This is a genomic window from Bradyrhizobium erythrophlei (genome assembly GCF_900129425.1).
In the GTDB taxonomy this organism is placed as follows: Bacteria; Pseudomonadota; Alphaproteobacteria; order Rhizobiales; family Xanthobacteraceae; genus Bradyrhizobium; species Bradyrhizobium erythrophlei_C.
Genome location: NZ_LT670817.1, coordinates 5,365,412 through 5,589,200 on the forward strand (window position 1 = coordinate 5,365,412; position 223,789 = coordinate 5,589,200).

At 61.9% G+C, this 223,789-nt stretch carries 236 protein-coding genes, 1 tRNA gene, 5 pseudogenes and 1 riboswitch (2 of these 243 cut by a window edge); of the genes and pseudogenes, 109 read left to right on the plus strand and 133 right to left on the minus strand.

What is annotated here, in order from left to right:
• Positions 1-227, minus strand: the 5' portion of a protein-coding gene (locus B5527_RS25685; RefSeq protein ID WP_154072520.1) for an AAA family ATPase. The gene continues 3,124 nt to the left of window position 1, outside the view; the window shows 227 of its 3,351 coding nt (coding positions 1-227); its start codon is at positions 225-227; the stop codon falls past the left edge of the window.
• A 387-nt stretch (positions 228-614) separates the two neighbouring features.
• On the opposite strand from B5527_RS25685, the gene B5527_RS25695 reads away from it, so the two are divergent.
• Together B5527_RS25695 and B5527_RS25700 are read left to right on the plus strand one after the other, a co-directional pair.
• The gene (locus B5527_RS25695; RefSeq protein WP_079604031.1) at positions 615-848 is read left to right on the plus strand and encodes a hypothetical protein; all 234 of its coding nucleotides are present in this window, start codon (positions 615-617) and stop codon (positions 846-848) included.
• Between the two features lie 428 nt (positions 849-1,276).
• On the plus strand, positions 1,277-2,677 hold the full coding sequence (locus B5527_RS25700) for a hypothetical protein (RefSeq protein ID WP_079604032.1): 1,401 nt from the start codon (positions 1,277-1,279) through the stop codon (positions 2,675-2,677).
• On the opposite strand, the gene B5527_RS25705 is transcribed toward B5527_RS25700, so the two are convergent.
• Both B5527_RS25705 and B5527_RS25710 read right to left on the minus strand, forming a co-directional pair.
• Entirely contained in the window at positions 2,663-3,415 is a 753-nt protein-coding gene (locus tag B5527_RS25705) for an alpha/beta fold hydrolase (protein ID WP_079604033.1), read from the minus strand. The genes B5527_RS25700 and B5527_RS25705 overlap by 15 nt on opposite strands.
• Before the next feature lie 201 nt (positions 3,416-3,616).
• Positions 3,617-4,756 (minus strand): hypothetical protein, encoded by a 1,140-nt coding sequence (locus B5527_RS25710; RefSeq protein WP_079604034.1) that lies wholly within the window; start codon positions 4,754-4,756, stop codon positions 3,617-3,619.
• Between the two features lie 241 nt (positions 4,757-4,997).
• Between B5527_RS25710 and B5527_RS25715 the strand changes: the two genes are divergently transcribed.
• The gene (locus B5527_RS25715) at positions 4,998-5,243 is read left to right on the plus strand and encodes a zinc-finger domain-containing protein (RefSeq protein ID WP_079604035.1); all 246 of its coding nucleotides are present in this window, start codon (positions 4,998-5,000) and stop codon (positions 5,241-5,243) included.
• Positions 5,244-5,250: 7 nt separating this feature from the next.
• Positions 5,251-6,453 (plus strand): FAD-dependent monooxygenase, encoded by a 1,203-nt coding sequence (locus B5527_RS25720; RefSeq protein WP_079604036.1) that lies wholly within the window; start codon positions 5,251-5,253, stop codon positions 6,451-6,453.
• Between the two features lie 37 nt (positions 6,454-6,490).
• Here B5527_RS25720 and B5527_RS25725 read toward each other — a convergent pair whose 3' ends face one another.
• From B5527_RS25725 to B5527_RS25775, 9 genes are all read right to left on the minus strand, one after another.
• Positions 6,491-6,928: a twin-arginine translocation pathway signal gene (locus B5527_RS25725; RefSeq protein WP_079604037.1), complete on the minus strand. Its 438-nt coding sequence runs from the start codon at positions 6,926-6,928 to the stop codon at positions 6,491-6,493.
• A gap of 1,362 nt (positions 6,929-8,290) precedes the next feature.
• A complete protein-coding gene (locus B5527_RS25730; RefSeq protein WP_079604038.1) occupies positions 8,291-9,439 on the minus strand; it encodes a hypothetical protein in 1,149 nt (382 codons plus the stop codon).
• Between the two features lie 536 nt (positions 9,440-9,975).
• The gene (locus tag B5527_RS25745; RefSeq protein WP_079604041.1) at positions 9,976-10,875 is read right to left on the minus strand and encodes a hypothetical protein; all 900 of its coding nucleotides are present in this window, start codon (positions 10,873-10,875) and stop codon (positions 9,976-9,978) included.
• A complete protein-coding gene (locus tag B5527_RS25750) occupies positions 10,875-12,299 on the minus strand; it encodes a replicative DNA helicase (protein ID WP_079604042.1) in 1,425 nt (474 codons plus the stop codon). The genes B5527_RS25745 and B5527_RS25750 overlap by 1 nt, the downstream gene beginning before the upstream one ends.
• Entirely contained in the window at positions 12,296-12,484 is a 189-nt protein-coding gene (locus tag B5527_RS25755; protein WP_079604043.1) for a hypothetical protein, read from the minus strand. The genes B5527_RS25750 and B5527_RS25755 overlap by 4 nt, the downstream gene beginning before the upstream one ends.
• 169 nt (positions 12,485-12,653) lie before the next feature.
• Positions 12,654-12,953, minus strand: coding sequence for a hypothetical protein (locus B5527_RS25760; RefSeq protein ID WP_079604044.1), 300 nt, complete (start codon positions 12,951-12,953; stop codon positions 12,654-12,656).
• A gap of 133 nt (positions 12,954-13,086) precedes the next feature.
• Positions 13,087-13,356, minus strand: a complete 270-nt coding sequence (locus tag B5527_RS25765) for a hypothetical protein (RefSeq protein WP_079604045.1) — start codon at positions 13,354-13,356, stop codon at positions 13,087-13,089.
• Positions 13,357-13,478: 122 nt separating this feature from the next.
• A complete protein-coding gene (locus B5527_RS25770; protein ID WP_154072522.1) occupies positions 13,479-14,357 on the minus strand; it encodes a hypothetical protein in 879 nt (292 codons plus the stop codon).
• Between the two features lie 109 nt (positions 14,358-14,466).
• Positions 14,467-15,291, minus strand: coding sequence for a site-specific integrase (locus B5527_RS25775; protein WP_245332249.1), 825 nt, complete (start codon positions 15,289-15,291; stop codon positions 14,467-14,469).
• Positions 15,292-15,807: 516 nt separating this feature from the next.
• Here B5527_RS25775 and B5527_RS25785 point away from each other — a divergent pair.
• Both B5527_RS25785 and B5527_RS25790 read left to right on the plus strand, forming a co-directional pair.
• Positions 15,808-16,023, plus strand: coding sequence for a ribbon-helix-helix domain-containing protein (locus tag B5527_RS25785; protein WP_079604049.1), 216 nt, complete (start codon positions 15,808-15,810; stop codon positions 16,021-16,023).
• Positions 16,024-16,104: 81 nt separating this feature from the next.
• Complete coding sequence (locus B5527_RS25790) at positions 16,105-16,380, plus strand: hypothetical protein (RefSeq protein WP_079604050.1); 276 nt, start codon at positions 16,105-16,107, stop codon at positions 16,378-16,380.
• 322 nt (positions 16,381-16,702) lie between these two features.
• On the opposite strand, the gene B5527_RS44480 is transcribed toward B5527_RS25790, so the two are convergent.
• Both B5527_RS44480 and B5527_RS25795 read right to left on the minus strand, forming a co-directional pair.
• Complete coding sequence (locus B5527_RS44480) at positions 16,703-16,981, minus strand: helix-turn-helix domain-containing protein (RefSeq protein WP_154072523.1); 279 nt, start codon at positions 16,979-16,981, stop codon at positions 16,703-16,705.
• Entirely contained in the window at positions 16,982-17,302 is a 321-nt protein-coding gene (locus B5527_RS25795; protein ID WP_079604051.1) for a hypothetical protein, read from the minus strand.
• Positions 17,303-17,611: 309 nt separating this feature from the next.
• Here B5527_RS25795 and B5527_RS25800 point away from each other — a divergent pair, with 309 nt between their 5' ends.
• On the plus strand, positions 17,612-18,295 hold the full coding sequence (locus B5527_RS25800; RefSeq protein ID WP_079604052.1) for an SGNH/GDSL hydrolase family protein: 684 nt from the start codon (positions 17,612-17,614) through the stop codon (positions 18,293-18,295).
• 1 nt (position 18,296) lies between these two features.
• Here the strand turns inward: B5527_RS25800 and B5527_RS25805 are convergent, their stop codons facing one another.
• Complete coding sequence (locus B5527_RS25805) at positions 18,297-19,469, minus strand: hypothetical protein (RefSeq protein WP_079604053.1); 1,173 nt, start codon at positions 19,467-19,469, stop codon at positions 18,297-18,299.
• 489 nt (positions 19,470-19,958) lie between these two features.
• Positions 19,959-20,972 (minus strand): TIGR02391 family protein, encoded by a 1,014-nt coding sequence (locus B5527_RS25815; protein WP_172842664.1) that lies wholly within the window; start codon positions 20,970-20,972, stop codon positions 19,959-19,961.
• A gap of 306 nt (positions 20,973-21,278) precedes the next feature.
• On the opposite strand from B5527_RS25815, the gene B5527_RS25820 reads away from it, so the two are divergent.
• From B5527_RS25820 to B5527_RS25845, 6 genes and pseudogenes are all read left to right on the plus strand, one after another.
• Positions 21,279-22,004: a PEP_CTERM-anchored TLD domain-containing protein gene (locus B5527_RS25820; protein ID WP_079604056.1), complete on the plus strand. Its 726-nt coding sequence runs from the start codon at positions 21,279-21,281 to the stop codon at positions 22,002-22,004.
• Between the two features lie 226 nt (positions 22,005-22,230).
• Positions 22,231-22,680, plus strand: coding sequence for a VanZ family protein (locus tag B5527_RS25825; RefSeq protein WP_172842665.1), 450 nt, complete (start codon positions 22,231-22,233; stop codon positions 22,678-22,680).
• 842 nt (positions 22,681-23,522) lie between these two features.
• A pseudogene (locus B5527_RS47815) lies at positions 23,523-23,636 on the plus strand (PEPxxWA-CTERM sorting domain-containing protein); the annotation flags it as partial.
• Between the two features lie 53 nt (positions 23,637-23,689).
• Positions 23,690-24,349 carry a PEP-CTERM sorting domain-containing protein gene (locus B5527_RS25835; RefSeq protein ID WP_154072524.1) on the plus strand — a complete coding sequence of 220 codons (660 nt, stop codon included), beginning with the start codon at positions 23,690-23,692 and terminating at the stop codon, positions 24,347-24,349.
• A 32-nt stretch (positions 24,350-24,381) separates the two neighbouring features.
• Positions 24,382-25,467, plus strand: a complete 1,086-nt coding sequence (locus B5527_RS25840; protein WP_079604060.1) for an acyltransferase family protein — start codon at positions 24,382-24,384, stop codon at positions 25,465-25,467.
• An 89-nt stretch (positions 25,468-25,556) separates the two neighbouring features.
• Positions 25,557-26,357 carry a 2OG-Fe(II) oxygenase gene (locus B5527_RS25845; RefSeq protein ID WP_079604061.1) on the plus strand — a complete coding sequence of 267 codons (801 nt, stop codon included), beginning with the start codon at positions 25,557-25,559 and terminating at the stop codon, positions 26,355-26,357.
• Positions 26,358-26,364: 7 nt separating this feature from the next.
• Here the strand turns inward: B5527_RS25845 and B5527_RS25850 are convergent, their stop codons facing one another.
• From B5527_RS25850 to B5527_RS25865, 6 genes are all read right to left on the minus strand, one after another.
• Complete coding sequence (locus B5527_RS25850; protein WP_154072525.1) at positions 26,365-29,790, minus strand: beta strand repeat-containing protein; 3,426 nt, start codon at positions 29,788-29,790, stop codon at positions 26,365-26,367.
• Position 29,791: 1 nt separating this feature from the next.
• Positions 29,792-30,313 (minus strand): hypothetical protein, encoded by a 522-nt coding sequence (locus tag B5527_RS44485; protein ID WP_154072526.1) that lies wholly within the window; start codon positions 30,311-30,313, stop codon positions 29,792-29,794.
• Positions 30,314-30,482: 169 nt separating this feature from the next.
• Positions 30,483-31,166, minus strand: a complete 684-nt coding sequence (locus B5527_RS25855) for a hypothetical protein (protein ID WP_079604063.1) — start codon at positions 31,164-31,166, stop codon at positions 30,483-30,485.
• A 10-nt stretch (positions 31,167-31,176) separates the two neighbouring features.
• Positions 31,177-31,563 carry a hypothetical protein gene (locus B5527_RS44490; RefSeq protein ID WP_154072527.1) on the minus strand — a complete coding sequence of 129 codons (387 nt, stop codon included), beginning with the start codon at positions 31,561-31,563 and terminating at the stop codon, positions 31,177-31,179.
• Between the two features lie 2 nt (positions 31,564-31,565).
• Entirely contained in the window at positions 31,566-31,874 is a 309-nt protein-coding gene (locus B5527_RS25860; RefSeq protein ID WP_154072528.1) for a hypothetical protein, read from the minus strand.
• 256 nt (positions 31,875-32,130) lie between these two features.
• Complete coding sequence (locus B5527_RS25865) at positions 32,131-32,316, minus strand: hypothetical protein (protein WP_079604065.1); 186 nt, start codon at positions 32,314-32,316, stop codon at positions 32,131-32,133.
• Positions 32,317-32,455: 139 nt separating this feature from the next.
• On the opposite strand from B5527_RS25865, the gene B5527_RS25870 reads away from it, so the two are divergent.
• The 3 genes from B5527_RS25870 (at position 32,456) to B5527_RS25880 (ending at position 33,612) form a co-directional block, all read left to right on the plus strand.
• The gene (locus tag B5527_RS25870; RefSeq protein ID WP_079604066.1) at positions 32,456-32,686 is read left to right on the plus strand and encodes a hypothetical protein; all 231 of its coding nucleotides are present in this window, start codon (positions 32,456-32,458) and stop codon (positions 32,684-32,686) included.
• Positions 32,683-32,907 carry a hypothetical protein gene (locus B5527_RS25875; RefSeq protein ID WP_079604067.1) on the plus strand — a complete coding sequence of 75 codons (225 nt, stop codon included), beginning with the start codon at positions 32,683-32,685 and terminating at the stop codon, positions 32,905-32,907. The genes B5527_RS25870 and B5527_RS25875 overlap by 4 nt, the downstream gene beginning before the upstream one ends.
• Before the next feature lie 405 nt (positions 32,908-33,312).
• On the plus strand, positions 33,313-33,612 hold the full coding sequence (locus B5527_RS25880) for a hypothetical protein (protein ID WP_079604068.1): 300 nt from the start codon (positions 33,313-33,315) through the stop codon (positions 33,610-33,612).
• Between the two features lie 54 nt (positions 33,613-33,666).
• Here the strand turns inward: B5527_RS25880 and B5527_RS44495 are convergent, their stop codons facing one another.
• The 6 genes from B5527_RS44495 to B5527_RS25905 all read right to left on the minus strand — a co-directional run bounded on the left by B5527_RS44495 (position 33,667) and on the right by B5527_RS25905 (position 36,293).
• Positions 33,667-33,984 carry a hypothetical protein gene (locus B5527_RS44495; RefSeq protein ID WP_154072529.1) on the minus strand — a complete coding sequence of 106 codons (318 nt, stop codon included), beginning with the start codon at positions 33,982-33,984 and terminating at the stop codon, positions 33,667-33,669.
• 81 nt (positions 33,985-34,065) lie between these two features.
• Positions 34,066-34,608, minus strand: coding sequence for a hypothetical protein (locus B5527_RS25885; RefSeq protein ID WP_245332250.1), 543 nt, complete (start codon positions 34,606-34,608; stop codon positions 34,066-34,068).
• A 188-nt stretch (positions 34,609-34,796) separates the two neighbouring features.
• The gene (locus B5527_RS25890) at positions 34,797-35,162 is read right to left on the minus strand and encodes a hypothetical protein (RefSeq protein ID WP_245332251.1); all 366 of its coding nucleotides are present in this window, start codon (positions 35,160-35,162) and stop codon (positions 34,797-34,799) included.
• Entirely contained in the window at positions 35,146-35,382 is a 237-nt protein-coding gene (locus B5527_RS25895) for a hypothetical protein (RefSeq protein WP_079604070.1), read from the minus strand. Before B5527_RS25895 ends, B5527_RS25890 begins: the two co-directional genes overlap by 17 nt.
• Before the next feature lie 171 nt (positions 35,383-35,553).
• Positions 35,554-36,060 (minus strand): thermonuclease family protein, encoded by a 507-nt coding sequence (locus tag B5527_RS25900; RefSeq protein ID WP_079604071.1) that lies wholly within the window; start codon positions 36,058-36,060, stop codon positions 35,554-35,556.
• Positions 36,057-36,293 (minus strand): helix-turn-helix transcriptional regulator, encoded by a 237-nt coding sequence (locus tag B5527_RS25905; RefSeq protein WP_079607496.1) that lies wholly within the window; start codon positions 36,291-36,293, stop codon positions 36,057-36,059. The genes B5527_RS25900 and B5527_RS25905 overlap by 4 nt, the downstream gene beginning before the upstream one ends.
• A 102-nt stretch (positions 36,294-36,395) precedes the next feature.
• On the opposite strand from B5527_RS25905, the gene B5527_RS25910 reads away from it, so the two are divergent.
• The 4 genes from B5527_RS25910 (at position 36,396) to B5527_RS25920 (ending at position 38,333) form a co-directional block, all read left to right on the plus strand.
• On the plus strand, positions 36,396-36,713 hold the full coding sequence (locus B5527_RS25910; RefSeq protein ID WP_245332252.1) for a hypothetical protein: 318 nt from the start codon (positions 36,396-36,398) through the stop codon (positions 36,711-36,713).
• A 9-nt stretch (positions 36,714-36,722) separates the two neighbouring features.
• Entirely contained in the window at positions 36,723-36,917 is a 195-nt protein-coding gene (locus B5527_RS44500; RefSeq protein ID WP_154072530.1) for a hypothetical protein, read from the plus strand.
• A 109-nt stretch (positions 36,918-37,026) separates the two neighbouring features.
• Positions 37,027-37,566 carry a hypothetical protein gene (locus B5527_RS25915; RefSeq protein ID WP_079604072.1) on the plus strand — a complete coding sequence of 180 codons (540 nt, stop codon included), beginning with the start codon at positions 37,027-37,029 and terminating at the stop codon, positions 37,564-37,566.
• Positions 37,563-38,333: a hypothetical protein gene (locus tag B5527_RS25920; RefSeq protein ID WP_079604073.1), complete on the plus strand. Its 771-nt coding sequence runs from the start codon at positions 37,563-37,565 to the stop codon at positions 38,331-38,333. Before B5527_RS25915 ends, B5527_RS25920 begins: the two co-directional genes overlap by 4 nt.
• A gap of 111 nt (positions 38,334-38,444) precedes the next feature.
• On the opposite strand, the gene B5527_RS25925 is transcribed toward B5527_RS25920, so the two are convergent.
• On the minus strand, positions 38,445-39,449 hold the full coding sequence (locus tag B5527_RS25925; RefSeq protein WP_154072531.1) for a hypothetical protein: 1,005 nt from the start codon (positions 39,447-39,449) through the stop codon (positions 38,445-38,447).
• A 355-nt stretch (positions 39,450-39,804) separates the two neighbouring features.
• Here B5527_RS25925 and B5527_RS25930 point away from each other — a divergent pair, with 355 nt between their 5' ends.
• Positions 39,805-40,275 carry a Panacea domain-containing protein gene (locus B5527_RS25930; protein WP_079604075.1) on the plus strand — a complete coding sequence of 157 codons (471 nt, stop codon included), beginning with the start codon at positions 39,805-39,807 and terminating at the stop codon, positions 40,273-40,275.
• Here B5527_RS25930 and B5527_RS25935 read toward each other — a convergent pair.
• The 4 genes from B5527_RS25935 to B5527_RS45930 all read right to left on the minus strand — a co-directional run bounded on the left by B5527_RS25935 (position 40,265) and on the right by B5527_RS45930 (position 41,734).
• Positions 40,265-40,609 (minus strand): hypothetical protein, encoded by a 345-nt coding sequence (locus B5527_RS25935; RefSeq protein ID WP_079604076.1) that lies wholly within the window; start codon positions 40,607-40,609, stop codon positions 40,265-40,267. The two genes, B5527_RS25930 and B5527_RS25935, sit on opposite strands and share 11 nt — an antisense overlap.
• A gap of 89 nt (positions 40,610-40,698) precedes the next feature.
• Positions 40,699-40,953: a hypothetical protein gene (locus tag B5527_RS25940; protein WP_245332253.1), complete on the minus strand. Its 255-nt coding sequence runs from the start codon at positions 40,951-40,953 to the stop codon at positions 40,699-40,701.
• A gap of 234 nt (positions 40,954-41,187) precedes the next feature.
• Positions 41,188-41,388 carry a hypothetical protein gene (locus tag B5527_RS25950; protein ID WP_197689213.1) on the minus strand — a complete coding sequence of 67 codons (201 nt, stop codon included), beginning with the start codon at positions 41,386-41,388 and terminating at the stop codon, positions 41,188-41,190.
• A gap of 160 nt (positions 41,389-41,548) precedes the next feature.
• The gene (locus B5527_RS45930) at positions 41,549-41,734 is read right to left on the minus strand and encodes a hypothetical protein (RefSeq protein WP_154072532.1); all 186 of its coding nucleotides are present in this window, start codon (positions 41,732-41,734) and stop codon (positions 41,549-41,551) included.
• Positions 41,735-42,100: 366 nt separating this feature from the next.
• On the opposite strand from B5527_RS45930, the gene B5527_RS25960 reads away from it, so the two are divergent.
• From B5527_RS25960 to B5527_RS25970, 4 genes and pseudogenes are all read left to right on the plus strand, one after another.
• Positions 42,101-42,187 (plus strand) — tRNA-Leu (locus B5527_RS25960).
• A 596-nt stretch (positions 42,188-42,783) separates the two neighbouring features.
• Positions 42,784-42,978: pseudogene (locus tag B5527_RS47410) on the plus strand (DUF4172 domain-containing protein); the annotation flags it as partial.
• A 57-nt stretch (positions 42,979-43,035) separates the two neighbouring features.
• Complete coding sequence (locus tag B5527_RS25965; protein WP_338065133.1) at positions 43,036-43,893, plus strand: Fic family protein; 858 nt, start codon at positions 43,036-43,038, stop codon at positions 43,891-43,893.
• A 156-nt stretch (positions 43,894-44,049) separates the two neighbouring features.
• Positions 44,050-44,382: an antibiotic biosynthesis monooxygenase family protein gene (locus B5527_RS25970; protein WP_079604080.1), complete on the plus strand. Its 333-nt coding sequence runs from the start codon at positions 44,050-44,052 to the stop codon at positions 44,380-44,382.
• A 57-nt stretch (positions 44,383-44,439) separates the two neighbouring features.
• Here the strand turns inward: B5527_RS25970 and B5527_RS25975 are convergent, their stop codons facing one another.
• Genes B5527_RS25975 through B5527_RS25985 form a run of 3 tightly spaced genes read right to left on the minus strand, consistent with a single transcriptional unit; the run spans position 44,440 to position 45,958 of the window.
• Complete coding sequence (locus tag B5527_RS25975; protein ID WP_245332254.1) at positions 44,440-45,099, minus strand: glutathione S-transferase family protein; 660 nt, start codon at positions 45,097-45,099, stop codon at positions 44,440-44,442.
• Between the two features lie 58 nt (positions 45,100-45,157).
• Positions 45,158-45,637, minus strand: a complete 480-nt coding sequence (locus tag B5527_RS25980) for an SRPBCC family protein (RefSeq protein WP_079604081.1) — start codon at positions 45,635-45,637, stop codon at positions 45,158-45,160.
• The gene (locus B5527_RS25985; protein ID WP_079604082.1) at positions 45,638-45,958 is read right to left on the minus strand and encodes an ArsR/SmtB family transcription factor; all 321 of its coding nucleotides are present in this window, start codon (positions 45,956-45,958) and stop codon (positions 45,638-45,640) included.
• A gap of 66 nt (positions 45,959-46,024) precedes the next feature.
• Here B5527_RS25985 and B5527_RS25990 point away from each other — a divergent pair, with 66 nt between their 5' ends.
• Positions 46,025-46,885 (plus strand): alpha/beta fold hydrolase, encoded by an 861-nt coding sequence (locus B5527_RS25990; protein WP_172842666.1) that lies wholly within the window; start codon positions 46,025-46,027, stop codon positions 46,883-46,885.
• 237 nt (positions 46,886-47,122) lie between these two features.
• On the opposite strand, the gene B5527_RS25995 is transcribed toward B5527_RS25990, so the two are convergent.
• A complete protein-coding gene (locus tag B5527_RS25995) occupies positions 47,123-48,730 on the minus strand; it encodes an ABC transporter substrate-binding protein (protein ID WP_079604084.1) in 1,608 nt (535 codons plus the stop codon).
• Positions 48,731-48,994: 264 nt separating this feature from the next.
• Between B5527_RS25995 and B5527_RS26000 the strand changes: the two genes are divergently transcribed.
• The 8 genes from B5527_RS26000 (at position 48,995) to B5527_RS26035 (ending at position 59,555) form a co-directional block, all read left to right on the plus strand.
• Positions 48,995-50,125 (plus strand): M20/M25/M40 family metallo-hydrolase, encoded by a 1,131-nt coding sequence (locus tag B5527_RS26000; RefSeq protein WP_079607500.1) that lies wholly within the window; start codon positions 48,995-48,997, stop codon positions 50,123-50,125.
• Positions 50,126-50,407: 282 nt separating this feature from the next.
• Entirely contained in the window at positions 50,408-51,349 is a 942-nt protein-coding gene (locus B5527_RS26005) for an ABC transporter permease (RefSeq protein WP_079604085.1), read from the plus strand.
• A 7-nt stretch (positions 51,350-51,356) separates the two neighbouring features.
• Entirely contained in the window at positions 51,357-52,247 is an 891-nt protein-coding gene (locus tag B5527_RS26010; protein WP_079604086.1) for an ABC transporter permease, read from the plus strand.
• A gap of 184 nt (positions 52,248-52,431) precedes the next feature.
• Entirely contained in the window at positions 52,432-54,081 is a 1,650-nt protein-coding gene (locus B5527_RS26015; protein ID WP_079604087.1) for an ABC transporter ATP-binding protein, read from the plus strand.
• Positions 54,082-54,388: 307 nt separating this feature from the next.
• A complete protein-coding gene (locus tag B5527_RS26020) occupies positions 54,389-55,924 on the plus strand; it encodes a M81 family metallopeptidase (RefSeq protein ID WP_079604088.1) in 1,536 nt (511 codons plus the stop codon).
• Between the two features lie 5 nt (positions 55,925-55,929).
• Complete coding sequence (locus tag B5527_RS26025; protein ID WP_079604089.1) at positions 55,930-57,102, plus strand: M20 aminoacylase family protein; 1,173 nt, start codon at positions 55,930-55,932, stop codon at positions 57,100-57,102.
• Positions 57,095-58,516, plus strand: coding sequence for an amidase (locus B5527_RS26030; RefSeq protein ID WP_079604090.1), 1,422 nt, complete (start codon positions 57,095-57,097; stop codon positions 58,514-58,516). The genes B5527_RS26025 and B5527_RS26030 overlap by 8 nt, the downstream gene beginning before the upstream one ends.
• A gap of 148 nt (positions 58,517-58,664) precedes the next feature.
• The gene (locus B5527_RS26035; RefSeq protein WP_079604091.1) at positions 58,665-59,555 is read left to right on the plus strand and encodes a crotonase/enoyl-CoA hydratase family protein; all 891 of its coding nucleotides are present in this window, start codon (positions 58,665-58,667) and stop codon (positions 59,553-59,555) included.
• Positions 59,556-59,764: 209 nt separating this feature from the next.
• On the opposite strand, the gene B5527_RS26040 is transcribed toward B5527_RS26035, so the two are convergent.
• The 3 genes and pseudogenes from B5527_RS26040 to B5527_RS26050 form a co-directional block, all read right to left on the minus strand.
• On the minus strand, positions 59,765-60,739 hold the full coding sequence (locus tag B5527_RS26040; RefSeq protein ID WP_079607501.1) for an NADPH:quinone oxidoreductase family protein: 975 nt from the start codon (positions 60,737-60,739) through the stop codon (positions 59,765-59,767).
• Positions 60,739-61,347, minus strand: a complete 609-nt coding sequence (locus B5527_RS26045) for a 2-hydroxychromene-2-carboxylate isomerase (protein WP_079604092.1) — start codon at positions 61,345-61,347, stop codon at positions 60,739-60,741. The genes B5527_RS26040 and B5527_RS26045 overlap by 1 nt, the downstream gene beginning before the upstream one ends.
• Positions 61,348-61,592: 245 nt before the next feature.
• Positions 61,593-61,781 (minus strand): annotated as a pseudogene (locus B5527_RS26050) (glutathione S-transferase N-terminal domain-containing protein); the annotation flags it as partial.
• A 131-nt stretch (positions 61,782-61,912) separates the two neighbouring features.
• Between B5527_RS26050 and B5527_RS26055 the strand changes: the two are divergent.
• Complete coding sequence (locus tag B5527_RS26055; protein ID WP_079604093.1) at positions 61,913-62,935, plus strand: methionine synthase; 1,023 nt, start codon at positions 61,913-61,915, stop codon at positions 62,933-62,935.
• A 137-nt stretch (positions 62,936-63,072) separates the two neighbouring features.
• Here the strand turns inward: B5527_RS26055 and B5527_RS26060 are convergent, their stop codons facing one another.
• The 5 genes from B5527_RS26060 to B5527_RS26080 all read right to left on the minus strand — a co-directional run bounded on the left by B5527_RS26060 (position 63,073) and on the right by B5527_RS26080 (position 66,698).
• On the minus strand, positions 63,073-63,852 hold the full coding sequence (locus tag B5527_RS26060; RefSeq protein ID WP_079604094.1) for an outer membrane protein: 780 nt from the start codon (positions 63,850-63,852) through the stop codon (positions 63,073-63,075).
• 311 nt (positions 63,853-64,163) lie between these two features.
• Positions 64,164-64,787 carry a hypothetical protein gene (locus B5527_RS26065; protein ID WP_079604095.1) on the minus strand — a complete coding sequence of 208 codons (624 nt, stop codon included), beginning with the start codon at positions 64,785-64,787 and terminating at the stop codon, positions 64,164-64,166.
• 177 nt (positions 64,788-64,964) lie between these two features.
• A complete protein-coding gene (gpt, locus tag B5527_RS26070) occupies positions 64,965-65,492 on the minus strand; it encodes a xanthine phosphoribosyltransferase (RefSeq protein ID WP_172842667.1) in 528 nt (175 codons plus the stop codon).
• On the minus strand, positions 65,489-65,920 hold the full coding sequence (locus B5527_RS26075; RefSeq protein WP_172842668.1) for a PaaI family thioesterase: 432 nt from the start codon (positions 65,918-65,920) through the stop codon (positions 65,489-65,491). Before B5527_RS26075 ends, gpt begins: the two co-directional genes overlap by 4 nt.
• A 37-nt stretch (positions 65,921-65,957) precedes the next feature.
• Positions 65,958-66,698, minus strand: a complete 741-nt coding sequence (locus tag B5527_RS26080; protein ID WP_079604097.1) for a competence/damage-inducible protein A — start codon at positions 66,696-66,698, stop codon at positions 65,958-65,960.
• Between the two features lie 215 nt (positions 66,699-66,913).
• Between B5527_RS26080 and B5527_RS26085 the strand changes: the two genes are divergently transcribed.
• From B5527_RS26085 to B5527_RS26105, 5 genes are all read left to right on the plus strand, one after another.
• Entirely contained in the window at positions 66,914-68,332 is a 1,419-nt protein-coding gene (locus B5527_RS26085) for a circularly permuted type 2 ATP-grasp protein (RefSeq protein ID WP_079604098.1), read from the plus strand.
• 82 nt (positions 68,333-68,414) lie between these two features.
• Positions 68,415-69,359: an alpha-E domain-containing protein gene (locus B5527_RS26090; protein ID WP_079604099.1), complete on the plus strand. Its 945-nt coding sequence runs from the start codon at positions 68,415-68,417 to the stop codon at positions 69,357-69,359.
• A 226-nt stretch (positions 69,360-69,585) separates the two neighbouring features.
• Positions 69,586-70,422: a transglutaminase family protein gene (locus B5527_RS26095; protein WP_079604100.1), complete on the plus strand. Its 837-nt coding sequence runs from the start codon at positions 69,586-69,588 to the stop codon at positions 70,420-70,422.
• Between the two features lie 186 nt (positions 70,423-70,608).
• Positions 70,609-71,355 (plus strand): proteasome-type protease, encoded by a 747-nt coding sequence (locus B5527_RS26100; protein WP_079604101.1) that lies wholly within the window; start codon positions 70,609-70,611, stop codon positions 71,353-71,355.
• A 27-nt stretch (positions 71,356-71,382) separates the two neighbouring features.
• Positions 71,383-72,144, plus strand: a complete 762-nt coding sequence (locus B5527_RS26105) for an SDR family oxidoreductase (protein WP_079604102.1) — start codon at positions 71,383-71,385, stop codon at positions 72,142-72,144.
• A gap of 181 nt (positions 72,145-72,325) precedes the next feature.
• On the opposite strand, the gene B5527_RS26110 is transcribed toward B5527_RS26105, so the two are convergent.
• A complete protein-coding gene (locus B5527_RS26110; protein WP_079604103.1) occupies positions 72,326-73,549 on the minus strand; it encodes an MFS transporter in 1,224 nt (407 codons plus the stop codon).
• 184 nt (positions 73,550-73,733) lie between these two features.
• Between B5527_RS26110 and B5527_RS26115 the strand changes: the two genes are divergently transcribed.
• Positions 73,734-74,984, plus strand: coding sequence for a NupC/NupG family nucleoside CNT transporter (locus B5527_RS26115; RefSeq protein WP_079604104.1), 1,251 nt, complete (start codon positions 73,734-73,736; stop codon positions 74,982-74,984).
• A 103-nt stretch (positions 74,985-75,087) separates the two neighbouring features.
• On the opposite strand, the gene B5527_RS26120 is transcribed toward B5527_RS26115, so the two are convergent.
• The 3 genes from B5527_RS26120 to B5527_RS26130 all read right to left on the minus strand — a co-directional run bounded on the left by B5527_RS26120 (position 75,088) and on the right by B5527_RS26130 (position 78,091).
• Positions 75,088-77,031, minus strand: a complete 1,944-nt coding sequence (locus B5527_RS26120; RefSeq protein WP_276329279.1) for an acyltransferase family protein — start codon at positions 77,029-77,031, stop codon at positions 75,088-75,090.
• Between the two features lie 28 nt (positions 77,032-77,059).
• Complete coding sequence (locus tag B5527_RS26125; protein WP_079604106.1) at positions 77,060-77,638, minus strand: cupin domain-containing protein; 579 nt, start codon at positions 77,636-77,638, stop codon at positions 77,060-77,062.
• A gap of 168 nt (positions 77,639-77,806) precedes the next feature.
• Positions 77,807-78,091 carry an usg protein gene (locus tag B5527_RS26130; protein WP_079607503.1) on the minus strand — a complete coding sequence of 95 codons (285 nt, stop codon included), beginning with the start codon at positions 78,089-78,091 and terminating at the stop codon, positions 77,807-77,809.
• 380 nt (positions 78,092-78,471) lie between these two features.
• Between B5527_RS26130 and B5527_RS26135 the strand changes: the two genes are divergently transcribed.
• The 4 genes from B5527_RS26135 to B5527_RS26150 all read left to right on the plus strand — a co-directional run bounded on the left by B5527_RS26135 (position 78,472) and on the right by B5527_RS26150 (position 81,367).
• The gene (locus B5527_RS26135; protein WP_079604107.1) at positions 78,472-78,789 is read left to right on the plus strand and encodes a co-chaperone GroES; all 318 of its coding nucleotides are present in this window, start codon (positions 78,472-78,474) and stop codon (positions 78,787-78,789) included.
• 146 nt (positions 78,790-78,935) lie between these two features.
• The gene (gene groL, locus B5527_RS26140; RefSeq protein ID WP_079604108.1) at positions 78,936-80,582 is read left to right on the plus strand and encodes a chaperonin GroEL; all 1,647 of its coding nucleotides are present in this window, start codon (positions 78,936-78,938) and stop codon (positions 80,580-80,582) included.
• A 208-nt stretch (positions 80,583-80,790) separates the two neighbouring features.
• Positions 80,791-81,072 (plus strand): type II toxin-antitoxin system RelE/ParE family toxin, encoded by a 282-nt coding sequence (locus B5527_RS26145; protein WP_079604109.1) that lies wholly within the window; start codon positions 80,791-80,793, stop codon positions 81,070-81,072.
• Between the two features lie 10 nt (positions 81,073-81,082).
• On the plus strand, positions 81,083-81,367 hold the full coding sequence (locus B5527_RS26150) for a HigA family addiction module antitoxin (protein WP_079604110.1): 285 nt from the start codon (positions 81,083-81,085) through the stop codon (positions 81,365-81,367).
• A 17-nt stretch (positions 81,368-81,384) separates the two neighbouring features.
• On the opposite strand, the gene B5527_RS26155 is transcribed toward B5527_RS26150, so the two are convergent.
• The 5 genes from B5527_RS26155 to B5527_RS26175 form a co-directional block, all read right to left on the minus strand.
• Entirely contained in the window at positions 81,385-82,515 is a 1,131-nt protein-coding gene (locus B5527_RS26155) for a DUF2778 domain-containing protein (RefSeq protein ID WP_079604111.1), read from the minus strand.
• Between the two features lie 213 nt (positions 82,516-82,728).
• Complete coding sequence (locus tag B5527_RS26160; protein ID WP_079604112.1) at positions 82,729-83,442, minus strand: DUF899 family protein; 714 nt, start codon at positions 83,440-83,442, stop codon at positions 82,729-82,731.
• A gap of 175 nt (positions 83,443-83,617) precedes the next feature.
• The gene (locus B5527_RS26165) at positions 83,618-85,120 is read right to left on the minus strand and encodes a glycosyltransferase family 39 protein (RefSeq protein ID WP_079604113.1); all 1,503 of its coding nucleotides are present in this window, start codon (positions 85,118-85,120) and stop codon (positions 83,618-83,620) included.
• A gap of 7 nt (positions 85,121-85,127) precedes the next feature.
• Entirely contained in the window at positions 85,128-86,261 is a 1,134-nt protein-coding gene (locus tag B5527_RS26170; RefSeq protein ID WP_079604114.1) for a glycosyltransferase family 2 protein, read from the minus strand.
• Positions 86,262-86,519: 258 nt separating this feature from the next.
• On the minus strand, positions 86,520-86,711 hold the full coding sequence (locus B5527_RS26175) for a hypothetical protein (protein WP_079604115.1): 192 nt from the start codon (positions 86,709-86,711) through the stop codon (positions 86,520-86,522).
• A gap of 125 nt (positions 86,712-86,836) precedes the next feature.
• Between B5527_RS26175 and B5527_RS26180 the strand changes: the two genes are divergently transcribed.
• Complete coding sequence (locus tag B5527_RS26180) at positions 86,837-87,097, plus strand: hypothetical protein (protein ID WP_079604116.1); 261 nt, start codon at positions 86,837-86,839, stop codon at positions 87,095-87,097.
• A gap of 448 nt (positions 87,098-87,545) precedes the next feature.
• Here the strand turns inward: B5527_RS26180 and B5527_RS26185 are convergent, their stop codons facing one another.
• Positions 87,546-87,902 carry a hypothetical protein gene (locus tag B5527_RS26185; RefSeq protein ID WP_079607504.1) on the minus strand — a complete coding sequence of 119 codons (357 nt, stop codon included), beginning with the start codon at positions 87,900-87,902 and terminating at the stop codon, positions 87,546-87,548.
• A 173-nt stretch (positions 87,903-88,075) separates the two neighbouring features.
• Here B5527_RS26185 and B5527_RS26190 point away from each other — a divergent pair, with 173 nt between their 5' ends.
• The 3 genes from B5527_RS26190 (at position 88,076) to B5527_RS26200 (ending at position 89,780) form a co-directional block, all read left to right on the plus strand.
• Positions 88,076-88,900 (plus strand): DUF72 domain-containing protein, encoded by an 825-nt coding sequence (locus B5527_RS26190; protein WP_079604117.1) that lies wholly within the window; start codon positions 88,076-88,078, stop codon positions 88,898-88,900.
• A 10-nt stretch (positions 88,901-88,910) separates the two neighbouring features.
• Entirely contained in the window at positions 88,911-89,372 is a 462-nt protein-coding gene (locus tag B5527_RS26195; RefSeq protein WP_079604118.1) for a DUF488 family protein, read from the plus strand.
• A 126-nt stretch (positions 89,373-89,498) separates the two neighbouring features.
• On the plus strand, positions 89,499-89,780 hold the full coding sequence (locus B5527_RS26200) for a hypothetical protein (protein WP_079604119.1): 282 nt from the start codon (positions 89,499-89,501) through the stop codon (positions 89,778-89,780).
• Positions 89,781-89,799: 19 nt separating this feature from the next.
• On the opposite strand, the gene B5527_RS26205 is transcribed toward B5527_RS26200, so the two are convergent.
• From B5527_RS26205 to B5527_RS26270, 16 genes and pseudogenes are all read right to left on the minus strand, one after another.
• Complete coding sequence (locus B5527_RS26205; RefSeq protein WP_079604120.1) at positions 89,800-90,711, minus strand: PhzF family phenazine biosynthesis protein; 912 nt, start codon at positions 90,709-90,711, stop codon at positions 89,800-89,802.
• A 15-nt stretch (positions 90,712-90,726) separates the two neighbouring features.
• On the minus strand, positions 90,727-92,040 hold the full coding sequence (locus B5527_RS26210; RefSeq protein ID WP_079604121.1) for an adenylate/guanylate cyclase domain-containing protein: 1,314 nt from the start codon (positions 92,038-92,040) through the stop codon (positions 90,727-90,729).
• Positions 92,041-92,066: 26 nt separating this feature from the next.
• Positions 92,067-92,198, minus strand: a pseudogene (locus B5527_RS44505) (ABC transporter permease); the annotation flags it as partial.
• A gap of 90 nt (positions 92,199-92,288) precedes the next feature.
• Complete coding sequence (locus tag B5527_RS44510; RefSeq protein WP_154072533.1) at positions 92,289-92,432, minus strand: hypothetical protein; 144 nt, start codon at positions 92,430-92,432, stop codon at positions 92,289-92,291.
• Between the two features lie 167 nt (positions 92,433-92,599).
• Positions 92,600-93,112 (minus strand): hypothetical protein, encoded by a 513-nt coding sequence (locus B5527_RS26215; RefSeq protein ID WP_245332255.1) that lies wholly within the window; start codon positions 93,110-93,112, stop codon positions 92,600-92,602.
• 53 nt (positions 93,113-93,165) lie between these two features.
• Positions 93,166-94,092 (minus strand): MlaA family lipoprotein, encoded by a 927-nt coding sequence (locus tag B5527_RS26220; protein ID WP_079604122.1) that lies wholly within the window; start codon positions 94,090-94,092, stop codon positions 93,166-93,168.
• Positions 94,093-94,424: 332 nt separating this feature from the next.
• Positions 94,425-94,835: a DUF2000 family protein gene (locus B5527_RS26225; RefSeq protein ID WP_079604123.1), complete on the minus strand. Its 411-nt coding sequence runs from the start codon at positions 94,833-94,835 to the stop codon at positions 94,425-94,427.
• A gap of 126 nt (positions 94,836-94,961) precedes the next feature.
• Positions 94,962-95,354 (minus strand): DUF4189 domain-containing protein, encoded by a 393-nt coding sequence (locus B5527_RS26230; protein WP_079607506.1) that lies wholly within the window; start codon positions 95,352-95,354, stop codon positions 94,962-94,964.
• A 102-nt stretch (positions 95,355-95,456) separates the two neighbouring features.
• Positions 95,457-97,061, minus strand: coding sequence for an NTP transferase domain-containing protein (locus B5527_RS26235; protein ID WP_079604124.1), 1,605 nt, complete (start codon positions 97,059-97,061; stop codon positions 95,457-95,459).
• Positions 97,058-97,756 carry an XdhC family protein gene (locus tag B5527_RS26240; protein ID WP_079604125.1) on the minus strand — a complete coding sequence of 233 codons (699 nt, stop codon included), beginning with the start codon at positions 97,754-97,756 and terminating at the stop codon, positions 97,058-97,060. The genes B5527_RS26235 and B5527_RS26240 overlap by 4 nt, the downstream gene beginning before the upstream one ends.
• On the minus strand, positions 97,753-98,082 hold the full coding sequence (locus B5527_RS26245; RefSeq protein WP_079543614.1) for an XdhC family protein: 330 nt from the start codon (positions 98,080-98,082) through the stop codon (positions 97,753-97,755). Before B5527_RS26245 ends, B5527_RS26240 begins: the two co-directional genes overlap by 4 nt.
• 11 nt (positions 98,083-98,093) lie before the next feature.
• Positions 98,094-99,293, minus strand: a complete 1,200-nt coding sequence (locus B5527_RS26250) for a vWA domain-containing protein (protein ID WP_079604126.1) — start codon at positions 99,291-99,293, stop codon at positions 98,094-98,096.
• 113 nt (positions 99,294-99,406) lie between these two features.
• Positions 99,407-100,312 (minus strand): AAA family ATPase, encoded by a 906-nt coding sequence (locus tag B5527_RS26255; protein ID WP_079604127.1) that lies wholly within the window; start codon positions 100,310-100,312, stop codon positions 99,407-99,409.
• 37 nt (positions 100,313-100,349) lie between these two features.
• Positions 100,350-101,156: an FAD binding domain-containing protein gene (locus tag B5527_RS26260; protein WP_079604128.1), complete on the minus strand. Its 807-nt coding sequence runs from the start codon at positions 101,154-101,156 to the stop codon at positions 100,350-100,352.
• Positions 101,157-101,189: 33 nt separating this feature from the next.
• Entirely contained in the window at positions 101,190-101,675 is a 486-nt protein-coding gene (locus B5527_RS26265; protein ID WP_079604129.1) for a (2Fe-2S)-binding protein, read from the minus strand.
• Between the two features lie 140 nt (positions 101,676-101,815).
• Positions 101,816-102,262: an SRPBCC family protein gene (locus B5527_RS26270; RefSeq protein ID WP_079604130.1), complete on the minus strand. Its 447-nt coding sequence runs from the start codon at positions 102,260-102,262 to the stop codon at positions 101,816-101,818.
• A gap of 164 nt (positions 102,263-102,426) precedes the next feature.
• On the opposite strand from B5527_RS26270, the gene B5527_RS26275 reads away from it, so the two are divergent.
• The 3 genes from B5527_RS26275 (at position 102,427) to B5527_RS26285 (ending at position 105,184) form a co-directional block, all read left to right on the plus strand.
• Positions 102,427-103,782, plus strand: a complete 1,356-nt coding sequence (locus tag B5527_RS26275; RefSeq protein ID WP_079604131.1) for a 3-carboxy-cis,cis-muconate cycloisomerase — start codon at positions 102,427-102,429, stop codon at positions 103,780-103,782.
• A 122-nt stretch (positions 103,783-103,904) separates the two neighbouring features.
• A complete protein-coding gene (gene pcaD, locus B5527_RS26280) occupies positions 103,905-104,687 on the plus strand; it encodes a 3-oxoadipate enol-lactonase (RefSeq protein WP_079607507.1) in 783 nt (260 codons plus the stop codon).
• Positions 104,688-104,791: 104 nt separating this feature from the next.
• Positions 104,792-105,184 carry a carboxymuconolactone decarboxylase family protein gene (locus B5527_RS26285; RefSeq protein ID WP_079604132.1) on the plus strand — a complete coding sequence of 131 codons (393 nt, stop codon included), beginning with the start codon at positions 104,792-104,794 and terminating at the stop codon, positions 105,182-105,184.
• On the opposite strand, the gene B5527_RS26290 is transcribed toward B5527_RS26285, so the two are convergent.
• Both B5527_RS26290 and B5527_RS45485 read right to left on the minus strand, forming a co-directional pair.
• Entirely contained in the window at positions 105,146-105,673 is a 528-nt protein-coding gene (locus B5527_RS26290; protein WP_079604133.1) for a hypothetical protein, read from the minus strand. The genes B5527_RS26285 and B5527_RS26290 overlap by 39 nt on opposite strands.
• Before the next feature lie 200 nt (positions 105,674-105,873).
• Positions 105,874-106,047, minus strand: coding sequence for a hypothetical protein (locus B5527_RS45485; RefSeq protein WP_172842669.1), 174 nt, complete (start codon positions 106,045-106,047; stop codon positions 105,874-105,876).
• A 343-nt stretch (positions 106,048-106,390) separates the two neighbouring features.
• Between B5527_RS45485 and B5527_RS26295 the strand changes: the two genes are divergently transcribed.
• The 6 genes from B5527_RS26295 (at position 106,391) to B5527_RS26320 (ending at position 112,628) form a co-directional block, all read left to right on the plus strand.
• The gene (locus tag B5527_RS26295) at positions 106,391-107,305 is read left to right on the plus strand and encodes an ABC transporter permease subunit (protein ID WP_079604134.1); all 915 of its coding nucleotides are present in this window, start codon (positions 106,391-106,393) and stop codon (positions 107,303-107,305) included.
• Between the two features lie 10 nt (positions 107,306-107,315).
• The gene (livM, locus tag B5527_RS26300) at positions 107,316-108,641 is read left to right on the plus strand and encodes a high-affinity branched-chain amino acid ABC transporter permease LivM (protein WP_079604135.1); all 1,326 of its coding nucleotides are present in this window, start codon (positions 107,316-107,318) and stop codon (positions 108,639-108,641) included.
• Positions 108,638-109,471, plus strand: a complete 834-nt coding sequence (locus tag B5527_RS26305; protein ID WP_079604136.1) for an ABC transporter ATP-binding protein — start codon at positions 108,638-108,640, stop codon at positions 109,469-109,471. Before livM ends, B5527_RS26305 begins: the two co-directional genes overlap by 4 nt.
• Positions 109,468-110,214, plus strand: a complete 747-nt coding sequence (locus tag B5527_RS26310; protein ID WP_079604137.1) for an ABC transporter ATP-binding protein — start codon at positions 109,468-109,470, stop codon at positions 110,212-110,214. The genes B5527_RS26305 and B5527_RS26310 overlap by 4 nt, the downstream gene beginning before the upstream one ends.
• Before the next feature lie 148 nt (positions 110,215-110,362).
• Positions 110,363-111,481: a branched-chain amino acid ABC transporter substrate-binding protein gene (locus B5527_RS26315; protein ID WP_079604138.1), complete on the plus strand. Its 1,119-nt coding sequence runs from the start codon at positions 110,363-110,365 to the stop codon at positions 111,479-111,481.
• A 151-nt stretch (positions 111,482-111,632) separates the two neighbouring features.
• Positions 111,633-112,628 (plus strand): P1 family peptidase, encoded by a 996-nt coding sequence (locus B5527_RS26320; protein WP_079604139.1) that lies wholly within the window; start codon positions 111,633-111,635, stop codon positions 112,626-112,628.
• A 108-nt stretch (positions 112,629-112,736) separates the two neighbouring features.
• Here B5527_RS26320 and B5527_RS26325 read toward each other — a convergent pair whose 3' ends face one another.
• The gene (locus B5527_RS26325) at positions 112,737-113,366 is read right to left on the minus strand and encodes an EF-hand domain-containing protein (RefSeq protein ID WP_154072535.1); all 630 of its coding nucleotides are present in this window, start codon (positions 113,364-113,366) and stop codon (positions 112,737-112,739) included.
• Positions 113,367-113,620: 254 nt separating this feature from the next.
• On the opposite strand from B5527_RS26325, the gene rpe reads away from it, so the two are divergent.
• Complete coding sequence (gene rpe, locus B5527_RS26330; protein WP_079607508.1) at positions 113,621-114,322, plus strand: ribulose-phosphate 3-epimerase; 702 nt, start codon at positions 113,621-113,623, stop codon at positions 114,320-114,322.
• Here rpe and B5527_RS26335 read toward each other — a convergent pair.
• The 3 genes from B5527_RS26335 to B5527_RS26345 all read right to left on the minus strand — a co-directional run bounded on the left by B5527_RS26335 (position 114,319) and on the right by B5527_RS26345 (position 117,279).
• On the minus strand, positions 114,319-115,770 hold the full coding sequence (locus tag B5527_RS26335; RefSeq protein WP_079604140.1) for a serine/threonine protein kinase: 1,452 nt from the start codon (positions 115,768-115,770) through the stop codon (positions 114,319-114,321). The genes rpe and B5527_RS26335 overlap by 4 nt on opposite strands.
• A 3-nt stretch (positions 115,771-115,773) precedes the next feature.
• On the minus strand, positions 115,774-116,514 hold the full coding sequence (locus tag B5527_RS26340) for a metallophosphoesterase family protein (RefSeq protein ID WP_079607509.1): 741 nt from the start codon (positions 116,512-116,514) through the stop codon (positions 115,774-115,776).
• A 168-nt stretch (positions 116,515-116,682) separates the two neighbouring features.
• Positions 116,683-117,279: a TetR/AcrR family transcriptional regulator gene (locus B5527_RS26345; RefSeq protein ID WP_079604141.1), complete on the minus strand. Its 597-nt coding sequence runs from the start codon at positions 117,277-117,279 to the stop codon at positions 116,683-116,685.
• 419 nt (positions 117,280-117,698) lie between these two features.
• On the opposite strand from B5527_RS26345, the gene purB reads away from it, so the two are divergent.
• From purB to B5527_RS26375, 6 genes and pseudogenes are all read left to right on the plus strand, one after another.
• Entirely contained in the window at positions 117,699-119,006 is a 1,308-nt protein-coding gene (gene purB / locus B5527_RS26350) for an adenylosuccinate lyase (protein ID WP_079604142.1), read from the plus strand.
• A 188-nt stretch (positions 119,007-119,194) separates the two neighbouring features.
• Complete coding sequence (gene murI, locus B5527_RS26355; protein ID WP_079604143.1) at positions 119,195-119,992, plus strand: glutamate racemase; 798 nt, start codon at positions 119,195-119,197, stop codon at positions 119,990-119,992.
• A gap of 98 nt (positions 119,993-120,090) precedes the next feature.
• Complete coding sequence (locus tag B5527_RS26360; protein WP_425305027.1) at positions 120,091-120,861, plus strand: HpcH/HpaI aldolase family protein; 771 nt, start codon at positions 120,091-120,093, stop codon at positions 120,859-120,861.
• 70 nt (positions 120,862-120,931) lie between these two features.
• Positions 120,932-121,164, plus strand: a pseudogene (locus B5527_RS46610) (cupin domain-containing protein); the annotation flags it as partial.
• A gap of 106 nt (positions 121,165-121,270) precedes the next feature.
• Positions 121,271-122,098 carry an acyltransferase gene (locus B5527_RS26370; RefSeq protein WP_245332257.1) on the plus strand — a complete coding sequence of 276 codons (828 nt, stop codon included), beginning with the start codon at positions 121,271-121,273 and terminating at the stop codon, positions 122,096-122,098.
• A gap of 56 nt (positions 122,099-122,154) precedes the next feature.
• Complete coding sequence (locus B5527_RS26375) at positions 122,155-123,048, plus strand: SDR family NAD(P)-dependent oxidoreductase (RefSeq protein WP_079604144.1); 894 nt, start codon at positions 122,155-122,157, stop codon at positions 123,046-123,048.
• Here the strand turns inward: B5527_RS26375 and B5527_RS26380 are convergent.
• Positions 122,992-123,780, minus strand: a complete 789-nt coding sequence (locus tag B5527_RS26380; protein ID WP_079604145.1) for an SDR family NAD(P)-dependent oxidoreductase — start codon at positions 123,778-123,780, stop codon at positions 122,992-122,994. The genes B5527_RS26375 and B5527_RS26380 overlap by 57 nt on opposite strands.
• A gap of 261 nt (positions 123,781-124,041) precedes the next feature.
• Between B5527_RS26380 and rpsD the strand changes: the two genes are divergently transcribed.
• Positions 124,042-124,659: a 30S ribosomal protein S4 gene (rpsD, locus tag B5527_RS26385; protein WP_079604146.1), complete on the plus strand. Its 618-nt coding sequence runs from the start codon at positions 124,042-124,044 to the stop codon at positions 124,657-124,659.
• A 227-nt stretch (positions 124,660-124,886) separates the two neighbouring features.
• Positions 124,887-125,954 carry a threonine aldolase family protein gene (locus tag B5527_RS26390; protein WP_079604147.1) on the plus strand — a complete coding sequence of 356 codons (1,068 nt, stop codon included), beginning with the start codon at positions 124,887-124,889 and terminating at the stop codon, positions 125,952-125,954.
• A 68-nt stretch (positions 125,955-126,022) separates the two neighbouring features.
• Here B5527_RS26390 and B5527_RS26395 read toward each other — a convergent pair whose 3' ends face one another.
• The 4 genes from B5527_RS26395 to grxD are packed head-to-tail and all read right to left on the minus strand — an operon-like array spanning position 126,023 to position 129,531.
• Positions 126,023-127,333 (minus strand): serine hydrolase domain-containing protein, encoded by a 1,311-nt coding sequence (locus B5527_RS26395; RefSeq protein WP_079604148.1) that lies wholly within the window; start codon positions 127,331-127,333, stop codon positions 126,023-126,025.
• A complete protein-coding gene (locus tag B5527_RS26400; protein WP_079604149.1) occupies positions 127,314-128,600 on the minus strand; it encodes a serine hydrolase domain-containing protein in 1,287 nt (428 codons plus the stop codon). The genes B5527_RS26395 and B5527_RS26400 overlap by 20 nt, the downstream gene beginning before the upstream one ends.
• Complete coding sequence (locus B5527_RS26405; protein ID WP_079604150.1) at positions 128,597-129,196, minus strand: O-acetyl-ADP-ribose deacetylase; 600 nt, start codon at positions 129,194-129,196, stop codon at positions 128,597-128,599. The genes B5527_RS26400 and B5527_RS26405 overlap by 4 nt, the downstream gene beginning before the upstream one ends.
• Positions 129,193-129,531, minus strand: a complete 339-nt coding sequence (grxD, locus tag B5527_RS26410) for a Grx4 family monothiol glutaredoxin (RefSeq protein WP_079604151.1) — start codon at positions 129,529-129,531, stop codon at positions 129,193-129,195. The genes B5527_RS26405 and grxD overlap by 4 nt, the downstream gene beginning before the upstream one ends.
• 285 nt (positions 129,532-129,816) lie before the next feature.
• Here grxD and egtB point away from each other — a divergent pair, with 285 nt between their 5' ends.
• Positions 129,817-131,073, plus strand: a complete 1,257-nt coding sequence (gene egtB / locus B5527_RS26415; RefSeq protein ID WP_079604152.1) for an ergothioneine biosynthesis protein EgtB — start codon at positions 129,817-129,819, stop codon at positions 131,071-131,073.
• Positions 131,074-131,121: 48 nt separating this feature from the next.
• A complete protein-coding gene (gene egtD, locus B5527_RS26420; protein ID WP_079604153.1) occupies positions 131,122-132,093 on the plus strand; it encodes an L-histidine N(alpha)-methyltransferase in 972 nt (323 codons plus the stop codon).
• Here the strand turns inward: egtD and B5527_RS26425 are convergent.
• Together B5527_RS26425 and B5527_RS26430 are read right to left on the minus strand one after the other, a co-directional pair.
• Positions 132,069-133,274, minus strand: a complete 1,206-nt coding sequence (locus tag B5527_RS26425; protein WP_079604154.1) for a low temperature requirement protein A — start codon at positions 133,272-133,274, stop codon at positions 132,069-132,071. The genes egtD and B5527_RS26425 overlap by 25 nt on opposite strands.
• A gap of 27 nt (positions 133,275-133,301) precedes the next feature.
• Positions 133,302-133,556 (minus strand): BolA/IbaG family iron-sulfur metabolism protein, encoded by a 255-nt coding sequence (locus B5527_RS26430; protein WP_079604155.1) that lies wholly within the window; start codon positions 133,554-133,556, stop codon positions 133,302-133,304.
• 182 nt (positions 133,557-133,738) lie between these two features.
• Here B5527_RS26430 and B5527_RS26435 point away from each other — a divergent pair, with 182 nt between their 5' ends.
• Complete coding sequence (locus B5527_RS26435) at positions 133,739-134,098, plus strand: DUF427 domain-containing protein (protein WP_079604156.1); 360 nt, start codon at positions 133,739-133,741, stop codon at positions 134,096-134,098.
• Positions 134,099-134,192: 94 nt separating this feature from the next.
• Here B5527_RS26435 and B5527_RS26440 read toward each other — a convergent pair whose 3' ends face one another.
• Positions 134,193-134,366, minus strand: a complete 174-nt coding sequence (locus tag B5527_RS26440; protein ID WP_079604157.1) for a DUF1328 domain-containing protein — start codon at positions 134,364-134,366, stop codon at positions 134,193-134,195.
• A gap of 139 nt (positions 134,367-134,505) precedes the next feature.
• Positions 134,506-134,850: a hypothetical protein gene (locus B5527_RS44515; RefSeq protein ID WP_154072536.1), complete on the minus strand. Its 345-nt coding sequence runs from the start codon at positions 134,848-134,850 to the stop codon at positions 134,506-134,508.
• Positions 134,851-135,016: 166 nt separating this feature from the next.
• Here B5527_RS44515 and B5527_RS26450 point away from each other — a divergent pair, with 166 nt between their 5' ends.
• On the plus strand, positions 135,017-136,198 hold the full coding sequence (locus B5527_RS26450) for an acyltransferase family protein (RefSeq protein WP_079604159.1): 1,182 nt from the start codon (positions 135,017-135,019) through the stop codon (positions 136,196-136,198).
• A gap of 97 nt (positions 136,199-136,295) precedes the next feature.
• On the opposite strand, the gene purL is transcribed toward B5527_RS26450, so the two are convergent.
• Entirely contained in the window at positions 136,296-138,503 is a 2,208-nt protein-coding gene (gene purL / locus B5527_RS26455; protein WP_079604160.1) for a phosphoribosylformylglycinamidine synthase subunit PurL, read from the minus strand.
• A gap of 180 nt (positions 138,504-138,683) precedes the next feature.
• Between purL and B5527_RS26460 the strand changes: the two genes are divergently transcribed.
• The 3 genes from B5527_RS26460 (at position 138,684) to B5527_RS26470 (ending at position 143,324) form a co-directional block, all read left to right on the plus strand.
• Entirely contained in the window at positions 138,684-139,190 is a 507-nt protein-coding gene (locus B5527_RS26460) for a PaaI family thioesterase (protein ID WP_079604161.1), read from the plus strand.
• A 1,052-nt stretch (positions 139,191-140,242) separates the two neighbouring features.
• Positions 140,243-141,634, plus strand: coding sequence for a hypothetical protein (locus B5527_RS26465; protein WP_154072537.1), 1,392 nt, complete (start codon positions 140,243-140,245; stop codon positions 141,632-141,634).
• A 772-nt stretch (positions 141,635-142,406) separates the two neighbouring features.
• On the plus strand, positions 142,407-143,324 hold the full coding sequence (locus tag B5527_RS26470) for an alpha/beta fold hydrolase (protein ID WP_172842670.1): 918 nt from the start codon (positions 142,407-142,409) through the stop codon (positions 143,322-143,324).
• A 391-nt stretch (positions 143,325-143,715) separates the two neighbouring features.
• Here the strand turns inward: B5527_RS26470 and B5527_RS26475 are convergent, their stop codons facing one another.
• From B5527_RS26475 to B5527_RS26485, 3 genes are all read right to left on the minus strand, one after another.
• A complete protein-coding gene (locus B5527_RS26475; RefSeq protein WP_172842671.1) occupies positions 143,716-144,633 on the minus strand; it encodes an ABC transporter substrate-binding protein in 918 nt (305 codons plus the stop codon).
• A gap of 310 nt (positions 144,634-144,943) precedes the next feature.
• The gene (locus tag B5527_RS26480; RefSeq protein WP_079604164.1) at positions 144,944-145,978 is read right to left on the minus strand and encodes an NAD(P)H-dependent flavin oxidoreductase; all 1,035 of its coding nucleotides are present in this window, start codon (positions 145,976-145,978) and stop codon (positions 144,944-144,946) included.
• Positions 145,979-145,997: 19 nt separating this feature from the next.
• Positions 145,998-146,726, minus strand: coding sequence for an SDR family NAD(P)-dependent oxidoreductase (locus B5527_RS26485; RefSeq protein ID WP_079604165.1), 729 nt, complete (start codon positions 146,724-146,726; stop codon positions 145,998-146,000).
• Between the two features lie 291 nt (positions 146,727-147,017).
• Here B5527_RS26485 and B5527_RS26490 point away from each other — a divergent pair, with 291 nt between their 5' ends.
• Complete coding sequence (locus tag B5527_RS26490; protein WP_079604166.1) at positions 147,018-147,809, plus strand: adenylate/guanylate cyclase domain-containing protein; 792 nt, start codon at positions 147,018-147,020, stop codon at positions 147,807-147,809.
• A gap of 49 nt (positions 147,810-147,858) precedes the next feature.
• Here the strand turns inward: B5527_RS26490 and purQ are convergent, their stop codons facing one another.
• The 3 genes from purQ to purC all read right to left on the minus strand — a co-directional run bounded on the left by purQ (position 147,859) and on the right by purC (position 149,745).
• Positions 147,859-148,560, minus strand: a complete 702-nt coding sequence (gene purQ, locus B5527_RS26495) for a phosphoribosylformylglycinamidine synthase subunit PurQ (RefSeq protein ID WP_079604167.1) — start codon at positions 148,558-148,560, stop codon at positions 147,859-147,861.
• A 12-nt stretch (positions 148,561-148,572) separates the two neighbouring features.
• Positions 148,573-148,815 (minus strand): phosphoribosylformylglycinamidine synthase subunit PurS, encoded by a 243-nt coding sequence (gene purS / locus B5527_RS26500; protein WP_079604168.1) that lies wholly within the window; start codon positions 148,813-148,815, stop codon positions 148,573-148,575.
• Between the two features lie 162 nt (positions 148,816-148,977).
• Complete coding sequence (purC, locus tag B5527_RS26505; protein WP_008974302.1) at positions 148,978-149,745, minus strand: phosphoribosylaminoimidazolesuccinocarboxamide synthase; 768 nt, start codon at positions 149,743-149,745, stop codon at positions 148,978-148,980.
• Positions 149,746-150,055: 310 nt separating this feature from the next.
• On the opposite strand from purC, the gene B5527_RS26510 reads away from it, so the two are divergent.
• The gene (locus tag B5527_RS26510; protein ID WP_079607512.1) at positions 150,056-150,379 is read left to right on the plus strand and encodes a DUF1476 domain-containing protein; all 324 of its coding nucleotides are present in this window, start codon (positions 150,056-150,058) and stop codon (positions 150,377-150,379) included.
• Positions 150,380-150,458: 79 nt separating this feature from the next.
• On the opposite strand, the gene cynS is transcribed toward B5527_RS26510, so the two are convergent.
• Positions 150,459-150,941 (minus strand): cyanase, encoded by a 483-nt coding sequence (cynS, locus tag B5527_RS26515; RefSeq protein ID WP_079604169.1) that lies wholly within the window; start codon positions 150,939-150,941, stop codon positions 150,459-150,461.
• A gap of 299 nt (positions 150,942-151,240) precedes the next feature.
• Complete coding sequence (locus B5527_RS26520; protein ID WP_079604170.1) at positions 151,241-152,443, minus strand: TrmJ/YjtD family RNA methyltransferase; 1,203 nt, start codon at positions 152,441-152,443, stop codon at positions 151,241-151,243.
• 278 nt (positions 152,444-152,721) lie between these two features.
• On the opposite strand from B5527_RS26520, the gene B5527_RS26525 reads away from it, so the two are divergent.
• From B5527_RS26525 to B5527_RS26535, 3 genes are all read left to right on the plus strand, one after another.
• Complete coding sequence (locus B5527_RS26525) at positions 152,722-154,449, plus strand: alpha/beta hydrolase family protein (protein ID WP_079604171.1); 1,728 nt, start codon at positions 152,722-152,724, stop codon at positions 154,447-154,449.
• Between the two features lie 119 nt (positions 154,450-154,568).
• Positions 154,569-155,780 (plus strand): NADP-dependent isocitrate dehydrogenase, encoded by a 1,212-nt coding sequence (locus tag B5527_RS26530; protein ID WP_079604172.1) that lies wholly within the window; start codon positions 154,569-154,571, stop codon positions 155,778-155,780.
• Positions 155,781-155,928: 148 nt separating this feature from the next.
• Positions 155,929-156,438 (plus strand): DUF3455 domain-containing protein, encoded by a 510-nt coding sequence (locus B5527_RS26535; RefSeq protein WP_079607513.1) that lies wholly within the window; start codon positions 155,929-155,931, stop codon positions 156,436-156,438.
• 237 nt (positions 156,439-156,675) lie between these two features.
• Here the strand turns inward: B5527_RS26535 and B5527_RS26540 are convergent, their stop codons facing one another.
• Both B5527_RS26540 and alaS read right to left on the minus strand, forming a co-directional pair.
• Positions 156,676-157,923 carry a cyclic nucleotide-gated ion channel gene (locus tag B5527_RS26540; protein WP_079604173.1) on the minus strand — a complete coding sequence of 416 codons (1,248 nt, stop codon included), beginning with the start codon at positions 157,921-157,923 and terminating at the stop codon, positions 156,676-156,678.
• Positions 157,924-158,222: 299 nt separating this feature from the next.
• Positions 158,223-160,907 (minus strand): alanine--tRNA ligase, encoded by a 2,685-nt coding sequence (gene alaS, locus B5527_RS26545; protein WP_079607514.1) that lies wholly within the window; start codon positions 160,905-160,907, stop codon positions 158,223-158,225.
• A 207-nt stretch (positions 160,908-161,114) separates the two neighbouring features.
• Positions 161,115-161,203: riboswitch (glycine riboswitch) on the plus strand.
• A 137-nt stretch (positions 161,204-161,340) separates the two neighbouring features.
• On the opposite strand from alaS, the gene gcvT reads away from it, so the two are divergent.
• From gcvT to gcvP, 3 genes are all read left to right on the plus strand, one after another.
• The gene (gene gcvT, locus B5527_RS26550; protein ID WP_079604174.1) at positions 161,341-162,489 is read left to right on the plus strand and encodes a glycine cleavage system aminomethyltransferase GcvT; all 1,149 of its coding nucleotides are present in this window, start codon (positions 161,341-161,343) and stop codon (positions 162,487-162,489) included.
• A gap of 56 nt (positions 162,490-162,545) precedes the next feature.
• Positions 162,546-162,911 (plus strand): glycine cleavage system protein GcvH, encoded by a 366-nt coding sequence (gene gcvH / locus B5527_RS26555; RefSeq protein ID WP_079607515.1) that lies wholly within the window; start codon positions 162,546-162,548, stop codon positions 162,909-162,911.
• Positions 162,912-163,081: 170 nt separating this feature from the next.
• Positions 163,082-165,955 (plus strand): aminomethyl-transferring glycine dehydrogenase, encoded by a 2,874-nt coding sequence (gene gcvP, locus B5527_RS26560; protein WP_079604175.1) that lies wholly within the window; start codon positions 163,082-163,084, stop codon positions 165,953-165,955.
• Between the two features lie 139 nt (positions 165,956-166,094).
• Here the strand turns inward: gcvP and B5527_RS26565 are convergent, their stop codons facing one another.
• The 3 genes from B5527_RS26565 to recA all read right to left on the minus strand — a co-directional run bounded on the left by B5527_RS26565 (position 166,095) and on the right by recA (position 169,293).
• The gene (locus tag B5527_RS26565; RefSeq protein ID WP_079607516.1) at positions 166,095-167,093 is read right to left on the minus strand and encodes a hypothetical protein; all 999 of its coding nucleotides are present in this window, start codon (positions 167,091-167,093) and stop codon (positions 166,095-166,097) included.
• 17 nt (positions 167,094-167,110) lie between these two features.
• Entirely contained in the window at positions 167,111-168,088 is a 978-nt protein-coding gene (locus tag B5527_RS26570; protein ID WP_172842673.1) for a hypothetical protein, read from the minus strand.
• A gap of 116 nt (positions 168,089-168,204) precedes the next feature.
• Entirely contained in the window at positions 168,205-169,293 is a 1,089-nt protein-coding gene (gene recA / locus B5527_RS26575) for a recombinase RecA (protein ID WP_079604176.1), read from the minus strand.
• 680 nt (positions 169,294-169,973) lie between these two features.
• Here recA and B5527_RS44525 point away from each other — a divergent pair.
• Positions 169,974-170,126: a hypothetical protein gene (locus B5527_RS44525; protein WP_154072538.1), complete on the plus strand. Its 153-nt coding sequence runs from the start codon at positions 169,974-169,976 to the stop codon at positions 170,124-170,126.
• Between the two features lie 490 nt (positions 170,127-170,616).
• Here B5527_RS44525 and B5527_RS26585 read toward each other — a convergent pair whose 3' ends face one another.
• The 3 genes from B5527_RS26585 to B5527_RS26600 all read right to left on the minus strand — a co-directional run bounded on the left by B5527_RS26585 (position 170,617) and on the right by B5527_RS26600 (position 172,692).
• Entirely contained in the window at positions 170,617-171,390 is a 774-nt protein-coding gene (locus B5527_RS26585) for an outer membrane protein (RefSeq protein WP_079604178.1), read from the minus strand.
• A 613-nt stretch (positions 171,391-172,003) separates the two neighbouring features.
• Positions 172,004-172,342, minus strand: coding sequence for a hypothetical protein (locus B5527_RS26595; RefSeq protein ID WP_079604180.1), 339 nt, complete (start codon positions 172,340-172,342; stop codon positions 172,004-172,006).
• Between the two features lie 119 nt (positions 172,343-172,461).
• Entirely contained in the window at positions 172,462-172,692 is a 231-nt protein-coding gene (locus B5527_RS26600; RefSeq protein ID WP_079604181.1) for a hypothetical protein, read from the minus strand.
• A 203-nt stretch (positions 172,693-172,895) separates the two neighbouring features.
• On the opposite strand from B5527_RS26600, the gene B5527_RS26605 reads away from it, so the two are divergent.
• The 3 genes from B5527_RS26605 (at position 172,896) to B5527_RS26615 (ending at position 174,867) form a co-directional block, all read left to right on the plus strand.
• Positions 172,896-173,084, plus strand: a complete 189-nt coding sequence (locus tag B5527_RS26605) for a hypothetical protein (protein WP_079604182.1) — start codon at positions 172,896-172,898, stop codon at positions 173,082-173,084.
• A 53-nt stretch (positions 173,085-173,137) separates the two neighbouring features.
• Positions 173,138-173,896 (plus strand): Crp/Fnr family transcriptional regulator, encoded by a 759-nt coding sequence (locus tag B5527_RS26610; RefSeq protein ID WP_079607518.1) that lies wholly within the window; start codon positions 173,138-173,140, stop codon positions 173,894-173,896.
• Between the two features lie 248 nt (positions 173,897-174,144).
• Positions 174,145-174,867 carry a Crp/Fnr family transcriptional regulator gene (locus B5527_RS26615; protein ID WP_172842674.1) on the plus strand — a complete coding sequence of 241 codons (723 nt, stop codon included), beginning with the start codon at positions 174,145-174,147 and terminating at the stop codon, positions 174,865-174,867.
• Between the two features lie 28 nt (positions 174,868-174,895).
• Here the strand turns inward: B5527_RS26615 and B5527_RS26620 are convergent, their stop codons facing one another.
• On the minus strand, positions 174,896-175,174 hold the full coding sequence (locus tag B5527_RS26620; protein ID WP_154072539.1) for a hypothetical protein: 279 nt from the start codon (positions 175,172-175,174) through the stop codon (positions 174,896-174,898).
• A gap of 344 nt (positions 175,175-175,518) precedes the next feature.
• Here B5527_RS26620 and B5527_RS26630 point away from each other — a divergent pair, with 344 nt between their 5' ends.
• Positions 175,519-175,983, plus strand: coding sequence for a PaaI family thioesterase (locus B5527_RS26630; protein WP_079607520.1), 465 nt, complete (start codon positions 175,519-175,521; stop codon positions 175,981-175,983).
• A gap of 136 nt (positions 175,984-176,119) precedes the next feature.
• A complete protein-coding gene (locus B5527_RS26635) occupies positions 176,120-176,374 on the plus strand; it encodes a PilZ domain-containing protein (RefSeq protein ID WP_079604185.1) in 255 nt (84 codons plus the stop codon).
• Here the strand turns inward: B5527_RS26635 and B5527_RS26640 are convergent, their stop codons facing one another.
• Complete coding sequence (locus tag B5527_RS26640) at positions 176,375-176,620, minus strand: hypothetical protein (RefSeq protein WP_079607521.1); 246 nt, start codon at positions 176,618-176,620, stop codon at positions 176,375-176,377.
• A gap of 187 nt (positions 176,621-176,807) precedes the next feature.
• Between B5527_RS26640 and B5527_RS26645 the strand changes: the two genes are divergently transcribed.
• The 3 genes from B5527_RS26645 to B5527_RS26655 all read left to right on the plus strand — a co-directional run bounded on the left by B5527_RS26645 (position 176,808) and on the right by B5527_RS26655 (position 179,575).
• Positions 176,808-177,248, plus strand: coding sequence for a hypothetical protein (locus B5527_RS26645; RefSeq protein WP_079604186.1), 441 nt, complete (start codon positions 176,808-176,810; stop codon positions 177,246-177,248).
• 147 nt (positions 177,249-177,395) lie between these two features.
• Positions 177,396-178,634, plus strand: a complete 1,239-nt coding sequence (locus tag B5527_RS26650; RefSeq protein WP_079604187.1) for a GNAT family N-acetyltransferase — start codon at positions 177,396-177,398, stop codon at positions 178,632-178,634.
• Positions 178,631-179,575 carry a cupin-like domain-containing protein gene (locus B5527_RS26655; protein ID WP_079604188.1) on the plus strand — a complete coding sequence of 315 codons (945 nt, stop codon included), beginning with the start codon at positions 178,631-178,633 and terminating at the stop codon, positions 179,573-179,575. Before B5527_RS26650 ends, B5527_RS26655 begins: the two co-directional genes overlap by 4 nt.
• 46 nt (positions 179,576-179,621) lie before the next feature.
• On the opposite strand, the gene B5527_RS26660 is transcribed toward B5527_RS26655, so the two are convergent.
• The gene (locus tag B5527_RS26660; RefSeq protein WP_079604189.1) at positions 179,622-180,287 is read right to left on the minus strand and encodes a DsbA family oxidoreductase; all 666 of its coding nucleotides are present in this window, start codon (positions 180,285-180,287) and stop codon (positions 179,622-179,624) included.
• Between the two features lie 59 nt (positions 180,288-180,346).
• Positions 180,347-181,168 (minus strand): helix-turn-helix domain-containing protein, encoded by an 822-nt coding sequence (locus B5527_RS26665; protein ID WP_079604190.1) that lies wholly within the window; start codon positions 181,166-181,168, stop codon positions 180,347-180,349.
• Between the two features lie 100 nt (positions 181,169-181,268).
• Here B5527_RS26665 and B5527_RS26670 point away from each other — a divergent pair, with 100 nt between their 5' ends.
• Together B5527_RS26670 and B5527_RS26675 are read left to right on the plus strand one after the other, a co-directional pair.
• A complete protein-coding gene (locus tag B5527_RS26670) occupies positions 181,269-181,496 on the plus strand; it encodes a hypothetical protein (protein WP_154072540.1) in 228 nt (75 codons plus the stop codon).
• A gap of 87 nt (positions 181,497-181,583) precedes the next feature.
• Positions 181,584-182,198 carry a class I SAM-dependent methyltransferase gene (locus tag B5527_RS26675; RefSeq protein ID WP_245332258.1) on the plus strand — a complete coding sequence of 205 codons (615 nt, stop codon included), beginning with the start codon at positions 181,584-181,586 and terminating at the stop codon, positions 182,196-182,198.
• A gap of 119 nt (positions 182,199-182,317) precedes the next feature.
• Here B5527_RS26675 and B5527_RS26680 read toward each other — a convergent pair whose 3' ends face one another.
• On the minus strand, positions 182,318-182,989 hold the full coding sequence (locus tag B5527_RS26680; protein WP_079604193.1) for an SET domain-containing protein: 672 nt from the start codon (positions 182,987-182,989) through the stop codon (positions 182,318-182,320).
• Positions 182,990-183,146: 157 nt separating this feature from the next.
• Complete coding sequence (locus tag B5527_RS26685; RefSeq protein WP_154072541.1) at positions 183,147-183,881, minus strand: TetR/AcrR family transcriptional regulator; 735 nt, start codon at positions 183,879-183,881, stop codon at positions 183,147-183,149.
• A 110-nt stretch (positions 183,882-183,991) separates the two neighbouring features.
• On the opposite strand from B5527_RS26685, the gene B5527_RS26690 reads away from it, so the two are divergent.
• The 4 genes from B5527_RS26690 (at position 183,992) to B5527_RS26705 (ending at position 187,313) form a co-directional block, all read left to right on the plus strand.
• A complete protein-coding gene (locus tag B5527_RS26690; RefSeq protein ID WP_079604194.1) occupies positions 183,992-185,395 on the plus strand; it encodes a carotenoid oxygenase family protein in 1,404 nt (467 codons plus the stop codon).
• Between the two features lie 288 nt (positions 185,396-185,683).
• Entirely contained in the window at positions 185,684-186,256 is a 573-nt protein-coding gene (locus B5527_RS26695) for a hypothetical protein (protein ID WP_079604195.1), read from the plus strand.
• Positions 186,257-186,343: 87 nt separating this feature from the next.
• Entirely contained in the window at positions 186,344-186,895 is a 552-nt protein-coding gene (locus B5527_RS26700; protein WP_079607523.1) for an inner membrane-spanning protein YciB, read from the plus strand.
• Positions 186,896-187,016: 121 nt separating this feature from the next.
• On the plus strand, positions 187,017-187,313 hold the full coding sequence (locus B5527_RS26705) for a hypothetical protein (protein ID WP_079607524.1): 297 nt from the start codon (positions 187,017-187,019) through the stop codon (positions 187,311-187,313).
• A gap of 158 nt (positions 187,314-187,471) precedes the next feature.
• Here the strand turns inward: B5527_RS26705 and B5527_RS26710 are convergent, their stop codons facing one another.
• Positions 187,472-189,124 (minus strand): fumarate hydratase, encoded by a 1,653-nt coding sequence (locus B5527_RS26710; protein WP_079604196.1) that lies wholly within the window; start codon positions 189,122-189,124, stop codon positions 187,472-187,474.
• Between the two features lie 182 nt (positions 189,125-189,306).
• Positions 189,307-190,233 (minus strand): LysR substrate-binding domain-containing protein, encoded by a 927-nt coding sequence (locus tag B5527_RS26715; protein WP_079604197.1) that lies wholly within the window; start codon positions 190,231-190,233, stop codon positions 189,307-189,309.
• 384 nt (positions 190,234-190,617) lie between these two features.
• Between B5527_RS26715 and B5527_RS26725 the strand changes: the two genes are divergently transcribed.
• Both B5527_RS26725 and B5527_RS26730 read left to right on the plus strand, forming a co-directional pair.
• On the plus strand, positions 190,618-191,121 hold the full coding sequence (locus tag B5527_RS26725; protein WP_425305028.1) for a hypothetical protein: 504 nt from the start codon (positions 190,618-190,620) through the stop codon (positions 191,119-191,121).
• 161 nt (positions 191,122-191,282) lie between these two features.
• The gene (locus B5527_RS26730; RefSeq protein ID WP_079604199.1) at positions 191,283-191,720 is read left to right on the plus strand and encodes an EF-hand domain-containing protein; all 438 of its coding nucleotides are present in this window, start codon (positions 191,283-191,285) and stop codon (positions 191,718-191,720) included.
• Here the strand turns inward: B5527_RS26730 and B5527_RS26735 are convergent.
• The gene (locus tag B5527_RS26735) at positions 191,704-192,618 is read right to left on the minus strand and encodes an FAD:protein FMN transferase (RefSeq protein WP_197689214.1); all 915 of its coding nucleotides are present in this window, start codon (positions 192,616-192,618) and stop codon (positions 191,704-191,706) included. The genes B5527_RS26730 and B5527_RS26735 overlap by 17 nt on opposite strands.
• A 186-nt stretch (positions 192,619-192,804) precedes the next feature.
• Between B5527_RS26735 and B5527_RS44530 the strand changes: the two genes are divergently transcribed.
• The 3 genes from B5527_RS44530 (at position 192,805) to B5527_RS26745 (ending at position 194,250) form a co-directional block, all read left to right on the plus strand.
• The gene (locus tag B5527_RS44530; protein WP_154072542.1) at positions 192,805-192,981 is read left to right on the plus strand and encodes a hypothetical protein; all 177 of its coding nucleotides are present in this window, start codon (positions 192,805-192,807) and stop codon (positions 192,979-192,981) included.
• A 194-nt stretch (positions 192,982-193,175) separates the two neighbouring features.
• Positions 193,176-193,850, plus strand: a complete 675-nt coding sequence (locus B5527_RS26740; protein ID WP_079604200.1) for a methyltransferase family protein — start codon at positions 193,176-193,178, stop codon at positions 193,848-193,850.
• A 40-nt stretch (positions 193,851-193,890) separates the two neighbouring features.
• Positions 193,891-194,250, plus strand: a complete 360-nt coding sequence (locus B5527_RS26745) for a GFA family protein (protein WP_079604201.1) — start codon at positions 193,891-193,893, stop codon at positions 194,248-194,250.
• A 192-nt stretch (positions 194,251-194,442) separates the two neighbouring features.
• On the opposite strand, the gene B5527_RS26750 is transcribed toward B5527_RS26745, so the two are convergent.
• The 9 genes from B5527_RS26750 to flgB all read right to left on the minus strand — a co-directional run bounded on the left by B5527_RS26750 (position 194,443) and on the right by flgB (position 202,630).
• Entirely contained in the window at positions 194,443-195,150 is a 708-nt protein-coding gene (locus B5527_RS26750) for a glutathione S-transferase (protein ID WP_079607527.1), read from the minus strand.
• Between the two features lie 172 nt (positions 195,151-195,322).
• Positions 195,323-196,270 (minus strand): Tim44 domain-containing protein, encoded by a 948-nt coding sequence (locus tag B5527_RS26755; protein WP_245332259.1) that lies wholly within the window; start codon positions 196,268-196,270, stop codon positions 195,323-195,325.
• A gap of 153 nt (positions 196,271-196,423) precedes the next feature.
• Positions 196,424-198,985, minus strand: coding sequence for a cell cycle histidine kinase CckA (gene cckA, locus B5527_RS26760; protein ID WP_079604203.1), 2,562 nt, complete (start codon positions 198,983-198,985; stop codon positions 196,424-196,426).
• A 144-nt stretch (positions 198,986-199,129) separates the two neighbouring features.
• Entirely contained in the window at positions 199,130-200,209 is a 1,080-nt protein-coding gene (flhB, locus tag B5527_RS26765) for a flagellar biosynthesis protein FlhB (protein ID WP_079604204.1), read from the minus strand.
• 13 nt (positions 200,210-200,222) lie between these two features.
• Complete coding sequence (gene fliR / locus B5527_RS26770; RefSeq protein ID WP_079604205.1) at positions 200,223-200,996, minus strand: flagellar biosynthetic protein FliR; 774 nt, start codon at positions 200,994-200,996, stop codon at positions 200,223-200,225.
• Positions 200,997-201,013: 17 nt separating this feature from the next.
• Positions 201,014-201,277 (minus strand): flagellar biosynthesis protein FliQ, encoded by a 264-nt coding sequence (gene fliQ, locus B5527_RS26775; RefSeq protein ID WP_079607528.1) that lies wholly within the window; start codon positions 201,275-201,277, stop codon positions 201,014-201,016.
• Positions 201,278-201,416: 139 nt separating this feature from the next.
• Complete coding sequence (gene fliE / locus B5527_RS26780) at positions 201,417-201,743, minus strand: flagellar hook-basal body complex protein FliE (RefSeq protein ID WP_079604206.1); 327 nt, start codon at positions 201,741-201,743, stop codon at positions 201,417-201,419.
• A gap of 17 nt (positions 201,744-201,760) precedes the next feature.
• Positions 201,761-202,192, minus strand: coding sequence for a flagellar basal body rod protein FlgC (gene flgC, locus B5527_RS26785; protein WP_079604207.1), 432 nt, complete (start codon positions 202,190-202,192; stop codon positions 201,761-201,763).
• Positions 202,193-202,222: 30 nt separating this feature from the next.
• A complete protein-coding gene (gene flgB, locus B5527_RS26790; RefSeq protein WP_079604208.1) occupies positions 202,223-202,630 on the minus strand; it encodes a flagellar basal body rod protein FlgB in 408 nt (135 codons plus the stop codon).
• A 376-nt stretch (positions 202,631-203,006) separates the two neighbouring features.
• On the opposite strand from flgB, the gene B5527_RS26795 reads away from it, so the two are divergent.
• The 3 genes from B5527_RS26795 (at position 203,007) to B5527_RS26805 (ending at position 206,675) form a co-directional block, all read left to right on the plus strand.
• A complete protein-coding gene (locus B5527_RS26795) occupies positions 203,007-204,044 on the plus strand; it encodes a flagellar biosynthetic protein FliO (RefSeq protein WP_079604209.1) in 1,038 nt (345 codons plus the stop codon).
• Positions 204,041-204,793: a flagellar type III secretion system pore protein FliP gene (gene fliP, locus B5527_RS26800; protein WP_079604210.1), complete on the plus strand. Its 753-nt coding sequence runs from the start codon at positions 204,041-204,043 to the stop codon at positions 204,791-204,793. Before B5527_RS26795 ends, fliP begins: the two co-directional genes overlap by 4 nt.
• A gap of 424 nt (positions 204,794-205,217) precedes the next feature.
• Positions 205,218-206,675 (plus strand): hypothetical protein, encoded by a 1,458-nt coding sequence (locus tag B5527_RS26805; protein WP_079604211.1) that lies wholly within the window; start codon positions 205,218-205,220, stop codon positions 206,673-206,675.
• A 118-nt stretch (positions 206,676-206,793) separates the two neighbouring features.
• On the opposite strand, the gene B5527_RS26810 is transcribed toward B5527_RS26805, so the two are convergent.
• The 12 genes from B5527_RS26810 to fliL form a co-directional block, all read right to left on the minus strand.
• Positions 206,794-207,033 carry a hypothetical protein gene (locus B5527_RS26810; RefSeq protein WP_154072543.1) on the minus strand — a complete coding sequence of 80 codons (240 nt, stop codon included), beginning with the start codon at positions 207,031-207,033 and terminating at the stop codon, positions 206,794-206,796.
• 134 nt (positions 207,034-207,167) lie between these two features.
• On the minus strand, positions 207,168-207,974 hold the full coding sequence (locus B5527_RS26815; protein WP_079604213.1) for a substrate-binding periplasmic protein: 807 nt from the start codon (positions 207,972-207,974) through the stop codon (positions 207,168-207,170).
• A gap of 14 nt (positions 207,975-207,988) precedes the next feature.
• On the minus strand, positions 207,989-208,423 hold the full coding sequence (locus tag B5527_RS26820; RefSeq protein WP_154072544.1) for a c-type cytochrome: 435 nt from the start codon (positions 208,421-208,423) through the stop codon (positions 207,989-207,991).
• Between the two features lie 89 nt (positions 208,424-208,512).
• Entirely contained in the window at positions 208,513-210,222 is a 1,710-nt protein-coding gene (locus B5527_RS26825) for a pyrroloquinoline quinone-dependent dehydrogenase (protein WP_079604215.1), read from the minus strand.
• Positions 210,223-210,788: 566 nt separating this feature from the next.
• Entirely contained in the window at positions 210,789-210,965 is a 177-nt protein-coding gene (locus tag B5527_RS44535; protein WP_154072545.1) for a hypothetical protein, read from the minus strand.
• A 365-nt stretch (positions 210,966-211,330) separates the two neighbouring features.
• Positions 211,331-212,857: an MmgE/PrpD family protein gene (locus B5527_RS26835; protein WP_079604217.1), complete on the minus strand. Its 1,527-nt coding sequence runs from the start codon at positions 212,855-212,857 to the stop codon at positions 211,331-211,333.
• A 300-nt stretch (positions 212,858-213,157) separates the two neighbouring features.
• Complete coding sequence (locus B5527_RS26840) at positions 213,158-213,394, minus strand: hypothetical protein (protein ID WP_079604218.1); 237 nt, start codon at positions 213,392-213,394, stop codon at positions 213,158-213,160.
• 96 nt (positions 213,395-213,490) lie between these two features.
• Positions 213,491-217,201 carry a hypothetical protein gene (locus B5527_RS26845; protein ID WP_079604219.1) on the minus strand — a complete coding sequence of 1,237 codons (3,711 nt, stop codon included), beginning with the start codon at positions 217,199-217,201 and terminating at the stop codon, positions 213,491-213,493.
• Positions 217,202-217,311: 110 nt separating this feature from the next.
• Positions 217,312-218,082 carry a MotE family protein gene (locus B5527_RS26850; RefSeq protein WP_079604220.1) on the minus strand — a complete coding sequence of 257 codons (771 nt, stop codon included), beginning with the start codon at positions 218,080-218,082 and terminating at the stop codon, positions 217,312-217,314.
• Positions 218,079-218,516, minus strand: a complete 438-nt coding sequence (locus tag B5527_RS26855) for a DUF6468 domain-containing protein (protein ID WP_079604221.1) — start codon at positions 218,514-218,516, stop codon at positions 218,079-218,081. The genes B5527_RS26850 and B5527_RS26855 overlap by 4 nt, the downstream gene beginning before the upstream one ends.
• Positions 218,513-219,712, minus strand: coding sequence for a flagellar motor switch protein FliM (fliM, locus tag B5527_RS26860; RefSeq protein WP_079604222.1), 1,200 nt, complete (start codon positions 219,710-219,712; stop codon positions 218,513-218,515). The genes B5527_RS26855 and fliM overlap by 4 nt, the downstream gene beginning before the upstream one ends.
• A gap of 18 nt (positions 219,713-219,730) precedes the next feature.
• Complete coding sequence (gene fliL / locus B5527_RS26865) at positions 219,731-220,222, minus strand: flagellar basal body-associated protein FliL (protein ID WP_079604223.1); 492 nt, start codon at positions 220,220-220,222, stop codon at positions 219,731-219,733.
• Between the two features lie 362 nt (positions 220,223-220,584).
• Between fliL and flgF the strand changes: the two genes are divergently transcribed.
• The 4 genes in view from flgF to flgH are tightly spaced (at most 21 nt apart) and all read left to right on the plus strand, a layout consistent with a single transcriptional unit that may run on beyond the window.
• The gene (gene flgF / locus B5527_RS26870; protein WP_079604224.1) at positions 220,585-221,346 is read left to right on the plus strand and encodes a flagellar basal-body rod protein FlgF; all 762 of its coding nucleotides are present in this window, start codon (positions 220,585-220,587) and stop codon (positions 221,344-221,346) included.
• Positions 221,347-221,367: 21 nt separating this feature from the next.
• Entirely contained in the window at positions 221,368-222,156 is a 789-nt protein-coding gene (gene flgG, locus B5527_RS26875) for a flagellar basal-body rod protein FlgG (protein WP_079604225.1), read from the plus strand.
• A gap of 12 nt (positions 222,157-222,168) precedes the next feature.
• The gene (gene flgA / locus B5527_RS26880; RefSeq protein WP_079607529.1) at positions 222,169-223,233 is read left to right on the plus strand and encodes a flagellar basal body P-ring formation chaperone FlgA; all 1,065 of its coding nucleotides are present in this window, start codon (positions 222,169-222,171) and stop codon (positions 223,231-223,233) included.
• Positions 223,234-223,238: 5 nt separating this feature from the next.
• Positions 223,239-223,789 carry the 5' portion of a flagellar basal body L-ring protein FlgH gene (gene flgH, locus B5527_RS26885; RefSeq protein WP_079604226.1) on the plus strand. The gene runs 202 nt beyond the window's last position, so the window shows 551 of its 753 coding nt (coding positions 1-551); its start codon is at positions 223,239-223,241; its stop codon lies beyond the right edge, outside the window.

Below are 223,789 nucleotides of genomic sequence, written 5' to 3' on the forward strand. Positions count from 1 at the left end.
ATCGGCGCGGGCACAACCGGCGGCGGCGCGGGAGCCGCCGCGGGCGCACGGCCCATATCAGCGATCGCCTCCAGCAGCTTCTTGCGATGGCCCAACGACACGACGCCGATGTCCTTGAGGTCGTCGTTGGTCAGCCGGCCCAGTAGCTCGATGTCGATGTCGTTGGCGCGGAACATCTCCGCGTACTGCGCGAAGCCGATCCCGCGGAGCCATCCGTCGATGTCCAATTTCAATCCCCCCAGGCCGTTGTCAGAGGCAGTTCTTGAAAAAGGCAGTTCTTGAAAAAGGGGCGTGTCACTGGCGTCCGCCGTGATTCCAGGGGGTGCTGAACCAAACTGGATTCGCCGTGTGGACGCCGGCTATTCGACGACAGCATAGCCGCATTGTAACCCGATACCAGACCGATCTGACCGATGCGGGAGTGACGCGTGATTGCGCCGCACTTGCGGAAAGCCCGGCGCGACAGGCAGGCCGCGCGAGTGGCCGACGCGCGAGACCATCAACGGCATCTTCCACGTCACGCGGGCGGCCTGCCCCTGGCGCCGGCTGTGAGGCATTACACCGCAGAGCCTGACTGGAACGAACGTTGCGCCCCAACCTTGTATCGAGGTTCCATGGAAGTTTTTCTCTGGGGGAGTTTTTTTGTGTCTTGGGAGCGACGCTTTGATCGACCGATTATTTTGCCCAACGGCAAGACGCTGCGGACTCTCGAGGACGCCAGACGGTATATTATAACCCTCCCCCACTCAGAGCACGAGACCACCGCGTGGCAGATAGCGATTGAATCGTTGCTGCTGGCGGCAGACCATACCGCAGGGGATGCTGTGTCCGAGCGTCCGGCGCTGTAAGGCGCACTTATTCGATCACCTCATCGGCCTGGGCCAGCAGTGTCGGCGGCACAGCGAGGCCAAGCGACCTCGCCGTCTTGAGATTGATCGCGAGTTCGAACCTGGTCGGCTGCATCACCGGCAAATCGGCAGACTTGTGCGCGGGCGAGTAAGGTCGAGGGCACTGCGAGGTCAATCGCCTTCGCAGCCTTCACATTGATGACAAGTTCGAACCATCTTCTGCGCCAAGGGCATGTGGCGCGCTTCGAAATGCGCGCCAAGCAAACGTGATCGCCGACTATAGCGGCGCCACCATGCGGAATTTTCTGAATCTTCGGGGTAGCGGACAATCGCCCCGGTTCATGTCATCGCCCGGGGCGGCATTGGCGCCATAATACCGACCAAGCCTGCAACTATTTGCGGATTTCCGCTGCCCAGATGATCCGGGCATGGTGGCCGGACATTGGGGGGCAACAGCAATTAATACGCAGATCTTACGCGCGCGCGTCACCGACTCGGCTCGGGTCTGGACCGCGGCCATCGCCATCCCCCTGATGCTGCTCGCGCCGGCGCTATGGAATGGGTTTCCGCTGCTGCAATGGGACACCGGGGGCTACCTGGCCCGGTGGTACGAAGGCTATCTGGTCCCCAGCCGCTCCACCGTGTTCGGTCTCTACCTGCATTACGGCGAGGATTCCGGATTCTGGCTCAATCTCGGGATTCAGGCGCTGGCGACGCTGTGGATCCTGCAACTGACGTTGCGCGTGTTCAATATGGCGCGGCCGGCGCGGTTGATCGCGTTGAGCGTCGCCCTGATCCTGACCACGGCGCTGCCGTGGCTCGCCAGCATGCTGCTGACCGACATCTTCGCCGGATTGTCGGTGCTGTCGCTGTTTATCCTGGTGCTGCACGGCGACAAGATTTCCACAGTCGAAAAATGTTTGCTGTTCGCGTTTACGGCGTTCGCGGCGGGGACCCACAGCGCCACGCTCGGGGTGCTTTTCGGCCTGTGCTGCGCCGGCTGGATCGTGCGTCCCCTGCTGCGCGAGCGAATCGCCATCGCGGGACTGGCGCAGGGCAGCCTGACCATCGTCGCCGGCGCCGCCATGCTGCTGGCAGCCAATTTCGCGCTGTCCGGACAAATGGCATGGACGCCGGGAGGCAGCGGCGTCGCGTTCGGCCGCATGCTGCAGGATGGCATCGTCGCGCGCTACCTGCGGGATCACTGTCCGCGGCAGCACTTCAAGCTCTGTCCCTATCGCGACGAACTTCCTGCCACCGCCGATGATTTTCTGTGGGGCCATAGCATGTTCGACACGCTCGGCCGCTTCAATGGCATGAACGAGGAGATGGGATATATCGCGTTGCATTCGCTCGCCGAATATCCGCTCTGGCAAGCCGAGGCCGCGATCACCGCCACCGCGCAGCAACTGGTTCATGTCGCGACCGGCGAAGGCACCATTGGCTGGCTCCCCCACACCTACGGCATCATCGAGCGCTATGTGCCGAAACAACTGGCGCCGATGCGCGCGGCGCGACAGCAACATTGGGACATCGATTTTGCCGCGATCAACTGGATCCACGTTCCGGTCGCGCTGCTCTCGCTGCTGCTGGTCTTCGCGATTTCGGGCCGCGCCATCTGGCGCCGGCGGCCCGACGATCTCGCGCTGCTTGCCGCGACGGTCTCGCTGGCCATGCTCGGCAACGCGTTTATTTGCGGCGTGATATCGGGACCGCATGATCGCTACGGCGCCCGCTTGGTCTGGATCGCAACCTTCGTGGTGCTGCTCGCCGCGATCCGGCACTTCGCCGATGACGACGAGACGGACGAGGATTCACTGTCGTTTTGACAGAAAATCCAGCACGCCCGACTTGTAGACCTTGTCGCCGACCGCCCGCATATGGTCGCGGTTGGGAATGTCGAGCACCTGCGAGCCCCGGATGATCTTGCCGAGCGCCGGTGCCGAGCCTGCGATTTCGTCCGCGGTGCCGACCGCGATCAGCACCGGTACGGTGATTTCCGCGGCTTCCCCCGAAGTCATCAGGCGCCGCGAGCCGCGCAGGCAGGCTGCCAGCGCGCGGCGATCGGAGCGGGTCTGGTCCGCAAAGGCGCGGAACGTCCGCCCCACCGGATCGGTCACCACCTCGAACGAGTCCGCCTCCAGCGCCGCCGCGACGTTTTCGCCGGGGCCGCCGCCCTCGATCAGTCCGATCCCGATGCCGCCGAAGATCGCCGAACGCAGCCGGTGCGGCTGGCTCAGCGCCAGCCAGGCCGTCATCCGCGCGCCCAGCGAGTAGCCCATGATGTCGGCGCGCTCGATATTCAGGTGATCCATCAGCGCCGTGACATCGGCGGCCATGATCGGGATGTGATACGATTCCGCGTCATAGAGTTTGGCAGAGTCGCCATGGCCGCGATTGTCGAGTGCCACGACGCGGCGGCCGTTTTTCCTCAGTTCCGAAACCCAGGCCGGATAGACCCAGTTCACGTTCTTGGTCGACGCAAAGCCATGCACGAGCAGGATGGGATCGCCCTCGCCTTCGTCGAGATAGGCAATTTCAACATCGCCGTTGAGAAAACTCGGCATCGGTCATTCCATTGTTGTGGGAGATGGTTGCTCCGGCGGAAGTGAGCCCCCTCTCCCGTTGGGAGAGGGTTGGGGTGAGGGGTTACGGCCTATCGTTAGACCTTAACCCCTCACCCGCTCGCAAGATGCTCGCGACCTCTCCCGATGGGAGAGGTAAGGCTGAACTCGCGCGAAGATCAAAACTAAAATTCATGGACCAAATTACCCGTGCACCATGGCCGTCGCCATAGCCGGCTGAGCCGCGGCCGCCATCTGCTTTCGCAACCGCCGCGCTTTCTTGCGAATGAGCCACGATTGGGTCAGGCGTTCGGTGGTGGCCTTGATCGAGGACAGGAAGCCGAACAGCGCCAGCAGCGCGCCGAACACCCATAGCGTCAGATTGAACGCGCCGGCCGCCAGCAGCAATGCGCCGCGGCCGAGCAGTTTGAGGATCGCGCGGGTCTGGCCGCCCCTGGATTCCGCCAGCCGCGCGGCGCGCGCGAGGTCTTCCGGTCCTTCCGCGACTTTCAGGGTATCCTGCGCGGCGCGAAACCCCGCCCTTTCGCCGACGCGACCGACGTCCTTTGCAAGACGGACCAGCGCGCCGGCCTTCTCGGCAGAGAACGCGGCCCTGATCGCAGTGACGGTCTGCCCCGGCCGCATCACCGAGCCGGACGCGACCGCGTTCTGCAGCACCGGCACATCAACCATGTCGCGCGCCGACCGGCCGGCCCATTCCGTGAGTCCCTCGCCCAGCCGCCCGACCTTGCGGGCATCCTTGACCATGGTGAGGCCGGCGCGCACCGGCGCCGCGCCGCCAACGGAAACATAGGTCGCCGCCGTCACCACAAGACCCACGGCAGCGAGGCCCAGCACCAGACGATCGGTGTCCTCACCCATCGCCAGATGCTTGCCTTCGCGCACCACATCCCTGATGTCGCCGAGCACAAAGAGATCGCCGGCGACCGTGCCCGACAGGCTCGCGACATCGTCGGCGTTTCCGGTCACAAGACCGGTGGCAAAGCGTTTGGCACGATGCGACGCCGAATTTTCTTCCGCGACCGCATCGCTCACACGCCGCGAAAGATCGTCGCTCAGGGAAATGTTTTTCTCCCTGGCGAGGTCGACAAAGCTATCGGCGAGATCGGCGTCGCCGGCGGTCAGCGCGGCCTCGATATTCCCGGCGATGACGGCGGCATTGTTCCGCAGGGCAGAATTGAGCTCGAGATCGGAGAGTTCGGCCGGATCATCCTGCGCCGCCAGGATGGCACCGGCGTCGCGCGCGTGCGGCCACAGCAGCGCGCACCCCAGTGCGCACACCGCGGTGCCAGCCAATGCCGAACCGATCCCCAACCGTTTCATCCGAAATCCGGTGTTTTCGTTTCCTACAATTTCCCACAATATGGCGTGCCGCTTTTAAGACACAACAGCCCCGACGAAAGAAGGGCTTCTCTGGACGACAAGATTGTGTCGAATTTGCATGAACAAATCAGCAGTCCGGGCTCTGGGAATCAACGATACCCGCCGATATGGTGCGCGGCATTTCAACGGTGCTGCGTCAGGTTGATTGCGACTGCCTCCATTGCCACTCAAGGTGAATACAATGTCCGATCATGTCGTTCCGCACTTTCACAACGATGCCGGCGTTTCGGTCATTGAGATCGGCTCGCAGGAATTCATGTGCGTGGGCGCCAACCCGCCTTTCGATCACCCGCACGTTTTCCTCGATCTCGGCAACGACAACGAGATTATCTGTCCCTATTGCTCGACCCTGTTTCGTTACGCCGCCGACCTCGCGCCCGGCCAGGCCCGGCCGCCCGAATGCGTCGTGAAGGACAAGGCCGCCTGATCGGCCGGTGGCGGCGTCGCGCACCGTCTTCGTCGCCGGGGCCGGGATCGGAGGATTGACGGTCTCGCTGGCGCTCGCGGCGCGCGGTTTTCGCGTCGTCATTCTCGAGAAGGCCGAGCGGCTCGAGGAAGCCGGCGCCGGGCTGCAGCTATCGCCCAACGCCAGCCGCGTGCTGGCCGGGCTGGGATTGCAGCCGCGGCTTGCGGCCCGCGCCGTCATCCCCGAGGCCATCGGCCTGATGAGCGCGCGAAGCGGCGGTGAAATCATCCGCCTGCCGCTCGGCGAAGCCGCCACGGCGCGCGCCGGCGCTCCCTATTGGGTGGTGCATCGCGCCGACCTGCAGGCGGCGCTGCAGGCCGAGGTCAACGACCATCCCGACATCGAATTGCGGCTCGGCTGTCAGTTCGAGGACGTCGTGCCCCACGCCAAGGGGCTGACCGTGGTTCAGCGCAGCGGCATGACGCGCCAGCAGGATCTGGCGCTGGCGCTGGTCGGCGCCGACGGCATCTGGTCCACGGTCCGGCATCATTTGTTTCCGGATGTGCAGCCGCAATTCTCCGGGCTGATCGCGTGGCGCGGGACGCTCGAGGCCACGCAATTGCCGCGCGAATATACCTCGCCGCGGGTTCAGCTCTGGATGGGACCGAACGCGCATCTTGTCGCCTATCCGATTTCGGGCGGGCGCCAGATCAATATTGTCGCCGCGGTGCCGGGGACGTGGAACAGGCCGGGCTGGAGCGCGCCCGGCGACGGCAATGAACTCAAGAGCACGTTCGCATCGTCGCACTGGCCGGGCAACGCGCGGATGATGATCGGCGCCGTCGACGGCTGGCGCAAATGGGCGCTGTTCACGGTGCCCGACGGCGGCGAATGGACCCAGGGCGCGATCGCGCTGTTGGGCGACGCCGCCCACGCCATGCTGCCGTTTGCCGCGCAAGGCGCGGGAATGGCGATCGAGGATGCCGCGGTGCTGGCGAAATGCGTCAGCGAAACCCAGCACGAAGGCGGGCCAACGATGGCCGTCGCGATGCAACGCTACGCACGACAGCGCCGCGGACGCGTCGCGCGGGTGCAGCGCGTCGCGCGGCGGAACGGCTGGATCTATCACCTCACCGGCCCGGCCGCGCTCGCGCGCGATCTCGCGATCAAGGCGATGGGCGCGAGGCGCATGCTGGCGCGGCAGGACTGGATTTACGACTGGCGGGTTTGACGCGCGCGCGATCCCGCAAGCGTGCCCGCGGCTTGCCTCAATACACCGCGTTGCCGGAGCGCATCTGCTCGCGTTTGTCTTTTTTGGGTGGGGCGGGTGGCGCCGCCAGAGCCGTTCCCGGCGGAGAATCTTGGCATTTGTTGCGGCGCCAGTTCTCTTCGAGAAGCCGGCTTTGCGCACGGACGGCGATATAATCGTTGCGATAGGCGAGCTCGGCCACGACAGGACCGGCAACGCCGGTGTCGGCCTTGGCCATCAGCCCCTGCAACTCCGCCCCGCGGGCGGCGAGGGCCTTGCGTTCGGCCTCCAGTTGCTTGCAATCGTAAAAATCGTATTTGGCGGGATCGGCGAAGGCGCCGGCGACAAAGCTGTCTCCCATATCCGCGCAGCCGGCGAGCCCGATGGCGAGCGCCAGCAGCGCCGCCACGGCGGCGCCGCGCGACAAGTGCAGGGTATGGCTGGCTCGGACGATCATGTGACCTTGGTAAACCGACAACTCTTGAGGTTGCGTAAAGCAGGCGCAGATGTCGGCATTGAGGCTTTGCCTTAAGCAGCTTGCTCGCCTAATGAAGAGGTGCGTTTTCTTTAAGGCCAGGCTAATTCCACTTGGCCGGAAAACGCGCTAAGTATCTGATCTCGTGACCAAAGCGGGCGTGGCGAAACTGGTAGACGCAACGGACTTAAATTGCCTTGCGCCCCCTGAAAGGTCTCATCTTTTTTGGAAAACGCGATCTCGCTTTCGGCATCAACCTGCCGGAAGAAGCGAGATTTGGAAAACATTTTTGGGGGCCTCTGATGGCCCTCACATTTGACACGCTGCTTGCGGCCATGCGCACCGCGCGCGCGTAGAGAGTTACCGGATGACTCTACAGCATCCTGTACCGTTGTTGTCGGACAGGCTGCCGACCGGGCTAAACCAGCGCGCGACGCCCTGTATCAGTCTGGGTAGCACCAGATTGTATCGCAGCTTCTAGTCTCATTAGCCGCAGGGTTGGACAGCTTAGCCGCAGGGTTGGATGGCCCGCCACCTTTACTGTAGCCGTCGCGCATTCGCGGGGCTGCATAGGAGGGCTCCCTCAACTGATCATAGGCTCGATCCCAACGGTGATGGCCTCGACCAGTGCGCATCTGATGCTCTGATGCTGTCGCCATTTGCACCGCCGATCCGGCAATCAGCAATGCACCGAGAATAGTGAAAGCTGCTTTTCGCATCCTAGTCTCCGTTAGTGGACACTCCGGCGAGGCGACAGGGCCCGCGTTGTGCGTCGGGTCTCTCGACAAATAACATTGGAGAATGCTGTCGCTGGTTATGCTTAGATGCTCGCCCTTCACGTTTTGGCAGAGTCACTCCATTCTTGCTTATCGTCCTATCAACCTTATCGTCCTATCTTATCGTCCTATCCACGCGACACCTTTCCACGCGACACCTTGTCGCCGATCTCTGAGGGTACTCGGTTCCGCCACGCCGTCTTCCACTCACGACACGCGAGACGAACAAACCCGTCCGAAAAATTAAAATATCGCCTGCAGTCATCCCATCCGCGCTACACCACGCCGCCCCGCATCGCGGAACGCGGTACGGTGCTTGAAGGACGCCTCGTGAACAGATTTCGCACCGGTTTGGAAAACGCCCACCGAGTTTTGGAAAACAGCCGTTGCCCGAAGCCGAAAAAACGTTATGAAACAACGGCGCGGACGTGGCGGAACTGGTAGACGCAAGGGACTTAAAATTCTTTGCTGCCTTTGAAAATACTCATGTTTTCTGCAAAACCGCGGTCGTAGCGACGACCAAAACCGATGGAACGAGACGAGGTTTGCAAAACATCTGAATCGGGCATCAGGCTTCCCGCTTCACCCTCTGAAATGCTCGGATGACATTGGCCTCGGCCTCGACGTGGCGCGTATAGTGAGCCCCCATCCTTTCCGACTTATCGCCCAGTAGATCGGCGATCTCCGAATTGGTCGCGCCGCCGGTTCGCTTCCACCATGCCGCATAGGAGACGCGAAGGCCGTGCAAGGTTGTTCCGGCGCCTATCAGGCCCTCTCGCTCCAAGTCGCGCAAAAAGTGGCTGACACGGGTCTGCATCTCTTTCTCGCTCGCCCATACCGTCCCGTCATCGCGCACGGCGATCAGAGGGGATGACCGGCTGACGCCGGCAAGGAAGTCCTGCAACTCCTGCATCGCCGGGCTGTAGACGCTCTGCTTGTTCTTCCGGGTCATGAAACGGAAGGCCATGCCGGTCAATTCGTCCGGCTTATATTGTTTCCAGCCGGCGACCACGATGCTTTGGCCCCGGAGGCCGCCGTACCGGGCCAGCATCAGCGGGATCTTTACCTCCATCGGAGCGTGAGCCAGTGCCGCCGGCAGTTCGTCGGCAAACCACTCCCGGTTGGCGTTGGGGTCAGCGTCGTGAGCCTTGTCCATGCCAAGGCATGGGTTGCTGGTCAGGCCCCTGCCGCGGCGCTTCACGCCCTGCGAGAACATTGACGAGAGGGCCGATATCATCTTGTCAGCAAAGCGCGGCCATTTCCTTTGCGCGCATTCGTCGCGGAGCTCATAAAGGTCGGTTGTCGTGATCCCGGACAGCAGCACATCAAATTCATCTCGAAGGTATTCGAACGCGGCTAGGTAATCCTTGCGTGTGGCTTGCGCCAATTTCTTCCACTTCGGATAACCGGCCTTTGCATCGCCAGCGTCACCGCCAGTTTCTGCCTTTGCCGCATCCTTGCGGTCGATATCTCCGTTCGTGAACCAATGCACCAGGCCGCCCAGAGTGTCGGCGGCAAACGTGCTGGCGGCCCGCGCGCGGGTCCGAGGCCGATTGTAGGCCTGCATGAAGGCGGGCTCGCCCAATTGCTGCAATAGCGCTTCGCGCGTCCCCTCGAAACCTTTCATGAGGACTTCACCGTTGGACCGGCGATAGACGTACCATCGCCCCCGCGACTTGACGATATTGAGTCCCTCAAGACGCACTTTGACCACCATGTACTCGCTCCCCAAGGCGCCTGCCGGCCGGGGATGGTTGCGCGTTCGGGTCCAGAGATGAAAGCCAAGCGTCAAGGCCAGCCCTCAAATATCTATGGCCCCTTGTGGATTGCGTGAACTCGATGGGCTTTACCGGACATTTCTTTTTGAATGTATCGACGCATAGGCCAGAGTATTCGGCCGCCTGATCCAGCCGAAGTGCAGCGGGCCAATAAGGCGCATCCGTCATCGGAGAGCCCCCGCGATCCGCCAAACGGTTGCGGTCATCCCGCTTTCATTTTTCCGCCGGCCACCAGTCTGCTTAATCTTGCCAAAGCGCTTCAACTCACTAACGCGCGGCCGAACGCTCAAAACCGAAAGGTTGAGATCCTTTGCAACTTCGTCCGCGGTCGCACCGCCGGGATATTGAGCGATCTGCGCAAGCACAGCAGCCCGCCTTTTGTTGGCTGTGCTGCCCATGGCTTCCGCGGCTTGTTCGGAAGGCCCCGAGACCTTGAAGCCGGGCGCGTCAGGATAAATCAGTTCCGACATTCTGCTCATGCCGCACCTTTTGCGCTTGAAACGGGAGTTAGAAGCAAATGCGAGGGGACAAGGCAGCCAGGTTCGCCGGGTTTTGCCCCCCACACCTCAAGCCATGTTTGGCTGTCTTGGAAATAGGTCAGCCGCTTTTGCCAATCGCCGTCCGTAAAGGATCGCGGATCGCGGGCAACCGGCACGGGCTCGCCGCCACCGCCTTCCGGCTCATCATGATAGGCGCCAGCGTTAAGCCAGCTCGCCGGGTACGGAATGAATTGCCGATCCCGCTTTGAGAGGGCCGGCCAATTAGTCTCGACGGCGAACGCCTTGGTTTTCGCCATCAAGGCGTCAAGGGTTATCGCTCCCGATCCGATGGCCTTGGCAAAGGCTCGCTTGGCAGCTTGAGGCTGTTTCTTTTTCGGATAGACCGAGTACCACTCATCAAAGCCCGAAGGGCTTGGCGGCGGGAGCATCTTCTCTTTAATGCTTATAATGTTTTCTTCTGGCCCATTGCTGGCCCTTTGCTGGCCTTCCAGTGGCCCGTTTGCTGGCCCTGCCGGGCTGCCGCCATGCTGAAAAACCCCGTAATTGCAGATAGAAATGACGGTTTGAAGCTGGCCCGTTTGAAGGTCTATCATTTGCTCTTGCCGCAATTTAGCCAGAAAAGTTCGAACCGATTTATCCGACTTCCATGACCACGCCACGCGCAGGAAAGACCGCGAATAAGTGAGCTGCCCGCGTTCCAGGCTGACAAGCTGCTGTGATCGCCCGTTGCGGACCATGACTTGCATGGGTCGCCATGCCGCGTTTGATATCAGCCAAAGCCAAGCCTCGCGGGGAGACAGGGGGCGGCCATCATCAAACATCGGATGATCGAAAATCGAGCGGGCGACGTTGATATGTCCGGTTACAGCGCGCATCAAATGCCCTCCTGATCGCGGACGGCATTGCAAGCGATGTTGCAGAACAGATGCACCGTGCCCGTTGGGCCGTTGCGTTGCTTGGCAACGATGGCCTCTAGCTGGTCTTTGGCGTCTATCAGACGGTCAACCCGGGCGGCCTCTTGCTCCGCATTCGCGCCGGTCGATCGCTCAAGATAATAGGCCTCGCGGTACACAAAAATGATTGCGTCCGCGTCTTGCTCGATGGTTCCAGAGTCACGCAAATCCGCCATCGTTGGCCGCTTATCGTCGCGGCTTTCGAGGGCGCGGGACAGTTGCGCCAGCGCGATAACGGGAACATCCAGCTCTTTCGCGAGCCCCTTCAATGCGGCGGAAATTTCGCCAACCTCATTGACGCGGGCGCCGGAATAGCGATTGGACGGCCTGACAATGTGCATGTGATCGACAATAACCGGCCCGAGCCGCAGCCCTTGACGTTCCAGGGTTTGCTTATGCCTGCGAGCCCGAGCCGCGATCTGCGAAACGGTCAGTCCCGGCGCCGGGTCGATCTTTAGCGGCCAATCGCGTTGCTGCCGTGCGGCTTCAATGACGCGCTGCGCTTGCGCGTCGTTTAGAGTGCCGTTCGCAATGTCATAGTACGGGATCGGCCTGTTACGCTCAAAAGCGCAATCGGCTAAACTTCGATCCGAAAGGCTCACGTCCCCCATTTCCAGCGACGAAAAAAAGGTAGGTTCGCCGGCCTCTGCCGTCGCTCGGGCGATGCAAAGCCCCAGCGCTGTTTTGCCCATGCCCGGACGGCCGGCAAGGATGAATAGTTCCCCGCGCTTGAGGCCGCCGGTTTTGCTATCGAGCCCTCTAAGCCCGCAGCTCATGCCCGCCAGCTTGCCGGGGTTCTGCATCCCGTGCTGCATTCGCGCCAGCGATTTATCGTTAGCCTCTCGCAAGCTTACTTGCGGCGTCGATCCCGCGGAGGCTTGCATGGCGATTTCGTCTAACAGTTCAATCCCGGCGCCTGCGATATCGGCCGCAGGCTGGTTGCCCTGAATGCCGAACGACATAGTTTCAACCGTTGCGAGGATCTTCCGCCGATCGGCAAATTCTCGGATTTGCTTCGCATACGCGAGAGCGTTGCGGGGAACCGAGGCTTCAGCCGCGAGGCGCGCAATATACCGGCGCCGCGTCATCCCCTCAACAATGACTTGATTGGCGTCACCGCCGATCGAAGCAATGATAAGAGCCGGCGTCACAACGCCATGCGAGGCGCGGACCTTGGCGATTGCGTCAAAGATTTCGCAATGAAGGGGCTCGAAAAAGTCAGAGGCGGTTAGCTTGCTCTCGATAATGTCAAACACGCTATTGTTGACCAGCACTGCGCCCAAAATCGCTTGCTCAAGCTCGATACTGTGAAGCGTCGCGCCATCGATGTTTGCGGGAGCGGTCATGCGCGCCCCCGCGGCTTGCGAAACGGCAGAACGTTTGAGGCCTGCGGCGCTTCACTTTCTGCCAAATAGCTGGCGAGCCAATCGGCATGAGCCTGAGCCACTATCGGGTCGTCAACCGCTCGATAGGCGCGCGACTGCAAGCGCAGCCGGCAAAAGTTGTTCCAGAGGGTTTCGGTTGCCTGCATCACGCGGCCCTCTGATTAGGGCCAAGGCCCGCGAGAGAAGCGACAACATCGGCAATAACCGGATTGATGCAGGAACGCCGGCACAGATACACCCCGGCCATCGTGGCGGGCGGGTTGGATATGTGCGGGGGCTCTCTGCGCTGTAGTTCGATATCTGCGAGGCTGCCCATTATGAGTCCTCGCGAGCCTGCAACGCCTGCAACATTGCGATCATGCCGGGCAGATGCTTCGCAGCGAACACAAGGGACGCCCCCGCAGGGCGCGCGATGCCAGAGGCGTCCGGCTTCAATCGAGCAATGCGAACAAGGGATTTTCCGGCCCGGTCCTCCAACTCGCCCTTGAAACCCTCGCGTTTGTTGATCGGCAGATACGCGCCGGTCCTGGTAAATGGCTTGGCGACCTGCTCAGGTGGCGGCGCCCAATTATTATTGGCCTTGCCCTTTACGGGTTTGTTCGATAGATTATGCACTTGCAGATGTTCCTTTGGTTTGATCGCTGGCAGGCGATCGGATCAGTCAGAATTAGAAATCGCGAAATGGCCGCTCTCCGTTGGGCGGCCATTTTTTATGACCGCATTCGACGGGGAGTTCTGGTTTCAGGGATTAAGCGGCGATGGCCGGCTCAAGGGGCGGGAGGCTGTTTTTGTAGCGGACCGCTTCCTCAATCGGGATGCAGGCCTTGCCGGCGTGCTTCACGGCGCGAAGCCGGCCGCTGTTAATCTCGTCATAAAAAAAGGTGGTGCCCATCGGGCATAAGTCGCGGAATTGAGAGCCGGGGATCACTGCCGGAATGCCGGCCTCCAGCCACATCTTCACGTTGTTCGCCAAATCGCCCGCGTCGCCCGCGTCGTTAGCGCCGTCTTGAATGCTCATCGTTCTCACCCTCAGTTTGTTCGCCCGGTTTCGCGCGAACACGTTGAAACTGAGGATGGGTTTATTCGCTTCCTCGGGGGGTCTCTAACAAAACGGGGCGACTATTTTGGCCGCCGCTTTAGTTAGGGAGCCTTCTTCTGCGCATTGTGCCAATGGGCGCTGATATTTTCGAGTGTCACCGGCTCCATTCCCAACGCGGCTATGGCAGCTTGCGCAAATAGAGCGCCTTCACTGGCCCGCGACGCCTTGCCCTCCCAAATGGTTGCCTTGAACTCCCGCCGGAAAACCCGTTCGTAAATCTGAGGTAGCTTTTCACCGCAAAGCCACCGCGTTGGACTGCTTTCAATAGTGGCCGGCCATTCCTGGCGCTTTGGCAGGGGCAATTGAGCCTCGGCAATCCAGCCCCCCATAATGCGGGCGGACTCTAAAAAGTTCTCAATAAATGCTGCCGCTCCATAGGAAACGCCCTCTATCGGCAAGGGCAAGGGAAAGCCTATCGGCAATCCTCCGGGCTTGCATGCCTTCGGTTGCTCATCCGCCCAACGCTCGCCAGCGTCTTCTAGCAACTGAAACGCTTTCACCGCCTGGAGATCGGCTTTTCTCAGCGCATCGGCAAACGCTGTTATCTTACTCATGCCCTGAGCGAGTCGTTGCAAGGGCTTTGCCCCCGAGCCGCGCGGGATTTTGGTATAACTTTCTAGAAGATCATAGCGGCGCTTCGCACGGAGCAATAACTTTAGGAGCCGCATTTTTTTATATGCCGGCAAATCGACGTAGCTAGCGATATCGCCGAAATGCTCATCAGCTCGCCCCGCGAGAATCAGAAGGGCCACAAGCGTTTCACTGGGCATGACTTGGGAGGCGCGCAAAAATTCATCGAATGACTGGCAAGCTGCGGCGCTACGGACAAAGCCCAAACCGCCCTTGTCTGTCCACCTCTTGACGATCGCGCGGCTTCTCTCGAATAGCCCGCCATGGTCGTGGTCTAGCCCCGCTGCCATCGCGCACCTCCGCTGGTGCTTCCGCATGAGGACGACGCGGCAGGCTGGTGCGGACCAGCTTTTCGGGAGCTACCCTAGCCGCGCCGATTCGAGATCAGACGAATCGATATTACAGCAACCCGGCGCCTGCATGATCCTTGAACAGTTCCGCGTCGCGAACGTAGCCCCGCAGGGTTTCGACCGATTTATGCCGGGATACGTCCATCATCTTGAAGATCGACGCGCCCTTGCCAGCCGCAGAGGTCAGGAAGCCCGATCGCAGCGAGTGGCCGGAAAACGTGCTGGAGTCGAAACCCGCCCGCCCGGCATACGCCTTGACGATGTTCGCCACCGATCGGCAAGTAAGCCGCGAGGGCCGCACCGTGCCAGCCTTATCGATCGGCCGGAAGATCGGGCCGGAGTCGATACCGGCCGTATCCAGCCACGCCCGCAGCGCCTTCACGGGGCAGGCAATGTCACCCCGGGCTATCGCGATAGTGACGCCTTGCCGTTCCTGATCGGTCTTGCTGCCCCGGATCCTGACTAACAGGCCGGTTTCGGTTTCCTCGATATCGGCCACGTCCAACGCCACCAGCTCGGAACGGCGGAACGCGCCAGCGAACCCGAGCAAGAGCAAAGCTCGGTCCCGCAGCCCTGCAAGGCCATCCGGGGCCGTGGCAACCATGCTGTGCATCTTGGCGGCCACCGCCGGGGCCTTCTTGTTCCTGGCGCCGCCGAATGTCCGGCGGATTCCGCGCATCGTGGCCTTAACCCCTTCCGCGTCCGTAGGGGTTTCGAGCCCCGCCAGCTTGTGCGCGTACCGGATCGCAGCGACGCGCCGGCCGATGGTCGAGGGTTTCGCAGTCTTAGCCTCTGCCGCGATATAGGCGGCCACCGTCTCAGTGGTTGCCGGGAGCGCCCTAACACCCTTGGCGTCGCAATAGACCTTGAACAAGCGGAAGTCCGTCCCGTAGGCCTTCCGAGTGCTTAGGGCCTTCTCTGCTTTGGCGAGGTCGATCGCCCTAGCAAGGTCCGGGCCAAGCACCGCCGGCAGATTCGAGCCGTCCGAAACAATGGTCAGGGCTGTTGACATATGCTGGGCTTCCTTTACTTCCGAGAAATAAGCTTATCGGAAGCTATACCAATATCCTGATAACGTGCAAGCACGAAATGAGGAAAGGCCGCTTTCGGGCCATCGTGTTGCAAATTTGATTCAGCCGCCCTCCCCGCATAAGCTCGCCCTGGGCAATCGAGGGGGGACCAATGAGAACTTTTGGAATTTGGGTCTTTGGGCTGCTGGCGTGCGGCACTTTGGGCGGCCTTATCGGCTCTCGGATCGAATCCGGTTACAGCGACGACACTATCCCGGGGTTCTTCGTCGGCGTGTTCGCTTTTGCTTGTCTCAGGCTTTGGTTTGGTCAGCCGCGGAAAATTTCAAACTGAGACGCCTACCCGAAATAAGGGGAATCGCATGGGCCGCAAGCCAAAGACCACCGGACCAACCGCCCGCGATCCTGGGGCGTTCAAATCTGTCCTGGTCCGCGTAAATATCGAGGGTTGGCGCGCCCTGAAGGTTTTGGCGGTCGAGCGAGAGGCAACGCTAAATGCGCTGGCAGTCGAGGCCTTCAATGATCTGCTGAAAAAGCACGGGAAACGGCAGTCGGTGGAGAATCCGCTTTTGGATTAGCTGGGGGCGTGCCGGTTTCAGCAGACCGAATATTTTATTCCCCATCCCATTGATGTTGCATCGCTCTGGAAAGGTAGTGTTATGGACAGTGGAGCTACTGCTACAATTGTTGCAGCGATTATCGGCGGCGCGGTGACGTTGACTGTGACCTTTAGAAAATCAGCTCAATCACAATGGCAAACACTTTCGAAAAACCGCAAATACGCTGTCTTCACCTTGGTTATTTTTTCTCTCGGATTGCTAATCGGACTTCTTACCCAGGATTTGGGTCTTTCATATTTGATTATGTTCATAATTCTCTTGCTGATCGCCGCCGTCTACTTGTTCGTTGCTAAATCGCCGCCACAATCAAACTGAGACACTACCAAAAAGCCGTTGCTATCAATAGCCAACGGGTTGACCGGATTTGAGTTTTGATAACTGACCTGTGCGCAAAAGGCGCCCCCGCAGCAGCGCGAAATGTTCACATTTGTTGATCCGAAAATGACAGGCCCCTGTAAATTCCTGTATTTTCAATAGATGCGCCAAAGATCGAATTTCGGGAATGGGCACAATCAACTAGCGAGCGCGGGTCTGCCCCGCAGGCGCTTTGAAATGCTTTGGTCTCGCGCGCGCGTATTGGGGGCGAAACTATCCCGCTGGCGTCACTCTTAGGGAATTTGATTAGTCTTGATTGTTTTCATGTAATTGCGCCAGTGGGGAAATTAGTCATCGCATCGAGAACAGCGCGCGGATTTTTCTGGATCAGCAACAGAAGGGTGAGCGCTGCACCTGTCGGTTTTCGTCGGCGCTGTTCCCAATTCCGCAGGGTCTTTACCGGAACCCCAATCGCATTTGCAAAACTGTCTTGCGTCGCTCCGATTTTCCCGGCGCTTAGGCGAATTGCGTACACGTCGATAGCCGGCCCTTTAGGGCATGACATAATTGCGCCAGTGGCGGAATTTGCTTCAACGATCATTTATTGCCCCCTGGTAAGCGCAAAGAACGGCAAGCCGGGGATCTTCTGCCCGAGGGTGTAAGCGAGTTTCCCGAAGTCCGTTTGCGGTTGATATGGCGCGCCAACTAACGTTTGGGCCAGCTTCGATACCTGTCCCGAGGTCGGAGTCAGTGTCGGCCGCTGATCCTCGATTTGCTTTAGCAATTCGGGCGACGGGCCTTGATAGCCAAGTTTCTGCTCGATCGGCCTCACATATTGGTCGTGCACATCTGAGATCATCTGCCTCAGATCGCCGGGCAGACCAACAAGCATTCCGGCGCCGTTGACCAGGCCGGCGCCCAACGATTTTGCAGCGTCCGATCCGTCCCAATCCGCGCGAAATCGCGGGGGAAGATCGCCCTCGCTTGGTGCGTGGACTCCGATAGGTGCAGGGGGAGTGTCATTCGCCATGGCGGTCGTTATCAGCTCTGGCTCGGCGTTGCCGGCTCATCCGGCCACTTGACTTCATCCCAACGAACGCGATCCCAAGACGAGCCGCCGTTAGCGCAGGCCTCGTTGGTCGTGTCCGCTTCTCTGTTTGAGGGGGGAGGACTGTTGTTGATCTCTATCATTTTGTTGCTCGCCATTTGGTTGTGGTGGTAGGATTTGGCTATGAAAATGAGCCGGTGGTCATTAATTCTATTCGTATTGATCGTAAGCAACGTCGCGACGGGTTATGTCGTTAAAAAGAACGCGCCTCCGAAGGTTGATCCTCAGCGCGATATGCTGAATGCCCTTACAAGGATGAGCGATATCCGCACCCCGTTTGTTGTTATTCTTGGCGACAGCATCACCCAAAACGCTCGATTGCCGGATTCGATTTGCGGAATGCCCCTTATTAACGCGGGCGTTGGCGGAAGCCGCGCGTCTACCTTCATTCCCTTCGCGGAAGAGATGGAAGCCCGGAATATTTCGCCGTTCCTTGTCGTGCTCGCCCTTGGAACGAATGACACGGTATTGGACTATCGAACTAATTTTGCATCGGCCTATAAGTTGCTGATTGACAGCCTGCCGCACAGCCCCATTGCGCTTGCAACGTTGCCGCCCAACGATAGAAGCGCGCCAGACGCAATCAGACGAAACCCATCTGCCTTGAGTTCCGTAGACCAAGCAATCCGAGATATGGCAGCGACACGGAAGGCTCCGCTGATCGACCTTGGCAAAATAGTTGGGCTTAAAACTCATGACGGGATACACCCAACCGCCGCGACATATCCGCTTTGGAATAAGGCCATTGTCGATGGGATTGAGGGCGCCATGAGTTGCAAGGGTGTTACCGCCGAAATCGAGCGATGAGCTAAATTTTCACAATCGCGTTCATGAAGGTTTCGGGCTGCATGATAGAAAATGCCGTGCTCGTACCGCCCTGCGCTGTGCCGGTGAAAGTTGATGCGGCTTGGGATGCGCTTATATTTACTGTTGTGGCGGAGCCCGCATTTCCGCCCCCGCTGCCCGAGGTAGCATTGTATAAAGCCCCCGGAGCGGTGCCGGTGATAGCGCCGTTCGTGATTGTGCCGGCTGGCGTATAGGGCGGTAGATTTGCGGTATTAAGCGCAGCGGTTTCAGTGCCGATGGTTTGCCCTGGCGTCCTAGCAGTAAGCCCGCTGCCGGAGCCAGCAACCGCAAGAGCCCTGCCTAGTGTCTTTGGCAAAGACATCCGACAATTTGCCGCCCATGCCGCCGCCGCAGATCCCTGCGCAGCGCGCGTCGTAGCGCTACCCGTGCTCGTAAACATCGGGCACGTCGCGTCAGTGAACGGACTGGCGAACAAAATATTGAATAGGGCTAAATTCGCGACAGAAAAATAAGATGCGCCGGACGACGCGCTGCCCATGGTGCCGTCATTGAACATTAGCCAGCCGGCCGGTGCGGACGAGGCCAGCGTAAAGACAACGGCGCCCGTGGTCAGGATGCCAGTGTTCAGCGAGATATTGCTCGGATTCAAAAGCTCCCATCGCGTATTGGCGAAATTATACCGGAGGACGATTTCAGCCAGCGCGCCAGCAATGTCAGCAACCCCCAGCGCCGAGCCCCCGAGCTTGGTGATCACTTCAGGTGTCAACCCATTCGGGGCAAACGTTGGCGTCGTCGTTGCATTCGCTGCCGTTGCCCGAACATAGCAAATCTGGCCGTCGTTCAGGGTCGTAAGGGCTGGCGTATAGGTCGCGGTTATCGCGTCAGACGTTCCGCCCGCAATCGTCCAGTTCAGCAAATCGTCTTGGACTTGACCAAGAGTTGGAGCATCGGACCGCGCGACCGCATTTCCCAGGTTCGTTACCCGGAAACCGTTCATGGGCAAATTGGCAGATGGAGAGCCCTGACCGTCGCGGGTGACGCAATTACTGAGCCCATTAGCGGCTATGTCGTCCGTGTCGGTGTCCATACGTGAAGACGAGATATCCAGCCCGGCGGCCTTATCTGCGGTCCAAGAAAAAGTACGGTTAAACTGGCCGGCGCCGTTGAAGGGCATCGCTCAATCCCCCTTCGACACGATCGCAGCAGGATCGATGCCGTCACCCTTAAGCCGATTGAGCATCGCGACTCTGATGTAATCTGAGCGAGACGTGAGCTGTTGATTGGCGGCGCGATCCAGCGCTTTTGTCAGAAATTCAGGCGCTCGGATTTGGATCAATCGGTCGCAGCGGGTTAGTTGGTTCATCGGTCACCGGGTAATTGAGCCTGCGTGATGCATGCAGACATCATTACCGACTGAACCGGCGGATCAGAACATCAAGGCTGTTGATCTTGCGGAGTTTGCTGAGATAGCGAAGTTTGTTGAGGGCTAGTATGTCGCCAAACAACCGCGGAAAATTTTTCGATAAGGGGCGCGTCGCGAAGGGGTGGCTTCTAATTCATCGTGCGCTACACGAACGCCGATCCCTGTGTTGCCACACACGTAAAAGAGGTAAGTTTATCCCATCAGCACAGTCATCAGCACTCACCAAAAGACTGCGACCAATTATTTTACCTTTACGGAATCGTCGACCACCCGCAATAGTACGTCGATAAAGCCAACAATGCGCATTGCTTCTTCTTGGGAGATACCGTCTGTGATGTGGTGATGCGTCTTGTTACGAAACGCCGGGACGAAACCTCTCAAGATTTGAGTGAAGCCACGCTGATCGCCTGGGTCGTCGCTAGCTACTCGAAGTTTGGTCTTTGATAATTCCTCATTGAATGCGAAGCAAACCAAATTTTCGCCAACGAGTTCTTTTGGCGCTCCCACCTTATTTCTTATCCGAACCTCCAAAATCTGCGTGGCAACGGTAATCGGCCGGTCAAAGCTAGACGACGCGTGTAAAATGTCCTCGCATCTTTTTAACAACACCGTGTCCCGAATAAGATAGTCGGCGGGTACCCTACTGCCGCCTGTCTGTAATTTGCCAATGACGTCTATGATCGGTTGTAGTTCCCGCACGCTGAAATATTCGAGACGATTTCCGGCCATCAAGATGCGCATGTTGCAATGACCTAGGAACTCAATGTCCTGTTCGGTGTCCCCGACGCCAATCGAAACTTCGAACCTCTTCGCGTGCTCTTTCACAAAATTAGCCTTCATCGCACTGTTCACTGGCTTGATGCACTCCTTGAGCGATCCCTCGCGATCGAATACGTATTGCGAGCACAGAACACGGTCTTTCGGCAGCTTGTGGCGCTCCGCGAGCGTATCAATAAAAAAACTTGGCCCACTAGAGACCAGAAACGTATTTGGGGTCGCAGAAATGAGATCGCTCGCGTTGGTTCGCATTTGTATTTTGCCAAAATGTTTGCGAGCGAAGTTGCGAGTAAATCCAGCCCCACGGAAAAGAGGAACAAAGCCAGCATTAAACTGCTGGTTAGTAATCTTCCTATTCGCGTAGAGCTTCTCAAGTTTAACGAGCTTGTCCTCGACCTTGAGGAACTGAGCGTACTGCAAGTTGATTGCCTTGTCGGTCAGGACTCCGTCTACGTCCAAGAATAATCCTACATTCATGCTCAGAACTCCCATTCCGTTCGGGGGACACAGTACGTGACCGCCACTCCGCCATGGAGGGAATTGAAAACTCGACGCCACCCATCCAACCGCAACCGGAGGTCGAAGGCAATAGCGGACGCACGAAACCGCCATGAACTGCTACGGCAACTGACTCGTCCGCCAAACATAAAGGATTGGATCGCAAAAAATATCGCGCGGCTTTTTGCTCATGCACTGGTGGGTGTGGACGGAAATCACTTGACAAAATTTGCCTGTCAGGAGAGCCTTGCGGTATGATTTACTTATTAATTAAGTGAGGCCGCAGTGAATATTAAATCCCTTCTGCTCGCAACCGTTTGGGTACTGACTTGGGACTGCTCCGCGCGGTCTGCTACTTTGCTAACCGCACCGGATGGGAGTGAGATCCAGACGTGGTTGGATGCAACCGGCCTTTACTCAGGCTCTCTGCAGTTCACAAACATCTATGAAGAATCTGCAGGAGACACCCCGACGACGTTTCACAGCGCGGTCGATGGAAAAGGGCCAACAATCACGCTCATGTCGGTAACCTTTGGGAACCAAACCGCGGTCATTGGCGGCTTCGATCCGCAAAGCTGGAGTTCTTCCACAGGTTACAACATGGTTTCCGATCCAGCGCAAAGAACAGCTTTTATCTACAACTTAACAACCGGCCTGTTGCAACCCGAAACAAGCGCTGCTTCTGGCGCCTATCAAACCTCGAATTATAGTGGCTATGGCCCGGCGTTTGGTGGGGGATACGATATTGGTCTTTATAATGGCAGTCTGAACAATGGATATGCCTTTGCATATTCTTACGGGTCGGGATGCGTTAACGATTGTGAGGCCAATGGGAATATCTTAGGGCTGTCCGGCCAAACTTTCTTCAGCGTAGGTCAACTTGAGGTTTTTACAATTTCGGAGGCCGTCCCCGAACCCTCGACCTGGGCCATGATGATCCTGGGCTTTGCTGGCATCGGCTTCATGGCGTATCGGCGGAAGCAGAACGGACCGGCGTTTAGCGTAGCCTGATCACCAGCCCCGATCAGAGCTGCAGAGAGACCGCCTTCGGGCGGTCTTTTTGTTTGGCCGACTATTTGTCGACCCGTACACGGGCGAGCTTGCGGGTCTCGGGCTGCCCCAAATGCCCGGCCGACTGCAGAATGCATCCACAGCGCCGCCCGGGGCATCGGCCGCCTAATAACCTTAAAATGCGATGGTGAGTGCTAACGGCGCCAGCGGGCGGTACGACACTGCAATGCACCAGCGCGTTCAGAAATTCCTTTGGCGAGTCGCGGACTTCAAATTCATCGCTATCGCCGCTTGGGCGTCTGTTGCAGTTCTCGCCTATGCCACCCTGGCGCACGTCGGATTTGTGTACTCCATATATTTTAAGCTCGCACCATTCTTGCTGCAGGCAGACATGAGAACCTACGCGCATTTCGAACACGTCATTGCATTTATGATTTTCGGAGGAATTTTCGCTTTCGCGTACCCCAAGCGCATCATTTTCGTTTGCTGCGTCGTCTTTTTGAGCGCCGTCATTCTAGAATACTTACAGACCTTTACGCCCGATCGCCATGGCACACTGATTGATGCATTCGAAAAGATAGTCGGGGGCGCGCTCGGAATCTTTGCCGCTCGCGCAATCCGCACGCGTACCAGCGGTAGGTTCAGAATTAACCCGTGGCGTCGATATTCAGCTTAACAAGCGACTCTGGTTGCGGCGTCATCCCGACACGCTATCACTCCCGCACCGGACAATTTCCCCAAACAGTCCGGACCCACGGGCAAAGCCGCCGGCGATCATACTCCGCTTGGCGGCTTTGTTCGTCTTTGCGCCACCTCCCCCAAAGTCAATCCTCTATCTTTGGTGCGGGAGTGATTGACTCAACCGTGGCGGGAGAGTGGGATAAGCCTTCATTTCGGTGGGGGCTGAAGATGCGAGCGAAAACCGTCGCGCTGGTCATCGCGACAATCAGCAACGTGTTTGCGGCGGGGACAGCCAACGCCGACGTCCTCACAATCTCGTATTTTGGTGAGACTTTCAGCGGACAAGATCCCTCTGGGGTCTTTGGCGTACCAGGTAGAGATTTCGCAATCCAACCAGACTCCATCATTCCGGTCAGCCTGGTCTACACTGTGGACACCTCGCAAGGCGTCCTAACCCCGGCGAACATCCCAACGAATATTCCGCCCGGACCCGGCATAGCTTACTACCCGGGGCCCGGACCATCCTTTATAGGACCGGGAACGGCGGTGCTGACGATTGACTCAAACAGTGTTGTCGTGGCCGGGACTGTTGGCCTGTCGATAAATCCGGGAGGCGGCGTTGGAGATTTTAATGGGATTCCAGCGCCAGACGCGCGATTTGCTCAATTCATTTCCGACCCTCAAGGCAGCATTTCTTCGGGCGTAGAAGAACCTGGGCCCGCAATATTTGGTGATTTGTTCGGAACTGGCGATTGGCGGACCGGCACCGCGTTCGACACTTTTTCCTTCGGCGACGCTCAGGGACAATTTTTGACATTGTCATTCAGTGAAAGTTTCGCGCCCACCGTCCCCGAACCCTCAACATGGGCGATGATGATCCTCGGCTTCGCGGGCCTCGGCTTCATGGCTTATCGTCGGAGGGAGCAAGTGGTCGAGACAGTACTCCATTGACTCAACTGCGGCGTGAGCGTCGGATAGGCCGTCATTTCAGTGGGGAGCTGAACATGCGCAGGGTCATCTTTTGTTTGGTGTTGACGTTCAGTGGTGCCCTTCAAGCTGAGGCGACCACGTATGACTACGTCGGACAACCATTCACGAGCTTTACAGGTGGTTGCACTACCGTTCCTTCGCCCTGCTCAAACATCATAGGCTCCGTCACGTTCAATTTCGACACTTCCCATTTTACTGGAAATCTAATCCTATCTTCTGGCGACACCGCGTTCCTTACGGAGGGCATAAACCCAACGTCTCCTCTTGGGCCTCTTGTTCCTGTTTTTCCTTCTTCGACGATTTTGTTTAATCCCCAACAAATAAGCTTTGTTTCGGAACTTTCTGGAAATTTCACTCTGGTAAATGGCTCAATTACGTCGTGGGCTTTAGGTGGCGATACCCACCTTGTAGGATGCGGTGGCGGTCCGGGCTGCGAAAGTGGGAGTTCAAGCGTAGGCACGACACCGACTAGCGATCAGAGTTCGGCGTTTCAACAAGCATCAAATGCTTTCGGCGGGAGTTGGGGTGCGAGTAACGACGGCGGCGGCGTTTGGACGGAAGAAGGACTAGCGGCCGTTCCCGAACCCTCGACATGGGCGATGCTGCTGATCGGGTTCGCTGGGATTGGCTTTCTGTCGTTGCAAAACCGAAAGCGGCTGAGCTTTTCGGGCTAGGCGGGGGTAGCAACGTGGGGTAGTTTTGGCTAATGCAGCACGTCAAATCTCTAGATGGCATCCGCGGCTTGGCCGTCTCGCTCGTTGTTCTCTTCCACTTCGGCATTTTGCCATCTGGCTGGATCGGGGTGCAGATTTTCTTCGTACTATCCGGCTATCTGATCACCAGCATTTTGTTGCGCGCAAAAGAAAGGCCGCTGGGCGAATATCTGGGTCGCTTTTACTGGCGCCGATCACTCCGCATCTTCCCGTTATATTTCGTGTTTCTGGCGGTCGCTGCCATCGTCTATTCGGAGGCCGGTAAACCTAGATCTTTCGACGTCGATTGGCCATATCTGCTAACCTACACCACGAATTTTGGGCGGCTTCGATCAACGGATGTTGGCCCGACTTTCGTCCATCTGTGGTCACTGGCGATAGAAGAACAGTTTTATCTGCTCTGGCCGCTGCTCGTTTATTTGCTGCCCTTGGTGACGTTCAAGCGCATCGTCGTTGCTCTATTGTTTCTGTCGCCACTCGCTAGACTTGGCCTCTACTTCGCTTTCCGGGGCCAAGACGCCGACTGGATCGGGCGCAACATCTATTGCCTGCCGATCTCGCAATTCGATGCCTTCGCTGCGGGTGCAGCAATCGTCCTGTGGCGGCTACAAGAATTGAAGTGCGCGCCCCGTTTACTCGCCTTTGCGCTACTTGTGACCGCGATATGCGGAGCCGCGGTGCTGGTTCACGAACATTTAGTCTACAGGGCGGCGATGAAATGGACGTTCGGCTATTCGATGTTCTTAATGCCGGCCAGCGGTTTCGTGTGGGGCTATTCGTTGCTCAATTTATTATCAGTCGCTCTCATCATCTGTGCTTTGCAGCGATTGCTGGCGCTGCGGCTTTTGGAATCCCCGCCGCTCGTTCGCGTCGGCACTATCTCCTACGGAATCTATGTTTATCATCTGCCGATTCTGTTGGTGGCAAACTCATTGCTAATTTCGAGAGCGGCGATCTTTTTTCTCTACTGTTCTGCTGTTCTGATTATATCCGAGATCAGCTTTCGCTTCCTGGAAGCGCCGTTCCTGCGCTTAAAGGAGAAGAAAATCCCGCTGCGGATACTTCAAAACGAGTATTAAATCTTTCGCCAAGCCCCAAAAAACGTCGTCTAGACGCCAGTCGCAACGTGGGGTAGCGTGGGGGGATAAATGAACCGAGGGTATTTTAAATGTTGCAGTCATGGGATCGCGACGCCCTGAAGACGGCGTTCGCAACCGCCAAGCCGATTCCTTTCGTCAAGATTGACAACTTTCTAGTTCCTGAAGCTGCCGCAGAGATTGCAGCGTCCTACCCCCCATTCGAGAGGGCGCTGGAGCAGGGAAGAACATTTTCCAGCGTCAACGAACGTCGCAAGGTTCAGGTCACGAATGCCAAATTGTTTTCAGCGCCCGTGTCTCGCTTGAACAAGCTGCTGGCATCACCCGAGTTCTTATCGGACCTCTCTTACATCACGGGAATGCCCAACGTCCTCGCCGATGAACTGCTGCTTGGCGGCGGGATTCATATGACGGGGCCGGGCGGTCGCCTGGATGTGCATGTTGATTTCAACTACATCGAAGACCGCCAACTTCATCGCCGTCTAAACCTTCTTCTCTATTTGAACTCGCCGTGGGACCCTCGCTGGGGTGGTCAATTCCAACTTTGGGACAAAGAGGTCAAACATTGCATCGAAACATTCGATCCGATCTTCAATCGGTGCGTCATATTCGAGACTAACGAAACAAGTTTTCACGGCGTCGTGCCGGTCTCGCCGGAAGCACCATTGCCAAGAAAATCATTTGCGACCTACTACTATACGAAGGAAGCCCCCACTCACTGGAATGGCGTCAGTCACAGCACTGTTTTCAAAGCTCGGCCCGACGAAAAGGCGAAGGCGCTTTTGCTGATGCCTGCGGAGGCCACAAGAGACAGAATTGATGTGGGTATTCGCAAATTAAAGGACGGCATCAAGAAGGTTATCGGGCGCTGATTTTAGCTTACTGATTCCACTCGTGAATAGCGTCATAATTCGTGTACTGGCCGCCTAACGAATAAACTCCGGGGAACAGTCCCCAAATATTGGCCTCGTATCCGTACTGAGCGGGCTTGACCTCACGCCCTTTTCCCGCGCTCGCTGCTACGAGAGCGGAATAATAATTTGTCTTTATCATGTTCTTATAGCTGCCGGTGTTGGCCGCCGCACCGGCATTGGTTGTGTCGAGTTTCCAGCCTTGGATCAGGTTTAGAACCTGTTGAGCCACCACGGCTACGCTCGCGCCGTAAGCGCTTACGTTCCACCCGAGATTTGTCATTTGCGTAACGAGGTCGCTCGTCGCTGTCGTTGAATTGGTGCCGTTGATTGCACTGTTCGAAACCGACCATTGCGGCGCACCTTCGTAGTGCATGATGCCAGCAACCGATAGGCCATTGGAAGTTCGCGCACCATCGAAGCTACCGACAACTGACTCGAAATTAGCCCAGAAGAACTGAAACGCCACCCAATTTGCATTTTGTAGAGGATTGATGGTCGAAGCCGTCCAATCGACCATCGCGCCGCCCGTGATGTTTATCGACCCCGAAACCAATCCGGGCACGTTCAATGTCGCCGTCGTTCCGCTGGTCGGTGAGATCGTCGTGAAGCCGCCCTGCGTGTTGACGTTTGAAAGCCCGGTGCCAGTTAGTTGGAACAGATAAACGACATCACCGACAGTCGGCTGCGTGGTGATGTTGATCGGGCCCGAGAGCGTAAGGGTCAGTTTGCCGTTCGTGGAACAACTTCCGGAAACGATTGACGCGCTTCCACGCTGAGTGGAGAACATCGCGGCCATAGCCGAGAAGGCCGATGCGGTGTTTCCGTTGGTATAATCGAGGCTCGCCTGTAGCCATGTCGCGTTGTCGCTGACGGTGCCAAAAATAGTGGTGTTTTGGTTGTTATCTGCCGTCTCTCTGAGATAGTCTGAATACCAGTAATCAGCATGTCCTGTCGCCGTGACATATGCGCCGTTGCTGTCCTTGCCATCGATTGGACGATTGCCAACGGTGGAATAATCCGCAACGCCGAGACCGCCAGCAAATGCGCTCCATGAATTGTAGATTGGGTTAGAGGTAGTGAGTACCGCGCCCTGTAGTCCGTTAACGGTGAAATTCTGGCTACCAGTGAACGCCTCCTTTTGCGCTCCCATTTGAAGTATGTAGTGATCGGATAGCGAGCGGCCCTTTCCAGTCCATGCTGTCTTTGACAAATTGCCATATTGGATAGTCCGCAGCGCGCCCCAGCTCCATTGCTGGGCCTCGCTATTCCCCGCTACCGGCGTATAAATTCCGATTCCAAAACCGAGATACAAGCATTTAGCAAATGGCCCTTGCGAGAAGTTCCAAAGCTCGTTGCCGACTTCTGTGCCAAATCTGAGGCCGGAAGTCAGGCCGGTTGTTGCATCCCCAAAAAAATTTGTAACTGAAGTGATAAACGCCGCCTTCGTATAGACCGGCCAGTTGTACCAGCAATGAGCGCCGACCTGATTGCAAAGCTCGGCGATGGCCTCGAATGGAATGCTGACGACCATGCCGCCGGCTTTATAAATCCAACCACCGAGTATCTTATTGTAGATGAAGGTTGCGGCGGTTCCAGAAGTGAGCGTGGTAACGCCGTCTCCGATAACGCCAGAATTGTTGTTGATCGTAATCGTGCCGAGACTACTAGGAGCCTGCAATGTAACCGAATTGCTTGTGGTGCTGATCACATTCAATTGGGAGTTAAGGCTACTCACCGAGCCAGTTCCGGTCAGACCGGAAACTTGAAGCGGGTTAGCATTTTGGATATTCCATAGCAAAGAGCCGACCGAGAAATTAAGGACAAGGTGTCCGGTCGCGCTTGTATAGGTGGCGGAAGTCACGGGCACACCTGGAGCAATCCGGCCCACCGTGCAGATCGCAGGACCGGGAACATAGGCTATTGTGAGCGCCCCAGCCTGCGCGGTGCGAGGATAGACCTGTATTGCTGGCCCTGAGTTACCGAAACCAATCTTGGCAGCGGCCAGCGTGGCGTCGGCACTCAATGCGACAATCAGATTGGCGCATAGGTTGGCGGCAGAAACGGTATCGTCCTTGCCTGCCGGACCGTTCGTAGAGGTGGTGTAGCTGAAAGTGTAAGTCGATCCACCAAAAAGCTGCGGCAACGTCCATCCCGACGCGCTGAACGTCCATTGCATGGTCAGGCCGGCAGACGCCGCTGGTGCTGAGATAATCAGCAGATTTGGGTTCGACGTGAAGTCGAAAATAGGGGCCGCAGGCCCTGTGCCAACCGCAAGCGTTGGATTGGCCGTAGCATTGACTGCACTAACGGTCCCCTGCACGATGGCGCTGTCAACGTAAGCGCCACTGCTCAGAACCGATACGGGGCTTGTGTCGGCGCACGTCAGCGCATCGCTGGTGTTAGTGATCGTGCCTACCTGATAAGCCAGCGGGAAATAATTGGTGGTGTTGTAACATATATAGCTCGCTGGCATGCGGTTGGCGAAGTCACACTCATAGCTGCCCTGCACGCCGCTCGTATCCATGAAACGCAGCCAGCCGCGCTGCGACATTGGCGCGCTCGCGTGATTCATCAGATATTTGTACTGGTCCCGCAACGTCGGATCATTGATCTGACCGGCAAGAACAGCCGTCTCGTTCGCCGCCGTGCAGACCACCAGATTGGTGAATCCCGAAAGCGTTCCGGTATTCAGAATAGAAAGCGTTGGCCCCGTGTTTAAAAGGGCCGCTTCTGTCTGTACACTGGGGCCTCCTGTCCCCGTCACGGTCGGGTTGACTACGCCTGTCGATCCGTTGAGCGTGAATTGCGTGCCGCTGACGTTCGTAATCGTCCATGATCCGTCCGAGTTTGGACCGTTGACGAGATTAGAGCTGCATCCAACCGAAAACGATACTTGCGATCCGGTGTCTAAGCCCGAACCGAATGCAATATTTAGGGTTGTCGTGATCGTTACGAGTGAGCCGTTGCCACCACTGACGGATGCAACGAGCGCACCAAACTTGAAGACGACGCGTGGGTTTGTTCCGAGGGCCGCCTGAATCGTTGTATTGGTTGTGGTGCTACCCTTGCCGCCAACGTTACCAGAGCCCGCGACGAATTGCGCTCCGCTATAGATGATCGCGGGCATTCCACCCCATTGGGTGTCAGCCGCGCCAGAATAACTCCAGACAAACTGCCCGTAATATGCAGCGGGAAACGACCCCTGTGCTGATATCGCGGAGGATGGTGTTGAGGTTGGATAGCCATTTGAATCGGCGATACTAGCCGGTACGTTGAATGAAAAGCCCTTGGCGAGATTAGCCCATCCGCTGCCGGTTAGAGCGTTGATCGTGACGCGGTTGTTGTTGCCGAGCGACGCAAACGACGCGAATGAAAGAAGCCCGATCGTCATATTATCGCCAAGCCGCAACAGCCAAGCCACCCGCCTGAAGCGTTGTCCAGTTCGATGTCACTGGTCCAGTCGCCGTTGAAACGATCGGTGAGAGATGGCCTGAATATTCCTTGTTGCCAGAGCCTCCCAACGCATCCGTCGTAAACCCGGAAATCGCGGTGCCAGAACCGCCAGCAGCCCCCGCTAGACTATTTGTCGCAATAACAAAGCCTCCTGCGGTCTCCGTAAATGATCCGGTCGTGATCGAGGCACCGCTTGCCGTCGTACCTTGAGCCGTGGATGGAGTCGTGGAGACAAGTAGTGCATCATCTACCGTGTAAGCGGAGATCACAACCGTAGCAAAGAATGTACCCGCTGCTGTGACGACGACATCTGCTGTGGTCCCGGTTGGCACGTCTGCCGAAGCAATGGCTACACCTTCGTTTGTATTTTCGAGCACATGAATCGTTGCAGTAATAGTGCCGTTGATAACGACGCTAGTCAGGCCGCCAGTGAACGTATTCCCGCTCACAAGTATAGCCATGATAATTCGGCGCGTCGTAAACCCGGACGCTGGCCCGATGTTCATGCTGGTGAACGTCGAAGTGTTGGTGGAATTAGTTCCGGCCGTCCATTGAAGAAATGTCAGAACTGGAGGACCGGGCAGTCCCGCCGCCGCATACGCTCCCGCGCCTGTCGTTAAAAGCGGCATATTAAGCAGCCTTAAAGCCGTTAGCGGACGCCTTGGTGTTCGCTCCGGTCGTTACGTTAGCGCAAAACAGCGCCGTGTTTGCTGTCGGTTGCCGCAGCGGCGGATTGAATGTGATCGTCGCGCCGCCGTAGTTCGCCGCGGCCGGGATGGTGTAAAACGCCGTCCCGCCCGATCCGTCCTGAAGAACGATGTCAGTGCCCTGCGTGGCGTGGGCGTTGGAAGCCGTCACTTGCGTGATCATGTTGTGCAAGCCGGCGCCTGGCGCGGCGAGTAGAGACGTAGATGTCGTGCCCGTCATCGCGGTCGTAATCGCGCCCTGCACGAGGTTTGCAGCCGCCGCGAGTTGTGTAGTCAACGCGCTCTGATCGCTCGCGAAGGCTACCGGCGCACTCGCCGCCATCACGGCTTGACCGTTCGCGTTCGCGTTTGTGATAACGACATTGATGCCGGCCGCGAGCAGCTTCACCAAGCCTCGCAGGAAGGCGGTAACAGAGCCCGCGGCATCGGTGACGACCGCAGCATCCGCCGTGGTTCCCAGGACTTCGGCCCCGGTGCTGTCAACAAGGGTCTGTTCAGGGACATTTGGTCCCGCGCCCGTTCCGCTCGTATCGTTCTGGCGAATGCCGCCTGGGATCGTCGTGCCCGCTCCGTCTTTCGCTGCGACGGCAACATTGTGCAGTGTCATGTTCTAGCCCTCAAAGTCCGAGAATGTAAGTGTTACGGAAGTCAGACATATCCATTGCGAGCGCGACGGGGCCACCTGTTGGCGTTACCGTGATAAGGAATGGCTGCGTTATGGAAGATCCGGCGCCATTATTGGCGTTGATGGAAATGGCATCCGAACCTGCGCTCAAGGCCGCAGCTACGTTCAAATTAGAACCGGAAATGGCGAATAGGCCGCCAGGATTGCTTGCGAGTGTGAAGGTATAAGTCCCAGTACCATGAAGGACCGAAAGCGTACCGACTGTGGTGCCAATCGTAGCTGCGCTAGAAACGGTGGATGACGACAGGGAAATGCGCGGCCCCCCACCGCCGATCGAGCCAGCGCGGCTAAACCCAGATCCTAATTTTCCGAATGCCATGATCAGGGATTCGAGATGACGGAGATTTTCAGGCCGCTGTTTTCAACAACGCCGAAATATTCCGGCGTAAGCGCTGGCAACATCTTGTTGGCATTTGTCGCAGTTGGATTGGTGCCAAATTTGATTGAGCACTGCACATCGCTGATAACGCGAACAAATATGGTTCCTGCATTGAGCGTCGCGGAGGAGGCTACGCCGCTGCTAAAGTCCACGGGTGCCTGATCAACAATAACTGGCTCATTAGCTATCTGTGCCGTAGTGCCGTGGGCGTTACCGACCGTATTGTATTCCGAGATATACAGTTTCGACATGAATGGGATCCATGACGTCCGGCCCGGAAAGACCCGACGCGGCAAAGGGTGATCAAAGATCGCCGGACGCCATGGATTGAGAATTTGGGGCATCCGCGTCGCTCGCTTTCCGGGCGAACAATGCGGGCATCATGGAAGCATCGTTGAATAGCCGCTATATCACGGCTGCGGATGTTGCGGAGATTGTTGAAGTTGCGAAGATTGTTGAGGCGGTCGAGAGCCGGCCTTCATCGTTTGGATAACGCCCGCGCGCCAGCTAGCCGCGCCGTTGAGCGAACATTGCGGCGCCGATGAATCCTGCTAAACAGGCAGCCATTCCCAACGCGTCAATCTGGATAGCGTGGCGCGGCACACCCAGCACGACATGCGCCAGATAGGCGCCCACGAAGGCGATGAGGGCTGCGCCGATAAATGCGGTACCGTGAAGGGCGACATATTTCATTGATTAAATATGCATCTATGGGATACGAAGACAATAGGAATGATTTGCCCTGGCGCCCAGAAGCAACCCACCGGGCTTGTAGAGCTAGGCCTGAAGGTGGAGTGAAAATATAGATAGTGGCGTTTCTTGGAGAGCGTTTATGGCAATCGAAAATTTAAGAGACGAAAATCTTCTGCGCTTTTATGACGGCATCCGCGAACAAGTCGAAGCTGACCGGAACTTCCGACACAAATTCATGACCGGATCTTCTGTGAAACAGAACGCAGCGGCTTTGCGCGAAGAAATAATTAAACGGCGATTACATCACGCGCCTATTGAGTGGGTAGAGATCGGCGACGGCTTAGAGCTGGGGCTGAAGGTGAAGAAATGACGAAGATACCGGGCGAAATTGAACCGTCCAAGCCGATAACCTCGGCCGAGCGCGAAGCGCGTAAGGCATTTCGCCGGGTCGATGCCGAGAAAGCGATGACTGAGCACGAGATCGCGCAGAAAGCATTTGCCAACAACCGAGAGAGGCTCAAGGCCGAACGGCTGGCGCGGGAGGCAACGGGCGCGGAGACGAAAGCTAAGCCCAAGGCGAAGGGGAAATGACGAGCCCAAGTCCAGCGGGCCGCCCTTGGACGCTTACCGACGACAATATGTTGCGCAAGCTAAAGGCTTCGGGAATGAATCAACGGCTGATTGCTCAAAAGATGAAACACTCCATCGGAGCCATCCAATCGCGAATTTTCCTTTTTAAAAAAACCCTGAAAGCAGTCGGCACCCAAAGCCTGATTTGCCACGCCCTCCGGGGGCGGCTTTCGCGCGTCCCTCCTTGCGGGCCGACCGCAGGTTGAGCTTGGATATGTTTCTGCCGAGGGACAACGATGCGACCTCCTCGAGAAGCCAAGCCCCTTTGGTTATGGGTCACGGTTGAACCGTTAAATTTTTAGTCTTTTTTGTAATTCAGTTTCAGATGATTCCTGCAATGCTGATTACGTATTGGGAGGTCCAACCATGAACTGCTACGAAGATCACGGATTGCCGCTCGTTCGACTAAAAGAACAGCGTCGCGAATTGGTTGCGGCACTAATAGGACGGAAGGATCCGATATCGAATCTTGAGATTGCGGAGATTGCTGCGCTTCAGCAGGCAATTGCGGCTATGGAAGCCGTCGTTGGTGATCTAGATTCGCAAATCGAGTTCCCCGCGGCGACTAGGTCCGCTTCTGCTTTTGGCATTGGCAAGGGACGGGCCGTTGGGAACATGGGTTTTACTTTTGGTCGCCGCGCTGTACCGCCGCCGATGCACGTTTAGACTTGCGGCCGGCAAAGAAAACGATACAGAGACCGCCTTCGGGCGGTCTTTTTTTTACTGACACCACGCCCGCACTCTGGCTTGCCATCCAGGCCGCGCATCCGGCGCGAAAGCATCAACTTCGGTGCAATCGCTTAGGGGAATAGGATTGTCGAAATATCTATTGTCCTTGTCTGCCGCGCTCGGCGGAAAACCTTCATTGTGGCTGCCGCGCCCGTCAACTCGCGGATTGCTTTGCCCGTTGTATTGGCCGCTATATTGACCGCTGTACTGCCCAGAATAGAAGCCGTCCTGCTGACGACCAACGCTTTGAGCCGAAACCGGCATGGACGATCCCACGAAAATTAGAAACGCTAGCGTCACTTTGTTCATGTTTGTGCTCCGCTGGCCCTTCGCAGAAACGGGCACATCGGGCGGAAGTTCCGGCGCCGAGCGCAATCAATGGACCAAGAGTCAACCCTCTATCTTTCGCGCGGGAGTGCCACGGTCAGAGGATAGAGTCTTGAATTTCCTTCGGCGCCACTCGCTTGCGACAATGACGGTGCTGATGCCGCCCATTTCTAAAACCCAATTCCAACGCAGTCCCAGAACTGTCTCACCGATAAACCTGTCGATATGGTGAAACGATGCCGCCCGGATCAAGACGAACGCCAGAATCGTTGTTGTGCCAACGAGAGCGAGCCATGTTGGCGCGGGAGATTTCCTGGCGAAGGTTAGCAACACGCAGATTATCAAAATACAGGCTGCGGCCACGCCCATAATGAACCAAACTTGGACTATCCGACGCTCGTTGTACCAGCCTTGATGGTCCGCGACGACGCGACCGAACTCGGTCAGTGCCGTTTGAAGGTCAAGCTGTTTGTTGATTCCGAGAGCGACAAACAGAAACGAGATCGCGCGCCATGCGTATTTTTCGCTAACTACAAATCCCTCTTTTACGCGCACAATATTCGCAGTCTTCGACGTACTCACCACTGCTAGGATATAGAGAAACACCGTTACCCAACCTCCTAGGGATGGATCCCCGATTCCTGGACTCCAATTGAATTGGTGCATTAAAATATAGCTCTGACCAGAACTAGGAAGGGGTAGCTGTACGGCTTTCAGAGAGTAAAGGCAGCATATTTCGCGCGGCGGCGATTGTCGCGCCGGGATTGGCTTCGCTCAACCATAAGAAGGGGTCGCTAGCCTGCGGACTTGGTGATGGCCGCGAATCCCAGCGCAGCCCGCCTGAAATACAGCGTAACCAACTCGCTCTCCCGATCTCCGGCGTGATAAGCCCGCAAGGCCTTCGTATCGCCATCCAGAAACATGGCGAGAGCTACCTTGCTGACGGACCACGTCCCGCCGCCAACCCTCCGGCCGAGCCCGTGGACTTCACACCAGGCACGAAGCGTCGTTTCCGATTTGCCGGCAATGGTGGCAGCCGTTTTCAGGCTGATGCATTCCCGCTTATCGAAGGGTGAGAGGATCTTCCTGTCGTCCGCAAAAGCAGCTCTTAACGGCGTCACGCTTGCAATCGTCAAATTCCGATCAGTCTCCGGAGCCATGCGAACCTCCGGCAGTTGCAACAGTGGCCGTTAGTTCTGGGCAGGCCGGATCAATGCCGTCCGCCTTGAGGCGTTCGATGACGCTGCGGCGCACATACTCGCTTGCAGTCATCAAGCTTTGTGCCGCGGCCTTCTCGATCGCTACGGGGAGGGTTTTGGGGCACCGGATTTGCAGATTGCCGGTGAAATGATTTTCAGGCTTTCGAAGGGCGATGCCCATTTGCTAGCTCCGCGAAGTCGAACCGCGCGGAACCCAAACCGCGAAAGGGGTAAGACTTGCTGCGGTCGCCCCGACATGCGGGCAAATCAGCTAGTGGGGACAATGTAATCGCACTGTGCTGGGAAATCAAGGATATCGTGATGTCACGTTAGCGAGCTATCGGAATAGCGTCTAATCACCGTCGCTGCACGCCTGCGGGCGGCCACCGGATCGAATGCAAGCGCGATAAGCCCAAGGCTCGATATAGCTTCCGGCGAACATGCCGGCGCCCTTCCCCGCTGCCTTTACCTGATCCGCCGCATAAGTCCCGCGCGAATACTTAGGCCAATCCAGCGCCAGCCCGCCCCCTACAAGCCACCGCGCCAGATCAACATCTGACACTGAGCACACCGCCACAACGCGCCGATAGCGATCTGTGGCCCGTGGCGAGCACGTTACAGCACGCCCGCCGATGTAGTCGGCAAGGCCGTTCGCTGCCGCTGACCCGCACCGGAATAACAGGCTGTCCGCACCGCGGCAGAGTTGCGCACTTTCGGGTGCGTCAATTCCCCAAAGTCGAATGCGCTGGCCGTGGATCTCGATGGTGTCGCCATCGATGACGCTCGCTTGTCCGATGATGTCCTGGGCCGCCGCGGGCGAGGTCAGAACGAGCAGTACAGCGAACGCAATCGGCTTCATTTTGCTTTGAGCCGGACGCCCGGTTGCCCGTGGTTCAAAATCTCTACGCCCGCCGCGTCCAGCGCGTCCATTACCGCCTTGATGGTATCGAGCCCGCTTCCGAGCGTTGCCGATTCCTTGCCCTCCATTGCTGAAATCGTCGTGACGTTGATCTTGGCAGCTTTGGCGAGCTGGGTTTGGCTAAGCCCCGCGAGGGCTCTAGCCGCCTTCAATTGGTTTCCGGTCGTAAGCATATTAGTGACACCCATTATCTAAACTATGATACCCGAAAATATATTGGGTAGACCCGTTGACCGCAAGGCCCCAATATGATTTATGGTTAACCCAAGATCAAATTGGGTGCAGCCGATATGAAACAGTCAATTCAGGCGGATGCAATGCGCCGGGCCTGGGCGATCTTCCGCCAAACCTACAATTTCCCCGCCATCAAGTTTTCCGACATTGGCCGCAAGTGCTTCGCATGGGCCTTGCGGCAGGCATGGGTTGAAGCCCGCGAGGCCGCCCGCCTTGCTGCCCTGTCCGCCGCCGACAAGGTCGAACGGATTGAAACCCTGCAAACCCTGATCGCCCATGCGGGCTTCATCGATAGCGGCCCGCAGTGGAAAGCGGCTGTCAGCGCCCACCGCGACGAAATCCGCCAACTCACCGCCTAGGAGCTTTCAATGGCTGTTCTTTTGTCATGGCACCGTCGCCACGCGCTCATGCTGGCAAGCCAGTTACCGGAAAACTCGGCAGACGCTCGCTTGGTCATCCAAGCCGTTACCGAGCTGCTGGATACGTTCATGACCGACACTGCCGACACGGACAGGCCTTCAAACGTCGTGGCGTTCGGCTCCCCTCAACCGTCAACCGTCTGAAAGGAGGCCGCCGCCATCAACCGCGAAGCGGGCCGGACGAATGCGTCAACACTCGCCCGGCCCTCGATCATTCCGAACCCCTCAAGCCCTGAAAGCGAGAAATCCGAAAATGACCAAATCAAAGAATAGCACAAACGCGGGGCGCCGCGCATTTCTTTCGAACGCTGCAAGCGTCGCCGCCGTGACCGTGGCCGCGTCGATCGCTCGCCCCGCCGCTGCCGTTGCCCTTGGCCCTGATCCCATCTTCGCGGCGATCGAGGCGCACAAGGCGGCCTGCGTCACCACGCGCAAAACGCTCGATGTGCATTCGGCGCTTGACCACGAGCTCCCCGCCGACAAGTGCCGCTCCCGCGCCACCGCATTCGGGGAAACACTCGTTGCCACCGATGACCCACGCTGGATCGAAAGCGAGCGCGACGTTATGAGGTCTTTCGACGCAGAAACGGATGCCGCCTGCGCTCTGGTTTCCGTTCGCCCTACGACAATTGCGGGAGTGCTTGCCCTACTGCAATACGCCAACGCTGCCGACACGGACGGGGAAGCATGGCCCCGCGATCTGCAATCCGATGACGGCACCAAAGCTCGATCATGGCATTATTTCCTGATCGAGGCCCTCGCGGAAGTCCTGCCCGGCATGGTGTCAGCATGACCGCCGCCAACCTCTCACGGCGGGGCGCGCTCGGCGCCCTTGCCGCCTTCACCGCCGCGCCAGCAATCGCGCTGCCGGTCCCCGCAGACAAGGCAAACGCCCTTTGGGCCGATAGGCAAACCCACGTTAAACGCCTCCGCGATCTTTCAGCGGCACACACCGAAGCCAACGCCAAGATGCCCGCATGGGCGCAACCCGGCCTTGACCGGATCGACCAAGACGGAAACCCTTGCGGCGATCTTGTTAGCTGGCCTCTTGATACCAGCATAACGCCGCCGCCGCTTGGCTGCCGGATTGTGCGCCCGTCGCTTTGGCGTTGTCGCGAAGACTTCGATTTTGCAGCCCGCGTTTTCGCGCTCAATTCGGCGGGGCGGAAAAAAGCGAGAGCGGCAATGCGGGCCAGAATGCGGGGCATCGTTGACCGCCTTCGTGAGCGTGAGCGCTTGCGCGACAAATTGGGCCTGACCGAATTGAACCGGCAGATTGAGTCCACCGCTGACGCGATCAGAGGCGCCGAAGACTATTTCCACGAATGCGATGATGGGGCGCCGAACATTGTTGCGGCCCGGCTGATGATGGGCCTGACCAACGATTGCCAGCAAGACGCCACCGCCAGCGGCAACGGTTATTGCGGTACCATGGCAATGGCGCTTGTTGCCTTAAAGGGGCTGCTGCCGAACCTCTCCGGACTGATTCGCAATCATGCGGCGTTCTTTGTTGCCAATCCCGAGTGGCCGTTGTCGGCTATGCCGTTCGCATTGGCCTAAGCGGCCAAAACCTAAACCACCATTTAGCCCGCCCGAGTGCAGCAATGCGCCCGGGCGGTTTTCGTTTGATCCTAGAGCGGGCGAGGATTCGTTCCCGTGGCGCCCCGTACCTCAGTCCCAAAGCCCACAGCTGATCGTGTCGCCCCTGGTTGCCGTACCGTCCTCGAACATAACCTCATCCAGCGACAACAGATCCGCGTCGCCGAACTTGCGATATTTGGTCGGAAACTCGCGGTTGAACTCGGCTATGTACTTCCGAACCCGGGTCGGGACGTCCGCGCGCATCAGTGCCCCGCTCAACACGTCCTCGAATATGTGACCGACGATCGCGCGCCTCTCGGGCATGTATTCCGGCACCATTGCCAGAATTTTATAGAAGTCGTTCGCCTCCTCGCGGGCTTTTGCCGTTCTGATTCGGGCTCGCCGGCGAACCCAGCTAATCTTTTGCGCTGTGCTTTGATTATGGACGTAGTTCTCGCGCATGAAACGATCAAACTCGGGATTTACTTCGCGCAAGCGGTGGAAGACGTTCGGCGTCACCATGGCTAACCCGGCAACAATCTTGCCGCCGCCTGTGGGCCTCCCATGGATGATTTCAGAGATCGAGGTGCCATTCAGTATTGCGCTCTTGATTGCTTCGATCTTGGGAATGATCGACTTCAAAGGTGGTTGTGTCCGCGCGATGTAATGGCACGCTGCGCATTGCCGTCGCGAGCGGCCGCCGGATTGATACCGGAAGGCGTTGTCCGGGGTCATTCGATGTAACCGCTTAGAACAGAACTCCGCAGTCAATAGCTTCATGTGCTGGTTGGCGCTCTTCCTTGCGTTTACGTTGACAATGTTTTTCTCGGAAAGCCGCGCTATCTCGGCTCCGTAAGTCGGATAGCTGGCACAGTGCTTGCGGAGTTTGCGCCCGGTGACAATTAGCGACTTTCCTTGCGTGAACTGACGCTTTGACTGTCCGCCGACCATTGCCGCCATGGCGGCGTTAGCCTGATCTGGCGTCATAAGTCTTGGAGTCATCCCTCTTGCGGTATAGGCGCCGTTGAGATCATCAAGGCAGTTTCCGACCTTCAGGCAGTCGTTGGGATGGGGGCATTGGATGCAAGTTTCCATTTTTTCCGCTCCACAAAGCGCGTGATTGCGCCGGTTGGATGCAGAACTTGAGTCGCGGCGCGGCGGTGGCTCCCTTTGCCACATCCATTTCAAGGTCGAAGAGAATGGATTTCGAGTCGCAGGTCTCCGCAGCGGCGCGCCCGTCTAAGATAACCGCCGCGTCTCGAATGGCGATCAGGTGAGTCGAATTGCCGCATTGGCAATGAACCGAGGCAAATCGGTCGATTTTACCGGCTATTGGCAGCGGCATATTGCCCAAAGCCATTGATTTTACCGACGATTCTTGAAGTTGTAACGAGTAGTTGCTACATTCCCCAGCGAGGACGTACAACGATTCCAAGCCAGCGATAGCCAAATGACAGCGCGCCTAGACAGTGTCGCCAAGTATATATGTGAGGAAAGCGGATGGCGCGTGTCCAATCTCGCGCTGCAAAAACTTGCCTACCTTGCGCAGGTTGACCATTTTGCCCGTTTCGGGTTGCCTCTAATTGATACTACATTTGAGGCATGGGATTTGGGACCCGTTTCCCCCGATTTATACCATAAGGTAAAAATCTTCGGGGCGCGGCCTGTGCGCGACGTATTCTACGACGCCAGAAACTTTCGCGAGGATGATGAGCGTCGTCGAACGTTGAAACGTATTTGTAAAAAATATCTCGGTAAGCGTCCCGGTGAGTTGGTCGAGATAAGCCATTGGGATTTTGGTGCGTGGGCGAAAAAATATGAACCAAATTTCCGAGGGATCCCAATCACCGACGACGACATCAAATACGAAATCCGCAACAGAGAGCGGCACTCAGATCTCTGGGAACGAATTAACGGCTGATGCCGGAAGAGGCGTAAGCAAAATAGACGACAAGGCTGCCGTTCTTGAAAATCAGCTTCTTGAGTGCAGGGCAAACTTCAACAAAGAGCGCTTCGTATACATTTTCACAATCGTCACCCTTGTTGACGTTTGCATCGGCTGGTCTGCTCCATCTTCGGTTTTTGCTACGCTTATCGTTGCCTCTATCATAATTCTTATTGGCCTCGCCAACTGGCTTGAATTTCCTTGGGTCGTGGAAAATCTCGGCCGCTGGCTCACCATGATTGAGCGCAGATTTTCCGGTCAAAAGCAGGATGAAACTGAGCCCTAGTTTCAAACCCCCGAAAGCCGCCACTTCGCTGGCTTCCCCTCAGCCACGTTCTGGACGCCCTTGCCGTTGTGGCTGAGCAGACCGCGCAAGATGCCCTGAGCCACGATCTGGGGCTACCGATCGCGCGCCAGCTTGCGGCGGCCCCAATGCGTGTCTTTGCGATCCGGATTGAACACGCGCGCGACGTGGCGATTGATCGCCCGCATGACGCCGATGCGCGCGAACATCGTCGGGCCGCCGAGATCAGCGACGAGCAGAAGCGCTTCCATTGCGGCCTGCCATTCCGGGGCCGCGTGTTCGGCCTTGGGAAGCTTGGTGATGTAGGTCGCCGCGTCGCGCAGGGTGACAAGCTTGCGGCCGTCCGGCACGGCTATCGGATCATCGGACGCGCGGCCCCATCCCCGATCGCTAATGGCGCCAGCCCTTTTTGTCGAACTCAGTTTTGAAGCCCGCCGGCAGCCGCGGCGTCTCGTTCCCTTGGGGCTCATTGCACCGCGGGCAGGGCATGCCGGCGCCGCCGCAGGTACAGGCGTGCTCGCCTTCCCAGGGCCGCTCAGGATGATTTTCGCAGACCCAGCCGCAGTCCTCGCAACGGGAGCATTTCATGACTCGGGATCCGCCTCAATCGGCTCGCGTAGCCGCTTCATCGTGAACTCGATATTCGCCGACTGCAGATTGCGCCAGCTTTCGACTTCGGTCTGATATCGATCCTTGGGGTAGCGCTCGAAATATTCTTGGGCGAACTTTCTGGCGGCCGAGCGCTCCCTAGTGAACTTCTCGCGAATGAAGGGATCTTTGGGCATGCGCTATTGAAGCGCCGACCCGAGCCGGCAGGCAAATCACGCCATGGGTTGAGTGGGGAACGGGTCGGCGCCACTGCCGATCGGGGGTGTTGATAAGCAGAACCATCGAATCACCCGGACCAGGGAGAGATGATGGGGCCGTTCGCCGCGGTCTCGCAGTTTATCGAGGAATGACTGGCACACGGGCCGGCGAACCTGCGCTGTTCGAACCATCGCGGACATAGACCTTCGGCGTCCCGAACGCGAGGTAGAGGACCGCCATCATCGTGACGACGTTGGCGACTGCTGATACGCCAAGGACCCAGGCGAGCGGCGAGATGTTTCTTACCCACGGCTTGAAGGGCATGCTTACGCCGGCGTGATGATCCCCCGACCGGCGTCCATCCAAGCGCAACCGGCGCGCGAAATCAATACTGCACACACGAAAGCCGCCCCCGGAGGCTTGGCAATCCGCAACGGGCGCGGCACTGAGAATCCGATAGCCGGTTAAATTGCCTGCGGGGCGCCGTCAATTCGTCCGGAGGTTCCGGCGCCGCCCGAGTGCGGAAGAACCGCCAACGCATGGGCGGCCTGTTTCTGAGTCACCTAGCGACATTGCAGAAAAGCCCCCGTCTCCTTCCGGGACAATGCAAGAACCTGTTTTGCAAAACAATCGGACCTGGCTGCAAAACATTTGCTGCTGAAAGGCAAAAAGGCTATGGGAATCAATAGGGCGGACGTGGCGGAACTGGTAGACGCAAGGGACTTAAAATCCCTCGATGGCAACGTCGTGTGGGTTCGAGTCCCACCGCCCGCACCAATCAGCCAGCGCATCCCGTTCGACGGAAGGACTGCTGGGTTGCATAATGCACGCGATACCCGAGCGGACCTTCAGGATTTCTTTAGCGCGCAGACGGATGTCAACCTTTTAGCGTTGCGCGATCTTTTAGTATTGCGCGCTTGGCTCGCTACGCGCGAGTTGCTTCATCGTTCAGCGCACGCGCTGCCTTCAATAGGATTCGACCGGGGTGCTGCTTTTCAAATAGCCTCGCGCTTGTTCGCGCGCACTGTTACGAAAAATGGATGGACTTCGAGGGCGCATTCGAGATCGTCAAAAGTATCAAGCTTCTCACACCGAACGCCCGGGCGAGGCAGCGCCGCGTTGTGATGCTTACGGCCTTCCCCGCTTCCATTCACTGAATTGTCTAATATCGACTCCGGATGATGCCGGCAAAGCTTCCTGAGACATGGGTTGCGCCTCGCGGATGCACCGGACCCAAAAGCCGAACATCGTTGGTTTGAGAGTAGACGCTCCGGCATGCGCAGATTAGCGCTCCTAATCTCCGCACTATATGCGGTGATTAGCCTTGCGTCCGCGGGGAATAGCCGCCATAATCTCCGCAATAGGCGCGGAGAATGACCGAATATATCCACGAACTACCGAATTGGCCCAAATTTGAATGGGATCAGCGCGGCCTCACCAAGCAACTAGCGGCTGTCCGGCATCGCCAGGGCCGCCTCATTGGCCGCATGCAGGCGCTTGGTTTTCGCCTTCGCGAGGAAGCCGTCCTCCAGACCCTGACCGAAGACGTAGTCAAGTCCAGCGAGATCGAAGGCGAAATCCTCGACAAGGATCAAGTGCGATCCTCGATCGCGCGCCGTCTCGGAATGGACGCGGCGGCGCTGCCGTCCGCCGACCGCAACGTCGAAGGTGTCGTCGAAATGATGCTCGACGCCACGCAGAAGTACAAAGAAGAACTCACCCAGGACCGTCTGTTCGGTTGGCACGCGTCGCTCTTCCCGACGGGACGAAGCGGCATGCGAAAAATCATGGTCGGCGCATGGCGCGACAAAAAGTCAGGACCCATGCAGGTTGTCTCGGGCCCTGAAGGCCGCGAGCGCGTTCACTATGAAGCACCCGTCGCCGGACGGCTCGACACCGAGACGCAAGCTTTCCTCAAATGGTTTAATGGGACGAATGATACCGATCCGGTACTCAGGGCCGCGCTCGCACATCTGTGGTTCGTCACCATCCATCCCTTCGAGGACGGCAACGGACGCATCGCGCGCGCCATTGCCGATATGTCCCTCGCGCGCTCGGAGGAGAGTACGCAGCGCTTCTACAGCATGTCCGCTCAAATCCGGATCGAACGCAACGCGTATTACGACATATTGGAATCGACGCAGAAGGGCGATCTCGACATAACGCCCTGGATGGAATGGTTCCTGGGCTGCCTCGACCGCGCCTTCGATGGTACCGAGGACACTCTCGCCGTTGTTTTCAAGAAGGCGGACTTTTGGAAGAAACACGCGGCGGCGACGCTCAATGAGCGTCAGCGCGACATTCTCAATCGTTTGCTGGATGGTTTCGAGGGCAAGCTTACCTCGTCAAAATGGGCCCTGATTGAAAAATGCTCGCCTGATACCGCGCTACGCGACATTGTCGATCTGGTCGAGCGTGGGATACTCACGAAGGACCCCGGAGGCGGCCGAAGCACAAGCTATTCGTTGGTCAAGGAGCCCTGATACGCTTCGGGCATTAAATTTCTCAGGTCCATCTGAAGAATTTCAATTTTCCGGCGTTGGACGGAAAGCTTTTTGCCCGCCCCCGGTCCAGAGACATCATACTCTCGCCAAACTACGGCGCGTTATGTTTTGATCAAACCACCCCGGAGGCAATCCATGTTTATCGCGATGAACCGGTTTCAGGTTGCGAAAGGCTCGGAGGCGGCCTTCGAGAATGTCTGGGCGTCCCGCGACAGTCATCTCGACAAGGTGCCGGGCTTTATCGAGTTTCATCTGCTCAGGGGTCCCGAGGCCGAGGATCACACGCTTTATGCCTCGCACACGATCTGGGAAAACCGCGCGGTGTTTGAGGCGTGGACCAAATCGGAGGCGTTCCGCGCCGCGCATCACAACGCCGGCGACAACAAGCCGCTCTATCTCGGACATCCGCAATTCGAGGGGTTCGAGGTGCGTCAGACCAAGCGGCGCGGCAAGACCGCGGCGGCGTGACCGACACACCCCAAGAAGTCAGCGCGAGACGTCACCGCGCTGGCTCGATCGTTCCGCTTACGCCGCCTTGGCCATCTCCGACACCCGCTCCCAGGTCGTGGCCTTCATGCTCGGCCGGGCTTCCATCCGCGCCAGCCACGCCACGAGATTGGCGTGCGGCGTTCCGAGTTCGGACCATTCCGGGGTCTGGGTGAAAAAGCCGATCTGCGGCGCGACCAGCAGGTCCGCCAGCGATACGGCGTCGCCGGCGAAATAGGGCTGCCCGCCGAGAAGCCGTGCCAGTTCGGCGAACACCGCGCGGGCCTGCGGCATCGCCGCTGCGATCACCGCTTCGTCCGGCGTCAGCCCCATCAGCATCGGCCCGATCACGCGCTGGAAGCCGATGACGTTGCCGACGCCCTGGAACAGATACCAGTCGTTGACATTCATCACCTGATCCATACGCGACGCGCGCCTGGGATCGGCGGGCGTCAGCGCCGGCGCCGGCAGCACGCGGTCGAGGTAGCGCAGGATGGCCTGGGTCTCGTACAGGCTGAAGCCGTTGTGTTCGAGCACCGGCACCCGGCCGAAGGGATGGCGCGCCAGATGTTGCGGCGAGCGGAACGTGCCCGGCGCCACCGGCGAAAGCCGATAGGACGCGCCCTTCTCTTCCAGCATCGCCAGTACGGTGCGTCCGAACGGACTGCCGGGAATGGAATGGACGATGAATTCCTGCATGACGATCTCCTCACTCGCTGTGTTGATTTTAGCTTAGGTCAGTATTTTCTAGTTGAGGTCAGTTGTTGCTCTGCTCGGCTTCGCGCACAAAGCGCTCGATCAGGCCCGGCCAGCCGCCATCGACGTCTTTGCGCATCGAGGCGCCGGCCTCCGCACCCATGGTCTCGAACTTGTGGTGCAGCAGTTCGACCCGCGTGGCGTCCGGCCCGTCGGCGGCGAAGCGCACATCGACTTCGGATTTCATGGCGGGGTCCGGCTTCCACTGCGCGTTGATCTGCCAGATCATCACCAGCCGATGCGGCGGCTCCCAATGGGTGATGGTGGCGACGGCGGTCTCGGTGCCGTCTTCGGATATCTCGAGCCAGCGGCCGCCAAGGCGCGGCTCCATCAGTACCTTTTGAATCGGCATCTTGCCGACGCCGTGGTCGTACGGCCACCAGCGCGTCAGACCGCTGGTGAAGACGTCGAACGCGTGGGCGATCGGCGCCTTGACGTGTACGGTTTTGCGCACGGGCGCGATGACAACGACCTCGTTCATTCATTTGCTCCTTGAAGCCTTGTAGGATTTTTCGGCTTCCAGTTTGAAAGCCTCCAGCGCGTCGCCCCAGAAACTGTCCAGCCAGGCGCGCAATTCCACCAGACCTTCACGCCGGAGCGAATAGATCCGGCGCACGCCTTCGCTGTGCTCTTCGACCAGACCAGCGTCTTTCAGCACCTTCAGGTGTTGCGACACCGCCGGCCGGGAGACCGGCATCCCGGCGGCCAGCAGGTTCACTGCACGCGGCCCGGCGCGCAGGCGTTCGAACACCTTCCGCCGTGTCGGGTCCGCCAGCACCATGAGGGCATTTCCGTAAGCCATGGCTAACGGTAAGCCTGAACTTACAGGCATGTCAAGACGGCCTGTTTCAATGCTAGGATGCGATCGATGACCCAGTTCGAACAGATCACGATCGCCCCGGGCCTGACCTTCGACGCTCTCGTCGCCGGCGACGCCGGTGCGCCGCTGGTGCTGCTGCTGCACGGCTTTGCGGAATCCATGCATTGCTGGCGGGCGCAGGTGAACGTGCTTGCGGCGGCCGGTTATCGCGCGGTGGCGCCCAGCCAGCGCGGCTATTCGCCCGGCGCGCGGCCGGATACGGGCGAGCCTTTGAATTATCACATCAACCGATTGATGGACGATGCGATGGCGATCGCCGCCGCCGCCGGTTATGGCGAGCGCCGTTTCCATCTCGTCGGCCACGATTGGGGCGGCAGCATCGCCTGGGCGCTCGCCGATCGCTTTCGGGAGCGGCTGGCGTCGCTCACCGTGCTGTCGCGGCCGCACCCGAACGCCTTCAATCGCGCGTTACAAATGGAAGACGGCGATCAGGCGCACCGCTCGCGGCACCATACTGCCTTTCTCGAGCCTGATGCCGCCGATCTGCTGCTGGCCGACAAAGCAAAACAACTGCGTGAGCGGCTGGCTGCGGCCGGCGTTCCCTCAGCCGCCGTCGAGGCGCATCTTGGCGTGCTCGGCAACAAGGCGGCGATGGAAGCCGCGCTCGCCTGGTATCGCGCGCGCGGCGCGATCCGTTCGCCACTCGGCCCGATCCGGGTGCCGACGCTCTATATCTGGGGCGACGCCGACGACACCGTGGGGCGGTCGGCCGCCGAAGGCACCGAAGATTTCATCGCCGCACCCTTTACCTTCGAAGTGCTGCCCGACGTCGGCCATTTCGCGGCGGATCAAGTGCCCGATCGCGTCAGCGAGCTGTTGCTTCAACAGCTCGCGGCCTATCCGGCCTAGCGAGTCGAACTCACGAAGGCCTGTGGAACTTCGCCGCCTCAAAATTGTTGTCCTGCAGCAAATGGAGCAAGACGGCATGGCCAACGACAATCGCGGGGATCAGCGTGCGGCACCCGGGCGCGATCAAGTCAAGGACTCGCGTTCAACCGCCCGGCCCTCTCCGCCGCCAGGTCCGCCGGTTCTGAACGACGGACTGGAATCGCTACGCAGCGGCCACTGCTGATCGCGTCGTCGCCCCTACTCCGACTTGTCGATATTCCAAAAGACCGGCGTGGCCGGACCGTCGAGCACGCCAGTGAGCGATTTGCGCCACGCGCTTGGCTGGGTGAATTGCCCGAGCGGGATATAGATCACCTGGTCATAGGCTTCCTTCTGGATGTCGGCGGCGATCTTCTTTTGCTCCTCGGCGGAAGACGCTCGCACGAAGGCGTCTTTCAACTGCTCGATTTTGGCGTCTTCGGCCCAGCCGAACCAGCCGCCGCTCTTGCCTTGGCCGCCGATGGCGAAGTTGACGATGGGATTCATCAAGTCGGCCGCGGCCCAATTGGTGAAGAACATGTTCCAGCCGCCCTCCTTCGGCGACTTCTGGCTGGTGCGGCGGCTGACCACGGTCTGCCAGTCGGTGGCCTGCACATCCACCTTGAAGCCGGCCTCGCGCAACAGCTGCGCCGCGACGATCGGTTGGGCCTTCAATGTCACGACGTCGCCGGGCGCCATGATCACGATGGGGGTGCCGTCATAGCCGGACTCGGCGAGCAGTTTCTTCGCTTCCGCCATGCCGTTGCCCTTCACGACCGATTCCGAGCCGACATCCGTCGCCAGCGGCGTGCCGCAAACGAACAACGCGCCGCAGACCTTGTAATATTCGGGATTACCGATCAGCGCGTCCAGCACGTCCTTCTGGTTCATCGCCAACAAGGCCGCGCGGCGCACCTTGACATTGTCGAACGGCGGCCAAAGAAAATTCATACGCCCGACCGTCTGAAAGCCGAGCTGGTTGGAGGTTTCGACCTTGATATTCTTGTCGGCTGCCAGCACCGGCAGAATATCGTAGGATGGAATTTCCATGAAATCGATGTCGCCGGACTGCAGCGCATTGGCCGCGGTCTGCGCGTCCGCAATCGTGATCCATTCGACGCGATCGACCTTCACCACCTTGCCGCCGGAGGTCCAGCTCGGCGGCTCCTTGCGCGGCACATAATCCCTGTTCTTCTCGAACACCGCCTTCACGCCGGGCTGAAATTCCGCCGGCACGAACTTGAACGGACCGGAGCCGATCAATTCCGGAACCGGCTTGTCGGGCGGCGTTTCCGCCAGCCGCTTCGGCATCATGAACGGCACCAGCGATGACGGTTTTCCGATCGACTCCAGCACCAGGCCGTAGGGCTCTTTCAGCTTCAACGTGATGGTTTTGGCATCGGTCGCCTCCAGGCTGGCGGTGAATGCCATCAGCTTCTGGCCCATGCCATCGGCCTTGCCCCAGCGCCTGAGCGAGGCCACGCAGTCTTCCGCCGTGACCGGCGTGCCGTCGTGCCATTTCAGGCCGTCGCGCAGGGTGAAGGTGTAGGTGAGCTTGTCGTCGGAAACTTTCCAGTCGGCCATCTGCGGCTGGATCTTGAAGCTGGAGTCCTCCGCCAGCAGCGTGTCATAGATCATATAGCCGAAATCGCGGACGATATACGCTGTCGTCGTCATGCCCGGAGTGCGCAGATCGGCATGCATTACCGCGGTGATGGTCTTGGCGTCCGAGGGCCCGGACATGGCCAGCGTGGCCGAGAGCGCCAGCGCCGACAGGATAGCATTCGACGCGATCGTGGGACGTTTCCAGCGCGAGATGCGAAACATTCGTTTATCTCCTGACGTGAAACTGGCCAAAGGCCGATGATTTGCTGTGCATGCGGGCCGTTATTTAGGCGCTCTAACACGCTGTAACTCCAAGATATTCGAGACTTGCACCAAGCGCGTGGCGCGTCAATCGTGTTTTGGCGCGTGGTCGCGGCTGCGGATCAATGCGACCGCTCGCAGATGTTTCACTTTACAAATTCATCGCCGATCATTCTCGTAAGCGACGCGCGCACGCGCCGAAACATTCGAAACCGAGAGCTTGCCATGAACCCCGCCAACCTTCCCTTTGACTCCGAAGCTATGCTGCAGGGCCTGCGCGGCTGGGTGGAATGCGAAAGTCCGACCTGGGACGCGAGCGCTGTGAACCGCATGCTCGACATCGCCGCGCGCGACATGGCGATCATGGGCGCCACGATCGAACGCATCGCCGGAACGCAGGGATTTGGCGGCTGCGTCCGCGCGCGCTTTCCGCATCCGAAGCAGGGCGAGCCGGGGATTCTGATCGCGGGACATCTCGATACGGTTCATCCCGTCGGCACGCTGGAAAAACTCAAATGGCGGCGCGACGGCAACAAATGTTTCGGGCCCGGGATCTTCGACATGAAGGGCGGCAATTACCTGGCGCTGGAAGCGATCCGGCAATTGGCCCGCGCCTCCTTCACGACGCCGCTGCCGGTCACGGTATTGTTTACCCCGGACGAGGAAGTCGGCACGCCCTCGACGCGTGACATCATCGAAGCCGAGGCCGCGCGCAACAAATACGTGCTGGTGCCCGAACCGGGCCGGCCCAACAACGGCGTCGTCACCGGGCGTTATGCGATCGCGCGGTTCAATCTGGAAGCGACAGGCAAACCGAGCCATGCCGGCGCCACGCTGTCGTCGGGCCGTTCCGCGATCCGCGAGATGGCGCGCCAGATCATCGCAATCGACGGCATGACGACGGACGACTGCACCTTTAGCGTCGGCATCGTGCATGGCGGCCAATGGGTCAATTGCGTCGCCACCACCTGCAGCGGCGAAGCGCTGAGCATGGCCAAGCGCCAGGGCGATCTCGATCGCGGCGTCGAGCGGATGCTGGCGCTTTCCGGCACCGCCAATGACGTGACGTTCAAGGTGACGCGCGGCGTGACGCGGCCGGTGTGGGAGCCCAACGCCGGCACCATGGCGCTGTATGAGAAAGCGCGCGGCGTGGCGAAAGCGATCGGAGTCGAGCTTCCGCACGGCAGCGCCGGCGGTGGTTCCGATGGCAATTTTACCGGCGCGATGGGAATCCCGACCCTCGACGGGCTCGGCGTTCGCGGCGCCGACGCGCATACGCTCAACGAGCATATCGAGGTCGATAGCCTGGCGGAACGAGGCCGCCTGATGGCCGGATTGCTCGCGACGCTGGATTGAGTAGTTTGACGAACTCACTGTGTGTCATGGCCAGGCTTTGTCCCAGCTATCCATGTCTTCTTGCATCGAATTCTTCTTGCATCGAATTTCCAAGAAAGACGTGGATGCCCGGCACAAGGCCGGGCATGACGAATTTAGAGCTGTGCGCGACCGCTTTGACGGATCGTTTGCTTCGGCCCAAGATACGCGCAATGGCACGGGATTTGCTCGCCTGATGCGTACGGGCGGGAACTAAATCCGCGACAACCGAGTGCCGGTTGGCGCATGGCATGATGGATAACGATGCTCGGATACCTGCTTCGCCGTGTTCTTGCCGCCATTCCCGTCATGGGCGTGGTGGCCTTGTTCGTGTTCCTGCTGCTGCGGCTGACGCCGGGCGATCCCGCCGCCATTCTGGCCGGTGACAATGCCACGCCCGAGCGCCTCGAGCGCATCCGCACCTCGCTCGGCCTGAACGAACCGCTCTATATTCAATTCGTCACCTGGATCGGCCGGCTGCTGCATGGCGATCTCGGGGTGTCGCTGATCTCGAATGTGCCGGTGCTGAAAATGATCGGCCAGCGCGTCGAGCCGTCGATCTCGATCGCGGTATCGACCATCATCCTTTCCATCGTGGTCGCGGTGCCGCTTGGCGTGATCGCGGCGTGGAAACACGGCACCTGGATCGACCGCTTCGTGATGGGATTGTCGGTGCTTGGCTTCTCGGTTCCGGTGTTCGTAATCGGCTATGTGCTGATCCAGGTCTTCGCCATCGATCTGCGCTGGCTGCCGGTGCAGGGTTTTAAGAGCATCACCGCGGGCCTCGGGCCGTTTCTCGAGCGCATCATCCTGCCGACCATTACGCTGTCCTTCATCTATATCGCGTTGATCGCGCGCATGACCCGCGCGGCGATGCTGGACGTGCTCGGCGAGGACTATGTCCGCACCGCACGCGCCAAGGGCATCAGCGAGACCGCCGTGCTGCTGCGCCACGCGCTGCGCAACGCCGCCGTGCCCGTGATCACCGTGATCGGTTCCGGCTTTGCGCTGCTGATATCGGGCGTCGTCGTCACCGAGAGCGTGTTCAACCTGCCCGGCATCGGACGCCTCACGGTCGATGCCGTGCTGGCGCGCGATTATCCGGTCATTCAGGCGATGATCCTTCTGACCTCGGGCATCTATGTCGCGGTCAATCTCCTGATCGACGTCGCCTACACCCTGCTCGATCCCAGAATTCGCTACTGAGGTCCGAATGGCGATCGAAACCCTTCCCGAATCGTCGATCCCGATCACCACGCCGTTCCGGCCGGGGCTCGGATTTCTCACGGCGACGCCGATCATCGCCGCCGCCACCATCTGTCTCGCGCTGGTAATCCTGTCCGCGATCCTGGCGCCATGGCTGTCGCCGCACGATCCCTTGCTGCTGGCACCGGCCCAGCGGCTGAAGCCCGCCAGCGCCGAGTTCCTGCTCGGCACCGACGGCTATGGCCGCGACGTGCTGTCGCGCATTCTCTATGGCGGACGGATCTCGCTGCTGATCGGCGTTGGCGCCGCCGTCTTCAGCATCGGCATCGGCCTTGTGATCGGGCTCGTCTCCGGTTTCTTCAAATGGATCGACGCCATCATGATGCGGGTGATGGACGGGCTGATGGCGATCCCGAGCATCCTGCTCGCCATTGCCGTGGTCTCGCTGTCGGGCGCGAGCGTGTCGACGGTGCTGGTCGCGATCACCATCCCGGAAATTCCGCGCGTGGCGCGGCTGGTGCGCGCGGTGGTGCTCTCCGCGCGCGAGGAACCCTATGTCGAGGCCGCGATCTCGGTCGGCTCCAGCCTGCCGAAGATCATGTGGCGGCATTTGATGCCGAACACGATTGCGCCCCTGATCGTGCAAGGCACCTATGTCTGCGCCTCAGCCATTCTCACCGAAGCGATCCTGTCGTTTTTGGGCGCCGGCATCAGCCCGGAGACGCCGACCTGGGGCAACATCATGGCCGAGGGCCGCGCTTATTTTCAGGTCAAGCCGTCGCTGATCTTCTGGCCGGGATTGCTGCTCTCGATCACGATTCTCAGCGTCAACCTGATCGGCGATGCCGCGCGCGATGCGCTCGATCCCCGCATGAAACAGCGGGAGGGCGGGAAGTGATGGCACAACGTCGTTGCGAGGAGCGAAGCGACTCAGAGGCCGTCATTCCGGGGCGATGCCGACGGGTCCGGCCTACGGCCGGCCCGATGGCATCGAACCCGGAATCCAAGGATTCCCCGATGTGCAATGCACATCTGAGGTCTGGTGCTAACGCACCATCCCGGAATGACGGCGGAAATCAACGATGACCAATATCGTTCTCGATATCGACAACCTCGTCGTCAGCCTCGGCAAGAACCCGCGCAACGAACGCATCATCGACGGCGTCTCCCTGCAGGTTCACGAAGGCGAGACGCTGTGCCTGGTCGGCGAAAGCGGATCGGGGAAATCCGTGACATCGCTGACGGTGATGGGTCTGTTGCAAAAGGGCTCGCTGGTACCGACCGGCGGCAGCGTCAAACTGGTCGGCGAAGAACTTCTCACCGCCAGCGACCGCCGGCTGCGGCAGTTGCGCGCCACCACCATGGCGATGATTTTTCAGGAGCCGATGACGGCGCTCAATCCGGTGGTGCCGGTCGGGCGCCAGATCGACGAGGTGCTTCGCGTCCATACCGACCTCGACGCCCGCGCCCGGCGCAAGCGTATCCTGGCGATGATGGAGCAGGTCCGGCTGCCGGAAGTCGAACGCATTTTTGCCTCCTATCCGCACCGACTTTCGGGCGGCCAGCGCCAGCGCATCATGATCGCGATGGCGCTGGTGCTGGAGCCGAAACTGCTGATCGCGGACGAGCCGACCACGGCACTCGATGTCACCACGCAAAAGCAGATTTTGACGCTGATCCGCGACCTGCAGAGGGATCACGGCACCGCCGTGCTCTTCATCACCCATGACATGGGCGTGGTCGCGGAGATCGCCGACCGCGTCGCTGTCATGCGCCACGGCCAGCTGGTCGAGACCGGCGCGCTCGACACCATCCTGCGTGCGCCCGCCATGGAGTACACCCGCAACCTGCTCTCGGCGGTGCCGAGCCTGGTGCCGCGGGCGCCGCGACCCGAATCCACCGAACCGGTGGTGCTGGAGGCCAACGACCTCGGCAAGGTCTATCGCGAGCGCTCGTTCTTCGGTGGCGTCCGCGAAGTGGCGGCGGCGCAAGATGTGACGCTGACGCTGCGCAAGGGCCGCACGCTCGGCATTGTCGGCGAAAGCGGCTCCGGTAAATCGACGGTGGCGCGCTGCATCGTGCGGCTGATCGATCCGACCTCCGGCGGCATCCGCCTTGCCGGGCGAGAAATCTCCGAACTGTCGCGCCGGCTGCTGCAACCGCACCGCAAGCGCATCCAGATCATTTTCCAGGACCCCTATCGCTCGCTCAATCCGCGCATATCCGTCGGCGAAACCATCGCTGAAGGCCCGATCAATTACGGCATGCCGCATCGCGACGCGATGGCGAAGGCGCGTGAACTGCTCGAACTGGTCGATCTGCCGGTCGATGCGATCTCGCGCTATCCGCACCAATTCTCCGGCGGCCAGCGCCAGCGTATCGCCATCGCGCGGGCGCTGGCGCTCGATCCCGACGTACTGGTGGCGGATGAGGCGGTCTCGGCGCTCGACGTCTCCGTGCAGGCGCAGGTGCTCGAACTGCTCGACGAAATCCAGACCCGGCTCGGCATCGCGCTGTTGTTCATTACCCACGACCTGCGCGTCGCCGCGCAAATCTGCGACGATGTCGCGGTCATGCAGCGCGGCCGCATCGTCGAACAAGGACCGGCGGCGCAGGTCCTGACAAATCCGCAACAGGCGTATACACGACAACTGCTTGACGCCGCGCCCGGACGGGGGTGGGATTTCGCGAATTTTGGGCCGGTCGAGGCGGCTGGTGCAGCAGCCATATAAGTCCGCCGTCATTCCGGGGCGATGCCAACGGGTCCGGCCTGCGGCCGGCCCGATGACAGGCTCCGCATCGAACCCGGAATCCAAGGATTCCCCGATGTGCAATTGCACATCTGAGGTCTGGTCCTTCGGACCATCCCGGAATGACCGAGTGCTGGATTGCTTAGCGTCGCTCGCAATGACCGCTTCGCTATGGCAACTCCGTTTGGACGCCCACGCGGCATGCAAAACTGGATTGCTTCGTCGCTTGCGCTCCTCGTAACGACGAGTCTAACGTCCCGCCCATGAACCATCGCCTGAGACAGAATTGATGACCCGCATCGCCGTTGGCGGCTTCCTGCACGAAACCAATACCTTTGCCCCGACGAAGGCGACTTATGACGATTTCGTGCATGGCGGCGGCTGGCCGGCGATGGCTGAAGGCACCAACGTGCTCAAGGTGATGCGCCACATCAATGTCGGGTTGGCGGGATTTGTCGAAGCGGCGGAAGCCAATGGCTGGGAGATGGTGCCGACGATTTCCTGCGCCGCCAGCCCCTCGGCGCATGTGACCCGGGATGCCTTTGAACGTATCGTCAAGGTGATGGTCGACGGCATCAAGGCGGCAGGACCGCTCGATGCCGTCTATCTCGACCTGCACGGCGCCATGGTCACCGAACATCTCGACGACGGCGAAGGTGAAATCCTCGCGCGGGTGCGAAAAGTCATCGGCAAGGATCTGCCGCTGGTGGTCAGCCTCGACCTGCACGCCAACGTGACGCCGCAAATGGTGGAGCATGCGGACGCGCTGATCGCCTATCGTACCTATCCGCATATCGATATGGCCGATACCGGCCGCGCCGCTGCAAAGCATCTAGCGCTGCTGCTGCGCGGCCAGCAAAAATTCGCGAAGGCATTCCGGCAATTACCGTTCCTGATCCCGATCAGCTGGCAATGCACCAACGACCAGCCCACCAAGGGGATTTACCAGAAGCTGGCGGCGCTGCAGAGCGAGGCGGTACCGACGCTGTCGTTCGCGCCCGGTTTTCCGGCGGCGGATTTTCCTCATTGCGGACCCAGCGTGTTCGCCTATGGCAGGACGCAAGCCGACGCCGACGCCGCGGCTGACGCAATGACGAAACTCATCATCGGTCACGAAGATGATTTCGACGGCCGCATCTACACGCCCGACGAGGGCGTGCGCTACGCCATGGAACTGGCGAAAACCGCCAGCAGGCCCATCGTTATCGCCGATACCCAGGACAATCCTGGCGCCGGCGGCGATTCCGACACCACCGGCATGCTGCGGGCGCTGGTCCGCAACAAGGCGCAGAGAACCGCGATCGGCGTGATCTATGATCCCGCCTCGGCGAGTTCAGCGCATGCCGCGGGCGTCGGCGCCACCGTCACCCTCGCGCTCGGCGGCAAGTCGGGTATCCCCGGCGATGCGCCGTATCAGGAGACCTTTGTCGTCGAACAATTGTCCGACGGAAAATTCGTAGCCCCGGGTCCCTATTACGGCGGCCGTGACATGGACATGGGGCCGTCGGCGTGTTTGCGGATCGGCGATGTCAGGGTGGTCGTGAGTTCGCACAAGGCGCAGCTCGCCGATCAGTCGATGTATCGCTATGTCGGCATCGAGCCGATGGAGCAATCGGTCCTTGTCAACAAAAGCTCGGTGCATTTCCGCGCCGATTTCGAGCCGATCGCCGAAAAGCTCCTGATCTGCGCCGCGCCTGGCGCGATGCCGGCCGACACCGCCGCCTTGCCGTGGACGCGGCTGCGTCCGGGCATGCGTCTCAGGCCGAACGGCCCCGCCTTCGCTGCCGCCACCCATTTACCTTCCCGCTCTCCCGCCATCGGATAACAGAAATGCCCAATATCGACCGCATCGAAGGCTTTGCCGACGACCTCACCGCGATCCGCAGGGATCTGCACGCGCATCCCGAGATCGGCTTCGAGGAAGTCCGGACCTCGGGCATCGTCGCCGACAAACTGACGCAATGGGGCATCGAAGTACATCGCGGCCTCGGCGGCACCGGTGTGGTCGGTGTGCTCAAGGGCAAAGGCACCGGCGGCAAGCGCATCGGGCTGCGCGCCGACATGGACGCGTTGCCGATGGAAGAGAATACCAACCTGAAATGGCGCTCGACCATCCCCGGCCGCTTTCATGGCTGCGGCCATGACGGCCATACCACCATGCTGCTCGGCACCGCGCGCTACCTCGCCGAGACCCGGAATTTCGACGGCACCGTGCATTTCATCTTCCAGCCGGCCGAAGAAGGCCTCGGCGGCGCGCGGGCCATGATCAAGGACGGCTTGTTCGCGAAATTTCCCTGCGATGAGATCTACGGGCTGCACAATGCGCCCGATTTGAACCATGGCGAGATTGCGATCCTTCCTGGACCCGCGATGGCCGGCGCTGATTTCTTCGACATCACCATCAACGGTTACGGTGCGCACGGCGCCATGCCGAATTATTCCAAAGACCCCGTCGTGATTGCGATGTCGCTCGGCCAGGCGCTGCAAACCATCGTCAGCCGCAACGTCAATCCCCATGAGCCCGCGGTGCTGTCGATCACGCAGATCCACGCCGGCTCGGCCTACAACGTGATTCCCGGCGAGGCGAAGCTCTGCGGGACCGTCCGGGCATTCTCGGACGAGGTGCGCGCGCTGATCCGCGAGCGGATGCGCGCAATCTGCGCCGGCATCGCCAGCGCGTTCCAGGTCGAGATATCGGTCGATATCCGCGATACTTTCAGCGTGTTGGTGAACCAGGAAGAACAGTCCAAAGTGGTCGCGGAAGCCGCGCGAAGCGTGGTCGATCCCGCCAAGGTCATCACCCGGTCGGAGCCGAAGATGGGCAGCGAGGATTTTGCCGACATGCTGCACGCGGTACCCGGCGCCTATTTCTGGGTCGGCCATGAGGGCTCGGTGCCGGTCCACAACCCCGGCTATATCCTCGACGACAAGATTTTGCCAATCGGCGCCAGCATGTTTGCGCGCATCGTTGAGGCTCGGTTACCGGTAGGCGCCCATGCATGAACAGGCATCGCAGGAAGCTGTCACGTCGCTGCACGATCTCAGCGCCGTCGACCTGATCGCAGGCTTTCGGGCCAGGCAGTTTTCGCCGTCGGAAGTGCTGGAGGACGTGCTGGCCCATGTCGCGGTGTGGGAGCCGCACATCAAGGCGCTGTACGCCTTTGATCCCGAAGGCGCGCGCGCCACCGCCAGGGCATCGACCGAACGCTGGCAGAACGGCCAGCCGATCGGTGTGCTCGATGGCGTGCCGGCGACGATCAAGGACAATATCGCCACCAAGGGCGTGCCGGTGCCTTTGGGTGCCGCGACCACCACGTTGGTACCGGCCGCCGTAGATGCGCCGCCGGCGGCGCGCTTGCGGGAAGCCGGTGCGGTGATTTTTTCCAAGACCACGATGCCGGACTACGGCATGCTGTCGTCGGGCCTGTCGAGCTTCCATCCCCTCACCCGCAATCCCTGGGACCTCAGCAAGAATCCCGGCGGTTCCAGTTCCGGCGGGGGCGCCGCGGCGGCGGCCGGTTACGGCCCGCTGCATCTCGGCACCGACATCGGCGGCTCGGTGCGGCTGCCGGCCTGCTGGTGCGGGCTGGTCGCGCTGAAACCGAGCCTCGGGCGGATACCGATCGATCCGCCCTATGTCGGCCGTGTTGCCGGACCGATGACCCGCATTGTCGATGACGCCGCATTGATGATGAGCGTGCTGTCGCGGCCCGATCGCCGCGACGGCATGAGCCTGCCGCCTGACAGCATCAACTGGAAGGCGCTCGACAAACCGCTGCGCAAACAGCGCATCGGCCTGATGCTCGACCTCGGCGTCGGCCAGGCGCTGGAGCAGGACGTGCGCGATGTCGCCGTCAAAGCCGCGAAGGCGTTCGAGACGGCGGGCGCCGTCGTCACCGAAGTGGCGGGCGTGCTAACGCGCGAGATGCTCGACGGGCTCGACAATTTCTGGCGCGCACGGATGTGGGACGACCTTTCGAAGTTGACGCCGGCCGAGCGCGCCAAGGCGCTGCCCTATATTCTCACATGGGCGGAAGCCGGCGCGAAGCTGTCGGGTGTCGAGGTGGTCAGGGGGTTCAACGCCACCATGGCGATCCGGGCTGCGGCGGCAAAACTGTTCTGGGATCTCGACTATGTGATCTCGCCGGTATCGCCGGTGGTGAATTTTGCGGCTGAACTCGCCGCCCCGCTCAACGATCCAGCAAAACCGTTCGAGCACATCTGCTACACCGTGCCGTGGAACATGGCGGAAAATCCGGCGGTCTCGATCAACGGCGGCTATGACAAACAAGGTTTTCCGATCGGCGTGCAGATCATCGGCCGCCGCTTCGACGACATTGGCGTGCTCGGAATGGCGAAGGCCTTCGAGGGGTTGCGCGGCGCGCAAAAGCTGTGGCCGAAGCCGCCAGTGAAGTAACCTCTTTCGTCATTCCGGGGCGTCGCGAAAGCGACGAACCCGGAATCTCAGGCGGTAAATCGATCGAGATTCCGGGTCCACGCGCAGGCGCGTGTCCCGGAATGACGGTCTAGAAAACTTCGAAACAACAACATAGAGGAAACTCCTGATGGCCTACGAGACGATCACCTACGAGGTCGCCGAGCAGATCCTCACCATCACGCTGAACCGGCCCGACAAGCTCAATGCCTTCAACGCCACCATGCAGAAGGAATTGATCGAGGCCTTCGATGCGGCCGACAGGGACGACAATATCCGGGCGATCATCGTCACCGGCGCCGGCCGCGGATTCTGCGCCGGGGCCGATCTTTCTTCCGGTGCCGACACGTTCGATCGCGACGCGCGGCGGGGGCCGGTGAAACGCCTCGCCGACGGCAAGGTCGATTACAGCGATCCCAACGTGCGCGACGGCGGCGGACAGGTCACGCTGCGCATCTTCAAATGCCTGAAACCCGTGATCGCCGCGGTGAACGGACCGGCGGTCGGCATCGGCGTCACCATGCAGCTCGCGATGGATATCCGCATCGCCTCCGAGAACGCACGCTTCGGTTTTGTCTTTTCCCAGCGCGGCATCGTGCCCGAGGCTGCCTCGAGCTGGTTTCTGCCGCGCATCGTCGGCATCGCGCAGGCGCTGGAGTGGTGTTACACCGGCCGGGTGTTTCCGGCGCAGGAGGCGCTGGCCGGCCGCCTCGTCAGCAAGGTGGTAGCGCCCGACGAATTGCTGCCGACCGCCCGCGCGCTCGCCCGCGAAATCGCCGCGAAGACCGCGCCGGTCTCGGTGGCGCTGATCCGGCAGATGATGTGGCGCATGCTGGGTGCCGACGATCCGATGGAAGCGCACAAGGTCGACAGCCGCGGCATCTACACCCGCGGCCGCTCGGAGGACGTGAAAGAGGGCGTGGTGTCGTTTCTGGAGAAGCGCCCGGCGCAGTTCAGGAACAAGGTCTCGTCGGACATGCCGGATTATTTTCCGTGGTGGGACGAGCGGGAGTATGAGTAGCGGGATGCTTGTGTTCGTCATGCCCGGCCTTGCGCCGGGCATCCACGTCTTTCTTAACTCGAGGGTCTAAAGACGTGGATGGCCGGGACAAGCCCGGCCATGACGACAAGATTTATGAGCCGCCATCGCGAGGAGCGAAGCGACGAAGCAATCCAGCTTTCTTTCTGCGCGCGGTTATGGATTGCTTCGCTTCGCTCGCAATGACGAAATCACCGCATCATCAGCGCTACCCGCCCGATCGCCTTGCGTTCGATCAGCAACCGCATCGCCTGCGCGTAATCTTCCAGCGGCAATCGATGCGAAATGTGGGGGCGGATTTTTCCGGCTTCCGCCCACGCCGTCAGCGCCTTCAATCGTACCTCACCCAGCGCGGGATTTTTCCGTACCGCCTCGCCGGCGCGGACGCCGAGCACGCTGGCGCCTTTGATCAGCACCAGGTTGGTGCGGGCAAGCCCGATGCCGCCGGTGAATCCGATGACGAGAATGCGGGCGCCCCAGGCGATGCAGCGCAGGCTGTTTTCGAAGACCTCGCCGCCGACGGGATCGAACACCACGTCGGCGCCGCGGCCATCGGTGATGCGCTTGACGGCGTCGCGGAACGGCTCGCGTCCGTACAGCACGAGGTGATCGGCGCCTTTGGCCTGAGCGACCGCGAGCTTGTCCTCCGATGACGCCGCCGCGATCACGGTGGCGCCGAGCAACTTGCCGATCTCGACCGCGGCAAGGCCGACCCCGCCGCCGGCGCCGTGCACCAGCAGCACTTCGCCTGATTGAACCTGCCCGCGATCGATCAGCGCGTGATACGCGGTGCCGTGGGCGGCGAGAAAGGTCGCGCCCTCGCCGTAGTCGAAGGTCGATGGCAACGGTGTCAGCTGCGACGGCAACACCACGGCCTCATCGGAATAGGCGCCGTGCCGCATCCTGACGATCACTCGATCGCCGACCGCAATGCCATCGGCACCTTTGGCCTCGGTCACCTCGCCGGCCGCTTCCACCCCGGGCGTGAACGGCAATTCCGGCTTGAGCTGGTACTCGCCGGCCGCCATCAAAATGTCTGGAAAATTGATCCCGGCGGCATGCACGGCGATGCGCACCTCACCCGGCGCTAGCGGCGCCGAGGCAAACGTCTCGAGACGCAAGCGCTCGGGCGGGCCAAGTTCGCGGCAGACGACCGCCTTCGACATCAGGCCGCGCTCGCTTTGCGCCGTTGCAGCGCCTCGCAAACCAGCGGCAAGCGGTCATTGCCGAAATACATATCGGTCTTGTCGAGAAAAATCGTTGGCGAGCCGAAGCCGCCGCGCGCCATCACTTCATCGGTATTGGCCTTGAGCTGATCCTTGATCGCCTGCTCGCCAATCCCTGCGAGGAATTTCGTGGGATCGACACCGACGCTGCTGCAGACTTCCGTCAGCACGTCATCCCTGGAGATATCCTTGTCGCCGCCCCAATAGGTCTCGAACACCGCGCGCGCAAACGGCACCATGTCCTTGCCGAGCCAGATGCAGCCGCGCATCGCTTTCACGCTGTTGACCGGAAACACCGTCGGCCGCATCTTGATCGCAAGTCCCGCCGAACGTGCCCAGTCCGCCATGTCTTTCTTCTGGTAATCGACCTTGGCCTGCACCGGCTTCTCCCGCGACGCATAGACGCTCGGATTGATGGTGTTGAAGATGCCGCCGACCAGAATCGGCCGCCACGAAATCTCGGCATTGAATTCCTTCGCCAGCGGCTGGATGTTGTGGAAGGCGAGATAGGTCCAGGGGCTGGAGCAGTCGAAGAAGAATTCGATCATGGCGTTTCCTTTTGTTCTTGGTTTGATTCTCGATCCTCATCCCCGCGCAACGGCTTCGCCGTTGTCGCTGGAGGAGCGCGCTCTTCGCGCGCGTCTCGAAGGATGAGTGGCACTGTCGGAACCTCATGGTTCGAGACGGCGCAAGGGCGCCTCCTCACCATGAGGGCTCTGGCTGTCATTTCCTCCCCACCATCTCCTTCGCCGCCTGCCCGAACATGTTCTTGCGCGCCTCCTCGTCGAACGGCTCCTTCGACCGCCGCACGATCGACGATTGCCGGTATCCGATTGTTGGGGCTGATGGCCAGAAACTCCGGCCTGAATTGTTCGCCGGCGCGAATATTCACGGGAACGACCGTATAGGGCAGCCCCAATTCCTCCAGCATGATCGAGATTTTCCAGCCGTTCGGCGTCGGCGCGTAATGGAGGTCGATCATGCGGTCGTCCTGAAGATGGCCGCCGCATCCTAGCCTGCGACGCCCCCCTGTTCCAGCCGGCATGCGGTCTTGTGGGGCGCATGCCTAACATGGCACACAGGCGCTCCATCAGAACCGACGAGGAGGCCCATATGCTGTTTCCAACCACGATCGCCGGCTCTTTGCCGAAACCGGAATGGCTGGCCGAGCCCAACAAACTGTGGGCACCCTGGAAGTCGTCAGGTGATGAACTGGCGCGCGCCAAGCGCGACGCCACTTTGCTGGCGATCAAACTGCAGGAAGATGCCGGCGTCGATATCGTCACCGAGGGCGAGCAGGCCCGCCAGCATTTCGTCCATGGTTTTCTGGAGAAGATCGAGGGCATCGATTTCGCCCACAAGGTCGAAATGGGAATCCGCAAGGACCGCTACAAGGCGATGGTGCCGCAGGTGGTGGCGCCGTTGCGCCTGAAAGGCCGCGTCCATGCCGACGAGGCCCGTGTCGCCCGCACCCACACCACGCGCCAGCTGAAATTCACCCTGCCCGGCCCGATGACCATCATCGACACCATCGCCGACCAATATTACGGCGACCGCGTCAAGATGGCCTTCGCCTTTGCCGAACTGCTCAACGAGGAAGCCAGGGCCTTGCAGGCCGACGGCGTCGACGTGATCCAGTTCGACGAGCCCGCCTTCAACGTCTACATGGACGAGGTCTCGGACTGGGGCATCAAGGCGCTGGAACGCGCCGCCGAAGGACTGACCTGCGCCACTGCGGTGCACATCTGCTACGGCTATGGCATCAAGGCCAACACCGACTGGAAGGAAACGCTGGGCAGCGAGTGGCGCCAGTACGAAAAAATCTTTCCGGCGATCGCCAACAGCCCGATCCAGCAGGTCGCAATCGAATGCCGCAATTCGCGGGTGCCGCTCGATTTGCTTGGCCTGCTCACCGGCAAGGTGGTTCAGGCCGGCGTGATCGATGTCGCCAGCGACACCGTCGAGACCGCCGAGGATGTCGCCGACGTGATCGACGCCGTCTCGAAATTCGTGCCGAAGAGCAACATCGTCGCCACCACCAATTGCGGCATGGCGCCGATGCATCGCGATATCGCGGAAGCGAAATTGATGGCGCTCGGCGCGGGCGCAAAGCTGGCGCGGCAGAAATTCGGGTGAGATCGTTTCGATTTTCATCAATAACGACGAGATTGACCCAACTGCGACAGCCGCGCGATCATAATTCCGCCAAGGCGGGCACAAGAAGGCCCCGGACGATGCCGGGGCCTAAAGTTTGCCGGAGATAGGGAACTAGATCAGTACCTCCCGGTGTACTGGCCACCCCAGTTGAACCGGTAGTTGATGCGCGCAGTGACGATATCAATGTCCTGACGGATCGTGTCGGTACGGAATGGGCTGCCGACCGGGATGCCAGCCAAAACGCCTGCCGATGTGGTGCCGACGCCTTGGTTACTCATGAAAAGGTGATCGTACTCGAACGCAACCGACCAATTCGGTGCGAATCCGACTTCGACGCCCGTTCCGACGGTACCACCCCAGCGTGTTTGATTCGCCGCATCGAACAGCGCGCCTGTGGTGGTCACCGTACCTCGGAATTTGTCCTCGGTTACGGCCCCGCCGCCCTTCACATACCAAAGGACGTTGTTCCAGGCATAGCCGATTTGGCCGGTGAACAGGCCGAACGCTTCGACCTTGGAATTGTTAGTCCAGGCGGGAATGAAAGAGCTGACATTGGATCCCGTCAAATCAGCCCAGTCGCCCTGCGCTTCCAGACCCCACACCCAACCGGCGGTCTCCCAACGGTATCCAATCTGACCGCCAGCCACTCCGCCGGTCGCGTCGTGACAACCTTCACTGAAGGGGGCGCGAGGTCCAAGGAAGTTCGTGACAGTCCAGCAGTTGTGGTCAAAACCGCCGCCGCCGTTGCCGCCGATGTAGAAGCCGGTCCAATCGTAAACAGGAAGCGGCGGGGGTGGTGGCGGCGCCTTGGTGTAAGGGGCAATATCAGCGGCCGACGCGGGAACGGCTATGCCCAATGCTAGTAAACCAACTGTAGCCAGCAAAAATTTCTTCATCGCTTTTCCCCATTTCCGTCGCCTCTTGATCTACCTGAAGCGATAGATGCACTCGCGACTGCCGATAATGTTGTAGAGCTGCGCTTGATTTGAAATTCCGCCTGAATGCTACGCGATTTAGCCCGAATATTCTGTGCCTTAAATACAACTGACGATTTTTAGAATGTGACCAAAAAATGGCCGGTTTGCGCCCTCTTTTGGGGCCAAACCTGTTGAACTTCCAAAACCTGCTGAACTTCTAAAGCGGGACGCCAATTCAAATTCCGCAAGCTTGCTCCTGCGCGGCCGAAAAATTTTCGATGTTTTGAGTGCTATTCCGTTGGCTCCATCGCGGTCGGATGCAGCAGCGGTCGATAGCCCGCCGAGAGCGCCCGCAGCGTCGAGGGCGGCGTCAGCAGCATCGCATCTTCGAGCGGATTTGGCGCCTCGCGATAGCCGGCCGGCGACCACTCCATTGCCTTTCCCCGCACAGTCAAAAAACTCTTGGCTGCCTGTTGAAGTATCGCGCCGTCGGGCAGTTGCCGCCACGGCATCGGCAGTGCATGCAGACGCTTGTTGCGGCCATCCAACCGCTCGCCGTGCAGCACCGCATCGATCTCAGCCGCGCGCGCATGCGCGACGCCGTTGCCTTCTTCCCACGCCGAGCGAAAGCGCTGCGCCTCGTCGCGACGGCAGAAGAAGCACGGGCGATGCCCGGCCGCCAATGCGGTCGCCTCGTCGAGAAAGAACAATTCGGTCCAGCTGCGCCCGCCCATCACCTCGCGCCGCCGGCCCCTGAACTCGCAGACGCAGGTGAGCCATGCCTTGCCGGCCCAGCGCCGCGTCAGAGTTTTCGTGGCGGGATCATGGATGATGCCGCGATTGCCGGTGAACATGCCGCGATGAGGCGTGGCGACGATGTCGCCGGAGGGTGTGACGCGGTTTTGCAGCGGCATGGGCAGCTCGACGATTAGACCATGGCCGTCCTTACAGGAAGCGAAGCGACAAGGGGATTCAGGCTGTCATTCCGGGATGGTGCGTTAGCACCAGACCTCACATGTGCAATTGCACATCGGGGAATCCTTGGATTCCGGGTTCGATGCTACGAAGCATCGCCCCGGAATGACGGCCTGTCACGCGGCGCCGTCGCGGATCGGCGGCTGGAACGACAGCGCGGTATCCCACGGAAAGAAAATCCAGGTGTCCTGCGACACCTCGGTGATGAACGTGTCGACCAGCGGCCGGCCCATCGGTTTTGCATACACGGTGGCGAAATGCGCATCGGGGATCATGTCGCGCACGAGGCGCGCGGTCTTGCCGGTGTCCACGAGATCGTCGACGATCAGCAGCCCCTTGCCGGTGCCGCCGCCGAGTTTCGCGGTGTCGGCTGAAATACCCTTGAGAACCCTGAGGTCGCTCTGCCTGGTGTGATCGTAGCTGGCGATGCAGACGGTATCGATCACGCGAACCCCAAGCTCGCGCGCGACGATCGCCGCCGGCACCAGCCCGCCGCGGGTGATCGCGATCACAGCATGAAACGGTCCCACTTCGTTCAGCCGCCAGGTCAGGGCCCGGCAATCCCTGTGAAACTGGTCCCATGACACCGGAAAGGCCTTGCCCGCCCGCTCCTGCGCACTCAGCTCCGGATGCTCCGCCATCATGGTTCTCCCTGCATCTTGCGAATGACGAAAGTGCCGGTAGCAGTCGCGACGATCTTGTCGCTCTGCCAAAGCTCCGCACTCGCGTGACAGGTCTCACGGCCCCGGAGCAGGACGCGGCCAAGACCCTTCAATGGACCCAGCCGGGCCGGCCGGTGAAATTGCACATTGAGGTTTACGGTCGGCGCAAATTGCGCGAGGTCGAGCGTCGCCGACAGCGCGGTGCCCATGGTGTCGTCGAGCATCGCCGCGAGAAATCCGCCCTGCACGTTTCCGGCCGGATTCAGAAATTCCGCCCTTGCCTCGAATTTGGTTTCAATCGTGCCGCGCTCGCCGTCGATCTCGACAAACGCAAGACCAAGGGTTTTCGCGCAAGGCGGCGGCGGAATTCGCCCGTCGGCCATCTTCCAGAAAAACGAACTCTTGTCCACGATGCCGCTCTCGCTGTTGCTTCGAATGATCGGTCCGCTAGCGGATCACGTTCAATCCCGCCAGCATCTCCTTCACAGCCGCCATCGCGGCGGTGAGCTTTTCGGGATCGCGCGAGCGGACGACGAGGTTGGTGTTGGGCTTCTTGTCTTCGTCCTGAAACGGGTAACTGCCGATCATCGTGTCGGGATGGGCCTTGGCGATATCGCGCAAGGGACCACCGATATCGCCTTCCCGCGCGTTGGCGCGCACCGATTCCGACAGCATCCGCACCCCCGATTTCAGCTTCGGCGCGACAATGTCCATCATCGCCTGCATGATCGACGGCACACCGGCCATGACGATGACGTTGCCGATCTTGAAGCCGGGCGCCAGGATGGTCGCGCTCTGGATCAGTTCGGCGCCGTCGGGAATCCGTGCCATGCGCAGCCGCGCCTCGTTAAGCTCGCCGGCGCCCTGGAAGCGCTCGCGAAACCGCGCCACCACCTCCGGGTGATGGTCGATGCCGACGCCGAACGCCTTGGCGACGCTGTCGGCGGTGATGTCGTCATGGGTCGGCCCGATGCCGCCGGTGGTAAAGACATAGGTGTAGCGATGGCGCAGCGCGTCCAGCGCCGCGATGATCTCGGGCTCCTCGTCGGCGACGACCCGCACCTCCTTGAGGTCGATCCCGATATTGGTCAGGTATTCCGCGATAAAGCCGATGTTCTTGTCCTTGGTCCGCCCGGACAGGATCTCGTCGCCGATCACCAGAATTCCCGCGGTGACGATATCGCTCATGACCTCTCCTCACCCTGCATCGTGACTTCGAGCACCGCATCTAAGCACCGTGTTTTGCTACCGAAATAAGCACCGGCCAGCCATATTTTCGGGCACTCGCGGAACCATCCATACCAAATGGCCCCACCGAATGCATATCGCGCTGGCCCGGGCCTTGCTACCATCCCTTTCAGTCATGCACTGTCCTACGTGGCCTGGGGGGAACAGTCGGGAAGATGGCAGTTGCGTTCGATGAGATGAATGGGGCCGCCGGCGACCTCCGTCCGGCCTACCGGGAGCTCTCCCGCTGGCTCAAGGAGACGCCGCCGGACGCGCTGGAATATCGTCGGCAGGAAGCGGAATTGCTGTTCCGCCGGATCGGGATCACTTTTGCCGTCTATGGCGATGCCGAAGCCCAGGAACGGCTGATTCCCTTCGATGTGATCCCGCGGATCATGTCGGCAAAGGAGTGGGCGATCCTCGAAAAGGGCCTGAAACAGCGGGTCCGCGCGCTCAACATGTTCCTGCGCGACATCTATCATGGCCGCGATATCCTCCGCGCCAATATCATTCCCGACGACCTGATCTTCCAGAATCCGGTGTTCCGGCCGGAGATGAACGGCCAGAACGTGCCGCACGACGTCTACGTCCACATCGCCGGCATCGACATCGTCCGCGTCGACCCGGAAAACTTCTACGTGCTGGAGGACAATGCCCGCACCCCCTCCGGGGTGTCCTACATGCTGGAAAACCGCGAAATCATGATGCGGCTGTTTCCGGACCTGTTCGCCCGCCACCGCGTCGCGCCTGTGGAAAAGTATCCGGACGAACTGTTGGCGGCGCTGCGGTCGGTGGCGCCGCTCGGCGCGTCGGCCGAGCCCACGGTGGCGCTGATGACGCCCGGCGTCTACAACTCCGCCTATTACGAGCATTCGTTCCTGGCCGACAAGCTCGGCATCGAGCTGGTCGAGGGCCGCGACCTCATCGTCAAGAACGATGAGGTGTTCATGCGCACCACCGAGGGGCTCAAGCGCGTCGATGTCATCTACCGCCGGGTCGATGACGACTTCCTCGATCCCCTCAGCTTCCGCCCGGATTCCGCGCTCGGTGTGCCCGGGCTGATGTCCGCCTATGCGGCCGGCAATATCACACTGGCCAATGCGGTCGGGACCGGGATCGCCGACGACAAGGCGGTTTACTCCTACATGCCCGAGATCGTGAGATTCTATCTCGGCGAAGAACCGATCCTGAAGAACGTGCCGACCTGGCGCTGCCGCGAGCCCAGGGACCTGGCTTACGTGCTCGATAATCTCAGCGAACTCGTGGTGAAGGAAGTCCACGGCTCCGGCGGCTACGGCATGCTGATCGGACCGGCCGCGACCAAGGCGACGATCGAAGCCTTCCGCGACAAGCTCAAGCGCGATCCCGAGGGGTTCATCGCCCAGCCGACGCTGGCGCTATCGACCTGCCCGACCTGCACCGACTCCGGCCTCGCGCCGCGCCATGTCGACCTGCGGCCGTTCGTGCTGACCGGCAGCAATCACGTCACCATCGTCCCGGGCGGGCTGACGCGGGTGGCGCTGAAGGAGGGTTCGCTGGTGGTGAATTCGAGCCAGGGCGGCGGCACCAAGGACACGTGGATCCTGGATGAATGATATGCTGGATTTGAGCGAGCTTACGTCCCCCCTTCACGACCTTTCCCCGCAAGGGGAAAGGAGAAAAAACTGACGCCCCCGCATGCTGTCGCGCACCGCCGAAAACCTGTACTGGCTCGCCCGCTACGTCGAACGCGCGGAATATCTCGCGCGCACGATCGAGGCGACGCTGCGCGTCACCGCGCTGCCGAACACCTATATCGGCAAGACCAACGAGTGGGACTCGGCACTGCTGACCGCGGGCGTCAGCGCGAGTTTTTACGAAATTCACGAGCAGGCCGACGAGCACAGCGTCGTCGATTATCTGTCGTTCTCGCCGAGCAATCCGTCATCGATCCGCAGCTGTATCGAAAACGCCCGGCTCAATTCGCGCTCGGTACGAACCGCGCTGACCAGCGAGATGTGGGACACCATCAACGGCGCCTGGATCGATCTTCAGGAAGTCTGGGGCAAAGGCACCAAGACCCGCGAAGAACTGACGAAATTCTTGCGCTTCGTGCAGGAAACCTCGCTGCGGTTCGACGGTTCGGCCTATCGGACCATGCTGCGTAACGACGCCTACTGGTTCTCCCGGCTGGGACTGCATCTTGAGCGCGCCGACAATACCGCCCGCATCCTCGACGTGAAGTACCACGTGCTTTTGCCCGAGGAGGAACACGTTGGCGGACCGCTCGACTACTATCAGTGGACCTCGATCCTGCGCTCGGTTTCGGCACTGACCGCCTATCACTGGGTCTATCGCGAAACCCTTAAACCATGGCTGATCGCGGATCTCTTGATCCTGAACGATTCACTGCCGCGTTCGCTGGCCAGCTGTTACGGCAATCTGGTGCGCAACCTCGACCAGATCGGCGTCGCCTATGGCCGCCAGGGCGCCTCGCAGCGCCATGCGCGCGGCGTCCGCAATCGCCTGGAGCACAGCCACATGGACGACATTTTCCAGCACGGCGTGCATGAGTTCATCCAGGAATTCATTGCTGACAACGCAAGGCTCGGCGAAATCATCACCAAACAGTATTTGATTTGAGGTTGGAATGCTCAATGTGGAATCATAGCTATCAGCGAGCTACGTCTCACCTCTCCCGTGGGGAGAGGTCGGATCGGACAGGCGATGCGAAGCATCGTCCGGTGCGATCCGGGTGAGGGGTTACGGCCCAACGATAGACCGTAACCCCTCACCCCCGCCCTCTCCCTACGGGAGAGGGAGCTCACCCCATTTGCCGCAACACTTTTGGCTCACCGGACTGCCTGTCATGCGCCTGCGAATTGCCCATTCCACCAGCTACCGCTACGAGCCGCCGGCCACCGGCGTCATTCAAATCCTGCGGATGACGCCGGGCAGCCATGACGGGCAGTACGTCGCGGAATGGCAGATCGACGTCTCCACCGATTCGCGGCTCGATGTGCATCAGGATGCGTTCGGCAATGTCACGCATGTGCTGACCCACGGGCCGATCGCCGACCTCACCATCACGGTCGAAGGTCTGATCGAGACCCACGACACCGGCGGGGTGCTCCGCGGCACCGATGAACGCTTTCCGCCCAGCCTGTTCCTGCGTTCGACGCCGCTGACCGAGGTCAATCCGGCGATGGCGAGCTTTTCGCGCGAATTGCGCCTGGAATCGGAAGACGATGTGCTCGGGTTTCTGCACGCGCTGATGATGCAGATCAACGAGCACATGACGTTCGACGAAGACCCCACCAACAGCGGGACCTCGGCGGTGGAAGCCTTCGGATTGAAGCGCGGGGTATGTCAGGACTATGCGCATATCTTCATCGCCTGCGCGCGCTCTGCCGGCATTCCCGCGCGCTTCGTTGCCGGGCATTTCCTGCGCTCCGACGGGATGGTCAACCAGCAGGCCGGCCACGCCTGGGCGGAGGCTTTCGTGCCGGATCTCGGCTGGGTCGGATTCGATCCGGCCAACGCCATCTGCACCACCGACGCGCATGCCCGCGTTGCCATCGGGCTCGACTACCTCGGCGCGGCGCCGGTGCGGGGAACCCGCTATGGCGGCGGCATGGAAACCCTGACGGTGGCGGTCAAGGTCGATCAGGCCGGACGGCAGGGGCAATCGCAGAGCCAGTTCTAAGGATCCGCCTTAATTCCGGGACTTCCAGCGTCATTGCGAGGAGCGTCAGCGACGAAGCAATCCATCTATCCACGGAGCGGCTATGGATTGCTTCGCTTCGCTCGCAATGACGAGAGGAAATAGGGTTGGAGACATCAGCGAAATTGGCTAGTAATTCTCGCCGTCTGATGCGTTCGAGGACCGGGAATGACGTATTGTTGCGGAGTGCTGGTGCGGGACGGGCTGGTCATGATCGCGGACACCCGAACCAATGCCGGCCTCGATAATGTCTCGACCTTTCGCAAGCTGCACGTCTTCTCAAAGCCGGGCGATCGCATCATGGCGATCGCCAGCGCCGGCAATCTGGCGATCAGCCAGTCGGTGCTGTCGACCCTGACCGAGGGACTGGAAGACCCGCATTCCGGCGAGATCGAAACGCTTCTGAACGCGCCGACCATGTTCCAGGCGGCGCAGCGCATCGGCCGGGCGATCCGGGCGGTCCACGCCACCGAAGGCACCGCGCTGCAGTCCGAGGACATCAATTTCGACGTGTCGTTCCTGTTCGGCGGCCAGATCAAGGGCGCGCGGATGCGGCTGTTCATGGTCTACCCGGCCGGCAATTTCATCGAATGCACCACCGACACGCCGTACCTGCAGATCGGCGAGCATAAATACGGCAAGCCGGTGCTCGACCGCGCCATGCATTACGACGTCGAACTGTATGAAGCGCTCAAGACCAGCCTGATCTCGATGGATTCGACGATGCGATCCAATATCGGTGTCGGCCTGCCGATCGACGTGCTGGTGGTGCGCAACGACGTCTGCGATGCCGATCTCAATCATCGCATCGAGGCGGGCGAGCCGTATTTTCACGATCTGCGTTCGCGCTGGTCGGCGGCGCTGCGCGCGGCGCATCAGAATATTCCAAGACCACCCTACAAAACAGAATCATAACCAAGAACACAACAAGGCAGGAAGCAAATGACTGAGGCAGGAAAAAACAAGATCGCTGTCGTAACCGGCGCGGGTACCGGCGTCGGACGAGCCGCATCGCTGGCGCTGATGGGCGCCGGCTTCACGGTCGTGTTGGCCGGGCGCCGCCTGGAGATGCTGCAGGAGACCCAGAAGCTCGGCGAGAACGTCGGCAAGAGCCTGCCGGTTCCCGCCGATATGGCAGATCCCGGTTCGATCGCCGCCCTGTTCGCCAAGGTGATGGACGTCTACGGCCGGCTCGACGTGCTCTTCAACAATGCCGGCATGGGCGCGCCGCCGGTGCCGTTCGAGGATCTCAGTCTCGCGCAATGGCAGGCGGTGGTGTCGACCAACCTCACCGCGCCGTTTCTGTGCAGCCAGCACGCCTTCCGCATTATGAAGGACCAGACCCCGCGCGGCGGCCGCATCATCAACAACGGCTCGATCTCCGCGCACGCGCCGCGGCCGTTCTCTTCGGCCTACACCTCCACCAAGCACGCCATCACCGGCCTGACCAAGGCGACCAACCTCGACGGCCGCGCCTACGACATCGCGGTAGGCCAGGTCGACATCGGCAATGCCGCGACCCCGATGACCGATCGCATGGTCGACGGCGTGCTGCAGCCCGACGGCCGCAAGATGCCGGAGCCGCGGATGGACGCCAAGGCGGTCGGCGACGCCGTCGCCTACATGGCGAGCCTGCCGCTCGACGCCAACGTGCTGTTCATGACGGTGATGGCTTCGAAGATGCCGTTCGTCGGACGGGGGTAAGACGCTGCGTGCCCCGGACGCAGCGCGGCACGAAGTGCCGCACTGCCGAGCCGGGGCCCATCGAGCCCGCACGCTTTGTGTGGGTCCCGGCTCTGCGGAGCAGCGTGAAGGACGCTGCACCGCGTCCGGGACAAGTTGAGATCGTGGCCCAGGCTGTGGCCGGATTCCGGCGTCACGCCCCCTACTCCAGCCGCTCCACGTCGCGCAGCGTTGGAAACAGCTTCATCCACAACAACGCGATCGCGATGGTTCCGAGGCCGCCCAGCACGGCTGCCGGCACCGCGCCGAGAAGAGCGGCGGTCACGCCGCTCTCGAACTGGCCGAGTTGGTTCGAGGCATTGATGAACAGGAAGTTCACGGCGCCGACCCGGCCCCGCATTTCGTTCGGCGTGGAGAGTTGGACCAGCGAAAAGCGGATCACCACGCTGACGGTATCGGCCGCTCCCAGGATCGCCAGCGCCAGAAGCGACAGCCACATCAAATGGGAAACGGCAAATACGACCGTCGCGGCACCGAACACGATCACGGCCTGAAACATCCGCATGCCGACGCGGCGGCTGATGGTATGGCGCGCCAGCACGGCCGTCATCAGCAAAGCGCCGACCGCCGGAGCGGCGCGCAGAATGCCGAGTCCCCACGGACCGGTCTGCAAGATATCGCGCGCGTAGATCGGCAGCAGGGCGGTCGCTCCCCCGAGCAAAACCGCGAACAGGTCGAGCGAGATCGTCCCCAGGATGGCGGCATTGCTGCGGACGAACCTGACGCCGGCGAACAGGTCGGCGGGGGTTGCGGAATCCCTGACGACGGCCGGTTGCGCCAGATGGATTGCACCGGTCAGTATCGCTCCCGATAGCCAGAACAAGACCATCAGGCCGTAGGGCATGCCGGGAGCAACGGCAAAGGCCAGGCCGCCGATGGCGGGTCCGGTAATGGTGGCGATTTGAGCGGCGCCGCTCGATATCGCGGTCGCGCGCTGCAGCGAGCCTTGCGGAGCGATCAGCGGCAGCAGCGCGGCCGTCGCCGGACTCTCGAACGCGCCGGCCGTTCCGAGCACGGCCGTTGCGATGAAAATCTGCAGCACCGTCAACCAGCCGGCATAGGCGCCCCATGCCAGAAACAGCGCCGTCAGCGCTTCGGCGAGCTGGCAAATCTGCACCACCCGCTTGCGCTCATAGCGGTCGGCCGCGTGTCCCGCCACGAACACCAGCAAGGCCGTTGGCAGGAACTGCACCAGTCCCACCATACCAAGGTCGAACGCACTGCCGGTCAGGTCATAGATCTGCCAGCCGATTGCCACGGCGCCGATCTGGCTGGAGAAACGCGAGAAACTTCGCGACAGCAGAAACAGTAGAAACGAGCGGTGTTTGAGCAGGGCGCGGGAGCCCACTGGTATCAAGGACGACATCGTTGCAACGGTTTCTGCCTCACTGCGAATGGTGAGCAGTCGCCCACTCCAAGTCTCCCGTGAGGCCGTGGCTGACCGTTGCCCTATTGTCAATGCCGGCGTCGACCGTTTCCGGGAAAACCCGCGCGCGGCATTGCACTTTGGCGCGTGTCGCTGCCATAATTGTCAGGGGATCGGGGTGTTGATGCTTCAACTGCAATCGGCGTTCGGGGTGTTGGCGTTGCTGGCGATCGCGTGGGCGTTTGGCGAGAACCGCCGCGCGGTCTCGCCGCGGCAAACCACGGTCGGCCTTCTCGTCACCCTCCTCACCGCGGTGGCGCTGATAAAACTGCCCTTCGTCCCGCGCGCCTTCGGCGTCATCAACGATGCCGTCGGCGCGATTGCGTCGGCCTCGCGCGCCGGCACCTCGTTCGTGTTCGGCTATCTCGGCGGCGGCGCGCTGCCGTTCGATTTGAAGGCGCCCGGCGCTGATTTCATTCTGGCGTTTCAGGCGCTGCCGGTCGTACTTGTCATGAGCGTGCTCACCACGCTGCTGTTCTATTGGCGGGTGCTGCCGCCGGTGGTTCGCGGCATGGCATGGCTGTTGGAACGCACGCTCGGCGTCGGCGGCGCGGTCGGGCTGTCGACCGCGGCCAATATCTTTCTCGGCATGGTGGAAGCGCCGCTGTTCATCCGGCCTTACCTCAAGCAGCTGACGCGCAGCGAATTGTTCCTGGTGATGACCGGCGGCATGGCCGGGATCGCCGGCACCGTGCTGGTGCTCTACGCCACGTTGCTGGCGCCGCTGATACCAGACGCCGCGGCGCATTTCGTCATCGCCTCGGTACTTGGCGCGCCCGCGGCCATCCTGATCAGCCTGATCATGGTGCCCGAGACCAGCGAGACCAGGACCGGCGGCGCGCTTGGCGATCCGGACATGCACGCCTCGTCCACCATGGACGCCATCGTCAAGGGCACCTCAGCCGGGCTCGAACTGTTGCTCAACATCGTCGCGATGCTGATTGTGCTGGTGGCGCTTGTATATCTCGCCAACGCTATCCTCGGACTGTTGCCTGAGGTCGGCGGCTCCGGGATTTCCCTGCAGCGGATGCTGGGTTACGCGATGGCGCCGGTGTGCTGGCTGATGGGCCTGCCGTGGCCGCAGGCGGTCACGGCCGGCAGCCTGATGGGCACCAAGACCGTGCTGAATGAGCTGATCGCCTATGTCGATCTGTCAAAACTCGCGCCGGGCGCGCTCGATTCCCGCTCGAGGCTGATCATGCTCTACGCGCTGTGCGGCTTCGCCAATTTCGGCAGCCTCGGCATCATGATCGGCGGCCTCGGCACCATGGCGCCGGAGCGCCGCGACGAGATCAATTCGCTCGGATTGAAATCGATCGTCTCGGGCACGCTGACGACCTGCCTGATGGGCGCGATCGTGGGGGTGTTGAGTTGACCATGGTGAACCGTCATGGCCGGGCTTGTCCCGGCCATCCACGTCTTTGTCTCGCAAGGAAGTAAGACGTGGATGCCCGGCACAAGGCCGGGCATGACGAACGCTACTTCCCCAGCCCCAGCATCGGCTCCACTCTCGTCATCACATACACCGACCCCTCCGCGGTGAGATGGGCGTGATCCCATGCCAGCGGAATGCCGCCGTCGATGGTGAGCGGGCATTGCCATTCCGGGCAGACCGCATCGACCACCGAAATGTAGGAGAATTTCTCGTGCGCCGGGAGTGCTGCTTTCATCTGCTGGTCGAGCGAGAAAATATCGGCCAGCACGAAATCCTCGGGACGCGGATCGACCTGCCGCAGATGCGCGCGCATCAGCATCGACGGCAGCCTTGCCTTGAACTGCACGGCCGGCCCGAGCAGCACCACGGAGATACCCAGACCATTGAGCCTTGAGATGGTCTGCCGGAGGTCGGCGATCATGCCGTCGAACCGCGGCGGGCGGGAATATTCCAGCCAGTCCGCTGAGAGGATAACGAGGTCGGGCTTGCGATCCCCAAGAAATGCTTCCATTTGCGTCGCAAAGTCGCGGCATGAGGAGTTGCCTTGCGCCGCCGCGTTCAATGTCGGCATGCAGGCCGCCTGCGTCGCCTGCAGGATGTTCACGCGTTGCGGATCGGTCGTCTCGCGCAGGCCATGGAAATAATGCGCCGCGAGGCTGTCGCCCCACAACAGCACGTTGGTTTTGCCTGCTGCCAGCGCGAGGCAGGCGTCGTCGAACACGCCGCTGCGAGGTGCGAAGCAACTGCCATAACGATAGAGCGGCTGATAATTGTAGGTATTGTAGGATTCAAGCTGCAGCGCCACGCGGTCGGCATCCGACGGCGTCCGGCTCAAGACGATTCCGCCGGCGCTGCCGGCCAGCAGGACTACGCTTGCGATTCCGGCGAAGCGGAATGCGGCGCGGCGCGTCGGCGCCAGCGATTTCTGGCGGAACGGCTGTTCGACAAATCGCCACGACAGATAGGAGATCACCACCGTCAGCGCGAACAGCGCGATCTTGTCGCCGGCGTCGAGCACCAGGCTGCTTTTCGAGAACCGCGCAAAGGTGAACAGCGGCCAGTGCCAGAGATACAGCGAATAGGAAATCTGCCCAAAGAACCTTGCGACATGGAGCGGCGAATATGGCCCTCGCTTCAGCGTGGGCACGCCGATGCCGCTCCAGAGGAACATGGCCGCACCGACGCACGGCGTGAGCGCGTTGAAACCGGGAAAGCCCGGCCCCTGCCGCAGCGAAAATATCGGGATTGCGATCAGTACCAGCGCGACGCCGCGCGCGATTTGCTGCGCCAGCGCATTGCGCAGCACCGGAAAGCCCGGGATCGCAATGATGCCGCCGATCAGGAATTCCCACGCCCGCGGCGGGCTCATGAAAAAGGCATTGGCGGAACGATCAGTGTTCATCAGCCAGACGCAAAGCGCAAACGATGCCAGCGCTAGCGCGCCGAGCGCTGTCGGCAGCACGATGCGCCTGCCGCGCGCGGCGCGCGCGAGCGCCCACAACAGTAGCGGCAGCGCCAGATAAAACTGCTCCTCGACCGCCAGCGACCAGGTGTGCAGCAGCGGCTTCTCCACCGCCGCGTGGTCGAAATAGCCGGTCTGGAACCAGAAGAAGAAATTCGAGGTGAAGGTCACGACCGCCGCGACCGAACGAAAAAACTCCTGTCGCTCGGAGGTCAGGAGAAAATGGAATGACGGAATAGCCGTCAGCGCCACCATCGCGTAAAGCGCGGGCAACAGCCGCCGCACCCGCCGCTCGTAGAATTGCGTAAAGGAGAAGGTGCCGCTTTCGAGTTCCGACCGGATGATTCCGGTGATCAGGTAGCCTGAGATCACAAAGAAGATATCGACGCCGACGAAGCCGCCGAACACCGCCGGCGCCTCGAAATGGAACGCGACCACCGCCAGCACGGCGATGGCGCGCAGCCAGTCGATGTCTTCGCGATAGGCGCGCCTCACAGTCGCTATGCCGCCTTTTCCTGGCTGCACGATAAGCATGCGGTGAGGTGCACGCGCATCATGTCGCGAGTTCGACCGTCTTGAACTCCGCGGGCAGGATCACTTCGAGCAGTTCGACGTCATCGGAATAATCCAGGATCAGGTGCTTGAGCCGCGGCGGCTGGGTCCATGCACTGCCCTGCTTCATCAGGGTCTCGCCCTGCCCTTCCATGTAGGTTTTGACCCAGCCTTTCAGGACATAGACCATCTGAAATTCGACGTCGTGGAAATGCAGCTTTGAAACCTCCGCCGGATTGCACGGACCGATCAGGCGGATCACATGCGCCCGGGCCAGACCGCCGCTCGCCTCGGCAACGCCGAGATCGCGGTAGTGCGCGTAGGCGCGCAAGCCATCGGCTTTGAAATCCTCGTCGCGGTAATGACTGATGGCGATGCGCTGTTTCGGGCGGACGCGCCTGGCGGCGGGCTGCGCGCGGGCCTTGGTCTTGCGATCCTTGGTCTTGCGATCCTTAGCCTTGATCGATTTTCGCGCCACGGATTTGACGGCGGTCTTCCCGGCGGCCGCCTTGCGCGCAGGCGATTTCTTCTGCGCGGCGGCGCGGGCCGCGGTCCGCGATGTCGGCTTCTGCGTGGCCATGGACGTCCTCCCTTTCGGCGTTGCGGGAAAACGTTAACACGGATCGCGCGTCGTCGCACGGACCGCGCTTCGCAGGTTGGAAAAAGGGCAACCGAGCCCACCAACGTCATCGGGGGTGGATCGTGGCAGGTACGCTTCGTTTTGCCCACCCCGCGAAATCCCGTGCTTTCAATGCAGCCGGAACACGCCGTCGACGGCGCGCAGTTCGGCGGGCTTGATCAGCTTGGAATGCGCAACCGTGACGGCAAAAAGCGGGCCCTCGAGCTTCTGTTGCCAGAACGAGAGAAAATCCTTCAAGGCCGGGAAATTCGGAAACAGATCGTAATTCTGCCAGACGTAGGTTTGCAGCAACGAGGGATGATCAGGCATGCGGTACAGAATTTGCGCCGTCGTCAGCCCGTAACCCAGCACTTGCTTCCGGAAATCCTCGGAAACCCCGACCCGCGAGACCATGCCAACCTCCATTGCTGGAGCGCATTTTCCGAAGTGGCCGCCGACCGGGAGCCACCCGGTGGAGATGCGCTCACATGAGAGAAATGTGACGCAGGACACCAACTCATCACAAGCCTAAATGTTTAACTATCCATTGAAATTTGTTGCGTTAGCAGCAGCTTACCGCACGTGCTAATATAGGATTTGGCCGACCGTCCGGCGGGTTAAGCATGACGAATGAAACTGGCAGGCGTCATATTTGAGTGCCAATTTTTCTGGTAGAAGGCCTTGTTCCCAACAGAAGTCTGGATTATCTCCACAGCGGTCACGCTGGCACTCGCCGGCGGAGACTGCTAATTTGCGTAAATTAGACAACATCTTCAAAAGCTTAGGAGGACTGCATGAAATTCCGTCCGCTCCACGACCGCGTTGTGGTCAAGCGCATCGAGGCCGAAGAAAAGTCAGCTGGCGGCATCATCATCCCGGACAGTGCCAAGGAAAAGCCCTCGCAGGGCGAAATCACCGCGGTCGGTCCGGGTGGCCGTGACGAAGCCGGCAAGCTGATCCCGATCGATCTCAAGGTCGGCGACCGCGTGTTGTTCGGCAAATGGTCGGGCACCGAGGTCAAGCTCGATGGCGAGGAGCTGCTGATCATGAAGGAGAGCGACATCATGGGCGTTCTCACCGATCTGCCGGCCACCAAGAAGAAGGCCGCTTAAGCACCTGCCCACGCCCTCACCCTGAGGAGCGCCCGCAGGGCGCGTCTCGAAGGGTGAGAGAAAAGCCATCGGCCTCATCCTTCGAGACGCGGACAAGTGTCCGTTCCTCAGGATGAGGAGCAAAGATCAACTCAGGGAAAACAAATATGTCAGCTAAGGAAGTCAAATTCGGCGTCGATGCCCGCGATCGCATGCTGCGCGGCGTCGATATTCTCGCCAATGCCGTCAAGGTGACGCTCGGCCCCAAGGGCCGCAACGTCGTGCTCGACAAGTCGTTCGGCGCGCCCCGCATCACCAAGGACGGCGTCACCGTCGCCAAGGAAATCGAGCTTGAGGACAAGTTCGAGAACATGGGCGCCCAGATGGTGCGCGAAGTCGCCTCCAAGTCGGCCGATGCGGCCGGCGACGGCACCACCACCGCGACCGTGCTGGCCGCGGCGATCGTCCGTGAAGGCGCCAAGGCGGTTGCCGCCGGCATGAACCCGATGGATCTGAAGCGTGGTATCGACCTGGCTGTGGAAGCCGTGGTCGCCGACCTCGTCAAGAACTCCAAGAAGGTCACCTCGAACGAGGAAATCGCCCAGGTCGGCACCATTTCCGCCAACGGCGACGCCGAGATCGGCAAGTTCCTCGCCGACGCCATGAAGAAGGTCGGTAACGAGGGCGTCATCACGGTTGAAGAAGCCAAGTCGCTCGAGACCGAACTCGACGTCGTCGAAGGCATGCAGTTCGACCGCGGCTACATCTCGCCCTACTTCGTCACCAACGCCGACAAGATGCGCGTCGAATTCGATGACGCCTACATCCTGATCAACGAGAAGAAGCTCTCCAACCTGAACGAACTGCTTCCGCTGCTGGAAGCCGTGGTGCAGACCGGCAAGCCGCTTGTCATCGTCGCGGAAGACGTCGAAGGCGAGGCTTTGGCCACGCTGGTCGTGAACCGTCTGCGCGGTGGCCTGAAGGTTGCCGCCGTCAAGGCTCCGGGCTTCGGCGATCGCCGCAAGGCGATGCTGCAGGACATCGCGGTCCTGACCGGCGGTCAGGCGATCTCGGAAGATCTCGGCATCAAGATGGAGAACGTCACGCTCGCCATGCTCGGTCGCGCCAAGAAGGTGATGATCGACAAGGAGAACACCACCATCGTCAACGGCGCCGGCAAGAAGGCCGACATCGAGGCGCGGGTGACGCAGATCAAGGCGCAGATCGAGGAAACCACCTCGGACTACGACCGAGAGAAGCTGCAGGAGCGTCTGGCCAAGCTTGCGGGCGGCGTCGCGGTGATCCGCGTCGGCGGCGCGACCGAGGTCGAAGTGAAGGAGCGCAAGGATCGCGTTGATGACGCGATGCATGCGACCCGTGCGGCGGTTGAAGAAGGCATCGTGCCGGGCGGCGGCGTCGCCCTGCTGCGTGCTTCCGAGCAGCTCAAGCGCATCAAGACCCAGAACGACGACCAGAAGACCGGTGTCGAGATCGTCCGCAAGGCGCTCTCCTGGCCAGCGCGCCAGATCGCGATCAATGCGGGCGAAGACGGTTCCGTCATCGTCGGCAAGATCCTCGAGAAGGATCAGTACTCCTACGGCTTCGATTCGCAGTCGGGCGAGTACGTCAACCTGATCTCGAAGGGCATCATCGACCCGACCAAGGTGGTTCGCGCGGCGATCCAGAACGCGGCCTCGGTCGCGGCGCTGCTGATCACCACCGAAGCCATGGTGGCCGAACTGCCGAAGAAGAACGCCGGCGGCGGCGGCGGTGGCATGCCCCCCGGCGGCGGCATGGGCGGCATGGATTTCTGATCCAGCCTGTCCCGGACGCGGTGCAGCGCGAAGCGGTGCACCGCAGAGCCGGAACCTCGTTCAGCAAAAATGCAAAACCCCGGCAGCGATGCCGGGGTTTTTGTTTCGGAGATCGCGGAGCCCGCAATGACTGAGAGCCGTTCCGAGGCGGCGAGCCGCATCGTCAACCCCTTGACTGTTATGCGGTACGTATCACATACTAAGGCTCGTGATCCGCAATTTTGCCGACAAGGCCACTGAGCGACTGTTTCGCGATGGCGTCTGTCCGGCACGCTGGCGGAACATCGAAGCAGTCGCGCTACGCAAGCTCGATATGGTGGACGCGGCAACCCGTCTGGACGACTTGCTCTCCCCGCCGGGCAACCGGCTGGAGACTTTGAAAGGGAATCGTCGCGGGCAGCATTCCATTCGTATCAACCGGCAATGGCGCGTTTGTTTCCGCTGGACAGCGGACGGTCCCGAGGCGGTAGAGATTGTGGACTATCATTAAGGAGATAGCGATGGCGCGGCTGCGTACCCATCCGGGAGAAGTGTTGCGGGAAGAATATCTGATGCCGCTCGGCCTGTCCGCGCGCGCGCTGGCGAAGGAACTCGACGTCCCCGCCAACCGGCTGACCGAGATCATGCGCGGCACCCGCGACGTGTCGGCGGATACCGCGATCCGGCTCGGCCGCTATTTCCGCACCGATCCGCGCTTCTGGCTCAACCTGCAAGCCGCATACGATCTCTCCAAGGCGGAGAACGCCCACAGCTACAGGAAGATCGTGCCGCGCACGGCGGCCTGACCAAGCGGCCTCGCCGCTCAGTCGATCCGTGCCACCACCGCGAGCCGCTTGATGCCCTGGTTGCGGTAGGCGTTCAGGAACGCGTTGTAATCCCGAAACGACACGCAACCGTTGGAATCGCCGTTGGGGCCGAGCATGAAGCTGTGCGCGAGCAGGCCGGAACGTCCGTAGATCGCCTCCTCGCCGCCGACCGGATTTAGCCGCAACGCCGGCACGCCGTGAAACAGCGACTCGCGCGGGGTCAGATCATAGAGATGCGGCGGCGTCACGCCTCGCATTCTGATGCGGGCGGAACGCGGATCGTCGAGTTCGGAGCCGAGCCCCGAATGCGCTTCCAGCTTGGTGCCGTCGGGCAGGTAAACCATGTGCGCGGAGATATCGTAGACGGCCGTGGAGCGATCGTAGAGCGGTTGCGAGCCGCCGAGCGCGGGGTTCTGGCTTGATCCGAGGCTGCCGGTGACGCTGGCGTCGGCGGAGGCGAAAGCCAGCAGGCCGGCATGCGGCTGCGGTTTGCCCCACAATTTTTCGACGATCGAGGGCCTGTCTCCGGCGGACGCGATCGACATCACCGCCGCCTTGGCGCGCTGCGCCATGTCGCGAACGGCGGCGCCTGCGCTATTCGCCGGGCGAACCTCGGGATGACGCGACGCCGGCTCTGGAGGGATGGCTGCGATCTGAAGCGGCGCAACTGTTTTCCGCTTCGATGCTTCCGCCAACTTCGGCGCCGCCGCGGGCTTTGACGCATCGGCAAGCTTCGGCGCTTCGGGCTCTGGCGCCGGCTCCACGGATTGCGGTGCCGCCGCCGCGAACCGCTCATCGAACGAAAGCGACGGATCCGACGGGACCGTTGCGGGCTCCGAAATCATCGGCGCGGATTCGAGCAGCGCAACCTCGGTGTTGTGCGCAGCGGGCGGCGCTTTCGTAACGGCAACAACGGAAGAATGCCTGACGATGGGGGTATCAAAATTGGTGCTGCCCAGTTGCGGATAGACACTGGCTGCGAAAATATTTGAATACACGGCCCAGGCGCAACCGAGCACGAGACAGCCAACCGCGGCGCCGCCGAAGAGGTTATAGGGGATGGCTTTCCTGGATGGATTTCTGTGGCGCGGTGCCGCGAGGCCTAACGCAACTGTACTCGTACTCATTCGCCTTGCATCCAGAACGGTTCCACTTTGTTCCTCTTGGCTCCGCGGCACCATAAGTTCCGACAGAGCATCTCGCAGAGGCGCGGAGCGTCATTAAGGCGACTTTTAGTTAAATGCGGATTAAGTGCGGGCCGATGTTGGGCAGTCCCAATTTCGTACACCCATGCCCGAGAATTGCCCGTGCATTTACGGAGCGGGCCGCATTCGGTTTCCTCAATAGCTGAGTTTCGGATACCAGTCCGTGCCCCGGCCCTCCGGAGTCGCGTCCAGGATGGTCCAGATCGGCATCAGGTCGGGGGCGCCGCGTGGGTCCTGTCCGGGATCGGCCGATGCGCCATTCATCTCACCGCCCCAGAAATGCCTGATTGTCTGACGGCTACCATCATGGCGCCGCATGAATACGTTGAACGCCGCGTCGTCGCCGCCGTCCTTGGTCAGCGCATGATAGTCGCGGCTGAATTCGCCGGAGATATCCTGATACAGTGGCAGATAATGCCAGCCGCGTTCGCGCTTGAACGCCTTGAGCCGCTCGATCGGCGAGCGCGCGACGATGGCGAGCGCGACGCGCTGCTGGATATCCGGCACCTCGCCGTCCCACGCACTCAGGAGCGACGTGCACATCGGACACGGCCGCTCGCGCTGCGGGCCGAACATGTAGCTGTAAACCACAAGCGTGGTCTTGTCGCCGAACAGGTCGGCGAAAGACGCAGGTCCGCTCTCGCCCTCGAAGGCATAATCCTTTTTGACTTCGCCGCCCGGCGGCAGGCTGCGGCGCTGCTCCGCGACGCGCTCGATGTGGCGGCGAAGCTCGATCTCTTCGGCCAGCAGCGCCTCGCGGGCGCGCCGGTATTCGGTGCTCTCGTTGGGAAAGCGAACGTCACTCGCGCGCGCCAGTTCGGTGGCGGGTTTCAGGATGGAACTGCTCATGGCACGACCTCGGCGTTGTGAAATACAATAGGCCTTGGTGCTACGACGTTCGGGGACGCGTCGATCCGACAGCGTCGCGAAACGATTTTATTCGTCATCCCATTCGGTGCCATCGCCCGGCTTGACCGACGAATTGATTTGGAGCGTGCCCCGATGGCTTCCCGCGTACGAGCCCCTACTCCAGTTCCGGCGCCGCCGAATCGTCGAGCACCGCGCCTTTGGGATTTTCGAGCAGGTCGAGCCCGTAGGTTTCGATGGTGAGCGGACCGCGCATGCGCCTGAGTTCCGCAACCCGCTCGACCCGCGCAAAGTTCTCGTTGAGATACGGGTGCCCACCGGGTCGCACCTCGTCGACAAATAACAGCTTGCCGGCAAGCAGCGCAGGATCCGGCTCGGGCATGTTGACCCAGCGGATGCGCTGCGTCGGCTGCACCACGCAGGTGCCGGCAGGCAGATAGAAGGCGAGCCAGCTGGTGGTGCCGTAATCCGGCGCCAGCACGCAGGTCGCGCCAACGCGCGCGCGAACCGCCTCGATCTCGCCCGCGAGTTCGCGCCAGCCGACGCCAACGCTGCGCACGGTGGCGTCGCGGCGATAGCCGGTCAGCACACCGGTGTTGGCCTGCACGATCAACAGCGCAAACATCAGGATGCCGACCGGAGATGCCCAGCGCAGGCAAAAATCGACCACGCGCTGCTGGCGCGCGTCCCATGCCGTGAGGTTGGCGGCGACCGCGGCTGCGATTGCGAAGGCGGGATAGACCGGCCCGAACCAATTGGCCTCGACCCGGGCGTGCAGCGAATGCCAGATGAAATACGCGACGATGGTCCAGAACGTCGTATTGATCAGCATCCGCGCGGCCGACGCGCCGTCTCTGCGCCTCAGCAGCGCATAAAGCCCCATGGCGCCCAAAATAAACACCAGGGGCGTTGCGAAGGCGAACTGGGTCGGAATCAATTCGCCGATGAATGCCAGACGCAAATCCTCGATTCTGGCGCGCCCGATCTGCTTGATGAAGGAGACCCAGTGGTGATCGGCGTTCCAGAAAATGACCGGTGAAAACAACGCCAGCGAAACCAGGCCGCCGAGATACGGCCAGGGCGAGATCAGCCAGCGCCGCAGTTTCGGCACGCTCACCAGCCAGATCAGAATCGCCGGGCCGAAAAACAGCGCGGTGTATTTCGACAACAAGGCGGCTCCGACCGCGGCGCCGACCGCAAGCCACCACGCGCCGCGCCCGGTTTCCAATACTTTCGCGAGATAAAACAGAACAAAGCTCGAGGCCACCAGCAGCGGCGCGTCCGGCGTGACGATCATGGTGCCGACCGCGGCCATCAGCGTGACGTTGAGCAGGATGGTCGCGGTCGGCGCCACGCGCCGGCCGCCGAACAGGATGGTGGCGGTGCGATACACCGCCCAGCTCATCGGCAGCGCCAGCAGGATCGACACCAGCCGCACCCCGAGCTCGGTATCCCCCGCAATCATGGTGCCCAAGCGAATCACCAGCGCGACGCCAGGCGGGTGGTCGTAATAGCCACCGGCCAGATGCTTCGACCACATCCAGTAATAGGCTTCGTCAAAGGTCAGCGGCGTCCAGGCGGCCGCGACCAGCCGCAACGCCACCAGCGCCAGGACCGTGACCGCCGTGTTGCGGACGAGCCGCGCCTCGGTAGGGCTCATTGCAGGTTCATCGCTTGCGCCAGACGAACAGCCCGGACATCGCGTAATTCCATACCACGCCCATCAGCGCGCCCGCCGCCCCCGCCAGCCACCAGACCGGTTCCTGATCGTAGACCGAGAACGCGACACCGACATTGGCGAACAAGCCGACGCTGCAAACCAGGTAAAACAACAGCAGGCCGCGCAGGATCGCAAATCCCTTCAGCCGCTGGTCGCGATAGGTGAGAAAATTATTCAGGATGAAATTGCTGGTCATCGCCAGCACCGCGCCGCAGGCCTGCGCTTCCGGAAACCGCACATCGAATATTTTAAGCACGACGAACAGCACGGCCAGATGCACGAACAGGCCGAGCGATCCGACCATCGCAAACATCAAAAACCGCAGCGACACCACGTCGCCGGTCAGTTTTGCAAGCACCAGCCCGAGGAAATCCAGTGCCACCATGGAATCGAGCTTGCTCTCGCCGTGCAGCCGCGAGCCGAAGGTGAAGGGAATTTCCTTGATCCGCAGTTTGCCGCGCGCGGTGGCGACGATATCGAGCAGGATCTTGAAGCCCTGGGTCGAGAGCTGCGGCGCCAGTTGCTCGAAGCGGTCGCGGCGGATCATGAAGAAGCCGCTCATGGGATCGGCGATCTTGACCCGCAGCACGCGCTTGGCGACGCCGGTGGCAAGCGCGCTGGCGCCGGCGCGCTGCTTGTTGAAACTGTCGGCGCTGCCGCCTTCGATGTAGCGGCTGCCGACCACCAGATCAGCTTGGCCGCCCTGCAGCAGCGCCAGCATTTTCGGCAGCTGGGTCTCGTCATGCTGCAGGTCGGCATCGATCACGGCCGCGCACGGCGCGCTGGACGCCAGAATGCCCTCGATGCAGGCACCGGACAGGCCGCGCCGACCGATCCGCCTGATACAGCGGACCCGGGAATCCTGCCGCGCCAGCGCCCGCACGACCTCCCAGGTGCCGTCGGGGGAATTGTCATCGACGAAGATGACTTCCCACAGCACCCCTGTCAGCGCGGTCTCCAGCTGCCGCAACAGCGTGGTGACGTTGTCGCGTTCATTGAAGGTGGGGACGATGACCGAAAGCTGAGGCAAACCAGCGGCCTGCGGCGGGGTTTCGGGGCCCGGTCTGATGGCTTCATTCATGCCGCCAGCGTATATCCGCAGGCTCAGGGGAAGCCAAGGCGGAGTTCCAAAACCGGGGCGGAAGGAGCCTGAAAAGGACCAAAAGGGGTCCAAAAATGCCAACGACCACGAACAGAGGGCGCGCGTACATCCGGCGCAGCCGAGCTATTCAGTGGTCGTCCGGCGCCGGAGCTATCAAGCATCGACGTCGCCGTTCAAAAGCAGATGGGGACGATCAGAGGGTTCCGCAAGGGGATGCCGCCCGGGCCGCTCGCTCGGTTACTGCGGCACTTCTCGCACCACTGGTCCCCTGACGGGCGGCGCCGCGGCAACCGGCGGTGCCGGCTGTTCGGTCTTTTGAACTTCTGCCGGCTTTCCGATTTGCCCGATCGGCCCGTACGCGATCGCAATCACCAGAATGGCCGACGCGATAATTGCACCTAAAATGCCTGCTACCTTTTCCGAATTCATCGCGATATTCCCCGGTCACGTTTAAGACCTGATACCACGGAAAATCGCAAAGTTAACGTGGGTGGCGGTTCAGAAGGCTTTAATCAGCATGTGCTGATATCCGATGATACCATCGGACTTCCGCCATGGCGCCGGCCTACACGGCAATCATATTCGGGATTTTAGCCCTGGCGGCGATCTGGGGCATCCGGCAGAACATCAGTTCGGGGACGGCCAGCAGCCGCGGCTGGACCTGCACGATCGACGACAACCCGATCGGGTTTTGCCTGATCGTTTGCGGCAAGGCCGTTTGCCTGGGCTTTTCGATCGCCATGATCTTTCACGCGTTCGGACTGGCCGGCGACCCCGTCGCCCATATCAAACACGCGCTGCCGTTTCTTTCCTGACCGCTGTTCCCGAAAGGCCGCGGGCTGGCGAAGCGCCGCTGGCGGCGGCGCGCGGCGTCTTTCCGGCATGACGCTCAAGAACAGAGTTCAAAGACATCCTCGCGACCATCAGCGCCGGGTTGCCCCTGCCGACCTGCAAAAACTGGTTATGCAGCGAACTTCCGACACTCCAGAGAATATTGGGCGTCGACTTCGAGAGCTGGCACAGCAGGGGCAGCTGAAGGTTATGGATATCGCTAATCATGCACGTGACCGTTCGGCTGAGAGCAACCAGAGTTGCCAGGATGCCGGAACAATACGTGCGACACGGTTTGGTTGCGGTCACCAGGGTGCCGCGACCCATCACGTTTGACGGAGCCAAACTTTACTCAGGCTGATTCGAGGTTTTGAAAGTTGTTCCGGCCGCCGATCGGGAGGCGCGCTGGTCCGTTGCCGGACACCGGGACGGCTACTTCGGCGTTACCTTGTGCTTGATGAAGGCGGTCACGATGTCCTTTTGCGCCGATGCGATGGCATTGTTGGCCGTCGTCATATGCGCGCCAGCATCGACATCGGGGAATTGCATCGAGAGGAAATCGACAAGCGTCACCCGAAAATTCTGCCGCTCGGAAGGACACGCGCTCGCGATGAGAGAGGTGAAATCCTGTGCCGAAAGGCCGTTATTGTTGTCCCGCGAATACTCCCGGGCGAGGCAATTCCAGTAGGAGTCGCGTCCCGACACCGCCTGCCGGTGCGCGTCGTCGAGATCGTCGGCCATCGCCACCGAAGCCGTCATTGCCAGAGCTGCCACAAGGATCATCCGCATCTTGTTCTCTCTTTTTTTGCCATCGTAACCGTTTTGTTGCGGGAACAAAGACTCAAAAATCAACGGCAGCCGCCGGAACGCCGCGGGTGCATCGTTTCAGCGAACTGGCCAATCCTGATTGATTTGATTAGGCTCGACCATCCCTTGGTCCCTCCACAATATGAGACCCGCCGGTGAGCAAGCCCCCGCAGACCGCTTCAAAAAAATCTGGCCAGATCTACATCGGCGTCGGCGGCTGGACCTTCGCGCCCTGGCGCGGGGTGTTTTATCCAGAGAAACTGACACAGGCGAAGGAATTGGAATACGCGGCATCTAAACTGACCTCGATCGAGATCAACGGCACCTATTACGGCTCGCAGAAGCCGGAGAGCTTTCGCAAATGGGCGCGCGAGGTGCCGGACGGTTTTGTGTTTTCGGTGAAGGGACCGCGTTTTGCCACCAATCGCCGGGTGCTGGCGGAGGCCGGCGATTCCATCAAGAGATTCTACGATTCCGGCGTGCTGGAACTCGGCGACCGGCTCGGGCCGGTGCTCTGGCAATTCGCGCCGACCAAGAAATTCGACGAATCCGATTTCGGCAAGTTTCTCGAACTGCTGCCGCGCAAGCTCGAGGGACGCGCGCTGCGCCATGTGGTCGAGGTGCGTCACGCCAGTTTTTGCGCGGCCGATTTCATCGCGCTGTTGCGTAAATTCGAAACGCCCGTGGTGTTTGCCGAGCACGGCAGCTATCCCGCCATTGCCGACATCGCCGGCGATTTCGTTTACGCGCGGCTGCAGAAGGGCAATGACGACATCAAGACCTGCTATCCGCCGAAGCAACTCGATGCCTGGGCGAAGCGGCTGCAAGTGTGGGCCGGCGGCGGCGAGCCGGACGATCTGCCGCGCGTCGACCCTGCCGAGCCGAAAAAGGTGCCGCGCGACGTGTTCGCCTATGTGATCCATGAAGGCAAGGTGCGCGCGCCCGCCGGCGCGATGGAACTGATCGAACGCGTGAAATAAGCTGGTTTCAATGGCCAAAGCCAAGAAGCTCTTCACCATCGGCTATGAACAGACGCCCGTCAAATCCGTGCTCGACGAGCTCGAGCAGGCCGGGGTGAAGCTGCTGGTGGACGTGCGCGCGGTGGCGGCGTCCCGCCGGCCCGGTTTTTCCAAGAACCAGCTTGCCGCCGGGCTCGACGAGCGCGGCATTTCATACCTGCATCTGCGCGGGCTCGGCACGCCAAAGGATGGCCGTGACGCCGCGCGCGGCGGCAAGTTCGACGCGCTACACAAAATTTATGCGGCGCATCTGAAGACGCCGCAGGCCAGGGAAGAACTCGACGAACTGTCGGCGCTGGTGAAAAAATCCGGACCGGTGTGCATACTCTGTTACGAGCGCGATCATTTGCACTGCCATCGGCAGTGGATCGCGGAGATCATCGAGGACCGCGACGGGGTGACAGTCGAGAATCTGGTCGCACCGCAGCTGTGAATTGGACGTAGGGGGCCGGGACGCCTTTCCGACGGTCGCGCTAGTTCCACCTCCTTTTTTCCTCGCGCACGCGGAACCAATGCAAGGCCGTCGATTTGAAATATTTATCCTGCCAGGGAGAATGCCATGCGCGTTGCGCTCCTTACGTTCTGTTTCGTCGCCTGCGCATCGGTCGCGACGGCTCAAGCCCAAAGCGAAGACAAGAAGCCGGGCGATTCTCAGTACAGCACCGGGCGCACCGTATTGCCTGATGACAATAAGGGACAATTGCAGCCGCAGGGCTGGACCGGTCCGATAACCACCGGCACCGGCGGTACATCGGCGGCAAGCCCGCAGGGACAGTCTCCGCCCGGCATGCAGGCCGCCCCCGACGATTCGTCAAAAACCATCGTGGAACCGCCAAAGTGAAGCCAGCGGCATTGGCCGATTAGTCTCCCGCCAGCCGAAACGAGCCTTCCATCATCTGGACGCAGCGGCCTCCGACATGCGTGGACGCGACAACGCCGTTCGCTTTGCGGACCCGCGTCAGCAACAGGCTCGGCCGGCCCATGTCGAAGCCCTGGCCGACGCGCAGCTTCAATTCGCCGTCGCGTTGGCTCGCGAGGTCGGCGAGCAGCGCCGCGGCGGCCGCGGTAGCACTGCCGGTGGCGGGATCCTCGGTGAGGCCGCTTGTCCCCGGAAGAAACATTCGCGCCTGCAGGTCGCACGGCAACTCGGCCGGCGGCACATCGCGGGTGTAGATGTAGATCGCGTCACTACCATCGCACGGAAGCATGCGGGCAAACGCCGATGCGTCGGGCCTGGCTCGCCGCAGCGCCTCGCGCGAGGCAAGCTCTGCGATCAGGAACGGCAGGCCGACCGAGAATATTCCGGGCTGATGCCGGTCGGTTCGGATATCGGCCGCCGACAGCGACGCACAGGCCGCCGCCTGCTCGGCACTGACCATCGTGAGCTTGCTCAGGGGTTGCGGCGCCGTGAGTTCGGCGCCGACCACCCTGCCCTCCTCGGTCAGGATTTCGACGGGCACAAGGCCCGCGCCTTCCTCGAACTTCAGCCGCTCAGGGGGCTTTTTGGCTTGCGTCGCCAGCACGAAGGCGGTGCCGACATTGGGATGACCGGCAAACGGGAGTTCGCTGTTGACGGTAAAGATGCGCACCTGCGCATCATGCGCGGGATCGCGCGGCGGCAGGACAAAGGTCGTCTCGACGTAGTTGAACTCGCAGGCAATGGCCTGCATCTGCACGGTCGAGAGCCCGCCGGCGTCCAGCACCACCGCCAGCGGATTGCCGCCGAAGGCGCGATCGGTGAAGACATCCACGGTGACATAGCGCCGCAGCATCGATTCCTCCAGAATCTAGCCCAATTGCCATACGGCCATCGGCCGGTCATATCCCTTGATCGCGACCTCTCCAAGCGAAACCGCGTCGCAACCGTCCTGATCCAGTGCGTCGCGAACCGCAGCCGAAATCAGCAGTTGCGAATTGAATTCCTTGTTAAGCGACTCAAGCCGGGCCGCAAAGTTCACGGTGTCGCCGATCACGGTGTATTCCTTGCGTCGGGGCGAACCTATATTGCCCGCGACGACTTCGCCGAAATGGATGCCGATGCCGATCCGCAGCTTCCAGCTATCGGCCATGTTGATGCCGTCCATCGCCACCAGCATTTCGCGCGCGGCGGCGACAGCGTGCTGCGCCGCTTCGGCCGTCTCGAAGGGCACGCCGAACAGCGCCAAAAATCCATCGCCGAGGAATTTGTTGACGATACCGCCGTGACGATCGAGGATTTCCACCAGTACGGCGAACGCACCGTCGAGCCGTTCGACCACCTCCTGGGGGGAGCGCGAACGGGCACCCGCGGTGAAACTGCGGAAGTCGACGAACATGACCGCGACCCGCCTGATATCGCTGGCCGCTTCCGCGCCTTCGGCCAGCAGCCGTTCGACCACCTGGGGAGATACGTGCTGACCAAACAGATTGGTGACGCGATCGCGCGCGGTGGCGGCCCGGATGCTCGCCGCGAACTGGCGGCGCAGCTGAACACCGACCGCGCCCGCGAGAATCCCCGATATCAGGATGATCAGGCTGCGCGCGCCGTGATAGGTGATGTCGGGTTTGGGTCCGGTTGTGGCTAGCGGATGATAAAACATCGCCATGGCCAGCAATTCGGCCGCCGCGACGAAACCGGTGAAGGTCGACAGCCAGAAGTCGAGCCGCAGCGTCGAGAGAATGATGAAGATGAAATAGGCAAACGGCATCACGAAGCCGAGCGCCTGTACCTCGCCCATGTTCTGGATATGCACGGCCAGCGCGATCGTGGGCAACGAGGTTTCGATCAGCGCGCCGAGGTATCGCCTGATCACGGGAACGTCGCGGTCAAGCTTCAGGTGCCGCCTGAGCATCGCATGCACCCAAAGCTCGAACAGGATGAACGGCGCCAGGATCACGTTGAGGTAACTCGGCCGGAACTGGCCGCGCCAGATATGGTTCAGCGCTTCGGGCGCCATCAGGTCGACGGTCCAGAAAATGACGAGGAGACACGCGGCGGTGGCGATGAGGGCCCTGACCCGCACCAGCTCGGTGCGCAGCACTTCGCGCGTCAATGCATGGTCGAACTCGGCGGATGCCGCAGACCGTTGCTTCTCTTCATGGCTGTGCCATAACGCCGGCATCGTGGCCCCCCGATGCCCATTCTGCCTCAATCCAGCGTGCGGCGGAAGCGTGTCACTGCGATCGTCATAGCCAGCAACATCAAGCCGAGCAGCGCAATTGCCTCGTATTGCAGATTTTGCAGCGTCGCGCCCTTCACCATGATGGCGCGGACGATGCGAGAAGCATCTTCTGAAACCTGGCGTCCTGTAAGCGATAGACTAAACGACTTGATCTCGTCGACGGTTCTCCAGACTTCTGCGCGGCAGCATCACCGCACGCGATTGCGGCTGCTGAATTCATCGATCGTGTGCGTCGGCGCCGAGAAGGGCCCCAACACTGCGTAGACAATCTCGCCACAGGCGAGCGCCAAAATCAGCAAAGTCAGCAACAGATAAAATCGCTGATCTGTCATTCGATACCTCAATCGGGCTCTACGTCGAAGCCGGCATCACGGTCTATCTGCCGAGGCCGATGACCTCGGGCATCAATGCCAAAGGGCGCTTCGGCCAGCAGACATTGCATCGCACGCTTCATGCGGCTGGTCCGAATCGCTCGCCGAATCGGAAGTTAAGGCACTGGCTAGATTCGCGTCAACGTGATCGCGACCTGCGAAATGTCGGTGGCTCCGGTGGGCTCGATCGTGACCGATTGGCGGTTAGCCTGGGTCGATATCGCCAGATCCGCTGTGAACCCGATGCCGTCAATCTTGCCGCGAATTCCCGCGCCGGTGATCGTCCCGGAGATATTGCCGATCGCATCGCGCGTGACCTCATTCCATTTGCCGGCGAACCGGGTTCCCGTCGCGGCGACCTTGCTTCTGACTTCGAGCTTGTAGCTGTCGCTCGCACAAAGCAGGCTCTGCTCGAGCGACGCGCCGTCCGATGTCACGTCGTAATGCGCCTTGCAGCGGATCCGCTCATTCCCTGCCGACGTCTTGACGGTGCCTTCGCCGGACCAATTGCCGGCAAATCGGGAAAAAGCGCCGCCTTCGCGTTGTTGTGCGGACGTAGCGACCGGCAAGAGAAACAGGCCGATCGCCAGCGCAATTCGCTGCACCCGGAAGATGCTCCATTGCGGAAATAACCGTGACATCCCTTTTTCCCTATCTCGCGTCGCAATCCCGGAAGAGGCTTGCGCAGTCTCTTTCAATGGCGCGCAGCTTCGTCACTGCCGCCCTCGTCGCCTGATACACGCCCGGCCTTGGCTTCCTCGACGAACTTCGCGCGCAACTGCGCCTTGACGAGACGGATCGACGCATAAAGGTCTTTCGAAGTCTTTTCCAGCGCGTCCGTGTTCGGCAGCAATTTCGAACGGTAGTCGATGTCATCCACGCCGGTCGCGCCGAGCTCAGTGTAGGAGACAACGTTCCCGATCGTGCCCTGAAGAGCGAAGGTACCGGCGAGGCTCGTCGTCGCCAGCCCGAACGCATCGCGAAGGTTGGATGGACCGAGAACGGGAATTTGTACGGCCGGTCCAGGCGCGATTCCCCATACGCCCAAAGTCTGCCCGAGATCCGCGTAGTGATGCGGCCGGCCCCACGTGTCGGCGACATCGACGAAACCGACGATGCCGATCGTCGTGTTGACGGCGAAGCGCTGCGTCGTATTCCAGGCGCGTTTGACATTGCCCTGCAGGACATCGTTGGCGAAAACGACGGGCTCTCCGACATTGTTGGTAAAATTGTGAATGCCCTGACGCAGCTCCGGGGACACACCCTCGACATAAGCGCGCGCGACCGGCTTCAAGATGATGTCGTCCAAAAATTTGTTTGCTTTGAAGATCTCGCGGTTGATCGCTTCCCCCGGGTCGTTGGCGCTGTCGATCCTGCCTTGCTCGATCGGATCGCGGGGCGCTCGACTGAACGGGTTCCAGGCCTCTTGCGCGCAGGCGGGGCCGGCAAGGACTGAACCGAGTACACCAGCGCATATCCAATGGGCCGGCCGAAGAGGCGCATGTCGGCGCGGACGCTTCGATAGAAAGCCGACATCTTCAACGCAATGCACGTCATGCATGTTCGGAATTGACCTCCCGACGCATGACCTCAAGAGCGTCAACCGATTTTTCGAATCCATCGAATGCTCCGTCACAAGCTGCGCCCCGGACTCTATCTGCGGCGTGTTGAACCTACGATTTGGCTATTCAGAGCGACCAAATAGTGGCGCCAGCCATTTCCAATCATTTCTGATTATGGCGCAGCGTGTACCGCCTGATCTTTGGTCCAGGCGAAACCGACATTTGTCCCGGCTGTATTTTTCTTTGGGATGCGGCGTCTTGGCACATCATCGAAACAACCAACGGAACGGATCGCTGCCAATAATTCCGTGGCATAGGTGACAGGCCTCACGCGGGGCATGATTCAAACGCCCAAGCGGGCATCCAACCATGTCCCCCCGCTTTGCCGACGCTAGCTGTGAAACTTCAAGCCATCGACGATCTTGTCGATCACCTTGCGCTCGGCGCGCATGGCGAGACCGACCAGATTGAGATCGGCGCGGATCACGGCCCTCACCACTTCGCGGTTGGCGGCATCGTGCGTGGTCTTGAACATGTCCTCGGTATAAACCGCAGGCTTCACGTTGCGAGAAAGTGCGCGCTCCAGCGCCCGGGTCAGCGCCGGCCGGTCGGCGCCGTAGATCAGAATCGGCTGGCAAATCAGCGACAGATATCGGGTGCCGGAGCCGTCTTCGTAGGGTTCACCGATGCACTCCGGGAACGCAGCCGCAATACCGCCGGCCAGAAACGAAGCCACGTTCAGCTTCTGCCACGCTTCAAGGTCGGTCCGGATGATCACCGCGATCTTGGTATCGAACTGCATGCGATGTTTCCGTTGTCATTCCGGGGCGATGCAACGCATCGAACCCGGAATCTCGAGATTCCCCGATGTGCAATTGCACATCTGAGGTCTGGTCCTTCGGACCATCCCGGAACGACGGTGCTAATACTACCCCTTGGCGTCGCAGGCCCAGGCGCGGATCACGCATTCCCTGCCGCCGAATTCATAGCATTTGCGGGTTGCTTCGTTCAGCGTACTGGAAATGTGAGGTTTGACCGCGTAGCCGTGAGGCCCGCAGGGATTGGCCATGTCGATCGACAACGCCGCGCAGGCGCGCTTCATGGTCACCGTCGTGGTGCAGCCGCCCTTGCATTGCTTGGCGGCCGCGGCGCGCGCCGCGTTCTCGGCGGCATAATCGTAGGCCTGGCCGTAGGCGCCGCATTTGCCGATCGCGAACGCACCCGCCGCCCACGATTCCGTCGCGAATCGTAATCCGGCCAAGGCCAGTGTGAGCGCAAAAACAAACATCGCGCGGCGTTGCGCAACGGTGGTCGAAACGATCAAAATCCCCTCCCCCGAGGTCGTGCGGCGAGAATCTATCTCGGGGGACGTTTCAACTTGGTGAACGAGAGGTTGAAAGTGAAGCTTTACCAGTGAACGGAGTTATCCCCGCTGCGCGGCCTCGAGCGCCTGCGGCGTGTCGATATCCAAAAACGCGCCGTGGCCGTCGACCGGTACTTCCGCCACCGCCTCGGCATGCCTGGCGATCAAATGGCGGGCACCGATATCGCCGTCCAGCGTCATCAATTCGTTGAAGAACCGGCGCGACCACAGCACCGGATTGCCGCGCCTGTTATCGCTGACGGGCACCGCGATCAGATTGCCTCGATCCGGCGCGAACGCTTCGATCAGCCGGTCGATCAGGCGCGCGTCAATCAGCGGCATATCGCCAAGGCAGATCACCGCGCCGTCGGCATTTTCAGGCACCGCCGCGACGCCGGCCTTCACCGAACTCGCCAGCCCCTCGGCGAAATCCGGGTTGCGCACGAATTTCACCTTGAGACCTTTTAACGCTTTCTCGACCTGCTCGGCCTGATGGCCGGTGACGACGATCACGCCTTGTGCTTTCGAGGCCAGTGCCTGCTCGGCCACGATCCGGACCAGCGTCTTGCCACCCAGTTCGGCCAAAAGCTTGTTCGGGCCGCCCATCCGGGTGGAACGCCCGGCCGCCAGGATGATCGCGGCCACATTGCGGTTGCCGTCGGTGCCGGGTTTTTCGCGCGGCTGCGGCCGCGTCACGATTTCCATCAACAGCCCGCCGACTCCCATGCCGGTGAGTTCGGCGCGCGTGACCTTGAGGCCCGCGAGCAGGCGCATCAGCACCCAGTCAAAACCGTTCTCGACCGGGGAGCGCGCGCAGCCGGGCGCGCCCAGCACCGGCACGCCGCCGGCACTGCCGATCAGCAGCAGGTTTCCCGGATCGACCGGCATGCCGAAATGCTCGATGGCGCCGCCGATCTCCGTGATTGCCGCCGGAATCACGTCGCGCCGGTCAGCGATCGCGGAGGCACCGAATACGATCACCAGTTCCGCGTCGAGAGCGAGCAATTCCTTGATCGCTGCCGACAGCGCGGCTTCATCGTGCGGCACGCGGCGCTCGGCGATGATGGTGGCCCCGGCTGGCGCCAGCCGCTCCGCCGTCACCCGCAAGGTCTTCTCCACCACCTTTGGCGCCAGCCCCGGCAGCAAAGTCGAGACTACGCCGACGCGCGTGATGGTGTAGGGCGCGATCTGCAGCGCGCCGCCGCTCGCCGCCTTCACCGCGGCGTCGCGCAGCTTCGCCTCCACCCCAAAAGGGATGAGCTTGACGGTTGCGACCATCTCGCCTTCGACCACCGGCTTGTAGGCGGCCAGCGTCGCGAAGGTGATGGCCTCATCGACGCCGTTGATGCGGTCCACGGCAGCCCGGTCCACTACCAGCACGCCGGCCCTGTCCGCGAACAGGTTGGCGCGGCCGGTGAAGGCGCGTTCAACGTGAATACCTTGGCCGGCGACAGCCTGGGCGATGCCGGCCGCTGCGACGTCCTCGGAGACGTCACCGTCTTCGAGCCGTACCACGACGATTTCCTTGACGCCCGCGCGGTTGAGTGCGTCGACCTCGGCAGGGCCGATCGTGGTGCCTTTCTTGAGCACCAGCGACCCCTGGCGCAGGGTGTGGACGGTGACGCCGCCGACCGCGTCGGCCGGACTGGCAGGACCAAATTTCATGCCGCGGCTTCTTTTTCTTTCGGCAACCGCAGTTGCGCGGTGATCTCGGCCATGATCGCCACAGCGATCTCGGACGGCGAGACCGCGCCGATCGGCAGACCGATCGGTGCGTGGATGCGCGCAATATCGATATCCCGCGCACCTTGCGCCTTGAGGCGGTCGCCGCGCTTGGCGTGGGTCTTTCGCGAGCCCAGCGCGCCGATATAGAAGCAGTCGCGCTGGAACGCGTGCAGCAGCGCCGGATCGTCGATCTTGGGATCGTGGGTCAGCGCCACGAAGGCCGTATAGTGATCGACATTGAGCGGCGGCAGCGCTACGTCGGGCCATTCGGCGATCAGCGGGACATCCGGAAATCGCTCGGGACTGGCAAACGCGGTGCGCGGATCGACCACCGTCACATCATAGTCGAGCGAACGCGCCAGCGGCGCGAGCGCCTGGCTGATATGAACCGCCCCGACGATGACGAGCTTGGCCGTCGGTGCATAAACATTGAGAAACAGCTTCTTGCCGTCGGCCTCGATCATGCCGCTCTTGCCCATCCGCAACTGCTTGGCGAGATCGGCACGCAGCGGATCGGCGGCGAACTCGGCAGCCTTGACCAGCCGCTGCTCGCCATTGGCGGTATCGGTAACGATGATTACCGGCCGCCGCGCGGCGCGCTCGGCATTGAGCTGGTGAAGTGTTGCAAGTTTCACGATTGGCCGACTTTCTCGACGAACACCCGGATGGTGCCGCCACAGGACAGGCCGACATTCCACGCGGTCTCGTCGGCGACGCCGAATTCGAGCATTTTCGGCTGGCCGCTGGCGATCACGTCGAGCGCCTCGGTAACAACGGCGCCTTCGACACAGCCACCGGAGACCGAGCCCAGAAACGTGCCGTCGTCGTTGATCACGAGGCTCGATCCCGCCGGCCGCGGCGCCGAGCCCCAGGTCTCCACCACGGTGGCGAGGGCAACGCCATGGCCGGCCTTCTGCCAGTCCTCAGCCGCCTTGAGAATGTCTTCGTCGCGATTGAGCATGGGGGCCTCTTTCAAGCTGCGGACCGAATCAGGCTGCGGTGATGCGGCGGGGAAGCCGACGACAGGGCTGCGATCAGCCCCTCGATTGAACTCAAATTATGTACGGGGCGGAATTCGTCAACGTGCGGCAGCATCATTTTGATGCCCTGCGCCTTGGCCTCGAAGCCGCCATAGCGCAGCAGCGGATTGAGCCAGATCAGGCGGCGGCAGGATCGGTGCAGCCGGTCCATCTCGAACGCCAGCCTGGCGTCGGCCTCGCGCTCCAGCCCGTCGGAGATCAGAAGCACGATCGCGCCCTGCCCGAGCACGCGCCGGCCCCACAATTTGTTGAAGGTGTGCAGCGAGGTGCCGATGCGGGTACCGCCGGCCCAGTCCTCCACCGTCGATGAACAGCTTGCCAAGGCCTGGTCGGGATCCCGTGCCCGCAGCGCCCGGGTCACGTTGGTGAGCCTTGTGCCGAACAGAAACACCGAGACACGCTTGCGGGCGTCGGTGATGGCATGCAGGAAATGCAGAAACAACCGGGTGTATTCGCTCATCGAACCGGAGATATCGAGCAGCGCCACGATCGGCGCCGGCTTGTCGATCCGCCCCAGCCGATGGATATCGATGATATCGCCGCCGGTGCGCAGACTGCCGCGCAGGGTGCGGCGCATGTCGAGCCGCAGGCCCCGCGAATCCGGCTGATAGCGGCGGGTGCGCAATTCGGCCTGCGGCAGTTTCATCTGCGCAATCGCACGGGTGACCTGCGCGATTTCGGCAGCACTCATCTGCGCGAAATCCTTCTTTTGCAATATTTCCTTATCGGACACCGAGAGCCGCAGTTCCTGCTCCTGGGCCTGCGGGGTTTCGCTCATCGAAGGCTGGGCAAACGCCTCCTGGACACGGCGCGAGGCCGGGGGCGGCTTTTTTCTGGCATGATCCGGCAGCGGCACCGAATCCAGCATGTGCTTCCAGTCCTCGGCGGCGCGGAAAAACAGGTCGAACGCCTGCGTGAAGATCAGCGCATGCTCGTGACGTTTGACGAAGATCGCCTCGAGCGTGGTGAAGACGTCGGCGCGGTTGCCGATCTCGATCACCTGCAGCGCATTCAGCGCATCGATGACTGCGCCAGGCCCGACCGGAATCCCGGCGGCGCGCAGCGCGCGGGCAAAGCCGACGACGTTGTCGGCGATCAGGCCGGTGACTGGTGGGTTAGCCGGTGTGGTCATGTGCGTATCTCAAACCCCCGTCATTCCGGGACGCGCCCCTTCGCGCGGACCCGGAATCCCGAGATTGTAGCGTGAGATTCCGGGTTCACGCTTCGCGTGCCCCGGAATTACGGCTAGTCGCTCGTCGCCTCTTTCAAAACCTTCTGCAGCGTGTCGCCCTGCATCCGCGCGATGTCGTCCTGGTATTTCAACAGCGCGCCGAGCGTATCGCCCACCACCTGCGGGGTTAGCGAGCGGGCGTCGAGTTCGGTCAGCGCGGTGGCCCAGTCGATGGTCTCGGCAACGCCCGGCGATTTGTAGAAATCCTGCTCGCGCAACGCCTGCACGAAGGCGACGACCTGCTGCGACAGTTTGGCGGAAATGTTCGGCACGCGCGATTTGACGATCGCCAGTTCGCGCTCGGCACTGGGATAATCCACCCAGTGATAGAGACAGCGGCGTTTGAGGGCGTCGTGAATTTCCCGGGTGCGGTTCGAGGTGACGATGACGATCGGCGGATGCGGCGCCTTGACGGTGCCGAACTCAGGGATGGTCACCTGGAAGTCGCTGAGAATTTCCAGGAGGTAAGCCTCGAACGCCTCGTCGGCGCGGTCGAGTTCGTCGATCAAAAGCACCGGGGCGCCGGCCACGTCCGGCTCCAGCGCCTGCAGCAGCGGCCGTTTGATCAGATAACGTTCAGCAAAGATGTCTGACGACAACTGGTCGCGGTCGGTATCGCCGGCGGCTTCGGCTAGCCGGATCGCGATCATTTGCGCCGCGCTGTTCCACTCATAGACAGCGGAAGCGACGTCCAGCCCTTCATAGCACTGCAGCCGTATCAGCTTTCGCCCCAGCGCGGCCGAAAGCACCTTGGCGATTTCGGTCTTGCCGACGCCGGCCTCGCCTTCCAGAAAGAGCGGCCGGCCCATGCGCAGCGAAAGGTATGTCACCGTCGCCAGCGACCGCTCCGCCAGATAGCCGCGCGAGGTCAGGAGTCCGAGCATCGCATCGACGGAAGTGGGCAGCGCCGATGCAGTCATGGGAGAGCCAGTCTTGATGCGTCAGGAATTGGCAACGTCACGCTTTGCCGTTGGCGGCTTCGACCGCACGGCGCGCCAGCACTGCGATCAGATGCGCACGATATTCGGCGCTGCCGTGCAGGTCGCTGTTCAGCCCTTCCGCCGGAACCGTCAAGCCATCGAGCACCTTGTGGGAGAAGCGCTTCTTCAATGCCTCCTCGAACGCAGTGACACGGAACACGCCTTCGGAGCCGGCGCCGGTGACGGCGACCCGCACATCCGACGGACGCTTGGCGACGAACACCCCGACCAGCGCATAGCGCGAGGCCTGGTTGCGGAATTTGATGTAGGCGGCCTTTTTCGGCACCGGAAACATCACCTTGGTGATGATCTCGTCGCTCTCGAGCGTCGTCGTGAACAGCCCCTGGAAGAATTCTTCGGGCTTCAGCCGGCGCTTGTTGGTGACGATGGTGGCGCCGAGTGCAAGGCAGGCCGCGGGATAGTCGGCGGTGGGATCGTTATTGGCGAGCGAGCCGCCGATGGTGCCCTTGTGGCGCACCGCGGGATCGCCGATCAGCCCGGCCAGTTCGGCCAGCGCCGGGATCGCCTCGCCGACAACAGCCGAAGCCGCGACGTCGGCGTGTTTTGCGGTGGCGCCGATCACCAGCGAACGGCCCTTCATCTCGATGCCGTCGAGCCCCTCGATGTGGGAGAGGTCGACCAGATGCGGAGGGCTGGCGAGCCGCTGCTTCATGACCGGCAACAGGGTATGGCCGCCGGCGATCACCTTGGCGTCTTCGTTCTTGATCAGGAGATTGGCGGCCTGCCGCACGGTCGCCGGACGATGATATTTGAATTCGTACATGGGGGATTCCTAATCGCCGTGCGTTGACTTCAGTTACGCCAGATCGGAGTTCGCCATCGCCTTGGCGCCCGCCGCGATCGATTGAACGATGTTCTGATAGCCGGTGCAGCGGCAGAGATTGCCTTCGAGTTCTTCGCGGATGGTATGGTCGCTGAGATCGTGGCCCTTGCGGTGCACAAGGTCGACCGCGGTCATGATCATGCCGGGCGTGCAGAAACCGCATTGCAGGCCGTGATGCTCGCGGAACGCCTCCTGCATCGGATGCAGCGGCGCACCGTCGGCGGCGAGGCCCTCGATGGTCTTGACCTCGTGCCCGTCGGCCATGACCACGAGCGTGGTGCAGGATTTGACGGCCTTTCCGTCGAGATGCACGACGCAGGCGCCGCATTGCGAGGTGTCGCAGCCGACGTGGGTGCCGGTCAGCCGCAGATCCTCGCGCAGAAACTGCACCAGCAGGGTGCGGGGGTCGACATTGGCGTTGACGGGATTACCGTTCACGATCAAGGAAATCTTGGCCATTCAGCACTCTCTTCATCTGCACTGCCGCATTGCACGGCAGCACAGTCATTAAAACCATTGCAAAGCCATATTATGGGCCATCCCGGCAATGAGCAACCTCATGACTGATGTCCCGAATTCGAAGCTGACTTGGTCTTGACCTATCCCTGCACCGCCTTGGCGAAATTCGCGAAAAAGTCGTCGGCCAGTTTCTTGGCCGATCCGTTGATCAGCCGCTGACCGAGCTGGGCCAGCTTGCCGCCGATCTGCGCCTCGACGTCGTAAGTGAGCAACGTGCCGCCATCCTTTTCGGCCAGGGCCACCGTTGCGCCGCCCTTGGCGAACCCTGCGACTCCGCCCTCGCCTTCGCCCGAGATCTTGTAGCCGTTCGGCGGATCGAGATCGCTCAGCGTGACCCGGCCCTTGAAGCGAGCCGATACCGGTCCGACCTTCATCTTGGCGACCGCGCGGAAACCATTGTCCTCGGTTTTTTCCAGTTCCTCGCAGCCGGGGATGCAAGCCTTGAGTACGGCGGGATCGTTCAGTTTGGTCCACACAGCCTCGCGCGGCGCCGCAAGCTGGACTTCGCCGTTCATCGTCATGGCCATGGGCAGCCTCCCGGTTCGCTGGTCTTTCCCCCAAGTAAAGCACGGCCGCACCAAAAGGAAGGGGGCGGGAGGACGAAGAGCGATGCATATTCGCAACGCAACAACTTTGTGCGAAGGCTTGGGGATTGGCAGAGGCAGGCCGGGGTGGTTAGGTCGCCCACATCATGAGCACCTCCCTCTCCCCCCTGCTCGCCCCCATGCTGTCGAGCGCGGCGATGCGCGCCGTCTGCGACGATGTGGCATGCCTGCAGCACATGCTCGATTTCGAGGCCGCGCTGGCGCGCGCCGAGGCGGCGACCGGCGTCATCCCGGCGAGCGCGGCCGGCCCCATTGAACAAGCCTGCACGGCCGGTTCGTTCGATCTCGCCGCACTCGCCGAGGCCGCGACACGGTCCGGCAATCTCGCCATTCCCCTGGTCAAGGCGCTCACCGCCGGCGTCGCCAGGGCCGATGCCGACGCCGCACGCTATGTACACTGGGGCGCCACCAGCCAGGACGTGATCGATACCGCCATCATGCTGACCTTGCGCGCCGGCATCGAGGCGCTGCTGGGGGGTATCGACCGCGCCATTGCCGGCTTTGCCGGGCTGGCCAAACAACATCGCGACACCGCGGTGGTGGCGCGCACCTGGCTGCAGCATGCATTGCCGATGCCGTTCGGCCTGAAACTCGCCGAATATGCCGCGGCATTGCATCGCTCGCGCAGGCGGCTGCGGCGATTGCGCAGCGAGGGACTGGCGCTACAGTTCGGCGGCGCCGCAGGGACCCTGGCCGCGCTCGGCGACAGGGGAATGCTGGTTGCGGAGCGGCTGGCGCAGGAGCTCGAGCTGCCGCTGCCGGAGGCGCCGTGGCACACCCATCGCGACCGCATCGCGGAGGCGGCTTCCGCGTTTGCGATTGTTGCGGGCACCTGCGGCAAGATCGCCCGCGATGTCCAACTGATGATGCAGACCGATGTCGCCGAAGCGTTCGAGCCCTCAGGCGAAGGTCGCGGCGGTTCGTCGACCATGCCGCACAAACGCAATCCTGTTGCTGCCGCGAGCGCACTGGCCGCGGCCACCATGGCGCCGAACCTGGCGGCGACGATCTTCGCGGCGCAGGTGCAGGACCACGAGCGCAGCGCCGGGCCCTGGCATGCGGAATGGCCGACCTTGCCGATGCTGCTGCTGGTCACCTCGGGTGCGCTCGCGGCGACCGTCGATATCGCCGAAGGGCTGGAAGTCGATGCCGCGCGGATGCGCCTCAACCTCGACGCTACCCACGGGCTGATCATGGCGGAGGCGGTGACGTTCGCGCTGGCCGAAAAGATCGGCAAGAGCGAAGCCCATCATCTGGTCGAGGCCGCCAGCAAAAAGGCCGTCGCGGACAAAAAACACCTGCGCGACGTGCTGGCCGGAGATAGCAAGATCACCGCCCATCTCGGCGCAGACAAACTGACACAACTGTTCGAGCCGATGGCCTATCAGGGCGTCTCGCAAGCCCTGATCGAGCGCCTGCTCGCTTCGCTCGATGACAAATAAAATTGAAGGGTCTTCGCAGAATGTCGTTGCCGGGCTTGACCCGGCAATCCATCCTCTTCGATAGATTTTTCTCTTGTTAGATGGATGCGCGGATCAAGTCCGCGCGTGACGAGGAACATCCGATGCCGATGATCGATGCCGACGGTTGCCTGCTCAACGTTACAGTCGAAGGCCGCGACGGCGGGCCGACCCTGATGCTGTCGAATTCGCTCGGCTGCAGCTTGCAGATGTGGGAGCCGCAGATGAAGGCGCTGACGCAGCTTTTTCGCGTGATCCGCTATGACCGGCGCGGCCACGGCAAATCCGGCGTGCCGCCCGGCCCCTATTCCATGGAGCGCTTCGGCCGCGACGTGCTGGCGATCCTCGACGACCTCAACATCGAGAAGGTGCACTGGTGCGGGCTGTCGATGGGCGGCATGGTCGGACAGTGGCTGGGCGCCAACGCACCGGAGCGGCTCGGCAGGATCGTTCTGTCCAATACCAGTTGCTACTATCCCGATCCGACCAACTGGCTCAACCGCATCAAGGCGGTCAAGGAAGGCGGCATCGCGGCGGTCGCCGACGCCGTCATCGCCGGCTGGCTGACGGCGGACTTCCGTGACCGCGAACCGCAGATCACGGCGAACATGAAGGCCATGCTGGTCGCAACGCCGGTGCAGGGCTATCTCGCCTGCTGCGAAGCCCTGAGCACGCTTGATCAGCGCGATCTGCTGCCCAGGATCAAAAGTCCGACGCTGGTGATCGCCGGACGCCAGGACATGGCGACGCCGGTCGCGGCCGGCGAATACATCCGCAGCCAGATTCCCGGCGCGGCCTTAACGATTCTCGATGCCGCGCATATTTCCAATGTCGAGCAGCCGCACGCCTTCACCGACGCCGTGGTCGGTTTCCTGACGCAACGCTAACGCAACCGTCACTGCGAGCGGAGCGAGGCAATCCATTTTGATTGGAAACGAAAGCTGGATTGCTTCGTCGCTTCGCTCCTCGCAATGACAAGGGGAGAAATTCAATGGACGATCAGCAACGCCGCGACGACGGCATGGTCCAGCGCCGCAAGGTGCTCGGCGATGCCTGGGTCGATAAATCGATCGCGAACAAAAATTCCTTCAACGCCGACTTTATCGACCTGATCACGCGTCATGCGTGGGGCGAGATCTGGACCCGGCCGCATTTCGACCAGCGCACCCGGCGCGTACTGGTGATCGGCACCATGGTTGCGCTCGGCCAATGGGATGAATTCCGCCTGCACGTGCGCGCGGCGCTCACGGAGGGCGGCTTCACGGTCGACGATATCAGGGAAATCCTGCTGCAGCAGGCGATCTATTGCGGCGTGCCCGCGGCCAATCACGCCGTCAAGGAGGCGTCAGCGATTATAGGGGAGCTGGGACTGCTGAAGGGATAGATCATCCAATGTCACGCGGCGATCGATCTGCGGCTGAGCCGGACGTTCGACCAGCAGCACTACGGCGGTACCGAGCAGAAGCAATAATTCGGTCGCATGCAGCCTGAGCGCCTGGGTCTCGCCGACCTGCGATGCCATCACCATGCTGGCGAAACTGATCACGCTGCCGATCGCAAGGGCCATCGCCAGCGCTTCGTCGCAGCCGCCGGCCTTGCGGATCGAGGCGCGGGCAATGAAAACCAGGAAGATCGCGAAAAACGCGACGACGGTGAGCTTCCCCAGTGCCAATAGCCAGGCAAAACGGATCGTGGTCATCGCTGTCAGCTGCAGATGATCGCTGATGAACAGCGCGACCGATATATTCGGCCGCTCATAGAGGCCGTGGATCGGCGAAATGATGATCTTGAAAGCGACGATGGTCCAGGTCGGAATGAAATAGGCCGCCAGCAGCGCGCCGTTGAATGAACTGATCCGCCAGTTTGTGGACATGTCGCTTCCCGCTTGTCCGCAGGGCCCGAATGGGAGCGGCGGCTTTGCGGGCGAGGTAACGCGCTTAAACAGCGAGGGGCAATTTAAACCGTTTGTTTACCTTAATATCAGGGGACGGCCGAAAAGACGCCCCGATCTTCCAAAAGGAAAAGTCCCGCCTTTCCGCGGGACTTTCTGCTCTCGCTTCCTTCAATTCCGAGCTAGCGACCGCCCTTGCCCTGCTGATCGGGCTTCTGGCCCTGACGGTTCGGATCCTGCTGCTGTTGTCCGGGCTTCTGGCCGCCGCCCTGCTGGCCGGGTTTCTGACCCGGGTTTTGGTTCTGCTGACCCGGGTTCTGGTTTTGCTGGCCCGGATTCTGATTCTGGTTCGCCATCGGGATCTCCCTTGCTGAACGCTACGTCCGTCTTGAATGTAACGGGAGGTAACAACCCGAAAAACCGGAATTGGTTTCAGGGAATCCGGTTCCGCCGGGATTAATGCGAGGCGATAGTTTGCCGCCACTGTGGCAAAGGGAACCCGCCGCCTAAACTACCTCTGTACAAGCCCTTTGAGCGGCACCCCGCGCTGTTGCCGCCCCGGGTTCCCACTGTTAGAAAATGAAACGACGCGTCGTTCCGGCTGCCGGGAGCCATCGCCGCGGAATTTGTTGAAGTGAGCATTCCTCGACGGCAAACCGGGACCCCTTTGCCGGAAAATGCTCCAAACAACGGCAGCTCATGGATTATTTCGCCCAGCAACTCATCAACGGCATCGTACTCGGCTCGATCTATGGCCTGATCGCCATCGGTTACACCATGGTCTACGGCATCGTCGGCATGATCAATTTTGCTCATGGCGACATATTCATGATCGGCGGCTTTATCGCACTGATCTCTTTCCTGATCCTGGTCTCGATCGGCCTCACCGTGGTTCCCGTGATCCTGCTGATCGTGCTGCTGGTATCGATGGCGATTACCGCGCTCTATGGCTGGACCGTGGAGCGCATCGCCTACCGGCCGCTGCGGCACTCGTTCCGCCTCGCCCCGATGCTGTCGGCGATCGGCATGTCGTTCGTGTTGTCGAATTATTCGCAGGTGGCCCAGGGCGCGCGGGTCAAGCCGGTGCCGCCGATCATCACCGGCGGCTACACTCTGTTCGAGGGCGACGGTTTCGCGGTGCGGCTGTCCAATGTCCAGATAGTTGTCGTCGTCACCACGATCGTGCTGCTCGCGATCTTCACCTGGCTGGTATCGCGGACCCGACTCGGCCGCGACATGCGGGCCTGCGAGCAGGACCAGACCATGGCGGCGCTGCTCGGGGTCGACGTCGACCGCACCATCTCCATGACCTTCGTGATCGGGGCTGCGCTCGCCGCGGTCGCCGGCATGATGTACCTTTTGTATTACGGCCTGGTGGATTTCTTCATGGGCTTCGTCGCCGGCATCAAGGCGTTCACCGCGGCGGTGCTCGGCGGCATCGGTTCGCTGCCGGGCGCGATGCTGGGCGGGCTTGCGATCGGGCTGATCGAGACGATGTGGTCGGCGTATTTTTCGGTCGAATACAAGGACGTCGCCGCGTTCTCGATTCTGATCATCGTGCTGATTTTCCTTCCGACCGGCCTGCTGGGCCGGCCCGAAGTCGAAAAAGTTTGACAGGCGACGCGTGACAAAACCCGCGCCCGAGACAACGCTCGCTTCGCGCGCCCCCGGCGTCGCCTTCATCTTCAAGAAAGCCTTGATCAGCGCGCTTGTCGCGCTGGTACTGTTTTCGCTGATGATCGGGATCCGCACCGAAGCCGGACCCACCGGGCAGTTGATCTACTGGACACGATTCGGCGATCTTGCCGCCATGGTCGGTGTCGTGTTCGCCGGCAGCATCGCTGCGGAATTGCTGCGGCAGTGGTGGGGGCCGGTCGGCACCGTCATGGTCGTTCCGCCCTCCGTGCAAAGCGCGCTTGCGGTCGCGCGGCGCGCCATCGCACCGGTGCTGCTGGTCTTCACGTTTCTGGTGCCGGTGATTTTCTACGATCAGCGCTACATTCTCGATCTCGGCATCCTGGTGCTGACCTATGTGATGCTGGGATGGGGACTGAATGTCGTGGTTGGCCTCGCCGGACTGCTCGACCTCGGCTATGTCGCGTTTTACGCCGTCGGCGCCTACTCCTACGCGCTGCTGGCGACCAATTTCGGGCTGTCGTTCTGGATCTGCCTGCCGCTGGCCGGCATTCTCGCGGCGTTGTGGGGCGTGATGCTCGGCTTCCCGGTGCTGCGGCTGCGCGGCGACTATCTCGCCATCGTGACACTGGCGTTCGGCGAGATCATCCGTCTCGTCATTATCAACTGGCAAAGCCTGACCGGCGGTCCGAACGGCGTCAGCGGGATCCCTCGGCCGACCTTGTTCGGCATTCCGCTGACACCGGGCGATGACGGGCTTGCCGCCAGGCTCGGTATCGAGTTTTCGCCGACCCATCGCATCGTGTTTCTGTTCTATTTGATCCTGGCGCTCGCCCTGCTCACCAACTGGGTGACGATCCGGCTGCGACGTTTACCGATCGGCCGCGCCTGGGAAGCGCTGCGCGAGGACGAGGTTGCCTGCCGCGCCCTCGGCATCAACACCACCACGACCAAACTGACAGCATTCGCGACCGGCGCCATGTTCGGCGGTTTCGCCGGCGCGTTCTTCGCCACCCGGCAGGGCTTCATCAGCCCGGAATCCTTCACCTTCCAGGAATCCGCACTGGTGCTGGCGATCGTCGTGCTCGGCGGCATGGGTTCGCAACTCGGCGTCGCACTCGCGGCGCTTACCATGATCGGCGGCTTCGAGCTGTTTCGCGGCCTCGAGCAGTATCGCATGCTGGTATTCGGTGTCGCGATGGTGATGTTGATGATCTGGCGGCCGCGCGGACTGATCGGCCACCGCGCGCCCACCGTCTTCCTGCGGCACAGCCACGCCATCTCGTCCGACCTCGTCAAGGAGGGACACGGATGAGCGCCGATTGCATTCTCACCGTCGACCATCTGTCGATGCGCTTCGGCGGCATCGTCGCCGTCAACGATCTGTCATTTGGCGCCGAACGGCGCAGGATCACCGCGCTGATCGGGCCGAACGGCGCCGGCAAGACCACCGTATTCAACTGCATCACCGGCTTCTACAAGCCGACCGGCGGCGCCATGCGGTTGACGCATGATACCGGCAAGGAAATCCAGCTCGAGCGGCTGAACGATTTCCGCATTGCCAAGCAGGCCAGGGTCGCGCGCACCTTCCAGAATATCCGGCTGTTTCCCGGCATGACCGCGCTCGAAAACCTGATGGTCGCCCAGCATAACGCGCTGATGCTTGCCTCCGGCCTGACCTTTCTCGGGCTGATCGGCGCGCCGTCCTGGCGGTCAGCGGAAAGGCGCGCGATCGATCAGGCCACGCGCTGGCTCGACCGCATCGGGCTGCTCGACCGCGCCGACGATGCCGCCGGCAACCTGCCTTACGGCGATCAGCGCCGCCTCGAAATCGCGCGCGCGATGTGCACCGAGCCCGCCTTGCTGTGCCTCGACGAACCGGCCGCCGGACTGAACGCGCGTGAAAGCGCCGGCTTGAGCCAGTTATTGCTCTCGATCCGCGACGACCACGGCACCTCGATCCTGCTGATCGAGCATGACATGTCGGTGGTGATGGAAATTTCCGACCACGTCGTGGTGATGGACTATGGCTTGAAAATCGCCGAAGGCACCCCGCAGCAGGTCCGCGACGATCCCAAGGTGATCGCGGCCTATCTCGGCGCCGACGAAGAAGAAGCGATCGCGGTGATGGAGAGCGGAGCGTGACTGCACCATCTGCCCCGCCCCTGCTCGCGATCCGCGGCTTGCGCGCCGCCTACGGCAAGATCGAAGCGCTGAAAGGCGTCGATCTCGATATCAACCCAGGCGAGATCGTTGCCCTGATCGGCGCCAATGGCGCCGGCAAGTCGACGTTGATGATGACGATCTTCGGCAAGCCGCGCGCCCGCGCCGGCCAAATCCTGTTCGACGGCCGCGATATCACTGATGTGCCGACCCACGAGATCGCCAGGCTGCACATTGCGCAATCGCCGGAAGGCCGCCGGATTTTTCCGCGCATGAGCGTCGCCGAAAACCTGCAGATGGGCGCCGACGCCACCGAATGCGACGAGGCCGGCCGCACCGCCGGGCTGGAACGGGTGTTCACGCTGTTTCCGCGACTCAAGGAGCGCATGACCCAGCGCGGCGGCACCTTGTCCGGCGGCGAACAGCAGATGCTGGCGATCGGCCGCGCGTTGATGAGCCGCCCGCGCCTGTTGATGCTGGATGAGCCGTCGCTGGGCCTGGCCCCGTTGATCGCTCGCCAGATTTTCGACGCAATCCGGACTCTGAATCGGCAGGATGGCCTCGCGGTGCTGATCGTCGAGCAGAACGCCAATCATGCGCTGCGGCTCGCCCATCGCGGCTACGTCATGGTCAACGGCCTGATTACGCTCAGCGGAACCGGCAGCGAGCTGCTGCAGCGCCCCGAAATCCGCGCGGCCTATCTGGAGGGCGGCCGGCGGACTTGAGTTCGCGGTACCTCCGCGAGCGGTCCCGGCGAATGCCCGAAAATTGCCAATGACTTCACGACAAAATCAGCCGACAATAGCCGTGATTTTCGAGCCCCGGCGGCGTCGCCGGTACTTCCCGTAGCGACTTACCCCGCGAGGACTCCTCATGAAATCATTAAACCTGATCGGCCTGGCAGTGGGCGCGTCGTTGGCGCTGTCGACAACTGCGCTTGCGCAGGACATCACCGTAGCCGTGGCCGGCCCGATGACGGGCGGCGAATCCGCATTCGGCCGGCAGATGAAAAATGGCGCCGAACAGGCGGTCAAGGACCTCAACGCCGCCGGCGGCGTGCTCGGCAAGAAGCTGGCGCTGGACGTCGAGGACGATGCCTGCGATCCCAAGCAGGCGCGTTCGGTGGCGGAAAAAATCGCCAGTGCGAAAATCCCGTTCGTGGCGGGGCACTATTGTTCGTCGTCGTCGATCCCGGCATCGGAAGCCTATGCCGACGGCAACGTGCTGCAGATTACGCCGGCCTCGACCAATCCGCTGTACACCGAGCGCAAGCTCTGGAACGTGGCGCGGGTCTGCGGCCGCGACGATCAGCAGGGCCTGGTCGCCGCCGATTACATCGCCAAATTCTACAAGGGCAAGAACGTCGCCATCCTCAACGACAAGACCACCTACGGCAAAGGCCTCGCCGACGAAACCAAGAAGGCGCTGAACAAGGCCGGCTTCACCGAGAAGATGTTCGAGTCCTACAACAAGGGCGACAAGGACTTTAATGCCATCGTCTCGCGCCTGAAACGCGACAACATCGACCTCGTCTATGTCGGCGGCTATCATCAGGAAGCCGGCCTGATCCTGCGCCAGATGCGCGATCAGGGCCTGCAGACCGTGCTGATGGCCGGTGACGCATTGGCCGACAAGGAGTTCGCGTCGATCACCGGGCCCGCCGGCGAAGGCACGCTGTTCACGTTCGGTCCCGACCCCCGTAACAAGCCGACCGCCAAGGCCATCGTCGAGAAGTTCAAGGCCGGAAATATCGATCCGGAAGGCTACACGCTTTACACCTATGCCGCGATGCAGGTCTGGTCGCAGGCGGTGGCGAAGGCCGGCACAACCGATCCAAAGAAAGTCATGGATACGATCAAGGCCGGTGCGTGGGATACGGTGATCGGCAAGATGGAGTTCGATGCCAAGGGCGACATCAAGCAAATCGACTATGTCGTCTACAAGTGGGACGACAAGGGCAACTACACCGAGATCAATCCCAAGGGGTCATAAGCCCGTATAAATTCAATTGTGACGTTCAAACGCCCCGGTTCGCCGGGGCGTTTTTGCCTGTCGCATGCTGCTGGGAGCATCGCATCCGTCTCGACGAGGTTGACCAGAACTCGGCCGTGCGCTCATCTGCCGCCGCTCGGAGCATGCTGCAATGAAAAACCTCCTCACCGACATCGCCGGCGTTCGCGTCGGTCACGCCGATGATAAAGCGCTGGCGTCCGGTGTCACGGCGGTGATGTTCGATAGTCCCGTGGTGGCCGCAATCGACGTGCGCGGCGGCGGACCCGGCACCCGCGAGGGCGCATTGCTCGACGTCGCCAATACCGTCGAGCGGATCGATGCCATCGCGCTCGCAGGCGGCTCGGCGTTCGGGCTTGAGGCCGGCGGCGGGGTGCAGGCCTGGCTCGCCGGGCAAGGCCGCGGCTTTGCCGTGCGCGGCGCGGTGATTCCGATCGTGGCCGGCGCAATCATGTTCGATCTCTTGAACGGCGGCCACAAGGCCTGGGGCCGCTTCGCACCCTACCGCGAACTTGGTTACGCCGCAGCCGCGGCGGCCAGCGCAGATTTCATGCTCGGCAGCGTCGGCGCCGGTCTCGGCGCCACTACGGCCAATTTCAAGGGCGGCCTCGGCTCGGCCTCGGCCGCGACACAGAGCGGCGTCCGGGTCGCGGCACTCGCGGTGGTCAATGCCGTCGGCATCGTCACGGTCGGAGGTGGACCGTGGTTCTGGGCGGCGCCGTTTGAAATCGACGGTGAATATGGCGGACGCGGATTGCCACCGGCATTCACGCCGGACATGCTGGCGATGCGCATCAAGGGCGGCGCTGCCGCAACGGCCGTGGAGAACACGACACTCGCGGTGGTCGTGACCGATGCGATCCTGACGAAACCCCAGGCCAAGCGGCTCGCGATGATCGCGCAGACCGGATTTGCCCGCGCGATCTACCCGGTGCACGCGCCGCTCGACGGCGACGTGCTGTTCGCGGCCGCAACCGGCGAGAAGCCGGTCGATCCGTTGGCCGGCCTCACCGAACTCGGCATGGTCGCAGCCAATGTCGTGGCCCGCGCTATCGCGCGCGGTGTCTTCGCGGCGACCGCACTGCCCTTCCCGGGCGCGTTGCCGGCGTGGCAAGATCGGTTTGGCTAGGTCGCTACGGCCGGGCAGCCGCTGGACCTGTTTCAGGCGTTGAATGACAGCGATCTCGGCGAGGACGAAATCGCATTCGCCTCGCGCTGGGTCAGCTGCCGCATTAAATTATAGGAAGCCGTTACTCTTCATGAACGAAATGCCGGACGCGCCCTGCAAGCCCTGCAGCAGTGGATTGGAGCTTGCTCCGCTGGTACCACTGGAACCGCCCGTGCTGTCGCCGGAGCCGCCGGACCCGCCCACATGCGCGTGGTGATGACCACCCTTGCCGCCGGCGCCCTTCAGCGCCGACGACAATTCGCTCATGCTGACCGAGCCATCGCCGTTCGTGTCCAATTTGTTGAAAACGTCATCGGCCTGCGCGAGGTTGGTGCCGCCGGCGCCGAGGGCGTTTTCAAATTCGGATTTGGTGATCTCGCCGTTTCCGTTGGCATCGATCTGCGAGAACAGGTCCTGCAGCGCGGCGGACGGGCTGGTCGATGCCGATGTGGTTGTTGCCGCCGATGACTGGCCTTGCGCCGCCAGCAGCGCGCTCATGGTGGCCGGCGATATCTGCGAAAATCCGGTGGCTCCGGCCGCGGGGGTCGAACTTGTCGCAGTCGAAGCGCTGCTGGGGATTTTGAAAGGATCCGTCGAGGCCTCGCTGAAACCGGTCGCCTGCGGGGATGACGATATCGACGAGGTCAGCGACTGGATGGCATTCAGTGCAGACGACGCGGCGCCAAGGGCAAACAGCATGGCAAAACTCCGGCAGATGCCGCATCGCGCGGCCATTTACGTTCGCAGCGCAAACCTCAGCAAGCGCCGTGCCATCGCGAAAAATCCAACAAAATAGGGGTTTTCTGGTTCCGAAACCGTCGGGCTCCCCCGGCAATTGATGCCGCCGCGGCAGAATTTTCCGCCCGCTCGCGGGGCCCTGCCCGCATTGCCCCCAGGCTTTGCACATGTTACGCGAAACCGTTCCGCACACCTCGCAAATCGGGAAAACGCGCATGTCTCAGCAATTTGCGTCACGCCCCCTCGTCATCGCACCGTCGATCCTGGCGTCCGATTTCGCCAAACTGGGCGAAGAGGTCCGAGCTGTCGATGCCGCCGGTGCCGACTGGATCCACCTCGACGTGATGGACGGGCACTTCGTTCCCAACATTTCCTACGGCCCCGACGTCATCAAGGCGATGCGCCCGCACACCAGCAAGATCTTCGACGCGCATCTGATGATTTCGCCCGCCGATCCCTATCTCGAGGCCTTCGCCAAGGCCGGCTGCGATCACATCACCGTGCACGCCGAAGCCGGCCCGCATCTGCATCGCTCGCTGCAGGCGATCCGCGCGCTCGGCAAAAAGGCCGGCGTCTCGCTCAATCCGGGCACTCCGATCAGCGCCATCGAATACGTCATCGACATGATCGATCTGGTACTGGTGATGTCGGTCAACCCCGGTTTCGGCGGTCAGGCGTTTATTCATTCGGCGCTCGGCAAGGTCGGCGACCTCAGAGCCATGACCGCGGGACGCCCGATCGATATCGAGGTCGATGGCGGCGTCGGGCCGGATGTTTCCGGCCAGCTCGCCGCCGCCGGCGCCAATGCCTTCGTCGCGGGCTCCGCCGTGTTCAAGGGCGGCACCATGGAAGCCTACAAGGCGAACATTTCCGCGATCCGCAATGCTGCGGCGCTGGCGCGCGGAGAAGCGATCTAAGCTTTCGCTTCTTCCGCCTTCTCGTTTGCACCGCTCTGCCCCTGCAGCGCGGCCGGCCGGGGCGGCCGCACCACGGTAACGGTGCAGGCTGCTTCCGCCGCCACTTTGGCGGAGACGCTGCCCAGCAGGGCGCGCGCCAGCGAATTCTGCCGCGCACCGATGACGATATGATCGACGCGATTGGCGTGCGCGAATTCCAGGATGGCGGAGGCGGGATCGACGGCCTCCAGCACGTGGACCGAAAGCCTGCTCTCGTCGAGCTTGAGCGGCTGCGCCCAATGCCGCAGCGCGACCAGCCGGTCGATGTGCTTGTTGTTGCCCTTCTCGTCGAGCGTCCTGTCGATGGTGATGCGGCCGAGCTTCAAGACGTTGATGCATGCGAGCCTCGCCGACGGCAGCGTCGCCAGGATTCGTTGCGCGGTCACGCGCAAGGCCCCGTTCAAGGCATCGGTTTCTTCAGCGATTTCGAGAGCGACGGCCACGATCGGACCTGATGCCATTTGCGCGGCAAGGTCGGATTTCGGATTCGGCTGCGTCAGGCCGCGATTGAAGCGGCGGCGCAGTACGGTGCTGATGGGATCGCGCCTCACCCGTTCCGATCGCGCAGTCAGTTTGATCTGGTCGGGATTGCCGAGCTCGAATGCCAATTGCGATGCGGTGGGGTGACGCCACACCGGCTCGATCTCCAGGCAGCGCAGCACGACTTCCTGGAGCCAAGCAGGATAGTCGGCCCTCAGCTTGCGCGGCGGAACCGGATCGCGCCACAGCCGCCGCCGCATTCCGCGCATGGTCTCGGTCTCGCCGAACGGCCGCACCCCCGTCGTGAAGAAATACAACAGTACGCCCAGCGAAAAAAGATCGCTGCGCGGATCGTCGCGCACCCCGAGCAAGCGCTCCGGCGCCATGTACGGGGCGGTGCCGTAGGGCAAGCGAAACTCTTCCTGCAGCAAATCGGGCAGCTGATTGTGGTGCGACAGTCCGAAATCGATCAGCACGGCTTCGCCGGAGGCGCGAAACATGACGCTGCTCGGCTTGATGTCGTGATGAATGACGTTCTGCCGGTGCAGGTCGGCAAGCGCCAGCGCAATTTTCTGCGCGATGCCGCCAGCCTCTTCGTAAGGGAGCGGCAGATCGCCGAGTCGGCTGTAGAGCGTGCTGCCCGGGATACGCTCGATCACGACATAGGCTTGCCGAGCGAAATCGCCGGCGCCGAAACAGGCGGGCACGTGGGGCCCGGACAACCGCGGCAGGATCATCTGCTCCATTTCGAAACTGACTATGGCCGCGGGATCCTCCCCCTCGGACACCCGTGGGATTTTCATCAACAGCGGCAGATCGACGTCGGGCCGGGTCACGCTCCAGAGCGTCGCCATCCCGCCACGATGGACGCATTCTCCGACCTTGAAGCCGTCAATGACGGCGCCCGGTGCAACCGTGAGCCTCGCCAATGTTCACCTCCCGACCAAAAGCCGATCGGCCAGCCAGAACGGCAGGCCGTTTTCGCGAATCCGCGTAGCCGCCGCCCCGGCATCGTAGGGCACGCGGCAATAGGTGATTTGCCGGGAGATAGTGTCGAACATCGCAAACGAGGCCGCCGGATCGCCGTCGCGGGGCTGCCCCACCGAACCGAGAACGGCGAGCCAGCGCCTGCCGCCAAGCAATTGCACGGGAACGCCTGAGGTCGGAACGAAACTCGTCATCTTCGCGGCCGAAGACATCGAGTAGAGCGCCGGCCGATGGATGTGGCCGCAGAATGTGATGTGGGATTCGGTCGCCACGATGCTGCGCGCGGCATCGGCGGTGGTTTGAACATAGTGCCACCTCGCCGGGCTGCTGGCTTCGGAATGAACGTAGAGCCGATCCTCCTCCCGCAGCGCCAGCGGCAGCTCAGCCAGAAAGCGCCGCTGCGCGCCGCTAAGCCTGCCGCGCGTCCATTCGATCGCGGCCTGCGCTTCGGCGTTCATCGATTCCGTTGTCGTGCCGACGGCGCTGTCGTGGTTGCCGCGCACGGCCATGGCGCCGCGCTCGACGAGGCGCATCACCGTCTCAACCGTCCATTCCGGATCGGCGCCATATCCGACGTAATCGCCGAGCAAAATCATCCGCTCGGCGCCGCGCGCTTGCGCAAAATCGAGACATGCGCTGAACGCCTGCCGGTTGGCATGGATGTCCGTAAAGACGGCGAGCCGCACATTTTCCTCCGCAGCAATCCTGTCGGCCGGGCTTGTGCCGGCTTTGAGCGATATCAAACAACAGGACGCTGGCGGCGCGCAATCACGATGAGAGGCTGAGATGGGGTAAGGCGGCGATCTTGAAGACCTTCCGCGACCGACGGCCGCGACAGCGTGCCGAGGAATGATTTAGTGCTTACACGGCGCTTCGAGGCCCCTGAGCAACAGCGCCAGCAAGGCATCAATCCGCGCCGCCTGCGCCGGATCGCTCCATTCCTCGGCATGAGCAGGGTGATGGAAGCGGATGGTGGCATCGAAGAGCGCGCGCGCCGAAGCCTTGGCATCCGCGGCCTCAAAGTCCCCCTGTTTAACGCCGTCGGATATGATATGCGCGATCTGGTCGACCAGACCATCCTTGTGCGCCTTCACCACCTTGCACGCCTCTTGCGCCAGCGCCAAATAGGTCGCGAACATCTCGGGATCATCGCAAACCTTCTTGTGCTTGATCGCAATCATCGTGCGAAGCCAGTGCTCCAGCCGGACGGGCGGCGACTCCGAACCCTGGGCAATCTCCTGGAGGGGCGCGTTGACACGGTCGAGCCAGCGTTTTGCCACCGCTTCGCGCAGTGAAGCCTTGCTCGGAAAATGACGATAGACGCTGCCGTGGCTCACATCGAGCGCACGGGCAACGTCCACCACCGTGGCCTTCGCCAGTCCGTAGCGTCGCAACACCTCTTCCGTGACCTCGAGAATTCGCTCCGGGGTCAAAACCAGTGTTTCGTTCATGCGCGCACCGTCTGCCTTCCAAGCTTTCGCAAAGCGATCTGGCGGGTGGTCATCGCCCTCGCCGTTAGCGGGCCAGTCTCTCGGCCTGGGCGGCAAGGTGACGGGCCACGCGAGCATTGAGCCAACCCTGAATTTGTGCGGTCAGATAAAAGATTTCGATAGTCATGGCAGTCGTCCTATTTAACTCCCGGGCTCGCTGATTGTTCGTCAAAGCCCAGGTGACACTTTCTTAATGGTGTCGAACGCTGATATAGCATGTCCCGCTGACAGATTTCAGTATCTGTCATTCAATGTTTCGTGAGTGGGAGGGCGGAACCGGCCGCATGGCGCCGGGGCCGTCCGCCGGATAATCCGAGGTTTGTCTCCCCACAGCGCCTCTGCTAAAGCGCGACCTGATCCCTGTGAGCCCCGAGTCTTCGATGATTTCCCGCTATACCCGCCCGGAAATGGCCGCCATCTGGGAGGCGCAGACGCGCTTCAAGATATGGTTCGAGATCGAGGCGCATGCGGCCGATGCGCTGGCGGAACTCGGCGTGATCCCCAAGGAGGCCGCGAAAGCGGTCTGGGACAAGGCCCGCGGCGTCATTTTCGATGTCGCGCGGATCGACGAGATCGAACGCGAGACCAAGCACGACGTCATCGCCTTCCTCACCCATCTGGCGGAAATTGTCGGCCCCAAGGCCCGCTTCGTGCATCAGGGCATGACTTCGTCTGATGTGCTCGACACCTGCCTCAACGTGCAGCTGACCCGCGCCGCGGACTTGCTGGTCGAGGACGTCGACAAGGTGCTGGCGGCGCTGAAGAAGCGTGCCTTCGAGCACAAGATGACGCCGACCATCGGGCGCTCCCACGGCATTCATGCCGAACCCGTCACGTTCGGGCTGAAGCTCGCCTACGCCTATGCGGAATTCAGCCGCGCCCGCGAGCGGCTCCTGGCCGCCCGCAAGGAGGTCGCGACCTGCGCGATCTCGGGCGCGGTCGGCACCTTCGCGCAGATCGATCCGCGGGTCGAAGAACACGTCGCCAAGGCGATGGGGCTAATTCCGGAGCCGATCTCGACCCAGGTGATCCCGCGCGACCGCCACGCGATGTATTTTGCAACGCTGGGCGTGATCGCGTCCTCGGTCGAACGCCTTGCCACCGAGATCCGGCATTTGCAGCGTACCGAGGTGCTGGAAGCGGAGGAATTCTTCTCCGAGGGCCAGAAGGGCTCCTCGGCGATGCCGCACAAGCGCAACCCGGTGCTGTCGGAGAACCTCACCGGGCTGTCGCGCATGGTGCGCGCCTATGTGACGCCGGCGATGGAGAATGTCGTGCTGTGGCACGAGCGCGACATCTCGCACTCCTCCGCCGAGCGCATGATCGCTCCCGACGCCACGGTGACGCTGGATTTTGCTCTCAATCGCCTCGCGGGCCTGATCGACAAATTGCTGATCTATCCTGCGAATATGCAGAAGAATCTCGACCGCCTCGGCGGCCTCATTCATTCGCAGCGGCTTCTGATTGCGTTGACGCAAAAAGGCTGCAGCCGCGAGGACGCCTACAAGCTGGTGCAGCGCAACGCGATGCCGGTGTGGCGCGGCGAAGGCGACTTCCAGGCGCTGCTGAAAAAAGACGCCGACGTGAAGAAGTATCTCAGCGATGCCGAGATATCCGAGCAGTTCGATCTCGGCTATCATTTCAAGCACGTCGATACGATCTTCAAGCGCGTGTTCGGCGAAAGCTAGTTCGAGCGGATCGCACATGGCAGCGACGTTGCGGTCAGCCTGCACGCCGGCCAGGGGCCGCCAAAACCGCTGCTGCCGGTGTGACGCACCGACATCCGCCGCTTGGGAATATCAGGTCCGGACCCGCTTCGACGCCCTCGCCCGCAATAACAACTGAATGGTAACCCGGGATCGGCTAGGATCGCGCCGTGTCAGTACCTCCGACGATTCTGGTTTTCGATTCCGGGCTGGGCGGGCTCACGGTACTGCGTGAAATCGTGGGCACCCGGCCTGACGCGCATTATGTTTATGTCGCGGATGATGCGTTCTTTCCCTACGGCCATCACAGCGAGGAACAGATCATCGCGCGCGTGGTGCCGCTGATCGGCGAGTTGATCGCCGCGCATGCCCCCGATCTTGTGGTGATCGCGTGCAATACCGCCTCGACGCTGGTGATGTCGCACCTGCGTGAGCGATACCAAGTTCCCTTTGTCGGAACCGTGCCGGCCATCAAGCCGGCCTGTGCGAGTTCCCAAACCAAACGTGTCTCGGTGCTCGGCACCAAGGGCACGGTGAAACGCGAATACACGAGAGCGCTGATCCGCGATTTCGCGCAAGGCTGCGAAGTGACGCTGGTAGGTTCCGCGGAACTTGCTTCGCTGGCCGAGGCAGCATTGAGCGGCGGCGATGTGAGCGATCGGCAGGTATCGGCCGAGCTCGCGCCCTGTTTTGTCGGGGATGGCGCGGACGGTTTGTCGCGCACCGACACCGTCGTGCTGGCCTGCACCCATTACCCGCTGCTGATGGACCGGCTGGTCAGGCTGGCACCGTGGCCGGTAGACTGGATCGATCCCGCGCCCGCGATTGCCCGGCGGGTTGCGGATTTGCTCGGGCGACCCGGCGGCGAAGCCGATCATGCCGGCGCCGAAATGATTTTCACATCCGGACGGCCGCACACGCTGAACCGGGCATTGATGCCATTTTTCGGCGGCCGGGTTCCGGCATAGGCAGATACTGGTCTTTTCGACAACTTGCCGCGCTGCTAGCCTTTGCGCGACCGCCATTGCTTAAGCCTCAGCCAAACGGAGTTTTGGATTTGACGCCCGTGACGCCTGCGCCGCTCAACCGTCTTCGCAAGCAATGGCGTGAGGGCCGCCCCACATTTGGCGCAATTGCGACGATTCCCAGCATTCAGACCGTACAGATCATGGCCCGTTCGGGATTCGACTGGATCATCGTCGACCTCGAACACGGTCCGATCGATCTCGGTTCCGCGCACGGGATGATCGTCGCGACGTCAGGCACGCCTTGCGTGCCGCTGGCGCGAATCGCCGCCAACGAGCCCTGGCTGGCGAAAGCGCCGATGGATATTGGCGCGCTGGGCATCAATTTTCCAATGATCTGCAGCCGCGCGGATGCCGAAAAGGCGGTCCGCAGCGTGCGCTATCCGCCGCGCGGGGACCGGCTCTGGGGACCGTTTCACGCGCCGTTCCGCTGGGGCGTCTCAATGCCGGACTATATGGCGACCGCGGATGATGACATGATCTGCATGATCACCATCGAGCACGTCGAGGCGGTCAACCATATCGACGAGATCATGGCTGTGCCCGGCATCGACGTCGCCGTGATCGGCCCCGGCGACCTCGCCACCAGCATCGACAAACATGGGCGCGCCGATGATCCCGAAGTGCTCGCGTTGATGGCGCGCGCCGAAGCCGGCATCCTCAAAAGCGGCGTCCCGATCGGGGGCGTGGCGCGCACGGCCGAACAAGCCAACCGGATGATCGACCGCGGCTATCTGGCGCTGGCGCTCGGCTTCGACTGGTCGCTGTTTGCCCGCGGTATCGCGGCGAGTTTTGACGGGATCAAGCGCTGAAGCGCCGCTGGGCCGGATGGCCGACAGATGCGCTCGCGCTTCTCTTGCACGCCTGAGTCTCTCGCCACAGCAGGTTCCCGCAGGCGGTGCCGCCGGCCGCGATACCCATCCGGGTATCGAGACTGGCTACGTGCTGGGGGGAAGGTGGCCGATGGCAGGCCGCCGCTCAAGCCGGAGGTCGGCGACTCCTATTAAATTCCGGCCGGCGCCGTCCATGATGCCAGGACGGGAAATAAGCTACTGAAAATGCTAGTAATTTACGTAGCGGACAAAACCAAGCCACTCGCCTCGCCCGCGCCATAGACGCAGAACCATCTGGCGTCAGGTCCGCCGGTTCGTGCTAGATCAGAAGCCGGCGAAGGGGTAACCCGGTCAGCCGGCTTGCTGCTGTGGGAACCTGAGTGGAACGATGCGCGGTACGGTTCGAAAGATTTCACTGCCGCGCCGCGTAATCATCGACCTCATGCGGGCGTCGGCAGACATGCCGTTCGTCGCCGTGCGCCGCACCCTCTCGATCGAACGGCTCGCCTCCGCGCGAAAAGGTCTCGGCACCCGGCCGGCCTGGGCGGTGATCTTTGCCAAGGCGTTCGCGATACTGGCCAGCGAGCAACCAATCCTGCGCAGGGTCTATCTCAAATGGCCCTGGCCGCATCTCTACGAATTTCCACAAACCGTCGCGATGATCGTCGTGGCGCCGGACGCGACGCCGGACGGCGTGCTGCTGTTTCCCGTCAAGGCTCCCGATCGCACTTCCCTCGCCGAAGCCCACGGATGGATCCAGAACGCCAAAACCCAGCCGATCGAAGCCACGCCTTTTTTCCGCAAGACGATGATGGTTACCCGTTTGCCGCAGCCGCTGCGATGGCTGGCCTGGTCGATCGGCCTTAATTTCGGCCGTCAGCGCGGCAACTATCTGGGCACGCTCCTGGTCACGTCGGTCGCAGCTTTCGGCGGCGGTGAAGTGGAGGCGCTGGGCCCGCAACCCTTCATATTCAGCTATGACAGGATGTCTGATGATGGCACCATCGATGTCATGATCCGTTGGGATCACCGGATCACCGACGCCGCTTTTATCGGAGCGGAGCTTTCGCGGCTCGAGCAGATCCTGAACCATCAGATTGCCGATGAGATACTGGCGCTCGCCGCGACGGAGCGGGGTGTAGCCGCTGCCCTTACTGAAGGGAATAGCCCCGGCCGCAGCGGTAAAATTTCCCGAGAATTCACCAGCATACCCTGACCGGCCGTCAGCGAATAATTTGACGGAGACGTAACAATGGGCCGAATCGCCGACCGATGAAAATCTTACGCGGACGCACAGCATTCGTCACAGGCGCAGCCTCCGGTATCGGTCGCGCGATCGCGACGGCCCTCGCGCGCGAGGGAGTCAATCTCGTCATCACCGATCGGGATGCCGAGGGCCTGGTGCTGACTCGGCAGGAGGCGGAGCATGAAGGCGTCCGCGTCCGCAGCATCACTTGCGACCTCGGCCAGTCCGAGCTTATTGCAGAGATGCTCGACCGTGTGGTTTTGGATGGTCCGCTGCACATCCTCGTCAATTGCGCAGGCCTGGCCTTTTACGGACAGCAGCGCAGCATGAGCGACGCCGACTGGCGCAATATCATTGCGGTCAATCTGATGGCGCCGATGCAGATCACGACCAGGCTGATACCTGCGTTGTCGCACGTCGATGAAGCCCACATTGTCAACATGGCGAGCTTTTTGGGACTGGTTCCCACCCGGCGGCTCGCGGCCTATCAGGCCAGCAAATACGGCCTTGTCGGATTTACGCTGGCGCTGCGGAATGACTATCACCGCAAAAACTTCGGCGTCAGCGTCGTCTGTCCGGGCTTCGTGAAGACGCCCATGCTGGCACAAACCGGCCAATCCGAAACGCCGGCCTGGGGCCCCAAAATCCCCGCATGGCTGTGCACGACCCCGGAACACATCGCACAAGTAACGATTCGAGCGATCAAGCGCGATAAGGGACTGGTGGTCATCACCGCTTTCGCGCACGCGATGTGGCGGCTCAACCGCTTTCTTCCGGGCCTGGTCGATTTTCTCAATCGCGAAGGGTGGCGCTCGCGCGGCCCGATCCTCCCGGACAATGACACCAACCGATTGGCGCAGAGATCAAGCGAGGCGCCGGCGGGCCCGTTGCAGGTAGCCGACGAGCGCGAGCACAAGTGAGCGCGGCATCATCCGCGTCAGGGCGATGCTGACTTTGTTGCTGATGCCGGGAACGCAGAGCGCGTGTCCCGCCCTCATGGCGTTCCAGCCGGCGCGGGCCACATCGGCCGCATCGAGCTTCGGCAATAGTTTGAACAGCGCAACCCTGTCCGCGCCTGCGCGCGCCAGGAACGGCGTACGGACAGGGCCCGGACACAGACATGTCACCGTGACGCCGGCGCCCCTGACCTCCTGCCTCAGCCCCTGCGAGATGGAAATCAGATACGCCTTGCTGGCAAAGTAGACCGCCATGCGCGGTCCGGGAGCGAATCCCGCCACCGATCCGACGTTGAGGACGGCGCCGCTCCGGCGTGCGACCATTCCGGGCAGGAAGCGCAGCATCAGGTCGGTCGCCGCGCGCACGTTGACATCGATGATCCCCAGTTGCTGCTGGCGGTCCAGTTCGACCGCGTCGCCGAACAGCCCAAAACCGGCGTTATTGATCAGGATGTGACAGTATAGATCGAGTGCCTCGAGCTCGCGCACGATCACCTCGCCGGCGTCGGGTGAGCTCAGATCGAGACTTAAGACCACCGTCAATCGCCCGGAAGGGTCGATACTGGCTGCCAGCGCGTCCAGTTCGGGCCTGGAACGCGCGATCAGGACCACCCTGGCCCCTTCCGCTGCCGCCAATTTGGCGAATTCCACCCCAAGGCCGGAAGATGCCCCTGTGACGACGACGGCTGGCTGCATGAAACGACCCGATTTCCCCGACGCCGGCGGCCTCCCGCGGCTCGCCGGACCTGCTTTTACCGGTCCGACGGCCGATTTGACAGCCGGACCGATAGTCCCTAGAAACCGCCTGCTCGCGGGCCGATTTCGGCCCGCGATGCGTTTCGCGACCCGTGGTCCGGTCCCTTCAAGCTTAAGGGGTTGGGCCTGTCGGCTCCGGGAATTTCCCGGCGCACAGGAGGGCGCGTTTCCTCAAAACTCAAACTTTGCAAAGAGGACGCGATGACTAAGCGCAGTGAGGCGAAATACAAGATCGATCGCCGTATGGGCCAGAATATCTGGGGCCGCCCGAAGAGCCCCGTGAACCGCAGAGAATACGGCCCCGGTCAGCACGGTCAGCGCCGCAAAGGCAAGCTTTCCGACTTCGGCGTGCAGCTGCGCGCCAAGCAGAAGCTGAAGGGCTACTACGCCAACATCAGCGAACGCCAGTTTCACGGCATCTACGTCGAAGCCGGCCGGATGAAGGGCGATACCGGTGAAAACCTGATCGGCCTGCTCGAGCGGCGCCTCGACACGGTGGTGTATCGCGCCAAGTTCGTGGCCACCATGTTCGCCGCGCGCCAGTTCATCAACCACGGCCACATCAAGGTGAACGGCCGCCGCGTCAACATCGCGAGCTTCAAGGTGAAGGTCGGCGACGTCATCGAGGTCAAGGAATCCTCCAAGCAACTCACGGTGGTGCTGGAAGCCATTCAGCTCTCGGAGCGAGACGTGCCCGACTTCCTCGAAGTCGATCACTCCAAGATGACGGCGAAGTACGCCCGGATCCCCGCTCTGTCCGACGTGCCGTTCGCCGTGCAGATGGAGCCGCATCTGATCGTCGAATTCTATTCGCGCTGATTCTTGTCAGCGGCGCTTTTCGAATGCGAAGGCCCCGGTTTTGCCGGGGCCTTTTTGCTGGGTAGGATTGACCGATCTGCTCGATTATCACCATGTCGGTTTGAAATGATGTCATTCCGGGGCGTGCGAAGCACGAACCTCAGATGTGCTATTGCACATCGGAAATCTCGAGATTCCGGGTCTGGTCCTGCGGACCATCCCGGAATGACGAATCCAAAGGACTCGCCATGACCTACACCCCCGCTCCGCGTGACCCAAAGCAGCCGCCGGTCCGCATCAACCTGTTGTCGGATACGCAGACCCGCCCGACGCCTGCCATGCGCGAGGCGATTGCGCGAGCCGAGGTCGGCGACGAGCAGATCGGCGACGATCCGACCGTGAATGTGCTGTGCGAACGGGTGGCCGAGTTGCTCGGCAAGCAGGCCGCCGTGTTCATGCCCTCCGGCACCATGTGCAACGTCGCGGCGACGCTGGTCCACTGCCGGCCCGGCGACGAAATCCTGGCGCACGAGACGGCACACATCATCGCGCGCGAAGGCGGCGCCCATGCCGCGCTCGGCGGGTTTCAAATCACTCCGCTCTCGGGCACTGACGGCAAATTCACGCCCGACACCTTTCGCGCCGCACTACACCCGCGCACCCGCTACCAGCCGCCGCAGACCGTGGTCAGCGTCGAACAAACAGCCAATATCGGCGGCGGCACGATCTGGAAAAAAGCCGATCTCGATGCGATCGTGCAGATCGCGAAATCGAACGGGCTTGCCACCCACATGGATGGCGCGCGGCTGCTCAATGCCTGCGTCGCTACCGGCGTCAGCGCAAGCGACATGGCAGATGGATGGGATTCGGCCTGGCTCGATTTTTCCAAGGGGCTGGGCGCGCCCATCGGCGCCGTGATTGCCGGCTCGCGCGAATTCATCGACGAGATCTGGCGCTGGAAGCAGCGGTTGGGCGGCTCGATGCGCCAGGCCGGCATTTGCGCTGCGGCCTGCGTCTACGCGCTTGACCACCATGTCGACCGCCTTGCCGACGATCACGCCAACGCGCGGGCGCTGGCGCGGGGGCTATCGCAAATTTCCGGCATGGACGTGCAGCAGCCTGAAACCAATCTCGTTTTCTTTAATCCCGATGGCGCCGGAGTCACCGGCGACAAGATGGTCGATGCCTTGCGTCAGCGCGGCGTGCTGCTCGCCATGATGGACGGCCGGATCAGGGCCTGCACCCATCTCGATGTCACCGCCGACATGATCGAGGAGACGGTCGGGCTGGTGCGCGAGATTGTGCGGGGCGTGTAGATAAATCAGCGAGTAGCGTGGATGAGCGAAGGCCCGGTGTGTTATTCCCGGAATCTCGCTCATCGACGCTACGATCTATCTTTCCTCTCGATCGCCTCATAGATCAGCGTCTTCAACTCCTGTTGGATCGGTCCGCGCTGCGACGGCGACCGCATCATGCAGATGGTGAACATATCGTCCCGCGGGTCGATAAAGAAGAAGGTGCCGCCGACGCCGTCCCAGCGGTATTCGCCCAGTGGCCATGCCGGGTTTGTCGCGTTCGAGGTGCGCACGGCAAAACCTAGGCCGAAGCCACTATTGGCGCCGGGAAAATAAAACTGGTCGCGCGCGATTTTAGTCTCGGGCCCGATGTGATCCGACGTCATCAGGGCGACAGTCTCGGGCTTGAGGTAGCGGCGGCCATCCAGGGTGCCGCCGTTCAGCAGCATCTGCGCAAAACGCGCGTAATCGCCGATGGTACCGACCATCCCTGCCCCGCCGGATTCCCAAGCGCCCGGCAATGTCGGGTCTTTGATTCCAGCCACCGGCCGCCCAAAGCGGTCATCGGGCAAGGGCTCGGCGATCAACGGCCGCTTCGATGGATCGGCGACGAAGAAGGCGGTGTCGGTCATCCCCAGGGGATCGAGCAGCCGCTGCTTCTCGAAGGCGAACAGCGACTGGCCCGACACCACTTCGATGACACGGCCCAGGACATCGGTCGAGTGGCCATAATCCCACAGCGTCCCCGGCTGTTCGGCGAGCGGCAGTTTCGCCAGGCGTTCGACGAATTGGGCGTTGTCGAAATCGCCCTCGAATAAATTCGAATTCGCATAGAGTTTTCGCACCGGATTGTCGCCGTAGAAGCCATAGGTAAGGCCCGAGGTGTGGCGCAGCAGGTCTTCGATCGTGATCGGACGCACGAGCGGTTCGAGCGCAAGGTCCGGCTTTCCGTTCGCATCGTGTTTCTCGACACCGACTTTCACTTTAGCGAACGCCGGAATATATTTCGAAAGGGGATCGCCGAGCGAAAGCTTGCCGTCCTCGACCAGCATCATCGCGGCGACCGATGTGATCGGCTTCGACATCGAATAAAGCCGAAAGATGCTGTCCGCGGTCATCGGGCGCCGGCTTTCGACGTCGCGCACGCCGAAACTTTCGAAATAGATGGGATGACCGTGCTGCTGAATCAGGACCACGGCGCCCGGGATCTTGCCGGTCGCAATCTCCTGCCGGATAAAATCGCCGACCCGTTCGAGCTTCGCCGGCGAAAAGCTTGCCGAAACGGAAAACGTCGATTCGGCGCAGACCGCACCTGGCCGTCCGGCAACGATCGCGAGAACGAGAAACGCAAGCGCCGCCGCAACGCGGCGGGTGGTGCCGTCAGTTCTCCATCGCTTCATAGATCAGTTTCTTTACCGCGGGCTGGATAATCTGGCGCTGCGAGGGCGTCTGCTCCAGTAACACGAAAAACATGTCCTGCTTGCGGTCGATCGCGAAATAGCAGCCGCTGGCGCCGTCCCATTTTATCTCGCCGAGCGATCCCGCCGGCGGCGGCTTGGCATTGCCGGGATCGGTCCGCACGCCGAAACCGAGGCCGAAGCCGAAGCCATCTCCCGGGAAATAGAAATAATCGCGTCCGACGCCCGAGTTCGGCCCGATATGGTCAGAGGTCATCAGTTCGAACGTTTTGGGATTGAGATATTGCTTGCCGCCGAATTTACCGCCATCGAGCAGCATCTGCGAAAAGCGGGCGAGATCGGCTAGCGTCGAATTCATCCCGCCGCCGCCGGATTCCCACTTCATCGGGACATCCGGGCTGCTCACGAAACCAACCCGGAAGTCGCTGTCGTTAGGCATCGGCTTGGCGATCAGCTTTTGCTGTTCAGGATCGGTGACGTAAAAGCCGGTGCCGGTCATGCCGAGCGGGTCGAGCAGCTTTTCCTTCTCGATTCCAAGCAGGGATTTCCCTGTCACCACTTCCATGATCCGCCCAAGGATGTCGGTCGAGTGGCCGTAGTCCCACAGCGTCCCCGGCTGTTCCGCCAGCGGAAGCTGCGCGATGCGTTCGGCAAACCCAGCATTGTCGAAGTCGCCGTCATAAATCTTCGCGTTGGCATAGGCCTTTCGGACCATGCTGTTGCCGTAGAAACCGTAAGTGATCCCGGATGTCTGCGTCATCAGGTCCAGAATCGTGATCGGCCGGTTCAACGGCACGAGTTCGAGCGCCTTCTCGCCGTTCTCGGCTTTCTTTTCGACGCCGACCTTGGCGTTGGCGAATGACGGAATGTATTTGGCGACGGGATCGTCGAGCCTGAGCTTGCCCTCTTCGATCAATTGCATCGCCACCACGCTGGTGATCGGCTTGGTCATCGAGAACAGGCGGAAGATGGTATCATCGGTCATCGGCGCCTTGGTCGCGACGTCGCGCACGCCGAAGAATTCGTGATAGACCGGTTTGCCGTGCTGCTGGATCAGCAGGATTGCCCCGGGAATCTTGCCCTGCGCAACCTGATCGCGCAGATAGTCGCCGACGCGCGCGAGTTTCTCCGGGTTGAAATGCGCCCCGGGCGGAATGTCGAAGGTACCTTCCGCACTCAGGGACGGCGCAGCCGCGATCGTCAACACCGCCGCAAAGATCAGCGATCGCAACGCATGGCGTGAATTCATGTCCCCTCCCGGAAATTGTTCCGCTGAGTGTAGCGGGCGGCCCAATCGGCACAAGGGCTGCCAAATTCCGCCACCCGCGCCGCGTGCAACAGCGCGCTGTCGTTGGAAAAACAGCAGAAAATGACGCTGGTGACCGCTCGCGCCGCCGCCAGCGCATCAACCGTGGCCGAGACCGCGATGCGCGCCGCGCGATCGGCGGGAAAACGATAGACCCCGGTGGAAATCGCCGGAAACGCAACCGAGTCGAGGCTGTGGCTCTGGCACAGCTCAAGCGCGCGGCGATAGCACGATGCCAGCGCCTCATCCTCACCCTGGTTTCCGCCAGCCCAAACCGGGCCGACGGCATGAATCACATGCGACGCCGGCAGCCGATAACCCCTGGTGATTTTGGCGTCGCCGGTCGCGCAGCCATGCAGTGTGCGGCATTCGGCCAGCAGGTCCGCTCCTGCGGCGCGATGGATCGCGCCGTCCACGCCGCCACCGCCTAGCAACGAGGTGTTCGCGGCGTTGACGATGGCGTCAACGCTCAGGCTGGTGATGTCGGCGACGATGACTTCGAGCCGCACCGAGCCGAGTTGGCGCGCCGCCAGGCTCAGGCGGATGCCGCCGCGGTGACCGCAATGCCCTTGTCGGCAAGCAGCTGCTGCAGTTCGCCGGCCTGGAACATCTCGCGAATGATGTCGCAGCCGCCGACGAACTCGCCCTTGACGTAGAGCTGCGGGATGGTCGGCCAGTTGGAATAGGTCTTGATGCCGTTGCGCAGGTCGGCCGATTCCAGCACGTTCAGACCCTTATAGCCGACCCCGACGTGATCCAGGATCTGCACCACCTGACCGGAAAAACCACACTGCGGAAACTGCGGCGTGCCCTTCATGAACAGCACGACGTCGTTCGACTTCACTTCGTTGTCGATAAATTGCTCGATGCTCATATTTCGCGTCCTTCTGCGGCAAAGCCTTTCGGGCCGCCGTCAGCCCGTTAACCCCGACACCCATATATGTAGCCCAAACCGTTGTGCATCCAAAGTAAAATGGCGGGGAACTGGCATGCGCCGGCCTGAATCGGTCCGGATGTCGGAGGGGCGACCATAGCCGGCGGGCAGTATCATGATAGGCTCGGGAGGCTTTTATCCCTGACGGAAGCCCTTATCTAGGACAGGCCATTCCGGGGGAACCGGTACGGCAGAGCAACGTTCTCTCCCGAACCGGAGATCACCGTGACGAAACCAGCATCCGCTGCGGCCACGCTCGCCGCCCCTTGCCCGTCATTATTTTCCGATTCCGGCAGTCTGGCCCAGAATTTGGTGGAAGCCTTCCTGACGGTCCGAAATGAGACCGAAAGCCGCGCCGCCCCCCTGACATCAGAGGACCAGTTGATCCAGTCGATGCCGGACGCAAGCCCGGCGAAATGGCACCGCGCCCATACCACCTGGTTCTTCGAGCAATTCCTGCTCGGCGAACACTGCGAAGGCTACAAGCCCTTTCACCCGGATTACGCATATCTGTTCAATTCCTACTACGTCAGCGCCGGACCGCGGCACGCCCGCCACCAGCGCGGCCACCTGACCCGTCCTGGCGCCGATGAGGTTACCGCCTATCGCCGGCACGTCGACTCGGCGATCGTGAAATTCTTTCATGAGGCGGATGAGGACGAACTGGCGGCGATCGCGCCGCTGGTCGAAGTCGGTCTCAATCACGAACAGCAGCATCAGGAATTGATGCTGACCGACATCCTGCATGCCTTTGCGCAAAACCCGATTGCACCGGCCTACGATCCCAGGTGGAAATTTCCCGCTGCGACGCGAACCGGCGAGGCGTGGGTCACGCTCAACGAGGGCATCCACAGCATCGGACATGCCAGCGAAACTTTCCATTTCGACAACGAGAAGCCGGCGCACCGCGCGCTGGTGGGACCGGTCAGGCTGGCGCGCAACCTCGTCACCAACGCCGAATGGCTGGCGTTCATGGCCGACGGCGGCTACCGCAGCCCCACGCTCTGGCTCATGGACGGCTTCGCGGTGGTCGGCAACGAACAATGGCAGGCGCCCGGCCACTGGCGTGAGGTCGATGGCGAGTGGCAGGTCATGACGCTGGGCGGATTGAAGCCGGTTGATCCATCAGCCGCGGTTTGTCACGTCAGCTATTATGAGGCCGACGCCTTCGCGCGCTGGAGCGGCAAGCATTTGCCGACCGAAATGGAATGGGAAGTCGCCGCCCGCGCCGGCCATCTCAACGATGCGTTCGGGATCGTGTGGCAGTGGACCCGGAGCGCCTACGCCCCCTACCCCGGCTACCGCGCGATCGAGGGCGCGCTCGGCGAATACAACGGCAAGTTCATGGTCAACCAGTTGGTGCTGCGCGGCTCCTCGCTTGCAACTCCCGACGGGCATAGCCGTATCACCTATCGCAACTTCTTTTATCCACACCATCGCTGGCAATTCACGGGACTGCGCCTCGCCGACTACGCCACCTGATTTTTTCTCGAATTCAAGCGCGCCGGAAAGCGCGCTCAGGAGACTATCATGAATGTGCACGCCGCCGCGTTGGGTAAGGCGCAACGTTTCGATGAACAAACCACGGCATTTGCCGGCGACGTGCTGGATGGTTTGGCGCAGCATCCGAAACGGCTGGCGCCGAAGTATTTTTACGACGCTGCCGGGTCAGAACTGTTCGAACAGATCACGCTGCTGCCGGAGTATTACCCGACGCGCACCGAACTCGGCATCCTGCGCGATCGGGGCCGCGAAATATCGGTGATCGTCCCGAAAGGCGCAGCCCTTGTGGAATTCGGCGCCGGCGCCACCACAAAAGTCCGCCTGCTGCTGAACGAATGCGCGCTCAGTGCCTACATTCCCGTCGATATTTCCGGTGATTTCCTCAAGGGGCAGGCCGAGGCGCTGCGCCGGGATTTTCCGGGTCTCGACGTCTACCCCGTCACGGCGGATTTCACCGCGCCGTTCGCGCTGCCCGAGGCCATTGCCGCCATGCCGAAGGTCGGATTTTTCCCGGGATCGACGCTCGGCAATTTCGAGCCGCACGAAGCCTGCGCTTTCCTGCGCAGCGCCCGCGATATCCTGGGCCAGGGCGCGCTGATGGTGATCGGGGTCGACCTCGAAAAAGACGAGCGCGTACTATACGAGGCTTATAATGATGCCGCCGGTGTCACCGCGCGCTTCAACCTCAATGTGCTCCATCGCATCAACCGCGAACTGGGCGGCAATTTCGACTTGAGCGCGTTCACCCATCGCGCGATCTACAATCGCGAGCGCCACCGCATCGAAATGCACCTGATCAGCCGCAAGGCGCAGAGCGTGCGCGTGCTGGCCCGGAGCTTCTCATTCCGCGCCGGCGAAAGCATTCACACCGAGTGCAGCTATAAATACAGCCTCGATCGCTTCACGGCGCTGGCGCGCGGTTCAGGCTGGAAGCCGCTGAAGTCGTGGACGGACGCCGCCGGCATGTTCTCGGTTCACGCGCTGGTGGCCTCGGACTGAGGCGCGGCTGCGGCGGATCGCAGCGAAATCGATTCCCACGCCGCGACCATGATCATGATCGCGGTGGTCAGGATCGACAGCATCAAGGGCGACAACTCGGCGGCGAACCAGGCCAGAATGGCAAGCACGACAATGCCGGCGCAGTGGGAAAGTTGAAGCCAGCCCCGGATGGTGTGCTTGAACAGGATGGTTCCGACCAGAAACAGCAGGGGCCCGCCGATCGCACTCAAGACCGTCTTCAGGTCGGAATGGTCGGCTGGATGTGTCAGCACCAATTCATCGGCGACCGCCGAGAGAATGATGCCGGCGACGATCGGCAGATGCAGGTAGGTATAGGCCAGCCTCGCCAGCCGCCCCGGTTCGGTGGATCTTGAAATCTGCTCGGAGCCCGCTTCGGCGCCCTTGTGGAAATAGATCCACCACATCGCGATCGCGGCGACAAAGGCCGACACGAACGCGCTGACCGTTTCGGTGGTCCAGGCCAGATCGGCAAAGGTCGCACCGGTCACGACGATGGATTCGCCGAGCGCGATAATGATGAACCCGGCACAGCGCTCCGCCATATGACCGCCTTCGACCGCCCAGTCTTCGATCGAAGACGCGCCATATTTCGGTATCCAGAACCGCGCCGCCGGCGAGAGATATTCGATGGCCAGCGCCACCGCCCAAAAGGCCAGCCGCGAATGGCCTTCCGCAAGGCCGCCTAATATCCAAAACACCGCCGACGTGGACAGCCAGATCAAAATGCGAATCGCATTCATCCGGATCGGAGGCTGCGTTCGCGGGACCGACGCCAGCAGAAAGGTGGTCCGCCCGACCTGCATCGCGGCGTAGGCAAGTGCGAACCACAGTCCCCTCGATTCGAAGGCTTTTGGAATCGAGGTCGAGAGCACGAGCCCGCCGAGCATCAGCGAAAACAGCAGCACGCGCACCGGCGTGAGTTCGGGATTGAGCCAGTTGGTGATCCAGGCGGTGTAGACCCACACCCACCACACAGCCAGAAACAACAGAGTCGTCTGCAACGCCTCCAGCGGGGTGAAGCGGCCGAGCAGCGTGTGCGATATCTGGGTGACCGCGAAAACGAACACCAGATCGAAAAACAACTCCGCGTAGGTGACGCGGCTGTGCTGGTTCGGCACCAAGGGGCGAAACAGCGCGCCGCGTTGATTGTCCGCCGCCATGGCGCCCCTTGCCCCGCCGGATCCTCGTCAGCGCCCCGGCGCCCCAGGTCCGCCAGGCACCCCGGTCTGCAGCGCCAGCGCGTGAAGCACCCCGCCCATCTGTCCCTGCAGCGATTGATAGACGATCTGGTGCTGCTGAACCCGGGATTTGCCGCGGAACGACTCCGAGATCACGGTCGCCGCATAGTGGTCGCCGTCCCCGGCGAGATCGCGGATCGTCACCTCGGCGTCGGGAATGGCTGCCTTGATCATCGATTCGATATCGTGGGCGTCCATCGGCATCCAGTATTTCTCCAATCCGGCGGTTCGAGCCGCCGCCGGCTCAACCAGCGGCAGCCCCCCGAACTTAGCGCGCGGACCCTTCTACGTCACGCCTTGTCGCACTATATTTGCCGCCCAATCCCTGCAAAGCCGCTGGATCGAATCTCACGATCACAACGGGCTGACCCAAACGAGGGCTGACCATGAAACTCCCCGGTCCCGACCACCCGATCACCATTACCGCGAACCCGAAACGCATCCGTGTTTCCGCTGACGGCGTCGTCATCGCCGACACCACGCACGCCTTGACCCTGAAGGAAGCGAGCTACCCGGCCGTGCAATATGTGCCGCGCCAGGACGCCAATATGGCGCTGCTAGCGCGTACCGGCCGGGTCACGCACTGCCCCTACAAGGGCGATGCAAATTATTTCAGCATCCTCGCCGACGGCAAGACCATCGAAAATTCGATCTGGACCTATGAGACGCCGTTTCCGGCGATGGCGGAAATCTCCGGCCATCTGGCGTTCTACCCGGACAAGGTGAAGATCGAGGAAGTGGGCTGATTACGTGTTGCCCGCGCAACCGAAGCAATCCAGAACCACAAAGGAAGGCTGGATTGCTTCTCGCTATGCAATGGAGGAAGGGTCTGGTTGCGCCCTACACCCTGAAAATCGTCAGTCCCAGGATCAGCAGGACCAGGAAGATCACGACGAAAACGTAAAACAGGAAACGCGCGACGTCAGCAGACGCCGCCGAAATCCCGGTGAAGCCGAGGATGCCGGCGACGATCGATACCAGAAAGAAAATCAGCGCCCATTTCAGGATTGTCATTCGCCGGTTCCTCCAATTTTCCCGCCGCGGGATCGATCGCCCTCGCGAAATCGCTGATCTAACCGCGGGCGATGGAACTGGTTCCCGCGCGACCGGAGGGCCGACCGACCGGCGTCCGGCGGGTGTTGAACGATTTCCATCAATGACCGACGATGGTGGGGATACCCGGATGGGCCGGATCGTCCCGCAGGCCGCTCGGCACCGATCCAGCCCCGACATTGTCCGCGGGAGACGTGCTGGGGGCATCCGGTGGATGGACGCCGGTATTCGGATTGGTGGGCGGGCCGGCAGTGCTACCCATGCCGGTGGTCGTGGTCGACGATCCGCCGGGAGCGGAAACAATGCTGGCCGAACCGGTATTTTGGGGAGGGACGGCGCCGGGAGAAGTAGCTATCGCCGCGCCATTCCCTTGGGCAAATGCGGAGGCGCTCGCGCCGATGAGGGAGATCGCGACGAGCGCAGAAAGCTGCAGTCTGCGCCGCATGATGGCCTCCAAACTGAATGCGCCACATCAACGCTTGGCGAATCGCCCCGTTCCCGCGCTTGGCATGCTGCATCGCGTTCGGCGTTACGCGATTTGATCATTAGGCCTTGCTGAATCGGGTTGGCGGCGGCAACATCGTGGCTTTCAGCCTGCCGGGCGGCGTATAATGTCAATTTCCAGTTCAGTGGCGTCAGCCGCAATTCAGGCGGTACCAAAAGCCAAGACGCGCAACGCCGCGCTCGATCGCACGCGCACGTTCCTGACCCTGGTGGTTCTCCTCCACCATGCCGTCATTCCCTACACTTACTACGGTCATACCGACCCCAAGTCGTGGATCGGCTTTGACTGCGTCGTTCTCGCCACCGACAGCTTCTTCATGGCGATGTTCTTTTTTCTGTCCGGATTGTTCGTCTGGCCAAGCCTTGCTCGCAAGTCGCCGCAGGTCTTTCTTCGCGATCGCTTGCTCCGGCTCGGCCTGCCCTTCGCGATAGCGGCGCTCACGATCATACCGATTGCCTATTACGCCATCGAGCTACGCCAGCATCCCGACGTCAGCTTCGCCGCATTCTGGTGGAAGACGGTCACGGTGGGACCGTGGCCAAGCGGCCCGATATGGTTCGTCTGGGTGTTGCTGGCTTTCGATCTTACCGCCAGCCTGCTGTATCGGCTCTCATCCCGGCTGCTCGATCCGATCAATCGCATGTCGCTGCGAGGCTATGACCGGCCGGCCGAGTTCTACCTGTTTCTCGTGGCGGTCACCGCCCTCCTCTATGTTCCGGCGCGGGTCTACTTCGGACCGAGCAAGTGGTTCGAATTCGGGCCGTTCTCCGTCCAGGCCAGCCGCGTGCTGTTGTATGCGGCCTACTTTTTCATCGGGGCCGGTGTGGGCGCGGCGCATTTCAACCGTGGAATTCTGAGTGCGGACGGACGGTTGGCGAAAAGCGGCTGGGGCTGGGTGATCGCGACGCTTGTTCCGTATTGCCTGATGTGGGTGCTGATCTACATCAAGCGCGGAATATTGGGGAATCCCCCGGTGTTGCCGCACTGGTACGAGGCAAGCTACGGCGTCTTCTTCGTCGCCTTCAGCGCGGCCATCTTATTCGCGATCCTGGCATTTTTCCTCAGGTTCAGACAATCGGGCTGGAGCATACTCGATCCGATGCAGAATGACGCTTACGGCATGTTTCTGGTGCATTATCCGATCGTGCTCTGGCTGCAATACTGGCTGTTCGATTTCGACGTGCCCGCCATCGTCAAGGCGGCGGTCGCGTTCGTGCTGACCGTCGCGTTGAGCTGGGCCGTGACGGCGGCGTTGCGCCGGATTCCGGGCGCAACGCATGTGCTGTGAGCATTAAGTTGTCATTCCGGGGCGATGCGAAGCATCGAACCCGGAATCTCGAGATTCCGGGTCTGGTGCTAACGCACCATCCCGGAATGACGGATTCTTAGGCAACGCCACCACTCATGTATTCGGGAAACCAGCTCTCGAAGCCGGCCCTGAGCGACGTAATCGACACCGGAGTCTGTCCGGCAATCCTGATCGCATCCCCTCCGGTGGTGCCGATGCGGGCACAGGGCACGCCGGCACCCCTCATTTTCGCCAGCACCCGGCCGGACTCGGCCGCGGGCACCGTCACGATGTAGCGCGCCTGGTCCTCGCCGAACCACCAGGCGTGCGGCACGATCTCTCCCGGCGCCGCCAATAGCTGGGCGCCGATCCCGCCCGAGATCGCCATCTCGGCCAATGCGATCAACAGGCCGCCGTCGGACAGGTCATGTGCTGATGTCGCGGTGCCGGCGTGGATCATGCCGCGCACCACGCAGCCGTTGCGCTTCTCGGCGGCGAGATCGACCGGCGGCGGCGCGCCCTCTTCGCGGCCGCAGATGTCGCGCAGATAGACCGACTGCCCGAGCCAGCCGTGGGTTTCGCCGATCAACAGGATCGCCTCGTCCTCGGCCTTGAACGCCAATGTCGCGGATTTGGTGAAATCGTCGAGCAGCCCGACGCCGCCGATCGATGGCGTCGGCAGGATGCCGCGGCCGTTGGTCTCGTTGTAGAGCGAGACGTTGCCGGACACGACCGGGAAGTCGAGCGCGCGACAGGCCTCCGAGATGCCCTTCAGGCAGCCGACGAACTGGCCCATGATTTCCGGCCGCTCCGGATTGCCGAAATTGAGATTGTCGGTGATCGCCAGCGGCCGGCCGCCGACGGCCGTGATGTTGCGCCAGGCTTCCGCCACCGCCTGCATGCCGCCCTGATAAGGATCGGCCTCGCAATAACGCGGCGTCACGTCCACCGTCAGCGCCAGCCCCTTCGGGCCGTCCTGCACCCGCACCACGGCGGCGTCGCCGCCGGGACGCTGCACGGTATTGCCCAAGATGACGTGGTCGTATTGCTCCCACACCCAGCGCTTCGAGCACAGCTCCGGCGTCGCGATCAGCTTTTCCAGCGCCGGCATGATCCCGATCGGCGGCTTTATGTCGCGCGCGTGGATCACCGGCAGCAGCGGCGAGGCCACATGCGGCCGGTCGTACAGCGGCGCCTCGTCGCCCAGTTCCTTGATCGGCAAATCGGCCATGACGTCGCCGCCATGCTTGACGACAAAACGCTTGCTCGGCGTGGTGTAGCCGACCACGGCAAAATCCAGCCCCCATTTCCGGAAGATCGCCTCGGCTTCTTTTTCCTTCTCGGGCTTGAGCACCATGAGCATGCGCTCCTGGCTTTCCGAGAGCATCATCTCGTAGGCGCTCATGCCGGTTTCACGCGTCGGCACCGCATCGAGATCGAGATCGACGCCGAGATCGCCCTTGGCGCCCATCTCCACCGCCGAGCACGTCAGCCCCGCCGCGCCCATGTCCTGGATCGCGATCACGCAATCAGCTTCCATGATTTCGAGGCAGGCTTCGAGCAGCAGCTTTTCCGCGAAGGGATCGCCGACCTGCACGGTCGGCCGCTTCTCGGCCGAGTCGTCGTCGAATTCGGCCGACGCCATCGAGGCGCCGTGAATGCCGTCGCGGCCGGTCTTGGAACCGAGATAAACGATCGGCATGTTCACGCCGGAGGCCGCGGCGTAAAAGATCTTGTCGGTGTCGGCCAGCCCGACCGCCATCGCATTGACCAGGATATTGCCGTCATAGCGGTTGTGGAAGCGCACCTGCCCGCCGACCGTCGGCACGCCGAACGAATTGCCGTAGCCGCCGACACCGGCGACGACGCCCGAGACGAGATGCCTGGTTTTGGGATGTTCCGGCGCCCCGAAGCTCAGCGCATTGAGGCAGGCAATCGGCCGCGCGCCCATGGTAAAAACATCGCGCAAAATGCCGCCGACGCCGGTGGTCGCGCCCTGATAGGGCTCGATGTAGCTCGGATGGTTGTGGCTCTCCATCTTGAACACGACCGCCTGGCCGTCTCCGATGTCGATCACGCCGGCATTCTCGCCCGGCCCCTGGATCACCCAGGGCGCCTTGGTCGGCAATCCCCGCAAATGCAGCCGCGAGGATTTGTACGAGCAGTGCTCGTTCCACATCGCCGAAAAAATCCCGAGCTCCGTGAAACTCGGCACCCTCCCGATCAGCTTGAGAATGCGCTCATATTCGTCCGGCTTGAGGCCGTGGCTGGCAACGAGCTCGGGAGTGATTTGCGGCTGGTTCATGAGACTGCTTATGCGCGTGAGGTCCCTTATTAGGGAGATCGGATCGGCTGGAAAAGGCCTTTTACGGGGTCATCCGGGGCTGTCCAGAGCTTTGCGGGCGCAAGATGCGTGAGAGCGGTTTGCGCTTCGCCGGAGGATCGGATTTAAGGTCAAAATAGCTGAAAAGAAGGGCCAAACCGCGTGGACGACCTGACCAAAAGTGCATTCCTCAACCGTCCTGACCTGCACGTCGGCACCGAAGGCGAATTTCGGGGCTGGCGGACCTGGAGCCGCGACAATTTCGAGACCAACAACGGGCCGTTCTGGCACCGGATGGAGGGGGACGGCCGGATTCGCTGCGCCTTCCGGGTCGAGAAGAAACATCTCAATGGCGCAAGCAATGTCCATGGCGGCGCTTTCATGTCGTTCGCGGACTATTGCCTGTTCGCGACCGCTGCGCCCATTCTCGGCGGGCCGGCCGTGACGGTCTCGTTTGCTTGCGAATTCCTCGACGCCGCGCGCGAGGGCGAATTGATCGAGGGTTTTGGCGAAATCACCCGCGCGGGAGGCTCGATGATCTTTTTGCGCGGCATCCTGAAATCCGAAGAGCGGTCGCTGTTCACGTTCTCCGGCACCATCAAGCGGGTGAAGAGGCGGACGCCTTCGGCGGCGGGTAGCGCGGCGCGCCAACCCGGTGGCGGGCGATGACACTTGGAGTGTTGCCGACGCAGTTTTGCATTCTCGCGGCGCGATGCGCCCGAGGTTTGCAGGAAATCTCCGCCCTGAAAACAGAGGGCGTGGGGAATGCCGGGCGCCCGATGCACCCGCAGCCTCGTGTGCGCTATTGTTAACAAGTATGCACACGAGTATTCACAGCGAGCCACCGGAAATCACCCGGCATTCCCGCACGCAATGGTTTTACGGCTTATAACGCGCTCTCCCCGGTGACGAGTTCCTTTTGCCACCGTCATCGGCGGATTAAGGCGTTGTCGAACCCGGTTGGATTCGCAAAACCTCCGCCGACTTGACACCAGCAACGGGTGCCAGGACCACACGCCTTCGCCGTACGCATCAGCGTCGTTCGTCTTGCGTGCCGGATATCGCTCACGGAGAGCAATCCGCCCTGCGATCCCATCGCACGCCTAACGCTGCCGCGTCCACCGCATCTCACCCCGCGTCCGTGACGATCGCGATACGCCCCTCATGTGGGATGAGACAACGACAGATATAGCGGTGATTTGTGTCTTCGGAAAAGCCGAATTTTTTTGCAAAAGGGGCTGGACATCCAAATGACAGGCGGGTCGCTGATTTGCCCGTCAGGCAACAGATCGCGGGATGGTTGAGCGCTTCGCGAAACCCGTCGCGGTCGTCCACAACATGATGGGTATCGCTTCCGTCTTCGGTCTGCGAGTTCGGCGGGCACGTCGCTCCAATTATCCTGCACGCTGTCGCTGGTCGACCCGCGGGGTTGTTCGGGTTCGGCAATGTCGGCTTGTCAGGGCAGAACGGACATCATTTCAGACCGCGCTAAAGTACGAAAATGACCCAACCCGGACATTGGCCGCTGTCGTTGTAATCTCAATAATTTATCGAGGAGCGAGGAGATGATCTCGGATCGTCGCTCTGTGCCGAACATCCAAATCCGCAGATCGCGCGCAGCAATTTCGCTCCGGCTGTCTCAAGAACGTTGCACGCTTGTTGCAAACCGGGATGTAAATTTGAACACTACAAGAATTTGAAAAAACTAGAGGAGAAACTCAATGAGGACTTATAGCTGGTTATTGATGTGTCTGTCCGGCGCGATCCCGGTTGTCTTGTTTGGAGCAGTGTCGCTGGCGCCGACGGATGCCGTGGCAGCGGACTGCACCTTTGCCCAACCACTCACAACCCAAACCAGATGCCTGACGGCCGTTTCCATCCCCGGAAACCCGCTGCGGTCGTTCGACATCAGCTTCGTCAATCCCGATCGAGCCGAATTCTATCTTGCCGATCGTTCGAACTCGGCAATCGATATCATCGACACGGAGACTTTGAAATTTAAGAGGTTCCTCGGCGGTTTCTCCGGGGTTGCGCTCAAGAACGGCAACGTGGACAGCAATCACTCGGGACCGGACGGCGTCGCCACGCACGGCAGGTGGCTCTATGCGGGCGACGGCAACAGCACCCTCAAGATCTTCGACCTTGATGCGCCGCCTGCGCTCGCCCTAAAACGGACCATCAGCACCGGCGGTACGACGCGGGTCGACGAAATGGCATTGACGACGGACGGCGAGCTGCTGCTTGCCGCCAACAATGCGGAGGATCCTCCATTTGCAACGCTGTTTGCGGTGAATGGCGACGATGCCACCGACCATACCAGCAAGATCATCACGACCGCGATTGATCCCACGATCCTGCCTGCAGGCTTCGGGCTGTCGATGGAACAGCCGGCCTGGGATCGCAAGACCAGGCGGTTCTATACGTCGCTTCCGATCGTCAAAAACAACCCGCAGGGTTGCAATTTCAACGGGAATGCTGGACCGATCACCTGCGACGGCGGTCTGCTTGTGATCGATCCGACCGCGCCAACCGCGGTCCAAGGGGCATTCAATCCGGCCACCAACACCGGGGTGGTCCTGCTCCACGCCTGCAACCCAAACGGCGCCACGGTCGGACCGGACGACAATCTGTTGCTGGGCTGCACCCCGCAGAACAGCCCGAGCGACACGACGACGTTGGTGATTAATGCCAAGACCAAGGAGCAGACCCCCGTCATTCACATCACCGGCTCCGATGAGGTCTGGTTCAACAAGGGCGATCAGCGCTACTATGTCGGGGCCGCCCGGGATTGCACGATACCGGGCACGCCCTGTCCGGCGGCGAATCAGCAGACGCCCGTGCTCGGCGTCATCGACGCCAACACGAACCTCTTGATCGAGAAGATCCCGCAGTCGGTGGGCTCGCATTCGGTGGCGGCCGACTCCAGGCGCAATCGAATATTCGTCGGCCAAGTGGCGCCCGTCGCGGTGGTCGGCTCCGGCGGCGACACGACGACCGTGGGTGCCGGTATCTGCGGCACCAGCAACGGATGCGTTGCTGTCTATCAACACAAGGTCCGTGACCGAGACGACGATCACGACCACGACGAAGACAAGAAGCTAGCTCGGGACTAGACCCGCTGGCGAGGCTTGCCGTCCGTCGCACGGTAGAAGACATGATCCAGTCCTAATCCGGAAAAGGATCACCAAACTGGAGGCCGGGCGTCCCCGGCCTCTTTCGTGTGTGCCAAATACAAACGATAGCCCGAACGGTGGAAGCGGTTGTTAGAGCGGTCCATCTCGCGCGGGTCATGCCGGCAGAAGAATCAGATCGAGCTGAACTCGGGGACCGGAGCGGAGGGTGAAGCCCTAAGCGCCGCTATCCGAGAGATTGAAGCAAGCGCGGCGAAAGGCCAGTCTCGAACGCCCGGCGCGCCGACGAGGTGATCGAAATAACGACGATACTTGCTGCGGTGCACGAGTCCGTTTTTGGCACGAAACGGTCCTGCTGCCGAAGTGCCCGCATGTCCGCTATTGGGGGATGAACGGACCTAGCTCAGACGCGGCCCGAGGTCTGAGTCTGACCCAGAGCGGTCATTCAGTAGCTTCGAGGGAAAGGCAAAAAGCTTGATCTATATCAATTGCATCTCGGCGGGGCGCGCGAGTTATTGGAGGTGTTGCATTCGTGCTGTCGCGATGCATCGCATCGGGCGGCAGCGCAAGAGCGCAAGGCCAGGAAGCACAAATATGACCTGCCACAAGCGCAGGTACGAGGCGTAGTGCTTAATGTGTAATAATTCCAAGTCTTAAAAGCGGTGACGTGGTCGATATAAAGTGTAGCACATCGCAAGGTCGACGGCTCGAGAAGTCGGACCAGTCGGACCAACTACCAAGGGAGGAATCGTTCATGCGCATGAAAGCCGTGTCGCAAGCGATTCTGCTATTGGGACTGATTGTTGCACCATGCCTAGCGATCGCCGCTGAACCGACCTTTAAGGAGGGATGGTTCACGACTAATGACGGCGTCAAGTTGCACTATTTGGAGGCCGGCTCGGGCAAACCCTTGGTGATGATTCCGGGTTGGTCGCAGTCGGCGATGGAGTTCAAGTATCAGCTGACTGGCCTAAGCGACAAATACCACGTCTATGCCCTCGACATGCGTGGTCATGGAGAGTCCGCAAAGCCCAACCATGGGTACCGCATTCAACGATTGTCAGCGGACGTCCACGACTTCCTATTGGCGAACAATCTAGGCGGGGTGACCTTGGCGGGCCACTCTATGGGGTGCTCGGTAATATGGGGCTATTGGGAACAGTACGGCAGCGACCGCCTGTCGAAGCTCATTCTGGTCGATCAGATGCCTATGATTACGAGTAACCCCGGGTGGTCACCACAAGAGTTGGAGGACGCTGGCGCGATTTTTGACGGCAAGTCGCTATTTGATAATGTCAATGCGCTCGCGGGGCCCGACGGCGTGAAGACCACGGAGGGGTTCATCCGCGGCATGTTCACCAAGCAGTACCCCGTGGACGCAGTAAACTGGGTAATCCAGGAGAACTTAAAGTTTCCACGAGAATATGCGGCACGCTTGCTGTTCGATCATGCCACCAACGATTGGCGAGACCTCATTCCAGCGATCAACATCCCAACTCTTGTTGTGGGCGGCAAAGCGAGCCTTGTTCCTTGGAAGTCTCAGGTCTGGATCGGAAAACAAATCAAGGGCGCGAAGACCGAAATCTTCGAGGAGAATGAGGGCGGTGCGCATTTCATGTTCATGGAGAACCCCGAGAAGTTCAACCGGCTCGTTGACGAGTTCAACGGCTGACGTGATCGGTCTGCGATAAGCACCGCTTCTGGAGGTGCCAGACCAGCCGATCTACCGGTTGAGCAGCCAACGAAGTTCGAGCTGGTCATCAATCTCAGAGCCGCTAAAGCCCTTGGGCTCGCAATCCCAACGTTGGTCATTGCTTGCGCCGACGAGGTGATTGAGTAGGCCCGTTTGCTGCGGCGCAAGAGTCCGGTTGTGGCACTTTTCCGACATGCCGGGGCGGTCTGACTATGTCCGTTCATAGGGGCAGATCGGAAGTGGCCGAACCACGGTCGAAACGACGCAATGGACCCGAAGGCGACGTTCGCGAGGCGCGAGCCCCGAAGCAGCCGCTGGGCACGACCGAGCCTTGGCGGCTAGGTGACCGGGCTCAATGGCTCAGTTACTCTTATTCGATAATGTCGTCGGCGCGTACGAGCAGCGATTGTGGCACGTTCAGGCCTAGGGCCTTGGCGGTCTTCAAATTGATGATCAGCTCGAACTCCGTCGGCTGCTCGACCGGCAGATCGGCAGGTTTCGTACCTTTGAGAATGCGATCGACATAATATGCCGTGCGCCGCATCCCCGCTGCTTGTCGGGCGCCGTAGGTGAACAAGGCACCGGCCTTGGCAAACGCCGCCCAGTCCGAAATCACCGGCAACCGATCCTTCATCGCCATCGCGACGATCTCGTCCTGATATCCGACGAAGATCGGCTGAGCGATGATGGCCTGACTGCCGTCGGCCTTCATTGCCTCGAATATCGGTTGGCCGATCGCCTGCGGCCCGTCGACCAGCTTGACCGCCAGCTTGACGCCGAGCTCGTCGGCCGCCATCTGGGTTTGCTTTACGAAATTGACCGTGTTGGGGTCCTTGGTGGAGCCGAGAAAGGCAGCAGTGTGCAGACCGGGCTCGATCTGGCGGAGAAATTCCAGCCGCTTTCCCGCCGTGTCGGTCAGCAACAGGGAGACGCCCGTCAGATTACCACCGGGATACGATAGGCTCGGCACGAGGCCGGTGGCGAGCGCATTGGCGCTAAACATCACGATCGGTATCGTCTGTGTCGCTGCCTTGACGATATGAACCGCTGGAGTTGCAACGGCAACGATAACGTCGACCGGCTCCTCGATCAGCTTGCGAGCGATATCCCGGGTCGATTGCGGGTTTCCGCCGGTGAAATAGGCTTCGAGCTCGTAGTCTGGTTCGGTGTATCCGACTTTTTCCATCCCTTCACGGAAGCGGTCCAGATCGTCTTTCATCGATTCCGGAAACCAGCTCAGATAGCCGATCTTCGGCTTCTGTCGATCCGCGAATGCAGGCCGGGCCATCGCCAGAGCGGCCCCAGAGAGAAGGAGGAACTCGCGCCGCGTGGGTTGATGACCTCTGTTGGTTTGAACGCCCATCCGGCCCCCCCGAATCATCGTCGGGGTCAACCTACCCTGAGTCCAGTCGCTCGGCCAGAAGGTCGGCTCCTGGCACCAACCCGACATGCCGGGCCGGTCTGGCGATGTCCGTTGATTGGCGTAGACCGGAAGTGGCCGGACTACAGTCAAAACGACGCGATTGACCCAACACGGACTTCCCCAAGTCGGCGCACGGTTATCGCCGCCAGCCAGGCCCCATCGTCTTCGTTCCTGACTAGTCAACGACCATCGGTCCGAGTCGCTTCCTGATCACCGCTTCGGCACCGCTTATCATCTCATCGATAATGCCGGCGGCGTTCATCAGTCGCGTGGTCTGACCGACCGATTCACCGGCCAGCAGGCTCATCTCTTCGAGGTCGCCTGTGAACTCTGGAGTTGGCGGAAATCCGCAAAACCGCTTCATGGGAAACTCCTGTCCATAAAGACGGGCCTGGCCAATCACCGGAAGCTCCGAATCCGGAACGGAAAGGTATGGCGGCGGATCGTCACGCCGTTCCCATTCCCGCACGATGCGGTTGCGCAACCCGCGGGTCGAAGCATCGGGGAATTCCGGACCGAAGATCAGATGGCGAGCAGTATCCTCGACGCCAGCAGCGACGATCCGGTCCTTGTACTGCGGATGGGCATAGGCTTCGAAGCTCGCGACCAGGCGAGTCCCCACCCAGACCGCGTCGGCGCCGAGTGCCAGCGCGGCGGCTACGGTCCGACCATCGGCAATGCCGCCCGCAGCGACGACGGGCACGGAAGGAACAGCGTCGATGACTGCGGGGAGCAGTGAGAACGTTGCCGCGGTGGCGCGGTTGTGGCCGCCGGCCTCGCTGCCTTGCACGACGAGCCCCTGGGCCCCGCGTCGGAGAGCGGCTTTCGCTTCGTCCACGCTGCCGACTTGAAACCAGATGTGACTGCCGGCCGTCCGCAAACGCGAAAGCCATTCGTCCGGCGCGTCATCCCAAAAGAACACTACGACCGGCACCTTCTCCGTGACGCACACCTCAATGTGCTCCATCCCGCTGAACCGTGCAATGATATCGACCCCGAAGCACGCGGGGTCTGCTGCTTTGATATCGCGGATCGCCGCCTGCAGCACGTCGGGCGGCATTGCAGCAGCACCCAGCATTCCCATGCCGCCCGCCTTGCACACCGCCCGCACCAGAGGCGCGGTGGCAATGAATGCCATGCCGGCGTTGATGAACGGAACCTTTAGTCCGTACTGCTCTGTGATGCGTGTTTTCAACACGAAATCCTCCATGCTGCGCTCTGTTCGCCGGTTACCATTTGCCAATGTGCGCACCGCCGTCCACGTGCAGCACCTCCCCGGTAACGTGCGGTGCCTCAGTCAAATAAATCACGGCATCCACAATCTCTTGAACGTTCGAAATGCTTCCCATTGGGGATAGCGTTTTCAGAAAGTCCTTCGGATTATTGCTGTGAAGCGGCGTATCAACCACTCCAGGTGCAACCGCATTCACACGGATACCGTCCTTCGCATATTCGATGGCGAGGCCGCGCGTAATCGCGTTAATGCCGCCCTTCGTAATCATTGGGAGCGAGGCATTTATGCCCGCAATCGGATTGTCCGCCAGCGAGGCCGTGATGCTGACGATGCTCCCACCAGACTTTTGCGCCAGCATCTGTTTGATCGCGAGTTGGGTCATGTAGATGAACCCGTTAAGATTGGTGGAAACCAGCCGTGTGAAGTCCTCAGCCGTATAATCGGTAAAGGGCTTCGTGAAGAATATTCCCGCATTGTTCACCAATGCATCAATCGAGCCGAATGTCCTGATGGCTATTTCCGCAACTCTTGTGGCAGTAGCGGCTTCCCCGATATCGCCATCCACCAAAGTAAGCTTCGGCGACGAAGGCAGGTCTTTCGACCTGGTGGCATTGCGCGAAGTTGCAACAACATTGTAGTCCCGCTCGAGAAACGCCTGTACGGCGCCGCAGCCTATACCTTGCGAACCGCCAGTCACGATCACAGTCTTTGACGTTTTGGCCATTTCCGGTCTCCTTTATTAAAGGCACCACGAAATTCGCGCAGAATACGGAAAATTGCCCGTCATATTCTGCTGGAAGCAGTTAGCCGCTTGCGAGCGACGGACTTCCCGATGCATGAAGTGGGGCTTGCGAGCGCGGGTTTCAATTGACGGCCCTGGGGGTCGATTACGAGCGCGAATTAACACGCGAGCCGTGGGCAAATTTTCGACTGAGAGTGCTGTTGCCAGCGCAGGAATGTATAATTACGTTTTGTCCCCGGTAGCCAAAACGGTCTTTCGATCGGGCGCACGCATATGGCCAAGTTCCTTCGCATCGGAGTCCATCAGTCGAACGTTTCCGGATACACGTCAAAGGCATGGTGCGTTCGCCGGGTCGGCTCGACGGTTTTCCTGAAGTGGGGTGCCGTCGAGGTCCATGGCGCCGGAGACGGGCGAAAGATTTACTGGACGCTCCCAAGGGCGAAAACAGTTCGCTGCGGCACGGTGCAGCGTGCCAAAGACTATACAAAAACCGCGATCGCGCGGCGACGCAACCATCGCTATGAACCGCTGGCTGGAAATGTTGCGATCCGGCGCCGACCCGCCGATCGTGGCGCCGAGTTCGAACAAGCGCTCGCCACGATCCTGTTTGTCGATATCGTCCGGTCCACCGAAAAAGCCGCGCGGCTGGGCGATTCGCGTTGGACACAGGTGATGAATCACTATTACGCCGCCGTCCGTAGAGAGCTGAAGACTTTGCGCGGAAAAGAAGTCGTGACGACGGGGGACGGACTGCTGGCGACGTTCGGCGCGCCGGCTGCCGGGATCCGTTGCGCGACCGCCATCCGCGAGGCAGTGCGCACGCTGGGGCTGGAGATCAGGGTGGGGATGCACGCGGGCGAATACAAAGTGAGCGGGGCTGAGGTGTTCGGTCTCGCGTTTCACATCGGTGCGCGTGTCGCCGCGAAAGCGCGTGCCGGCGAAGTCCTGGTCTCGAGCGCGGTCAAGGATCTGATGTCGCAGTCCGGAATCCGCTTCAAGGATCGCGGCGTTCACCAACTCAAAGGCGTTCCGAAGCGATGGCGCCTGTACCGGGTCGAACAATAGGTGTCCCGCAAAAGTGGACACCGAACGTCGCGGCAATCACGCGAAAGTTTTACGCCGCGCGCGCCAGATGCGCGACCAGCCCCGCGAACAGGCCGCGACCGTCGGTGCAACCCATAATGTCTTCGACGTGGTTTTCCGGATGCGGCATCATGCCGAGCACATTGCCGCCGGCGTTGACGATACCGGCGATCGATTGCGCGGCGCCGTTGATGTTGGAGCGCTCGTCGACCACGCCATCGGCCGAACAATAGCGATAGAGCACCCGTCCCTCGCCTTCCAGCCGCTTCAGCGTCTCTTCGTCCGCCTCGTAATTGCCCTCGCCATGAGCGACCGGCACGCGAATGATCTGGCCGGCATTGTAGCCGCGGGTGAACGGCGTATCGGAGCGCTCGACCCGCAGATGCACGTCATGGCAGATGAATTTCAGCCGCGCGTTGCGCATGAGCACGCCGGGCAACAGGCCGGCCTCGCACAGGATCTGAAAGCCGTTGCAGACGCCGAGCACGAGGCCGCCTTGGGCCGCGAATTCACGCACCGCGTCCATGACCGGCGCGCGCGCGGCGATCGCCCCGCAGCGCAGATAGTCGCCATAGGAAAATCCGCCCGGCACCACCACGAGATCGGTACCCTTGGGCAGCGAGGTCTCGGCATGCCAGACCATCGCGGGTTCATGACCCGACGCCAGCCGTAACGCGCGCGCCATATCGCGCTCGCGATTGATTCCGGGAAAGACGAGAATGGCGGATTTCATCGGTCGCGTTGCCTAGCCTAAAACCTCAACGCGGTAATTCTCGATCACCGTGTTGGCCAGCAGCTTGTCGGCGGCGTCCTTCAACGCCGCCTCCGCCTTGGCCTTGTCGGCCCCTGCCAGCTCGATATCGAACACCTTGCCCTGGCGCACGCCGGCGACGCCGTCGACACCGAGCGATTTCAGCGCGCCTTCGATGGCCTTGCCCTGCGGATCGAGAATGCCGGATTTCAACGTGACGGTGACGCGCGCTTTCATTTTTCGACACTGACCTCTTTAGCCACGCATTTGGGCGAAGCGATATCATTCACAATTCCCCCGATCCTTCGAGACGCGGGCTTCGCCCGCTCCTCAGGATGAGGGAGCCTCGTGGTGAGGAGCATCGCGCAGCGATGCGTCTCGGACCAGGAGGCGAAGATCTCAGCTCTTGACCAGCACCGGACCGGAGCCGGCGGGCCGCTCGTTCTCCATCAGGATGCCCAGACGCTTCGCAACCTCGGTATAGGCTTCCAGCAGCCCACCGAGATCCCGGCGGAAACGGTCCTTGTCGAGCTTCTCGTTCGACTTGATATCCCACAGCCGGCACGAATCGGGCGAGATCTCGTCGGCGACGATGATTCGCATCATTTCGTTCTCGAACAGCCGGCCGCATTCCATCTTGAAATCGACCAGGCGGATGCCGATTCCGAGAAACAGCCCGGTGAGAAAGTCGTTGACGCGGATCGCCAGCGCCATGATGTCGTCGATTTCCTGCGGAGTCGCCCAGCCGAACGCCGTGATGTGTTCCTCGGAGACCATGGGGTCGTTGAGCTGGTCGTTCTTGTAGTAGAATTCGATGATCGAGCGCGGCAGCTGGGTACCTTCCTCGATGCCGAGCCGCTGCGACAGCGATCCCGCCGCCACATTCCGCACCACCACTTCCAGTGGCACGATCTCGACTTCGCGAATCAGTTGCTCGCGCATGTTGAGGCGGCGGATGAAATGGGTAGGCACCCCGATGTCGTTGAGGTGCTGAAAAAGGTACTCCGAAATCCGGTTGTTGAGGACGCCCTTGCCCTCGATCACCTGGTGTTTCTTGGCATTGAACGCGGTCGCATCGTCCTTGAAGTGCTGGATCAGGGTCCCCGGCTCCGGTCCCTCATAGAGAACCTTGGCCTTGCCTTCATAAATGCGGCGTCGACGGCTCATTGGGATGTACCGTGTGTTGTTGAAATCCATGAAATTGGTGTGCTCCGGATGACAAGAGGATGCGACCCACGACGGAGCTGCCGTGAAGGCCAGGAACGGGAAACAGAACGAGAACCGGGCCCAAGGTCCAACCTATCCGATTGGCCTATCGAGTACAATCGATCCGGTCCTCCGGGGGCCGAGTTTTACCGCCCTGCCTGCGGCTTTCAGGCTGTTGTCTTAACCATTCTCGCTGGTTATCTAGGCATTGAGGCGAGTTCCGCAACGAGGCCGCCGTCACCAATCCGGCATGGAGATCGGAACCTTTGACATGACCATCTTCGACAAGCGTGAGGAAGGTTTCGAGAACAAGTTCGCCCTCGACGAGGAGCAGAAGTTCAAGGCCGAGGCGCGCCGCAACAGGCTGCTGGGATTGTGGGTGGCGGAAAAGCTCGGAATCTCCGGCGACGCCGCCAATTCCTACGCCAGGGAAGTCGTCGCGGCCGAATTCGGAGAGGGCCACGACGCCAATGTGGTTCGCAAGGTGATGGCCGATCTCGAGGCCGCGGGCGTTGCCGTCACGGAGGAACAGCTCCGCGCCAAGATGGCCGAACTGATGGCGCAGGCCATCCTGCAGGTGAAGGCGGGGACGTAAGCGGGCGAATGGCGAGTGGCGAATAGCGAATGAAGGACGGTGCCATTCGCCACTCACCATTCGCTACTCGCCTCTACCCTCACTCTTCCTTGAAGCCGTATTCCGGTACGTTGCCGCTGGCGCCGTAATATTTGTACGGCAGGAATTTGCCGGACATCATGATCTTGACCCGGTCACCCCTGGGATCGGGCAGTCGTTCCAGCACCACGTCGAAATCGATCGCCGACATGATGCCGTCGCCAAATTCCTCCTCGATCAGCGCCTTCCACGCCGGGCCGTTGACCATTACCAGCTCGTAGAAACGATAGATCAGCGGATCGGTCGGCGGCATTTCGATGCCGCGCATCGGCGTCTCGTTCAGCATCGCGGTTTCGGATTTGGACAGACCGAACAGCTCGCCGGCATTGGCGGCTTGCGGTTTTGTCAGCTTCATCTGGCCGAGAATGGCGCCGACGATCAGCACTTCGGAAGTGCCGCCGATCTTTTCGCAGATGTGTTTCCAGCTCCAGCGGCTCTCGCGCTTGATGTCGAGCAGCTTTTCGGTGAGGTCGGATCGCTTCATGTGCCGTCTCCCTTGCACTCGTCGTGTCCGGGCGTGTCCCGGGCATCCACGTCTCTCTTGGCCGATTTGCCTTGCGGCGCCGGACCGACGCCTGCAAAAAGTGCAATCGCTGTGCCATCACCGGGGATGTCGAGGGAAAGCCTGAGGCGGTGGAGTTGCCCGCGGTTGGCGCGGAAAACGGTGGCTGGTCAGCGCTTTGGAAATCCCGGCGGCGCATGCTTTTCGACGTGGACAGACCCACCCGTGCGAGGCGGTCCAAAGCAACAGGATTGCCGTAAATTTAGGCAGTTGCGCGACGGTTAGCGGCGCGCCGGCAGACCGGATTCGAGCCGGTCGAGTTCGGCGGCCAGATCGCCCTCGATGCCTGCGGCGGGCATGTCGATCACCCTGTAACCCCGCGCGACCAGCCACGCCTGACGCGCGGCGCGGTCGCTCACGATGACGTCGGTCTCCTCGGGATTGACCAGTTCGATCGCCACGCGGTGCACGAACGAGACAAAATCCGGAATGTGCCGGCCGACCGGCGTCTGGCGTTTGAATTGTCCGGCGAAGCGGCGGTCGGTGGTCAGGGCCTGCCACAGGATGCGCTCGGCGTCGGTCGGATTTCGCCGCAAGAGCCGCGCCAGCCCGCGCACCGTGCCGCTTTCCGACGGCAACGCACCCTGCCCGTGCTCGGCGAGCAATGCGCGCAGGCGCGTGGCCTGTTCGCCGTCGAGTACGCCGCCCTTGGCCGGACCCTTGCGTCCTTCGGCGATCGCCATGACCACGCCGTGCAACGTGTGCATGTCCTGCTTGGTCGGCTCCATCCGCGCGAAGATGTTGCGCAAATTGACCAGCATGGTCTCGCGCTTCTCCGCCGGGCGCAGGAATTCGACCTTGTCGAGTTCGCGCACCAGATTGTCGAAGAAGGCCTGCATCTGGTGCTGCGAGGCGCGCTCGGAGCGCTCGGGCATCGCGAACGGCAACGCGCCTTCGGTCGAAAGCTTGAACCATTCATAGCCGATCAGGAGCACCGCCTGCGCCAGGTTGAGCGAGGCAAACCCCGGATTGACCGGAAAGGTGATGATGCGATCGGCGAGCGCGACCTCCTCGTTCTGCAACCCGTAACGCTCGCGGCCAAACAGGATGCCGACGGTGGTGCCGCCGGCGAGCTCGGCCGATATTTCGCGCGCGGCCGCCTCCGGCGCCACCACCGGCTTGGCCTGATCATGCGCGCGGGCGGTGGTGGCGAACAACAACGTACAATCGGCGACCGCCTGCTCGACGGTGTCGAAGAGCATCACCTCATCCAGGATATGATCGGCGCCGGACGCCGCCCGCCGGGCGTGCACGTTCGGCCAGCCGTCGCGCGGGTTGACGATCCGAAGCCGCGTCAGCCCGAAATTACCCATCGCGCGCGCGGCCATGCCGATGTTCTCGCCGAGTTGCGGCTCGACCAGAATCACCACGGGGCCGGCGAGCGTAACGCTTGATTTGGTCTTGTCGGTGCCCGAACCGGACATCTCACTTCACTTTCTGATTCAACATCTGAAGGTTCTGAATCACGTTCCGAACAGCTTCATCCAACACCTCAGCGACGGCCGCTATTCGATTGCCTGTCTGGTAGCATTTCTCAAGCAATATAATCGGGTTAGAGAAGGTTTTTGACTTTCGGTCAAAACCTCAATACGGCTGCGCATAGCCGGCGACTTGCCCGCATTCGCCTTTCGGTTACGATATCAAGCATTAACAAAACGAACCTGAAAGCCGGCTTCAACGGCTCGGGGATAGGGGAGGCTACATGCGCCGCAGATGGTCCCTGGCGATTGCCGGATTGATTCTGATTCTCGCCGGCGGATTGCTGGCCCATCTGACCCAAACCGCTGGTGGCATCCGGATCGAGGATGTGCGTTTCAAGGGAGCCAAGGGCAACACCATGAGCGCCCTGCTCTACATCCCGCCGAACGCGACCGCGCAGACCCCCGCCCCCGGCATTCTCGCGGTCCATGGCTACATCAATTCGCGCGAGACCCAGGACGGCTTTGCCATCGAATTCGCCCGCCGCGGCTATGTGGTGCTGGCGATCGACCAGACCGGCCACGGCTACAGCGATCCGCCCGCCTTCGCCAACGGTTTCGGCGGGCCCGATGGCCTCGCGCACCTGCGCAGCCTCGACATCGTCGACAAGAACAATATCGGTCTCGAGGGCCACTCGATGGGCGGCTGGACCGTACTCGCCGCCGCGACCGCGATGCCCAACGACTACAAGGCGATGGTGCTGGAGGGGTCGTCTACCGGCAAGCCGTTCGCCGACGACGGCACTCCAGGCTGGCCGCGCAACCTCGCGCTGGTGTTCGCGCAATATGAGGAATTCTCCAGCCTGATGTGGGGCGTCGACCGGGCGCGCGACGTCACCCAAAGCCCGAAACTCCAGGCCTTGTTCGGCACCGAGGGACCCGTCGAGCCCGGCAAGGTCTATGGCGATATCGCGCAGGGGAACGCTCGGGTACTCTACACACCGGCGATGACGCACCCGGCCGAGCACATTTCGCACGAAGCCATCGGCTACAGCCTCGACTGGTTCGGCAAAACCCTGCAGGGCGGCACGCCGCGTCCCTCGGACGATCAGATCTGGTTCCGCAAGGAGGTCGGCACCCTGATCGCGCTGATCGGTTTTGTGGCGCTTTTGATCGGGGTCTTCGACGGCCTGCTCGAATCCCCCGTGTTTTCGCATCTGAGATTGCCCGAGATCGCCGACGGCACCATGCCGGCGCACGTCGCGGCCGGCGGCCATCGCTGGACCGCGGCGTTCGTGCTGTCCGCCTTCATTCCGGCGCTGACCTACTATCCGGCGTTTGCGCTGGCCGGCGCTTTCGTAGCGCCGTCGCCATGGCTGCCCCAGGGCATCACCAACCAGATCGTGGTCTGGGCCCTCATCAACGCGCTGATTGCGCTGGCGCTGATGCCGCTTGCACCCAAACGCGCCAGCCGCGCCGGCATTGTCGGGCCGTCGATCCTGATCGCGATCGCGACGGTCATTGCCGGCTACGCCGCGCTGTGGCTGGCCGACCTCCTGTTCAAGATCGATTTCCGGTTCTGGATTGTCGCGCTCAAGCTGATGAGCACAAAGCAACTTCTGATCTTCCCGATCTACCTTGTGCCATTGACGGCGTTTTTCGTGATCGCGCTGCACGTGCTGCACCGGAATTTCTCGACCATGGGTACCGGCCGCGGCGCACTCTACCTCACCAACATCCTGGCGCTGACGCTGGGCTTCATCGTGCTGCTCGGGCTGCAATACGGCCTGCTGTGGCTGACCGGAAAGTTGTTCAATCCGCTGCCCGATCCCGGCTTCGTGCCGCTCTCCACCATCGTCGCCATCCAGTTCGTGCCGCTATTGGCAATCGCCGCCATCATCGCGACCTTTACCTGGCGGCGCACCGGCTCCAGCCTGCCGGGGGCGCTGATCTGCGGCCTGTTCGTCACCTGGTACGTGGTGGCGGGCACCGCTACCCAGGCGGCGTTCTAGGCCAAAAGATCGGCTGAAACTGCATAACGCCTTGGCTTTCGCCAGCGCGCCCGCAGTGCTATAGCGCGATCCATCATCCATCCGTCCCGAAACGCGCTACTCCAAAAGGCCCGATCTCCATGGCAAAAATCAAGGTGACCAACCCCGTCGTCGAACTCGACGGCGACGAGATGACCCGGATCATCTGGCAATATATCAAGGACAAGCTGATCACCCCGTTCCTCGATATCGACCTGATGTATTTCGACCTCGGGATGGAATACCGCGACAAGACCAACGATCAGGTCACCATCGATGCCGCCAATGCCATCAAGAAGGTCGGCGTCGGCGTCAAATGCGCCACCATCACCCCGGACGAGGGCCGGGTGAAGGAATTCGGCCTCAAGGAAATGTGGAAGTCGCCCAACGGCACCATCCGCAACATTTTGGGCGGCGTGGTGTTCCGCGAACCCATCATCTGCAGGAACGTGCCGCGGCTGGTGCCGGGCTGGACCAAGCCGATCATCATCGGCCGTCACGCCTTCGGCGATCAGTACCGTGCCACCGACTTCAAGTTTCCCGGCAAGGGCACGCTGACGATGAAATTTGTCGGCGAGGACGGCAAGGTGATCGAACGCGAGGTCTACAAGTCCCCGAGCGCCGGCATCGCGCTGGCGATGTACAATCTCGACGATTCGATCGCCGACTTCGCCCGTGCCTCGTTCAACCAGGGCCTGTCGAAGGGTTATTCGGTCTATCTCTCGACCAAGAACACCATCCTCAAGACCTATGACGGGCGGTTCAAGGACATCTTCCAGGAGATCTTCGACGCCGAGTTCAAGTCCAAATTCGACGAGAAGAAGATCACCTACGAACATCGCCTGATCGACGACATGGTCGCCGCCGCCATGAAGTGGTCGGGCGGTTACGTCTGGGCCTGCAAGAACTACGACGGCGACGTGCAGTCCGACACCATCGCGCAAGGGTACGGCTCGCTCGGCCTGATGACCTCGGTGCTGATGACGCCGGATGGCAAGACGGTGGAGGCCGAGGCCGCCCACGGCACGGTGACGCGGCATTACCGCGAGCATCAGAAGGGCAAGGAGACCTCGACCAACTCGATCGCCTCGATCTTCGCCTGGACCCGCGGGCTGTCGCATCGCGCCAAGCTCGACAACAACGAGGCGCTCGGCAAGTTCGCGGCTACGCTGGAGAAGGTCTGCGTCGATACCGTCGAAGCCGGCTTCATGACCAAGGATCTCGCCCTGCTGGTCGGCGCCGACCAGCGCTGGCTGTCCACCACCGGCTTCCTCGACAAGGTCGCGGAAAACCTGACCAAGGCGATGGCATAAGCGAGAACCGCCCATGCGAGCGCGCGCGAAGCAATCCATTTACCGACGCAATGGTTCGGGATTGCCTCGTCGCGGCGCCTGTCATCGGGCGCGTATTCGCGCGACCCGTTGGCTGCACGCAATGACGACAAAGACGGAGAAGGCGACCATGCCATTCCCCAAGCGAGCCGCGCTCGCGTTGTTGCTGCTGTCGGGCTCGCTGGGTCATCCGAGCGCCGCCGAGCCCCCCCTTCCCGCCGACATCGCGGCGCCGGGAGAGACCGTCGTGCTCACCGCGCATGCCGAAGGCGCGCAGATATATGAATGCAAAGCCGGCACCGACGGCAAGCTGGCCTGGGCGTTCCGCGAACCGATCGCGACACTGCTGGTCGATGGCAAAACCGTCGGCCGTCACTATGCCGGACCGAACTGGGAATACAGCGATGGCAGCGCCGTGCTCGGGAAAACCGCCGGCAGCGTCCCCGGCGCAACGCCGAACGATATTCCCTGGCTGAAGCTTGACGTGATTTCCCGGCGCGGCAGCGGCGTCCTTAGCGGCGTCACGACCGTGCAGCGGATCAATACCAGGGGCGGCAAGCTGGAAGGGACCTGCGACCGGACCGGCGCCTTCAGCAGCGTCCCCTACTCCGCCGACTATGTGTTCCTGCGCAAGGGCTGAGCGCCTGCCAGATTGTGCCCGTCGCGCCGCCGGGCTCCCGTGCCGATACGAAATTCAGGAAATTGGTCAAAACTGACCACGCTCGCCGGCGCGGGATATGCTTGTTTAGTCGAGTTGCGGATGACGCGGGCCGCCCTGCGCCATTCAATCCAATGGTCCCGACGGGCCCCCTCTCGCCGGGGCCGTTTCTGACCAGGCGGGCTCGCTCCATCCCGCTGAGCAGGCCGCCCGCCCGGGCTACTTGTCTGCAACTCCGTCCTCATGCGCGGCCTGCGCAATCTCATCGTCCGCGAGATCGCCCCTGAGCGCCTCGCCGGTGTCCGCAAGCCGCGACTTCGCCGTCTTCCGCACATGGGCGGCCAGCACCGGCACGCGCTCGATCAGCGCATGAAAATCCTGGGCATCGAGCGCCAGCAGTTTGGTCTTTCGCGTCGCGGTCACGGTGCCGCTGCGCTTGGTCCGCCGCAACAGCGCGATTTCGCCGAAAAACGTGCCGTCGGGCAACCGCACCCGCCGGCTCGGCAATTCGATTTCGACCTCGCCGGCGGTGATGAAATACATCGAGGAGGCCGTATCGCCGCGCCGCACCAGGATCTCGCCGGGCTCGATGGTCTGCGCCCGCAACAACCGCATGATGTCGGCGATTTCGGCGGCCGCCAGATGCGAGAACAGCGGCACCCGCGCCAGCATGCCCCAGGTGACGATGAAGTCGCGCCGCCGAACCTCGTCGGCAAACGCAGTGGAAATGATCGCCACCGGCAGCGCGATCATGGTCAAGCCGCCGACGATGGTGAACACCGACACCAGTTTGCCCAGCGGCGTGACCGGAACGACGTCGCCATAGCCGACCGTGCCCAGCGTCACGATCGCCCACCACATCGCCTGCGGAATTGTGCCGAACTTGTCGGGCTGAACCTCGTGCTCGATGGCGTAGAGCAGCGACGCAAACACCAGCACCGCACCGGTGAGGATCACGAGGCACCCGATCAGCGTTCGCCGCTCGGCATGCAGCGCTGCCAGCAGCGAGCGCATCGCCGGCGAATACCGCACCAGCTTGAAAAACGGCAGCATGCCGAGCAGCACCAGCGTCGAACGGCTGCCGGCGATCAGCGCGATCGACGCCGGCAGAAAGGCCAGGAGATCGATGATACCGAGGCTGGAAAGCGCATATTCCGTGCGGTCCTGCGTCGGCGACCGTTTGCGCGGCGAGTGGCCGACCACGCTCCAGAGTCGTGCGGCGTATTCGAGCGCGAAAATGATCACCGCGCCGATCTTGATGATGGTGAACAGCCAACCGATACGTGCATCGAACTCCGGAACCGACGCCAGGACCATCGCCAGCACGTCCAGGATGATGATGGATATGATCAGCCGGACGAAGCGCGAACCGACCGAATAGGGCAGATGATCGTGCTCGAGCAGTTCGTAGAGCCGATCCCGCAAATCCGGGTCGTTCAGCCGCCGTCTGCGCGCCAGGATCGCCACGGCCGGTATCCCAATTCCGAAGTTCGCAGATGTACGGTGCCCCTCTGATGCGAACTTCTGGAATCAAAGGAACACAGGAAGATAGGCGCTGTTGCTGCCCTCGATTTGATGCTCCTCAAGGGCTTCGGCCAGCCTAAGGGGTATTCGTCACGCCCGGGCTTGTCCCGGGCATCCACGTCTTTGCCGCCCCAAAAGCAAGGAAGGCGTGGATGGCCGGGACAAGCCCGGCCATGACGAAATAGCTAGGCCTTCCAACGAAGCGCTGGTCGCCAGACCCTCTCGACGGAGCGAGAGCCGCGTCAGGCGTTGCCCATCGCCTTTTCGATGGCCGAGAGCGCCGCACCCGCTTGGGCGCCGTCGGGCCCGCCGGCCTGCGCCATGTCAGGCCGCCCGCCGCCGCCCTTGCCGCCGAGCGCTTCGGAAGCGACCCGCACCAGATCGACCGCGTTGAAGCGGGACGTGAGATCGCTGGTGACGCCGACGACGACGCCGGCCTTGCCGTCCCCGGTGACGCCGACAATGGCGACCACGCCGGATCCGAGCTGTTTCTTGCCGTCATCGGCGAGGCTCTTGAGATCCTTCATCTCGATGCCTTCGACCGAGCGTGCCATCAGCTTGACGTTGCCGACCTCACGGACGCCGGCCGCACCTGCTCCCGATCCGTTGGATCCGGAGGCGCCGCCGCCCATCGCCAGCTTCTTGCGTGCATCCGCCAGATCGCGCTCCAGTCGCTTGCGCTCTTCCACCAGTGACGCAATGCGGGCCGGCACTTCCTCGGGCGTGGTGCGCAGTTCCGCCGCTGCCGACCTCGCGAGCGCCATGGTGTCGTTGGCATGTTTGCGCGCATGGCGCCCGGTCAGCGCCTCGATACGGCGAACGCCGGAAGCCACCGCGCTTTCGCCGGTCACCGAAATCAGGCCGATATCGCCGGTCCGGCGCACATGGGTGCCGCCGCACAGTTCGACCGACCAGCCGAGCGCGTTGCTGCCGTGCTCGCGCGCGGTGCTGCCCATTGAAACCACCCGCACCTCGTCGCCGTATTTTTCGCCGAACAGGGCGCGCGCGCCGGCGTCGCGGGCGTCGTCCACCGCCATCAGCCGCGTGGTGACCTCGTCGTTTTCCAGCACCACATCGTTGGCGATATCCTCGATCCGGCTCAACTCTTCCGGCGTGATCGGCTTTGGATGAACGAAGTCAAAGCGCAGCCGGTCCGGCGCCACCAGCGAACCGCGCTGCGCGATATGGTCGCCGAGCACCTGCCGCAATGCTTCGTGCAGCAGATGCGTCGCCGAGTGATTGGCGCGGATCGAGGTGCGCCTGATATGATCGACCTCGAGTAGCAGCGCCGTACCCGGCTTCAGCGTGCCCTGTTCCACCGTGCCGACATGCACGAAGAGATCGCCGGCCTTCTTCTGGGTGTCGGTGACGCGAAACCGCACGCCATCGCCGGTCATCATGCCGGTATCGCCGACCTGGCCGCCGGACTCCGCATAGAACGGCGTCTGGTTCAGAACGACGGCGCCGGACTCGCCGGCCTTGAGGTTTTCAACCTCCCTGCCGTCGCTCACGAGAGCACCCACCACGCCTTCGGCGGTCTCGGTCTCGTAACCCAGAAATTCGGTGGCGCCGAGTTTTTCGCGCAGCGGAAACCAGACGTTCTCGCTGGCGGTATCGCCGCTTCCCGCCCATGCCGCGCGGGCCTTGGCGCGCTGCCGATCCATCGCGTCGGTGAAGGAAGCGATGTCGACGCCGATGCCGCGGTTGCGCAGCGCGTCCTGGGTGAGATCGAGCGGAAAGCCATAGGTGTCGTACAGCGTAAAGGCGGTCTCGCCGTCGAACATGTCGCCTTCCTTCAAGGTGGCGCTCTTCTCGTCGAGGATCGACAGTCCGCGTTCCAGCGTCTTGCGAAACCGCGTCTCTTCCAGCCGCAGCGTTTCCTCGATCAGGTTTTCGGCGCGCACCAGTTCGGGATAGGCCTGGCCCATCTCGCGGACCAGCGCCCACACCAGCCGATGCATCAGCGGATCCCTGGCACCGAGCAACTGGGCATGGCGCATGGCGCGACGCATGATCCGGCGCAGCACATAGCCGCGGCCTTCGTTCGAGGGCAATACGCCGTCGGCGATCAGGAACGACGAGGCGCGCAGATGATCGGCGATGACGCGCAGCGACGCCTTCTGCTCGCCCTTCGGGTTCGCACCGGTCAAATCAGCAATGGCGCGGATCAGAGCTACGAACAGATCGATGTCGTAATTGTCGTGCTTGCCCTGCAACACCGCCGCGACCCGTTCCAGGCCGGCGCCGGTATCGATCGATGGTTTCGGCAGCGGGTTGCGCACGCCGCCCTCGAGCTGCTCGAACTGCATGAACACGAGATTCCAGATCTCGATGAAGCGATCGCCATCGGCTTCCGGCGAACCCGGAGGCCCGCCCCAGATCTTGTCGCCGTGGTCGTAGAAGATTTCCGAACAGGGTCCGCACGGGCCGGTGTCGCCCATCTGCCAGAAATTGTCTGATCCAGCGATGCGGATGATGCGGGACTCCGGCAGGCCAGCGATCTTCTTCCAGAGATTGAAGGCCTCGTCGTCGTCGATGTAGACGGTCGCCGTCAGCTTGTCCTTGGGCAGGCCGAACTCTTTGGTGACCAGATTCCAGGCGAGCTCGATGGCGCGGTCCTTGAAGTAGTCGCCGAACGAGAAATTGCCGAGCATCTCGAAAAACGTATGATGCCGCGCGGTATAGCCGACATTGTCGAGATCGTTGTGCTTGCCGCCGGCGCGGACGCATTTCTGCGAGGTGGTGGCGCGCTGATAGGGCCGCTTCTCGACGCCGGTAAAGACGTTCTTGAATTGTACCATGCCGGCATTGGTGAACATCAGCGTCGGGTCGTTGCGCGGCACCAGCGGGGACGACGGCACGATTTCGTGGCCGTTGTCCTTGAAAAAATTCAGAAATGCCGACCTGATCTCGTTAACGCCGCTCATATCCATCCAATCGCGAAATTGCCCGGGCCTGACCGCAAACCAGCCGTGATGTTCCGGCGCATCGCTTTTAGACCGGGCGGGATGGCGGTGTCCAGAAAGTGTGCAGGGGATCAGTGGCTTGCCGCATCAGCGCAAGACCCCGTTGATAGTTGCTGCAGCTGCGTTGACAGCCTTGGTGCAGCCGTGTTTTCTTCCTATCTGTAAGAGATAGTCACGTCGGGAGAGATCGGCTACGACGCCGGCGCCGAAGGAGCAACCGCCCCGGAAACTCTCAGGCAAACGGACCGCGTGACTTGCTAGCATCTGGAAAGAGACGCCGACGGGTTCAAGCCCGGACGTGTCCGCCGACGGGATAATACTCTCAGGCACAGCGACAGATGGGGCTTCGACTGGTTTTCGAGGAATCGTCCTCGGGAACCGCGAGGGCCCTGTAATGCTTGCGCGCGACGAACAATCCCCGCTGAAACGTACCCCTCTGCACGCGGTCCATCTCGCGAGCGGCGGCAAGATGGTGCCGTTCGCGGGCTATGACATGCCGGTGCAATATGCAACCGGCGTGCTCAGGGAACACCTTCATACCCGCGCCAATGCCGGCCTGTTCGACGTCTCGCATATGGGCCAGATCGCGCTGCGCCCGAAATCCGGCAAGCTCGAGGACGCCGCTTTGGCGCTGGAGCGGCTGGTGCCCCAGGACATTCTTGCCATCCCGGCCAGCCGGCAGCGTTACGCGCAGTTCACCAACGCTGTGGGGGGCATTCTCGACGACCTGATGGTGGCGAATTTCGGCAGCCATCTGTTCCTGGTGGTCAACGCCGCCTGCAAGGCCGAGGACGAGGCGCTTTTGCGCGCCAACCTGTCGGACGCGTGCGTGGTCGAGCCGCTCGCCGATCGCGCGCTGATCGCGCTGCAGGGGCCGAAGGCGGAATCGGTGCTGGCAAAGCTTTGTGCGGACGCGCCTGACATGCGGTTCATGGACGCCGGGCCCCGCCGGGTCGGCGGCATCGAATGTTACGTCTCGCGCTCCGGCTACACCGGCGAGGACGGTTTTGAGATTTCGGTCCCGGCTGAGCGGGCCGAGGAATTGGCGAAAGCGCTGCTGGCGAACAGCGACGTGCTGCCGATCGGGCTTGGCGCGCGCGACAGCCTGCGGCTCGAGGCCGGACTTTGCCTGTATGGCCATGACATCGACGCCACGACGACGCCGGTCGAGGGCGCACTGGAATGGTCGATTCAAAAAAGCCGCCGCCATGGCGGCACGCGTGCCGGTGGTTTTCCCGGCGCGGATGCGATCCTGCCGCAGTTCGAACAAGGCGCGCCGCGCCGCCGCGTCGGCCTGAGGCCGGAGGGCCGTGCCCCGGTGCGCGAAGGCGCGCTTTTATTTGCGGATGCCACTTCATCCGAACCGATCGGCACCGTCACCTCCGGCGGCTTTGGACCCAGCGTCAATGCTCCCGTGGCGATGGGCTATCTGCCGTCGACGCAGGCCGCGTCAGGCGGCCTGGTGTTCGCCGAGTTGCGCGGTCAGCGCCTGCCGCTGCGGATCGCGCCGATGCCCTTCGTTCCCAACACCTACAAACGTTGAACTTGCAAACGTTGAACTTGCAAACGCTGAAACTTGCAAACGCCAGAGGATTTTTCATGACGACGCTGTTCACACCAGACCATGAGTGGCTCCGCATCGAGGGCGACGTCGCCACCATCGGCGTCACCGACTATGCGCAGTCGCAACTCGGTGACGTCGTGTTCGTCGAACTGCCCAAAGTCGGCCGCAGCCTGAAAAAGGCCGAAGCCGCAGCCGTGGTCGAATCGGTCAAGGCGGCCTCGGACGTCTACGCGCCGATTTCGGGCGAAGTAATGGAAGTCAACGACGCCGTGTCAGCCGAGCCGGCGCTGGTGAATTCCGACGCCGCCGGCAAGGCCTGGTTTTTCAAATTGAAAATCGCTGACCGAAGCGAACTCGACGGCCTGATGGATGAGGCCGCGTACGCCAAACATACGGCCTGAAATGGAGCACGTTGTGTTCGTTCGAAAGAATCCGGTCCGTACTCTACCATCGTCATGCCCGGCCTTGTGCCGGGCATCCACGTCTTCCTTTTTTCAGTCAAAGACGTGGATGGCCGGGACAAGCCCGGCCATGACGTGTTGATGCAATTCGACGCGATGAGGAACACCCCATGACCGCGCACCGCAAACCCGCCGCCGAGCCCGCCGCCACCTTCGTGCGCCGCCACATCGGCCCCTCGCCCCGCGATGTCGCGGCGATGCTGGAGACCGTCGGCGCAACAAGCCTCGGCGCGCTGATGGCCGAAACCCTGCCGTCTTCGATCCGGCAGAAGGCGCCGCTCGATCTCGGCTCTCCCCTGAGCGAGACCGAATCGCTTTCGCATATGCGCGAACTGGCCTCGCAGAACCAGGTCTTCACTTCGCTGATCGGCCAGGGCTATGCGGGGACGATTTTGCCGGCGGTGATCCAGCGCAACATCCTGGAAAACCCCGCCTGGTACACCGCCTATACGCCGTATCAGCCGGAGATCAGCCAGGGCCGCTTGGAAGCCTTGTTCAACTTCCAGACCATGATCTGCGATCTCACCGGGCTCGATGTCGCCAACGCCTCGCTGCTGGATGAAGCCACCGCGGCGGCGGAAGCGATGGCACTGGCGGAGCGGTCCGCGCAGACGAAGACCAAGGCATTCTTCGTCGATTCGGAGGTGCATCCGCAGACGCTGGCGGTGCTACGCACCCGCGCCGAGCCGCTGGGGTGGACGTTGATAACAGGCGATCTCACGACCGATCTTGCTGACGCCGAGGTGTTCGGGGCGCTGCTGCAGTATCCGGGAACGACGGGCGCGGTGCGCGATTTGCGTCCGGCGATCGCCGCGTTGCGCGCCAGGGGCGCGCTGGCGATCGTCGCCGCCGATCTGCTGGCGCTGACGCTATTGGCCTCGCCAGGCGAACTCGGCGCCGATATCGCGATCGGATCGGCGCAGCGTTTTGGGGTACCGATGGGCTACGGCGGCCCCCACGCCGCCTACATGGCGGTACGCGACGCGCTGAAGCGCGGACTGCCCGGCCGCATCGTCGGGCTGTCGGTCGATTCGCGGGGGCAACCCGCCTATCGGCTGGCGCTGCAGACCCGCGAGCAGCACATCCGCCGCGAGAAGGCGACCTCCAACATCTGCACCGCGCAGGTGCTGCTGGCGGTGATCGCCTCGATGTACGCGGTCTATCACGGCCCGGAAGGCCTGACCGACATCGCCCGCGTCGTGCATCGCCGCGCTGCCGTGCTGGCGGCGGGGTTGCGGAAGCTTGGCTTTAAGCCGCAATCCGAGGCGTTCTTTGACACGGTGACAGTGGATACCGTCGATAGGCAGAGCGAGATCGTCGCCCGCGCGCTTGCTGAAAAGATCAATTTGCGAATTGGCCAGCGTACGCTCGGCATCGCGCTGGACGAAACCACGACGCCTGATGTGGTCGAGGCGGTGTGGCGCGCCTTCGGCGGCGAACTGGCTTATGCCGATATCGAAGCGGGCGCGCGGGATGCGCTTCCTGCGGAATTGAAACGCAACAGCGCGTTTCTGACCCACCCGGTATTTCACGCCCACCGCTCCGAGACCGAACTGTTGCGCTACATGCGCAAACTGAGCGACCGCGATCTGGCACTCGACCGCGCGATGATTCCGCTGGGCTCATGTACGATGAAGCTCAACGCCACCTCCGAGATGATCCCGCTGACCTGGCCCGAATTCGGCAGCTTGCATCCGTTCGCGCCGCGCGAGCAGGCCAAGGGCTATCACGCGCTGTTTGCGCGGCTGGAGAAATGCATGTGCGACATCACCGGCTATGACGCGATCTCGCTGCAGCCGAATTCCGGCGCGCAGGGCGAATATGCCGGGTTGCTGGCGATTCGCGGCTATCACGCCGCCCGCGGCGAGCCGCATCGCAAGGTGTGCCTGATCCCCTCCTCCGCCCACGGCACCAATCCGGCGTCCGCCAGCATGGCCGGGATGGAGGTCGTGGTGGTGGCCTGCGATATCAGGGGCGACGTCGATGTGGACGATTTGCGCGCCAAGGCGGAAAAACATTCGAAAAATCTCGCCGCCATCATGATTACCTATCCCTCCACCCATGGCGTGTTCGAGGAACATATAAGCGAGATCTGCGACATCGTGCACGGCCACGGCGGACAGGTCTATCTCGACGGCGCCAACCTGAATGCACAGGTCGGCTTGTCCCGGCCCGGCGATTACGGCGCCGATGTCAGCCATCTCAACCTGCACAAGACGTTCTGCATTCCGCATGGCGGCGGCGGACCCGGGATGGGACCGATCGGCGTCAGGGCTCACCTTGCACCGTTCCTGCCGGGCCATCCCGTCACCGATGACGCCGATCCACGCCCCGTCGGGCCGGTGTCGGCGGCGCCGTTCGGCTCGGCGTCGATCCTGACCATTTCCTACATCTACATTCTGATGATGGGCGGCGAAGGCCTGACCCGAGCCACCGAGATCGCGATTCTCAACGCCAACTACATTGCGGCCAGACTCGATCCGCATTTTCCGGTGCTGTATCGGAATGCAAAAGGCCGCGTCGCGCATGAATGCATCGTCGATCCGCGCCCGCTGAAGACATCCAGCGGCGTCACCGTCGACGACATCGCCAAACGGCTGATCGATTACGGTTTCCACGCGCCGACCATGAGTTTTCCGGTGCCGGGCACGCTGATGATCGAGCCGACCGAATCCGAATCGAAGGCCGAGCTCGATCGGTTTTGCGAGGCCATGATCGCGATCCGCCGCGAGATCTCCGAGATCGAGAGCGGCCGCTGGAAGGTCGAGGCCTCACCCTTGCGCCACGCGCCGCACACCGTGCACGACATCGCCGACGACGCCTGGGCGCGGGCCTATTCCCGCGCCGAGGGCTGTTTTCCCGCGGGCACCTCGCGCACGGACAAATACTGGTGTCCGGTGGGGCGGGTCGACAACGTCTACGGCGACCGCAACCTGGTCTGCTCGTGCCCACCGATCGAGGACTACGCCCAGGCGGCGGAGTGATGCTGTCCACACGGCCGTCATTCCGGGGCGATGCAAGGCATCGAGCCCGGAATCTCGAGGTTTCGGTGCCTTCTCGAGATTCCGGATCAGTCCGCATGCGCGGGCTGTCCGGAATGACCAGATAAAAATCGGCGCACGGCTAAGGCGCGATCAAAGTGCGGGTGGCCGGGTCCCACCGCCAAAGGCGATCGTTGGTCAATTCGGTGCCGCCCCACCAGCGATGGATCGGGTTGCACCGGCTGAAATCTTCGGTCCGCGCCAGAATGCCCTTGCCGAACGCGGTGAGCTCCAGCTTGCTTTGTTGGTATCGCTCATGACGATTGCGGTCCTCGTGCATCTCCGGCGTGAACGGGCCCTCATCGAGACCGGATACGGCCGGCACCGGACAATGAGCGAGCCCGCCCATTAACGCGCCGACTTCCCAGTAGCCGAACACGCGCCGTTCGTTGCGCTTTTTGTCGCCGGGAAAGACATCGAACGGGCCTGCCTTGCCTGCCGATATCAGCTCCAGCATCCGCATTTCCGTCGCGCCAAGCCCCGTCGCGGGCATGGGGAGTTCTTCGAGCAGTTCCAGCACGCTGTGCCGAAGCTGCGGCAGGACGCTGAGGTCCCCGCCGAGCAGGTTGAACCAGTCCTGCGGCGTCGGCCGGCGATAGGCCTGCCAGGCCATGCTGGCAGCTTCAAGATGATCGTTCCGGATCGTGATGGCCGGCAACCGCCATGTGGCCACCTCGTCCGGCAGGTGATTGCCGATGGCCACGTCCGCCTGGACCAATGTCAGCTTCGGAGCAATCTTTGCGTGCTGACGCAAATAGTCCAACAGCCAAATCAACGTCAGTTGTGAATTCGGGTCCGGATCGATCCATAACTCGATCGTCTCGCACCGCTCGCACAGATCAATCAATCCGATTTCGTTCCCAGCGAATTCTCCGGGATGCTTCCGATAGGCATTCCTCAGCCAGAGATCGACCGTCCCGTCAGGTTGCGGGGAGCCCCGCGATAACGATGTGACGAGGTCTGCGTCGGATGGCAGCGGCCCCCAGACGAAGCGAAAGCCAAAGGGAATCACGATGTCGGCCAGACCGGTCTGCCTGGGGCCGCCCGCGCCACTGTCACTGGTTGTCAGAATCAGACGCATGGCGCTCATCCCCTACCCTACGGCTTCATCAGAACCGGATTCCACCGCCACAGGCGATCGTTGGTCAGCCTGGTGCCGCCCCACCAGCGATCGATCGGGTTGTGCCGGCTGAAGTCTTCCTTGTGCGCGACAATCGCCTTGCCGAATTCGGTCAGCGAGAGCCGGCTTCGGTGGTACGCAGGGAGACGCTTCCCCAGGTTTTCTCGCCCGATCGTACGTAGCTCGTCGTCGAGACCGGCCACGGCAGGAATCGGACCATGCGCAAGCCCATCAAGCAGATAGCCGTGCTCCCACTCGTTGAAGATGCGCGTCTGTCGCAAGCTGCGAAGATGGAAAAGCGCATTCGTCCGCTCATACCCGCTCGCGATCAGTTCGAGCATCCGCATTTCCGTGGCGCCAAGTCCCGTCGTGCCGGAGGGAAGCTCTTCGAGCAGGTCAAACAAGGCCGGCCTCAGCAGCGGCAAAGCGCTCAAATCCCTGCCGAGCAAATCGAAGCAGGCTTCCGGAGTCGTCATCCGATAGGCCTGCCAGGTCGCGCTGGCGGTCTCAAGCACATCCCTGGTGACGGCAACGGCCGGCACCTGCCATCTGCCAAGCTCCTCGCCAGATGCCGCATTTAAATCGAAGTCGACGAGGCGCAGTCTCAACCGGGCGACGATCTCCGGATAAGAACGAAAATAGTCGAGCAGCCAAACCCGCTGCAATTGGTCGTTCGGGGTCGGATCAAACCATAGCTCGACCGCCTCACAGTGCCGGCAGAACTCGAGCAGTCCCAGATCCTTGCGGGCTCCAATAGCATCAGGCCACCTGCCAGCGTAGTCCGACCAGTGAGCGCCCGGGGCGTGCGTGTCCGAACGCGCGGCGACATAGCTTGCAAGTTCGTCTGGAGACGGCAGCGGCCCCCATACGAAGCGAAAGCAGATGAAAGGAATCACAACGTCGGCGAGGTCCGTACGCTCGAGGCTGTATTGGCCGGTCAGAATCAGACGCTTCATGGCCCCGCCCGCTTACGCAGAAACAAAAACGGGCGCCTGAAAACGTCGGCAACTCAACGTCCTCAGCGCCCGTCCGTGTCGAAACCTGAGCCCACAGACTCAAGCCCGAATAATAATCAATCCTCCGCCGGCTCTTCGCCGTCGGCGTCGCGCTCCGGCGAGCCGGCGAGAATCTGCTCGGCGATCAGGCCGGAGTTCTGGCGGATCGCGGCCTCGATCTTGGCGGTCATATCAGGGTTGGCCTTCAGGAACGCTTTCGAGTTCTCGCGACCCTGGCCGAGACGCTGGCTGTCATAGGAGAACCAGGCGCCGGATTTCTCGACGATGCCGGCCTTGACGCCGAGATCGAGAATTTCGCCCATCTTGGAGACGCCCTCGCCATACATGATGTCGAATTCGACCTGCTTGAACGGCGGCGCCAGCTTGTTCTTCACCACCTTGACGCGGGTCTGGTTGCCGACCACTTCGTCGCGCTCCTTGATGGCGCCGATGCGGCGGATGTCGAGGCGGACCGAAGCGTAGAATTTCAGCGCGTTGCCGCCGGTGGTGGTTTCCGGCGAGCCGTACATCACGCCGATCTTCATCCGGATCTGGTTGATGAAGATCACCATGGTGTTGGACTTGTTGATCGATGCGGTGAGTTTGCGCAGCGCCTGGCTCATCAGCCGCGCCTGCAGGCCGGGCAGCGCATCGCCCATCTCGCCCTCGAGCTCAGCCTTCGGCACCAGCGCCGCCACCGAATCGATCACCAGCACGTCGACCGCGCCTGATCGTACCAGGGTGTCGCAGATTTCCAGCGCCTGCTCGCCGGTGTCGGGCTGCGAGATCAAGAGTTCATCGATGTTGACGCCGAGCTTGCGGGCATAGACCGGATCGAGCGCGTGTTCGGCGTCGATGAAGGCGCAGATGCCGCCCTTCTTCTGGCCCTCGGCGACGGTATGCAGCGCCAGCGTGGTCTTGCCGGAGGATTCTGGTCCGTAAATTTCCACCACCCGGCCGCGCGGCAGGCCGCCAACGCCGAGCGCGATGTCGAGCCCGAGCGAGCCCGAGGAGATGGTCTCGACGTCCATCGAGCGGTCGTTCTTGCCCAGTTTCATCACCGAGCCCTTGCCGAACTGGCGCTCGATCTGGGAGAGCGCGGCGGACAGGGCCTTGGTCTTGTCCATGGAGGATCCTTCGACGATACGCAGGGCGGTGGCGGACATTGGGTCGTGCTCCTTATGACGGGGATTCGCTAGAGGGACAAACGGGGCGGCGATTTAGGGACTGCAGCGATTGACGGCAGCGATGATTGATGGGAACACCGTACCCTATTTGTTCCAGGTTCGCAATATGTTCTTTTTTGGTGCTGGGTACTGGCCTGTTTTGGCCCCCTCGTGGCCTAGTTGAATTTCGCAGGCTTAATTTGCTCTGTTAACGATTTCGCGATGTGAGCAATTTTGACCACCACGTCGGCTAGCCGACGTGAGAGAGTATTCCATCACCGCACCGCCTTCGGCAATTATCGGTGACAGAGAGTGCTGCACGCTCCCGCCCAACACAGGGAATGCGTCCATGCCATTAGCCCATTCCACCGAACCATCACTACTTCCGATCGAACGGCCACGTTGTCCCAAATGTCAGGGCCGCATGATGTTGGCCCGGATCGAACCTGGCCCCGCCCATTCCGACCTGCGGACGTTTGAGTGTCCGAAGTGCGAGCATATCGAGAAAAAGCTGGTCGAAGACCCGATGACTTCAGCCAAGCCGGGATGGCAGAACAGCGGGCTTAGGGCACCGGGGTAATGTCGGAAATCGAACTTATCCCTGCGGCACAGGGATAACTCGCGGTCACAATGAACAATTCCCCCGCTTCCCCGTCATATAAGAACGGGAGGTGGCGCGAATGCCCTCAAGGAATGAGCGAGTAGAACTCGAAATCAAGATCATCAAGTACCGGGCCCTGGCGCGGCAAGCGCCCGACGTTGAGACCACGCAACGCATCAACGGATTGATTGCCGAACTGGAGCAGAAGCTTCGCGAGATAGACGGCCAGTAATTTTGAATTTGCGCGTTTCGCCCGCTCCCTGATCTTCGAGCAATTCAGATGCGAGCAATGAGCCACTGGCCTGTTGCTGTTGCGACGCCTGGTCGCCAGATTTCAATTCGTTAGGGCCTGATTTGATCACAACAGATTAGGACCGGGATGCTCGATCTCCGCAGCTCTACGGAGATTGGGCCTTGCTCTGGGATCAACAACGGCCCACGTCCAGAATCACGAAATCACGCCTGGGGGCGGCCAATAGGTTCACCCCAAAGAAACGGCCCCAGCGCGGGCGCGCAACTGGGGCCGAAGTTATTAGGGAGGAGTGCCGCATATCGGCACAACCCCGATATGGGTTTCGTGGTCCGCCGATCCCATTAAATTCGCTGTTAGGCTGTGCCCTGATTGAATCGTCAGCCAGCCTGTTTCGAATAAGGGCACAAAAAAGCCCCGGACGAGGCCAGGGCTTTTCGTTGTCGGGATTACAATAGGACCGCAGGGCGGTTTAGAACTTGTAGTTCACGCCGACCTTCGCGATGGAGAGCTTGTTCACGACGGAGGCATTGAGGAAGTCGCCCGGCGCGGCAGAAACCGAAAACGCCACGTTCTTCGACTGGAATTCTATGTAGTCGTATTCGAGAAAGCCGGTCCAATTCCTGGCGAACGCGTACTCGGCGCCCATGCCGAGCAGCCAGCCGGTTGAGGTGCTGGAGGCGCTGGTCAGCGCCCCTGCGGCACCGACGATGCCACCGCCGCCGCCGACCAGGGCAGTAGACACGGTTGCGCTCTGATCGTTGTGCATCCACGCACCGCCGCCCTTGATGTAGAGCAGAGTACGGTCTGCGACGACGCCGCCGAACCGACCCGTAACCGTCGCCAGCCAATCACTCTTCGACGTGCACGCAATAACCTCGAGGCAGGGTGTCGTTCCCTTGACGTCCATTCCGGCGATATCGCCCTGGATGCCGAACACTGCCCAGCCGGACTGATAATTATACCCAACCTGCCCGCCGCCCAGGAAGCCGCTGCGGCTGTTCTGGGCCAAGGCAAGGTTGAAGGGGGTGGTCGGAATTCCGGGGCCCGAAGCCGAAACGAGGTTGGTCTCGGTGGTTCCCCAGCCAGCGCCCGCATGGGCGCCGATATAGAACCCGGTCCAGGTCCAAATCTGTTCCGGCGCCGGCATGGCCTTCATCGGCAGGTCTGCCGCATAGGCGGAAGCACTCAGCGCTCCCGCGGTAGCCGCCGCGCAAGCCACCAAAATTTTGTTCAATCTGTTCATCGCCCGTTCCCAGTAAGGTTTAAATCGTGAAGGTCCTTACCGGAGCGTGGGACGGGAGTCTGTGGTTGCCGGGCAACACAGCGCAATTGTTCCATCGCCGCCTTATCTCCATCGTTAAGTACACAATTGGACATACCACGCCATCATTTTGGCGTATGTCCGCACCGCTCGTCTGCGGAAGAATACTGATGGAATACAAAGAGATGGAATACTCGGCTGTTCAACTGACTGAAGGAAGTGGCTGGAGATGGGAACTCAGGTTGGGCGAAGCCGGTGACTGAGAGTTCGCGCGTTCTGGCCTGATTTAGCGAGGGTGCTGTGCCCCACTACCGAGCTTACATCATTGGCCGCGACGGCCATTTCGTGGAAGCAATTAATCTGGATTGTGCGGATGACGCCGCAGCCATTGAGTCCGCCAGGCAATTTGCTGACGGCCACGGTGTCGAGGTTTGGCAACTGGACCGCCTGGTAGCGAAGCTCGCAAGCGAGCCGGAGTAAGGCCGCCCCCTCCAGAAGCGCGGCCGGCTTCACCGCAAGATGCCATCCGAATTCGACGACGAACCAGCCGGTCTCGGAGCAGGCGTAGGGACCCGCCGTAGTTAAAGGCGTGGCCTCAGCCGGCCCGCGCTTTCGGAGGCTCCGGATCCCCTTCGTCTGTCGCGGTAAAGCCCTGCCGAAGTTCCTTCGCAGTGACGAAGCGGGCCCCGATCAGTTCGCCCTGGCGCCAGACCATTGAACAGACCCGCAGAACCTCGCCACCGGCCGTGAAGGCGAGGCCGAAAAGGTCCGGCACCGCCAGCGCGCCGACATCCAGGCAGACGCCCTCGTCGGAAACTTCGAGGATCGTGCACTCGATCCACGGAGCGTCCGGCGCCGGGATCAAAAATCCCGGCTTGTTCATATCGACCCGCACCTGCTTGCGCGCACCAAGCTCTTTGCGACGTTTCGCCATCACTTCCCCGCAGGCCGAAGCCCAGGCGAAAATACCTTGAACATCTGTTGTCTAGAAAAGTTAACAATTCTATGGGGTTGGAACGAAATAAATGGGCTCCGAAGAGCACACGCAGAGGGTCAATCGGCGCTTGGCAACCGCCGCATGGTGAATTCGATATCGCCACCGGGCAGTTCGCGCCAACTCTCCACCCCGCTCATATAGGCGGCCTTGGGATAGCGGGTCAGGAAATCGCGCGCCTTGCTTCGCGCCTTGTCGCGCGGCAGCGTGAACGTCTCGCGCAGATAGCCATCATCCGGCTTGCGCCGGGCAGCCATCCGATCGGCGATATCGCGCGGGCGAGCGGCCATGTCGCAACTCCAACAGATCTGACGACGTAACCAATATAGCGCTTGTGGGAACCAATCCGAGTCCCGCCCCCTGCGGAAGCGAGGAATTTGAGTCGCATAGCGGACATAAAGCCGATACGATATGAATATTGCCGGCAACGACGTTCAGGCGCCGGCGACTGAGAGCCCCAATGGGGACTCCCGCCTCGTAGCGAGTGAGTCCGATGGCAGAATCTTTCCACCTTCGCGACCAGGCCGAGCGTTGCAGCCGTCTCGCCCGCGACTCCAGCGATTCCAACTTGCGCGATAGTGTTCTCGGACTTGCGGAGGAATACACCGCACGCGCCAACGCCCAGGAAAATGACGACACGGCGGTTTGGCGGGCGGGCTCGGACGACGACGGCGCGGCCTGATTGCACTGCAAATCGACTGCTCGGTTGCAGCACTCCAGCAGAGACAGCAGCTGATGCCTAAACGGAACCAACGGACTAACCGCCTTCTCTCGCTGTTGTCGGATGACGATTACGAACGGTTGCGGTCGCATTTGTCGCCCGTCGTGTTTGATTACAGGAAAAGCCTCTATGAGGCGTCGCGTCTGATCGAACGTGTGTATTTCCCCGTCGATGGCGTTGCTTCGCTTGTCGTCACCACAGCCGAAGGCGCCAGTGCGGAGGTCGGCACCATCGGCAGCGAAGGCATGGTGGGATTGCCGATTTGTCTGGGCGACCGCGATTCGCCGTCATCGGTTTACGTTCAGGTCCCTGGGAAGGCGCTTGAAATGGATGCCCGCCTGTTCCGCGGTGAACTTGACCGCAGCCCGACGTTGAACCTGATCATGCTCCGCTATGCCCATGCTTTCTTCAACCAGGTCGCGCAATCGGCCGCCTGCGCTCATCTTCACCGGGTGGAGCAACGCTGTTGCCGCTGGCTGCTGATGACGCGCGAACGGATGCCTTCAGCCGACTTTTTGCTGACCCAGGAATTCCTGGGAATGATGCTCGGCGTCCGGCGAACCACGGTCACCGACGTGATGGGGGGGTTGCAAAAGGCGGGGCTGATCCGGTATCGGCGCGGCCACGTCACGATCCTCGACCACGAGGCCCTGCAGCAACGCGCCTGCGAGTGCTACGAGATCTCGAAATTGGAATTTGACCGGCTGCTGGGCGATACGACTGTTGCGCCCAGGACCGACAAGAAGCACCGATTGATCAGCGAGGTCGGATAGACCTCTGGGGTCAGAGACATCGACGTCCCTTACGTCCGTTTTCCGACACTAGTTTCAATCCAAAGAGAACGCTCCGCGCCAGCGCCACTGCGGTTCAGGCCTCAAAAGGGAATTGGCGCTATGACGGCTACCGGACCGACAACGCACCCTTCTTGTCCCTATACATGAGTCTTTCCGCGGATCGCCTCTCGGAAGCGTCCTTTCACCCCTGCGGTAAATGGGCCCGACCGATCGGGCGGGATATCGCAGTGTCAGTACAAATTTCAAACATTTCAAACACCGGTTTTCCCTTGGACAATAAATTGCTCGCCCTGCTGCCACGCGATCACTTCGACCGGCTGCTTCCGCATCTGTCGACGGTCTTGTTGCAACAGGGCATCGTGCTGTACGAATCCGGCGACGAGGTCGACCAGGTTTACTTTCCGCACTACGGCATGCTGTCGCTGCTGACGGTGCTGCGCGACGGCAAGGCGATCGAGACCGCCACCGTCGGCCGCGAAGGCGTGGTCGGGGCAATGGCCGGGCTTGGCCTCTACAAGTCGCTGGTTCGCGTCGTGGTGCAGATGCCGGTGGCCTGCAGCAAGATCGCCGCCACCCATTTCAGGACGGTCGCTGGTGCCAGCGATCCCGTTCGCAATCTCTGCATCCGCTACAACGAGGTGCTGCTGTCGCAGGCCCGGGTGACGGCTGCGTGCAACGCTTTGCACTCGATCGAGGCGCGGTTTTGCCGCTGGCTGCTGCAAAGCGCGGATCGCGCGGCAAGCGACACCGTCACGCTGACGCAGGAATTTCTCGCCGAAATGTTAGGGGTGCGACGCACCTCGGTGACGGAAGTCGCGAGCAAGGTGCAAAACTCGGGCGCGATCACCTATTCGCGCGGCGTGATCAGGATCCTGGACCGCGCCGCGCTGATGCGGATGTCCTGCGAGTGTTACGAGACCCTGCTGGACCAGTCCGCCACGCTGGCCTGATGGCCCCCGACAAGCCGTTGTTCCGGCTTTAGTTGGCGGTGCTGCCGGTTCTGGTTCGCGGTTTGCCGGAAGCCGGTGTCTTGGGCGTATCACCGCTACGCACAGTGCCCCACGGATCGGAAGGGACCTTGGCGTCCGGTATTTTCTTCAGCGATTCCTTGTAGGCCTTTTGCTGGATCGCCTCCTGCTCCTGTTGCTCCGGCGTCTTGGAGGTCGTTTCCGGGATCAAATTGATGTTGGGCATTTGCTGCGCGTAGGCCGGCCCCGTCAGCAAGGCGATGACAGCCGCCAGGCGGAAAACTTTCATGGAGTGCTCCCTGCATCTTCGCGGGCAACATACCACCGCGCCGACCGCGGCGCCAAGCGCGCCCCGATCACGGCTTGGATACGGCCTAAAAATGGTCCGACTTGCAGGATTTGGGCGATTGCATCCAGTCGTCCCAGATCGGGCCGCATTTGGTGCAGCCATTGAGCGCGATACCCATGGCGATCACGCTGAAAATCAATGCCAATCGCCTGAACATGATGGTCCCGCTCCCCAGCCCTTATCATACGGCCTCAAGTCGGGCATTTTCAAGCCGCGCGGAGTGCGTGTCCATTTCCGCCGGATACACGCTAGAATACGACTATTCGGGCGAGGAACCAGCGCTTATGCAGCACCAACCGACAGCAGAGCATTTCGACATCGAGGAAGCACGGCGCGTCCTGGGCGATGTGTTCGCACCGTGGGTACGGGACCTCGGGCTCTTGATCGCCAGCATCGAGTGCGCGGCGCCGCCCGGTGCGTCGGCGGACTGGCAGCCGGGTGCGATCCTGCGCATGGCCTTCTCCGAGCGGCTGTGCCGGCACGGCGGCATCGTCTGCGGCCAGGCGCTGATGGCGCTCGCCGACACGTCGATGGTGATCGCGATCCTGACGGCAAACCGCGGATACCGGCCGATGACAACGGTCGATCAAACCACGCATTTCATGCGCGCCGTCACCTCGTCGGACGTGCTGGCGGATGCGCGGGTGGTTCGGCTCGGGCGCACCATGAGCTTCGGCCGCGTCACCTTGTCGAGCGCCGCCGACCACAAGCCGGTGGCGATGGTGAGCAGCGCTTTTGCGATGCTGTGAGCGAATACTGCGGCGATTTGCAGTGAATCATCGTAAATCAATTCTAAATTTGCAGGCTTCGCTGGGATTGAGCGGATTGATTAGTCCGCAACTCCTTTCCGCTAGAGTCGTAGCCAGCAACATGCGGACAACGACGATGAACGGGTCCACGATCGAGAAGAGGACGGCGCCGCGACACAGGGTGCTCAAGCGCGGGACGCTCGCCTTTGTCGGCGGCGGCGGCGTCGACTGCATGGTCAGAAACATTTCGTCGAATGGCGCGCGTCTCGACATTGTCAATCCGGTCGGACTGCCGCCATCCTTCAAGCTCGTGATCGAGGCCGACCAGTTCATCCGTCGCTGCCATCCGGTCTGGAGCAACGACAACCGGATCGGCGTCGCCTTCGACTAGCTACGGTTTCGGTTTCTTTGCGGTATCCTTGGCCGGCTCCGCGGGCCGCGCCACACCCCAGGGATCGTACTTTTCCTTGGGCTCGGGTATTCTCTCGAGCGCGGCCTTGTAGGCCTTGTCATCGACCTTCTTTTCCGGCTGATCATTTTTCTTATCGTCGCTCTGATGCCGCTTGCCGCCCATCTGGGCATGCGCGGGCACGGTGATCAGCGCCAGCATCGCCACCAAAACCGTCAGGATTTTCATTGCCTCTTCTCCCGCACCATCCCCGCTCCGATATCCTGTCTGCAGCCAGATGATGGCAAACAATGGATCGGCATGGCGGCCCACGTTAGCCGGTTCCGTGGCAGGTTTCAGCAATTGTTGATGGCCAAAGCCCGCGAACCGAGCGCGATCGCGGGTATTTTTAACCAGCACCGGATAAAATCGGCAGATGCAGCGGATCGTTGTTCATGTGGCGTTGATGACGGCCGGGGCACTGGCGCTGGCAGGCTGCGGCATCGCCGACAGCCGTTCGCCGGTGCCCGAGTTCATGCGGGGCAAACCCAGCGAACCGCCGCCGCCCGAGCCGCAACCGGATGTCGGAAAGCTGGTCCGCGAAAATCTGGATTCGGTGTTCGTCGCCAGTTCATACCCGCGCCAGGTGCGGGTTTCACCGCCGCGTCACAACCTTCGCGGCTTGGGCTGGACGGCGTGCGTCAGGGCTGAGCTGACGTCCTCGATGGGCAAACCGCTGGGTCCCCAAACCTATCGCATCACGATCAGCGGCGGCGTGATCATGGACCGGCTGCGCGTCGAGGCCGACGACACCTGCGCCAACGAGACCTACCAGCCGATCGAGGGCGCGCAGACCCGGCTCCCGCCTTCCCAATGATGAACGCCCGGTTAACATTACCGCTCGGATTGAAACCCCGCACCAACGGTATTTTCCAATCTTTCCGCTAGGGTTTTCCCGATAACGCGATGGACACAGCGGGCCCGGCGAGGCTCCGCGAGTCCTGACCGATCGGGGAACGGGGACGTGGTCGAGATTGCGAATTCAGCGGTGGTCGCTCGCGCATCCATAAAAAATACCACGAGCAAGCGCGCAGGGGCGGACACGATTTCGCCCGAAGGAGGCGCGTTGGCGCCGCTCACGGCTGTCGGCGCGGGCCAATGGCGCGCATTGGCCGAACGCGCCAATGATCCGAACGGCTATTATCTGCCCGACTGGGAATTGGCGGTGAACGCCTCCGCGCGCGGTCGCACCGACGTCGCCGCGCTGAGTGCGTGGGGCAATGCCTCCTCGGCGCAAGACGGCGCGGCGCGCCTGATCGGCCTGCTACCCGTCATCTCGATGTGGCGCGCCTACAGGATTCCCCTGCCCGCTTTGGTAAGCGCCGATCCCTACGGCACGCTGGGCACGCCGCCGCTCGACCGGGACATGGCTGACGAGGCGGCGGCGCAATTGATGCGCCAGGCGCGGCGAGCCGGCGCCCATGCCCTGATCCTGCGCGACGTATCGCTCGACGGCGCCGCCATCAAGGCCTTCGACCGGGTATTGCAACGCGACGGCTTGCGCCCGCGGGTGCTGCAATCGCATCTGCGCGCCTGTCTCGACGCCACGCGCGATGCCGATGAATTGCTGCGCGATGCTCTAGGGCCCAAGAAGCTGAAAGAGTTGCGCCGCCAGCGCAACCGGCTCGCCGAGCACGGCGCGGTCGGCTTCGAGGTGGCCCGTACGCGCGAAGAGGTCGCGCCTGCGCTCGAAATATTCCTCGCGCTCGAGGCCAGCGGCTGGAAAGCCAGGCGCGGCACTGCGCTTTTGCAGGACGACAGCGATGCCGGCTTCATCAGGCGCGCCGCTGTCGCGCTCGCGGCAAACGGCCAATGCGAGATCGTGACGCTGCGCGCCGGCGAAAGCCCGGTTGCGGCCGCGATTGTGCTTCGGCACCAGGATAGCGCCTTCTACTTCAAGCTCGGCGTCGACGAGCGCTTCGCGAAGCTTTCACCGGGGGTGCAACTGACGCTCGATCTGACGCGGCACCTGTGCGCCGATCCTGCGATTGCGCTGGCCGACTCCACCGCTGATGCCGATCACCCCATGATCAATCCGATCTGGCGCGGGCGCCTTGCGATCGGCGACGTCCTGATTCCGCTGCGGCGGCGCGATCCCGTGGTCTCGCTGCTCCACGCGGCGATGACGCTGCGCCGGCTGGTCCGCGCACCGGCGCAACGCGCCGTTCGTTTCCTGCGCAAACGTCAGGAGCAATCGCGATGAATACCGTCACCGAGATCGCGCCGGTGATTACGGCCGACCATGCGGCGCTGAGGCGCGACTTTCCGTTAAAGCCGTTCGCCATCCGCCACAGGCTGGCCCGCCATCCCTTGCTGACGCTGCCGCGCATCGCGCAGCTTGCCTCGGAGCTGCCGCGCGATTTGATCGAGTACAATTCCGGCAAGGTCGCGATCAGCCAGGACCCGGACGCGATCCCCTCGGTCGATCTCGACCCGGTCGAAGTGGTGCGGCGCATCGAGACGTCAGGGGCATGGATGGTGCTCAAGCGGGTGGAGAATTCGCCGGAGTATCGGCGGCTCCTGGAAGACACCCTGCTCTCGGTGGCGCGCGCGCGGGGCTTCAACAGCCTGCTCGACGCCGGGTTCGAACAAGTCGAGGGATTTCTGTTCGTGTCCTCGCCGAATTCGACCACGCCGTTTCATCTCGACAGCGAAGACAATTTCTTCGTGCATATCCACGGCGAGAAGTTCTTCACCGTTTTCGACAATGCCGACCGCTCAATCGTCAGCGACCACGAAATAGAGCGCTCGATGACCAGGCACCGCAACCTGAAATACGACGAGCGGTTCGCGCCGCGCGGCATCGAATTTCATCTGTTCGCCGGCGACGGCTGCTTCGTGCCGTACCAGTGGCCGCACTGGGTGCGCACCGCCGATAGCCATTCGATCTCGCTGGCGATCACCTGGAAAACGCGCGAGGTGCGCCGCCGCAACGACCTGCATTTCTTCAATTCGATGCTGCGCGGCATCGGCCTGCCGCAGCCGCCGCCGGATGTGCAGCCGGTGCGCGACGCGCTCAAGCTCGCCTTCTATCGCTGCGTGACCACGGCGATCCGGCCGCTACGCGCCTCGCTGACACTGCGCCGCGTGCTGCGAAGAATAGCGCTCGGCAAACGCGCGAATTATTATTTGAAGCGCGCGTGAGGCGCCGCTCCTCAGGATGACGGCCGTGTTCGCGGAAACGTCCGCCTTACTCCGCCGCCTGCGCATTGATCTCCCCGGACACCTGGCGGATAGCGCGGGCGAGTTGGTCGGCCGGCTGGGCGCCGGACACGGCATATTTCCCGGCGAATACGAAGGTCGGCACGCCGGAGATGCCCTTGTCGGAGGCGTCCTGCGCCTGGGCCGAGATCAGATCCACGTCCTCGTCGGTCGCAAGGCGCCGGCGCAACTCGTCGGCATCGAGCCCGCAATCGGCGGCCGCCTGCACCAGCACGTCGGTGTCGGTGAGATCGCCGCCGTCCCTGAAATACAATTCCATCAGCCGCTGTTTCATGTCGGCTGACTTGCCTTGCGCCTCGGCCCAGTGAATCAGGCGATGGCAATCTGTCGTGTTGGGCTGGCGCTTGACCAGGTCCGGCCGGTAGGGGAGCCCCTCTTCACCGGCCGCCGTGACGACGCGACCGGCGATGCCCTTGTAGGCCTCGGGCGAGCCGAATTTCGCCGTGAGGTATTCGTCGCGGCTGATGCCCTCGCGCGGCACCCAGGAATTGAGGAAGAACGGCCGCCAGTGAATCTCCACCGGCACATCCGGCGTCAGCGCCAGCGCGTTCTCGATGCGGCGCTTGCCGATATAGCACCACGGGCACACCACGTCGGAGACGATATCGATCTGAAGCGGTTTCAGGGGGCTCATCAGTGCCTGCTCCTCGGGAAGTCCAAGAAATAAGCAGCATCCAGAGCGCAGGCAAGGCGCTATTTGAGATTAGCCGCCATGCTTCGCATTCGCGCGGCGGTCAGATCGTCCGCCGGGAAGAACGTCTCCACCGCCAGTTCCGACAGCGTGATATCGACCGGGGTGCCGAAAATCATCGTGGTGGAGAAAAAGCTCAGAGTATCGCCGCCGAGTCGCATCTTGAAGGGGATCGCGACGTTGTCTGATGACAGCGGCGCGGAGCGCGCCGGGATCGGATAGGCCTTGAGGTCGTGATAGAGTTTTATCAACTCGGGATCGGCGGTCGCCTCGCATTGACGATGCAGCCGCTCCAGCAGATGTCCGCACCATTCGGCGAGATTGACGGTGCGCGCCGCCAGCGCCTCGGGATGAAAGCTCAGGCGCAGCACGTTGAAAGGCTGGCCGAGCAGGCGCGGCGGGATGCCCTGCAATAGCGGCATCACCATGCGGTTGGCCGAGACCAGATTCCAGTGCCGGTCGACCGCCAGAGCCGGATTGGGCTCATGCGCTTTGAGCACGAGATCGATCGCCGCCCGCGCCGGTTTCAGCGCGGGATCGTCGAGCGAGCGCTGCGGAAACGCCGGCGCAAATCCCGCCGCCACCAGGAGCACGTTGCGGTCGCGCAAGGGCACGTCGAGCCGCTCGGCGAGCCTCAGCACCATGTCGCGCGACGGCGCGGCGCGGCCGGTCTCCACGAAGCTCAGATGGCGCGCGGAAATCTCGGCGTCGCCGGCGAGATCGAGCTGGCTGAGATGGCGACGCTGCCGCCATTCGCGCAGGTGATCGCCGACATGGGCGGGTTTGGTTCGGTCGGCTTGCGCCGCGGCGGTCTGTGCGTTCATGAGGCAAAACCTACCATGCGGATTTCATGCCTTCCATTACCCCCGACGTAATCGAATTGCTGATCGGGCCGAGGCATCCTGGGGATCACAGGAGATGACCATGCGCACGCCTTCCCGATTCAGCCCCCTCTCATCAGTCACCGGCACGGTGCAATGGATGCTCAATCTGGCCACGCGCATGCTGGCGCGCATGCTCAACATGCCGGAGCCGCTGGTGCACGACACCGGCGTCTTCGTGTTCACGCATGTAGCCGCGGTCGAGAGCCGCGTCGGCAAGACGCTGTGCCCGGTCCGCCTGCTGCGTCAGTTGCGGTCGTGGCTTCGATGACAAGGTCCGCGAAGCAATCCGGAACGTGATATGTTGCTGGATTACGCGAAAGCATGGTCCGATCGCAGGAAGCGCCCGGTGACGTCAGTGCGGGTCAGTGGCACCGAAGGTTATGCCGACGAGGCCGAGGAGCTTTTCAGGCTCTACGAGGCTTTCCCGGCCGCCGACGCGCACCGCGCGGTGCTGCATCTGATCCCGGCGGCGCCGAGCCGCATTCTCGACATCGGTTCGGGAACCGGACGCGACGCGGCGTGGTTCGCAGCCCAGGGCCATCGCGTGGTCGCTGTCGAGCCCACCGACGCGATGCGCTTGCCGGCCATGGCGCTGCATCCGTCGCCGCGTATCGAATGGCTCGACGACAGCCTGCCGGATCTGGCCCTGCTGCGCGCACGCGGCGAGCGGTTCGACGTCGTCATGCTCACTGCGGTCTGGATGCATCTCGATGCGCAGCAGCGCCGGCAGGCGATGCCGAACCTCGCTGCCCTGGTGCGGACGGGCGGCGCCGTCATCATGCTGATCCGGCACGGGCCGGTCCCGGCGGGGCGGCGGATGTTCGAGATATCGGCCGAGGAGACGATTGAGCTGGCGCGGATGGAGGACCTGCATCCGGTTTTGAATGTCCGGACCGAATCCACCCAGGAACAAAATCGGTTGGCCGGCATCAGCTGGACCAATCTGGCGTTCGTGAGCGCGCGCGCATGATCCACTTCCGCGCCATGGCCGGCGGGCTCGTCCCGGCCATCCACGTCCTGCTTGCGGCAAAGTCTGGAAGACGTGGATGCCCGGCACGCCGGGCATGACGGCTTCATCATCAGGGCCGCTTAGGCTGAAGCGCTGTTTTCCCGCCCCGCCATATCCTTGGGCCTGGCTGATATCCCGGACTTGGCGGCTGTCGTTTTGCGCGTGGCGGACTTTCCGGCGTGGCCGTTCAGGAGCTTGCCGTTTGCCTTGGCGCCGTTCAGCTTCTGCTTGGTATTTTCTTTGGCCTTCGCCGCCTGCTTCTCGGCTTTCCTCAGCGCCTTCTTCTCGGCTTTGGCCTTCAGGCGCGCCTTCTCGGCCCGCGCCTCGGCGCGCTTCTTCTTGCGCTTCTTTTCGCAAGCCGCGCATTTGCAGCCGATCGGCTTCAGATAGGCCTTGAAATAATCGGTGCCGTAATCGTAGTTGATCTCGTCGCCCGGCTCGATATTCTTGATGGCGCGGATCACGACCTTGCGCTTGCGCGCGCTGACGTCGGATTCCGCATTCGGCTTGCAGGCATGATTGATGTAGCGGGCGATGTTCTCGCGCACCGAACCGTCGATGGTCCAGCGGCCGTTGAGCTCGAACAGGTACTTGTTCTCGATCGCGTCGTCTTTTTTCTTCCTGGAATCCAGCAGCGGACCAAAATAACGGACGATTTTGGCGCCCTTCTTGATCGGTTTGGTGGCGAAGAGGCCAAGTCCGGTGCGGGAACGGCCGATACGATAAGGTTTTTTCGTCGATATGGCAGGCATGATCTATTGGAACTGACACGCTAGTGAATGCGAGGGGTCGCGAAGCCGCTGTTCTAAGACGATTCCGGATCAATGTCAGGTGTTTCGCGCATCCGCGGCGATCCTTCCCCAGATTGCGCAGGGCAGGGTCGATATATCGGTTCCCTTCGGCGCTGACTTAATAAGGCCCCGGTGGCCGGCCGATGGTCGACTTGAGCATGGCCTCCAGCAAGGTTTCGGCGTCAGTACCCTTGGGGAGCCGTCGCAGGATATCGGATAGCCGATCATCGAGCAGCAGCATGGTGAAGCCGTGCACCAGCGACCAGGCGCGGGCGATCGCCGCGGCCTGTTCGAGCGACAGCGCTTCTTCGTGGATCTGCTCCTGCCGGTTGGCCCCGACAGCGCCGGCCAATCCCGCGAACGCCGCACAGGCGGCCTCGTGCAGCGACGGCCGCGACATATCGAGCCGCTCTGTGCGGAACATCAGCCCGTACATGCCGGGATGCGCCTCCGCGTAGGCGACATAGGCCTTGGCCCGCGCCATCGCCTTCTCGGCCGGCGAGGCGCCTGCCGCGCCGGCTGCCGCCATCGCGGTATTGAATTGCCGGAAACCGATTGCGGCGAGTTCGCTGACGAGTCCGGTGAGGTCGCCGAAATGATGAGTCGGCGCGGCATGCGACACGCCGGCCTCGCGCGCCACCGCACGCAGCGTCAATCCGGCGAGCCCGTCGCGTTCGAGCACGCGTTCGGCCGCTTCGAGCAGAGCGTCGCGCAGCGCGCCGTGATGGTACGGGGAATCTGCGTTGGCGCCGACGCTGCGCGCCGCGCCCGGCTTGCCGCCGGCGCGCGCGGGCGTCGTGTTGCTTGCCGCGCGCCGGACGCGGGTCCCGGCGGCTTCGGGTTTTTTGGCCATTTCGGGCTTATAGATCACGATTTTTACACTGTAAAGATTTGGCTTGACGGCTCAAGCGCTTCCCTGTAACCCATCTTTACGGTGTAAAGATAAGGTCGAGGGAGCATCCGATGCAGCAGAACGCAGCGACCAACGCGGTCCGAACCAATCTGGCGCCGATTCCGTTTGAATGCGACGCGCCGTATCTCAAGGTCGTCGGCGAATTGCCGCGCGAACTCAACGGCACGCTCTATCGCAACGGCCCCAATCCGCAGTTCGATGCCCCCGATGCCCACTGGTTCGTCGGCGACGGCATGCTGCACGCCTTCCATCTCGAGAACGGCCGCGCCAGTTATCGCAACCGCTGGGTCCGCACCCCGAAATGGCAGGCCGAACACGACGCCGGCCGCGCGCTGTTCGGCGGCTTCGGCCGCAAGCTGCCGGATGCGCCGGCGGGGTTGACCCAGGACGGCGGGGTCGCCAACACCAATATCGTCTTTCACGCCGGGCGCCTGCTGGCGCTGGAGGAAGCGCATCTGCCGACCGAGATCGAACCCGGCACGCTGCATACCCGCGGCTATTGCAACTATGGCGGCGGCATCGCCGGCCCCTTCACCGCGCATCCCAAGATCGATCCCGTCACCGGCGAGATGCTGTTCTTCGGCTATAACGCCGCCGGCCCGCTCACCCCCGCCCTCTCCTTCGGATCCGTCAATGCTTCCGGGGTGGTGACACGCTTCGATCGCTTCGAGGCGCCCTACGCCAGCATGGTGCACGACTTCGTCGTCACTGAACATCATCTGCTGTTTCCGATTCTCCCTGTCACCGGCAGCATGGAGCGCGCGATGCGCGGCCGGCCGCCTTACGCCTGGGAGCCGGACAAGGGCGCCTATGTCGGCATCATGAAGCGCAACGGTAAAGCCAGCGACATCGTCTGGTTTCGCGCCGAGAGCTGCTACGTGTTTCATGTGATGAACGCATGGGAGGAAGGCGACCGCATCGTCGCCGACGTCATGCAGTTCGAGGAAGCCCCCTTGTTCAATCATCCCGACGGCTCGCCGACCGATCCCAAGAAATCGCGGGCGCGGCTGTGCCGCTGGAGCTTCGACCTGTCTGCCAATACCGACCGCTTCACGCAGACCTATCTGGACGACATGACGGGCGAATTCCCGCGCATCGACGAGCGCCGCGCCGGGCTTCAAAGCAATCATGGCTGGTACGCCTGCGCCAATCCCGACCTGCCGATGTTCGGCGCTCTCTCCGGCATCGTGCATGTCGATGGCAGCGGATCGCGCCTTGGCCAATATCTGCTCCCCGCAGGCGACTCGATTTCGGAAGCCGTGTTCGTCGCGCGCGGCGATGAGGCCGCGGAGGGCGACGGCTGGCTGTTGGCCGCGGTCTGGCGTGCTCGCGACAACCGCAGCGATCTCGCGGTCTTCAACGCCGGCGATGTCGAAGCCGGTCCCGTCGCGCTGGTGCAGCTGGGGCATCGGGTGCCCGATGGCTTTCATGGCAATTGGGTGGGTGCGGCCTAAGTACGCAGGGGCGCGGGCGCCGGCAATGTCCTCATGGCAGTGCTTCTTCTCGGCCCCATCACCGTCATTCCGGGGCGCACGCAAGCGCGAACCCGGAATCTCGCGCCGATGATCTCGGGATTCCGGGCTCGCTCAGCACAACATTGACGAAAACATCAATTTCGTCGCGAACTCACGCCCCGGAATGACGGCAGTACGATTTTTACACTGTAAAGATTTCGCTTGACGCCCGCTCCTTTCGCCTCTAATTCTATCTTTACGATGTAAAGATTAGCCCGCGAGGCTGCCATGACGATATTCCTGATCCTTGCCCCCTATGGCGCATTTAGCCTGCTGATGCTGCTGACCTCGGCCACGGCGAGCCTGTTTGCGGCAGCGGTGATCTCCCTGCTCGTCATCGGGTCCGACATTATGCGCGGCCGTTCGATCAAGATCCTGGGCGCGGGCTCCGCGATCCTGTTTGCCGCGGTCGGCTTCTATCTCATGCTGGTCGATTCGAGCTTGAGCAGCTCGGCCGTGAGGCTGGCCGTCGATGCCGGTGTATTCGCGATCTCACTCGCGTCGCTGGCGGCCCGCTTCCCGTTCACGCTGCAATATGCCCGCGAAATGGTCGACGCCGAAACCGCCGCTTTGCCCGGCTTCCTGAAAGCGAACTATATCATCACCGCCGCGTGGATCGGCGCGTTTCTGCTGATGATGATCGCCAACGCTCTGACGATGTACGTGCCGGGGCTGCCGCTGTGGTTGGGACTTGTAATCGCCTTCGCTGCCCGTAACAGTGCGGCTTATTTCACAAAGTGGTACCCTCAATACCGGCAAACGAAATATGCGGCGCCGGCTGGGTCGGCCGGCGCACACTAAAGATCGTGCGGCTTACGCCAAAGAAAACTGGATGGCTTCGTCGCTTTGCTGCTCGCAATGACGGGAAGCGCCACCGAGGACACGACCATGAAGGACGTATTCGCCAAGCTCGCCACCGACTTCCTGTCCACCATCGTGTTCCTTACGCTGTACCTGGTGTCAGGCAATGTGGTGCTGGCGACCTGCGTCGCGATCGCAGGCGCCGTGGCTCAGGTCATCTACAGCAGAGCCAAGCGGCAGCCCCTCAGTTTCATGACCTACGCCAGCCTGGCGCTGGTGATCGTGCTCGGCAGCGCGACGCTTCTGACCAGCGACCCCCGCTTCGTGCTGGCGAAACCCGCGATCGCGCATTTTGCAATTGGCGCAATCATGCTCAAGCGCGGCTGGATGCTGCGCTACATGCCGCCGATCGTCGCCGAAACCATCCCGGAATACGTCACCATTGCCGGCTACGCCTGGGCGGCGCTGATGTTCGCGCTCGGCCTCGGTACCATCGCGGTGGCCCTGACCGGCGACATGAAGCTGTGGGCGATCTATGTATCCGTGGTCGCGATAGGAGCGAAGGTCGCGGCCTTCGCCGTGCAATATGTCGCGTTTCGCATGCTGGTCACCAATCGGATTCGCGCCGCCCGCGCCTGACGCTCGCGCCCCTGCCACACCATTGGGCTTGCGCCGCGAGATGCGTTATACCGCCCCGGAAGCCACCCAGATCCCGGGATCATTCCGGATTTGCCAGAAAAACGCTGAGGAGAACTTTGAAATGGCCGTGGACGGAAACTGGAACATCACCATGAGCACGCCGATGGGCGAGCGCAACGCCACGCTGACCCTGAAGAACGCGGGCGGCACGCTGACGGGCACGCAGGGCGCCGACGGCAATTCGGGCGAGATCTTCGACGGCACCGCCAACGGCGACGACGTCGCCTGGAAAATCTCGATCACCAACCCGATGCCGCTGGCGCTGGCGTTCACCGGCAAGGTTTCCGGCGACACCATGTCCGGCGAAATGGGCATCGGCCCGATGGGCAGCTTTCCGTTCAAGGGGGTTAGGGCGTAGGCGCACGAGTCGCGCTGCGCTCCCTCGCCCCGCACTTCGCGGGGAGAGGGTTGGGGTGAGGGGCTCTCTCATCCGCCGCGACTCGCGGAGGGTCCCCTCACCCGAAATTCGCTATCGCGAATTTCGACCTCTCCCCGCAAGCGGGGCGAGGTTAAGAGTCACCCCAGATTCAATTCCTTGAAGAAATCATTGCCCTTGTCGTCGATGATGATGAAGGCCGGGAAATCCTCGACCTCGATGCGCCAGATCGCTTCCATGCCGAGTTCGGGATATTCCACCACTTCGACCTTCTTGATGCAGTGTTCGGCGAGGTTGGCCGCGGCACCGCCGATCGAGCCCAGATAAAATCCGCCGTGCTTCTTGCAGGCCTCGCGCACCGCGACCGCGCGGTTGCCCTTGGCCACCATCACCATCGATCCGCCCGCCGCCTGGAACTGGTCGACGAAGGAATCCATCCGCCCCGCGGTGGTCGGGCCGAACGCGCCGGAGGCGTAGCCGTCCGGCGTCTTGGCGGGCCCCGCGTAGTAGACCGGATGGTTCTTGAAATAATCCGGCAGCGGTTCGCCCTTCTCCAGCCGCTCACGCAATTTGGCATGCGCCGAATCCCGCGCGACGATCATGGTGCCGGTCAGCGACAGCCGCGTCTTGGTCGGATATTTTGAAAGCGTCGCGAGAATTTCCTTCATCGGCCGGTTGAGATCGATTTTAACCACCTCGCCGCCGAGCGCCTGCTCCACGGCCGGCAGGTATTGCGCGGGGTTGTGTTCAAGCTCTTCGAGATAGACGCCGTCTTTGGTGATCTTGCCGAGCACCTGGCGGTCCGCCGAGCAGGATACGCCAAGTCCGATCGGCAGCGAGGCGCCGTGGCGCGGCAGCCGGATCACCCGCACGTCGTGGCAAAAATATTTGCCGCCGAACTGCGCGCCGACGCCGAGCGACTGCGTCATGGCAAGGATTTCCTGCTCCATCTCGAGATCGCGGAACGCGTTGCCGTCGGCCGAGCCGTGGGTCGGCAGCGCGTCGAGATATCGCGCGGAGGCGAGTTTTACGGTCTTCATGCAGAGTTCGGCCGAGGTGCCGCCGATCACGATCGCCAGATGATAGGGCGGGCACGCCGCGGTGCCGAGCGTCAGCACCTTCTCTTTCAGGAACGCCAGCATACGGTCCCGCGTCAGCACCGAGGGCGTCGCCTGGAACAGGAAGCTCTTGTTGGCGGAGCCGCCGCCCTTGGCCATGAACATGAACTTGTAGGCATCATCGCCTTCGGCATAGATCTCGCATTGCGCCGGCATGTTGTTGGCGGTGTTCTTCTCCTCATACATCGACAGCGGCGCCACCTGCGAATAACGCAGGTTGCGGCGCAAGTAAGCGTCGCGCGCACCTTCCGAGAGCGCCGCCTCGTCGTCGCCGTCGGTGATAACGCGAAAACCCTTCTTGCCCATGATGATGGCGGTGCCGGTGTCCTGGCACATCGGCAATACGCCGCCGGCGGCGATGTTGGCGTTCTTCAAAAAATCGAACGCGACGAACTTGTCGTTGTCGCTGGCCTCCTTGTCGTCGAGGATGCTGCGCAACTGCTTCAGGTGCCCCGGCCGCAGATAATGATTGATGTCGCCGAACGCGGCCTCACTCAGCGCCCGCAGTGCCTCGCGCGACACCACCAGCATGTCCTTGCCCAGCACCTTCTCGACCCGCACGCCCTCGGTCGTGATCTTCTTGTACGGCGTGGTGTCCGGCCCGAGCGGAAACAGCGGCGTGTGCTTGTAGGGCGGAACGGGTTTCGGGTCGGGGAAGGCGGTCGGGGCGTTCATGGCTTGCTCGCAGGTTTGGAGCCGGAAGCGCCTGCTTTGAGACGCCGCGCCGGCGATTGGACCGTTCTAAGCACTTTCCGGACAAAGGGAAGGTTCTGGATGCTTCGGCATAGTCGGGATGAGCGCAACGCATCGGGGCCACAATGCTTCAAAAAATGGCACCGGACTTGTGCCCTCCTCCCCTACCCCTCGTTCCGTCCCGTCGCCTCGCGCGCGGCCTGCATCAGGGACTCCCGCAGCCAGATGTGTCCCTGGTCGAGGTTGGCACCGATATGCCAGGCCATGAAGAAGTGCTGTTCGGGTATCTCCGTCGGCAGTTCATGCACGTCGAGGTCGAAATTCGAGGAAATCGAATTGACGAAGAATCGCGGCAGCACGCCGATCAGGTCGGTGCGTTCGATCATCGGCGGCATCGACCAGATCTTCGATGCCATATAGGCCACCTCGCGCGAGGTCGACGTGACCGCCAGGCTCTTGTCGACAAAGGTCAGGCTGCGCAGCTCGCGGTTGAGCGTGATGTGCCGCAGTCTGCCGAAGGTCGCGAGATCAAGAGGCTTGGCGATATGCGGATGGTCGCGGCGGCTGACGACGACGAGATCGGCGCGGCAGATCGGCTTGTAAACGATATCGGTCATATCGACAGGGAATGAAAAGCAGACCAGGTCCAACAGCCCCGTGCGCAGGTCGTCGAACAGCTTGGGATGGGCCTGGATGCATTCGACTGATATCCCCGGCGCCTCGGTGACGGCAGCGCGAACCAGCGCCGGCATGATCAGGGGTTCCAGCGGCTCGGCGACGATCACCCGGAATATCCGCTTGTAGCTCAAGAGGTCGAAGCTGGCGCCGGAGGGAAGATGACGGCCGATCAGGCCAAGCGCTTCCCGAACCGGATGAATCAGCTCCCTCGCCTTCGTTGTCGGCGCGACGCCTTTCGGGCTGCGAATAAACAGCTGGTCGTCTAACGAGTGACGCAGCCGCGCCAGCGCGTTCGATACCGCGGGCTGGCTCATGCCGAGACGCTCGGAGGCCCGGCTGATGTTGTTGTTGGAATAGATCGCCTCGAAAATAACGAGAAGGTTGAGGTCCATGTTCTTGAGATTTGCGGACATTGTACCGACCGATCAAATGCATCGACGATAATCGTGTGACCATTCCGACAACCAATGGTGGCTATTCAAACAAAAAAATCCACCCGAGCAAACCCTTTCCGCCCCGCCCCTGAGCAGCCATTGCGTGTCTATTACAAAAAAAATCACCTTTGGTTGTCCTCTAATCAAACCTTTTGCTCGCGGCCGTGCTCGCGCTGATGATCTTCGCTCTGCGGCAACGATTGCGAGCGCCAGCAAGCCATGGTTTCCAAAGCCCACAGTGGGCGGTGCAAATAGAGTTGCGGCCGGCCTTTCGGCGCAATCGAGATACCTGCCGCGATCGCACCCGCGATCACGGCCTTGCATGAACCTCGCGCACGGGCTTCAATGGCGCGGGGGGTGCTCATGCTCAAAAACCTGATCGCAATATCCGGCGTGCGGTCCGCGGGCCGTGCCATGGCACTAACAGTGCTGGCCGCTGCTGCGCTGACCGTATCGGGCCCGTCGCCCGCACGCGCCGACCGCTGCGACGATCTCGCACGCCAGCTCAAAGGCCAGATCGACGGCCTCGCCGTCGGCAAGACCGCGGCCAATTTGATCTATCTGTCACACCCGCAGGCCAAGGTAATCACGCTCGGCTGCGCCGGCCGCAACTACTCGAACCAATTGTACGCCAAGGCCGACAGCCGCAAGCCGCAGCCGGCCTTTCTCGATCTCGTCGCCAGCGCCGCCGCCATCATCTTCACGCTGCCGAAAGACGACATGCGCAACGGGGCGGCGCGCTGCATCAGGCGGATGGGGTTCATCCACGGCGACGATGTCACGACGCGCTACCGCCGCCTCGAGATGCGCTGCGTCAGGACCAAAACCGAAGCCTCGATCACGATCTCGCGCGGCACCGACGAGTAAGCGGCGGCGCCGTCATCCATCGTCGCGCGCGCCGCTGTTTGCAGCCGGCTTCACCGAAGCCACGCCCTCTGGTTCATTGGTAAACGAATTGTTTACCGCTCGCTGCCATTTTGTCGCAGCCGGTTGACCCCGGTTCGCACCGGTGTGGTGGAGAAGTTTCCATGGATATCTCCGGCGTGGGCGCGGCAGGCGCCATGCATGCGGTTTCCGGCGCGAGCTCGAGCGGGCCGCCGCAACAGAAAATGTCAGGCCTTTACGACTCGATCGACACCAGCGGCTCTGGCAGCATCACGCAGAGCCAGTTCGAACAGGCCTTTCAGACCAAGAACCCGCCGGCCGTTTTCCAGAACCAGCGCGCGGACGCCATTTTCTCCGCTCTCGATCCCGGCGGCACCGGCAGCGTTTCCAAGCAGGATTTCGTCTCGGGAATGTCGAAGCTGATGGCCTCGCTGCGCGCCGATAATGCCGGGCAGACCGCATCGCCATCATCGCAACCCTCCGCCTCGCTGGCAGCGAGTGTGCAATCGCTCAACCAGATCGGCAAGGCATCGCCGCAGCAGACCCAGTTGCCGGGTTCCTTGATCAATCTCCAGGCATGATCTGAAGCGGTTCGGTGCCGCTGCAGCGCCTGAGATCGTCGATGACGATATGGCGAACGCCGAGGCTTGCGAGCCAGGCAGCCCCACTGCGGCCCCTCAACATCGCCGACGTCGCAAGAGTTCCCCCGACCAGGCAACGGTCGGAAATGACTGTCACCGATGACAACCCCTGCGCCGGCCATCCGGTCCGGGGATCGAGGATGTGACAATAGCGCCGTCCCTTCACCTCGATGAAGCGTTCATAGTCGCCGCTGGTTGCAAGCGCGCCGCCATGGAGTTCGACCTCCGCCACCACCGCGGCGCCATCGCGCGGATCGCGGATACCAACCCGCCATGGCTGACCGTCGAACTGCGGACCGATCACGCGGATGTCGCCGCCGAGATTGACGAAGCCGTGGCGCGCGCCGAGGTCGCAACAGACTTCTGCCGCGCGATCGGCCGCGTATTCCTTGCCGAGACCGCCGAGATCGAGCTCCATGCCGGCTTGCGCGAACGAGAGACGGCCGTCCGACAAGGTGACCTTGTCGAGCCCAATGCGCAGCAGCAGAGCGTCTATTTCCTGTTGCGCCGGCAGCCGCGAGCCCGAAAAATTCCAGGCCTGGCGCAGGAGCCCTGACGTGATGTCGAACGCGCCCTCGCTGCTCGCAAAGCACGCCTTGGCGTAGGCGACGAGACCCGCCGTCTCCGCATCGACATTGGTGGTGCCGCCCACGGCCGCAACGCGATTGATCCGCGCCAACTCGCTGTCGCCACGGTAGCGCGAATAGCGCGCCTCGATTCGTCTCACTTCACCCTCCGCGGCAAGGGCAATCATGGTCGAGGCCGCCGGGGTGTCCGCCTGCACGTGAACGGCGCAATCGGACGCCATGGCATGAAACCGGTACGTGACGAGCGACACGATCCGTACCTTTCCCAATCGCTTAAATTCGAGATCGAACTTTACAGGATTATTGGAGCCACTGTTCACCATCCGACCGGATTGGTCCCGTTGGCGCGCGGTCTGCGGCCTGGATTCATAAAGCATTCGTCTCCACCTCGTCACAGTCGGGCACCACAGCGAGGAATTTGTCCAAGGAATTTGTCCATGAGTGTTTCCGCCGTTTCAGCACCGGCGCCGGTCAGCATTCCGCAGGCCAGCGCCTCCAACGCCCCCGTCGTGAAACCCGATGTCGATGCCGCCGACGATGCCGGCGCGGCCCCAAAGCCGGCTCCGGAGCCGCTTCCGCCGGGACAGGGAACACGGATCGACCAGTTGGTGTGAGAGGGCGGAGACAACCAACCAACCGTCCTGCGCGGGCTTGAGGCGCGTATCCATCCATCTTCGTTGAAATCGCCTTTGCGAAGAAGCTGGATTGCCGGGTCGAGCCCGGTGACGATCATGGTGAAAAATCCCCGCCGCAAGTTTGCCGGAAAACGGCGCGACCATGCTGACCCCGACCCCGATGGGACCACCGCATGATCGCAAAATGGCTGCTGCAGAACCTGATCTGGGTGGTCGCGCTGGGCGCGTTGTTGTTCGTGTCCGCGGGCACGCTGCACTGGCCGGCGGCCTGGGTGTTCCTGGCCACCAGCGCGGTCATCGGCATCGGCTTTGGTTGGTGGCTGGCCAAAACCGACCCGGCGTTGCTCGCCGAGCGGATGCGCCCGATGATGCAGAAGAATCAGCCTGCCGCCGACAAGAAATTCATGCTGGTGTTCGGCGTTATCGCCCTGATCTGGTTTCTTGCGATCGGATTCGACAAGCGCATGCATGCTTCCGATATTCCTGTCGCCCTGCAGGCGCTGGGACTGGCGATGCTGCTGCTGACCACCGGCTTCATCATGTGGGTGATGCGCGAGAATTCATACGCGGCCCCCGTGGTCAAGGTGCAGACCGAGCGCGGTCACCGCGTGGTCAGCACTGGACCTTACGCCTGGGTGCGGCATCCCATGTACAGCGGCACCATATTGTTTTTCGTCGGCGTGCCGCTGCTCCTGGGCTCCTGGTGGGGCGTGGCGCTATCGCCGCTGTTCGTCCTCCTGTTTGCCGTTCGCTCCGGCATCGAGGAACGCGCGCTGATCGCGGGCCTGCCAGGCTATGCCGACTACACCAGGCGGGTGCGCTATCGTCTGGTGCCCGGACTTTGGTGAGGCTTATACTGCCGGCAAGCGCCACTCAGGGAGCGGACCGATGCCCGACACCAGGACCTATACCGGCGGCTGCCACTGCGGCATGGTGCGCTTCGAATGCACCACCGACCTTGCGATGGTGACCTCCTGCAATTGCTCGATCTGCACCAAGAAAGGCCTGCATTTCGCATTCCTGGCGCCAAAGAGTTTTGTGCTGCGCGCCGGCGAGGACAATTTGCGGGAATATCTGTTCAACAAGCACGCCATCCGGCATCAGCTCTGCATCGACTGCGGCGTCGACGTGTTCGCGCGCGGCAGCAAGCCCGACGGCACCGAAGTGGTGGCGCTCAACGTTAGCTGCATCGACGGGATCGAGCTTGCAAAACTGGCGATGACGCCGGTCGATGGAAGGAACCGGTGAAGTTTTAGCCAGGCGATGGACTTGCCGCGAGTTCAGTTTCACCTCTCCCAAAGGGAGAGGTCGGATCGCCCTTGCGATCCGGGTGAGGGGTTACAGCCTCACGATAGACCGTAACCCCTCACCCCAGCCCTCTCCCAACGGGAGAGGGGGCGCACTTCCGCTGCGGCGATGGTGACGAGTCACTTCGTGCACCTAAACGTCCAGCGCCTTGTAGCGCCGGAAAATGCCGTCCTCGTTGAAGGCGAAGCGGCGGTCGCTCGCGAGATAGGCCTTGATGTTGGGCCTGGCGGCGACGCGGTCGTGCAGGCCGACCAGCCCGGGAATCCCGCGCTCGAACGCCTTCATGCGCTTGGGGAATGCGTAGCGCAGCCCCTCCACGATCTGGAACAGCGACAAGTCCGCGTAGGTCAGCCTGCGACCGGTCAGCCATGCGCCGCTGCTGCTCTTTAATATTCCCTCGAAATATCCAAGATATTTCGGCAAGCGTTCCTTCCAGAATTCCTCGCTGCGTTTTTTGGCCGGGCCACGCTGGTCCTCGTAGTACAGCGACGGGCCGAGCGGATGATGGGTGTCGTGAATTTCCAGCACCAGATCCGTGACCGTGAGTTGCAGCTGATGTATCCACAGCTTTCCTGCTTCCGCCTTCGGCGCCAGCCCATGGCGCGATCCGAGATAGAGCAGGATATTGGCGGTCTGCCCGATCAGGAGCTTCTCGGCTTTCAGAAACGGCGGCGCGAACGGCGGCGTGCCGCTGCGCGCCTCCATCATTTTCATCATCGCGGCCATGCCGCGTTCGCCGCGCGTGACATCGGCATAGTCGGCGCCCGCTTCTTCCAGCGCGAGGCGGACAAATTCGCCGCGGCCCTGAATGCCCGGCCAGTAATAGAGTTCGTAGCGCATGGAAAATCCCTCGATCGGACGCGCGGCAGAGGCTTTCGGAAGCGGCAACGCGCCGGCGGCGCCCTTGGTTCGCCGCGAGACAATATAGCAGGCCGCTGGCGCCGGCCGGCAAACGAAAAGGCGCCGCGGATTGCTCCGCGGCGCCTCGCATTCGAGTGATATCGCCGAACGATCAGGTCTGCTGGATCGCCGACAGTTCCCAGTTGGCCCCGCGCGGCCGCACGAAGGTCCAGACTTCGGTGGCCTCGGTCGGCGCGTCGCTGCCCTCGACCAGCCGGCCGGTAGTACGGTCGGTGGTCTTGTCGACCAGCGCGTAGCGCATCGCCACGCTGGCATAATCGGTGTCGCCCTCGCGCCAGGCTTCGGCGAGGTCGCCCTGCAGCAGCTTCAGGTTGGAGACCTTGTTGATGACGTTGCGGGCGCGGTTCTGTTGGAGATCGGCGGTGAAGTAAGACACCATTTCGGGCGTCGCCAGCGTATGCAGTCTGGCGACATCCTCGTCCGACCAGGCGGCTTGAATATCGCCCAGCAAGCGCTCGAAGGCCTCGTAATCGGCCGGCACAATCTCAAGCGGCGCGCTGGTCGATCCCAGCCCGAAACCCGTGCCGGAGCGGAAGCTTGATTGTGCGCCTGCGCTTGCGGGGGATGCGCCGGCATAAGCGGGGTTGGCGTGACGGCGCTGCCACCACGACATGGCCATCCGAATGACGATGACGATCAAACCGATCTGCAGGATCAGCCCGAAGATCGACGACAATCCGCCGATGCCGCTGAACATTCCGCCGCCGAACAACATGCCGAGCAGGCCGGCCCCGAGAAAGCCCGCGGCGAGGCCGCCGAGCATGCCCCTGCCCGGGCTGTTGAAGAATCCGCCGCCCGCGGGCGCGCCCACACCCGGGCTGCCCGGCTGGGTGATGGTGCGGTTGAAAGGTGACGCCGAACCCGGTGCCGTGGAGGTGCTCGGCGGCGCGGAAAAGGTTCGCGAGCCGCGGGAACCCGAGCTGAAGCCGCCGCCGACCCGGGCGTCGGCCGGCGAGATCGCCGAGATCAAGGGTAACGCGAGCGATAAAACGACGGCGATCGCCTGGAAGGCGCCGCGAGCGCGCTGCGTGAACGTCATGTCTGTTTCCTTAGTCCCCGGCAGGGGGAAGCGCCACTAAGATGGGCAGCACCGCCTAAAAGTGAAGCCGCTATCGGATATAGCGGCTGCGGCCCTCGGTCGCGGGGATGGGTCAATAAGGCTCATGGCAGAGCGCTTCACCCCGGCGCCGCCTCACGACGGCGTCATGGTTTCCTTCACCGCGGCCACCAACTGGCTCAGCGTGAACGGCTTCGGCAGGAAGGCGAATTGCTGGTTCTCCGGCAGGCTCTTCTCGAAGGCATCTTCGGCATAGCCCGAGACGAAGATGATCTTGAGGTCCGGATTGCGGCCGCGCATCGTCTTGAGCAGGGTCGGGCCATCCATCTCCGGCATCACCACGTCGGAAACGACGAGATCGACGGCGCCGTTCTGAAGCTCCAGCGCTTCCAGCGCCTCGATGCCGTTCGACGCCTCGATCACGCTGTAGCCGCGCGAGCGCAAGCCGCGCGCATTCAGCGAGCGGAGGCCTTCCTCGTCTTCAACCAGCAGAATGGTGCCCTGCCCGGTCAGATCGGCACGGGGCTTCGTCTCCGCCGGCGGCTCTTTGGCGGTGCCGTTGGCGGCGGCGGCGTCGGGCTGGGCCTCCTGCTCGAGATGATGCCGCGGCAGAAAGATGTGGAACGAGGTGCCGTTGCCGGCTTCGGAGTCCACATAGATGAAACCGCCGGTCTGTTTGACGATGCCGTACACCGTCGATAGTCCGAGGCCGGTGCCCTTACCGACTTCCTTGGTCGAGAAAAACGGCTCGAAGATCTTGTCGACGATATCGGGCGGAATGCCGGTGCCGGTATCGGTGACATCGATCCGCACATAGTCCGCCGCCGGCATGCCCTTGTAGGCGAGATCGGCGGATTCCTCCGAGGTCACGTTGGCGGTTCGCACCGTCAATTTGCCGCCCTCGGACATCGCGTCGCGGGCGTTGACCGCCAGATTGACGATCACCTGTTCGAACTGCGAGACGTCGACTTTCACCGGCCACAGATCGCGGCCGTGCACCAGATCGAGCTTGACCTTCTCGCCGATCAGGCGGCGCAGCAGCATGGTGAGATCACTCAAGGCGTCGCCGAGATCGAGCACCTGCGGCCGCAGGGTCTGGCGGCGCGAGAACGCCAGCAACTGCCGCACCAGCGTCGCCGCGCGGGTCGCGTTCTGCTTGATCTGCATGATGTCCTGGAACGAGGGATCGGTCGGCTTGTGCGCGTTCAGCAGGAAGTCGTTCGCCATCATGATGGCGGAGAGCACATTGTTGAAATCGTGCGCGATGCCGCCGGCGAGCTGGCCGACCATGTCCATCTTCTGCGACTGGTTGATCTGGTTCTCCAGCGCCCGCCGCTCGGTGGTCTCCAGCATGTAGACGATGGCGGCCTCGGTCTCGCGCTCATCTTCCTCGACCGCGGTGACGAAGAACTGCGCCCATCGCTCCTTGGCGCCGTCGAGCATCGCCTCGACCGGCGGAATGTCGCCCTGCCCCTCCGCCGCCTGGTTGATGGCCGCGATCAGCAGGCCGCGGTCGCGCGGGTTGACCGTTCTGAAGATCGACTTGCCGGCCGCGCCATCGGGGCCCAGTCCTTGCGCCAGCTTGGCGAACCGGGCATTGGCGCGGACCACCGCGCCCGAGCGGTCCACGGTCGCGATCGCCATCGGGGTATGATCGAAGAAGCGCATGAAGCGGACTTCGGCGGCGCGCTGCGGGTCGGGGCGCTCGTCGCGCGCACGGCTGATCACCAGCGTGCGCGACGCGCCTGGCACGCCGTCCGCGCCGAATGCCAGCTTGTGATAGAGCCGCACCGGCATGGTCTTGCCGCCGCGCATCCGCAGATCGATGTCGAACACCTCGGTTTTGACTTCGCCGGGCACCGGCGGAATCGATGTCAGCAGCGCCGCACCGTCGCCCGAAACGATGTCGGTCAGCTTCAGGCCGCCCGATCCGATCTCGGCGAGATCGTAATCGAGCCAGTTCGCCAGCGTGGCGTTGACATAGACGAGGTCGCCGGCGGCATTGACCGAGAAGAACCCGCAAGGCGCATGATCGAGATATTCGATCGCGTGCTGCAGTTCCTGGAACACATCTTCCTGCCGTTCGCGGTCGCGGGTGATGTCGGCGATCGACCACACCGCGTATTTGGCTCGGCGTTTGCTGTCGCTGAGCGGGCGAACCCGCATCCGCAGCCAGCGGCCATGGTTACCGTCGTGACCGGCGATGCGGACTTCTTCCTGCTGCCGCTTGCCCTCGCGCGCCGCCTTGAGCAGGCGAAACACCGCCTCCGACACATCGGGGTTGCCGATAAAAACCCGCTCGACCGGGCGCGCCTCCTGCGCGGTCGCAGCTCCCGTCAGCGCCAGATAGGCGGCGTTGGAGTAGACCACGTGACCGCGGGGGTCGGTGACCGCGAGGCCGTCGTCAGCCTGATCGGCGATGCGGCCCAGCACCGGATCATCGGCGGCACGGTCGGCGAAACGAATAATCCCCGCCGCGAACGCGAACAGGTTGAACAGGCCGACCATCGCCAGCAGCGCCAGCAGCCCGAGGATATAAGGCTCCGCCCGCGAGCGGCCGATGGTCATCAGCGCGACCGCCACCGCGACGATGCCGAAGGCCACCAGCAGCACCAGAACGATGCTGCCGCTACGCCGCGCCGGCTCGGGGGCGGTGACGCGCTCTCGCGGTGGGTCGTGGTCAGTATCGGCGGTCATACAAAAGGACGCAGCCTGTCGACATGAATCTGAAACTTAACTCCTGAGTGCCTGAATCGGGCCCGCAAGCGCAAGTCCGTCGAGCCGCAATTTCGTCGGTTGCGCGTCGTCCAAGGACGTTTTCAGAGCAAAACTGTCCTGACTTCACGCCCGCCGGCCGGAAAGCCCGCGCCGGAGGCCCATCACGTAGCCGATAATTTCGGCGACCGCGTGATAATGTTCCACCGGGATCTCGTCGTCGATCTCCACGGTGGCATACAGGGCCCTCGCCAGCGGTACATTCTCGACGATGGGAATGTCATGTTCGCCGGCGATTTCCCTGATCTTCAGCGCGACCAGATCGACGCCCTTGGCCACGCACAGCGGCGCCGACATGCCGCGCTCATACGACAGCGCCACCGCGTAATGGGTCGGGTTGGTGATGATCACCGAGGCCTTGGGAACCGCGGCCATCATCCGCTTTTTCATCCGCGCATGCCGCAGCTGCCTGATCCGGTTCTTGACGTGCGGGTCGCCTTCGGATTGCTTGAACTCTTCCTTCATTTCCTGCAGCGACATCTTCTGCCGGTCGTACCATTGCCGGTACTGGAAGAAAAAGTCCGCGATCGCGACAACCGCGAGCATCGCCACCACCGCGCCCAGCAGATGGACCGTCAGGCTGCTGGTAGCTCCCAGCAGCATGGCCGGGTCGAAATGCATGAACGATTCGAGGCGAAGGCGCTCCGGCCACAGGATCGCCGTCATTACCGCGCCGAGCGCGATCACCTTGAAAAGGCCTTTGCCGAAATTCGCCGCCGCCTGCTTGCCGAAAATCCGCTTGGCGCCGGCTGCGGGCGAGATCTTGCTGAATTTCGGCTTGAGCGACTCGCCCGACCACACCAGCCGGTGCTGTATCATGTTGCCGGCGATCGCCGCGATCGCCAGCATCAGAAACGGTACGCCGAGGACCCCGATCAGGATAAATTCCAGGCTGTGCGCCAGCGCCAGCAGGCCGGGCCCGTCGGCGTGGATCATCCAGGAATTGGCGATCAGGTTGCGCATCGGCACTTCGATCCCGGAGCCGATCGATCCGGAAAACGTCGACAGCACCAGCGTCCCGCCGGCAATCACGAACCAGGTGTTGATTTCCTGGCTTTTCGCGACATCGCCGCGGTCGTGGGCATCATCCAGACGTTTTTGCGTAGGGTCTTGTGTTTTGTCTGCTGAGTCGTCTTCGTCGGCCATGGTGTTGAGGCTTTCAGCTCGGCGGTATCAGGTCGTGCATGACGCCGACGTAATAATCGAGGAAAGTTCCCATCATCGCCACGATGATGAAGGAGAAGATCAGAAAGCCCGCAAGGATCGACAGCGGCACGCCGACGAAATAGACCTGCATCTGTGGCATCAGCCGCGCCAGCACGCCAAGCCCGATGTTGAAAACCAGGCCGAACACCAGGAACGGCGCCGCCAGCTGCATGCCGATCCTGAAAGCGGCGGCGAAGGCGCGGGTGGCGAGTGCCGCGACGTCGCCGCTCGGCATCATCTCGCCGGGCGAAAAGATCGCGTAGCTGTCGTTGAGCGCGGCGATGACGAGATAATGGCTGTCGGTCGCAAACAACAGCGTGATGCCGAGCAGCGTGAGGAAATTTCCGATCAGCAGGCCCTGCTGGCCCTGGGTCGGATCGACGGCGGTGACGAAGCCGAGACCCATTTGCTGGGCAATCACCGAGCCTGCGACCTGCAGCGCCGCAAGCGTCACCCGCGCGGTGGCGCCGAGCACGACGCCGATGATGATCTCGTGGATCATCAGCACCAGCAGCGGCATCATCGACGCCTGGATATCGACGTGATAGGCGGCGCGGTGCAGCGGCAGGATGATCAGCGTCAGCAGCAGCGCGATCGCGAGCTTGATGCGAACCGGAATATTGGTTTCACCCAATCCCGGCAACAGCATCACCATGGCGCCGATGCGGGCGAACACCAGCATGAAGGTGGCGGCAAGCGCGGGCAGCAGTGAAATATCGACGTGCATGATTCACGCATAGTGCATCAGCCGCCTATGATTCGCGACGATATCCGCATCATGTGGCTGTGCAGCGCGTCCGCCATGAACGGCAGCGCCAGCAGCAGCGTGACGAAGATCGCCAGTATCTTCGGCACGAACACCAGCGTCTGTTCCTGGATCTGCGTCAGCGCCTGAAACAGCGACACCACCACACCGACCACGAGGCCGACGATCATCAGCGGCGACGACACCACGACAATGGTCCAGATCGCATCGCGCGCCACATCGAGAGTTTCAGCACCGGTCATGACATATGTTCCATTCGGGTTACGCGTCATTTCGGGATGGTCCGAAGGACCAGACTTCAGATGTGCAATTGCACATCGGGGAATCTCGAGATTCCGGGTTCGCGCTGCGCGCGCCCCGGAACGACGGGAATCAAGAAACTCAGATCGTCATCTTCATGATGTCTTCGTAGGCCGCGATCACCTTGTCGCGCACCGACACCAGCGTCGATACCTTGACGTCGGTCTCCGCCACCGCGGTGACCACGTCCATGACATTGGCCTTGCCCGACGCCATCGCGACCGACTGCGCGTCGGCTTTCCGTCCGCCGTCCACGACGCTTCCGAGCGCGTCCTTGAGCAGGTCGCCGAACGAGGGGCCCCCGCCGCCGCCGCCGCCGCTGGCGTCGGAGGTTTTGCCCGCCCCGCCGGTGTCCAGTATGCGGGCGAGATTGGCATAGGCGCTGGCAGCGACTGTCGGTGTGGCCATGATTTAAGGTTTCCCGTTCAGGACTTGAGGATATTGAGCGTGAGCGCGACCATCCGGCGCGTGGCGGTGATGATGTTGAGGTTCGCCTCGTAGGATCGCTGCGCGTCGCGCATGTCGGTCATTTCGATCAGCGGATTGACATTGGGATATTTGACGTTGCCGGCGGCGTCCGCGGCCGGATTACCGGGCTCGTGCTTGACGCGGAACGCCGATGTGTCGGGCCGGATCTTGCCGAGCGTCACGACGTTCGCATCCAGCGTGCGATCGAGTTCGGAGGAAAAGGTCGGTACCTTGCGCCGATACGGATCGCCGCCGGCGGTCGACGCCGTGGAATCCGCGTTGGCGATATTTTCCGAGATGACCCGCATTCGGCCCGCCTGCGCGCGCAGACCTGACGTCGCGATGCCCATCGATCTGGCGAAATCTGCGATAACCTGACGGTCTGCCATGTTTGTCCCTTTCCCGGCCCTGATTGGCCTTTAGGCCTTGCCGATCGCAACCTTCAGAAGATGCAGCCTGCTGGTGTAGAGCGAGGTGACCGCCGCATAGTCCATCTGGTTGGACGAGACCTTGAGCATCTCGTCCTCGAGATTGACGGCATTGCCGGTGGGCCTGGTCTCGAAACCGGTCTTGCGATCCTGGTCGAAGGTTGGTTCGCTCTCCAGCGGAGCGATATGCCCGGTGCGGGTCTGCACCATCGCCAGCGGCCCCATCGATCCGGCAGCGGCGGCGCCGGTGGGATCGAATTTCGGTTCGACCAGATCGCGCGGCCTGAAATTCGGCGTATCGGAATTGGCGACATTTTCGGAGAGCACCCGCTGACGCTCCTGATGCCATTGCATCCTGGTGCGAAGCGCCGCCAAACCCGGAAGATCGTTGATGGACATCGGCGCTCTCCCCTCTTCCGCGCGGCGCGGCGCCGCTGAGGTGGGCAGAATTTGCCGTGTGCATGGTTAACAGCAGGTTAAGATGCGCCGCGGCAGACAGCATGCGTCCCCAACGGATTCGCCTCGGACGCCGGGTCGAGCGCATTTTCGCCACGAAAGCTGCGTTAACCAGCCAGGTTCCTGACACCTCCGACCGCGAGAAGTCATTTTGGCCCAGCCGATTCATAGGTTATTAAGAGTGCGGGCGGCAGTTTCTGCCGCGGGGAATTAAGAAATAGGGCCAATGTCAGGCTTGATTCGGGTCTGTTGCGTCGCCTCCGATCCGCATTCGACGAACGACAGACCTGAATAAGGCGCTATTTGCCGGGGACAAAGCATGCAGGCATTGACATTCTTCTTCGCATTCGTGGCCGTGCTGGCGCTGATCGGCGTTGCCGCCTGGCTGGTTCGCCGATTCGCCGGCAATCGCCTCGGTGCCAACACCAATCGCGGACGGATGCCGCGACTGGCGGTGATCGATGCCGCAGCCGTGGATGGCCGCAGGCGGCTGGTGCTGGTGCGGCGCGACAATGTCGAACACCTGCTGATGATCGGCGGTCCGACCGATATCGTCGTCGAACCCAATATCGTGCGGGCGATGCCGGGACGGGATCAGATGGCGCAACGGGCCGGTGTCGGTGCCGAACCGCAGCCCCGAATCGTCCCGCTGCCCGACGCCATCGGCTGGAGCGACGGCGATGGCCCAAGATCCGAACCAAGGTCCGAACCAAGATCAGATCCGCGGTCCGATGTGTTCGATCACGCCGAGCCGCAAATGCCCGAGCCGCCGCCGCGGCCGGTCCGGCCCACCTTTGCCGACGAGTTGCGCCGCCCGGCGCCGCTGGAGCGGCGCGAGCGCAGCGAACCCTTGCGGAACGAACCCTTGCGTAGCGATCCGTTGGCAGGCTTCGCGCCGGAGTCGATCGGCAGTCCCCTTGGAGGCCGTCCGGAGCCCCGCCCCGAACTGCGCGGCGAGCCGATGCCGTCGCGCGTGACATCGCGCAACGAACCGATCATGCCGCGTCCGCAGCGTCCGAGCGAAGCGCCGAAGGTGCCGCCGGTCCGCGCACCCGAGCGCACCGCCGCGCCGCCGCCGCCGCCACCTCCTTCTCCCCCTCCTCCGCAGCCGACGGCGGACCAGAATCTCGCCGAGATGGCGCAACGGCTGGAGGCCGCCTTACGCCGGCCGGCCGGCGACAGCGGCGAACCGCGCGTCGGCGCGCCTTCGGTGGCGCCCGAACCGCCGCCAAGCCGCCCCGCGCCCCGCCCCGAGCCATCGGCGGCACCGCCGGTGGCGCCTTCGCCGAAGAGCGGCTTTGAAAATCTCGAAGACGAGATGGCGTCATTGCTGGGTCGTCCGAAGCCCCCTTCGTGAGGTCCGCGCCCCTCCCGCGTAGAGTTTTATTTTTTGCCACCCTGATAGCCGCCGGATCGCTGGTCGAGCCGGCGTTCGCGCAAGATATCAGCATCAATCTTGGCCAGGGCAACGGCGGCGTCACCGAGCGCGCGATCCAGCTGATCGCGCTCCTGACGGTGCTGTCGATCGCGCCGTCGATCCTGATCATGATGACGTCGTTCACCCGGATCGTCGTCGTGCTGTCGCTGTTGCGCACCGCCTTGGGCACCGCGACCGCGCCGCCGAACTCGGTCATCATTGCGCTCGCCATGTTCCTGACCGCGTTCGTGATGGGCCCGGTGCTGCAGAAATCCTACGACGACGGCATCAAGCCCCTGGTCGCCAACCAGATCAGCGTCGAGGAAGCGCTGCAGCGCGCCTCGGTGCCGTTGCGCGGCTTCATGCAGAAGAACGTGCGCGAAAAGGATCTCAAGCTGTTCATGGACCTGTCGGGCGAGCCGCCGCCGGCGACGCTGGACGACATGTCGCTGCGGATCCTGGTGCCGGCGTTCATGATCTCCGAACTGAAACGCGCCTTCGAGATCGGCTTCCTGCTGTTCCTGCCGTTTCTGATCATCGACCTCGTGGTGGCTTCGGTGCTGATGTCGATGGGCATGATGATGCTGCCGCCGGTGGTGGTGTCGCTGCCGTTCAAGCTGATCTTCTTCGTGCTGGTCGACGGCTGGTCGCTGGTGGCGGGCAGCCTGGTGCAGAGCTACGGGGGATAGCTCGGCCGCTTCGCCGCGACGCGTCGATGACCGGGCAAATCGGCCACGCCGACATCGCCGAAAGAGGACTCCTCGCCCTGAGGTTTTTGCTCGATCGCTGCAGTCGGCGACCTCCACACATCTGCAAACATCCAAACATATTGTGTTTGAGCGGCCCGCGACGTCTCGCACGTGTCGCGTCTGGACAGCCGCGAGCCGCCGTTTGACTCATTCCGCAGCAGCGATCGCCGCGTAAATGGAATCGCGAAACTGTGTGGAGAGCGACGGATGGACACTTTTCCCCGTCATCTATTTGTAGTTGCGTTGACAAGAATTACTAATATGGTTTGAGCCGCATCCTGGGAGCGGGAAGCCAGGCAACGCGTGGCGCAACGATGGACGCGACGCGGCTGGTTTGCCCGGACACGCAAGGCGGAAACGGAACATGAAAAAAAGACTACGAAACGCACGCTTCGTCACCCTGGCCGTCGCCGCGATCGCCTTTGCCGCAACCTTCAGCAACGTTGCCGGCGCCGCGCCGCCGCCGCCCGCCAAGGGCTGTCCGCAGTTTGGCTGGTCGGAAGGACTGGGACGATTCCTGGCGCCGGATTTTCCGTTTCCCACTTCGGACACGAAACCGATTCCAACTCCCGACTGCAATTTTCATCAATGGTCGTGGGAGGCTTTCGTCTGGGCCACCGCGCTGATCAAGGACCCGGCGTCGGGCACCATGGTGCCGCGATTCATGACCTTGGCCACGCCGGCCGACCTGCTGAACAAGGACGAGAACGCCGGCGAGCCCAAGCTGCGTCCCCTGACGCTCGCCGCGCGATCGGAGACATTCCTCGGCGCCGCCGGATTCAGCGAAGGCGCGGGCGCCATCGTCGAAGCCGACGGCAACATGTTGGTCGCCCAGAACGGCTACCCGGTCTATGCCTCGGTTCACATGAACAAGTCGTATTTCGATACGGCGCGGAAAAACCTGATCGCCACCGGCGGCTACCAGAATCAGCCGGCAGGCTCCTACTTCGACGTCGGTGCCGCCGTCTTCAAAGCCACCTGGCTGCGGCTCGACCAGGGACAGCAGCCGCCGGCTGGCGCCTTTACGACGCAGGCGCAGGTCCCCGTGCTGGAAACCAAGGTCACCCCGGGTCTCGTCACCATCCAGCCCGTGCCCGGAAAGTTCGTGACCGTGACCGTCGCGCTCGTGGGCCTGCATGTGGTCGGCCAGACCGTCAATCATCCCGAATTCCTGTGGGGGACGTTCGAGCACAAGATGAATTCCCCGGCGACGCCGGACAACACCTTCACGCCCTCGCCGACCGGCAAGGATCCGAACAGCTTCACGCTGTACAAGGCGAACACGCCCTTCTCACAGGCAAACAACCCGATCGATCCGCCGACCCTCCGGCTCGACGCAGCGTCCCAAAAGCTAACGCCGGTGACCAACGCCGTGCTCGAAAATCAGACCGGCGGCGAGAACCAGCAGAACGGACCAGGCAACATCATTGCCATCAACACGGCAGCCCAAAAATCCGTCGCCAGCTTCACGCCTCCGCAATCGACATTCGCCAATTATAATCTAGTCGGAACCGTGTGGATGCTGCCCAATTCCTATAACCTCAACAGCGACCAGACCAGCGCGGTCGGTTCGGTGAATCTGGCGAATGTGACAGCCGAGACGTTCGTTCAAAACGCCAAGAATACTCCGATCAGCGGCGTGCAGAACTGCTTCATGTGCCACAATCCGGGGTCCTATTCCTTCCAGAATCCGCCCCCGCCGAAGCTGGCGAACAGGCTGATCGCGTTGAGCCACGTGTTGGCGGTCGGCTCGCCTTACGAAGTGCCGAACTCGATCGCGGGCAGATTGCTGTTGCTGCCGCAGGGCCTTCGCGGCAGGTAGCCGCCATACAAGCCACCCGCGTCCCGGCGCAGCGCCGGGAGGCGGCGCCGCGACGCGCGGTTACGTCCAGACTAGGCGTAGTCCGCCCGGATCGTGATCCAGTTCACCTCACGGTGCTTCACTCATCCACGGGTTCCAGAAGTGCTGCGATTCTCAGCTGGATCGGATCGCGTTCGCCCCTTGCTGCCGCTGCAAGGATGCGCGATGCCAGCTTTACTTTTGTCGCAGGCGTTTGCCTGGTCTTGGGCAGGATGGTTGCGGCCTCATCGAGCACGGACTTCATCAATTCGATTAACTCAGGCTGATAAATCGCTGCTATCGTGACCATGTTTGTACCCTCAAACGCCACAGCACTCATCGCCTCGATTATGACGGCGCGCCGGATTGCGTCTGTCGGGTAACCGACGCGGCGGCACATTTATTGCGGCGATTGTCGCGGGATGGCGCCCTTTTCTATACTTGTGCCGTCATTCGCCCGACCGGCCGGTTTGGTCACTGCCCCCTGGGTGAACTCGGTTCGACCCCGTAGCTTGCATAGATCCGATTGACGGTGCCATCTGCAAGCAGCCGATCGATCGCCTCGTTGATCGCCGCCGCCAGTGCGTCGTCGGACTTGCGCATTCCGACCGCGATCTCCCAGCGGAACTCAGGCTGGTTCTCATAGGCGCGCACTAACGTCACTGGCGCGTCCCGGTGGAGAAGATTGTAATATCCGATGCTGGCGGGGGTGGCGAGCGCCGCATCGAGTTCGCCCTTGCCGACCGCCTCGATCATTTCGTCCTCGAATGTGAACGGGATTGTCGGCAGGCCCTTCTGGCCCAACGTCACGCTCGCGAGCGACCCCACCATCGCGCCGACCCTCTGCCCCTTCTTGAGATCGGCGAAGTCGGTGACGCCGCTGAAGCCCGGGCGAAGCGCGATGGCAACGCCGCTCACCTGGTAAGGCTTGGAAAGCCGCACGTGGCGCTCTTGCGCGCTTGCTTGATCCACGATCGCGTCGAGGACCACATCGCAATCGACACGGCCCACCTGGAACGGAAAAACCACCCAGCCGACCTCGAGCTTGACACCGAGCTGGTTGGCCAGCGCCTCGCCGAGTTCGAGCTCAAAGCCGCGACGATCGCCGGTCTTGCTGGAGAATGGCAGCGCTTTGGGATTGGCACAGACCATGAGAATGCCGCGGCTTCTGATTGAATCAAGCGGACGAGCACGCGCGACGTCGGGAGCCGCCGCGTGGGCGAGAAATACCGCGACGATCAGTCCCTGGCAGAGCCCAGCAATACGTTGAAGTGGCGTCATGACGGGCCTTCAAATCACGGCTGAAGGTTTCGAATGTATGCAATGATCGCTTGAATGTCCTCAATCGGCAGCGCCTGGCCGAACGCCGGCATATGACCTGGCGAACCCGTTGCAATTCGGGACATCAAAAAATCGTCGTCGTGGGCGTCAGCCAAAAGCTGCGGGCCGCGACCCGCCTTACGGCCACCGTTCTCGTGGCAAAACCCGCAACCGTTCCCGGTGAAGGCCTGGGAGCCGCGCTCGATCTGCGCGGCCTTGTCGCCAGCAGCTGGAGCCGACGTTTGTTGGGCGCGGCTTGCAGGCACCAAAATGCAACCATAAGCAGCCACGAAAGAAGCAAAGCCCGCCATAAGGCAAAAGCCGATCCGTCGTTTCATACTTTTCACCAATCGGAACAGCGCGTTTGGCTTGCGTTCCGGTGGACGCAACCCTTCAGGCTGCCCGAACACCGATCCCCTTCGCAAAGAAAAGCAATCGCGTCGTGGTTCCGTTCGAAATGAATTTCGACGATGCGAACCACGACGCGATACCAGTGAGACTATTCGAGTGCGTAGACGACGAGGGAGCCGGTGTCCTTCTCCATGGACTTGTAGGGGCCGCCGAACTGCTCGGCATAGCCTTCGCCGACCAGGCTTTGACCGCCCGTGACGACCGCAATATATTGCTTCCCACCAGCCTCGTAGCTGATGATTCCGCCGTTGTGGGTAGCGCCGTCATTGCCCTGCCAGAGATCCTTGCCGGTCTTGACGTCGAGCGCATGCAGCCAGCCGCGTGCGTCGGGTACGAAGAGAAGACCGCCCGCGGTCGAAAGCAGGCTCGCGGTCGGCGGTTCGGGGAAATCCACCGACCACGCCAACTTGCCGGTGATCGGATCTCGGGCATCAACGTGACCGTGCTGCTTGTCTCCGGGAGGATCCTTGAGCGTGAAGGTGGCGCCGAGATTGAGCTGCGCTTGCGGCTCCGTTACTTGCGGGGACTTCGTAATCTCGAGGTCCATGCACCATTCATTTGCTATCTTGTAGTAGAGCCCGCTCTGCGGATTATAGCTGCCGGCATTCCAACTGATGCCGCCGTCGATGGCCGGGCAAAGGTCCTGCTGCTTGCCCGCCGTCATGTCACGCCGACCGATCAGCTCGCCTGTTTTCGGGTCGATGCTTTTCACGAAATTGCTGGCTTTGACGATGTTGTAAACGTTCTCGACCTTGGCGTTGGCGCGGTCGTAGACGAAGATGTAACCGCTCTTATTCGGGTGCACGTAATACTTCTTGCCATCGCGGTCGATTTGCACGAATTCGCCGACCGCACTGTCGAAATCCCAGGCGTCATGCGGCAGTTCCTGGTGGAAGAACTTGATCTTGCCGGTGTCGGGGTCGAGCGCGATCACCGACGTCGTGTAAAGGTTGTCGCCCGGCCGCGCGCCACTGGTCTTGTATTCCGGTCCGCCCCAGTCGTAGAGGGGCGCCGGGTTGGCCGTGCCCCACCACACTGAATTGGTCTCGGCGTCGTAGGTGCCGGGCATCCAGCCACCGCCACCGCCGGTGCGCCATGACTCGTTGCCCCAGGTCTTCTCGGCGTCCGGTGTGCCGGCGACGGTGAGGAATTCCCATACTTTCTGACCTGTCTTGGCATCAACGCCGAAAATCGGCCCACGGCCCGGCCACTCGCCGCCCTGGGCACCAATGATCACCTTGTCCTTGACGACGAGCGGCGCACCGGTAAAGCCGACGGTGAGCTTCTGGGAATTGATCAACTTGGTCTCCCAGACCGGCTTGCCGGTTTTCATGTCGAGTGCGAACAGCCGACCGTCGACAGTGCCGATGTAGAGTTTGCCGTCTCCCATCGCCATTCCGCGATTGTAGGGCGAGTGAGTCTGGCGGGCTACCAGGTCGTCATCGAGCTTGGGAACGAACGACCACAGCACTTCGCCGGTGTCGCCCTTGAGCGCGAAAACTTTGTCGTAGGACGCCGAGTAGTAGACGACGCCGTCCTTTGCCAGCGGCATCGACTGCACGCCGCGGGTCGAGTGACCGACCTGATGGATGAAGGCTACCTTCATTTTCCCGACGTTGTTGGTATCGATCTGATCGAGCGGGCTGTAGTGCCAAGACTGGTAACTGCCGTGGTAGCTCAGCCAATCCTTGCCGTTCTTGCCGGCGTTATCGAGCGCATTCGCATCCTGTGCCAACGATGGCGCGCATCCAGCGCCCACAATCGCGACGGCGGCGATGAACATCGCGGTGGTCGTCATCAAGTTCTTCCTACCACTCATTTTTCTGACCTCCCTGATTGCCGGTTTCTGTGCTCGTTGCTAATTGAAAAAATATCGGTTTTTTGGTCTTGCACCCGCGAGCGCCGTTTGCCTGTTTCGTCAGACCGCGCGTCTTCTTGAAGGTTACTTGGTGCGCTTCGATCGTGGCAGTTCCTTGTCGCGCGTCAGGTGCATCAAGTTCTGTTGCAACTGCGAACAGAACGACGTCGTTTCAACTCAACGTAGTATTTGGTGGAATACAGCACTCTTGCCGGCGCTCCGTGTGAGCGCACCATTCTGCGGTCCGTCCATTCGATGACGTCCGCGTTGAACGGCACAATCGATTATACATGTGCGCGAGTACCTCCGTGTATGCGTGCTACGTCGGCGTTCAGGGCGCGGCAAAGCCTTAAGCATGGTTGCAACCGCATCGTCGGTCAGTTTAGGGATGAAATCCGGCGTCCAGCCTTGCATTGGATGCGGCTTGAATGTCGGATGCGGTGCGGCCTGGGTATCGTCCGAGTTACTGCACGAAGCCGCGGGCCAACAACTCTGACGCGTGAGCCTTACTTGGGTGGGTGCAGGTTGGAGTCACGCCAGTCATTTGAATGCGCGCTTGACTCCAGGTCGCGCGCATTTTTCAGATGGGCGTCGCGCGCGCCCCCGGCCGGCAGTTTCTCGGCCTTATCGGTTTGAATGTCGGCTAGGCGGCGATTTTCATGGGCGTCGGGCATTGGCTTCATGACACACCTCCGATTTTTTCAAACCGGACAATGCATGTTTGGGACCTTAGTTCCTGTGTCCGGCGTCGGACATAACCCAATGGTACCAGTGGTCTTTCAAAACCAAGGGTTTGCTTTTTGAACTGCAAACCTGCGGGAAATAGCGGCCGATTTTGCCCGGCCGCCATCGTGATGTCGGAAGGCGCCCGTCTTTTCTAACGCATTTTCCAGTTGTATCGAACCACAATCAGGCACCCAACGGGCCTGATGGTTCGAGACGCGCGGCGTTGCCGCGCTCCTCACCATGAGGGTCTCAGACCTCATCCTGAGGAGCATCGCGAAGCGATGCGTCTCGAAGGATGATGCCACCGAACTGGAAAGCGCTCCTAGACTGTCAGAAGAGAACGGACGAGCTCACGCATATCATCGACCTGTTCCAGGGCGTTCATGCGCTGGATGAGCTTGTCCGTGCGTTCAGCGCCCAATATGGGCGCCATCAAATCCCGCGCTTTCCCGTTCAGGACTTCCGTACTCGCCGGGTTTTCTTTCGTGCCGGGGGGAAAGCGGGTGAAGTGGCTGACTGTCCGGCCGTCACGCATGGTAACGTCCACCCGCCCGCTGCGGGGGGCAGTGGGGTCGTTCAATTTGGGATCTCCCACCACCTGCACGCGTTGCATGGCGGCGCGTATCTGGGGGTCGTTCATATGTTCGCGGGAGTGGCTGTTCGCAAACGAGACGGCGCCATCGACCAGGGCCGTGGCGAGCAGGTACTGGCAGTTGACGTTTGGCATCGGGCTGTTGCTGACAATGCCGGGACCGTCCTCCGGCAGCGCCACGACAATCCGCTCGACATTGTCGGTGCGCAGGCCAAACTCCCGGCGCAGTTGAAGGAATGCATCCAGCGGAGCCTGGTTGGGGTAGCCCACGGAATACGTTTTGATGCCCGTCTCCTGGACGAAAAAGCGGCTTCCCAGATCGGCCACCATCGCCTCGGGGTGCGGCTGGGATGACAGCGCCTGCAGTGCGTTGTGCCGTCCGCTCAGCACATCGCGCACGCCGGTAAAGCCTGCCTGCACCATGGTCACCGCGGTGACGCCGTTGCGGGCGCCCATCCCGCCAATGTCAAAGGCCTTTTCAATGTGGTCGGGATCCTCGACCCAGCTCCAGAGGCCGGAGACCTGCTGCGCGGCGTAGGAAAGCGCATATCGCATCCCGGTTTCGTCCAGGCGAGCGAGCGAGGCCGAAGCAGCCAGGGCGCCCATGGTGGAGCAAGGCCCCTCGACGCCGCGGTGACTGCCGCGTACCAGATCCGGACCGAGTGCGACGACAAAACGGCAACCGACATCGTAGCCGAGCGCCACCGCCCGGAGCAGTTCCATTCCCGAGCGTTGCTCTCGTTCCGCGACCGCCAGGGCGGCGGGAACGACACCGGCGCCCGGGTGCGCCTTGGTCAACGGGTCGACGTCATCCGTTTCGTCCGCGTGCGCGAACATCCCATTGGCCAAAGCAGCGTTGATGGCGGAAGTTTTGATATCGGTTCCGACAAGGGACGCTTCTGGCGTGCCGCCCTGCGCGCGCATGAATCGGATGGCCAGCACGCCGGGATCGAGACGCGTTCCCGACACCATGGCCGCCAGCGTATCCAGCACGCGATGCTTGGCATCCAGCAGTACCTGGGGCGGCAGGCTGCGCTCCCGCGCCGCCACCATATAGCTTGCAAGCCGCCCGGTCAGATCGGGAGCAGCGGCCGAAACTGCTTTCGGGGATTCTTCGGCGGGAAGAGTTGCGCCGACGGCGGCATTTGTTTGAAGTGCCGAGGCGGCGATGAGGCCGCCAGCACCTTGCAAAAGGCGGCGTCGCGTCGGGATCGCGCAAATTTCGTCCGTGAATGCTTCGCTGCGATTGTTTTCCATGTCGTTTCCCCTCATCTATCCGATCCTTTTGAGTTGGCGAGTGCGGATTTTTGTCTCGCGCCTTTTGGTTCGGGCAGACGGCCGAACATGACGTCGACGGAAGCGGCCCGCGGCGCTGGACTCGCGGCGAGAGTCGCCGGCAACGATGCCCGATGCTGGCTGTCGAATCGGCCTGGCGCTGGATTGGTCGTCAAATTGGCTTTCCGTCGTTGCGATCCGAAGGCAGGAATGCGTGCCCGACGGCAGGCCTGGATTGCCTCGTCGCCTTGTGGCCTGCAACGACGAAGCACTGAGCCACCCTCAGCCCTTCACATCATACTGCTTGCTGAGGTGGTCGCCGATCTGCACGATCATTGCGACGCATTCGGGATAGCCGGGCTTGGCCTTGGTCGGCGCATCGGCCTCGGTGCGGAATTCCCAGGAGTCCCCGTCAGGCAAAACTGCAATCGCGATTCCGTCCGGACAGTCGGCGTGGACCTGCAGCTCCGCTCTTGCCATCGCAACGAGTTCCGCTTCGGTCTTGGTGGGCTTACTCATGAAGGCGGCTTCCTCTGGGACACCAGATCGCCGCAGGTTGCCGTTTCGGCGAGCGTCTGTCGAGGGCGTGACCAGCAGAACAGGTGTGCGACGCGCTTACCTGGCCGGACCGACCTGCCTCAATCCGACGATCCTCGGCAGCGAGCCGGTGGGGGCCGGATCGGCCTTGGTCTCCGGCGGCAGCGGCGCCTTTGCAGTCGCGTCCGGGAATCGCGCCTTCATTTCGCGCAGGAACCCGTCGAGCGTATCGACGCTCGCCGCCATCTTGGCGATCTCGCCGAATTCGGCGCTGTTGGAGGCGGCCGGCTTGCTCGCGGTCTCGAAGGCGGCGCGGTCAGCTTCGCCGCTCATCAATGGCGCATATTTTTCGCGGAATCGCGCCAGGCCGATGGCATCCTCGGCCAGCGCGTATCCGACCACCGCGCGGATCACGTCGCCCTTCTCCGCCGGATTGAGCGGCTCGAAATTGCGCCAGCGATCGCCGTAGTACAATTCGATCTGTTCCGAGGACTCGCGCCATTGCCGCGCCGCCCAGTAAATGTCGGAGCGCAGCCGGATCGCTTCGCGGCCGGAGATATTCGAGATGATGTCGAGCGCCAGTTCATGGCGTCCGACGTCGCTTTGCGCGCGCCCCTCCAGCAACAGCCGTTGCTGACGCAGTTCGCCGGAGAGATCGGCAATGCGCGTGGTACGGAGCGCCGCTATGGCGCGATCCGGCTTGCGATTGGTCAGGTAGACCATGGCGAGACGCGCCGCGACCTGCGCCCGCGCCGCCCCCTCGAGCCTTTTGTCGACCTGATATTGCAGGAGTTCGCTGGCCTGGTCGAGCAGGTCGACCGCCACCAGCCGGTCGGCGAGACGCCGGATCATTTCGTCGCCGCGCCGCCCGATCGGCGTCAATTCACGAAACTCGTAAAACATCCCGAGCGCGTCGACCGGCGGAAGATCGTCGCCCTTTGGACCCAGGAAAAGGTCCGCGAATAGCGCCGCCGCCGCGTCCTGGGCCTGCCGCGAGCCTTCCGAATTCGGCTCCAGCCGGGTCGCGCCGCGCGCCGCCGTGAGCGACTCGGCGTAGCGTCCGGCATCGGAATAGAGCCGCGCCATCATCTGCAGCGCCCTCGCCTCGATCCCGTCGCCGCGCCACATCACCGAATCCGTCTCAAGCTCGCGCAAGGCGTCCACCCGGCTGACCTCGTTGCGCTTCTGCCGCAGCGCAATCTCGAACAATTTGGCTTCGGCGGCCGCGGCACGGTCGGAGGAATCGACGGCAATCCTGTAGTCGTCGAGCGCGTCCTTCTCGTGTCCGAGCCCTTCCGCCAGCCGGCCGCGCAACAGCGAGATCGCCGGTTCCTGCTCGGGCGGGACACCGATAACATCCAGATCGCTGCTGCGTTTCGCGGCGCCGGAATAGTCCCTGACCTCGAGCGCGGCATGCATCGCGTCCGTGATCACGATGCGCTGCAGTTCGATCGGCAGCGAGGTGATGGCGAATTCGACGTTCTTGAATTTCTCGCGCGCCTCCGGCCACTTGCGCTGGCGCGCGTAGGCCAGCGCCTTCCACAATTGCGAATCGTAGTTGTTGCCGATCAAGGGATTGGCGAGATCCTTCAACCCCTGGTCGGGGCGGCCGATCAGGATGCTGGCGACCGAATGAACCATCAGCGCGGCGGGATCCTCAAGACCCGGCTTGGAGCTGGCGAGCACGAGTTCGGCAACCCCCTTGGCTTCCGGATACATCCCGCGCGACATATAGAAGCGCGCAAGATCGAGTCTGGCCTGCGTGCGCTGGTCGGGCTCGAGCGCCCCGGCGGCCGCGACAAGCGCGTCCTCCCGCGCAATGAAGCTGCCTTGCTGGTTCTTGTGCCACTCGGGAAGGTCGAAAACCGGCCGGATCATGGCCGGCGCGCGCTCTGCCGTGACGTCGGCCGCCGACAGCGTCAGGCCGCCGGGCCGGCCGAGTATGACCTTGTCGGCCGCGACCTCGGCGGTGACATCATCGGAGTTCGGATGCACCGCGACGCCGTGGACCGATTCGAGCAGCGAGAACTCGACAAAATCCTGCCGCTTGAGGAAGCCGCGGATCGGCGCCGGCGCCGTGACCACCAGCAGCGTATCGCCGGCGTCCGGGTCGACGAGCCGATGCAGCAGGCCGGGCCGGGACAGCGGCACGGTGACGTTGGCAAGCGTGGGATCGGCGATGTTTCGCACCGCTATCAGCGGCTGCGGCGACTGCATCGTATCGGCAAAGGTGACCGTCCAGTGGGCGCCGCCCGGATCGTCGCTGGTCAGCGAAGGCATTTGCGGGCGGGTGAGCCTGATCCGGATCGCCTGCCCCTTGTCCAGCGGCAACCGGCTGACATCGGCGATGACGGCGCCGCCCTTGCTGCGGATCGGATCGATATCGATCGGCTTGGTGGAATCGAACACCAGCCACACCGTATCGGCGCGGCGAAACAGGGCCGCCGGCGTGGCGGCGGCAAAGGAAAACATCATGCGGAAGCCGTCGCTGTCGCGCGTGGCTTCGACGGTTGCGCCGCTGTCGGCGGGCTTGATTTCAGGAGCCGGCTCGGACACCGCGGCGGCCATTTTTTTCGGCATCTCCGCCGGGGCAGCCGGAATCTCCGCCGCAGGCGCCGGCGGCTCCTGCAGTGCGCGCGCGGGCTTCGGCGTTTCCGGCGCGGGCGCAGGGCTTGCGGCCTGTTCGGGTTTGATCTCGGCGCCGGCCTCTTTCGCTGAGGTCTCCGGCGTCGGCGGCACGATCTCGCTGGATTGCCGTGATGCCGGAGGCTCGGCGGCGGGCTTCTCTGACGCTGCCGGTGCCGCAGCAACCGGCGCGACTGCAGCAGGCGCGGCGGCCACTCGGGCGGACGGCACCGGGGCGGCTGGCGCAGGAGCGGCTGGCGCAGGAGCGTGTGAGGCGTCCGATACCAGCGGCGATGCCGGCGGCTTTTCAGATGGCTGGAAGGCGACGTCGACGATGTAGTTCTTGTCCTCGCGGAACGGGTGGACGTCGACATCGCCGATCAAGGCTACTTCCACGGTCGAGGAGTCGCCATCGATCCTCTGATCGATCGAGGCCACGTTCGATGGCGCCGCCACCTTGGCGTCCGCGAGATCGAAGTTGAGCGGCGCGCTGAACAAAAGCGAGAGCTTGCGCTCGTTGAGCACCGAGGAGACGCCGACCCCGTCAGGCGTTTCAAACACGAAGCGGACGAAGGTCGGCTGCACCAGGGCGCGGACCCGGATCGGCGCACGCTTCTTCGCATCCGCCGTCGCGTGCTGCAGGCGCAAGGCGCGCTCCGCCGCCCGCGCGCGGTCGGAAAGTTCGCGCACGACCTCGGGAGGAAGGCCGGGAGGTTGACCGGTCCATGTATCGGGCAACAGATCGACGAACACGCGTTCGCCGGCGGTCATGGTGTTGACGGTCACCTTGCGCGCCAGCGACAGCCGGATCGCCGAACCGTCGGGATCGCGCCGCGCCGCGCCGACATAGTCGGGCACCGCGTCGGACAGCCGGTCGATCGGAATATCCACCGGGCGTTTGAACCGGATCACCAGGATCGAGCCCGCGGTAGTCACTTCGGAGTCGACATCCTCGGCGAGTTTCAGCACCAGCCGCGCGTAGCCGCCGGCCGCGGAAAACGTCGCCTCGCCCTTGACCGCCTCGGTCTGGCAGATGCCGGGAGTTGTCAAACCGACCAGGACCAGCCCGGCCAGCAACGTCGACGCTCCGCCAAGACAACGCCGGACGGTGCGCGCGCAGGCGCGGGCTTGCGACCAAAATCCAGCGGCAGCCGTTCGCGCCATTCCAAACCAGTCTTTCAGTTCAACGATCCGCTCTCCGGCGTGGCGCCTTCGCGCGTCCTGACGCCTTCGAATCTAGAATTGGCGATTTAAGGACCTATTAAATATTCCCGTTAATTGGGCTTTTGCGGCAGCACCTTGCCGTCGATTTTGGGAAGGTCGGAGGCGGAGGCGGATTGATCCGACCCGGCCCGCCGGGCCAATTCGACGGTCAGCCGCTCGGCCGCGTCCGTCGACATCAGGCCGAGGATATCGGACATCTTCCGCGGCGCGATCTGCGAGGCGATTTCGAACAGCACGGGCATCTCGAGCCGGTCGAACACCTTGGCGGCGTCCTTCGGCTTCATGCTCTCATACATGGTGACGATGCCCTTGAAGCGTGCGGCATCGGTTTCGGTTTTCTGTTCGGTCGCCGCCGATATCCGCGCTTCCACGGCCTTCAGCTCCTCGACGCGCGATTCGACTCGCTTTTCGGCGGCCTTGAGCAGGCTTTCGCGAATATCGACCTCGCGCGCACGCGCTTCGATTTCCTGCCGCCGCGCCTGCAGCCGCTCGAGGACGGCGCGCTCGGACGGCGACACCTGCTGGCCCTGCTCGGGATAGATCACGGTGCCGTCGGTTTTGGCGACTTCCGGCGTGGCCACGGCGGGCTTGGCGGCTTCCTCCTTGGGCTTGTCGACCGAGCCGGTGATGTCGGCGGGATCGGGTTTGTTTCCCCCCGGAAAGTTGAAGGTCTCCTGCGCCCAGGATTGCTTGGTCGATTGCGGCTGGTAGTCGAACACGTAGCCGCCGTCGATCACGAGGCCGGCGATCTTGAGCACGGCGAGGCCGGCGACCGCGATCACGACCACCGGAATCACGCGAATGTCACGGAGAGATTTCATGCGGCGAGGCCATCGGACCTTTTGCGGTCGGAAAACGCCTGGGCCGCCGCGGCAACCGCCTTGGCCGCCGACACAGCGGGAGCCGCGGGTTCCGGTGCGGACGCCGGTCTTGCCGCGATCGCGATTCTGGTCAGCCGCCGAACGACATTGTCGCCTTCCGCGAGCTGGTTCTTCAGCTGCTGCGACATCTGCGCCGCCGAGGTGAGCTGGTTGCCCAGATTCTCGTTGACGTCGCGAACGGTGTGTTTGAGCCCGCCGATGGCGCGCTCGGCGATTTCGGTTGCCGTGATCAGTTCCCCGATCGTCGCCTTCAGCGAATGCTCATCCGCCTTCAGGCGCTTCAGCCGGCTGTTCAACAGCATGCAGTAGCCGATGGTGAGCATCAGCAATACCGCCACCAGACTCTCGATTGCAATTCCCAGTGAATGACTCATTGTGCCTCCATCAACTTGGTTTGCTCATCGGCCTTTTCGAACATCGCGAAGGTGGTATTCGGCTTGCGCAGTTGCTTGGTGACGCGAATGGCGACGCGGTCGCCGACCCGGCCCATCCGCCCCTCGGTCAGGGTCACGCTGCCGCAGCGCACCGCCACCAGCGCGTCGGCGCGCATTTCCAGCGGTAAGGTATCGCCGACCTTCAGCTTCATCAGCTGCTTGAGCGGAATTTCGGCCTCATAGAGCACGGCATCGACCGAAATCTCGGCCTGCGCGACCTCGGTCGCGAAATGGCCCTCCCAGATCGGATCGCGGCCGAATTTCTCGCCCATGAACATCTGCAGCAGCACGCTGCGGATCGGCTCGATGGTGGCATAGGGCAGCAGCAATTCGATGTTGCCGCCGCGGTCTTCCATGTCGATGCGCAGCCGCACCAGAATGGCGGCGTTGGCGGGCCGGCTGATCGCGGCAAAGCGCGGATTGGTTTCCAGCCGGTCGATGCTGAAGGTGACCGGCGACAGCGGCCTGAAGGCCTGCTCGGCATCGGTCAGCACGACTTCTACCAGCCGCTTCACCAGATTGGTTTCGATGGTGGTATAGGGCCGGCCCTCGATGCGCAGCGAAGTCTGGCCGCGGCGGCCGCCGAGGAGAACGTCGATCATCGAATAGATCAGGCTGGAATCCACCGTCGCCAGGCCGAAATTGTCCCATTCCTCGGCCTTGAACACGCTGAGCACCGCCGGCAGCGGAATCGAATTCATGTAGTCGCCGAACCGCACCGAGGTGATGCGATCAAGCGACACTTCGACATTGTCGGAGGTGAAATTGCGCAAGCTGGTGGTCATCAGCCGCACCAGCCGGTCGAATACGATTTCGAGCATCGGCAGACGCTCGTAGGACACCATCGCCGAATCGATAATGGCGCGGATGCCGGAATTGTCGTCGAGGTTGACGTCGCCGACGTTGAAGCCGAGCAGATTGTCGATTTCTTCCTGCGACAGTACCCGCTCGCCGCTGTTCTTGCCGCCGAAGTCGCGGCTGCCGTCTTCGACCATGGCGGCCCATTGCAGCGCCATGGTGCCGGAGAGTTCATTGGCCGCGGCCGACGCCGCCGCCTCTACCGGATCCTCGGAATCCAGCGACGCTTCCCATTGCGCTGCGATGGCATCCTGGTCGACTGGATCGTTGCCCGCCATGATTTCAGACCTATTTCGTCACTGAACGACGATTTCCTTGAACAGCACGGCGTTGACCTGGATTGGCGCGATCACCGCATTGACCCGCCGGGTCAGCTCTTCCTTCAGGCGAAACAGGCCGACCGAACCGTTGAGATCGGTCGGCCGCAGTTCGCGCAGATAGGTTTGAAAAATATCGGTGACGCGCGGCATCGACGGCTTGATCGCCTCGGCCTGCTTCTCTTCCTTGACCTCGAGCACGACCTTGACCTTGAGATACTGCACGCGCTCGCCGGGGCCGCCGATCAGGTTGATCAGCATGTCCGGCACCTCGACGAAGGACGGCGGTTTCGCCACCGGCGCCTCCGCGTGCACTTCCTCGCCGTGATGCCGGAAGAAAAAGAACCAGGTCGCGCCGCCGCCGCCGATCAACAGCACGGCCACCACGGCGATTATCAGCTTGAGTTTGCTCTTGGGCCCGGCGCCTTCAGGGGTTTCCCCCGCGCTGCCTTCTGCCTCGTTGTCTGCCATCGCCCCGATCCGGTTTGGGAATCAACCCGACACGCTCAGCAGGCCATGACGCGATACAAATGCCGCCAGCGCACATGCGCTCTCTCGCCGTGACGCTAAGGTAACAATGGTTAATGGAACCTTTCTATTGGCTCGCAACTAGGAAAAAGTTGCCGGGCAAACATGGTCAACAAGACCTTATTGCCGCCCCGGCGACACCCCTGCGAAACATCTAAGCCGTTATAGAATCGGCATTTTTCGAGTTGGCACGGCTTTCGCTCAGGGTCTTGCTGAACCGCGGCTTGGGAGAGCCAGGCGGTTCGCACGATCCGCAACACGGCCTGGGAGGGCCTGGCGCGGATCATTTGAGGGGAGAACCACCGATGGAGAATACGCTTCTCGTCGGACTTTCGCGGCAGACGCTACTGGAACGGCAGCTCGATGTCGTCGCCAACAACATCGCGAACGTCAACACGACCGGTTACAAGGCCGACAGCTCGCTGTTCGAGGAATTTCTGACATCGGGCGCGCACGAAGACAACTTCGTGGGAGCCGACCGCCGCGTCAGCTATGTCCAGGACCGCGCCACCTACCGCGACTTCTCGCAAGGCGCGGCCGATCAAACCAAAAATCCGCTCGACCTCGCGATCGATGGCAGCGGCTTCCTGGTGGTGCAGACGCCCGCCGGCGAGCGCTACACCCGCGACGGCGGCCTGCAGCTCAACAACCAGGGCCAGCTGGTGACGGTCGCGGGCAATCCGGTGCTCGGCACTAGCGGGCCGATCGTCTTTCAGCCGACCGACCACGACATCAACGTCGCGCCCGACGGCACCATCACCGTGGTGACGGGCAACAGCACGGTGGATTCGGTCCGCGGCAAGCTCCGGCTCGTCAGTTTCGCCGACGCGCAGAAGCTCCTGAAGGAGGGCGCCAACCTGTATTCCGCAGGCGAAGGCGCAGCCCAGCCCGACGCCACATCGGTGGTCCAGCAGGGTTTCATCGAGAAATCCAACGTCAGCGCGGTGTCCGAGATGAGCCGCATGATCGAGGTGACCCGCGCCTACACGCAAATCTCGACCCTGCTGCAGCAGCAGAGCGATCTGCACAAGACCGCCATCCAGCAACTCGCCGAAGTTCCGGCTTAACGACCATTCAGGAGACCACCGATGCAAGCACTTCATACCGCTGCGACCGGAATGGCGGCCCAGGAACTCAGCGTCCAGGTCATCGCTAACAACATCGCGAACTTGCAGACCACCGGCTACAAGAAGCAGACCGCGGCATTTCAGGATCTGATCTACGAGCATATCCGCCGGGTCGGCGCGCAGTCCTCGGACCAGGGCACCATCCTGCCGGTCGGCATCGATATCGGCGGCGGCGTCAAGACCGTCGGCACGCCGCGTTCGATGACGCAAGGCACGCTCTCGCAAACCGGCAACGACCTCGATCTGGCGATCACCGGCGAGGGATTCTTCAAGATCCTGCAGCCCGACGGCACCTTTCAATACACCCGCGACGGCACCTTCCAGATGGACAACACCGGCCGTATCGTCACCGCCCAGGGCAACCCGGTTCAGCCGACGATCACGATACCGCAGAACTCCTCGGGCCTGACGGTCAATGCCCAGGGCCAGGTCTCCGTGACGCAGCCGGGATCGACGACCTCCACGATCATCGGCCAGATCGGCCTGACACGCTTCATCAACAAGGCCGGCCTGCAGCCGGTCGGCAATAACCAGTTCACCGAAACGCCGTCTTCCGGCGCGCCGCAGGACGGCCTCGCCAACGCCGACGGCTACGGCACCATCACGGAAGGCAGCCTCGAACAGTCCAACGTCGACGTCGTCTCCGAGATGTCCAACATGATTGCCGCGCAGCGCGCCTATGAGATGAACTCCAAGGTGGTCAGCGCCGCTGACCAGATGCTGCAAACCACCTCCGCGCTGTTCCGCTGACGGGAGCTGATGATGACGTTGCGTGCAATCCTCCTCGCCGCTGCCCTGCTCGCGGCCACCGGCGCGGCCGCGTCGGCGCAAGAGAGCGAAGACGTTATCGCAGCACCGGTGCTGCGCGCCAGCGTCACCGTCGCCGGCGATGTGGTACGGATCGGCGACATCATCGACAACGCGGGCACCGCAGCGCAGATCGCGATCTATCGCGCGCCCGATCTCGGCACCACCGGCTCGATCCCGACGGCCCAGGTGCTGACCACGCTGCGGGCGCACCAGGTGATCGGCGTCGACACCCGGGATCTCAAGGAAATTTCGGTAACGCGGCTGGCCCGCACGCTCGAAAGCAAGGACATCCAGCTTCAGGTCGCCCGCGCGCTGGAACACCGTAACGGCCTCGGCGACGCCGCCAACCTCACGCTGACCTTCGATCGCGACGTGCAGGACCTCCGGCTGGAGGCGTCGAATACCGGCGCCATGCAGCCGGTCTCGTCCCGGTTCGACCCGCGCAACGGCCGCTTCGATGTCAGCTTCGAGATCGGCAACGATGCCGGCACGACGCCGATCAAATTGCGCTTCACCGGCACCGCGGTCGAGACCGTGGAAGCCGCGGTGCTGGCGCGTGACGTCGAACGCAATGAAGTCCTGAAATCCTCCGACGTGATCGCCGAGCGGCGTCCGAAGGTGGAGGTCGGCGGCGACGCGGCGATACGCGATCGCGCGGTCGGCATGCAGATGCGAAAGCAGCTTCGCGCCGGTCAGGCATTGCGGGTCGCCGATCTCGCCAAGCCCGATCTGGTGCAGCGCGACCAGACCGTTACTCTGATCTACCAATCCACCGGTCTCTATCTCACCATTCGCGGCAAGGCGCTCGAGGGCGGCACCGAGGGCGACGTGGTCAGCGTCATCAATCTGCAATCGAAGCGCACGGTGTCCGGCGTCGTGATCGGTCGCGGCCAGGTCTCGATTTCGGTCGCAACGCCCCGCGCCGACGCATCCACCACGCTCGGGTCAGCCTCGCCGGCCGCACCGGTCGCGCTCGCCGCCGGCAATGATTCACAAGCAGCAGCGAAAGCCGAGTAAAGTTCATGTTGACGTCCAGTATCAATCGTATCGTTCTGACCGGCACCATGCTGAGCATCGTCAGCGTCGCCGGCGGCTGTTCCTCCATCGACCGGCTTTCCCAGATCGGCGAACAGCCGAAACTGTCCTCGATCGACAATCCGACGACGCAGCCCGGCTACAAGCCGGTGCAGATGCCGATGCCGAAGCCCGAGGCGGTGTCCTACAACGCCAATTCGCTGTGGCGCAACGGTTCGCGGTCGTTCTTCAAGGACCAGCGCGCCCATCAGATCGGCGACCTCCTGACCGTCACGGTCAACATCACCGACCAGGCCAATTTCGCCAACGAAACCCAGCGCAGCCGCACCGTTACCGAGGACTCCGGCATTACCGCGTTCCTGGGAAGCAATCTGCTGGCCGGAAAGACCACCGCTCTGCCCGGACGGCTCTTGACCGCGGACGCCACCTCGAACGCCGACGGCAAGGGTTCGGTGCAGCGGCAGGAAACCCTGCAGACCAACATCGCCGCCGTCGTCACCCAGTTGCTGCCGAACGGCAACATGGTGGTCGAAGGCAA

Bases quoted from the DNA above. Each gene is read 5' to 3' on its own strand.
- B5527_RS26270 (WP_079604130.1), bottom strand. From the start codon at position 102,262: ATGGCCATGACGATGAACGGCGAAGTCCAGCTTGCGGCGCCGCGCGAG.
- B5527_RS26645 (WP_079604186.1), top strand. From the start codon at position 176,808: ATGCAGCGGATCGTTGTTCATGTGGCGTTGATGACGGCCGGGGCACTG.
- B5527_RS26850 (WP_079604220.1), bottom strand. From the start codon at position 218,082: ATGAAATCTCTCCGTGACATTCGCGTGATTCCGGTGGTCGTGATCGCG.
- flgF (WP_079604224.1), top strand. From the start codon at position 220,585: ATGGAGAATACGCTTCTCGTCGGACTTTCGCGGCAGACGCTACTGGAA.
- B5527_RS25925 (WP_154072531.1), bottom strand. From the start codon at position 39,449: ATGGAAACTTGCATCCAATGCCCCCATCCCAACGACTGCCTGAAGGTC.
- pcaD (WP_079607507.1), top strand. From the start codon at position 103,905: ATGCCGATGATCGATGCCGACGGTTGCCTGCTCAACGTTACAGTCGAA.
- B5527_RS25850 (WP_154072525.1), bottom strand. From the start codon at position 29,790: ATGACGATCGGGCTTCTTTCATTCGCGTCGTTTGCGTCGCTCGGCAAC.
- B5527_RS26400 (WP_079604149.1), bottom strand. From the start codon at position 128,600: ATGAATTCACGCCATGCGTTGCGATCGCTGATCTTTGCGGCGGTGTTG.
- B5527_RS26150 (WP_079604110.1), top strand. From the start codon at position 81,083: ATGGCGCGGCTGCGTACCCATCCGGGAGAAGTGTTGCGGGAAGAATAT.
- B5527_RS26060 (WP_079604094.1), bottom strand. From the start codon at position 63,852: ATGAAGAAATTTTTGCTGGCTACAGTTGGTTTACTAGCATTGGGCATA.
- B5527_RS25870 (WP_079604066.1), top strand. From the start codon at position 32,456: ATGGCAATCGAAAATTTAAGAGACGAAAATCTTCTGCGCTTTTATGAC.
- B5527_RS26005 (WP_079604085.1), top strand. From the start codon at position 50,408: ATGCTCGGATACCTGCTTCGCCGTGTTCTTGCCGCCATTCCCGTCATG.
- egtD (WP_079604153.1), top strand. From the start codon at position 131,122: ATGAATGTGCACGCCGCCGCGTTGGGTAAGGCGCAACGTTTCGATGAA.
- B5527_RS26345 (WP_079604141.1), bottom strand. From the start codon at position 117,279: ATGAACGAAACACTGGTTTTGACCCCGGAGCGAATTCTCGAGGTCACG.
- B5527_RS26215 (WP_245332255.1), bottom strand. From the start codon at position 93,112: ATGTCACGGTTATTTCCGCAATGGAGCATCTTCCGGGTGCAGCGAATT.
- B5527_RS26740 (WP_079604200.1), top strand. From the start codon at position 193,176: ATGATCGCAAAATGGCTGCTGCAGAACCTGATCTGGGTGGTCGCGCTG.
- B5527_RS26670 (WP_154072540.1), top strand. From the start codon at position 181,269: ATGCGCACGCCTTCCCGATTCAGCCCCCTCTCATCAGTCACCGGCACG.
- B5527_RS44515 (WP_154072536.1), bottom strand. From the start codon at position 134,850: ATGCGGCGCAGACTGCAGCTTTCTGCGCTCGTCGCGATCTCCCTCATC.
- purC (WP_008974302.1), bottom strand. From the start codon at position 149,745: ATGAGCCGTCGACGCCGCATTTATGAAGGCAAGGCCAAGGTTCTCTAT.
- B5527_RS26235 (WP_079604124.1), bottom strand. From the start codon at position 97,061: ATGAAATTTGGTCCTGCCAGTCCGGCCGACGCGGTCGGCGGCGTCACC.
- B5527_RS26595 (WP_079604180.1), bottom strand. From the start codon at position 172,342: ATGGCGAAACGTCGCAAAGAGCTTGGTGCGCGCAAGCAGGTGCGGGTC.
- B5527_RS25710 (WP_079604034.1), bottom strand. From the start codon at position 4,756: ATGAAACGGTTGGGGATCGGTTCGGCATTGGCTGGCACCGCGGTGTGC.
- B5527_RS25700 (WP_079604032.1), top strand. From the start codon at position 1,277: ATGGTGGCCGGACATTGGGGGGCAACAGCAATTAATACGCAGATCTTA.
- B5527_RS26010 (WP_079604086.1), top strand. From the start codon at position 51,357: ATGGCGATCGAAACCCTTCCCGAATCGTCGATCCCGATCACCACGCCG.
- B5527_RS44530 (WP_154072542.1), top strand. From the start codon at position 192,805: ATGAGTGTTTCCGCCGTTTCAGCACCGGCGCCGGTCAGCATTCCGCAG.
- B5527_RS25905 (WP_079607496.1), bottom strand. From the start codon at position 36,293: ATGCTTACGACCGGAAACCAATTGAAGGCGGCTAGAGCCCTCGCGGGG.
- B5527_RS26045 (WP_079604092.1), bottom strand. From the start codon at position 61,347: ATGATCGAATTCTTCTTCGACTGCTCCAGCCCCTGGACCTATCTCGCC.
- flhB (WP_079604204.1), bottom strand. From the start codon at position 200,209: ATGGCCGACGAAGACGACTCAGCAGACAAAACACAAGACCCTACGCAA.
- B5527_RS26320 (WP_079604139.1), top strand. From the start codon at position 111,633: ATGAAAAACCTCCTCACCGACATCGCCGGCGTTCGCGTCGGTCACGCC.
- fliE (WP_079604206.1), bottom strand. From the start codon at position 201,743: ATGGCCACACCGACAGTCGCTGCCAGCGCCTATGCCAATCTCGCCCGC.
- B5527_RS26390 (WP_079604147.1), top strand. From the start codon at position 124,887: ATGACCTACACCCCCGCTCCGCGTGACCCAAAGCAGCCGCCGGTCCGC.
- B5527_RS26855 (WP_079604221.1), bottom strand. From the start codon at position 218,516: ATGAGTCATTCACTGGGAATTGCAATCGAGAGTCTGGTGGCGGTATTG.
- rpe (WP_079607508.1), top strand. From the start codon at position 113,621: ATGTCTCAGCAATTTGCGTCACGCCCCCTCGTCATCGCACCGTCGATC.
- B5527_RS26425 (WP_079604154.1), bottom strand. From the start codon at position 133,274: ATGGCGGCGGACAATCAACGCGGCGCGCTGTTTCGCCCCTTGGTGCCG.
- B5527_RS25805 (WP_079604053.1), bottom strand. From the start codon at position 19,469: ATGCCCTTCAACGGCGCCGGCCAGTTTAACCGTACTTTTTCTTGGACC.
- B5527_RS25920 (WP_079604073.1), top strand. From the start codon at position 37,563: ATGACCGCCGCCAACCTCTCACGGCGGGGCGCGCTCGGCGCCCTTGCC.
- B5527_RS25715 (WP_079604035.1), top strand. From the start codon at position 4,998: ATGTCCGATCATGTCGTTCCGCACTTTCACAACGATGCCGGCGTTTCG.
- B5527_RS26250 (WP_079604126.1), bottom strand. From the start codon at position 99,293: ATGACCACACCGGCTAACCCACCAGTCACCGGCCTGATCGCCGACAAC.
- purB (WP_079604142.1), top strand. From the start codon at position 117,699: ATGATTTCCCGCTATACCCGCCCGGAAATGGCCGCCATCTGGGAGGCG.
- B5527_RS25970 (WP_079604080.1), top strand. From the start codon at position 44,050: ATGTTTATCGCGATGAACCGGTTTCAGGTTGCGAAAGGCTCGGAGGCG.
- B5527_RS26620 (WP_154072539.1), bottom strand. From the start codon at position 175,174: ATGAAAGTTTTCCGCCTGGCGGCTGTCATCGCCTTGCTGACGGGGCCG.
- B5527_RS25725 (WP_079604037.1), bottom strand. From the start codon at position 6,928: ATGATCGTCCGAGCCAGCCATACCCTGCACTTGTCGCGCGGCGCCGCC.
- gcvP (WP_079604175.1), top strand. From the start codon at position 163,082: ATGACCGCGCACCGCAAACCCGCCGCCGAGCCCGCCGCCACCTTCGTG.
- B5527_RS44480 (WP_154072523.1), bottom strand. From the start codon at position 16,981: ATGATCGTTGAAGCAAATTCCGCCACTGGCGCAATTATGTCATGCCCT.
- B5527_RS26630 (WP_079607520.1), top strand. From the start codon at position 175,519: ATGCAGCACCAACCGACAGCAGAGCATTTCGACATCGAGGAAGCACGG.
- B5527_RS25745 (WP_079604041.1), bottom strand. From the start codon at position 10,875: ATGCGCGCTGTAACCGGACATATCAACGTCGCCCGCTCGATTTTCGAT.
- B5527_RS25770 (WP_154072522.1), bottom strand. From the start codon at position 14,357: ATGGCAGCGGGGCTAGACCACGACCATGGCGGGCTATTCGAGAGAAGC.
- purL (WP_079604160.1), bottom strand. From the start codon at position 138,503: ATGAACCAGCCGCAAATCACTCCCGAGCTCGTTGCCAGCCACGGCCTC.
- B5527_RS26450 (WP_079604159.1), top strand. From the start codon at position 135,017: ATGTCAATTTCCAGTTCAGTGGCGTCAGCCGCAATTCAGGCGGTACCA.
- B5527_RS26700 (WP_079607523.1), top strand. From the start codon at position 186,344: ATGAAGGACGTATTCGCCAAGCTCGCCACCGACTTCCTGTCCACCATC.
- B5527_RS26610 (WP_079607518.1), top strand. From the start codon at position 173,138: ATGCCTAAACGGAACCAACGGACTAACCGCCTTCTCTCGCTGTTGTCG.
- B5527_RS25800 (WP_079604052.1), top strand. From the start codon at position 17,612: ATGAAAATGAGCCGGTGGTCATTAATTCTATTCGTATTGATCGTAAGC.
- B5527_RS25975 (WP_245332254.1), bottom strand. From the start codon at position 45,099: ATGCAGGAATTCATCGTCCATTCCATTCCCGGCAGTCCGTTCGGACGC.
- B5527_RS26510 (WP_079607512.1), top strand. From the start codon at position 150,056: ATGACCATCTTCGACAAGCGTGAGGAAGGTTTCGAGAACAAGTTCGCC.
- B5527_RS26440 (WP_079604157.1), bottom strand. From the start codon at position 134,366: ATGACAATCCTGAAATGGGCGCTGATTTTCTTTCTGGTATCGATCGTC.
- B5527_RS26685 (WP_154072541.1), bottom strand. From the start codon at position 183,881: ATGGCCAAAAAACCCGAAGCCGCCGGGACCCGCGTCCGGCGCGCGGCA.
- B5527_RS26035 (WP_079604091.1), top strand. From the start codon at position 58,665: ATGGCCTACGAGACGATCACCTACGAGGTCGCCGAGCAGATCCTCACC.
- rpsD (WP_079604146.1), top strand. From the start codon at position 124,042: ATGACTAAGCGCAGTGAGGCGAAATACAAGATCGATCGCCGTATGGGC.
- cckA (WP_079604203.1), bottom strand. From the start codon at position 198,985: ATGACCGCCGATACTGACCACGACCCACCGCGAGAGCGCGTCACCGCC.
- B5527_RS25915 (WP_079604072.1), top strand. From the start codon at position 37,027: ATGACCAAATCAAAGAATAGCACAAACGCGGGGCGCCGCGCATTTCTT.
- B5527_RS26090 (WP_079604099.1), top strand. From the start codon at position 68,415: ATGCTGTCGCGCACCGCCGAAAACCTGTACTGGCTCGCCCGCTACGTC.
- B5527_RS45485 (WP_172842669.1), bottom strand. From the start codon at position 106,047: ATGGCGAACCAGAATCAGAATCCGGGCCAGCAAAACCAGAACCCGGGT.
- B5527_RS26130 (WP_079607503.1), bottom strand. From the start codon at position 78,091: ATGGTCTCGCGGGTCGGGGTTTCCGAGGATTTCCGGAAGCAAGTGCTG.
- B5527_RS26815 (WP_079604213.1), bottom strand. From the start codon at position 207,974: ATGACGCCACTTCAACGTATTGCTGGGCTCTGCCAGGGACTGATCGTC.
- cynS (WP_079604169.1), bottom strand. From the start codon at position 150,941: ATGAAGCGATCCGACCTCACCGAAAAGCTGCTCGACATCAAGCGCGAG.
- B5527_RS26125 (WP_079604106.1), bottom strand. From the start codon at position 77,638: ATGGCCACGCAGAAGCCGACATCGCGGACCGCGGCCCGCGCCGCCGCG.
- B5527_RS26465 (WP_154072537.1), top strand. From the start codon at position 140,243: ATGAGGACTTATAGCTGGTTATTGATGTGTCTGTCCGGCGCGATCCCG.
- B5527_RS25790 (WP_079604050.1), top strand. From the start codon at position 16,105: ATGGACAGTGGAGCTACTGCTACAATTGTTGCAGCGATTATCGGCGGC.
- B5527_RS44485 (WP_154072526.1), bottom strand. From the start codon at position 30,313: ATGGCTATACTTGTGAGCGGGAATACGTTCACTGGCGGCCTGACTAGC.
- B5527_RS26165 (WP_079604113.1), bottom strand. From the start codon at position 85,120: ATGAGCCCTACCGAGGCGCGGCTCGTCCGCAACACGGCGGTCACGGTC.
- B5527_RS26715 (WP_079604197.1), bottom strand. From the start codon at position 190,233: ATGTCCGCAAATCTCAAGAACATGGACCTCAACCTTCTCGTTATTTTC.
- B5527_RS26040 (WP_079607501.1), bottom strand. From the start codon at position 60,739: ATGTCGAAGGCGGTCGTCTGCCGCGAACTTGGCCCGCCCGAGCGCTTG.
- B5527_RS25895 (WP_079604070.1), bottom strand. From the start codon at position 35,382: ATGGGCATCGCCCTTCGAAAGCCTGAAAATCATTTCACCGGCAATCTG.
- B5527_RS26080 (WP_079604097.1), bottom strand. From the start codon at position 66,698: ATGAGCGATATCGTCACCGCGGGAATTCTGGTGATCGGCGACGAGATC.
- B5527_RS26585 (WP_079604178.1), bottom strand. From the start codon at position 171,390: ATGAACAGATTGAACAAAATTTTGGTGGCTTGCGCGGCGGCTACCGCG.
- B5527_RS26085 (WP_079604098.1), top strand. From the start codon at position 66,914: ATGGCAGTTGCGTTCGATGAGATGAATGGGGCCGCCGGCGACCTCCGT.
- flgB (WP_079604208.1), bottom strand. From the start codon at position 202,630: ATGTCCATCAACGATCTTCCGGGTTTGGCGGCGCTTCGCACCAGGATG.
- gcvT (WP_079604174.1), top strand. From the start codon at position 161,341: ATGCTTGCGCGCGACGAACAATCCCCGCTGAAACGTACCCCTCTGCAC.
- B5527_RS26570 (WP_172842673.1), bottom strand. From the start codon at position 168,088: ATGAAGCGTCTGATTCTGACCGGCCAATACAGCCTCGAGCGTACGGAC.
- B5527_RS25875 (WP_079604067.1), top strand. From the start codon at position 32,683: ATGACGAAGATACCGGGCGAAATTGAACCGTCCAAGCCGATAACCTCG.
- B5527_RS26695 (WP_079604195.1), top strand. From the start codon at position 185,684: ATGACGATATTCCTGATCCTTGCCCCCTATGGCGCATTTAGCCTGCTG.
- B5527_RS26375 (WP_079604144.1), top strand. From the start codon at position 122,155: ATGAAAATCTTACGCGGACGCACAGCATTCGTCACAGGCGCAGCCTCC.
- B5527_RS25865 (WP_079604065.1), bottom strand. From the start codon at position 32,316: ATGAAATATGTCGCCCTTCACGGTACCGCATTTATCGGCGCAGCCCTC.
- B5527_RS26605 (WP_079604182.1), top strand. From the start codon at position 172,896: ATGGCAGAATCTTTCCACCTTCGCGACCAGGCCGAGCGTTGCAGCCGT.
- B5527_RS25705 (WP_079604033.1), bottom strand. From the start codon at position 3,415: ATGCCGAGTTTTCTCAACGGCGATGTTGAAATTGCCTATCTCGACGAA.
- B5527_RS45930 (WP_154072532.1), bottom strand. From the start codon at position 41,734: ATGCCCTTCAAGCCGTGGGTAAGAAACATCTCGCCGCTCGCCTGGGTC.
- B5527_RS26750 (WP_079607527.1), bottom strand. From the start codon at position 195,150: ATGCGCTACGAACTCTATTACTGGCCGGGCATTCAGGGCCGCGGCGAA.
- B5527_RS44525 (WP_154072538.1), top strand. From the start codon at position 169,974: ATGCCCTCAAGGAATGAGCGAGTAGAACTCGAAATCAAGATCATCAAG.
- B5527_RS26665 (WP_079604190.1), bottom strand. From the start codon at position 181,168: ATGAACGCACAGACCGCCGCGGCGCAAGCCGACCGAACCAAACCCGCC.
- B5527_RS26755 (WP_245332259.1), bottom strand. From the start codon at position 196,270: ATGACGTTCACGCAGCGCGCTCGCGGCGCCTTCCAGGCGATCGCCGTC.
- B5527_RS26000 (WP_079607500.1), top strand. From the start codon at position 48,995: ATGAACCCCGCCAACCTTCCCTTTGACTCCGAAGCTATGCTGCAGGGC.
- groL (WP_079604108.1), top strand. From the start codon at position 78,936: ATGTCAGCTAAGGAAGTCAAATTCGGCGTCGATGCCCGCGATCGCATG.
- B5527_RS25995 (WP_079604084.1), bottom strand. From the start codon at position 48,730: ATGTTTCGCATCTCGCGCTGGAAACGTCCCACGATCGCGTCGAATGCT.
- B5527_RS26810 (WP_154072543.1), bottom strand. From the start codon at position 207,033: ATGAGTGCTGTGGCGTTTGAGGGTACAAACATGGTCACGATAGCAGCG.
- B5527_RS26110 (WP_079604103.1), bottom strand. From the start codon at position 73,549: ATGTCGTCCTTGATACCAGTGGGCTCCCGCGCCCTGCTCAAACACCGC.
- B5527_RS25900 (WP_079604071.1), bottom strand. From the start codon at position 36,060: ATGAAGCCGATTGCGTTCGCTGTACTGCTCGTTCTGACCTCGCCCGCG.
- B5527_RS25840 (WP_079604060.1), top strand. From the start codon at position 24,382: ATGCAGCACGTCAAATCTCTAGATGGCATCCGCGGCTTGGCCGTCTCG.
- B5527_RS26805 (WP_079604211.1), top strand. From the start codon at position 205,218: ATGAAAAAAAGACTACGAAACGCACGCTTCGTCACCCTGGCCGTCGCC.
- B5527_RS26835 (WP_079604217.1), bottom strand. From the start codon at position 212,857: ATGGAAAACAATCGCAGCGAAGCATTCACGGACGAAATTTGCGCGATC.
- B5527_RS25695 (WP_079604031.1), top strand. From the start codon at position 615: ATGGAAGTTTTTCTCTGGGGGAGTTTTTTTGTGTCTTGGGAGCGACGC.
- B5527_RS44535 (WP_154072545.1), bottom strand. From the start codon at position 210,965: ATGAAGCCAATGCCCGACGCCCATGAAAATCGCCGCCTAGCCGACATT.
- B5527_RS25825 (WP_172842665.1), top strand. From the start codon at position 22,231: ATGCACCAGCGCGTTCAGAAATTCCTTTGGCGAGTCGCGGACTTCAAA.
- B5527_RS25855 (WP_079604063.1), bottom strand. From the start codon at position 31,166: ATGACACTGCACAATGTTGCCGTCGCAGCGAAAGACGGAGCGGGCACG.
- B5527_RS26795 (WP_079604209.1), top strand. From the start codon at position 203,007: ATGCAGGCATTGACATTCTTCTTCGCATTCGTGGCCGTGCTGGCGCTG.
- B5527_RS26065 (WP_079604095.1), bottom strand. From the start codon at position 64,787: ATGCCGCTGCAAAACCGCGTCACACCCTCCGGCGACATCGTCGCCACG.
- B5527_RS26525 (WP_079604171.1), top strand. From the start codon at position 152,722: ATGCGCCGCAGATGGTCCCTGGCGATTGCCGGATTGATTCTGATTCTC.
- B5527_RS25880 (WP_079604068.1), top strand. From the start codon at position 33,313: ATGAACTGCTACGAAGATCACGGATTGCCGCTCGTTCGACTAAAAGAA.
- B5527_RS26170 (WP_079604114.1), bottom strand. From the start codon at position 86,261: ATGAATGAAGCCATCAGACCGGGCCCCGAAACCCCGCCGCAGGCCGCT.
- B5527_RS26725 (WP_425305028.1), top strand. From the start codon at position 190,618: ATGCTCAAAAACCTGATCGCAATATCCGGCGTGCGGTCCGCGGGCCGT.
- B5527_RS26205 (WP_079604120.1), bottom strand. From the start codon at position 90,711: ATGCTGCGGCGCTATGTCACCGTGGATGTCTTCACCGATCGCGCCTTC.
- B5527_RS26660 (WP_079604189.1), bottom strand. From the start codon at position 180,287: ATGAGCCCCCTGAAACCGCTTCAGATCGATATCGTCTCCGACGTGGTG.
- B5527_RS26305 (WP_079604136.1), top strand. From the start codon at position 108,638: ATGAGCGCCGATTGCATTCTCACCGTCGACCATCTGTCGATGCGCTTC.
- B5527_RS25845 (WP_079604061.1), top strand. From the start codon at position 25,557: ATGTTGCAGTCATGGGATCGCGACGCCCTGAAGACGGCGTTCGCAACC.
- B5527_RS25765 (WP_079604045.1), bottom strand. From the start codon at position 13,356: ATGAGCATTCAAGACGGCGCTAACGACGCGGGCGACGCGGGCGATTTG.
- B5527_RS26840 (WP_079604218.1), bottom strand. From the start codon at position 213,394: ATGAGTAAGCCCACCAAGACCGAAGCGGAACTCGTTGCGATGGCAAGA.
- B5527_RS25815 (WP_172842664.1), bottom strand. From the start codon at position 20,972: ATGAATGTAGGATTATTCTTGGACGTAGACGGAGTCCTGACCGACAAG.
- B5527_RS26020 (WP_079604088.1), top strand. From the start codon at position 54,389: ATGACCCGCATCGCCGTTGGCGGCTTCCTGCACGAAACCAATACCTTT.
- B5527_RS25835 (WP_154072524.1), top strand. From the start codon at position 23,690: ATGCGCAGGGTCATCTTTTGTTTGGTGTTGACGTTCAGTGGTGCCCTT.
- B5527_RS26245 (WP_079543614.1), bottom strand. From the start codon at position 98,082: ATGCTCAATCGCGACGAAGACATTCTCAAGGCGGCTGAGGACTGGCAG.
- B5527_RS26825 (WP_079604215.1), bottom strand. From the start codon at position 210,222: ATGACGACCACCGCGATGTTCATCGCCGCCGTCGCGATTGTGGGCGCT.
- B5527_RS26470 (WP_172842670.1), top strand. From the start codon at position 142,407: ATGCGCATGAAAGCCGTGTCGCAAGCGATTCTGCTATTGGGACTGATT.
- B5527_RS26655 (WP_079604188.1), top strand. From the start codon at position 178,631: ATGAATACCGTCACCGAGATCGCGCCGGTGATTACGGCCGACCATGCG.
- B5527_RS26290 (WP_079604133.1), bottom strand. From the start codon at position 105,673: ATGTCCACAAACTGGCGGATCAGTTCATTCAACGGCGCGCTGCTGGCG.
- B5527_RS26640 (WP_079607521.1), bottom strand. From the start codon at position 176,620: ATGAAAATCCTGACGGTTTTGGTGGCGATGCTGGCGCTGATCACCGTG.
- B5527_RS26430 (WP_079604155.1), bottom strand. From the start codon at position 133,556: ATGCCGATGGACGCCCACGATATCGAATCGATGATCAAGGCAGCCATT.
- B5527_RS26025 (WP_079604089.1), top strand. From the start codon at position 55,930: ATGCCCAATATCGACCGCATCGAAGGCTTTGCCGACGACCTCACCGCG.
- B5527_RS26635 (WP_079604185.1), top strand. From the start codon at position 176,120: ATGAACGGGTCCACGATCGAGAAGAGGACGGCGCCGCGACACAGGGTG.
- B5527_RS26535 (WP_079607513.1), top strand. From the start codon at position 155,929: ATGCCATTCCCCAAGCGAGCCGCGCTCGCGTTGTTGCTGCTGTCGGGC.
- B5527_RS26395 (WP_079604148.1), bottom strand. From the start codon at position 127,333: ATGAAGCGATGGAGAACTGACGGCACCACCCGCCGCGTTGCGGCGGCG.
- B5527_RS26285 (WP_079604132.1), top strand. From the start codon at position 104,792: ATGGACGATCAGCAACGCCGCGACGACGGCATGGTCCAGCGCCGCAAG.
- B5527_RS44495 (WP_154072529.1), bottom strand. From the start codon at position 33,984: ATGAACAAAGTGACGCTAGCGTTTCTAATTTTCGTGGGATCGTCCATG.
- B5527_RS26315 (WP_079604138.1), top strand. From the start codon at position 110,363: ATGAAATCATTAAACCTGATCGGCCTGGCAGTGGGCGCGTCGTTGGCG.
- B5527_RS25750 (WP_079604042.1), bottom strand. From the start codon at position 12,299: ATGACCGCTCCCGCAAACATCGATGGCGCGACGCTTCACAGTATCGAG.
- fliQ (WP_079607528.1), bottom strand. From the start codon at position 201,277: ATGACCGGTGCTGAAACTCTCGATGTGGCGCGCGATGCGATCTGGACC.
- recA (WP_079604176.1), bottom strand. From the start codon at position 169,293: ATGTCCGCCACCGCCCTGCGTATCGTCGAAGGATCCTCCATGGACAAG.
- B5527_RS26295 (WP_079604134.1), top strand. From the start codon at position 106,391: ATGGATTATTTCGCCCAGCAACTCATCAACGGCATCGTACTCGGCTCG.
- B5527_RS25860 (WP_154072528.1), bottom strand. From the start codon at position 31,874: ATGTCGAAACTGTATATCTCGGAATACAATACGGTCGGTAACGCCCAC.
- B5527_RS26325 (WP_154072535.1), bottom strand. From the start codon at position 113,366: ATGCTGTTTGCCCTTGGCGCCGCGTCGTCTGCACTGAATGCCATCCAG.
- B5527_RS26380 (WP_079604145.1), bottom strand. From the start codon at position 123,780: ATGCAGCCAGCCGTCGTCGTCACAGGGGCATCTTCCGGCCTTGGGGTG.
- B5527_RS26730 (WP_079604199.1), top strand. From the start codon at position 191,283: ATGGATATCTCCGGCGTGGGCGCGGCAGGCGCCATGCATGCGGTTTCC.
- B5527_RS25990 (WP_172842666.1), top strand. From the start codon at position 46,025: ATGACCCAGTTCGAACAGATCACGATCGCCCCGGGCCTGACCTTCGAC.
- B5527_RS26845 (WP_079604219.1), bottom strand. From the start codon at position 217,201: ATGGCGCGAACGGCTGCCGCTGGATTTTGGTCGCAAGCCCGCGCCTGC.
- B5527_RS26255 (WP_079604127.1), bottom strand. From the start codon at position 100,312: ATGACTGCATCGGCGCTGCCCACTTCCGTCGATGCGATGCTCGGACTC.
- B5527_RS26030 (WP_079604090.1), top strand. From the start codon at position 57,095: ATGCATGAACAGGCATCGCAGGAAGCTGTCACGTCGCTGCACGATCTC.
- purS (WP_079604168.1), bottom strand. From the start codon at position 148,815: ATGAAAGCGCGCGTCACCGTCACGTTGAAATCCGGCATTCTCGATCCG.
- B5527_RS25930 (WP_079604075.1), top strand. From the start codon at position 39,805: ATGACAGCGCGCCTAGACAGTGTCGCCAAGTATATATGTGAGGAAAGC.
- fliM (WP_079604222.1), bottom strand. From the start codon at position 219,712: ATGGCGGGCAACGATCCAGTCGACCAGGATGCCATCGCAGCGCAATGG.
- B5527_RS26265 (WP_079604129.1), bottom strand. From the start codon at position 101,675: ATGGCCAAGATTTCCTTGATCGTGAACGGTAATCCCGTCAACGCCAAT.
- B5527_RS25965 (WP_338065133.1), top strand. From the start codon at position 43,036: ATGGACGCGGCGGCGCTGCCGTCCGCCGACCGCAACGTCGAAGGTGTC.
- B5527_RS26485 (WP_079604165.1), bottom strand. From the start codon at position 146,726: ATGGCCAAAACGTCAAAGACTGTGATCGTGACTGGCGGTTCGCAAGGT.
- B5527_RS26135 (WP_079604107.1), top strand. From the start codon at position 78,472: ATGAAATTCCGTCCGCTCCACGACCGCGTTGTGGTCAAGCGCATCGAG.
- B5527_RS26690 (WP_079604194.1), top strand. From the start codon at position 183,992: ATGCAGCAGAACGCAGCGACCAACGCGGTCCGAACCAATCTGGCGCCG.
- B5527_RS26210 (WP_079604121.1), bottom strand. From the start codon at position 92,040: ATGCCGGCGTTATGGCACAGCCATGAAGAGAAGCAACGGTCTGCGGCA.
- purQ (WP_079604167.1), bottom strand. From the start codon at position 148,560: ATGAAATCCGCCATTCTCGTCTTTCCCGGAATCAATCGCGAGCGCGAT.
- B5527_RS26475 (WP_172842671.1), bottom strand. From the start codon at position 144,633: ATGGCCCGGCCTGCATTCGCGGATCGACAGAAGCCGAAGATCGGCTAT.
- flgC (WP_079604207.1), bottom strand. From the start codon at position 202,192: ATGGCAGACCGTCAGGTTATCGCAGATTTCGCCAGATCGATGGGCATC.
- B5527_RS44490 (WP_154072527.1), bottom strand. From the start codon at position 31,563: ATGGCATTCGGAAAATTAGGATCTGGGTTTAGCCGCGCTGGCTCGATC.
- B5527_RS26220 (WP_079604122.1), bottom strand. From the start codon at position 94,092: ATGGATTCGAAAAATCGGTTGACGCTCTTGAGGTCATGCGTCGGGAGG.
- B5527_RS26680 (WP_079604193.1), bottom strand. From the start codon at position 182,989: ATGCCTGCCATATCGACGAAAAAACCTTATCGTATCGGCCGTTCCCGC.
- B5527_RS25755 (WP_079604043.1), bottom strand. From the start codon at position 12,484: ATGCAGGCAACCGAAACCCTCTGGAACAACTTTTGCCGGCTGCGCTTG.
- B5527_RS26200 (WP_079604119.1), top strand. From the start codon at position 89,499: ATGCGCGTTGCGCTCCTTACGTTCTGTTTCGTCGCCTGCGCATCGGTC.
- B5527_RS26480 (WP_079604164.1), bottom strand. From the start codon at position 145,978: ATGGAGGATTTCGTGTTGAAAACACGCATCACAGAGCAGTACGGACTA.
- B5527_RS26565 (WP_079607516.1), bottom strand. From the start codon at position 167,093: ATGCGTCTGATTCTGACAACCAGTGACAGTGGCGCGGGCGGCCCCAGG.
- fliR (WP_079604205.1), bottom strand. From the start codon at position 200,996: ATGCACGTCGATATTTCACTGCTGCCCGCGCTTGCCGCCACCTTCATG.
- B5527_RS26015 (WP_079604087.1), top strand. From the start codon at position 52,432: ATGACCAATATCGTTCTCGATATCGACAACCTCGTCGTCAGCCTCGGC.
- grxD (WP_079604151.1), bottom strand. From the start codon at position 129,531: ATGAGCATCGAGCAATTTATCGACAACGAAGTGAAGTCGAACGACGTC.
- B5527_RS26105 (WP_079604102.1), top strand. From the start codon at position 71,383: ATGACTGAGGCAGGAAAAAACAAGATCGCTGTCGTAACCGGCGCGGGT.
- B5527_RS26530 (WP_079604172.1), top strand. From the start codon at position 154,569: ATGGCAAAAATCAAGGTGACCAACCCCGTCGTCGAACTCGACGGCGAC.
- gcvH (WP_079607515.1), top strand. From the start codon at position 162,546: ATGACGACGCTGTTCACACCAGACCATGAGTGGCTCCGCATCGAGGGC.
- B5527_RS26160 (WP_079604112.1), bottom strand. From the start codon at position 83,442: ATGAGCAGTTCCATCCTGAAACCCGCCACCGAACTGGCGCGCGCGAGT.
- B5527_RS25985 (WP_079604082.1), bottom strand. From the start codon at position 45,958: ATGGCTTACGGAAATGCCCTCATGGTGCTGGCGGACCCGACACGGCGG.
- B5527_RS26745 (WP_079604201.1), top strand. From the start codon at position 193,891: ATGCCCGACACCAGGACCTATACCGGCGGCTGCCACTGCGGCATGGTG.
- B5527_RS26435 (WP_079604156.1), top strand. From the start codon at position 133,739: ATGAAACTCCCCGGTCCCGACCACCCGATCACCATTACCGCGAACCCG.
- B5527_RS26055 (WP_079604093.1), top strand. From the start codon at position 61,913: ATGCTGTTTCCAACCACGATCGCCGGCTCTTTGCCGAAACCGGAATGG.
- B5527_RS26710 (WP_079604196.1), bottom strand. From the start codon at position 189,124: ATGAACGCCCCGACCGCCTTCCCCGACCCGAAACCCGTTCCGCCCTAC.
- B5527_RS26100 (WP_079604101.1), top strand. From the start codon at position 70,609: ATGACGTATTGTTGCGGAGTGCTGGTGCGGGACGGGCTGGTCATGATC.
- B5527_RS25890 (WP_245332251.1), bottom strand. From the start codon at position 35,162: ATGGCTCCGGAGACTGATCGGAATTTGACGATTGCAAGCGTGACGCCG.
- B5527_RS26185 (WP_079607504.1), bottom strand. From the start codon at position 87,902: ATGCGGATGATCCTTGTGGCAGCTCTGGCAATGACGGCTTCGGTGGCG.
- B5527_RS26260 (WP_079604128.1), bottom strand. From the start codon at position 101,156: ATGTACGAATTCAAATATCATCGTCCGGCGACCGTGCGGCAGGCCGCC.
- B5527_RS26225 (WP_079604123.1), bottom strand. From the start codon at position 94,835: ATGCAGTTCGATACCAAGATCGCGGTGATCATCCGGACCGACCTTGAA.
- B5527_RS26175 (WP_079604115.1), bottom strand. From the start codon at position 86,711: ATGAATTCGGAAAAGGTAGCAGGCATTTTAGGTGCAATTATCGCGTCG.
- B5527_RS44500 (WP_154072530.1), top strand. From the start codon at position 36,723: ATGGCTGTTCTTTTGTCATGGCACCGTCGCCACGCGCTCATGCTGGCA.
- flgA (WP_079607529.1), top strand. From the start codon at position 222,169: ATGACGTTGCGTGCAATCCTCCTCGCCGCTGCCCTGCTCGCGGCCACC.
- B5527_RS25785 (WP_079604049.1), top strand. From the start codon at position 15,808: ATGGGCCGCAAGCCAAAGACCACCGGACCAACCGCCCGCGATCCTGGG.
- B5527_RS26275 (WP_079604131.1), top strand. From the start codon at position 102,427: ATGAGCACCTCCCTCTCCCCCCTGCTCGCCCCCATGCTGTCGAGCGCG.
- B5527_RS26490 (WP_079604166.1), top strand. From the start codon at position 147,018: ATGGCCAAGTTCCTTCGCATCGGAGTCCATCAGTCGAACGTTTCCGGA.
- fliL (WP_079604223.1), bottom strand. From the start codon at position 220,222: ATGGCAGACAACGAGGCAGAAGGCAGCGCGGGGGAAACCCCTGAAGGC.
- B5527_RS44510 (WP_154072533.1), bottom strand. From the start codon at position 92,432: ATGACAGATCAGCGATTTTATCTGTTGCTGACTTTGCTGATTTTGGCG.
- B5527_RS26115 (WP_079604104.1), top strand. From the start codon at position 73,734: ATGCTTCAACTGCAATCGGCGTTCGGGGTGTTGGCGTTGCTGGCGATC.
- B5527_RS25950 (WP_197689213.1), bottom strand. From the start codon at position 41,388: ATGCCCAAAGATCCCTTCATTCGCGAGAAGTTCACTAGGGAGCGCTCG.
- B5527_RS25730 (WP_079604038.1), bottom strand. From the start codon at position 9,439: ATGGTGGTCAAAGTGCGTCTTGAGGGACTCAATATCGTCAAGTCGCGG.
- flgG (WP_079604225.1), top strand. From the start codon at position 221,368: ATGCAAGCACTTCATACCGCTGCGACCGGAATGGCGGCCCAGGAACTC.
- B5527_RS26520 (WP_079604170.1), bottom strand. From the start codon at position 152,443: ATGTCCGGTTCGGGCACCGACAAGACCAAATCAAGCGTTACGCTCGCC.
- B5527_RS26600 (WP_079604181.1), bottom strand. From the start codon at position 172,692: ATGGCCGCTCGCCCGCGCGATATCGCCGATCGGATGGCTGCCCGGCGC.
- B5527_RS25980 (WP_079604081.1), bottom strand. From the start codon at position 45,637: ATGAACGAGGTCGTTGTCATCGCGCCCGTGCGCAAAACCGTACACGTC.
- gpt (WP_172842667.1), bottom strand. From the start codon at position 65,492: ATGATGGCGGAGCATCCGGAGCTGAGTGCGCAGGAGCGGGCGGGCAAG.
- B5527_RS26155 (WP_079604111.1), bottom strand. From the start codon at position 82,515: ATGAGTACGAGTACAGTTGCGTTAGGCCTCGCGGCACCGCGCCACAGA.
- B5527_RS26370 (WP_245332257.1), top strand. From the start codon at position 121,271: ATGCGCGGTACGGTTCGAAAGATTTCACTGCCGCGCCGCGTAATCATC.
- B5527_RS26095 (WP_079604100.1), top strand. From the start codon at position 69,586: ATGCGCCTGCGAATTGCCCATTCCACCAGCTACCGCTACGAGCCGCCG.
- B5527_RS26705 (WP_079607524.1), top strand. From the start codon at position 187,017: ATGGCCGTGGACGGAAACTGGAACATCACCATGAGCACGCCGATGGGC.
- B5527_RS26195 (WP_079604118.1), top strand. From the start codon at position 88,911: ATGGCCAAAGCCAAGAAGCTCTTCACCATCGGCTATGAACAGACGCCC.
- B5527_RS26180 (WP_079604116.1), top strand. From the start codon at position 86,837: ATGGCGCCGGCCTACACGGCAATCATATTCGGGATTTTAGCCCTGGCG.
- alaS (WP_079607514.1), bottom strand. From the start codon at position 160,907: ATGAGCGGCGTTAACGAGATCAGGTCGGCATTTCTGAATTTTTTCAAG.